General features: G+C 58.1%; 233 protein-coding genes, 1 tRNA gene, 1 rRNA gene, 1 other RNA gene and 1 pseudogene. 93 read left to right on the top strand and 144 right to left on the bottom strand.

Annotated features, from left to right (window positions below):
• The 4 genes from NUV55_RS03500 to tyrS form a co-directional block, all read right to left on the bottom strand.
• Positions 1 to 82, bottom strand: a 16S ribosomal RNA gene (locus tag NUV55_RS03500); the annotation flags it as partial.
• A 302-nt stretch (positions 83 to 384) separates the two neighbouring features.
• On the bottom strand, positions 385 to 588 hold the full coding sequence (locus NUV55_RS03495; protein ID WP_296670423.1) for a hypothetical protein: 204 nt from the start codon (positions 586 to 588) through the stop codon (positions 385 to 387).
• Entirely contained in the window at positions 578 to 703 is a 126-nt protein-coding gene (locus tag NUV55_RS13770; RefSeq protein ID WP_367280333.1) for a PilZ domain-containing protein, read from the bottom strand. Before NUV55_RS13770 ends, NUV55_RS03495 begins: the two co-directional genes overlap by 11 nt.
• Positions 704 to 718: 15 nt before the next feature.
• Complete coding sequence (gene tyrS, locus NUV55_RS03490; protein WP_296670422.1) at positions 719 to 1,921, bottom strand: tyrosine--tRNA ligase; 1,203 nt, start codon at positions 1,919 to 1,921, stop codon at positions 719 to 721.
• A gap of 146 nt (positions 1,922 to 2,067) precedes the next feature.
• Here tyrS and NUV55_RS03485 point away from each other — a divergent pair, with 146 nt between their 5' ends.
• The gene (locus NUV55_RS03485; protein ID WP_296670420.1) at positions 2,068 to 3,486 is read left to right on the top strand and encodes a peptidoglycan DD-metalloendopeptidase family protein; all 1,419 of its coding nucleotides are present in this window, start codon (positions 2,068 to 2,070) and stop codon (positions 3,484 to 3,486) included.
• A gap of 11 nt (positions 3,487 to 3,497) precedes the next feature.
• Complete coding sequence (locus NUV55_RS03480; RefSeq protein WP_296670434.1) at positions 3,498 to 4,625, top strand: anhydro-N-acetylmuramic acid kinase; 1,128 nt, start codon at positions 3,498 to 3,500, stop codon at positions 4,623 to 4,625.
• Between the two features lie 80 nt (positions 4,626 to 4,705).
• Here the strand turns inward: NUV55_RS03480 and erpA are convergent, their stop codons facing one another.
• The 10 genes from erpA to NUV55_RS03430 all read right to left on the bottom strand — a co-directional run bounded on the left by erpA (position 4,706) and on the right by NUV55_RS03430 (position 11,537).
• On the bottom strand, positions 4,706 to 5,059 hold the full coding sequence (gene erpA, locus NUV55_RS03475; RefSeq protein WP_367280332.1) for an iron-sulfur cluster insertion protein ErpA: 354 nt from the start codon (positions 5,057 to 5,059) through the stop codon (positions 4,706 to 4,708).
• 74 nt (positions 5,060 to 5,133) lie between these two features.
• The gene (locus NUV55_RS03470) at positions 5,134 to 5,589 is read right to left on the bottom strand and encodes a polymer-forming cytoskeletal protein (RefSeq protein WP_296670418.1); all 456 of its coding nucleotides are present in this window, start codon (positions 5,587 to 5,589) and stop codon (positions 5,134 to 5,136) included.
• A gap of 88 nt (positions 5,590 to 5,677) precedes the next feature.
• Positions 5,678 to 6,394, bottom strand: a complete 717-nt coding sequence (locus tag NUV55_RS03465) for a DUF6776 family protein (protein ID WP_296670417.1) — start codon at positions 6,392 to 6,394, stop codon at positions 5,678 to 5,680.
• A 64-nt stretch (positions 6,395 to 6,458) separates the two neighbouring features.
• Positions 6,459 to 7,490 (bottom strand): N-acetyl-gamma-glutamyl-phosphate reductase, encoded by a 1,032-nt coding sequence (gene argC, locus NUV55_RS03460; RefSeq protein ID WP_296670416.1) that lies wholly within the window; start codon positions 7,488 to 7,490, stop codon positions 6,459 to 6,461.
• 197 nt (positions 7,491 to 7,687) lie between these two features.
• Positions 7,688 to 8,725, bottom strand: coding sequence for a porin (locus tag NUV55_RS03455; RefSeq protein WP_296670414.1), 1,038 nt, complete (start codon positions 8,723 to 8,725; stop codon positions 7,688 to 7,690).
• 504 nt (positions 8,726 to 9,229) lie between these two features.
• Positions 9,230 to 9,303 (bottom strand) — tRNA-Gln (locus NUV55_RS03450).
• A gap of 40 nt (positions 9,304 to 9,343) precedes the next feature.
• Positions 9,344 to 9,724: a four helix bundle protein gene (locus NUV55_RS03445; RefSeq protein ID WP_296670412.1), complete on the bottom strand. Its 381-nt coding sequence runs from the start codon at positions 9,722 to 9,724 to the stop codon at positions 9,344 to 9,346.
• Between the two features lie 48 nt (positions 9,725 to 9,772).
• Entirely contained in the window at positions 9,773 to 10,168 is a 396-nt protein-coding gene (rpsI, locus tag NUV55_RS03440) for a 30S ribosomal protein S9 (protein ID WP_296670410.1), read from the bottom strand.
• A gap of 20 nt (positions 10,169 to 10,188) precedes the next feature.
• Positions 10,189 to 10,617: a 50S ribosomal protein L13 gene (gene rplM / locus NUV55_RS03435; RefSeq protein WP_296670409.1), complete on the bottom strand. Its 429-nt coding sequence runs from the start codon at positions 10,615 to 10,617 to the stop codon at positions 10,189 to 10,191.
• A 605-nt stretch (positions 10,618 to 11,222) separates the two neighbouring features.
• Entirely contained in the window at positions 11,223 to 11,537 is a 315-nt protein-coding gene (locus NUV55_RS03430) for a hypothetical protein (RefSeq protein ID WP_296670408.1), read from the bottom strand.
• Between the two features lie 85 nt (positions 11,538 to 11,622).
• On the opposite strand from NUV55_RS03430, the gene NUV55_RS03425 reads away from it, so the two are divergent.
• Both NUV55_RS03425 and coq7 read left to right on the top strand, forming a co-directional pair.
• Complete coding sequence (locus tag NUV55_RS03425; protein WP_296670406.1) at positions 11,623 to 12,900, top strand: (Fe-S)-binding protein; 1,278 nt, start codon at positions 11,623 to 11,625, stop codon at positions 12,898 to 12,900.
• 45 nt (positions 12,901 to 12,945) lie between these two features.
• The gene (gene coq7 / locus NUV55_RS03420) at positions 12,946 to 13,590 is read left to right on the top strand and encodes a 2-polyprenyl-3-methyl-6-methoxy-1,4-benzoquinone monooxygenase (RefSeq protein ID WP_296670404.1); all 645 of its coding nucleotides are present in this window, start codon (positions 12,946 to 12,948) and stop codon (positions 13,588 to 13,590) included.
• A gap of 3 nt (positions 13,591 to 13,593) precedes the next feature.
• Here coq7 and NUV55_RS03415 read toward each other — a convergent pair whose 3' ends face one another.
• The 8 genes from NUV55_RS03415 to rpe form a co-directional block, all read right to left on the bottom strand.
• Entirely contained in the window at positions 13,594 to 13,992 is a 399-nt protein-coding gene (locus NUV55_RS03415; protein WP_367280331.1) for a VOC family protein, read from the bottom strand.
• A gap of 14 nt (positions 13,993 to 14,006) precedes the next feature.
• Positions 14,007 to 14,426, bottom strand: a complete 420-nt coding sequence (locus tag NUV55_RS03410; RefSeq protein ID WP_296670403.1) for an OsmC family protein — start codon at positions 14,424 to 14,426, stop codon at positions 14,007 to 14,009.
• A complete protein-coding gene (gene trpC / locus NUV55_RS03405) occupies positions 14,423 to 15,250 on the bottom strand; it encodes an indole-3-glycerol phosphate synthase TrpC (protein ID WP_296670401.1) in 828 nt (275 codons plus the stop codon). The genes NUV55_RS03410 and trpC overlap by 4 nt, the downstream gene beginning before the upstream one ends.
• On the bottom strand, positions 15,247 to 16,272 hold the full coding sequence (trpD, locus tag NUV55_RS03400) for an anthranilate phosphoribosyltransferase (RefSeq protein ID WP_367280330.1): 1,026 nt from the start codon (positions 16,270 to 16,272) through the stop codon (positions 15,247 to 15,249). The genes trpC and trpD overlap by 4 nt, the downstream gene beginning before the upstream one ends.
• A 2-nt stretch (positions 16,273 to 16,274) precedes the next feature.
• Positions 16,275 to 16,853, bottom strand: coding sequence for an aminodeoxychorismate/anthranilate synthase component II (locus NUV55_RS03395; RefSeq protein ID WP_296670399.1), 579 nt, complete (start codon positions 16,851 to 16,853; stop codon positions 16,275 to 16,277).
• 24 nt (positions 16,854 to 16,877) lie between these two features.
• Positions 16,878 to 18,377, bottom strand: coding sequence for an anthranilate synthase component I (gene trpE, locus NUV55_RS03390; RefSeq protein ID WP_296670398.1), 1,500 nt, complete (start codon positions 18,375 to 18,377; stop codon positions 16,878 to 16,880).
• A 113-nt stretch (positions 18,378 to 18,490) separates the two neighbouring features.
• A complete protein-coding gene (locus tag NUV55_RS03385) occupies positions 18,491 to 19,198 on the bottom strand; it encodes a phosphoglycolate phosphatase (protein WP_296670396.1) in 708 nt (235 codons plus the stop codon).
• Entirely contained in the window at positions 19,198 to 19,890 is a 693-nt protein-coding gene (rpe, locus tag NUV55_RS03380; RefSeq protein WP_296670394.1) for a ribulose-phosphate 3-epimerase, read from the bottom strand. The genes NUV55_RS03385 and rpe overlap by 1 nt, the downstream gene beginning before the upstream one ends.
• A gap of 444 nt (positions 19,891 to 20,334) precedes the next feature.
• Between rpe and NUV55_RS03375 the strand changes: the two genes are divergently transcribed.
• Positions 20,335 to 20,733, top strand: coding sequence for a hypothetical protein (locus tag NUV55_RS03375; RefSeq protein WP_296670392.1), 399 nt, complete (start codon positions 20,335 to 20,337; stop codon positions 20,731 to 20,733).
• Here NUV55_RS03375 and NUV55_RS03370 read toward each other — a convergent pair.
• The gene (locus NUV55_RS03370) at positions 20,730 to 21,425 is read right to left on the bottom strand and encodes a phosphotransferase (protein ID WP_296670390.1); all 696 of its coding nucleotides are present in this window, start codon (positions 21,423 to 21,425) and stop codon (positions 20,730 to 20,732) included. The genes NUV55_RS03375 and NUV55_RS03370 overlap by 4 nt on opposite strands.
• A 57-nt stretch (positions 21,426 to 21,482) precedes the next feature.
• Between NUV55_RS03370 and NUV55_RS03365 the strand changes: the two genes are divergently transcribed.
• Positions 21,483 to 21,959 carry a CopD family protein gene (locus tag NUV55_RS03365; protein WP_296670387.1) on the top strand — a complete coding sequence of 159 codons (477 nt, stop codon included), beginning with the start codon at positions 21,483 to 21,485 and terminating at the stop codon, positions 21,957 to 21,959.
• A 188-nt stretch (positions 21,960 to 22,147) separates the two neighbouring features.
• On the top strand, positions 22,148 to 22,549 hold the full coding sequence (locus tag NUV55_RS03360) for a hypothetical protein (RefSeq protein ID WP_296670385.1): 402 nt from the start codon (positions 22,148 to 22,150) through the stop codon (positions 22,547 to 22,549).
• A 58-nt stretch (positions 22,550 to 22,607) separates the two neighbouring features.
• Here the strand turns inward: NUV55_RS03360 and NUV55_RS03355 are convergent, their stop codons facing one another.
• From NUV55_RS03355 to NUV55_RS03345, 3 genes are read right to left on the bottom strand one after another with little or no spacing between them, the layout of a single operon-like run.
• On the bottom strand, positions 22,608 to 22,970 hold the full coding sequence (locus tag NUV55_RS03355; RefSeq protein WP_296670384.1) for a cupredoxin domain-containing protein: 363 nt from the start codon (positions 22,968 to 22,970) through the stop codon (positions 22,608 to 22,610).
• Entirely contained in the window at positions 22,967 to 25,213 is a 2,247-nt protein-coding gene (locus NUV55_RS03350; protein WP_367280340.1) for a heavy metal translocating P-type ATPase, read from the bottom strand. Before NUV55_RS03350 ends, NUV55_RS03355 begins: the two co-directional genes overlap by 4 nt.
• A gap of 32 nt (positions 25,214 to 25,245) precedes the next feature.
• The gene (locus NUV55_RS03345) at positions 25,246 to 25,461 is read right to left on the bottom strand and encodes a heavy-metal-associated domain-containing protein (RefSeq protein ID WP_296670379.1); all 216 of its coding nucleotides are present in this window, start codon (positions 25,459 to 25,461) and stop codon (positions 25,246 to 25,248) included.
• Between the two features lie 255 nt (positions 25,462 to 25,716).
• Here NUV55_RS03345 and NUV55_RS03340 point away from each other — a divergent pair, with 255 nt between their 5' ends.
• Both NUV55_RS03340 and NUV55_RS03335 read left to right on the top strand, forming a co-directional pair.
• Positions 25,717 to 25,845 carry a hypothetical protein gene (locus tag NUV55_RS03340; RefSeq protein ID WP_296670378.1) on the top strand — a complete coding sequence of 43 codons (129 nt, stop codon included), beginning with the start codon at positions 25,717 to 25,719 and terminating at the stop codon, positions 25,843 to 25,845.
• A gap of 30 nt (positions 25,846 to 25,875) precedes the next feature.
• Positions 25,876 to 27,507, top strand: coding sequence for a hypothetical protein (locus NUV55_RS03335; RefSeq protein ID WP_296670376.1), 1,632 nt, complete (start codon positions 25,876 to 25,878; stop codon positions 27,505 to 27,507).
• A 54-nt stretch (positions 27,508 to 27,561) separates the two neighbouring features.
• On the opposite strand, the gene NUV55_RS03330 is transcribed toward NUV55_RS03335, so the two are convergent.
• From NUV55_RS03330 to NUV55_RS03275, 13 genes are all read right to left on the bottom strand, one after another.
• Positions 27,562 to 27,954 (bottom strand): DUF302 domain-containing protein, encoded by a 393-nt coding sequence (locus NUV55_RS03330; protein ID WP_367280329.1) that lies wholly within the window; start codon positions 27,952 to 27,954, stop codon positions 27,562 to 27,564.
• Between the two features lie 88 nt (positions 27,955 to 28,042).
• Positions 28,043 to 28,486 (bottom strand): hypothetical protein, encoded by a 444-nt coding sequence (locus tag NUV55_RS03325; protein ID WP_296670373.1) that lies wholly within the window; start codon positions 28,484 to 28,486, stop codon positions 28,043 to 28,045.
• A gap of 66 nt (positions 28,487 to 28,552) precedes the next feature.
• Entirely contained in the window at positions 28,553 to 28,684 is a 132-nt protein-coding gene (locus NUV55_RS03320; protein WP_296670371.1) for a hypothetical protein, read from the bottom strand.
• A gap of 25 nt (positions 28,685 to 28,709) precedes the next feature.
• Complete coding sequence (locus tag NUV55_RS03315) at positions 28,710 to 29,411, bottom strand: Spy/CpxP family protein refolding chaperone (RefSeq protein ID WP_296670370.1); 702 nt, start codon at positions 29,409 to 29,411, stop codon at positions 28,710 to 28,712.
• 22 nt (positions 29,412 to 29,433) lie between these two features.
• Positions 29,434 to 29,934 (bottom strand): hypothetical protein, encoded by a 501-nt coding sequence (locus NUV55_RS03310; protein ID WP_296670368.1) that lies wholly within the window; start codon positions 29,932 to 29,934, stop codon positions 29,434 to 29,436.
• A 3-nt stretch (positions 29,935 to 29,937) separates the two neighbouring features.
• Positions 29,938 to 30,270 (bottom strand): MerR family DNA-binding transcriptional regulator, encoded by a 333-nt coding sequence (locus NUV55_RS13765; protein WP_367280339.1) that lies wholly within the window; start codon positions 30,268 to 30,270, stop codon positions 29,938 to 29,940.
• 162 nt (positions 30,271 to 30,432) lie between these two features.
• Positions 30,433 to 30,849 (bottom strand): hypothetical protein, encoded by a 417-nt coding sequence (locus NUV55_RS03305; protein ID WP_296670367.1) that lies wholly within the window; start codon positions 30,847 to 30,849, stop codon positions 30,433 to 30,435.
• Positions 30,850 to 31,110: 261 nt separating this feature from the next.
• Positions 31,111 to 31,533 (bottom strand): cytochrome c, encoded by a 423-nt coding sequence (locus tag NUV55_RS03300; protein ID WP_296670429.1) that lies wholly within the window; start codon positions 31,531 to 31,533, stop codon positions 31,111 to 31,113.
• A 120-nt stretch (positions 31,534 to 31,653) separates the two neighbouring features.
• Positions 31,654 to 32,172, bottom strand: coding sequence for a cytochrome c (locus tag NUV55_RS03295; RefSeq protein ID WP_296670366.1), 519 nt, complete (start codon positions 32,170 to 32,172; stop codon positions 31,654 to 31,656).
• A 95-nt stretch (positions 32,173 to 32,267) separates the two neighbouring features.
• On the bottom strand, positions 32,268 to 32,816 hold the full coding sequence (locus tag NUV55_RS03290; RefSeq protein WP_296670364.1) for a cytochrome c: 549 nt from the start codon (positions 32,814 to 32,816) through the stop codon (positions 32,268 to 32,270).
• A 42-nt stretch (positions 32,817 to 32,858) separates the two neighbouring features.
• A complete protein-coding gene (locus tag NUV55_RS03285; RefSeq protein WP_296670362.1) occupies positions 32,859 to 33,833 on the bottom strand; it encodes a copper resistance protein B in 975 nt (324 codons plus the stop codon).
• Between the two features lie 29 nt (positions 33,834 to 33,862).
• A complete protein-coding gene (locus tag NUV55_RS03280; protein ID WP_296670361.1) occupies positions 33,863 to 35,689 on the bottom strand; it encodes a copper resistance system multicopper oxidase in 1,827 nt (608 codons plus the stop codon).
• An 86-nt stretch (positions 35,690 to 35,775) separates the two neighbouring features.
• Positions 35,776 to 36,144 (bottom strand): hypothetical protein, encoded by a 369-nt coding sequence (locus tag NUV55_RS03275; RefSeq protein ID WP_296670359.1) that lies wholly within the window; start codon positions 36,142 to 36,144, stop codon positions 35,776 to 35,778.
• Positions 36,145 to 36,304: 160 nt separating this feature from the next.
• Between NUV55_RS03275 and NUV55_RS03270 the strand changes: the two genes are divergently transcribed.
• Positions 36,305 to 37,969 (top strand): NAD(P)/FAD-dependent oxidoreductase, encoded by a 1,665-nt coding sequence (locus NUV55_RS03270; protein ID WP_296670357.1) that lies wholly within the window; start codon positions 36,305 to 36,307, stop codon positions 37,967 to 37,969.
• 46 nt (positions 37,970 to 38,015) lie between these two features.
• Here NUV55_RS03270 and NUV55_RS03265 read toward each other — a convergent pair whose 3' ends face one another.
• The 7 genes from NUV55_RS03265 to NUV55_RS03235 all read right to left on the bottom strand — a co-directional run bounded on the left by NUV55_RS03265 (position 38,016) and on the right by NUV55_RS03235 (position 42,274).
• Entirely contained in the window at positions 38,016 to 38,903 is an 888-nt protein-coding gene (locus NUV55_RS03265) for a phosphoribosylaminoimidazolesuccinocarboxamide synthase (protein WP_296670356.1), read from the bottom strand.
• A gap of 73 nt (positions 38,904 to 38,976) precedes the next feature.
• Complete coding sequence (locus tag NUV55_RS03260) at positions 38,977 to 39,231, bottom strand: SemiSWEET transporter (protein WP_296670354.1); 255 nt, start codon at positions 39,229 to 39,231, stop codon at positions 38,977 to 38,979.
• A gap of 12 nt (positions 39,232 to 39,243) precedes the next feature.
• Positions 39,244 to 40,194 (bottom strand): Nudix family hydrolase, encoded by a 951-nt coding sequence (locus tag NUV55_RS03255; RefSeq protein WP_296670353.1) that lies wholly within the window; start codon positions 40,192 to 40,194, stop codon positions 39,244 to 39,246.
• Positions 40,191 to 41,234, bottom strand: a complete 1,044-nt coding sequence (gene pyrC, locus NUV55_RS03250) for a dihydroorotase (protein ID WP_367280338.1) — start codon at positions 41,232 to 41,234, stop codon at positions 40,191 to 40,193. The genes NUV55_RS03255 and pyrC overlap by 4 nt, the downstream gene beginning before the upstream one ends.
• Positions 41,235 to 41,378: 144 nt before the next feature.
• Positions 41,379 to 41,876, bottom strand: coding sequence for a 5-(carboxyamino)imidazole ribonucleotide mutase (gene purE / locus NUV55_RS03245; RefSeq protein ID WP_296670350.1), 498 nt, complete (start codon positions 41,874 to 41,876; stop codon positions 41,379 to 41,381).
• Between the two features lie 71 nt (positions 41,877 to 41,947).
• Positions 41,948 to 42,082: a hypothetical protein gene (locus NUV55_RS03240; protein WP_296670348.1), complete on the bottom strand. Its 135-nt coding sequence runs from the start codon at positions 42,080 to 42,082 to the stop codon at positions 41,948 to 41,950.
• A gap of 66 nt (positions 42,083 to 42,148) precedes the next feature.
• A complete protein-coding gene (locus tag NUV55_RS03235; protein ID WP_296670346.1) occupies positions 42,149 to 42,274 on the bottom strand; it encodes a hypothetical protein in 126 nt (41 codons plus the stop codon).
• 271 nt (positions 42,275 to 42,545) lie between these two features.
• On the opposite strand from NUV55_RS03235, the gene NUV55_RS03230 reads away from it, so the two are divergent.
• The 7 genes from NUV55_RS03230 to NUV55_RS03200 all read left to right on the top strand — a co-directional run bounded on the left by NUV55_RS03230 (position 42,546) and on the right by NUV55_RS03200 (position 47,059).
• Entirely contained in the window at positions 42,546 to 43,739 is a 1,194-nt protein-coding gene (locus NUV55_RS03230) for a hypothetical protein (RefSeq protein ID WP_296670345.1), read from the top strand.
• Between the two features lie 4 nt (positions 43,740 to 43,743).
• Positions 43,744 to 44,001, top strand: a complete 258-nt coding sequence (locus tag NUV55_RS03225) for a MoaD/ThiS family protein (protein WP_296670343.1) — start codon at positions 43,744 to 43,746, stop codon at positions 43,999 to 44,001.
• Positions 44,002 to 44,014: 13 nt separating this feature from the next.
• A complete protein-coding gene (locus NUV55_RS03220) occupies positions 44,015 to 44,941 on the top strand; it encodes an ABC transporter ATP-binding protein (protein ID WP_296670341.1) in 927 nt (308 codons plus the stop codon).
• Positions 44,938 to 45,726 (top strand): ABC transporter permease, encoded by a 789-nt coding sequence (locus tag NUV55_RS03215; protein WP_296670339.1) that lies wholly within the window; start codon positions 44,938 to 44,940, stop codon positions 45,724 to 45,726. The genes NUV55_RS03220 and NUV55_RS03215 overlap by 4 nt, the downstream gene beginning before the upstream one ends.
• 90 nt (positions 45,727 to 45,816) lie before the next feature.
• Positions 45,817 to 46,107, top strand: coding sequence for a type II toxin-antitoxin system RelE/ParE family toxin (locus NUV55_RS03210; protein ID WP_296670338.1), 291 nt, complete (start codon positions 45,817 to 45,819; stop codon positions 46,105 to 46,107).
• Between the two features lie 24 nt (positions 46,108 to 46,131).
• Positions 46,132 to 46,398: a HigA family addiction module antitoxin gene (locus NUV55_RS03205; protein ID WP_296670336.1), complete on the top strand. Its 267-nt coding sequence runs from the start codon at positions 46,132 to 46,134 to the stop codon at positions 46,396 to 46,398.
• A 34-nt stretch (positions 46,399 to 46,432) separates the two neighbouring features.
• Positions 46,433 to 47,059, top strand: coding sequence for a hypothetical protein (locus NUV55_RS03200; protein ID WP_296670334.1), 627 nt, complete (start codon positions 46,433 to 46,435; stop codon positions 47,057 to 47,059).
• A 67-nt stretch (positions 47,060 to 47,126) separates the two neighbouring features.
• Here NUV55_RS03200 and NUV55_RS03195 read toward each other — a convergent pair whose 3' ends face one another.
• Positions 47,127 to 48,389, bottom strand: coding sequence for a paraquat-inducible protein A (locus tag NUV55_RS03195; protein ID WP_296670333.1), 1,263 nt, complete (start codon positions 48,387 to 48,389; stop codon positions 47,127 to 47,129).
• A gap of 235 nt (positions 48,390 to 48,624) precedes the next feature.
• A complete protein-coding gene (locus NUV55_RS03190) occupies positions 48,625 to 48,867 on the bottom strand; it encodes a hypothetical protein (protein ID WP_296670331.1) in 243 nt (80 codons plus the stop codon).
• 227 nt (positions 48,868 to 49,094) lie between these two features.
• Between NUV55_RS03190 and NUV55_RS03185 the strand changes: the two genes are divergently transcribed.
• The gene (locus NUV55_RS03185) at positions 49,095 to 49,343 is read left to right on the top strand and encodes a hypothetical protein (RefSeq protein ID WP_296670329.1); all 249 of its coding nucleotides are present in this window, start codon (positions 49,095 to 49,097) and stop codon (positions 49,341 to 49,343) included.
• Positions 49,344 to 49,417: 74 nt separating this feature from the next.
• Here the strand turns inward: NUV55_RS03185 and NUV55_RS03180 are convergent, their stop codons facing one another.
• The 12 genes from NUV55_RS03180 to NUV55_RS03125 all read right to left on the bottom strand — a co-directional run bounded on the left by NUV55_RS03180 (position 49,418) and on the right by NUV55_RS03125 (position 60,687).
• Positions 49,418 to 49,960: a hypothetical protein gene (locus NUV55_RS03180; protein WP_296670328.1), complete on the bottom strand. Its 543-nt coding sequence runs from the start codon at positions 49,958 to 49,960 to the stop codon at positions 49,418 to 49,420.
• Between the two features lie 86 nt (positions 49,961 to 50,046).
• Positions 50,047 to 50,556 carry a lipocalin family protein gene (locus tag NUV55_RS03175; RefSeq protein ID WP_296670326.1) on the bottom strand — a complete coding sequence of 170 codons (510 nt, stop codon included), beginning with the start codon at positions 50,554 to 50,556 and terminating at the stop codon, positions 50,047 to 50,049.
• 209 nt (positions 50,557 to 50,765) lie between these two features.
• A complete protein-coding gene (locus NUV55_RS03170; RefSeq protein ID WP_296670325.1) occupies positions 50,766 to 51,788 on the bottom strand; it encodes a TerC family protein in 1,023 nt (340 codons plus the stop codon).
• 51 nt (positions 51,789 to 51,839) lie between these two features.
• Positions 51,840 to 52,592: a hypothetical protein gene (locus NUV55_RS03165; protein ID WP_296670323.1), complete on the bottom strand. Its 753-nt coding sequence runs from the start codon at positions 52,590 to 52,592 to the stop codon at positions 51,840 to 51,842.
• Positions 52,582 to 53,379, bottom strand: a complete 798-nt coding sequence (locus NUV55_RS03160) for a hypothetical protein (RefSeq protein ID WP_296670321.1) — start codon at positions 53,377 to 53,379, stop codon at positions 52,582 to 52,584. The genes NUV55_RS03165 and NUV55_RS03160 overlap by 11 nt, the downstream gene beginning before the upstream one ends.
• 86 nt (positions 53,380 to 53,465) lie before the next feature.
• Positions 53,466 to 54,182 (bottom strand): phosphatase PAP2 family protein, encoded by a 717-nt coding sequence (locus NUV55_RS03155; protein ID WP_296670320.1) that lies wholly within the window; start codon positions 54,180 to 54,182, stop codon positions 53,466 to 53,468.
• A 1-nt stretch (position 54,183) separates the two neighbouring features.
• On the bottom strand, positions 54,184 to 56,142 hold the full coding sequence (locus NUV55_RS03150; protein WP_296670319.1) for an LTA synthase family protein: 1,959 nt from the start codon (positions 56,140 to 56,142) through the stop codon (positions 54,184 to 54,186).
• A gap of 187 nt (positions 56,143 to 56,329) precedes the next feature.
• Positions 56,330 to 57,163, bottom strand: a complete 834-nt coding sequence (locus NUV55_RS03145; protein ID WP_296670317.1) for a Dabb family protein — start codon at positions 57,161 to 57,163, stop codon at positions 56,330 to 56,332.
• 98 nt (positions 57,164 to 57,261) lie between these two features.
• Positions 57,262 to 57,513 carry a hypothetical protein gene (locus NUV55_RS03140; RefSeq protein WP_296670316.1) on the bottom strand — a complete coding sequence of 84 codons (252 nt, stop codon included), beginning with the start codon at positions 57,511 to 57,513 and terminating at the stop codon, positions 57,262 to 57,264.
• A gap of 188 nt (positions 57,514 to 57,701) precedes the next feature.
• Positions 57,702 to 58,643, bottom strand: a complete 942-nt coding sequence (gene cbbX / locus NUV55_RS03135; protein ID WP_296670314.1) for a CbbX protein — start codon at positions 58,641 to 58,643, stop codon at positions 57,702 to 57,704.
• Positions 58,644 to 58,746: 103 nt separating this feature from the next.
• Positions 58,747 to 59,181 (bottom strand): ribulose bisphosphate carboxylase small subunit, encoded by a 435-nt coding sequence (locus tag NUV55_RS03130; RefSeq protein WP_296670312.1) that lies wholly within the window; start codon positions 59,179 to 59,181, stop codon positions 58,747 to 58,749.
• A 21-nt stretch (positions 59,182 to 59,202) separates the two neighbouring features.
• On the bottom strand, positions 59,203 to 60,687 hold the full coding sequence (locus NUV55_RS03125; protein ID WP_296670310.1) for a ribulose-bisphosphate carboxylase large subunit: 1,485 nt from the start codon (positions 60,685 to 60,687) through the stop codon (positions 59,203 to 59,205).
• Between the two features lie 135 nt (positions 60,688 to 60,822).
• On the opposite strand from NUV55_RS03125, the gene NUV55_RS03120 reads away from it, so the two are divergent.
• Positions 60,823 to 61,767, top strand: a complete 945-nt coding sequence (locus NUV55_RS03120; protein ID WP_296670308.1) for a LysR family transcriptional regulator — start codon at positions 60,823 to 60,825, stop codon at positions 61,765 to 61,767.
• 3 nt (positions 61,768 to 61,770) lie between these two features.
• Here the strand turns inward: NUV55_RS03120 and NUV55_RS03115 are convergent, their stop codons facing one another.
• From NUV55_RS03115 to NUV55_RS03080, 8 genes are all read right to left on the bottom strand, one after another.
• On the bottom strand, positions 61,771 to 62,163 hold the full coding sequence (locus tag NUV55_RS03115; protein ID WP_296670307.1) for a CPCC family cysteine-rich protein: 393 nt from the start codon (positions 62,161 to 62,163) through the stop codon (positions 61,771 to 61,773).
• A gap of 166 nt (positions 62,164 to 62,329) precedes the next feature.
• Complete coding sequence (gene fba / locus NUV55_RS03110) at positions 62,330 to 63,394, bottom strand: class II fructose-bisphosphate aldolase (protein WP_296670305.1); 1,065 nt, start codon at positions 63,392 to 63,394, stop codon at positions 62,330 to 62,332.
• 48 nt (positions 63,395 to 63,442) lie between these two features.
• The gene (gene pyk / locus NUV55_RS03105) at positions 63,443 to 64,885 is read right to left on the bottom strand and encodes a pyruvate kinase (RefSeq protein ID WP_296670304.1); all 1,443 of its coding nucleotides are present in this window, start codon (positions 64,883 to 64,885) and stop codon (positions 63,443 to 63,445) included.
• Between the two features lie 61 nt (positions 64,886 to 64,946).
• A complete protein-coding gene (locus NUV55_RS03100; RefSeq protein WP_296670302.1) occupies positions 64,947 to 66,128 on the bottom strand; it encodes a phosphoglycerate kinase in 1,182 nt (393 codons plus the stop codon).
• Positions 66,129 to 66,235: 107 nt separating this feature from the next.
• Positions 66,236 to 67,234 carry a type I glyceraldehyde-3-phosphate dehydrogenase gene (gap, locus tag NUV55_RS03095; protein ID WP_296670300.1) on the bottom strand — a complete coding sequence of 333 codons (999 nt, stop codon included), beginning with the start codon at positions 67,232 to 67,234 and terminating at the stop codon, positions 66,236 to 66,238.
• Between the two features lie 123 nt (positions 67,235 to 67,357).
• A complete protein-coding gene (tkt, locus tag NUV55_RS03090; protein ID WP_296670298.1) occupies positions 67,358 to 69,415 on the bottom strand; it encodes a transketolase in 2,058 nt (685 codons plus the stop codon).
• Between the two features lie 346 nt (positions 69,416 to 69,761).
• The gene (locus NUV55_RS03085) at positions 69,762 to 70,580 is read right to left on the bottom strand and encodes an inositol monophosphatase (protein WP_296670296.1); all 819 of its coding nucleotides are present in this window, start codon (positions 70,578 to 70,580) and stop codon (positions 69,762 to 69,764) included.
• A gap of 41 nt (positions 70,581 to 70,621) precedes the next feature.
• Complete coding sequence (locus tag NUV55_RS03080; RefSeq protein WP_296670294.1) at positions 70,622 to 71,179, bottom strand: thioredoxin family protein; 558 nt, start codon at positions 71,177 to 71,179, stop codon at positions 70,622 to 70,624.
• Between the two features lie 226 nt (positions 71,180 to 71,405).
• Between NUV55_RS03080 and NUV55_RS03075 the strand changes: the two genes are divergently transcribed.
• Positions 71,406 to 72,752: an adenosylmethionine--8-amino-7-oxononanoate transaminase gene (locus NUV55_RS03075; protein WP_296670293.1), complete on the top strand. Its 1,347-nt coding sequence runs from the start codon at positions 71,406 to 71,408 to the stop codon at positions 72,750 to 72,752.
• Positions 72,753 to 72,901: 149 nt separating this feature from the next.
• Here NUV55_RS03075 and NUV55_RS03070 read toward each other — a convergent pair whose 3' ends face one another.
• From NUV55_RS03070 to NUV55_RS02965, 22 genes are all read right to left on the bottom strand, one after another.
• Positions 72,902 to 73,210: a hypothetical protein gene (locus tag NUV55_RS03070; RefSeq protein WP_296670292.1), complete on the bottom strand. Its 309-nt coding sequence runs from the start codon at positions 73,208 to 73,210 to the stop codon at positions 72,902 to 72,904.
• Positions 73,211 to 73,251: 41 nt separating this feature from the next.
• The gene (locus tag NUV55_RS03065; protein WP_296670290.1) at positions 73,252 to 74,181 is read right to left on the bottom strand and encodes a tetratricopeptide repeat protein; all 930 of its coding nucleotides are present in this window, start codon (positions 74,179 to 74,181) and stop codon (positions 73,252 to 73,254) included.
• 156 nt (positions 74,182 to 74,337) lie between these two features.
• Positions 74,338 to 75,168: a tetratricopeptide repeat protein gene (locus NUV55_RS03060; RefSeq protein ID WP_296670288.1), complete on the bottom strand. Its 831-nt coding sequence runs from the start codon at positions 75,166 to 75,168 to the stop codon at positions 74,338 to 74,340.
• Between the two features lie 205 nt (positions 75,169 to 75,373).
• Complete coding sequence (locus NUV55_RS03055; RefSeq protein WP_296670286.1) at positions 75,374 to 76,141, bottom strand: tetratricopeptide repeat protein; 768 nt, start codon at positions 76,139 to 76,141, stop codon at positions 75,374 to 75,376.
• A gap of 68 nt (positions 76,142 to 76,209) precedes the next feature.
• On the bottom strand, positions 76,210 to 76,470 hold the full coding sequence (locus NUV55_RS03050; protein ID WP_296670284.1) for a hypothetical protein: 261 nt from the start codon (positions 76,468 to 76,470) through the stop codon (positions 76,210 to 76,212).
• Positions 76,471 to 76,603: 133 nt separating this feature from the next.
• Entirely contained in the window at positions 76,604 to 77,470 is an 867-nt protein-coding gene (locus tag NUV55_RS03045; protein ID WP_296670282.1) for a hypothetical protein, read from the bottom strand.
• A gap of 71 nt (positions 77,471 to 77,541) precedes the next feature.
• Positions 77,542 to 77,850: a hypothetical protein gene (locus tag NUV55_RS03040; RefSeq protein ID WP_296670281.1), complete on the bottom strand. Its 309-nt coding sequence runs from the start codon at positions 77,848 to 77,850 to the stop codon at positions 77,542 to 77,544.
• Between the two features lie 58 nt (positions 77,851 to 77,908).
• Positions 77,909 to 78,919, bottom strand: coding sequence for an ankyrin repeat domain-containing protein (locus tag NUV55_RS03035; RefSeq protein ID WP_296670279.1), 1,011 nt, complete (start codon positions 78,917 to 78,919; stop codon positions 77,909 to 77,911).
• A 21-nt stretch (positions 78,920 to 78,940) separates the two neighbouring features.
• A complete protein-coding gene (locus tag NUV55_RS03030) occupies positions 78,941 to 79,873 on the bottom strand; it encodes a hypothetical protein (RefSeq protein ID WP_296670277.1) in 933 nt (310 codons plus the stop codon).
• A complete protein-coding gene (locus NUV55_RS03025; protein WP_296670275.1) occupies positions 79,848 to 80,942 on the bottom strand; it encodes a hypothetical protein in 1,095 nt (364 codons plus the stop codon). The genes NUV55_RS03030 and NUV55_RS03025 overlap by 26 nt, the downstream gene beginning before the upstream one ends.
• 89 nt (positions 80,943 to 81,031) lie before the next feature.
• Positions 81,032 to 81,976 (bottom strand): hypothetical protein, encoded by a 945-nt coding sequence (locus NUV55_RS03020; protein ID WP_296670274.1) that lies wholly within the window; start codon positions 81,974 to 81,976, stop codon positions 81,032 to 81,034.
• Positions 81,977 to 82,124: 148 nt separating this feature from the next.
• On the bottom strand, positions 82,125 to 82,973 hold the full coding sequence (locus NUV55_RS03015) for a hypothetical protein (protein WP_296670272.1): 849 nt from the start codon (positions 82,971 to 82,973) through the stop codon (positions 82,125 to 82,127).
• Between the two features lie 292 nt (positions 82,974 to 83,265).
• Positions 83,266 to 84,117 carry an IS3 family transposase gene (locus tag NUV55_RS03010; RefSeq protein WP_296670271.1) on the bottom strand — a complete coding sequence of 284 codons (852 nt, stop codon included), beginning with the start codon at positions 84,115 to 84,117 and terminating at the stop codon, positions 83,266 to 83,268.
• A gap of 11 nt (positions 84,118 to 84,128) precedes the next feature.
• On the bottom strand, positions 84,129 to 84,425 hold the full coding sequence (locus NUV55_RS03005; protein WP_296670269.1) for a transposase: 297 nt from the start codon (positions 84,423 to 84,425) through the stop codon (positions 84,129 to 84,131).
• Between the two features lie 115 nt (positions 84,426 to 84,540).
• Complete coding sequence (locus NUV55_RS03000; RefSeq protein WP_296670267.1) at positions 84,541 to 85,398, bottom strand: hypothetical protein; 858 nt, start codon at positions 85,396 to 85,398, stop codon at positions 84,541 to 84,543.
• A 78-nt stretch (positions 85,399 to 85,476) separates the two neighbouring features.
• Positions 85,477 to 85,935, bottom strand: a complete 459-nt coding sequence (locus NUV55_RS02995) for a chemotaxis protein CheW (protein ID WP_296670266.1) — start codon at positions 85,933 to 85,935, stop codon at positions 85,477 to 85,479.
• Positions 85,935 to 86,378, bottom strand: coding sequence for a chemotaxis protein CheW (locus NUV55_RS02990; protein WP_296670265.1), 444 nt, complete (start codon positions 86,376 to 86,378; stop codon positions 85,935 to 85,937). Before NUV55_RS02990 ends, NUV55_RS02995 begins: the two co-directional genes overlap by 1 nt.
• Positions 86,379 to 86,406: 28 nt before the next feature.
• Positions 86,407 to 92,067, bottom strand: coding sequence for an Hpt domain-containing protein (locus NUV55_RS02985; protein ID WP_296670263.1), 5,661 nt, complete (start codon positions 92,065 to 92,067; stop codon positions 86,407 to 86,409).
• A gap of 81 nt (positions 92,068 to 92,148) precedes the next feature.
• Entirely contained in the window at positions 92,149 to 94,287 is a 2,139-nt protein-coding gene (locus NUV55_RS02980) for a methyl-accepting chemotaxis protein (protein WP_296670261.1), read from the bottom strand.
• Positions 94,288 to 94,370: 83 nt separating this feature from the next.
• The gene (locus tag NUV55_RS02975; protein WP_296670259.1) at positions 94,371 to 94,913 is read right to left on the bottom strand and encodes a chemotaxis protein CheW; all 543 of its coding nucleotides are present in this window, start codon (positions 94,911 to 94,913) and stop codon (positions 94,371 to 94,373) included.
• A gap of 3 nt (positions 94,914 to 94,916) precedes the next feature.
• Positions 94,917 to 95,279 carry a response regulator transcription factor gene (locus tag NUV55_RS02970; protein WP_367280328.1) on the bottom strand — a complete coding sequence of 121 codons (363 nt, stop codon included), beginning with the start codon at positions 95,277 to 95,279 and terminating at the stop codon, positions 94,917 to 94,919.
• A 57-nt stretch (positions 95,280 to 95,336) separates the two neighbouring features.
• On the bottom strand, positions 95,337 to 95,687 hold the full coding sequence (locus tag NUV55_RS02965) for a response regulator (protein WP_296670426.1): 351 nt from the start codon (positions 95,685 to 95,687) through the stop codon (positions 95,337 to 95,339).
• Between the two features lie 378 nt (positions 95,688 to 96,065).
• Here NUV55_RS02965 and gshA point away from each other — a divergent pair, with 378 nt between their 5' ends.
• From gshA to NUV55_RS02925, 8 genes are all read left to right on the top strand, one after another.
• A complete protein-coding gene (gshA, locus tag NUV55_RS02960; protein WP_296670257.1) occupies positions 96,066 to 97,373 on the top strand; it encodes a glutamate--cysteine ligase in 1,308 nt (435 codons plus the stop codon).
• 71 nt (positions 97,374 to 97,444) lie between these two features.
• Complete coding sequence (gshB, locus tag NUV55_RS02955; protein WP_296670255.1) at positions 97,445 to 98,413, top strand: glutathione synthase; 969 nt, start codon at positions 97,445 to 97,447, stop codon at positions 98,411 to 98,413.
• A gap of 47 nt (positions 98,414 to 98,460) precedes the next feature.
• Positions 98,461 to 99,351: an energy transducer TonB gene (locus tag NUV55_RS02950; RefSeq protein ID WP_296670253.1), complete on the top strand. Its 891-nt coding sequence runs from the start codon at positions 98,461 to 98,463 to the stop codon at positions 99,349 to 99,351.
• A gap of 161 nt (positions 99,352 to 99,512) precedes the next feature.
• The gene (locus NUV55_RS02945; protein WP_296670252.1) at positions 99,513 to 100,076 is read left to right on the top strand and encodes a YqgE/AlgH family protein; all 564 of its coding nucleotides are present in this window, start codon (positions 99,513 to 99,515) and stop codon (positions 100,074 to 100,076) included.
• Positions 100,073 to 100,510, top strand: coding sequence for a Holliday junction resolvase RuvX (gene ruvX, locus NUV55_RS02940; protein WP_296670250.1), 438 nt, complete (start codon positions 100,073 to 100,075; stop codon positions 100,508 to 100,510). Before NUV55_RS02945 ends, ruvX begins: the two co-directional genes overlap by 4 nt.
• Positions 100,507 to 101,004: a bifunctional pyr operon transcriptional regulator/uracil phosphoribosyltransferase PyrR gene (gene pyrR / locus NUV55_RS02935; protein WP_296670248.1), complete on the top strand. Its 498-nt coding sequence runs from the start codon at positions 100,507 to 100,509 to the stop codon at positions 101,002 to 101,004. The genes ruvX and pyrR overlap by 4 nt, the downstream gene beginning before the upstream one ends.
• Positions 101,001 to 102,029 carry an aspartate carbamoyltransferase catalytic subunit gene (locus NUV55_RS02930; RefSeq protein ID WP_296670247.1) on the top strand — a complete coding sequence of 343 codons (1,029 nt, stop codon included), beginning with the start codon at positions 101,001 to 101,003 and terminating at the stop codon, positions 102,027 to 102,029. Before pyrR ends, NUV55_RS02930 begins: the two co-directional genes overlap by 4 nt.
• Positions 102,026 to 103,312, top strand: coding sequence for a dihydroorotase (locus NUV55_RS02925; protein ID WP_296670245.1), 1,287 nt, complete (start codon positions 102,026 to 102,028; stop codon positions 103,310 to 103,312). Before NUV55_RS02930 ends, NUV55_RS02925 begins: the two co-directional genes overlap by 4 nt.
• Positions 103,313 to 103,413: 101 nt before the next feature.
• Here NUV55_RS02925 and NUV55_RS02920 read toward each other — a convergent pair whose 3' ends face one another.
• Positions 103,414 to 104,529, bottom strand: coding sequence for a PilT/PilU family type 4a pilus ATPase (locus NUV55_RS02920; RefSeq protein ID WP_296670242.1), 1,116 nt, complete (start codon positions 104,527 to 104,529; stop codon positions 103,414 to 103,416).
• The gene (locus NUV55_RS02915; RefSeq protein WP_296670240.1) at positions 104,526 to 105,602 is read right to left on the bottom strand and encodes a type IV pilus twitching motility protein PilT; all 1,077 of its coding nucleotides are present in this window, start codon (positions 105,600 to 105,602) and stop codon (positions 104,526 to 104,528) included. The genes NUV55_RS02920 and NUV55_RS02915 overlap by 4 nt, the downstream gene beginning before the upstream one ends.
• Positions 105,603 to 105,800: 198 nt before the next feature.
• Here NUV55_RS02915 and proC point away from each other — a divergent pair, with 198 nt between their 5' ends.
• From proC to NUV55_RS02895, 4 genes are all read left to right on the top strand, one after another.
• Positions 105,801 to 106,652, top strand: coding sequence for a pyrroline-5-carboxylate reductase (proC, locus tag NUV55_RS02910; protein WP_296670238.1), 852 nt, complete (start codon positions 105,801 to 105,803; stop codon positions 106,650 to 106,652).
• The gene (locus NUV55_RS02905) at positions 106,649 to 107,206 is read left to right on the top strand and encodes a YggT family protein (protein WP_296670236.1); all 558 of its coding nucleotides are present in this window, start codon (positions 106,649 to 106,651) and stop codon (positions 107,204 to 107,206) included. Before proC ends, NUV55_RS02905 begins: the two co-directional genes overlap by 4 nt.
• A 1-nt stretch (position 107,207) precedes the next feature.
• Positions 107,208 to 107,498, top strand: coding sequence for a DUF167 family protein (locus NUV55_RS02900; protein ID WP_296670235.1), 291 nt, complete (start codon positions 107,208 to 107,210; stop codon positions 107,496 to 107,498).
• Between the two features lie 134 nt (positions 107,499 to 107,632).
• Positions 107,633 to 109,606 carry a dynamin family protein gene (locus NUV55_RS02895; protein WP_296670233.1) on the top strand — a complete coding sequence of 658 codons (1,974 nt, stop codon included), beginning with the start codon at positions 107,633 to 107,635 and terminating at the stop codon, positions 109,604 to 109,606.
• A gap of 106 nt (positions 109,607 to 109,712) precedes the next feature.
• On the opposite strand, the gene NUV55_RS02890 is transcribed toward NUV55_RS02895, so the two are convergent.
• Together NUV55_RS02890 and NUV55_RS02885 are read right to left on the bottom strand one after the other, a co-directional pair.
• The gene (locus NUV55_RS02890) at positions 109,713 to 110,777 is read right to left on the bottom strand and encodes a hypothetical protein (protein WP_296670230.1); all 1,065 of its coding nucleotides are present in this window, start codon (positions 110,775 to 110,777) and stop codon (positions 109,713 to 109,715) included.
• Positions 110,778 to 111,091: 314 nt separating this feature from the next.
• Complete coding sequence (locus tag NUV55_RS02885; protein WP_296670229.1) at positions 111,092 to 111,697, bottom strand: tetratricopeptide repeat protein; 606 nt, start codon at positions 111,695 to 111,697, stop codon at positions 111,092 to 111,094.
• 675 nt (positions 111,698 to 112,372) lie between these two features.
• Here NUV55_RS02885 and NUV55_RS02880 point away from each other — a divergent pair.
• The gene (locus tag NUV55_RS02880; RefSeq protein ID WP_296670227.1) at positions 112,373 to 113,923 is read left to right on the top strand and encodes an MFS transporter; all 1,551 of its coding nucleotides are present in this window, start codon (positions 112,373 to 112,375) and stop codon (positions 113,921 to 113,923) included.
• A 9-nt stretch (positions 113,924 to 113,932) separates the two neighbouring features.
• Positions 113,933 to 114,199, top strand: coding sequence for a glutaredoxin domain-containing protein (locus tag NUV55_RS02875; protein ID WP_296670225.1), 267 nt, complete (start codon positions 113,933 to 113,935; stop codon positions 114,197 to 114,199).
• A 66-nt stretch (positions 114,200 to 114,265) separates the two neighbouring features.
• Here NUV55_RS02875 and NUV55_RS02870 read toward each other — a convergent pair whose 3' ends face one another.
• Both NUV55_RS02870 and NUV55_RS02865 read right to left on the bottom strand, forming a co-directional pair.
• Positions 114,266 to 114,604 carry a hypothetical protein gene (locus NUV55_RS02870; RefSeq protein ID WP_296670223.1) on the bottom strand — a complete coding sequence of 113 codons (339 nt, stop codon included), beginning with the start codon at positions 114,602 to 114,604 and terminating at the stop codon, positions 114,266 to 114,268.
• A complete protein-coding gene (locus NUV55_RS02865; RefSeq protein WP_296670221.1) occupies positions 114,601 to 115,374 on the bottom strand; it encodes an exodeoxyribonuclease III in 774 nt (257 codons plus the stop codon). Before NUV55_RS02865 ends, NUV55_RS02870 begins: the two co-directional genes overlap by 4 nt.
• Before the next feature lie 56 nt (positions 115,375 to 115,430).
• Here NUV55_RS02865 and pyrE point away from each other — a divergent pair, with 56 nt between their 5' ends.
• Complete coding sequence (gene pyrE, locus NUV55_RS02860; protein ID WP_296670219.1) at positions 115,431 to 116,063, top strand: orotate phosphoribosyltransferase; 633 nt, start codon at positions 115,431 to 115,433, stop codon at positions 116,061 to 116,063.
• A gap of 32 nt (positions 116,064 to 116,095) precedes the next feature.
• Here pyrE and NUV55_RS02855 read toward each other — a convergent pair whose 3' ends face one another.
• A complete protein-coding gene (locus NUV55_RS02855; RefSeq protein ID WP_296670217.1) occupies positions 116,096 to 116,545 on the bottom strand; it encodes a polymer-forming cytoskeletal protein in 450 nt (149 codons plus the stop codon).
• Positions 116,546 to 116,622: 77 nt separating this feature from the next.
• Entirely contained in the window at positions 116,623 to 117,375 is a 753-nt protein-coding gene (locus NUV55_RS02850; RefSeq protein WP_367280337.1) for a sulfite exporter TauE/SafE family protein, read from the bottom strand.
• Positions 117,376 to 117,554: 179 nt separating this feature from the next.
• Here NUV55_RS02850 and NUV55_RS02845 point away from each other — a divergent pair, with 179 nt between their 5' ends.
• A complete protein-coding gene (locus NUV55_RS02845; protein ID WP_296670214.1) occupies positions 117,555 to 118,211 on the top strand; it encodes a hypothetical protein in 657 nt (218 codons plus the stop codon).
• A gap of 28 nt (positions 118,212 to 118,239) precedes the next feature.
• On the opposite strand, the gene NUV55_RS02840 is transcribed toward NUV55_RS02845, so the two are convergent.
• Positions 118,240 to 118,668, bottom strand: a complete 429-nt coding sequence (locus tag NUV55_RS02840) for a molybdenum cofactor biosynthesis protein MoaE (RefSeq protein ID WP_296670212.1) — start codon at positions 118,666 to 118,668, stop codon at positions 118,240 to 118,242.
• Entirely contained in the window at positions 118,665 to 118,901 is a 237-nt protein-coding gene (locus tag NUV55_RS02835; RefSeq protein ID WP_296670210.1) for a MoaD/ThiS family protein, read from the bottom strand. The genes NUV55_RS02840 and NUV55_RS02835 overlap by 4 nt, the downstream gene beginning before the upstream one ends.
• 246 nt (positions 118,902 to 119,147) lie before the next feature.
• Between NUV55_RS02835 and sat the strand changes: the two genes are divergently transcribed.
• The 9 genes from sat to NUV55_RS02790 all read left to right on the top strand — a co-directional run bounded on the left by sat (position 119,148) and on the right by NUV55_RS02790 (position 126,413).
• Positions 119,148 to 120,359, top strand: a complete 1,212-nt coding sequence (gene sat / locus NUV55_RS02830) for a sulfate adenylyltransferase (RefSeq protein WP_296670209.1) — start codon at positions 119,148 to 119,150, stop codon at positions 120,357 to 120,359.
• A 54-nt stretch (positions 120,360 to 120,413) separates the two neighbouring features.
• On the top strand, positions 120,414 to 121,265 hold the full coding sequence (locus NUV55_RS02825; RefSeq protein ID WP_296670207.1) for a hypothetical protein: 852 nt from the start codon (positions 120,414 to 120,416) through the stop codon (positions 121,263 to 121,265).
• Positions 121,266 to 121,304: 39 nt separating this feature from the next.
• Positions 121,305 to 121,787, top strand: a complete 483-nt coding sequence (gene aprB, locus NUV55_RS02820; protein ID WP_296670205.1) for an adenylyl-sulfate reductase subunit beta — start codon at positions 121,305 to 121,307, stop codon at positions 121,785 to 121,787.
• Positions 121,787 to 123,694 (top strand): adenylyl-sulfate reductase subunit alpha, encoded by a 1,908-nt coding sequence (gene aprA, locus NUV55_RS02815; protein ID WP_296670202.1) that lies wholly within the window; start codon positions 121,787 to 121,789, stop codon positions 123,692 to 123,694. Before aprB ends, aprA begins: the two co-directional genes overlap by 1 nt.
• 119 nt (positions 123,695 to 123,813) lie before the next feature.
• On the top strand, positions 123,814 to 124,164 hold the full coding sequence (locus tag NUV55_RS02810; RefSeq protein ID WP_296670200.1) for a hypothetical protein: 351 nt from the start codon (positions 123,814 to 123,816) through the stop codon (positions 124,162 to 124,164).
• A 15-nt stretch (positions 124,165 to 124,179) separates the two neighbouring features.
• Positions 124,180 to 124,689 carry a hypothetical protein gene (locus NUV55_RS02805; RefSeq protein WP_296670198.1) on the top strand — a complete coding sequence of 170 codons (510 nt, stop codon included), beginning with the start codon at positions 124,180 to 124,182 and terminating at the stop codon, positions 124,687 to 124,689.
• Positions 124,686 to 125,708: a hypothetical protein gene (locus tag NUV55_RS02800; protein WP_296670195.1), complete on the top strand. Its 1,023-nt coding sequence runs from the start codon at positions 124,686 to 124,688 to the stop codon at positions 125,706 to 125,708. Before NUV55_RS02805 ends, NUV55_RS02800 begins: the two co-directional genes overlap by 4 nt.
• Before the next feature lie 159 nt (positions 125,709 to 125,867).
• Entirely contained in the window at positions 125,868 to 126,197 is a 330-nt protein-coding gene (locus NUV55_RS02795; protein ID WP_296670193.1) for an HIT family protein, read from the top strand.
• Positions 126,198 to 126,245: 48 nt separating this feature from the next.
• Complete coding sequence (locus tag NUV55_RS02790) at positions 126,246 to 126,413, top strand: hypothetical protein (RefSeq protein ID WP_296670192.1); 168 nt, start codon at positions 126,246 to 126,248, stop codon at positions 126,411 to 126,413.
• A 180-nt stretch (positions 126,414 to 126,593) separates the two neighbouring features.
• Here the strand turns inward: NUV55_RS02790 and NUV55_RS02785 are convergent, their stop codons facing one another.
• Positions 126,594 to 127,010, bottom strand: coding sequence for a DUF4279 domain-containing protein (locus NUV55_RS02785; RefSeq protein ID WP_296670191.1), 417 nt, complete (start codon positions 127,008 to 127,010; stop codon positions 126,594 to 126,596).
• Positions 127,011 to 127,489: 479 nt separating this feature from the next.
• On the opposite strand from NUV55_RS02785, the gene NUV55_RS02780 reads away from it, so the two are divergent.
• On the top strand, positions 127,490 to 127,783 hold the full coding sequence (locus NUV55_RS02780; protein ID WP_296670189.1) for a hypothetical protein: 294 nt from the start codon (positions 127,490 to 127,492) through the stop codon (positions 127,781 to 127,783).
• Positions 127,784 to 127,869: 86 nt separating this feature from the next.
• Here the strand turns inward: NUV55_RS02780 and NUV55_RS02775 are convergent, their stop codons facing one another.
• The gene (locus NUV55_RS02775) at positions 127,870 to 128,073 is read right to left on the bottom strand and encodes a cold-shock protein (protein WP_296670187.1); all 204 of its coding nucleotides are present in this window, start codon (positions 128,071 to 128,073) and stop codon (positions 127,870 to 127,872) included.
• A gap of 352 nt (positions 128,074 to 128,425) precedes the next feature.
• Between NUV55_RS02775 and msrA the strand changes: the two genes are divergently transcribed.
• Positions 128,426 to 129,001, top strand: a complete 576-nt coding sequence (msrA, locus tag NUV55_RS02770) for a peptide-methionine (S)-S-oxide reductase MsrA (RefSeq protein WP_367280336.1) — start codon at positions 128,426 to 128,428, stop codon at positions 128,999 to 129,001.
• Between the two features lie 329 nt (positions 129,002 to 129,330).
• On the opposite strand, the gene NUV55_RS02765 is transcribed toward msrA, so the two are convergent.
• On the bottom strand, positions 129,331 to 129,606 hold the full coding sequence (locus NUV55_RS02765) for a PilZ domain-containing protein (RefSeq protein WP_296670183.1): 276 nt from the start codon (positions 129,604 to 129,606) through the stop codon (positions 129,331 to 129,333).
• A gap of 106 nt (positions 129,607 to 129,712) precedes the next feature.
• On the opposite strand from NUV55_RS02765, the gene NUV55_RS02760 reads away from it, so the two are divergent.
• Positions 129,713 to 130,483, top strand: coding sequence for a ceramidase domain-containing protein (locus tag NUV55_RS02760; protein WP_296670181.1), 771 nt, complete (start codon positions 129,713 to 129,715; stop codon positions 130,481 to 130,483).
• On the opposite strand, the gene NUV55_RS02755 is transcribed toward NUV55_RS02760, so the two are convergent.
• Positions 130,461 to 130,880: a cyclic nucleotide-binding/CBS domain-containing protein gene (locus NUV55_RS02755; RefSeq protein WP_296670179.1), complete on the bottom strand. Its 420-nt coding sequence runs from the start codon at positions 130,878 to 130,880 to the stop codon at positions 130,461 to 130,463. The genes NUV55_RS02760 and NUV55_RS02755 overlap by 23 nt on opposite strands.
• A gap of 176 nt (positions 130,881 to 131,056) precedes the next feature.
• Between NUV55_RS02755 and NUV55_RS02750 the strand changes: the two genes are divergently transcribed.
• Both NUV55_RS02750 and NUV55_RS02745 read left to right on the top strand, forming a co-directional pair.
• Positions 131,057 to 131,656 carry a DUF924 family protein gene (locus tag NUV55_RS02750; RefSeq protein ID WP_296670177.1) on the top strand — a complete coding sequence of 200 codons (600 nt, stop codon included), beginning with the start codon at positions 131,057 to 131,059 and terminating at the stop codon, positions 131,654 to 131,656.
• A 48-nt stretch (positions 131,657 to 131,704) separates the two neighbouring features.
• Positions 131,705 to 132,703 carry a zinc-dependent alcohol dehydrogenase family protein gene (locus tag NUV55_RS02745; RefSeq protein ID WP_296670176.1) on the top strand — a complete coding sequence of 333 codons (999 nt, stop codon included), beginning with the start codon at positions 131,705 to 131,707 and terminating at the stop codon, positions 132,701 to 132,703.
• A gap of 111 nt (positions 132,704 to 132,814) precedes the next feature.
• Here NUV55_RS02745 and NUV55_RS02740 read toward each other — a convergent pair whose 3' ends face one another.
• Both NUV55_RS02740 and NUV55_RS02735 read right to left on the bottom strand, forming a co-directional pair.
• Positions 132,815 to 135,097 (bottom strand): bifunctional diguanylate cyclase/phosphodiesterase, encoded by a 2,283-nt coding sequence (locus NUV55_RS02740; RefSeq protein ID WP_296670174.1) that lies wholly within the window; start codon positions 135,095 to 135,097, stop codon positions 132,815 to 132,817.
• A gap of 17 nt (positions 135,098 to 135,114) precedes the next feature.
• On the bottom strand, positions 135,115 to 136,194 hold the full coding sequence (locus NUV55_RS02735; RefSeq protein WP_296670173.1) for a 3-deoxy-7-phosphoheptulonate synthase: 1,080 nt from the start codon (positions 136,192 to 136,194) through the stop codon (positions 135,115 to 135,117).
• Between the two features lie 97 nt (positions 136,195 to 136,291).
• Here NUV55_RS02735 and NUV55_RS02730 point away from each other — a divergent pair, with 97 nt between their 5' ends.
• The 5 genes from NUV55_RS02730 (at position 136,292) to qatD (ending at position 141,565) form a co-directional block, all read left to right on the top strand.
• Positions 136,292 to 136,525 carry a hypothetical protein gene (locus NUV55_RS02730; protein ID WP_296670171.1) on the top strand — a complete coding sequence of 78 codons (234 nt, stop codon included), beginning with the start codon at positions 136,292 to 136,294 and terminating at the stop codon, positions 136,523 to 136,525.
• Between the two features lie 311 nt (positions 136,526 to 136,836).
• Positions 136,837 to 138,693, top strand: coding sequence for a P-loop NTPase fold protein (locus tag NUV55_RS02725; RefSeq protein WP_296670170.1), 1,857 nt, complete (start codon positions 136,837 to 136,839; stop codon positions 138,691 to 138,693).
• A 3-nt stretch (positions 138,694 to 138,696) separates the two neighbouring features.
• The gene (gene qatB / locus NUV55_RS13760) at positions 138,697 to 139,545 is read left to right on the top strand and encodes a Qat anti-phage system associated protein QatB (protein WP_367280327.1); all 849 of its coding nucleotides are present in this window, start codon (positions 138,697 to 138,699) and stop codon (positions 139,543 to 139,545) included.
• Positions 139,542 to 140,813, top strand: coding sequence for a Qat anti-phage system QueC-like protein QatC (gene qatC / locus NUV55_RS02715; protein WP_296670167.1), 1,272 nt, complete (start codon positions 139,542 to 139,544; stop codon positions 140,811 to 140,813). The genes qatB and qatC overlap by 4 nt, the downstream gene beginning before the upstream one ends.
• On the top strand, positions 140,810 to 141,565 hold the full coding sequence (gene qatD, locus NUV55_RS13755; RefSeq protein WP_367280326.1) for a Qat anti-phage system TatD family nuclease QatD: 756 nt from the start codon (positions 140,810 to 140,812) through the stop codon (positions 141,563 to 141,565). The genes qatC and qatD overlap by 4 nt, the downstream gene beginning before the upstream one ends.
• A gap of 74 nt (positions 141,566 to 141,639) precedes the next feature.
• Here qatD and NUV55_RS02710 read toward each other — a convergent pair whose 3' ends face one another.
• The 10 genes and pseudogenes from NUV55_RS02710 to NUV55_RS02665 form a co-directional block, all read right to left on the bottom strand.
• On the bottom strand, positions 141,640 to 142,101 hold the full coding sequence (locus tag NUV55_RS02710) for a hypothetical protein (protein WP_296670166.1): 462 nt from the start codon (positions 142,099 to 142,101) through the stop codon (positions 141,640 to 141,642).
• 8 nt (positions 142,102 to 142,109) lie between these two features.
• Complete coding sequence (locus NUV55_RS02705; protein ID WP_296670164.1) at positions 142,110 to 142,490, bottom strand: cyclophilin-like fold protein; 381 nt, start codon at positions 142,488 to 142,490, stop codon at positions 142,110 to 142,112.
• 34 nt (positions 142,491 to 142,524) lie between these two features.
• Positions 142,525 to 143,265, bottom strand: a complete 741-nt coding sequence (locus NUV55_RS02700) for a sulfite exporter TauE/SafE family protein (protein WP_296670162.1) — start codon at positions 143,263 to 143,265, stop codon at positions 142,525 to 142,527.
• A gap of 335 nt (positions 143,266 to 143,600) precedes the next feature.
• Entirely contained in the window at positions 143,601 to 144,116 is a 516-nt protein-coding gene (locus tag NUV55_RS02695) for a FixH family protein (RefSeq protein ID WP_296670160.1), read from the bottom strand.
• A gap of 94 nt (positions 144,117 to 144,210) precedes the next feature.
• Positions 144,211 to 145,794 carry a cytochrome c oxidase accessory protein CcoG gene (ccoG, locus tag NUV55_RS02690; RefSeq protein ID WP_296670158.1) on the bottom strand — a complete coding sequence of 528 codons (1,584 nt, stop codon included), beginning with the start codon at positions 145,792 to 145,794 and terminating at the stop codon, positions 144,211 to 144,213.
• A 2-nt stretch (positions 145,795 to 145,796) separates the two neighbouring features.
• The gene (gene ccoP, locus NUV55_RS02685) at positions 145,797 to 146,729 is read right to left on the bottom strand and encodes a cytochrome-c oxidase, cbb3-type subunit III (RefSeq protein ID WP_296670157.1); all 933 of its coding nucleotides are present in this window, start codon (positions 146,727 to 146,729) and stop codon (positions 145,797 to 145,799) included.
• 130 nt (positions 146,730 to 146,859) lie between these two features.
• Positions 146,860 to 147,003 (bottom strand): annotated as a pseudogene (locus tag NUV55_RS13750) (cbb3-type cytochrome oxidase subunit 3); the annotation flags it as partial.
• 1 nt (position 147,004) lies between these two features.
• Entirely contained in the window at positions 147,005 to 147,619 is a 615-nt protein-coding gene (gene ccoO / locus NUV55_RS02675; RefSeq protein ID WP_296670153.1) for a cytochrome-c oxidase, cbb3-type subunit II, read from the bottom strand.
• A 10-nt stretch (positions 147,620 to 147,629) separates the two neighbouring features.
• Positions 147,630 to 149,051, bottom strand: coding sequence for a cytochrome-c oxidase, cbb3-type subunit I (gene ccoN / locus NUV55_RS02670; protein WP_296670152.1), 1,422 nt, complete (start codon positions 149,049 to 149,051; stop codon positions 147,630 to 147,632).
• 128 nt (positions 149,052 to 149,179) lie between these two features.
• Complete coding sequence (locus NUV55_RS02665) at positions 149,180 to 149,779, bottom strand: Yip1 family protein (RefSeq protein ID WP_367280335.1); 600 nt, start codon at positions 149,777 to 149,779, stop codon at positions 149,180 to 149,182.
• Between the two features lie 241 nt (positions 149,780 to 150,020).
• Between NUV55_RS02665 and NUV55_RS02660 the strand changes: the two genes are divergently transcribed.
• The 3 genes from NUV55_RS02660 (at position 150,021) to NUV55_RS02650 (ending at position 153,716) form a co-directional block, all read left to right on the top strand.
• A complete protein-coding gene (locus NUV55_RS02660; protein WP_296670149.1) occupies positions 150,021 to 152,591 on the top strand; it encodes a heavy metal translocating P-type ATPase in 2,571 nt (856 codons plus the stop codon).
• A gap of 4 nt (positions 152,592 to 152,595) precedes the next feature.
• Complete coding sequence (gene ccoS / locus NUV55_RS02655) at positions 152,596 to 152,796, top strand: cbb3-type cytochrome oxidase assembly protein CcoS (RefSeq protein ID WP_296670148.1); 201 nt, start codon at positions 152,596 to 152,598, stop codon at positions 152,794 to 152,796.
• Positions 152,797 to 153,005: 209 nt separating this feature from the next.
• Positions 153,006 to 153,716, top strand: coding sequence for a ParA family protein (locus tag NUV55_RS02650; protein ID WP_296670146.1), 711 nt, complete (start codon positions 153,006 to 153,008; stop codon positions 153,714 to 153,716).
• Positions 153,717 to 153,776: 60 nt separating this feature from the next.
• Here the strand turns inward: NUV55_RS02650 and NUV55_RS02645 are convergent, their stop codons facing one another.
• Entirely contained in the window at positions 153,777 to 154,175 is a 399-nt protein-coding gene (locus tag NUV55_RS02645) for a YkgJ family cysteine cluster protein (RefSeq protein ID WP_296670144.1), read from the bottom strand.
• 232 nt (positions 154,176 to 154,407) lie between these two features.
• Complete coding sequence (locus NUV55_RS02640; RefSeq protein ID WP_296670143.1) at positions 154,408 to 154,605, bottom strand: hypothetical protein; 198 nt, start codon at positions 154,603 to 154,605, stop codon at positions 154,408 to 154,410.
• A gap of 255 nt (positions 154,606 to 154,860) precedes the next feature.
• Between NUV55_RS02640 and NUV55_RS02635 the strand changes: the two genes are divergently transcribed.
• Positions 154,861 to 156,138: a diguanylate cyclase gene (locus tag NUV55_RS02635; RefSeq protein ID WP_296670141.1), complete on the top strand. Its 1,278-nt coding sequence runs from the start codon at positions 154,861 to 154,863 to the stop codon at positions 156,136 to 156,138.
• Between the two features lie 25 nt (positions 156,139 to 156,163).
• On the opposite strand, the gene NUV55_RS02630 is transcribed toward NUV55_RS02635, so the two are convergent.
• A complete protein-coding gene (locus NUV55_RS02630) occupies positions 156,164 to 157,567 on the bottom strand; it encodes a serine/threonine-protein kinase (RefSeq protein WP_296670138.1) in 1,404 nt (467 codons plus the stop codon).
• Between the two features lie 123 nt (positions 157,568 to 157,690).
• On the opposite strand from NUV55_RS02630, the gene NUV55_RS02625 reads away from it, so the two are divergent.
• Both NUV55_RS02625 and NUV55_RS02620 read left to right on the top strand, forming a co-directional pair.
• Entirely contained in the window at positions 157,691 to 157,972 is a 282-nt protein-coding gene (locus tag NUV55_RS02625) for a hypothetical protein (RefSeq protein WP_296670137.1), read from the top strand.
• Positions 157,973 to 158,085: 113 nt separating this feature from the next.
• Positions 158,086 to 158,793: a TVP38/TMEM64 family protein gene (locus tag NUV55_RS02620; protein ID WP_296670135.1), complete on the top strand. Its 708-nt coding sequence runs from the start codon at positions 158,086 to 158,088 to the stop codon at positions 158,791 to 158,793.
• Between the two features lie 19 nt (positions 158,794 to 158,812).
• Here NUV55_RS02620 and NUV55_RS02615 read toward each other — a convergent pair whose 3' ends face one another.
• From NUV55_RS02615 to NUV55_RS02595, 5 genes are read right to left on the bottom strand one after another with little or no spacing between them, the layout of a single operon-like run.
• The gene (locus tag NUV55_RS02615) at positions 158,813 to 159,418 is read right to left on the bottom strand and encodes a glutathione S-transferase family protein (protein WP_296670134.1); all 606 of its coding nucleotides are present in this window, start codon (positions 159,416 to 159,418) and stop codon (positions 158,813 to 158,815) included.
• 42 nt (positions 159,419 to 159,460) lie between these two features.
• Positions 159,461 to 160,666 carry a hypothetical protein gene (locus NUV55_RS02610; protein ID WP_296670131.1) on the bottom strand — a complete coding sequence of 402 codons (1,206 nt, stop codon included), beginning with the start codon at positions 160,664 to 160,666 and terminating at the stop codon, positions 159,461 to 159,463.
• 8 nt (positions 160,667 to 160,674) lie between these two features.
• Positions 160,675 to 161,454, bottom strand: coding sequence for an outer membrane lipoprotein-sorting protein (locus tag NUV55_RS02605; RefSeq protein WP_296670129.1), 780 nt, complete (start codon positions 161,452 to 161,454; stop codon positions 160,675 to 160,677).
• Entirely contained in the window at positions 161,451 to 163,778 is a 2,328-nt protein-coding gene (locus NUV55_RS02600; protein ID WP_296670128.1) for an MMPL family transporter, read from the bottom strand. The genes NUV55_RS02605 and NUV55_RS02600 overlap by 4 nt, the downstream gene beginning before the upstream one ends.
• Before the next feature lie 57 nt (positions 163,779 to 163,835).
• Entirely contained in the window at positions 163,836 to 164,447 is a 612-nt protein-coding gene (locus tag NUV55_RS02595; protein ID WP_296670126.1) for a TetR/AcrR family transcriptional regulator, read from the bottom strand.
• Positions 164,448 to 164,631: 184 nt separating this feature from the next.
• Here NUV55_RS02595 and NUV55_RS02590 point away from each other — a divergent pair, with 184 nt between their 5' ends.
• From NUV55_RS02590 to NUV55_RS02575, 4 genes are all read left to right on the top strand, one after another.
• Positions 164,632 to 165,564 carry a carbohydrate kinase family protein gene (locus tag NUV55_RS02590; RefSeq protein ID WP_296670125.1) on the top strand — a complete coding sequence of 311 codons (933 nt, stop codon included), beginning with the start codon at positions 164,632 to 164,634 and terminating at the stop codon, positions 165,562 to 165,564.
• Between the two features lie 136 nt (positions 165,565 to 165,700).
• Positions 165,701 to 167,275, top strand: coding sequence for a bifunctional aminoglycoside phosphotransferase/ATP-binding protein (locus NUV55_RS02585; RefSeq protein ID WP_296670123.1), 1,575 nt, complete (start codon positions 165,701 to 165,703; stop codon positions 167,273 to 167,275).
• A gap of 422 nt (positions 167,276 to 167,697) precedes the next feature.
• Positions 167,698 to 169,773 (top strand): adenosylcobalamin-dependent ribonucleoside-diphosphate reductase, encoded by a 2,076-nt coding sequence (locus NUV55_RS02580; RefSeq protein ID WP_296670122.1) that lies wholly within the window; start codon positions 167,698 to 167,700, stop codon positions 169,771 to 169,773.
• A gap of 44 nt (positions 169,774 to 169,817) precedes the next feature.
• A complete protein-coding gene (locus tag NUV55_RS02575) occupies positions 169,818 to 170,489 on the top strand; it encodes a hypothetical protein (RefSeq protein ID WP_296670120.1) in 672 nt (223 codons plus the stop codon).
• 768 nt (positions 170,490 to 171,257) lie between these two features.
• Here NUV55_RS02575 and murU read toward each other — a convergent pair.
• A complete protein-coding gene (murU, locus tag NUV55_RS02570; RefSeq protein WP_296670118.1) occupies positions 171,258 to 171,941 on the bottom strand; it encodes an N-acetylmuramate alpha-1-phosphate uridylyltransferase MurU in 684 nt (227 codons plus the stop codon).
• Positions 171,938 to 172,933: a phosphotransferase gene (locus NUV55_RS02565; RefSeq protein WP_296670116.1), complete on the bottom strand. Its 996-nt coding sequence runs from the start codon at positions 172,931 to 172,933 to the stop codon at positions 171,938 to 171,940. The genes murU and NUV55_RS02565 overlap by 4 nt, the downstream gene beginning before the upstream one ends.
• Before the next feature lie 108 nt (positions 172,934 to 173,041).
• Here NUV55_RS02565 and NUV55_RS02560 point away from each other — a divergent pair, with 108 nt between their 5' ends.
• The 8 genes from NUV55_RS02560 (at position 173,042) to NUV55_RS02525 (ending at position 182,342) form a co-directional block, all read left to right on the top strand.
• Entirely contained in the window at positions 173,042 to 175,291 is a 2,250-nt protein-coding gene (locus NUV55_RS02560; protein WP_296670115.1) for an LPS assembly protein LptD, read from the top strand.
• A 66-nt stretch (positions 175,292 to 175,357) separates the two neighbouring features.
• On the top strand, positions 175,358 to 176,683 hold the full coding sequence (locus NUV55_RS02555; RefSeq protein ID WP_296670114.1) for a peptidylprolyl isomerase: 1,326 nt from the start codon (positions 175,358 to 175,360) through the stop codon (positions 176,681 to 176,683).
• A 98-nt stretch (positions 176,684 to 176,781) separates the two neighbouring features.
• Entirely contained in the window at positions 176,782 to 177,762 is a 981-nt protein-coding gene (pdxA, locus tag NUV55_RS02550; protein WP_367280325.1) for a 4-hydroxythreonine-4-phosphate dehydrogenase PdxA, read from the top strand.
• A 291-nt stretch (positions 177,763 to 178,053) separates the two neighbouring features.
• On the top strand, positions 178,054 to 178,833 hold the full coding sequence (rsmA, locus tag NUV55_RS02545) for a 16S rRNA (adenine(1518)-N(6)/adenine(1519)-N(6))-dimethyltransferase RsmA (RefSeq protein WP_296670112.1): 780 nt from the start codon (positions 178,054 to 178,056) through the stop codon (positions 178,831 to 178,833).
• Between the two features lie 7 nt (positions 178,834 to 178,840).
• Positions 178,841 to 179,212, top strand: a complete 372-nt coding sequence (locus tag NUV55_RS02540; RefSeq protein ID WP_296670110.1) for a hypothetical protein — start codon at positions 178,841 to 178,843, stop codon at positions 179,210 to 179,212.
• Positions 179,213 to 179,267: 55 nt separating this feature from the next.
• Positions 179,268 to 179,921: a hemolysin III family protein gene (locus NUV55_RS02535; RefSeq protein WP_296670109.1), complete on the top strand. Its 654-nt coding sequence runs from the start codon at positions 179,268 to 179,270 to the stop codon at positions 179,919 to 179,921.
• 169 nt (positions 179,922 to 180,090) lie between these two features.
• Entirely contained in the window at positions 180,091 to 180,405 is a 315-nt protein-coding gene (locus tag NUV55_RS02530; RefSeq protein WP_296670107.1) for a DUF1330 domain-containing protein, read from the top strand.
• 176 nt (positions 180,406 to 180,581) lie between these two features.
• Positions 180,582 to 182,342: a hypothetical protein gene (locus NUV55_RS02525; protein WP_367280334.1), complete on the top strand. Its 1,761-nt coding sequence runs from the start codon at positions 180,582 to 180,584 to the stop codon at positions 182,340 to 182,342.
• Between the two features lie 80 nt (positions 182,343 to 182,422).
• Here NUV55_RS02525 and NUV55_RS02520 read toward each other — a convergent pair whose 3' ends face one another.
• The 6 genes from NUV55_RS02520 to mtgA all read right to left on the bottom strand — a co-directional run bounded on the left by NUV55_RS02520 (position 182,423) and on the right by mtgA (position 188,053).
• Positions 182,423 to 183,136, bottom strand: a complete 714-nt coding sequence (locus NUV55_RS02520) for a 1-acyl-sn-glycerol-3-phosphate acyltransferase (RefSeq protein WP_296670103.1) — start codon at positions 183,134 to 183,136, stop codon at positions 182,423 to 182,425.
• Position 183,137: 1 nt separating this feature from the next.
• Positions 183,138 to 183,692, bottom strand: coding sequence for a D-glycero-beta-D-manno-heptose 1,7-bisphosphate 7-phosphatase (gene gmhB, locus NUV55_RS02515; protein WP_296670102.1), 555 nt, complete (start codon positions 183,690 to 183,692; stop codon positions 183,138 to 183,140).
• Positions 183,685 to 184,014, bottom strand: coding sequence for a nucleoside triphosphate pyrophosphohydrolase family protein (locus tag NUV55_RS02510; protein ID WP_296670100.1), 330 nt, complete (start codon positions 184,012 to 184,014; stop codon positions 183,685 to 183,687). The genes gmhB and NUV55_RS02510 overlap by 8 nt, the downstream gene beginning before the upstream one ends.
• Positions 184,015 to 184,025: 11 nt before the next feature.
• The gene (gene glyS, locus NUV55_RS02505) at positions 184,026 to 186,113 is read right to left on the bottom strand and encodes a glycine--tRNA ligase subunit beta (protein WP_296670098.1); all 2,088 of its coding nucleotides are present in this window, start codon (positions 186,111 to 186,113) and stop codon (positions 184,026 to 184,028) included.
• Positions 186,110 to 186,994 (bottom strand): glycine--tRNA ligase subunit alpha, encoded by an 885-nt coding sequence (gene glyQ / locus NUV55_RS02500; protein ID WP_296670097.1) that lies wholly within the window; start codon positions 186,992 to 186,994, stop codon positions 186,110 to 186,112. Before glyQ ends, glyS begins: the two co-directional genes overlap by 4 nt.
• 111 nt (positions 186,995 to 187,105) lie before the next feature.
• A complete protein-coding gene (gene mtgA, locus NUV55_RS02495) occupies positions 187,106 to 188,053 on the bottom strand; it encodes a monofunctional biosynthetic peptidoglycan transglycosylase (RefSeq protein WP_296670095.1) in 948 nt (315 codons plus the stop codon).
• A gap of 445 nt (positions 188,054 to 188,498) precedes the next feature.
• Here mtgA and NUV55_RS02490 point away from each other — a divergent pair, with 445 nt between their 5' ends.
• The 6 genes from NUV55_RS02490 (at position 188,499) to ntrC (ending at position 195,334) form a co-directional block, all read left to right on the top strand.
• Positions 188,499 to 189,536 carry a hypothetical protein gene (locus NUV55_RS02490; protein ID WP_296670093.1) on the top strand — a complete coding sequence of 346 codons (1,038 nt, stop codon included), beginning with the start codon at positions 188,499 to 188,501 and terminating at the stop codon, positions 189,534 to 189,536.
• Between the two features lie 144 nt (positions 189,537 to 189,680).
• Positions 189,681 to 189,908, top strand: a complete 228-nt coding sequence (locus NUV55_RS02485) for a sulfurtransferase TusA family protein (RefSeq protein ID WP_296670091.1) — start codon at positions 189,681 to 189,683, stop codon at positions 189,906 to 189,908.
• A complete protein-coding gene (locus NUV55_RS02480; protein ID WP_296670088.1) occupies positions 189,905 to 191,074 on the top strand; it encodes a cation diffusion facilitator family transporter in 1,170 nt (389 codons plus the stop codon). The genes NUV55_RS02485 and NUV55_RS02480 overlap by 4 nt, the downstream gene beginning before the upstream one ends.
• Before the next feature lie 199 nt (positions 191,075 to 191,273).
• Positions 191,274 to 192,683 carry a glutamate--ammonia ligase gene (gene glnA, locus NUV55_RS02475; protein WP_296670087.1) on the top strand — a complete coding sequence of 470 codons (1,410 nt, stop codon included), beginning with the start codon at positions 191,274 to 191,276 and terminating at the stop codon, positions 192,681 to 192,683.
• Between the two features lie 202 nt (positions 192,684 to 192,885).
• Complete coding sequence (gene glnL / locus NUV55_RS02470; protein ID WP_296670085.1) at positions 192,886 to 193,947, top strand: nitrogen regulation protein NR(II); 1,062 nt, start codon at positions 192,886 to 192,888, stop codon at positions 193,945 to 193,947.
• A complete protein-coding gene (ntrC, locus tag NUV55_RS02465; RefSeq protein ID WP_296670083.1) occupies positions 193,940 to 195,334 on the top strand; it encodes a nitrogen regulation protein NR(I) in 1,395 nt (464 codons plus the stop codon). The genes glnL and ntrC overlap by 8 nt, the downstream gene beginning before the upstream one ends.
• A gap of 140 nt (positions 195,335 to 195,474) precedes the next feature.
• Here the strand turns inward: ntrC and NUV55_RS02460 are convergent, their stop codons facing one another.
• Together NUV55_RS02460 and chrA are read right to left on the bottom strand one after the other, a co-directional pair.
• Complete coding sequence (locus tag NUV55_RS02460) at positions 195,475 to 196,506, bottom strand: sulfotransferase (protein ID WP_296670081.1); 1,032 nt, start codon at positions 196,504 to 196,506, stop codon at positions 195,475 to 195,477.
• A 62-nt stretch (positions 196,507 to 196,568) separates the two neighbouring features.
• Positions 196,569 to 197,780, bottom strand: a complete 1,212-nt coding sequence (chrA, locus tag NUV55_RS02455; protein ID WP_296670079.1) for a chromate efflux transporter — start codon at positions 197,778 to 197,780, stop codon at positions 196,569 to 196,571.
• 319 nt (positions 197,781 to 198,099) lie between these two features.
• Between chrA and NUV55_RS02450 the strand changes: the two genes are divergently transcribed.
• Positions 198,100 to 199,041, top strand: a complete 942-nt coding sequence (locus tag NUV55_RS02450; protein WP_296670078.1) for a PhnD/SsuA/transferrin family substrate-binding protein — start codon at positions 198,100 to 198,102, stop codon at positions 199,039 to 199,041.
• A gap of 64 nt (positions 199,042 to 199,105) precedes the next feature.
• Positions 199,106 to 200,050: a PhnD/SsuA/transferrin family substrate-binding protein gene (locus NUV55_RS02445; RefSeq protein ID WP_296670076.1), complete on the top strand. Its 945-nt coding sequence runs from the start codon at positions 199,106 to 199,108 to the stop codon at positions 200,048 to 200,050.
• A 152-nt stretch (positions 200,051 to 200,202) separates the two neighbouring features.
• Here the strand turns inward: NUV55_RS02445 and NUV55_RS02440 are convergent, their stop codons facing one another.
• From NUV55_RS02440 to pepP, 5 genes are all read right to left on the bottom strand, one after another.
• Complete coding sequence (locus NUV55_RS02440) at positions 200,203 to 200,658, bottom strand: PH domain-containing protein (protein WP_296670074.1); 456 nt, start codon at positions 200,656 to 200,658, stop codon at positions 200,203 to 200,205.
• Positions 200,659 to 200,877: 219 nt separating this feature from the next.
• On the bottom strand, positions 200,878 to 201,129 hold the full coding sequence (locus NUV55_RS02435) for a hypothetical protein (RefSeq protein ID WP_367280324.1): 252 nt from the start codon (positions 201,127 to 201,129) through the stop codon (positions 200,878 to 200,880).
• A gap of 359 nt (positions 201,130 to 201,488) precedes the next feature.
• A complete protein-coding gene (locus NUV55_RS02430) occupies positions 201,489 to 202,703 on the bottom strand; it encodes a UbiH/UbiF/VisC/COQ6 family ubiquinone biosynthesis hydroxylase (protein ID WP_296670070.1) in 1,215 nt (404 codons plus the stop codon).
• 244 nt (positions 202,704 to 202,947) lie between these two features.
• On the bottom strand, positions 202,948 to 204,261 hold the full coding sequence (gene ubiH / locus NUV55_RS02425) for a 2-octaprenyl-6-methoxyphenyl hydroxylase (protein ID WP_296670068.1): 1,314 nt from the start codon (positions 204,259 to 204,261) through the stop codon (positions 202,948 to 202,950).
• A gap of 135 nt (positions 204,262 to 204,396) precedes the next feature.
• On the bottom strand, positions 204,397 to 205,698 hold the full coding sequence (gene pepP / locus NUV55_RS02420; protein ID WP_367280323.1) for a Xaa-Pro aminopeptidase: 1,302 nt from the start codon (positions 205,696 to 205,698) through the stop codon (positions 204,397 to 204,399).
• Positions 205,699 to 205,951: 253 nt separating this feature from the next.
• On the opposite strand from pepP, the gene NUV55_RS02415 reads away from it, so the two are divergent.
• From NUV55_RS02415 to NUV55_RS02405, 3 genes are all read left to right on the top strand, one after another.
• On the top strand, positions 205,952 to 206,308 hold the full coding sequence (locus NUV55_RS02415; protein WP_296670064.1) for a PA2779 family protein: 357 nt from the start codon (positions 205,952 to 205,954) through the stop codon (positions 206,306 to 206,308).
• A gap of 277 nt (positions 206,309 to 206,585) precedes the next feature.
• Positions 206,586 to 206,990, top strand: a complete 405-nt coding sequence (locus tag NUV55_RS02410; RefSeq protein ID WP_296670062.1) for a PA2779 family protein — start codon at positions 206,586 to 206,588, stop codon at positions 206,988 to 206,990.
• A 23-nt stretch (positions 206,991 to 207,013) separates the two neighbouring features.
• The gene (locus NUV55_RS02405) at positions 207,014 to 207,976 is read left to right on the top strand and encodes a PA2778 family cysteine peptidase (RefSeq protein WP_296670059.1); all 963 of its coding nucleotides are present in this window, start codon (positions 207,014 to 207,016) and stop codon (positions 207,974 to 207,976) included.
• Between the two features lie 116 nt (positions 207,977 to 208,092).
• Here the strand turns inward: NUV55_RS02405 and NUV55_RS02400 are convergent, their stop codons facing one another.
• Positions 208,093 to 208,641 (bottom strand): UPF0149 family protein, encoded by a 549-nt coding sequence (locus tag NUV55_RS02400; protein WP_296670057.1) that lies wholly within the window; start codon positions 208,639 to 208,641, stop codon positions 208,093 to 208,095.
• Between the two features lie 114 nt (positions 208,642 to 208,755).
• Here NUV55_RS02400 and NUV55_RS02395 point away from each other — a divergent pair, with 114 nt between their 5' ends.
• The 7 genes from NUV55_RS02395 to NUV55_RS02365 all read left to right on the top strand — a co-directional run bounded on the left by NUV55_RS02395 (position 208,756) and on the right by NUV55_RS02365 (position 212,057).
• Positions 208,756 to 208,983 carry a TIGR02449 family protein gene (locus tag NUV55_RS02395; RefSeq protein WP_296670055.1) on the top strand — a complete coding sequence of 76 codons (228 nt, stop codon included), beginning with the start codon at positions 208,756 to 208,758 and terminating at the stop codon, positions 208,981 to 208,983.
• Position 208,984: 1 nt separating this feature from the next.
• A complete protein-coding gene (locus NUV55_RS02390) occupies positions 208,985 to 209,314 on the top strand; it encodes a cell division protein ZapA (RefSeq protein ID WP_296670052.1) in 330 nt (109 codons plus the stop codon).
• 16 nt (positions 209,315 to 209,330) lie between these two features.
• A non-coding RNA gene (gene ssrS / locus NUV55_RS02385) (6S RNA) lies at positions 209,331 to 209,517 on the top strand.
• Positions 209,518 to 209,543: 26 nt separating this feature from the next.
• Positions 209,544 to 210,134: a 5-formyltetrahydrofolate cyclo-ligase gene (locus NUV55_RS02380; RefSeq protein ID WP_296670051.1), complete on the top strand. Its 591-nt coding sequence runs from the start codon at positions 209,544 to 209,546 to the stop codon at positions 210,132 to 210,134.
• Positions 210,135 to 210,165: 31 nt separating this feature from the next.
• Positions 210,166 to 210,978: a TIGR00282 family metallophosphoesterase gene (locus tag NUV55_RS02375; protein WP_296670048.1), complete on the top strand. Its 813-nt coding sequence runs from the start codon at positions 210,166 to 210,168 to the stop codon at positions 210,976 to 210,978.
• 24 nt (positions 210,979 to 211,002) lie between these two features.
• Complete coding sequence (locus NUV55_RS02370; RefSeq protein ID WP_296670047.1) at positions 211,003 to 211,473, top strand: EVE domain-containing protein; 471 nt, start codon at positions 211,003 to 211,005, stop codon at positions 211,471 to 211,473.
• Complete coding sequence (locus NUV55_RS02365) at positions 211,470 to 212,057, top strand: peptidylprolyl isomerase (RefSeq protein WP_296670045.1); 588 nt, start codon at positions 211,470 to 211,472, stop codon at positions 212,055 to 212,057. The genes NUV55_RS02370 and NUV55_RS02365 overlap by 4 nt, the downstream gene beginning before the upstream one ends.
• Before the next feature lie 154 nt (positions 212,058 to 212,211).
• On the opposite strand, the gene ilvA is transcribed toward NUV55_RS02365, so the two are convergent.
• Positions 212,212 to 213,726: a threonine ammonia-lyase, biosynthetic gene (ilvA, locus tag NUV55_RS02360; RefSeq protein ID WP_296670043.1), complete on the bottom strand. Its 1,515-nt coding sequence runs from the start codon at positions 213,724 to 213,726 to the stop codon at positions 212,212 to 212,214.
• Between the two features lie 84 nt (positions 213,727 to 213,810).
• Here ilvA and rpiA point away from each other — a divergent pair, with 84 nt between their 5' ends.
• Positions 213,811 to 214,467 (top strand): ribose-5-phosphate isomerase RpiA, encoded by a 657-nt coding sequence (rpiA, locus tag NUV55_RS02355; protein ID WP_296670042.1) that lies wholly within the window; start codon positions 213,811 to 213,813, stop codon positions 214,465 to 214,467.
• On the opposite strand, the gene NUV55_RS02350 is transcribed toward rpiA, so the two are convergent.
• From NUV55_RS02350 to NUV55_RS02340, 3 genes are all read right to left on the bottom strand, one after another.
• The gene (locus NUV55_RS02350; RefSeq protein ID WP_296670040.1) at positions 214,468 to 217,116 is read right to left on the bottom strand and encodes a calcium-translocating P-type ATPase, PMCA-type; all 2,649 of its coding nucleotides are present in this window, start codon (positions 217,114 to 217,116) and stop codon (positions 214,468 to 214,470) included.
• Positions 217,117 to 217,122: 6 nt separating this feature from the next.
• Positions 217,123 to 218,514 carry a sigma-54 dependent transcriptional regulator gene (locus NUV55_RS02345; protein ID WP_296670038.1) on the bottom strand — a complete coding sequence of 464 codons (1,392 nt, stop codon included), beginning with the start codon at positions 218,512 to 218,514 and terminating at the stop codon, positions 217,123 to 217,125.
• A gap of 333 nt (positions 218,515 to 218,847) precedes the next feature.
• Positions 218,848 to 220,587, bottom strand: a complete 1,740-nt coding sequence (locus NUV55_RS02340) for an ATP-binding protein (RefSeq protein ID WP_296670037.1) — start codon at positions 220,585 to 220,587, stop codon at positions 218,848 to 218,850.
• Between the two features lie 209 nt (positions 220,588 to 220,796).
• Here NUV55_RS02340 and NUV55_RS02335 point away from each other — a divergent pair, with 209 nt between their 5' ends.
• Positions 220,797 to 221,069 (top strand): hypothetical protein, encoded by a 273-nt coding sequence (locus tag NUV55_RS02335; protein ID WP_296670034.1) that lies wholly within the window; start codon positions 220,797 to 220,799, stop codon positions 221,067 to 221,069.
• Positions 221,070 to 221,304: the final 235 nt, after the last annotated feature.

Here is a 221,304-nt window from a genome sequence, read left to right as displayed (position 1 = left end):
GTTGCCCCCTTTCGCGTGCGACTTGCATGTGTTAGGCATGCCGCCAGCGTTCAATCTGAGCCAGGATCAAACTCTCCAAATAAACTTCGTTGTTCCATTTAAGGAACTAAAACTTCATGTGACTGAATACGCTGCTGTTTAAGGCAGGCATCAGTCACCTTTCATTGGATGACCAGGCTCGACAAGAGCGCCCACACAAATTACTTGATCTTGAATTTTAAAAGAACGAAGGCCGATACAGGGTACCGGCCCAAGGGAGGCGCATTATACGCGTGCCACCCCCTGCGTCAACGCTTGATTTAAAGTATTTTACCCTTGCCAGCGGTGTCCGGAAGCACAGAAAATTTACCCCGGAAACGCCTGTTTTAGGGGTTTACTTTCGCCCTACCCAGATTCAGGGGGAAGCAGTTTCTCAATAAACCGGAGGTCGTCCAGACTAAAATCGATGAAAGTCATGGCGAAACCGTTCGGTGTCAGTCTTTGAACCCGGGCCTTGATGGAATAGGGATCGGCATGATGTGGCGTGGACAGGAAGGTAACGCTCAGGGGAGTGCCGGTTGACGGCGATTCATTATCTTTACAATTCAACAAAAAACCCGCCGATACTCAAGTCACGCGTCGTAGCACTTCTGGTTCGCCCCCCAGGGAATGCCAGTTCAACATTCAGGCTGACATGACTTCGCGGATGCTTACGTTTTTCCATTAATTATCGCTATTCCTAACTTACGCGGACACGCATGAATTTCCGCTTGCCGACCTGAAAAACATGGGCCTGTCCGGAACGGATTTCCTGCGCCGGATCATTCGCCTTCTCACCGTCTATACGCACGCCCCCCTGCTTGATGAGACGCAAGGCCTCGGAGGTGCTGGCCGTCAGGCCCGCTTCCTTGAGGAGCCGGGGAAGAGCAAGTCCCTTGCCATTGCCCGCCAGCTCAATTTCTGAAATGTCTGTGGGCGTTTCCCGCTGCTGGAAGCGTGCAATAAAATTGTGCATCGCGTCACGACCCGCCTTCGGTCCGCCGTGAAAACGGCTGACAATTTCCTTGGCCAGTTCAAACTTGATGTCACGCGGGTTGGCTCCCTCGTCGACACTGCGCTTCATCAATGCAATTTTGTCGGGGTGCTCGAACGAGAGCAAATCGAAATAGCGCCACATCAACGTGTCTGAAATCGACATAAGCTTGCCAAACATTTCGTCCGGCGATTCGTTGATGCCAATGTAATTTCCGAGCGACTTGGACATCTTGTTGACACCGTCCGTGCCTTCCAGTAACGGCAAGGTAATGATCACTTGTGGCGGCTGATGGTAGGCCTTCTGCAATTCACGACCGACCAGGAGGTTAAATTTCTGGTCTGTCCCGCCAAGTTCGACATCCGCTTTCATTGACACGGAGTCATAGCCTTGTAACAACGGATAGAGGAATTCATGTATGGCAATCGGCTGACCGCCTTTGTAGCGTTTGGAAAAATCATCCCGCTCGAGCATGCGCGCAACCGTGTACTTGGCAGCGAGCGTAACCAGATCCGAGGCTTTCATTTTTCCGAGCCATTTTGAATTGAATACAATCCGGGTCTTTTTCCGGTTAAGTATTTTGAAAATCTGGCTCTTGTAAGTGCGCGCGTTCTCAAGCACTTCCTGGCGCGTCAGCGGGGGGCGCGCCATATTCTTACCCGTGGGATCGCCGATCATGCCGGTAAAATCACCGATCAGAAACAGGACCTCATGTCCGAGATCCTGAAACTGTCGCAACTTATTAATGAGCACCGTGTGCCCCAGATGCAGGTCAGGAGCTGTGGGGTCAAATCCGGCCTTCACGCGCAATCGCTTCCCGGTGCGGAGTCGTTCGGCGAGATCCGCCTCGAGCAGAATTTCATCGGTACCGTGCTTGATGAGGCGCAGCGTTTCGGTGGCTTGAGTCATGAATGATCCTGAAACGACGGGTGATCCCGGGCGCCGCAAAGCGTACCATAGGCGTCCCTTGATGGCATGTCGATAAGCACCGCCTCGCCCACGATACCGATGGTCTAAACTTTGACGAACTGATTTTTATTTAGGAAACTTATCCCTTGCCCAAAAGATTACTTAATAAAATTGCCTTGGCATTTCGCCGTTCAGGCAAGGCTCATCCCCACCGCTTTCCGGGGCGGGGCGTGTGGCTCCTGGGGCTCGCGGCTTTCCTGACTTCGGTCACCATCGCCGCCATCATACCGCGCGGAAGCAGCTCGCTGCCGATCAATGCGCTGATTCCTTCTACACCGCCACAAACAGTTCAGCTGGGCGAGACGTCTTTTCCAACTGCCATGGGTCTGACGACTAACCAGCCCGCTGAAACAGAGGCGTCCCATAAAATACCTGATCGCGAGCAGTGGACCGAGGTCACCATCCGCAAAGGCGACACGCTTTCAGACATCCTGAAGCGCGCCGGCCATGACAGCAGCGACATTCACCGCCTGATTCAGTCCAATCCCGATGCCCGTGTTTTCCGCCAGATGTATCCGGGACAGAAGCTGCGTATGCGCATTGAGGCCGATGGATCCTTGCAGGAACTGGTCTACGAAACCGGCCCCGGCGAGGCATTTCATCTGGCTCGCCACGAGGATCGTTTTGAGCTCACCAAAGAACTGCGCACTTTCGAGACACGCATCGCCCACGTCTCCGGCACCATCGAGTCGTCATTGTTCGAGGATGGCCTGGATGCCGGACTCTCGGATAACCTGATCATGAAGCTGGTGGAAATCTTCGGCTGGGACATCGACTTTGCCCTTGACCTGCGCCGCGGTGACAGTTTTTCCGTCATTCACGAGGAAAAATTCTGGCGTGGACAAAAAGTCACTGACGGAACGATTCTGGCCGCTGAGTTCGTTAATCAGGGTCGCGTGTTCCGCACCATCGCCTTTCGTGACGCCAACGGTTATACGTCTTATTACACGCCCGATGGCACCAGCGTGCGCCGGCCGTTCCTGCGTACCCCCGTGGAATTCAGCCGCATCACTTCGCGTTTCACCGGTAATCGTTATCATCCCATTCTCAAAACCTGGCGGGCGCACAAAGGGGTGGACTACGCCGCTCCCGTTGGCACGCCGGTACGAGCCACCGCCAGCGGACGTATCCTGTCGATGGGCTGGAATGGCGGCGGTTATGGCAAGCGCATCGTCATCCGCCATAACGCCACATACAACACGGTTTACGCGCATCTCTCGCGGTTCCGTTCCGATCTCCGCGTGGGCAGTTTCGTGGATCAGGGCCAAACCATCGGCAACGTCGGTGCCACGGGGCTGGCAAGCGGTCCCCACCTGCATTACGAGTTTCAGGTCAATGGGGCACACCGCAATCCTTTGACTTTCAAATTCACGGGGGAAGCAAAAATTGCCTCGCAAAACCGCGACGAGTTTGCGCGACTTGCGAATGACTGGAGCGCGCGCCTGGATGCAATCAGTCGCGGCACGCAGATCGCCGCCAGCCGTCAGACTGGAAACCCCTTGTAACTTTCCGCAGGCTGCCCGAAACTGAGGTCATGCATTTTATCGGGCTGATGTCAGGGACCAGCGTGGATGGCATCGATGCCGTGCTGGTATCCCTCTCCGCGGGAAACCGGCCCGTCCTGGTGACCACCCACGCCCATCCCATCGATGCCGCGACCCGTGGCGAAATTCAGGCCCTGATGCGCGAGGGCCCCAACGAAATCGAACGGCTGGGGGAACTCGACATGGCGCTGGGCGAGCTATTCGCCGAGGCGGCGAACGCCGCCATCAAAAAAGCCGGGTTGGCAAAAAAAGACATTCACGCCATCGGCAGCCACGGCCAGACCCTCCGCCATCGGCCGTGCGCAGGCCACCCCTTTACGATACAAATCGGCAACCCTTCCGTCATTGCCGAGCGTACCGGCATTACCACCGTGGCGGATTTCCGCGCGCGTGACATGGCGGCCGGCGGCCAGGGCGCGCCCATGGTGCCGGCATTTCACCACCAAATGTTTCATTCCCCTCAGCGCAACCGCGCCATTATTAATATCGGTGGAATTGCCAACGTAACCTACCTCCCGGCCGACACGTTGCAGCCGGTAATGGGTTTCGATACCGGTCCGGGAAATACATTGCTTGACCAATGGATAAACCAGCACTACGCACGCGCTCACGATGAAGCCGGACAATGGGCCACCTCCGGTCGGGTCTCCAGTGAACTACTGGGGAAACTCCTGGCCGATCCGTATTTCAGGGCTTCGCCCCCCAAAAGTACCGGGCGCGAACACTTCAATATGGAATGGCTGCAGGCTCATCTGAAAAAACTTGCCACGCCGCTGTCCGCGGCCGACGTGCAGGCGACCCTTCTTCAGCTCACGGCACAGTCTATCGCTCAGTCAATCCGCGAATTCCTGCCGCAGACGCAGGAGGCTTATGTCTGCGGGGGCGGGGCACACAACCGCACGCTGATGGCGGCGCTGGCGGGGCACATGTCCAGTATGACGGTAGCCACCACCGACAAGCTCGGCCTGTCTCCCGACTGGGTGGAAGCGGCGGCCTTCGCCTGGCTGGCCCACCAAACCCTGGAAAGCCAGCCCGGTAATCTGCCTTCTGTCACGGGCGCTAAACGGGCTGTAATCCTCGGCGGGATTTATCCTGCCTGACACACCGGAAGTATGGCGATCCCGCAGAAACGCAAAAGGGCCCGGATGGGCCCTTTTGCTGTTTCCTGATTTAGTGGCGTCTAGGTGTTGAAAGAAGAACCACAACCGCAGGTGGTCTTGGCTTGCGGATTCTTGATCACGAATTGCGCACCCTGAACGCCTTCCTGAAAGTCGATTTCCGCGCCCGCCAGGTACTGGAAGCTGAGCGGATCGATCAACAGCGTGACGCCGTTTTTTTCCACGCGCGTATCGTCTTCGTTAGCGCTCTCTTCGAACGTAAAACCGTACTGAAAGCCCGAACACCCGCCGCCGGAGACAAACACCCGCAGCATCAGCGCCGGATTCTTTTCCTCTTCAATCAATTCTTTCACTTTTTTTGCCGCACCGTCGGTGAACATCAGGGCGGACGGCATTTCAGGCATGGCAGCACTCATTTGAACCTCCACGAATAACAGTAACTACTAATAAACTAATTATCCTGTTCCTGACCCCGTGGGTCAACAGTTACCTAGTCTTCGGCATCCGAACCGTTTTCACCCGCTGATTTCAGGCGCGTCACGGTTCCTTTATTGGTGCTGTCGCGTCCGGTTTCAACCGCTTCTCGCACCAGATTACCGTTGACCACCGCACCCAAGGCCATTTCAATCACCTTGTAATACAGGTCCCCGAATATTTCCGCCTTCGATTGAAGTTCAATGCGCTCGGCAGCGCGAACATTCCCTTTGATCGAGCCATTGGTGATGATATGCGGCACCGTGACATTACCCGTCACAGCGGCATGTTCGCTGAGCACCAAGGTGCTGTTGCCATCACCCTTGGCCGTGATATTGCCGCGCACTTTTCCGTCAACACGCAGGCCACCTGAAAACACGATATCGCCCTTCAGTTCGGTTTTTGCGCCGACCAGCGTATCGATGGTATTGCACGGTTTCTCGGTCGACGTCTTTCCCAGAGCACTCAGCATTGGCATACCCTCCATGTTTGTATTGTAGTCGCCCGACTACCGGGGCGTGATGTAGCAGGATCGGCGATAAAACTCGAAAACCGGGATTCTACCCCAGTGGCCAGGTGTAAGTAGCCTCCGCCATGGAAGACCCGCCAGGCGTTGTGATATAGACCTTGATACGTATGGGCTGGAAATTCCTTGGTAATTCCAGCTTGCCCTCAATATCCTGAAAATACTTGAAACTCACCATAATCGGGCGCCCATTCGCGGCCGGGAATCGCAGCACGGTGTCCTCCCCCACCTGCGTTCCGCTGATCTCCAGCACGGCCCTGCCCTGAATAAGACTCTCGTGCTTCAGTGCCTGAATCAGCACCAGTTTGTAACGGTATTGATTGGTGCCGCCGGCCGGTTCGATGTAGAGGTTCTGAATGCGCAAGCCGCTTTTCTTGTCAGCCGGCGAAATGATGTTGCGGTAGAAATTTAGCTCTTCCCGCAACTTCACGATTTCCTGCGCCGAGGCCTTGAGCGACTTGTCGAGATCCTGGTAGGCCGCTTGGTCCATCTGGATAGTGCGCTGCGCGCCCGCGAGAGCTTCCTGGAGCCCCTGTTTTTCATCACGGAGCTTGCGCATGTCATCCTGCAAGGTCTGCTGTGTCTCTTGCGCCGACTGGCGTTCGAACCCGGCGCGGTTGAGTCCGTAGTTGTAAATAAATCCCGCGGAACCCAGCAACCCGAGCACCAGAACTACCGCCAATAAAATTTTGATGCGCGGTGAATAGCGCTGCTTGATGATCAGTTCACCGGGTTTATTGAGGTCAATCATTCAGGTAGGCCTGCGGGACATGCCGAAATATAGCCGCATCAACCGGCGGATGAAAGCACAAACATCAGGGCATAACACCGGCCTGCTGCAGGCCGGTGCGCTCATCCAGGCCGAACAGGATATTCATGTTCTGGACCGCCTGACCGGCGGCGCCCTTCACCAGATTATCGATGACAGACAGCACGACAACCGTATCGCCACCCTGCGGTTGATGCACGGCGATACGGCAGATATTGGAGATACGGACGGAACGCGTCTCGGGATGACTGCCGGACGGCATGACATCCACGAACGGTTCATTCGCGTAACGTTTCTCGTATAGCGCCTGCAGATCCGCGCCCGGCTTCGTGAGCCGCGCATAGAGCGTCGCATGGATACCGCGGATCATCGGGGTGAGATGCGGAACAAACGTCAGTCCCACGGATTTTCCGGTCATGGCATCGAGCCCCTGGCGGATCTCCGGCCAGTGACGATGCCCCGCCACGCCATAGGCCTTCATGGAATCCGCCGCTTCCGAGAACAGTGTGTGCACTTCCGCCTTGCGGCCAGCGCCGCTGATACCGGACTTGGCATCGGCGATCAGATGCTGCGCATCCACCAACCCGCTCTCCAGCAACGGCAGGAATCCCAATTGCACGGCCGTCGGATAGCAACCGGGGTTGGCGATCAAGCGGGCCTTTTTAATCTTGTCGCGATTCACTTCCGGCAATCCGTACACCGCCTCGGCCAGCAACTCGGGGCAGGCATGCGGCATGCCATACCATTTTTCCCAGACCGCGGGGTCCTTCAAACGAAAGTCGGCGGCGAGATCGATGAACTTCACGCCGGCCTTGAGCAGCTCGCGTGCGTGCGTCATGGCCACGCCATTGGGCGTGGCCGAGAACACCACGTCGCAGCCGGCGAGCGCTTTCGTGTCCGGTTCCGTGAAGGCGAGCTTCACGTAGCCGCGCAGATTGGGGAACAATTCGGCCACCTTTTTGCCGGCCTCGCCGCGCGAGGTGATTACCCGCAGGTCCGCCTGCGGATGCGCCGCCAGCAGGCGCAGCAGCTCCGCCCCGGTGTAGCCGGTACCGCCGATAATGCCGATCTTGATCATGGGACTGGAAACATCAATTTCACCGCGAAGTAGCGAGATTCAAATCAACCATACAGGATATTCCGGAGGGTCGAAAGATCGGCCTTTTCCACGGCATCCTGGGATGGCCTGAAATCTGCCCGAAAAAAAACGGGGCCCGAAGGCCCCGTCACTGGATACAGCTTTACGCTTGTTCAACCGCTAGCTGACTTCCAAGCTTAGAACTTCAGGATATAGCCAGCCGAGATGGCGGTAGCATCCTTGCCGGCGGCAGTAGCAAGGTTGTCTCCGTGGCCACCGTTACTGCTGGCGGTGCTGAAGGTTGCCGCAGTGTCATTACCCACCGAGGCATAGTTGAGGTAGACAATGGCCGTCTTGCTGAACATGTGATCCACGCCGATAGCTATCATGTCGCCACCGGTGTTGGCTGTGTCGTCATACTGGTCGGCATCAAGCCAATGGAACTTGAGCTTGTTGTTACCCATCTTCATCGAGGCAACAAAACCCAGCGCATCACGGTCATGACCGGAAGTGCCGCTGATGTCGCTCAGCGATTCCCACAGCAGGCCGAACGTGAAGTCGTTCATGGTATAAGCGCCTGCGAGACGCATACCGGTGGTATCGTTGGTCAAACCGGTGTTGGCCACTTCGTTCCAGGCAGCGCCGAGGAACAGCGGACCGGCAGACCAGTTCACGCCCAAGCTGGTATCTTTCTCGCTGGTATTGCCTGCAAGATCAGAACCGTTGTTGGAGCTGTTCTGGACCACCACGTTCAGGCCGCCGAAGTTCGGGCTTTCATAGCGGATCATGTTGCTGATGCGCTTGTCGTAGGTGCCGGCGTTGCCGATGAAGTTACGCATGTCACCGACCTGTTCGTTGAAGTTGTCGAACTTGCGACCGAGGTCCTTGTAGGCCGTGTCATGGCGACCGATCTTGACTGCGCCCCATCCACCGCTGAAGCCGACAAAGGTGTTGCGCATGGTGCCACCAAAACCGCCTGTGCCTTCGTCAGCGGCAAAGATCGGGCTTTCAATCTGGTAAATGGCCTTGAGACCGCCACCGAGATCTTCGTCGCCCTTGATGCCGAAGCGCGAAGAGTTGTTGGCCATCATGCCATCTTCGTTAACGTCGTTGTCGTAACGGTCCATCGACATGTGCATGTGACCGTACAATGTTGCGCTCGCCGCGTGAGCAGCGACCATCGGGCCAGCGACCAGCGCGGCGCCTACGGCTGCCATAAGTAGCTTCTTCTTCATGATTCCTCCTGGAAGGAAAGTTAGTTAGGGGAATAACCAAGCGCAGTTCATCTGCACCTGATGTAATTTATAACACAGCTTTTTGCGAATATACAACGTAATTTTGCAAATATACGACAAATATTCATCTTGTAACTTTTTTACAACAAATCCGCGGATTATGGCGGGAAACAGGGTGAAATTGGATATGGTCGCGGCAGAAGCAGTGGGGGGCGGGTGTTTCAGGTTGGGGGACTAGGATTACTCGGGACATCCTTGTCCCTCGCCCCTTCGGGGTCGCTGCCGCTTCGCGGCAGCGTTCCGCAGCAGTTCTAGGCTCGGCTGTCCCGGCCTCGCCAAGAATTCCAGGGCGCGCCATCCATGGCGCGCCCGTTCGGCGAACCGCGATTCGGTGAATCGCAAACGGTTCACCTCACCCCGGCGAGCGCTGGTCGAACCTAGGTTCTCATCCTAGTCCGAGTCGAAAAACAAAAGCGACCCCACACTGGGGGCCGCTTTTGTTTTTGGCTGGGGGACTAGGATTCGAACCTAGATAAACAGAGTCAGAGTCTGTTGTCCTACCGTTAGACGATCCCCCAAAAAAATCAGTAGCAAGTTTCAAGTAGCAAGTAACAAGTTTCAAGAGGAAGAGGGGGTCTCGCGCTTTGAATCTTGAGCTGGCTCATATCGCCTGATCAAGCCCTGGAGCATCCGCGAAATTTCCGCGGCCTCCTGGATCATCTGAAGTGCTTTCGCCTTTTCGATGAAACCCGCTTCCGTGCCGATATAGAGTTGGGTGCGTAATTCGCCGCAGGAACCTTTGGCGATTTTGAGAAAGCGGGAAAATTCCTTCGAAGAATCGCGTTCGTAGCCTTCAGCAATGTTCGATGGAACGGAAAGCGCCGAGCGGGTAACCTGATCCCTGAACCCGAAGTCCCTGCAATCGTTCAGAAGTTTATAAAGCTCGACGCTCAGCCTGCAGCTTCGCTTCCAGACATCCAAGTTTTCAAGCGCATCCATTCTTTCATGATTTTACTTGCTGCTTGAAACTTGCCACTTGCTACTTCTTTATCGCTTCGAGTACTGCGGCCGTTTGCGCGCCTTGTGCAGGCCGTATTTCTTGCGCTCAACGGCGCGCGAATCACGCGTGACATAACCGGCCTTGCGCAGCGCGGGACGCAGTGATTCGTCATAAGCCATCAGTGCGCGCGTGATGCCATGACGAATGGCACCGGCCTGACCGCTGGGTCCGCCGCCGGCAACGTTCACCTTGACGTCGAATTTGTTTTCCATGTCCACGACCACGAACGGCTGGCGCACAATCATGCGCGCGGTTTCACGGCCGAAGTATTCATCAAGTGACTTGCTGTTGATCAAGAATTCGCCCTTGCCGGGCTTGAGATAAACGCGCGCCGTAGAAGTCTTGCGCCGTCCGGTGCCGAGATGAATGTTTGCCTGCGCCATGGTATTGGTTACCTGAAGAATTAGATTTCCAGAACCTTGGGGCTCTGTGCCGTATGCCGGTGATTCGCGCCGCAGTAGACCTTAAGCTTGCGGAACATCTGACGACCGAGCGGATTCTTCGGGAGCATGCCGCGGACGGCCGTTTCAATGACATCGCCCGGCGCCTTTTTCATCATGTCCTGAAAGCTTGTCGACTTGAGGCCACTTTGGTAACCGGTATAGCGATGATAAATCTTGTCGCGGCTTTTCTTGCCCGTCACCTGAATCTTGTCGGCGTTGACCACGATGATGTAATCACCCGTGTCCACGTGGGGCGTGTATTCCGCCTTGTGCTTGCCGCGCAAACGCCGCGCAATTTCGGTGGCCACGCGTCCAAGCACCTTGCCGGACGCATCAATCACGTACCAGTCACGCTTGACGGTTTCGTTCTTTGCGGAAAATGTTTTCATGAAAATATTTCAGGTAATTCAGCCATGTAGAGGATTTCGCGCCACGCGCTATCGGCGCGAACCAGCCGCCGGAAAGCCGCGCATATTACAAAAGACGCCTATGAGTTACAAGGAAAAGTCGACAATCCGGTGTTCGTGACATAAGAGAAGACTGGCAATCAAGGCAAAAAATGGGCAAAAAAAAGGCGCGGCTGGGGAGCCACGCCCGAACCACCACTAGGAGGATGGAGGAGCCATTACCCGGCGCCTGAGCGCCGTAAAGAAATCTTTCAACTGCCTGTACTAAGATTAGCAAACTTCGGGTCAATCGCCAGTAAGCTTGCTGATAAAGTATATAATAATTATCTAATATTTAAACCTATTGTCAATATGTGCGGCGTACTTTCTGATGAAAAATCCTGAAAATAACGTAACTATATGATTTAAATACATTAAGATAATTCCCCACCACTCTCAATAAACCCCCTATCAGCTCGTTCAGCGGATATGACCCGACCGATCGGGGTTGGTTCAAAACTAAGGAGCAGGAAACTGTCCATTTCTAAGCTGACTTCTTTTGTCACCTTGATTTCTCAACAGGTAATGCTGAGCCTGGACGATGGGGCTTATTCCTTCAATTTCAGGCGCTCAACCAAGCGACCTTGCCTCAAATGCTGATCGATAATCTCGTCGATATCGACCTTGTCCACGTAGGTGTACCAGATGCCCTCGGGATAAATCGCCATGACCGGCCCTTCCTCGCAACGGTCCATGCATCCCGCCTGGTTGATGCGGACACCACCCTTGCCGGCCATGCCGAGCGATTTGATACGCTCCTTGGCATAGTCGCGCATCTGTTGGGCAGGGTGATTGGCACAACAGGCGCTGCCATCCACGCGCTTGTTAACACAGAAAAATACATGGTAACGGTAATAGGACATGGGTCGGGAAGTTGCACTAATCAGGCAACAAACGATAACGTAGCAGAATTATAGGTCATCCGCCCACCTTGGGCATCTCTATCTCGTGCAACACCGTGCCTTGTCCGCCTACTTGAACCCCGACTTTCACATCAAACACGAGGCCGCCAAATGTGTGGCCTGCGGGTTGTGCCTGCCTCACTGCCCAACCTACGAGCTGCTGCATGATGAAGCGGAGTCGCCCCGTGGACGTCTGTCCCTCATGCTCGCTCTGGCAAAAAACGATCTACCGCTAAATGCCAAACTGGAATCCCATCTCGCGCGCTGCCTGGATTGTCGGGCCTGCGAAAAGGTTTGCCCTTCCAATGTGGCCTATGGACTGGCGCTCGATTCCGTACGCCACCTGATCGAGTCCAGGCGCACCACTGACACCAAACCCCTGAACAGGTCCGTGCGGCTGATTCAATGGCTGGTGGAAAAACCGATCAGAATGCAAATCCTGGGAAGAATTCTGCGACTGTACCAAGGCACTGGCTTGCAATGGCTGCTGCGAAAGAGCCATGTGCTTCGGCTTGTCGGGCTGACCCGCCTCGACAACGCCATTCCGAAGCTCGCATCTCAAAAAAGATTTTCAGAAATCTATCCAGCACATAAGAAAACAAAAGGGCGAGTGGCTATCTTTACCGGGTGCCAAGCGAACTTGGTGGACCAGCAGACATTGACTTCTTCTATTCGACTGCTCTGCCGGCTGGGATACGAAGTGCATGTGCCCCCGGACCAGGGTTGTTGCGGTGCCCTGCACCTGCATGATGGTCAAGCCAGAAAAGCCACCGAACTCATGCGTCAGAACACCAGCGCGTTCGCAGACGGGAATGATGCCATCATATCTGTGGCCAGTGGCTGCGCCGCCACGTTATGCGAATACGGAAAATATCTGGATAACGATGTAGCGGCACAAAGATTTTCCGGCCGCATCATGGACATCAGCCAATTCCTGGCAGGAATATCCTGGCCAACAGGTATCTCTTTTCGTCCGCTTCCCGGACGCATTGCCATTCACGATCCGTGCACCTTGACCAACGTGTTGCGGCAGGAGGACAAGCCTTATGCCCTGCTGGCAAAAATTCCCGGTGCGGAAATCTTTTCGCTGCCGGAAAACAAGGTCTGTTGCGGTGCGGCGGGCGCTTATCATCTGGCCGAAACACTGATCGCCGAGCAATTGCGCGCTCCAAAAATAAATCATCTCAAGCGCCTGGCACCGGACATTCTGGTGACCTCAAACCCCGGTTGCGCCACGTTTCTGGCGACCGGCCTGCGCGAGGCCGGGCTGGACATGGAGGTCATGCATCCGGTGACTTTGCTCGAAAGGCAGCTGGAAAAATAGCCTGGCCCTTGTGGCACGGTCATACCAGCGATATCGTTACAGATCATGACAGATCGCACTCATTCTTCTCTTGACCGCTTGATGGAACAGCTCGATCAGGCGCTGCACACTGTTTTGGGGCCAACTCCGAGACCCGTGCGTAACAGTCCGGCTTCGGTCAAAGAAGAGATCGAGCTGAAGGCTGCTGAGCGCGCATTGTCTGGCCGCTTGATGCGTATCAATCATGCCGGAGAAATCTGCGCCCAGGCCTTGTACCAGGGGCAAGCGGCCACGGCACGGCTGCCGGATGTACGTGGAAAAATGGAACAGGCCGCACAGGAAGAAAATGATCATTTGGCCTGGACCGAGGAGCGCATCCGCGAACTCGGCGGTCACACCAGCTATCTCAATCCAATCTGGTACGCAGGCTCATTCGCCATCGGCGCACTGGCAGGGGTTATCGGTGACAAGTGGAGTCTCGGTTTTGTCGCTGAAACGGAAAAACAGGTGGTGAAGCATCTTGAAGGGCATTTGCAACGGCTGCCGACGGAGGACCACAAGAGCCAGGCGATTCTGGAACAGATGCGCGACGACGAAGGCCGTCATGCCACGGTCGCCATCGAGTCCGGCGGCGCTGAACTGCCAGAGCCCGTGCGGCAGTTCATGCATTGCACGTCGAAAATCATGACCCGTACGGCTTACTGGATTTAACTGCTATTTATTCACCAACGACGGGTGATAAATTATTTGAACGGTGTTGCCGGCCGGATCCTGGCAATAGAAACTGCGCGCGCCGTCGCGATGGGCGCTGGGTTCCTCCACCATCGTCGCGCCTTTCAACTTTAGATACATAAACCAGGCATCCACGTCCCCGATTGCATTGACGACGAAACCGATGTGGTCGAGCCGTTGGGCCGACTCGGGATTGACGGCCGATGTCGCCCGATGCAGGGCCAGGTTGTCGTTACCGCTGGTGAGGTACACATTATTCGCATCCGGCCGCCACTCCACGCGCATGCCGAGCAGGTCGGTGTAAAACCGTTCGCAGGCGTCCATGTCCTGTACATTCAGCGCCACATGGCGCAGTCCGGTGGTGGCGGGCGGACGCATCACTGGCTGGTTTCCATTTATTCGCTCTCCACGATATCGAAATCGTGCGTGACCTTGGCGGTCTTGGCCAACATGATGGAGGCGGAGCAATACTTCGTCGCGGAAAGCTCGATCGCATGCTGGACCTTTTTGGGATCCAGATTTTTTCCGGTGATGACAAAATGGATGTGAATGTTCGTAAAAACCTTGGGGTCGGTTTCCGCGCGCTTGGCCTCCACCTCGGCGACACAGCCCGACACTTCCTGGCGCGATTTGCGCAAGATATGCATAACATCGAATGCGGTGCACCCGCCCGTGCCGATCAGCACCAGCTCCATGGGCCGGGCGCCCTTGTTCCGGCCACCGGCATCCGGCGCACCGTCCATGACCAGCGTGTGGCCGCTGTCTGCCGTTCCCTCAAAACTGACATCGCCAGTCCACTTGATCTTTGCTTTCATGATTTCCTCACCGCATGTGGCAACGAGATATTAAACAATTCTGACAATTTTTCTCCCGGCTCTGTGGACTTCATGAAGGCCTCACCCACCAAAAAGGCATTCACGCCCTGAGCGCGCATCCGGGCTACATCTTCGCGCGTATGGATACCGCTTTCTGTTACAACCACGCTTTTGGCCGGGATTTTCTTGAGCAGCCCCAGCGTGGTATCAAGGGAAGTCTGAAACGTCCGAAGGTCACGGTTATTAATGCCGATCAAAGCCGGTTGAAGGGCCAGTGCGCGTTCTAATTCCGTTTCGTTGTGCACTTCTACCAGCGCGTCCAGACCCAGCTTTTGAGCAAGTGCGCTCAAATCATGCAGGTCAGCGTCTTCCAGCGCGGCCACAATGAGCAGAATGGCATCGGCGTCCAGTACGCGGGCTTCGTAAACCTGATAGGCATCGATGGTAAAGTCCTTGCGCAGCACAGGCAAGGCACAGGACGCGCGCGCCTGCTGCAGATGCGCATCACTCCCTTGAAAAAAATCCGTGTCTGTCAGCACCGACAGGCAAGTGGCGCCATGGCGCTCGTAGCTTCGGGCAATGTCGGCCGGATGGAAATCCGCGCGCAACAGCCCCTTGCTGGGGCTCGCCTTCTTGATCTCGGCGATCACCGCTGGCAGGCCGGTGGCAATCCGGCTCCGGATCGCCTTGAGAAAACCACGTGGCGCCGGCGCACTCGCGATGCGCTTTTTGAGCTCTTCCAGAGGTATGCGACTCGCACGTTCGTCAATCTCTTCAGCCTTACGTGCCAGAATTTTCCGGAGTATGTCCGGTGGTGCGTTCATGGAGTGGCCAGTTTCCTGCTCAGCGCGACCAGATCATGCAATTTCTTTTTGGCGGCGCCACTGGCAATCACGGCCTGTGCGGTTTTGATGCCAGCGTCGAGATCGGGAACCAAGCCGGCAACGTAGATCGCCGCTCCGGCGTTGAGCGCCACGATATCGCGCGCCGGTCCTGGCTCATTATCCAGCACCGATTTGACCATCGCCAAACTTTCGGCCGGGCCGGTGACAGCCAGCTTCGATACCTCACCGCGCTTGAACCCGAACTGTTCCGGCTCGACGGTAAAGACCTTAACCTTGCCTTGCTTCAGCTCAGCTACATGTGTGCGCGCACCGATGCTGATCTCGTCCATGCCGTCTTCGGCGTGCACCACCAACACATGCTCGCTGCCGAGATGTTGTAACACCTGCGCCAGCGGCTCCACCCACTCTTTCGTAAACACGCCCAGCACCTGATTGGGTGCATTGGCTGGATTGGTCAGCGGCCCGAGCAAATTGAAAATCGTGCGCACACCCATCTCGCGGCGCGGCCCGATGGCATGTTTCATCGCCCCGTGATGCTTGGGCGCGAACATGAAACCCACGCCGACCTCGTTGACACAACGCGCCACCTGTTCCGGCGTCAGTTCCAGACTCACGCCGGCGGCCTCCAGGACATCGGCGCTGCCCGACTTGCTCGATACCGAACGATTGCCGTGCTTGGCGACCTTGCCGCCGGCGGCAGCGACCACAAACGCGGAAGCCGTCGAGATATTGAACGTACTGGCGCCGTCGCCACCGGTACCGCAAGTGTCGACCAGGTGCGGTCCGTCGACATCCACGTGCGTGGCGAGTTCGCGCATGACACCGGCGGCGGCGGCAATTTCGTCGACGGTCTCGCCTTTCGTGCGCAAGCCAACAAGAAAACCGCCAATTTGTGCCGGTGTCGCCTGCCCAGTCATGATCAAGCGCATGACCTCGCGCATCTCATCGCCCGACAGGTTGCGCCGTTCGATCACGGCACGGATGGCGGATGGCATGTCCACGTTCAGTTTCCTCTGGAATGCTGTGTCAGAAAGTTCTTGAGCATATCGTGTCCGTGCTGCGTCAATATGGACTCCGGATGAAACTGCACGCCTTCGACAGGCAAGCTCTTGTGGCGTACACCCATGATTTCGCCATCATCGGTCCAGGCAGTAACCTCAAGGTCCTTCGGCATGCTGCCACGTTCGATCACCAGCGAATGATACCGCGTGGCCACAAACGGGTTCGGCAGCCCGGCAAACACGCCAGTGTTTTCATGTTTGATCATCGAGGTTTTGCCGTGCATGAGCTGTTTCGCGCGCACGATCTTGCCGCCATAGGCCTGACCGATACTCTGATGTCCGAGGCAGACACCCAGAATAGGAAATTTGCCGCCCAGTTTTAGTATTGTTTCCACTGACACACCCGCCTCATTAGGCGTGCAGGGACCCGGTGAAATGACGATGTGATCCGGTTTCAGTTTTTCGATCTCCGGCACCGTGATCTGGTCGTTGCGGTATACCCGCACGTCCTCGCCCAACTCGCCCAGGTACTGCACCAGGTTGTAGGTGAAGGAATCGTAGTTATCGATCATTAATAGCATGATTGATCTCGCAAATGTGGCAGCTCAGTACTCCGCCGCCTTACTCTTCAAGCCTGCCGAAACCATTTCCACGGCTCGGAATATCGCACGCGCTTTGTTCATAGTTTCTTCCCATTCTCTAACTGGAATGGAGTCAGCGACAATACCGGCGCCGGCCTGGATATAAAGCGTTTTATCCCTGATCACGGCGGTGCGGATCGCAATCGCCGTATCCATGTTACCGTTCCAGCCGATGTAGCCGACCGCACCGGAATAAATCCCGCGACGCGTCGGTTCGAGTTGCTCGATGATCTCCATGGCGCGCACCTTGGGCGCTCCACTCACCGTGCCAGCCGGGAAGGTGGCGCGCAACACGTCGATCGCGTCCAGTCCGGGTTTCAGCTCGCCCGTAACGTTGGAGACGATATGCATGACATGCGAGTAACGCTCGATGACAATTTTGTCCGACACTCGCACGCTTCCCACCCTGGCCACCCGCCCGACATCATTGCGCCCCAAGTCCACCAGCATGATGTGCTCGGCACGCTCCTTGGGATCCGCCAACAATTCCTTTTCCAGCGCCTGGTCCTCGGTCTCGGTCGCGCCCCGTAGGCGCGTGCCGGCGATGGGTCGCACGGTGACCAGCCCGTCTTCCAGGCGCACGAGAATTTCCGGCGAGGAACCGACAATATGGAAATCCTTCAGGTCCATGAAATACATGTACGGCGAGGGATTAAGCGTACGCAACGCGCGGTAGAGATCGAGCGGCGCGGCAACGAAAGGTATCGCCAGGCGCTGTGACAGCACCACCTGCATGATGTCACCGCCACGGATGTATTCGAGCGAACGTTCGACCGCCTTCTCGAATCCCTGCTGTGTGAAGCCCGAAATAAAATCGGCTTCTGCCACCGCCTTGTTATTCTCCGGCGCCACGGCCCGCGGGATGGACTGGCTCAAGCCCGCCACCAGTTCATCCAGGCGGTCGTTGGCCTTGGTGTAGGCATCGGCAATGGCCGGATTTACATGGATCACGACATAGAGCCGCCCCTGCAAGTTGTCGAACACGACGACTTCATCCGAAACCGTGAGCAGAATGTCAGGCGCGCCGATGGCGTCGGGCTTGGCCATCTTCCCCAGACGCGGTTCTACATAGCGTATAGTTTCGTAACCAAAATAACCGACGAGTCCGCCGGTAAAGCGCGGCAGCCCGTGGATTTCAGGAACGGTATATTCCGCCCGGAACCGGCGCACGGTCTCAAGCGGATCGGTCGCCATCTCGCGTTTAATAACCTTGCCGTCTTTTTCGACGGTCACTTCGTTGCCGGAAATGCGCAACAAGGTGCGCGCGGGGAGCCCGATGATGGAGTAACGGCCCCACTTTTCGCCGCCCTGGACCGATTCGAACAAATACGAATACGGCCCGCGTGCGAGCTTGAGGTAAATGCTTAAGGGGGTGTCGAGGTCAGCCAGGACCTCGCGCATCAGGGGAATGCGGTTGAAACCTTGAGAAGCGTATTTATCGAATTCTTTTTTGCTTAGCGGCATGAATCACCATGAGATCACCGGTTAAATAGTCAGACAGCAACGATGGTAGCGGCCCGTGGCCACCACCAGCGTATGTCCAACCATTTATGTTTCCTGTGTCTCATGGGTGTCGATTATATGTAAAGCCGCAAATATTGCGGCACTTCATTCAGTGAATCCACCACGACGTCGGGCAGAGACTGACGGATATCGTGTCCGTGATTATAGCCATACGTCACGCAAATGACAGGCATGCCCGCCGCCCGCGCCGCGTGAACGTCGTTGCTCGAATCCCCGACCAGCACCCCGTGTGTGGTATCAATGTCGAAATGCCGGCAGGCATGCAGTAACGGCAGGGGATCAGGCTTTTGCTTCGGGAGGCTGTCCCCGGACAATACCAGCTTGAAGTACTTGTGGAGCTCGAGATTCTTCAGCAGCGGCAACGTGAACGCCTCGGCCTTGTTGGTGATACAGGCCAGCGAATACCCCTGCTCAGAAAACTTTTCAAGAGCCTCAACCACTCCGGGATAGGGACGACTCAGTTCCGACACGGCCTCGCCATAATGCTGGCGGAAAGGTTCGAGCGCCTGTTCGAAAAGTTCCGGATCGGGCTCGGCCTGCATCTCGCCGGTGAGCGCACGCTTCACGAAACGCGGCACGCCGTTGCCAATCCAGGTGCGATAGTGCTTTTCATCCCAGGGCTTTCGTCCCAGATCGGCGAGCATGCGGTTCGCTGCCGCGGCCAGGTCCGGCACCGTGTCAATCAGAGTGCCGTCGAGGTCGATCATGACCATCTTCACGGCCAGAGGGAAAGACATCGCATTGCGTGCCGTGTTCGGCATTACACTTTGGCCTTGGCGAGTTCGTCGCGCATCGCCTTCACGACTGAATTGTAGTGATTCTTGTCACCGGACTTGCCAGCGCTGAAAATCGCGGAACCGGCCACGAAGGTGTCGGCGCCGGCCTCGGCGATTTCGCGGATGTTGTCCACTTTCACGCCGCCATCAATCTCCAGGCGGATCTTGCGCCCCGAGGCGTCGATCAATTTTCTTGCCTCGCGCAGCTTGTCGAGCGTCGCCTTGATGAAGCTTTGGCCGCCGAAACCCGGATTCACCGACATGAGCAAAATCATGTCCACTTTATCCATTACATGTTTCAGGTAATCGAGCGGGGTGGCCGGGTTGAACACCAGACCTGACTTGCAGCCCGAATCGCGCACCAGCTGCAGACTGCGGTCGACATGCTCGGTACCTTCCGGATGAAACGTAATATACGTGGCGCCGGCCTTGGCGAAGTCCGGGATAATACGATCCACCGGTTTCACCATCAGATGCACGTCAATATCGGCCTTCACGCCATGCTTGCGCAGCGCCTCGCACACCAGCGGGCCAATGGTCAGGTTCGGAACATAATGGTTGTCCATCACGTCGAAGTGAACAATGTCGGTGCCGGAAGCGAGCACGCTTGTGACTTCCTCTCCCAAACGGGCAAAGTCAGCCGACAGGATGGAGGGGGCAATTTTATAATCACGCATGATGTTAACCTTATGTCTTGAGATATTTACCGTTAATTGCGCAAGTGGGCGACTTTACCTGAACCGGCCGAAGTTTTCAGCCGCGACACCGACTGCGCCGGGACTTTTGGGCGCTTTGGATCTACATCGACAGACTCAATCGGCTGATCTTATACTTCTTTAAAATCCCCACAATTTCAAATGAATTTACACCCTCATAAAAAAGTCAGGGTCTTGCTGGCCTGGCTCCTGCTCCTGCTAACCGGCCATGGGATGGCGGATTCTGATCAGGAAACCGAACTGATCGGCAACCCCGAACCCTCGCATTTCAACATCTGTTTCAATCACGGCTGTCAGAGCCTGGCCGACGTTCGATTTACTCCGTAGCAATGGGAAGAAATACGCCTGGTTTTCTCGTCAACGGCAGAATTCCCGCAGCAAGAACGCGGCCAGATTGCGCAGGCCGTGGGAAAACTGGAGTCGCTCGTCGGAATATTGACGGGTACTGACAACGACCGAAGGGGCAATCTGGCCGGCTTCTGGTTGAGAAATCAGATGGACTGCATTGATGAATCAACCAACACGTATACATATCTGGTCATGATGAAAAATGACGGGCTACTCAAACATCATGAACCCGCCGGCAAAGCGACCCGGATATTGCCATACATCTTTCCTCACAGCACCACCGTGATTCAAAACATTTCGACAGGTAATAAATATGCAGTGGATTCCTGGTTCCTGGAGAACGGTCAACCACCCTTTGTGATTCCTCTCCACGCCTGGCGCTGGGGCTGGAAGCCCGGCAATAGTATTCCAGACGCGGAGACAGAAAAATATGCCGGAAGCGAAGAAACCCGCTAGCCCTGCTTCGTCAAAAGCCAACGGCTGACATTGCGCACACTCTTGCCGATGAAGCGCGCCGTCCGCTCCAACCAGGTCTTGCGGTCGCGAGCGAGCGAAAGATTTTCCGCCTCGGTGAGCAATTTCGGTGCATGGCTTTTCTTGAGGCGCGCCACGGCCACCCGATCAGCCTCGCAGAGTTTGGCGTACATCCACCGGGCCGGAAAATTCCAGGAACGCGGACGTTTGAAATTTGCGGCAAAATCCACCACGTGCGGCTCGCCGTCGGCACCGACCAGGATGTTGCCCTGACTGCGCAGGTCGCAGTGCGCCACGCCATATTCATGCAGGCGGTCCACCAGACGGTAAAACCGCTCGAAGAATTGTGGCGTCAACCCACCGGGTGGCACCTCGCGCACGCTGGTGCCGGGAATGTATTCGAGTAACAGCGCATCGGGACCGACCCGGCGCAGCAGGCGCGGAACACCACGCGCTCCTGCCAGTTGCTCGAGTGCGCGCGCCTCGCGCCGCGCCGACAGCGGCCCCACCACGCGCCGGAACCACGGATCGGATTTACTGAAATCTTTCAGCACGGCTTCCTCGCCATTCAACCTGACCAGTATCACCTCGGGACGTGAACCTCCGCCATGCCGGAAGGTTTTTGTCACGCGGGTGCAGAGTTCCTGCAGTGAAAGCTCTTGTAGCGATGCCATGCAACAGAGAATAATATGATCGAGTAAGGTAACTCAAACTATTTCACGGGAGTCTTCATGCCGGTTGCCATCACGCTTCATGTTCTTTCCGTCGTAATCTGGGTCGGCGGGATGTTTTTCGCCTACGTGGCGCTGCGCCCGGTGGCGGCCAGTCTGCTGGAACCGCCGCTGCGTCTGCCGCTGTGGTCAAAAACCTTCGCGCGCTTCTTCCCCTGGGTCTGGGCCGCGGTGATACTGCTGCCGGCCAGCGGTTACTGGATAATTTTCGCCACCTTTGAAGGCATGCAGAATGTCGGTCTGCACGTACATATCATGCAGGTCATCGGGATTGCCATGATCCTCATCTATCTCCATGTGTTTTTCGCGCCCTACCAGCGAATGAACCGCGCGATCTCCGCGGGTGATTTCCCAACCGCCGGCAAACAGCTGGCCGTGATACGCCGGATGGTCGGCATCAATCTGATTCTGGGTCTGATCACCACCATCTTTGCCACCGGCGGTGCCTACTGGCTAGGCAACGTCCGGCTCTTCTAACGAACCAGCTTGCCCTGAATCCCGGCCACCGGATGCGGCAATTCGCTGTTCCGAATGGGTTTTTTCACACTGTCAACGCATCCCCCAACGGGCGCGTTAAAACCAGAACAACGCAAAGACTACACTCTGATCATCCGGGTTTTCCTTCGCGTTACCGCCATCTAATCCGAACTAAGGGAGTACATATTATGTTGAAACTTAAACTTGCCGCCGTGGGGACCTTACTTGCGCTCAGCGCCATTCCCGCGGTTTATGCGGCAGATCCGGTAGCCCCCGGCGAAATCCTTTCTGACAAAAAAGAAATTGTGCAGGACCAGCGTGAAATTCGGGATGACAAACAAGAACTGCGCCAGGACCTGCGCGAGCGGAATGCGGACCGGCGCGAGCTGCATCGGGACAAACGCGAATTGCGCCAGGACCGGCGTGAACTGCGCCGGGAATACCGCGAAGGCGATAAAGAAGGTGTGCGCGAGGGCCGGCGTGAAATCCGGCAAGACAAAGGCGAGATCCGTGGTGACCATCGTGAATCACGCCAGGATCGCCGTGAATTACAGCGTGACCGTGGGCAGGCCCAGCGTGCCAGACGCTGATTAAAATATCAGGCATCACTAAAAACGGGGCTTAGGCCCCGTTTTTAGTGCCCGGTTCTTATCGTGCCACCAGTGTCCCGCGGTACATGCGCATCTGACAGGTGAATTCGTATTCACCGGGTACTGGTGGCGTCACGGTTACGTCCACGGGTTTGCCGACCGGCAGATCGGCGCTCACTTCGAGACTGTCGAACAGGGCTTTCTCCGCGCAGGGGCTCGGGTCCTTACGCACAAAACGCAATGTCACCGGCTGGCCCGCCGGCACTTCGATACGTGCGGGGGTGTAAACGCCGTTATCGACAATGATTTCAATCGGGCCGGCCCCGGAAAAATGCTGAGCCTTCGAACGCGACAGCCAGAACCACCAGACGATCAGCGCCATAACAGCCATGCCGGCAAGATTGATGGCCCAGGTATTCATGTCCGCGTCGCCCCTGATTTGAACCATCTCAAACGGTTGGCGTTGCTCACCACCGTGACCGAGGACATCGCCATGGCCGCGCCAGCAATGACCGGGTTGAGCAACAAACCCGTGAATGGAAAAAGTGCGCCGGCCGCGACCGGGATACCCAGCACGTTATAAACGAAGGCACCGAACAGGTTCTGCTTGATGTTGCGCACGGTGGCGAGCGAAATGGCAATGGCATCGGCAACGCCGTGCAGAGACCCGCGCATGAGCGCGACATCGGCGGATTCGATGGCGATATCGGTGCCGGTGCCGATGGCAAAGCCCACATCGGCCTGGGCCAGCGCCGGCGCATCGTTGATGCCGTCGCCCACCATGCCGACGATCTCGCCACGTTGTTGCAATGCCGTTACCTTGTCGGCCTTGTCACCCGGCAGCACTTCGGCCATAACTTCATCGATGCCCACTTCACGGGCCACGGCTTCGGCGGTGGCGCGGTTATCGCCCGTAATCATCACCACCTTGAGTCCGATGGCATGCAGGCGCGCAATCGCTGACTTTGAATCCGGTTTGATCGGATCGGCCACCGCGACAATCCCGGCGACAAACCCGTCGACAGCGAGAAACATCGGCGTCTGCGCCCGCGCCGCCAGTTCCTCGGCGCGTGTCACCAGATTCCCAAGCTCGACATTGTGCTGGGCCATCAGGCGCGCGTTGCCAAAATACACTTTCTTGCCTTCCACCGTCGCGGAAACACCGTGGCCAGTAATCGCCTGAAAATCACTGGCCGATGAAGATTTAATCTGCCTGGCCTGCGCCGCTGACACAATCGCCTCGGCCAGCGGATGTTCCGAACCGGCTTCAATGCTCGCCGCCACGGTCAGCAGTTTCGTTTCATCCCAGCCCGCGGCCGGCACCAGCGTGGTAACAGCTGGTCTGCCTTCGGTGACGGTGCCGGTCTTGTCGAGCACGATGGTCGTGAGTTTGCCCGCCTGCTGCAAGGCCTCGCCATTGCGAATGAGAATGCCGTACTCGGCGGCCTTACCCACGCCCACCATGATCGAGATCGGCGTTGCCAACCCCAACGCGCACGGGCAGGCAATAATGAGCACCGTCATGGTGGCAACCAGCATGTAAGAAAGTTTCGGCTCAGGCCCGAAATTAAACCAAGCGAGAAAGGTCAGCACGGCAATAATCAGCACCACCGGCACGAACACGGCGGAAATCCTGTCGGCGAGGCGTCCGATGGCAGGCTTGGTACTCTGTGCGCGGCGCACCATTTCAATGATGCGCGCAAGCGCGGTATCGGCACCGATGCGTTTGGCCTGGAACAGGAAGCTGCCGGATTTGTTGAACGTGCCGCCGGTAACGTCGTCGCCGGTTTTTTTCTCGACCGGCATCGGTTCGCCGGTAAGCATCGATTCATCGACGCTCGAATGGCCCTCAATGATCACGCCGTCCACGGGAATTTTCTCGCCGGGGCGCACACGGATGGTTTCGTCCAGGCCGACTTCGGAAATAGGTATGTCCGTCTCTTTCCCGTCACGAACAACGCGCGCCGTTTTTGGTTGCAACCCGATCAGGCGTTTGATGGCTTCTGAAGTCTTGCCGCGGGCACGCATTTCGAGCGCCTGTCCAAGATTGATCAGCGCGATGATGACGGCCGCCGCCTCGAAATAGGCGTGGCGCGCGAGACTCGGGACCATATCGGGGAACAGCACTACCAGCATGGAGTACACCCAGGCGGCGCCGGTGCCGAGCGCGATGAGCGTGTCCATGTTGGCATTGTGGGCACGGAATGACTTCCACGCGCCGCGAAAGAAATGCCCACCGGCATAGACCAGCACGCCCAGTGTTACTGCACCGATCACGAGCCAGAACACCCGACCGGAATCGGTATCCAGCATCGGCATCAAACCAAACGGTTCGGCCAGCATGAGCGGGAACCCGACCACCGCGGCAACGATAAATTTGCGCAACAGTGAGCGGTAATACGAAAGCTCCGCGGCCTCTTTTTCTGACTCGTCCTCGGCCCCGCGCAGCTCTGCCGCGCTATAACCAGAGGCCGTGATCGCGGCAACGAGCACCTTGGCATCGACACTGCCACGCACTGTCGCGGTGTGTTCGGCAAAATTGACCGCCGACTCCGTCACGCCCGGAACATTCTTTAGCGCATTTTCGACCGTGGAAACGCAACCGGCGCAGGTCATGCCGGAGATGGAAAGACGCGTGGTATTTTCAGGAGGGGACACGCTCATGGCGGCATCCATGATAGCAATACCTCAGTGGGTCAGCCCCCTTTCAATTCGGTGGGATAACCAACCTCACTCAGTGCCTTGATAACCGCTTGGGCGTCCACGCCGCCTTTGATCACGGCGGACTTTCCGGCCAGATCGAATTGGGCCGAGACGAAGCCCGGCAGTTTCGCCAGTGCCTCGGTGGCCCTGGCGACGCAACCGCCGCACTTCATACCGCTGACCGAAAACCGGGTTTCCGTGATCGTCATGCAAAACCTCCTGCGATTTCTGGATGCAAGGCAAGGGCCTATTCTAGCGCCGCCAGCAAAGTGACGTTCTGTGACGATGACACACAAATTTTGCCACTATGTGCCGGCATTGGCGGAGGGATACCACGGAAAATCTGGTGTTTTCGCGCCAATATTCTGGCATGAACCATGCATCCCTGCCCATGGAATGCGGGGGCAGGGATGTCTACCGGTCACCGTGGTTGATTCATTTTCAACATTCAAGGAGAACAAGCCATGAAATCCAGAATCATGTTCCTCAGACGCCTGGCCTGTGTACTGCTGGCCGTGCTGGCTGTAGGCCTCGGTGCCTGTCACAAGAGCGGCGGCGGCGACAGCGGCAGCGCCACCGGCAGCGCCCAATAACATCCCAGACATATGTCGAAGGAGTCCATCATGAAATTGACCATGCGCGCCGGCCTGGCCGGCCTTTTCCTTCTCGCGGTTTCCCTGATCAGTCCGCCGGTGCACGCCCTCACGGCGGGAGAGATCTATACCGTCACGTTCGAAAAACTCGATTCGAGCGGCGCCATCACCAGCGGTTCCAGCTCCCTCGGGATCAGCACGACCGCGACGGCCGATGCGAACGGCAAGCTTTCCTTCTCCGTCAGTGGCGTCCCCAACAACAGCAGCTGCAACTTTCTGGTGGTTTCGGTCACGGACAGCAGCGGCGCCACGGCGCGGCGCTCCATCGTGCCCTGCCCGGACGCCGGCGAGAGCCTGCCCCTCGGCGTCTCCGGCATCACCGACAAGCAGACCACCGCGCTGCTCGATGCCTTCGCCAGCGCCGGGACGGATGACCCCATCCTCGCGGTCTTCGGGTTTACCATCGTGCGCTCCACCGGTATGACCGCCAGCGAATTGTCGGTGCTGGCCAACGCCTGTCATCAGGGCATCAATGCCACGAACGGCTTCCTCGATTACCTGAGTGACAACGGCGTCAGCGCCGCGCAGCTGGCGGCATACCGTACCAGTATCGTCTCGCGCCTGGCCGATCCGAATGACGGCTACAGCAAATCCTTCAAGGAATCGGTGGACGTGGCCAGCAGCAGCGACGCCACACTCGAAGCCGCCAAGCGCGGCGAGGCGGCGGGCAAACTGCTCAAGGTCCTGGTGCAGGCCGCGACCACGGCGGGCTTTTCGCAGGACCGCGTGCTCGAGGCCTTCAACACCATGGGCGGCGTGGTCATGCCCATCCTCACCGCCGCCCAGACGGCCGGCACGCTTTCCGATGCCTCCATGCAGGCGGTGAACTCGAGCATCGGCGGCGGCATCCAGAAACTCAGGGCGGACCGCGGCGTGGAGAAATACACGCAGGCGCTCACAACACTGGGCGCCACCGGCGGTGACGTCACCGCCTTCACTTCGGCGGCGAACACGCTGGTAACTGCCATGCAAACGGCATTCTCCGAATTCGAGAAGGTATTTACCGGCAGCGAAACCCAGTCTCAGGTTTCGACGGCGCAAAGCACACTCGACAGCACCATGCAGACCGCCTTCGGTGCCTTCATGACCAACACCGCCGCGTCGGACGGGCGCATCGGCACCATGATCGCCAACATTGACAGCGCGCTTGGCTCTGCCACGGGCCTGACGGTGAGCAATTTCCAGTTCTACAAGAGCAACGGCACGGCCACCAACTGGCCGATCATGATGGTCATTCCCACGGACTGGATATCGAGCATTGTTGCAGCCGGCGGCAGCGTAACGTACACGCGCGATACCACGGCGATTCCGGCGGCGATGACCTGGCTTTCGGGTGGACGCACCAGCTTCGGCGGCATGCCAACCAGCTACGCCACCCTGTTCCAAGTCCAGGAAGACATCATGATTATTGAATTCACCCGCTTCGCCGCGCAATCGTCAGCGGGCAGCGACATGAGCGCGCAACAGGCACTGGAAAAAAGCTTCTCCACCAAAATGGCGACAGTAGCGGGCAACACCGGCGGCACCACCAACGGCAGCACGTCCATCAGCTCCGTGGCCAAATCAGCGCTGGTTACCCTGATGCAGTCGCCGCAGTTCTAACAAGGCAATCAGGGACACAGTACGAGGGGGGCGAAATCGCCCCCCTCGCCTTTTTCAACGCAGACTGTCTCGCACGCGCTCGAGCTTGCCGCGCACTTCCTGCGCCAGCTCCGCCACCGCGGGATTGTCGGTGAGCTTGAGCACCGCGATCGGATCCATGAAACCCACGGTGATACTCTTGTCCGCCTCCTCGCGCACCACCACATTACACGGTAACAGCAGTCCGATATCCGGATCAGCCGTAATCGCCTTGTGCGCCAAAGCCGGATTACAAGCGCCGAGAATGCGATAGGACTTGCCCTCGATACCGAGCTTGGCCTTCATCGTGGCTTGCACATCAATGTCGGTGAGCACGCCAAAACCCTCAGCCTTGAGCGCCTCGGTCACCCGTTTCACCGAGTTGTCGAAACTATCCTTTAGTTGCACATTAAAACCGTACACAGTCACCTCCTGATTTACTGATTGATCACCATTGCATAATCACCAACTGATGTCCCTCGCCTATCGGCAACACCGATGCCGATAGGCCGTGGCCTTACTTGCCCAGACGAAACTCATCCGGAGCGTGCTTCTTGTAAGGCTGCTTCTCCACGTCCGGACCGAGAATGCGCTTGGCCTGTGCCTGAAGCTGGAGCGCGGTCAGGCCGTTGTGCCGGCCTTGCTCGTTGTAGAGCACGTCGGTCACCACGCCCTTGTCGCTGAAGACCAGCGTGTAGGTCCGCAAACCCGTCCCGCTTCCGACCTGATACACCTTGCCTTCGTAACCATTCGGCAGGGTGACGGTGCGGTTTTCCTGGCCGTGATGCGCGAAGGCCGCCACCTTGGTAATTACTCCGAGCGGATATTTGGTAAGCGCCTCATCCGCGTCGATCTGGATATTGAAAGTCGGCGGCATGGGCAGAGTCTTGGGAGACTCCGCCATGACGCCGGCTGATCCGAATGCGGCGAACAAACCCAGCAAAACAACGAACGGTTTCATGATTTCTCTCCTCATACCGGTTAAAAATTCAAGGCGACAGAGCGCTACCCTGCCAACGCTGGCCGATCAATCGCGACCACTCGATTTACTGAACAAGTATTTGGCGAGCGCGGCAACCGCTAGGATCAGCACGATCCAGAAAAGAATGCCGCCCCAACCGAAGCCCATGCCCCAACTCATATAGCCATCGTGATACATAAGTCACCTCCTGTTTACGCTGTGGTCAGCGGTTCATCATGCCGGGGCCCATGCCCATGCCACCCTGTGACATGTTGCCGGGGCCGCGACCGCCGGATCCCATCATGCCGCGTCCACCCATACCGCCGCGTGACATCTGCCGGAGCTGTTCCTTCTGTTCCTTGGTGAGCACGGCCTGCACGCGGTTGTGGGCTTCGATGTTGGTCTCGAACACTTGCTGTTGCAGCTTGCTGACATTGCCATAGATGGCGCCGGCTTTTTTCGCATCCACGGTTTCACCCGAGTAGAGGTCGCGCAACCTGGCCTGCTCGTCCATGATCTTGCCGTAGGTGTCCCAGTTCTTGCGGCGTGTGTCGTCCTGGATTTTTACGATCTTGTCGCGCTGCTCGTCTGACAAATCCAGCATCGACATCGGACCCATGCCCATCATGCCCATGCCACCGCCGGGGCCCATGCCCATTCCTCCCATCATGCCTCCGGAGCCACCCATTCCCATCATCCCCATACCGCCACCAGAACCACCACCCATCATCATGTCCATCATCCCGCCGCCCATCATGCCCATGCCGCCACCGCCACCCATCTGGCCCGGCTGCATGTTTGTCGACATGTCCCGATCGCTCATCATGGGCCCTCCTTGCTCGGCGGCGATGGCAACACCTGTCGCCGCGAGCGTGGCGGCGACGAGCATGCGTGGTATCCACTGCTTGATAAGTTTCCTGTTCATGATTGACCTCCTTGGTCGTAAGTTAAAAAAAGATGAATAAAGGGGCGGTTGGCGATTTCCGCCAACTCCACCCGATTCGAGTGCGCTGTATCAACACGAGCATGAGCCCCGGCACCAACAGCCACTGCAACAACGGCGTGATTCCGATCCCGAAGATCAGGGGCATGGCATCGGAATACGCCCAGGACCCGATGCGATAAACGTTGTACCACTCACTGAACACGGTATATCCAAGCCCCATGACGATAAGCATCGTTCCACCCGACCAGAGTCGTTGCCGTGGCCAATTCACCTGGCGCCAAATCAGCGCCACAGCCAGATAAGTCAGCGTGGCGATCATCACGTCGCCCAGCACGCAATGCATTACGTAAAGCGTGATGCGCCATACTTCTCCTTCTTGCCATAACGCGTAGAACGGCAGTTGCCCGATCTCCCATAGTAAATGGAGTGTCAGCGCCAGAAGCGCCCAAAGCCCGATTAGTGACGCAGATGTTTTCCATTCTGGATCATGTACGTTACGCACAGGTCAAGCCTCGATTCTCGCTTCAACCACCGACTCGATAGGTGACGCACCTTTCTTCTCGAACGCGAACCGAGAGCCTGGGTAGCACGGATGAAGCGCAGACGTGCGGTATCGTCGCGCATGCACAAGGGGCGCAAGAGTAAGATTCCAGGGGTTCAATGTCTGTGCGTCGCCGTACCTAGCGCCTTGGTGCGCAGACTCTGACGACGTTACGATACAAACTGATCGAGAGTCGTTTTCGGGATGTCGTGTCGTAGTGAGCAGGCCGATACGCGAGTAATAACGCACCACATGCGGCGCAATGCCGCTGCGTTTGGAAAGCTGATTGACCGTCATCATGACACTTGACCTCTCTTTGCTGTGAACCACGCCGAACTGCGTGAATACATCGCCACACACGGACCGGGACGTGGGAAATTCACCGCGACAGGAAAGGAGACAGTCAGACTTGTGTTCTCCTCCGGGCGCGGCTTACCCTCGCCGCGATCGGCAAAGAACTCAGATCAGCAGATGTTGCAGACGCAGATAAAGTGGTAACGAATCGGGCGGAGAAGCGTGGTACAGCTGTCGGTCAGGGACTGAAAGCACTACGGCGGAGAAAATCTGTGAATCGACGAAGACCGCATGCCCGAATTTCAGTTTGAAATCTGAAACCAGGACATCAGGGGAAGTATTAAGCGCGACGTCAGAAGTATCCAGCCAGGTACGGCACGGGTCCTCTGTGCCATGGGGTATGCCGCCATGATTGTGATCGCCGCTTTGCATGCTGACAACCGGCGGATGTTCGTCTGCCAGCGTATGGCAACAGGACCAGAAGGCAAGAACGAGCGAAAGGGACATCCAGCCCGCCAGCGCCAGCGCAATCGACTTGCGATGGCGGCGCGTCAACCAGCTTTTGAATTGGATACCTTTCATTCTTCTGATCCCTGTACCAAAAGACTTCCGGGATAGAAAATAGTTCGCATTTATTTCCTTATACTACTGATTCGCTGCAGGCCATCTTTGACAAATATCAATAAACAAAACATCGAGCGCCAGTGGTTTTACGTGGCTTCGGCTATTTCTTTCCGTCATCTCTCAGGAGGTACTTGATCAGCGCGGCAATGAGCAAAATGATGATGATCCAGATGGCAATTTGCATTGTTATTACCTTATCGAATTAATCAAATGACGCTGTCAGCCTTTCGGCGCCGATCCGGCCAAATTTGCCTTGCGCCAGCGCTCATACACATCTGCGGGCCACAACGCCTGGTACCAAGTGATGATGTCCTCGATTTCCTGATCAGTCAGACGACCCTTCCACGCCGGCATCACGGGTTCACCGTTGCGCTTCGCGCCGTTCTTGATGAAGGTGATCATGTCGTGTTTGCGACGCTTCCATTCGTTGCCAGTCCCGTTGAGCGGTGGCGCCGCCGCCACTTTGGAGTTTTGCCAGTCAGGGTGGCCCTGTGCCTCGGGTCCATGGCATAGGGCGCAATGTTCCTGAAACAACCGAACTCCGCGAAACAAACTCTCCGTCGAAAATGGTCGATCGAGCGAAGCAGTGTTCTTTTGGGACGGCGTTTCCGATTCCTGCTTGCCGCAGGCACTGACCATCATCAGCGCCAAGATCATCCCTGTCGTCAATCGCATCCGTCGGGAAAGCAGGTTGTTGACCAGCGCTAATCATAATCCGTGCCATCGATAAAGAAAATAAAACTGTCCGGGAATTAAACGGGGTTACCGGTTGCCAGCGCCTTGGCGCGCTTTCTCGTCCATTGCCAGCCAGCTTTGATAAATCTCATCTGGCCAGCGCGACTGGATCCAGACAATCACAGCCTCGATGTCGTCATCGCTGAGCTTGCCATCCCATGAGGGCATATTACCGCCGCGATTGACGGATCCCTGCTTGATCATGTCGCGAATCCAGGTGCCCGGATGATGCCAGGCATGGCCGGCGCCGTTGAGAGGCGGGGGGAGCAACTTGCCGTCCGGGCCCTTGCGCTGCCAGTTCGGCGCGCCCTCTGCCTGGGGCCCGTGACAAACAGCACAGTTTTCCTGATAGAGCTTGGCGCCGCGCATCATCGTGGAAAAATCCTGGTTGCGACCGACGGACACTGGCTTGGGCAGCGGTGTAAGCACTTCAGCCGGTCCGGTATCTGGCTTTGACGCCGCCGACGATGTGGACTTCTGTTCACTACAGGCTGATATCAACAGTACCGCAGACAATAACGTTGCCTTTAATAGAAATTTATTCATGCTTGAGCCCCTTCGAGATGATCGTCTCGCTGTTTGTCAGACAAAACATGTAATGATGAATTTCATTTTGATATGTCGTGCTTGAAGACTTCCCCTTAATGACGGTGGCCCCTGGTTTCGTGCGAATGAGAGTCGTCACCGGGTCGAGGCAAGCCTTTTTGCAGATAGTTCACGACGTCCCAAATCTGTTTTTCGCTTAGAATTTTTTTCCAGGCTGGCATGGCGCCACGGCCCTCGGCGATCTTCCAGGCGAAGTCCCCGTCCGGATGCAGCCCGGCCATGACCGTCAAATCGGCCGGTTTGGGATTGAGCGCCGCGCCCGCAGGACCGTCGCCGCGTGCCGCGCGGCCATGACAACTGGCGCAATTCGCCGCGAATAATTTCTTGCCGCGCGCCCGCGAGGCGTTATTGGCCTTCACCGGATTGGGCCGCTTGGCCGCCTCTTCCGGCGCCATCCAGTGACCGTGCATGGCAGCCATATCACCCTGGCCATCCATTTGCATCTTACCGTGGTCCATGTTTTCCATCGCTGCCGGCGCTTTCTTTGCGTCATGTTCGGCATCGGCGAGCGCGACCGATGGCAAAACGATTAGCGGCCACAACAATATCGCCTGGCGAAAAACATTTGTATTCACTCGTGTCATTACATTGCTCCTTGAAATGAAAAAATAGTTACATGCCTCTTTTCAGAACCAGAAGCGCAGGCCGGCCACAACCCGTGTTTCCTTCGCCTGCTTTCCTTCCGCGCGGACAAAATCGGCAGTGCCGCCGAACTTGCTGCTCCGTTCAATACCTATATAAGGTGCCAACTCACGCCTGATTTCGTAACGCAAACGCACGCCGGCCGCTAGGTCGGACAGCCCGGAACCGGTTTCGCGCTCGGCATCGCGCTTGCCGAAGAAATTGGCCTCGACGCGCGGTTGCAGAATAAGCTTTTGTGTCAACAACAACTCGTATTCCGCCTCGATGCTCAGCGCCGTGCGTCCATGCTCACCGACGTAACCGGTGATGTCCATTTCAAACCAGTAGGGAGCCAAACCCTGAACGCCGAAAGCGAGCCAGGTCCGGCTTGGCTCTTCGCCACTGTCATGGCGTACACCCAGCTGCGTGTCCCAGTAAGCCGAGATCGCGTGCCCCCACAGCATTTGCGTGTGCGCATCCTGGAGTTTTCCGTCATCTACATCGCCTTCGGCCTTGAGTACGACGCGGTCATAAGTCCGGCCGTACCAAGCCTGCAAGTCATAGACCGTGGACGAATTGTCACGCGTGCGCACTCTTTCAAGACGATCAATCATTAGCGATCCAAAATTGTGCTCGTCCGCCATCCGCAACGGCCGGTCCGGAGGGAGGGTATAACCCCCGGAATAGGCATGCGGATCGCGCGCATCGGGAGGCGGCGAACCTCCCTGCATGGACCCGTGATCCATGCTGCCCATGTCATGGTCCACCTGTGGCGTCGATTCTGACACGGGACCATGACCCATCTTGGTCGCTCCCGACATCCTGTCTTCCGCGACACTTGTACGTCCCTGTACATCGCTGTGGTCCATCTGACTGTGATCCATTTCCGGCATCGCCGGCGTTGCCGGTTCCTGCGCCCAGGCGCTGGACATCCAGAACACCGTCGCGGCGGCGATAAAAATATATTTGCTATTCATCATTTCATTCTCCGTTATTCGGTTGCGCCGCATCAAGCCACGACGATTTCACGGAACATGCCGGCATCCATGTGCAGCAACAGATGACAATGCCAGGCCCAGCGGCCGAGGGCGTCGGCGGTGACGAGGAAGCTCACGCGCTGCGCCGGCTGCACATTGATGGTGTGCTTGCGTACCTGAAAGCGTCCGTCGGGACTCTCCAGCTCGCTCCACATGCCGTGCATGTGCATCGGATGGGTCATCATGGTGTCGTTGACCAGGATCACGCGCAGCTGCTCGCCGTGGCGGAAATGCACCGGCGTGGACCGGCCGAACTCCAGTCCGTCGAACGACCATGAATAGCGCTCCATGTTGCCGGTGAGGTGCAGCTCGATCTCCCGCTCGGCTTTGCGCTTATCGAGCGGACCGCCGATGGTGTGCAGTTCGGCGTAGGTGAGCACGCGCCGGCCGTTGTTGCGCAGGCCGATGCCCGGGTCATCGAGGTTGGTGCGCGGCGTGTCCACGCGCATATCGACGCTGGGACCGTACTCGGACTTGGCATGGCGCACACGTACAGTGCCGGCACCCATGGCCATCCCGCCACCTATGGCGTGCTGGCTGTGATCCATGGCCATGCCACCGTGAGCGGCCGCTCCCGGCGTCCCGCCTCCCGCGGCACTCGCACGTCCCTGTGCAGCGCTGTGATCCATTCCGCCCGTACCGCCGCCCATGTCACCCATCATGTCTCCCATGGTGAGTGGCTCAGGCTTGTCCATGGCCGGCACAGCGGCCGTCATGCCGGCGCGCACGGCCAGGGTGCCGAGGGCATGCCCGGTGCGATCCATGGATTGGGCAAAGATTGTGTACGCGTCGTCTTTGGGTGTGACGATCACATCGTAGGTCTCGGCCACCCCGAGGCGGATTTCATCGACCGTGACCGGATCGACGTTCTGGCCATCGGCCTGCACCACCGTCATCTTGAGGCCAGGGATGCGCACGTCGAAAAACGTCATGGCGCCGGAATTGATGAAACGCAGCCGCACTTTCTCGCCCGGGCGGAACAGGCCGGTCCAGTTACCGGCCGGCGTGACGCCGTTCATGAGATAGGTGTAACTGTAGGCGGATATGTCAGCCAGATCGGTCGGGTTCATGCGCATCTGGTTCCACATGCGCCGCTTCGCCAGCGCGGCCGATACGCCGTCCTGGGACACGTCACGAAAAAACTCAGCCGTCGTCGGCTGGTTGAAATTGTAATAGTCGCTCTGCATCTTTAGCTTGCTGAGCACCCGCATCGGGTGTTCGTCGGTCCAGTCGGACAGCTGCACCACGTACTCGCGATCAGCGTGGATCGGATCCTTGCCGGGCGGATCGATGATGACGGCGCCGTACATGCCGGTCTGCTCCTGCATACCGGAGTGGGAGTGATACCAATAGGTCCCGGACTGCACGACCCTGAAGCGATAGGTGAAGGTCTCGCCGGGCCGAATGCCCGGGAAGCTGATACCCGGCACACCATCCATCTGGAACGGCAGCAGGATGCCGTGCCAGTGTATGGATGTATCCACGGCCAGCCGGTTGGTGACCCGGAGCGTGACGGTATCGCCCTGTCGCCAGCGCAACACGGGTCCCGGAATCGAACCATTGATGGTGGTGGCCATGCGCGGCGTGCCGGTGAAATTGACCGGCGTTTCCGCGATCGTGAGATCGAACTCGGTGCCGGTGAGTACCGGGGCGCTGCCCGTGGCAGTATCGGCCGCGTGCGCCCACTCCGGCTTGAGCCAAGGCGACAGTCCCATCAGAACACCACCCGCGGCGAGACCACGGAGAAACCGCCGACGCGGCAGATTCGGCATGGTCAGAAAATTTCGACGTGTAGACATAACACTCTCCCGCAATGCATGAATTGAAATATTGGGTACGTCGCCTGTGGCGACGCGACGCTCACGGCGTCAGCAACAACGGATAATCAGAGGGAAAGAATACGCGGTGGTCGATCAGGAGACGTGACCAGAAGACGGGGGTGGAGCTCACTCAGAATCGATGATTGCACCGGATGAGGCTGGGCTTCGTCCGGGAGAATCATGGAAACAGCGCCGAAGCATTGTGCGCAGAAAGCACAACATTGGCCGTCGCAGGAATCATGTTGGGTGCAGGGCGTCTGCTTTGCTGTAGCAGTGTCCGACACGTTCCCGTGGTTGCCGTCATGGGTGGCGTGAACAGCATGGGCATCACCGGCCTTGATCATCATGGCAAAAGAAGGCAACGCGGGCGCCCACACCAGCGCTATTGCCAGTAACATGGAAATGACGCGCGAAAATCCTTTCACATGAGACATGGAACTACTTTAACAGAATTCATCGGGGGGTAAAAAGCCGCAAAATTGTCTAGCTTAGTCCGTGGATCAACCGGTTAGTTTCGTCAAGGCCCCAACACTGGTGTGCCATAATGGCGCAAACCTATTCAACCCGACTGTCTGCGATCTTTCCTCAATTCTCATGTTGCGTCTGACAGAAGTGAAACTCGGCCTCAACCACCGCGAGGACGAGCTTAAAGCCGCGATCCTGCGCATGCTGGGAATACCCGAGCCGGAATTGCTGGACTATCGCATGCGCCGGCGCGGCTACGACGCGCGCCAATCCGGTGAGGTCCTGTTCGTCTACACCCTCGATGTCGAGGTCAAAGACGAAGCCGCACTGCTCAAGCGTTTTCATGGCAGCCGACATCTCGCGCGCGCGCCGGATGAAATCTACCGTTACCCGGTACAGGCTCCCACAAATAACAAAATGCGGCCGGTGGTCATCGGCACCGGCCCGTGCGGGATATTCGCCGGGCTGTCGCTCGCGCGCATGGGCTTCAAGCCCATCATCCTCGAACGTGGCAAGAACGTGCGTGAGCGCACCAAAGATGTGTGGGACTTCTGGCGCGAGGGTCGCTTGAACCCGGAATCCAACGTGCAATTCGGCGAGGGCGGCGCCGGCACCTTCTCCGACGGCAAGCTATACACCGGCATCAAGGATCGGGGACATCATATGCGCCAGATCCTCAAGGATTTCGTGGACGCAGGAGCACCAGATGAAATTCTCTACATCAGCAAGCCGCACATTGGTACGCTGCGGTTGGTCAAAGTCGTGGAGAAACTCCGGGAAATGATTATCAAACTCGGGGGCGAAATTCGTTTTGACTCTCACGTCACGGATATCACTATTGGAGACGGCGATGTACAGGGACGTACAAGTGCCGCGGGAGGCAGGATGCCGAGAGCGGCCGCGGTGCACGGGATAACGCTTGTTAACGGCGAAGTTATCGTCACTGACCATGTCATCCTCGCCGTCGGTCACAGCGCACGTGATACCTTTGAAAGGCTCCATAGACGAGGAGTCCATATCGAACCGAAGCCGTTTTCCATCGGCTTTCGCATCGAACACCCACAGCACATGATTGACGTCTGCCGCCTGGGAAAACATGCGGGCAATCCGATTTTAGGTGCGGCCGATTACAATCTTGTCCATCACGGCAAAAACGGCCGTGACGTTTATAGCTTCTGCATGTGCCCGGGTGGACAAGTCGTCGCAGCCAGCTCGGAGGAAGGGCGCGTGGTCACCAACGGCATGAGCCATTACTCGCGCAACGAACGCAACGCCAACGCCGGCATCGTCGTCGGCATCACGCCGGCGGATTTCGGCAGCGACCATCCGCTCGCGGGCATCGCTCTGCAGCGGCAGCTGGAAGAAAAGGCATTTGAATTAGGCGGGATGAATTACAACGCGCCGGCTCAGCTCGTGGGCGATTTCCTTGCTGGCAAGCCTTCGACCGCGCCGGGTTCGGTGATCCCTTCATACACACCGGGCGTCACCTGGACTGACCTGAGCACGGCACTGCCGGATTACGCCATTAGCGCCATACGCGAGGCTATTCCGGTGTTCGAAAAATCCCTCCGGGGCTTCGCCATGCAGGATGCCGTGCTCACCGGGGTCGAGACGCGCACCTCTTCACCGATCCGGATCGCGCGGAAAGATAATTTCGAGAGCGTGAATACCATTGGCTTATATCCCGCCGGCGAAGGCGCGGGCTTTGCCGGCGGGATCATCTCCGCCGCCGTCGATGGGATGAAGGCTGCCGAGGCGGTGGCACATAAAATCGCGCAAACAAAGGTGGAATAGAGAAGCGTACTCCTCTGTATGCTCTAACTCGGTGTGTGCGCCGTCTCTAACTGCCGGTCAGACGCGTGAGCGCTTCGCGGTATTTCTCCGCCGTTTTGGCGATCACTTCCGGCGGCAGCTTGGGTGCCGGTGGCTTCTTGTTCCAGTTGATGCTTTCCAGGTAGTCGCGCACGTATTGCTTGTCGTAGCTCGGCGGGTTGGCACCGGGTTTGTACAAATCCGCGGGCCAGAAGCGCGATGAGTCGGGCGTCAGCACTTCATCGATCAGCGTGAGCGTGCCCTTCTCGTCCAGACCGAACTCAAACTTGGTGTCGGCAATGATGATACCGCGCGTGAGCGCATAGGCGGCGCATTCCTTATAGATGGTGAGGCTCGCGTTTTTCACTTTCTCCGCCATGTCCTTGCCCAGAAGCTCCGCGGCTGTGTCGAAGCTGATGTTCTCATCGTGTTGCCCGATGTCCGCCTTGGTGGACGGTGTGAAGATCGGCTCCGGCAGGCGGTCGGCCTCTTTCAGCCCGGCGGGCAGCTGGATACCGCAAACCGTACCCGAAGTTTTGTATTCCTTCCAGCCGCTGCCGACGATATAACCGCGCACGATCGCCTCCACCGGCAGCGGCTTGAGCTTCTTCACCAGGGTCGCGCGGCCTTCCACCTGCTTGCGCTCAGCGGGATCCTTGAGGATCTTTTCGAGCGGCGTGTCGGTCAGCTGGTTGGGAATGGTCGCGCGCGTGCGCGCGAACCAGAAATTCGACATGGCGGTCAGCAGCGCGCCCTTGCCGGGGATGGGATCGGGCAGCACCACGTCGAAAGCGGACAAGCGATCGGTGGTGACGATGAGCAGATGCTTGTCGTCGACATCGTAAATATCACGCACCTTGCCGCGATTGCGCAGCCGCAGGCTCTTGATGTCAGATTGATATAGCGTTTCCGGCATGATCCACTCCAGACTATGTTGCAATTTCAGATTAATGCTATCGGCTTCGGAAAACCGACTCAATCCCGAAGATTTATTTGTATTTGAGCTTGAAAAACAGAATTGTCAGCGACAATACCAGCGTGATGCTGTTGGACAGAATGAGCGGCAAGGCGCCGAGCTGGATACCGTACAGCAGCCACAGGAACACACCCACGCTGAAAATCGCAAACATGCCCAATGAGATGTCCAGGGTGTGCTTGGATTTCCAGATTTTCACCACCTGGGGAATGAAGGCGACGGTGGTCAGCGCGCCGGCAATCAGGCCCAGGGTGTTGGTGGATTCCATGGTTTTTTCTCCTTACCAGATACCGCTCAAGAGGCTGACGCCATGCGCCCCATGCTTCATGGCGGTGTCGAGCAATTCGCGTTTCATGCCGCCGAGCGCGTAGACCGGCAGCGGATAATTATTCACAAAACCGGCAAACTTTCCCCAACCCATGCCGGCAGCGTCAGGATGGGTCAGTGTCGGCAATACCGGTGACAGCACGACAAAATCGGCCGAAAGCCGGGCCGCCTGCGCCAGCTCGGCGGCGTCGTGGCAGGAAGCGGCCCATATTCGTGTTCCCGGGCGTTGTTTCAAGCGCATCAGATGTTCGCTGGGCAAGTGCACACCATCGGCGCCGCAGCGCCGGGCCAGCGTCTCATCACTATTAATAAGTACCCTGGCATCATACTCGTGGGCCAACGTTACCACGCGGCGTGAGAATGATTCGAGTTGCTCCGGTGGCATTTCGTGCTCTCGCACCTGAATAAGCCGCACGCCTTTTTCGAGCGCGGCTTTCAGCCGTTGCATGAATTCTACCTCGCCGTATTTCCTGGCATTCGTGATCGCGTAAACTGAAGGCAAAGACAACGCGCGCAACACCTTGTCGTTCGCTGGCAGCAAGGGACCGATATTGATCGCCGCAGGATTCTCCCATGACATGCCCTGCCCTTCACGCCCGTGTGGCTGGCCATGCCACGCCAGCACGCGGTAAAAATGTAGCCGTACCCGCTTCTCCGGGTAAGCGTATTCCTGTGTCACCCACGGATACACGCGGTCGAGATCGACGCCGAGTTCTTCGTGCAGCTCGCGCGCCAGCGCCTGGTCGGCGCTTTCGCCGCTCTCGATTTTTCCACCGGGAAATTCCCAGTAACCTTCCCACGGTTTGCCAGCCGGGCGCTGCGCCAGCAGCACACGTCCGTCTTCGCGCTGAATGACGGCAACAGCAACATCGAGCACCTGCCGGAGTTCCGCCACGGCGATCACGACGGCTTCGTTGCCAGTTTCCAGGCGACGGTCCCGCCGGCACGCAACGGCACCAGGGTGTCATCACCGAATTCCAGTTCTTTCGGCACCGACCACGACTCCTTCATCAGCGTGATGCTGTCACGGTTGCGCGGCAGACGGTAATAATCAGCGCCAAAATGACTGGTAAAGGCTTCAAGCTGTTTCAGTGCGCCGGCGGCTTCGAATGCTTCCGCATACAATTCGAGCGCGGCATGCGCCGTATAGATGCCGGCGCAGCCGCAACTCGATTCCTTGGCATGGCGCGCATGTGGCGCGCTGTCGGTGCCAAGAAAGAATTTTGGACTACCGCTGGTGGCCGCCTTGATCAGTGCCAGACGGTGTTCCTCACGCTTCAGCACCGGCAGGCAGTAGTAATGCGGCCGCACTCCGCCCTGGAACATGGCACTGCGGTTGTGTAGCAGGTGATGCACGGTAATGGTGGCCGCCACATTGGCTGGCGCCTGCGCGACAAAATCGACCGCCTGGCGCGTGGTGACATGCTCGAGCACGATGCGAAGTTTCGGAAAGTCACGCACGAGCGGGCCGAGGTGACGTTCGATGAATACCTGCTCGCGGTCGAAAACGTCCACCGTCGGGTCGGTGACTTCGCCGTGCAGCAGCAGCGGCAGGTCGTGCTCTTCCATCGCGGTAAACACCGCGCGGCAGCGGGACAGATCGGTAACGCCGTTCTCCGAGTTGGTGGTGGCGCCGGCCGGATAATATTTGACCGCGTGCACGAACCCGCTTTTTTTCGCGGTGGCGATTTCTTCCGGCGTGGTGCGATCAGTGAGGTAGAGAGTCATGAGCGGCTCGAAACGCGCGCCGGGAGGCAACGCCGCCAGAATGCGTTCGCGGTAAGCCAGCGCCTGGGTAACGGTGGTGACCGGCGCCTTCAGGTTGGGCATGACAATGGCGCGCGCGAAACGCTGCGCCGTGTGCGGTAGCACCGCGCGCAAGGCCGCACCGTCGCGCAAGTGCAGGTGCCAGTCGTCCGGGCGTGTCAGCGTGAGCTGCATCAGAGGCTCTGACAAAAAAGAAAAATCAGACAGGATTTACAGGATTAACAAGATTAGGAATTAAAAAATCAAAAAAAAGATTTCCGGATTTTCGTTTTAATCCTGTAAATCCTGTTAATCCTGTCCATTTCATTTTGTTAGACTGGGTCAAGAGACGTCCGGGAGCTTGGTGGCCTTGATCGCGTCGGCCTGCTTGTTACGGAACTCGGTGAGCTTGCGCGCCAGCACGGCATCTTCGAGCGCAAGCATGGCCACGGCGAACAGCGCCGCGTTGCCCGCACCGGCGTCACCAATCGCGAAGGTCGCCACCGGTATGCCCTTGGGCATTTGTACCGTCGAGAGCAACGAATCCATGCCCTGCAAGTGCTTGCTAGGCATCGGCACACCCAGCACCGGCAGGGTTGTGTGCGCCGCCACCACGCCGGCTAGGTGCGCGGCGCCACCGGCGGCGGCGATGATGCATTTCGTGCCGCGTGTAGGCGCGGCGCGGACGTACTCCGCGACAAGTTCGGGCGTACGATGCGCCGACATCACTTTGGCCTCGCAGCTGACGCCAAAATCTTTAAGCATTTTCACGGCAGTCTGCATCACTTCCCAGTCGCTCTGGGAACCCATGATTACCGCCACACGCGGATTACTGCTCATTCGAATATCTCCTTATTCTTGCTTGTCCACAGCTGTTTGCAGACAGCCATAGAATACCATGCCTCCACTCGCTAGGCAGCGGCAATCGTTTCCAGTGTACGAGAACGCCAATCAAGCACGGCGGTGCGCAGCTGTATCTTGGCGGCGAGCACCGGGTGCCCGGCGCGGATGACCTCCGCGGCGAACTTCAAAGGAAACGCGTGCATTGTACACAATGCCGTGCCGTACAATTCGAGACTTGCTCTTATATTCCTGAAACTATGTACCGTGAGTCAGCGCTCCAACTTTAAGCGCTGGTGCCACTCCGCGATAGATTCCTCCGGGTACTCATCAAACTTCTTGTCGCGCGGGCCGACGAGTACCGGCACCCAGCTTGCCTTCGATCTCAGCGTAGTCACCGGATCCCGAGGCGCAGCTCTTTCGGAGACGGCGGCATATCGAGCAGTAGCAAAGATTCAACGGATACGGGACGGATACGGGTGTAGCGGCTGGACGGTGAATTTAACACTCCCGCAGTGGCGTGATCCCTTGAGTTCCATTGGTAGTCTCCCGGTCTTCGTTCGTCAGAATCTGTAATAAGCCTACACCCCCGAGGCTTGATTTCGCATGGTCGGCGCGACATGCTTTGCTGGCGGAGTACTGAAACCTGTCACGGAGGAGAATCGATACATGGCGCGCGCTGACAAGAAATCACCGTCCCGAACGAAAAAGCCTGTTGTCCGAACCAAATCTGCCCCGCGCGCAGCGCGCGGGGTGGTGGTGCTGGTCGCCACGCGCAAGGGCGCGTGGCTGTTTCACGGCGATGCGAAACGCAAGACCTGGCGCGTCGACGGGCCGCACTTTCTCGGCCAGATCATCAATCACCTCGTGCCCGATCCGCGCGACGGGCGCACGCTGCTGGCGGCGGCGAGCACCGGCCACCTTGGTCCGACCATTTTCCGTTCCACGGATCTCGGGAAAACCTGGAAGGAGGCCACGAAGCCGCCCGCGTTTGCCCAGGCGCCGAACGGCCGCTCGGTGAAACACACGTTCTGGCTTACACCGTGCCATGCGAACGAGCCGAAGGCGTGGTACGCGGGCACGTCGCCGCAGGGTTTGTTCCGCTCCGACGATGGCGGCGACACCTGGGAGCCGTTCTCCATCATCAACGACGACCCCCAGTTCCGTTCCTGGATGGGCAGCGAGCAGGACGGCACGCCGGATGGGCCGAAACTGCACTCGATCATCGTCGACCCGCGCGACCCGGCGCATCTTTATCTCGCCATGTCAGGCGGCGGCGTGCACGAAACATTTGACCGCGGCCGCAGCTTCACGACGCTGGTGAAAGGGCTGAACGTCGTCGAGGGTTTCGATCCCGCTAATATCGCCGTCCACGACCCGCATTGCGTGCAGATGTGCCCGAGCAATCCGGACCGCCTGTATCAACAAAACCACTGCGGCATTTACCGGCTCGACCGGCCGTCGCAGGAGTGGACGCGCATCGGCAAACAAATGCCGAAACAGGTTGGCGATGTCGGCTTTCCCATGGTGGTGCATCCGCGCGATGCCGACACCGCGTGGGTGTTTCCCATGGATGGCACGACTGTGTGGCCACGCACGAGTCCGGAAGGCAAGCCCGCCGCGTACGTGACGCGGAACGCCGGCAAGACCTGGCAACGTCTCGATGCCGGCCTGCCCAAGAATCAGGCGTGGTGGACGGTGAAGCGCCAGTCCATGACCGCGGACGCGCAAAATCCCGTGGGACTGTATTTTGGAACCACGAGCGGGGAGTTGTGGATGAGCCGCGACGAAGGCAAGCGCTGGGAATGCATCGCGCAGCACCTTCCCGAGATTTACGCGGTGGAGGCCGCAGAAATCGGCTGAACCGATGAAAGTGCTGATTCCCACGCCGCTGCTGTCCTACACCAAAGTGCCTGAGGTCGAAGCCAGCGGCGCCACACTCATGGAGCTGCTCGCCGATCTCGACCGTCAATATCCCGGACTGCGATTCCGCGTAATCGACGAGCAGAACAAGATGCGCCCGCACATGCGCTTCTTCGTCAACGGTGAACAGACTTTCAATATCAGGCAGTCGCTGCGACCGACCGATTCCGTGGCGCTGGTACAGGCCTTAAGCGGCGGGTAAAGTCAGCACGCCCATGACCGCCGTCATTTCCATCGCCAAGCTCAACAAGACCTACGCCTCGGGGCTCGTGGCGCTCGCGGACGTCGACCTCGACATCCGCCGGGGCGAGATCTTCGCGCTGCTCGGGCCGAACGGCGCAGGCAAGACCACGCTCATCAGCGTGGTCTGCGGCATCAGTACACCGACCTCGGGCAGTGTGCGCGTCGACGGCCACGATATTCTCAGCGACTACCGCGCGGCGCGCGCCAAGATCGGGTTGGTGCCGCAAGAACTGTATACCGACATGTTCGAGACCCCGTGGGCGACGATGAATTTCAGCCGCGGCCTGTTCGGGCTGCCGCCGAACCCGGCCCATCTCGAACAGGTGCTGCGCGACCTGTCGCTGTGGAACAAGCGCCACGACAAGATCATGACGCTCTCGGGCGGCATGAAGCGGCGCGTGCTGATCGCCAAGGCGCTGGCGCATGAGCCAGAGGTGCTGTTTCTCGACGAGCCGACCGCCGGCGTGGACGTGGAGCTGCGCCGCGACATGTGGGCGCTGGTGCGGCGTCTGCGCGACGGCGGCGTCACCGTTATTCTCACCACGCACTACATCGCCGAGGCCGAGGAAATGGCCGATCGCATCGGCGTGATCAGCAAGGGCAGGCTGATCCTGGTCGAGACCAAGATCGCGCTCATGAAAAAACTCGGCAAGAAACAGCTCACGCTGCACTTGCAGGAACCACTGGCAGAAATCCCGGCGGGCCTGAGCGATTGGGGCCTGACGCTGAACAACGGCGGCAGCGATCTGGAATTCACTTTCGATTCGAGCAAGGAACATACGACCATCCCGTCGTTGTTACGGCGCCTGAGCGAACTGGGCATCGTCTTCAAGGACCTCAACACGCGTGAAAGCTCTCTCGAAGATATCTTCGTCAGCCTGGTATCCGAACGCCAATGAACACCACGACCCAAACCCTGAAATTCAATTACCACGCGATTCTCGCCATTTACAAGTTCGAAATGGCCCGCTTCAAGCGCACCATCTGGCAGAGCTTGGTGACGCCGGTGATCACCACCTCGCTTTACTTCGTCGTATTCGGCGCCGCCATCGGCTCACGCATGGGCGATGTCGACGGCATCCACTACGGCTCCTTCATCGTGCCGGGGTTGATCATGCTGTCGCTGTTCACCGAGAGCGTGAGCAACGCCTCCTTCGGCATCCACATGCCACGGTTCACGGGCACTATCTACGAGATCCTGTCCGCGCCGGTATCGGCGTTCGAGATCGTGCTCGCCTACGTCGGCGCGGCGGCGACCAAATCGATCCTGATCGGGCTGATCATCCTCGCGACCGCGAACCTGTTCGTGCCGATCCATATCATGCACCCGTTCTGGATGGTCGGGTTTCTGCTGCTGGTCGCCGTCACCTTCAGCCTGTTCGGCTTCTGCGTCGGCATCTGGGCCAAGGGCTTCGAACAGCTCCAGTTCGTGCCGATGCTGATCCTCACGCCCCTGACCTTCCTCGGCGGCGTGTTCTATTCGATCGACATGTTGCCGGGAGCTTGGCGCACATTCAGCCTGTTCAACCCGATCGTCTACGTCATCAGCGGTTTCCGCTGGAGTTTCTACGGCAGCGCCGACGTGGGTGTGGGCATCAGCCTGGCAGCGACGTCGATTTTCTTCCTGCTCTGCCTCGGGCTGGTGTGGCTGATCTTCCGGACCGGCTATCGGTTAAAAAGCTGAGTAACCTTCGAACTTCGTTGAACTTCCAGCAAGCAGCTTCACAAGAAATCACGACTTGCAAAGTTATCGATATATGATAACATCAGAACAATGATCGAGAGTTTTGGCAATCGGCTTGCCGAAGATTTGTTCTTTGACAGAGCCTCGAAAGAGGTGCGCCACTTTTCTCCCGAGCTGAAACGGGTCGCACGACGCAAACTGTTGTACCTGCATGATGCCGCCGAACTCATGGACCTGCGAACTCCGCCCGGAAACCGGTTGGAGCCAAAGAAAGGACGACTCGCTGGTTACTACTCGATCCGGATCAACGACCAGTGGCGCATTCTGTTCCGGTGGGAGGGTGGCAACGCCAAAGATGTTCAAGTTGTCGATTATCACTAATCGCGCGCGCAGGAGTCCTTAATCATGAAACAGCCCAAGAATCCGTTTCACCCCGGCGAAATCCTCCTGGAGGAGTTTCTCAATCCCGCGGGCATCACCCAGTTGGCGTTTGCCAAGAAACTGGGCTGGACCCGCGCGCGTCTGAACGAACTCATCAAGGGCAAGCGCGGCATTACGGCCGAAGCGGCGTTGGACCTGGCCAAGGCGTTGGGTACCTCCGCGAAGCTCTGGATGAATTTGCAGGCAACATATGACCTCGATCAAGCCATGAAGCGCCGCAAGGCGGCATAAGCTCAACGGCGAAAAATCGCAGCGCCAAGCTTGCATGCGGAAATTCGTCGTCGTCATCACCCTGCTCTATGTCGCCGCCGTCGCGGCGGCGATGGGTTACCTGTCGGACTGGTTTCGCGAAGGACTGGCGCTCGGGGAATCGGTCATCGCGACGACCCTGGCTCTCAGCGCTATTGCCACCGTGATCGTCGCTGTTATCGCGTACTGGAAAGACAACGAATGGCTCGCCGTGGTACTCGTGGCGATTATTCTCGGTTCAGGCTGGTATGTGGGGAAGACCCATCACAAAGCCTACGGCGAATGGTTCCCGTCTTTCACTTCGGCGGAAGTTGAAACCAGCGGCACCGCGACGCTCAACGCCAATGGCCAGAACCTGACCTACCGCCTGGAGCTGCATAATCCGGGCACCGTCACCCACCGCGAATATCTGGTCGTCACGCGCGGCGGCCAGGAACGCCGCATCCGCCTGCCGGTATTCGACGACGCGCGCAGCGGTTACGTCAGCGCCAAGTCCCCGGGCGACTGGATCGTGCTGCATCCCACCGAGGACGCCGATGTATTCCGCGCGGAAACCGGCCGGTTCCTGTTCGTCCGGAAATCCTTCCGGGTAAATCTGCGAACGGGGGAAGTGGCGGTTCTGGCTTCGAAATCGGAAAGTTAGGACCTGAGACAACAATCGCTCAATCGAGTCTGACCCTATTGATGCTACTTAACAGCAGTCGAACGCTTTACGCCTGAGGTTTTCTGGCCAGAAATCCTGACAAAAATAACGCTAACAAGGTGTAAGTGAGAAACAGGTAAAACCCCGGCTGGAGGGATGTGGCGTTCGTCGTTATGAGCATCAGCTCTTGCTCCTGGCCCGCTGATTTTAATTTACCGAACTCGTGGGTAATAATCTCATTAAACCCGACATAAGCCATAAATATGGCAATCACCATGACATCTGCCATGGACCATTTTCCGGAGTTAAAGACAAAAAACTTAATCACCGGGTTTTTTCTTGCATGGCGATAATTATAATAATGTCCCAATGTGGAGAGTAGTTTTAACACGGGGAATATAATACTGAAGGTCACCAGCAAGGCGCCCACCAATTTCATCTGCATAGCCTTATGCGTGATCATTATCCAAAATACATCCAGAATGCTCTTGCTCTGGAAATATAATACCTGGTTCTCAAAACGGATAGATTGCCCCATCAATTCCAAACTCAACTGCGGGATTGTCGCTTCCATGTCGATCATGGGCGTGGCTACGCCCGCGATCAGCAAAACAATGAGCGACAACATGAGGAGCATGTATTGAGACGGGCACAGGGGTTGCTTGCTAAATCCAAACATCGCGAAAAGCATCACCCCCAGAGTGATTAACAGGAGTGTTTCCTTATCGATCCGGTCCTTCAAAGTTGAAATGTCGCTATCGATCTTGATCCGCGCACTTTCGATATTTTGAGAATTGGTTCTCCAAAGGATGTCGTTCAGTACAGAAGTATCCCGTGTATCGAAGGTTTTGTCAGCATACTGTTGAAGCTGTTCGTTCAGTACACCCTTTATCTGACGTTTGGTTTCCGGTTTTTTTATCTCAAGAATGACGGCATCCGCATATTCAGGAATGCCTTTTTTAATATCATCCGGCTTGATAAAAGTGTCTATAAAGGATTGTGCGGTCCTGCCCTTTAAGGTGTCGGCGTTCCCTTCTCTGATTTTTTTGTCGATCTTGTCAAAGAGCGTATTCAGCAGAGATTCGATATGTTTTTTGAGTACCCGCTCATTTTCCTTAGACAGATGCAGCTTAATGATTTCATCTTCCACAATCGGAATAATTCTTGTTTTCCATTCATCAACACTGAGAAAACCGTATTTGACATTGTTGAGTTCAGCATAATCTTTTTTGTTTTTTTGATTGGCGATTGAATTTGAAATAATTTGCTGACATAAAATAACCAGGGCGATAACGATGATTAGGGACAGGATCGAATTGAGCGGTTTCATCGGACATGTCTTTGTCGTAGCAACCAGAGAAAAAGTTTCGAATTTGTTTCTTTATGGCACCGCTTGAAGATAAAAGTGTTCTGAAAAGGAGCTTATTTTAACTGGCTTCTTATGGCGCTGGGCATTTCCATCTTGTGAAAAAATGGGGTCAGGTCACAGATTTCGCGTATATATGCAGAATCTGTGACCTGACCCCGATTGGTGGGCCCTAACTCTCTTGTTAGCGTGTCCCCAATTATTTCTCCGCCGCGGGTGGCGGTACTACCACGATGGTGTCACCGCCGGTTTTGCCGGTATCGCCGGTGTTACCGGTGTAGCCTTGACTGCCCGTCACACCTTTCGAACCGGTGGCACCTTGCGGACCTGCAGGGCCTGGTACGGTAACGACTGCCGGAGTCGTGTTGACCACGGTGCGTTTTTCGCAGGCGGTCAGGCCGAGCGCGGTGACGAGCGCAATTAAGAGTACTGAATTTTTCATGATGATGCCTTTCATGTGATTGGGGAGTGAGGGGCCATGGACTGTCATGGAGGATCTGGTGTGGCGAGATATCAGCGCTTGATATGATTGTGCAAGAGTAGGGGGATTCGCTGGGGGAGTCCGTGCGCTGTCGAACATTGGAAAATCGGTGGAAAATCGAACGCGAAAACCGGCTCAGAGAGCAATTAACTCTAAATATTAGAAACAATCCCTCTCTGACCCAGTTTTTGCATCGCGAATACCTGATCGTCACGCGCGGCGGCCAGGAACGCCGCATCCGCCTCCCCGTATTCGACGACGCGCGCAGCGGTTACGTCAGCGCCAAGTCCCCGAGCGACTGGATCGTGTTGCATCCCACCGCGGATGCCGATGTATACCGCGCGGAAACCAGTCGATTCCTGTTCGTGCGGAAATCCTTCCGGGTCAATCTGCGAACGGGGGAAGTGACGGTTCTGGCTGTGAAATCGGAAAGTTAGGGTCTGAGACAACAATCGCTCAATCGAGCCTGACCCTATTGGTCTGCTCGTGTTACCGCCTCATCTTCCGGTCCCTAGATGCCAAGCCCCTTCTTGAGCACCTGGTCGCGGGATAACCAAAGCATGAGAGCCTCCTGTTTCGGCCCCACCTGATCGTTCACGGCCACGACACCCGCTGGGCGTATCCAGCCGACGATGTTGTTCCCGTACGAATCCCGATTCGCTCCGAACACCCGGTGATCACCAAAGCGCTTCTCCAGCAAGGAAAAAATCTCTGGATGATTTTCGGGCGCAAAGGACACTCGCACGACGGATAAATGCCCGTCACGGAAGAAAAACGCGATGATACGCGCTTCAACCGTATTGAAATCGGAAATCGGCGCCCAACAGACATGATTACCGAGCGGGCCATACTCGGGAGTGCAGGTATAATGCAGATGGTGCCATGAATCCTGGATCTGCGCCGGGGTCGCTTCCTGGTTCAGCTGATCGAAATCCAGAACGACCGCTTTCGCTCTCAGCCTGTCGACGATGCTTTCACCGGGAGTCGCGTAGTTGTACTGGAGAATGACACCCAGTATTCCAACCAACACCACCAGAAACGCTACTTTGCGCATATTCTGTTTCTCGTTCGCTGCACGGCTGCCATTGTTTTTGCTTTCAGACTTCCCAAACTTTAACGGACACTATTAGCGGAGAAGTATTAATGATCCACGAATATCAGCTTGCTGGTATCAAAACCCAAGGCATTCGCCTTGGCAATAAGTTTGTCTTTGACGTCCGGTTTCATTTCCGGGGTGCGGGACAGAATCCATAAATAGGATTTGTCGGGGCCGGACACCAGCGCGTATTGATAATGCTCGTGGTCGAGCTCGAACACGACATAGGACCCGTAAAACAACCAGAAGAAGGAAACCTTCAGATAACCCTTGTCGGCACCTTCCACGAAATAGGCCTTGCCCTCGGCTTCTTTCCATTCCTTGTCTTCCGCGGAATAGCCGCGGTTCAGCACCCGCACGCCGCCATCGTCGCGCAGGCTGTACTCGGCCGTTATCCGGCTGAGGCCGCGTTCGAAACGATGATCCCGCCGCGCGATTTCGTACCACTTGCCGAGGTAGCGGTCGAGTTTGAAATTCCCGACGGGCTGGACGCCTTTGGGGATGCCGACGCAGGCGGTGAGGAGCAAGGTGAGAACCATGAATAATTTTTTCATTACTGAGCTGACTCCGATCAAGAGGCTGCCTCAAAATTATTTCCCCCTCCCCTCGCGGGAGGGGGTTAGGGGGAGGGGGAAATGAGGTTTGGCACGACACCGAATTTTCCGGTGGAATTTCTCACCCCCACCCTGTTTCCCACCCAGGGCGCGCCGATCCGCGGCGCACCCCCCGTCAAGGGGGAGGGAACCAATTTTTGGGATAAGTCCTATTTCTTCGCCTTGTCCCCGCCCTTGTCGTGCTTGGCCTTGAAGGGGTAAGCACTGCCCGTGTAACCCTTGACCGGGATGTAGAGCGACAGCACCATGGTCGCGGCCAGCACGACGACCGTGGCCACCAGTGACCAGGCCACCGGGACATGATAAATGTCGACCAGCAGCATCTTGCCGCCGATCAGGATCAGCACAATCGCCAGGCCGTAGCTGAGCAGATGAAATTTCTCGTGCATGCCGGCGAGCAGGAAGTACATCGCGCGCAGGCCGAGGATGGCGAAGACATTCGATGTCAGGACGATGAACGGGTCGGTGGTGATCGCGAAAATCGCCGGGATGGAATCCACGGCGAACACGACATCGACAATCCCGATCAGCAGGATCACCACGAACAGCGGCGTGGCCACTCTGGCGCCGTCGAGGCGTGTGAAGAACTTCTCGCCGTCCAGGTCCGGCGATATGCGCATGTGACGGCGGATCCACTTCAGCGCCGGGTTCGATTCCAGATCCGGCTCTTGCCCGGCGGCCCACCACATCTTGATGCCGGTGAACACCAGGAACGCGCCGAACAGGTACAGCACCCAGTCAAAGCGTGCGATCAGCCAGGCGCCGCCGAAGATCATGAGCGCGCGCAATACCAGCGCACCGAGGATGCCGACCATCAGCACGCGCTTCTGGAATTCCCCCGGCACCGCGAAATAGGTGAACACCAGCAGGAACACGAAGATGTTGTCCACCGCCAGCGCCTTCTCGACGAGGTAGCCGGTGACGAACTCAAGCGCCTTGACGTTGGCCATGCCACGCGCTGCTTCGTCGCCGCCCAGGCCGCCGAGGTACCACCACAGCAGGCCGACGAACACGAACGACACCGCGACCCAGATCAGCGACCATACCGCGGCCTCGCCCATCGAGACCTTGTGCGCGCCCTGCTTGTTCATGGCGAGGAAATCGACCAGCAGCGCCACGACCACGAAGGCCGCGAACAGCATCCACATCAGCGGTGTGCCGATACTCATCATGTTAAGGAGTCCGTTAGTTAGAAAGGGTTCAGCCGGCGATTCGTGCGCGGATCATACCGGCAGGCTCGGCACGTTTGCGCCGACATCCGCCTTTGAAGCGAATGTGGCTTCGATTTCTTGTCGATACAACGCAATTAAACCGTCCGCATCAACTTTTCCCCAAATCAGCCAATGAACCAATTCATCGATGATCTTGAGCGCATCATCGCTGAGTTTGAACTCGGATAGTTTGTACGAATTGTTGAGCGCGCCGATCGGCTGCAGGTGATCCAGCCGGAGAATCGACTCGTCGGGACCGCCACCAATCGGCAGGCGATCCCAAACGAATTGAGGATATTCGCAATGCCGGACGCGTTCGACGAAATCGGGCTGATAACCCGCGCGCCGACTATCTTTGTCCACGCCATAATAAGGCGCCACCAATACCGTGGGTGAGGTGGAATTCTTCGGCATTCCCCCGGTCAGCGCCTGGTCTACCGCTGGATTAGTGGAACCAATGACCAGACAGGGTCGCTTCTTGGCCCGATAGGCTGCCCAAACCTCCCCGTCTGAATGCGGCATGGCAGCGACGGGCAGATCGGTTTTCCCGGGCGGCTGATTGACGCTGAGGGGGACCACTCGAAGGATGGCGCTGTCATGCCGACTGGCGTCCGTTCGTCCTACTGGCTCCAGCGCATAAGGAACCTGGTCCACGTGGGGCGCGAAGGCAATGATCAACGCACCCCGACAGAGTTTTTTCTCATTGTTCTTGGTCCACCAATTGGCGGATCCAATAATCGATTGAATGCAGTCGTCAGGAAACATTGCCGCCCTTTCTGGTAGATGATTGCCATACTTCGTCCGAAAATTCGGCTGTTTTTTCGCCAGGTGTTAATGGCTGTCCAGCAAGAACGTCAAGCCAGGCGATACCCTCTTCGTAAGCCTTGTCGACCCGGGGATTTTTTACCAGGGGTACCAGCCTGAGCGCTTTTGGTTTGCGGCTTTTTTGTTTCTCTTGCAGCGCCTGCATCCTTTCTTTTAATTTTTTCTTTCTCTTCTCGGAGAGGTTGTCCATCATCAAAGGTCGCGCTTCAGGCTCTGCGCTTGGCGCCTCTTCTACCGCCAGGGAAAAGTCCAGAGGCTCATTCGGTGCGGCCGACAGCATCGGCTTGGTGCTATAGACGTGATCCAGCAGGCCGGGTATATCCTGTCCAAACCGGTCGACAAAACGCTTCATGTACAGAGTGATATCGGTTGGAAGTTTCCATTCCCTTTCCTGTAATAATCGGTCTTCTCTCAAGGACCAACGCATCGAATCGTCCTTGTCCCCGGTTTTGCCGGGGAGTGTTTTTTTGACTGCGCCAATTTCGGTGAGCGCCGGCTCGATACGTTCGTGCACCTCTTGGGACCAGGGGCCGAACTTGTCGAACTGCCAAGGGGCGTTGGTAAAGATTTTTCCCTGATTGCGCCGAGCATAGACCAGGTCGGCCAGATAAACATACTTGATCAGGTGAATCGGGCCGAGCTGACGGTCGGCTTGCTTGTCTTTCGCCCCGGCGAGCAGCAGGACGTACTGAAGGAGTAAATCGACATGGCCGGATTCGAATGGCATTGCTAGGGTCGGAAATCTCGAGTGGTCGTCTGGTCAGACGAGGCGGCAAAATTATAACCAATTAAAAGGGGAGGCGTGATTTTTCTTTAATTATTGCGTTTCTTGCCCCACATCCTGTATGCCCAGTCACACACCCAGGCAGCAGCGAAACACACCCACGCCGTGAGCAGTACGTGCGAAAGAAAGTGCGCGCCGCGCGCGAGCTGGGTCAGGCCGGTCAGAAAACCAAGTGCCAGAGCGAACACCAGCGCGAAACGCGCCTTCGTGCGATCGACGCCGCGCAGGGCGATCCAGGCAGTGAGCCAGACGAATCCGGACGCGGCATGCCCGCTCGGGGCGCAACGACCTGAGCCGGGATTCAGAGGCACGGCATCGAAGAAGCGGAAATAATCGGCGGTTCCGCCAAACAGGCTTAATTCCCACGGGCAGCTGTGCGCGGAAAGCGCGCGCAGGGATGAAACGGAAAGTGAGGCCAGCAGCGCCACCAGCAGCGTGAACCCGATGGCCCGGCGCAATGGCTGCCGGGATCGGTGACCCCGGAGAGTGATCCAGTACGCCAGCAACGCGAACCATGCCGCCACGCTCAGGTACTTGAGCCCGGTATGCATGATCACCGCCCAGAAGGCCGCGTCGCGCAGGGGAAAACCACGCGTGGCGGGATCATAGAAAAGACCGGTCAGGGCATGGTCTAGCGGGGTGTAGCGGGCAAGCAAAAAAATCAGCGCCAACGCACCCGCCAACCACCACAGTTCACGAAGGTTATTGGGAACAGGGTTGGACAGACGCGTGCCGGCTGGCTGCACGTCAGTAGCCCGGCGCCTTGAGTTTGTCGCGCTTGAAAGCCAGGGAGGCCGTCTGGTAGTAGGCGATGGCCTCGTCGCGCAACGTCTCGCTGATCGGCGCGGGCGTGGCTTCGAAGGTCTTCGGATCGATTCGGTAACTTTCTATTTTGCGCTTGGGTTTGAGCACGGTGAGGATGTCGTGCTTGTAATAACCGAGCGATTGATAATTGCTGATGAACGCGCGTTCTCCCGTCAACGTCTGCTCGTGAACCGGGTTGCCGAAATAATGATCGTCGCCTTCCACTCCGAGCATGGCAAAAAGAGTGGGCGGCACGTCGATCTGCGAAACCATTCGTGAAAAGCGGCTCGGTTTGACGATCTTGGGACCGTAGAGAATGAGCGGGATATGGTATTTCGCCACCGGCAGCTCAGTCTTGCCGGAGACCGAGGCGCAGTGATCGGCGATGATCACGAACAGCGTGTCGTCAAACCAGGGATGCCGGCGCGCCTGCGCGATGAACTGGCCGATGGCGTAGTCCGTGTACTTGACTCCGCCCTCGCGCCCGCCGGGCGAGGGAATATCGATACGCCCGTCCGGGTAGGTATAGGGGCGGTGATTGGAGGTCGTCATTATGTGCATGAAAAAACGCTTGCCGTTACTTCCGGTCTTGTCGAGCAGGGGCAAAGCATTGTTGAACAGGACTTCGTCGGCCACACCCCAGACGTTCTCGAAAATTACCGACTCCTTGGGGAAGTCCGTGCGGTCGTGGGTGATGTAGTCATTGCCGGCGAAATAAGCATTCATGTTATCGAAGTAGCCGTAACCGCCATACACGAAAGAAGTCGTGAAACCCAGATGCTCGAGCATTTCGCCGATCGTGGTGAGATGCTCGTTGTGGGGCCGGCGCACGATGGCCTGCCCCGGCACCGGCGGCGTGCCCAGCGACAGCGCCTCCAGCCCGCGCACCGTGCGGGTACCCGTGGCCAGCACGCGGTCGAACTGCACGCCTTGGCGCGCCAGGTCGTCAAGGCGTGGCGTCAGGCCCTGTTTCGAGCCGTAACTGCCGAGATATTCCGCGGACAGGCTCTCGACCGTGATCAACACGATATGGCGCGGCCGGCGAAGGAGAAAATCGGGGGTAGGTTCCAGTGCCTCGGGAACCGTGTGGCGTTTTTTGAGCAGGACCGAAAGCGGTACGCGCTCGACACCGAGGTCATGCAGGATACGGTCCGCTTTATCCTGCGGCATCGTGACATACCAGCGCTCGTAATCGAGTACATTGCGCCGAAACGCGGCCATGAAAGTAAACAGGCCGTTCCCGGAAAGCTCCTCAACGTAATTGTTGCCGTGGCCATACATCTGGTCGACGTTGGCGAGCAGGCCGCTGGCAAACGGCAGAAGTACGGCGGCCAACAGCAGGCGGCGGCGTGCACCGCGTGCGAGGCGCACGCCGAACGCACGCGCCAGCGGGCCGCGCAGCGCCCAGGTCAACAGGGCGGCCAGCCCCGCCACAGCCAGCAGCAACAGCGATACTGGATAAGACTCGCGGATATTGCCGATGACCTCGCGCGTGTACACGAGATAATCCACGGCAATGAAATTGAAGCGCGTTTCAAACTCGATCCAGAACAGCAGTTCGGCCAGGGCGTTGAACAACAGCGCCGCCGTCACGAACCAGAACACCCCGTAGCGCACCCAGCGCTGCCAGCCTGACGGTCGCCAGCGGTTTCCGAACGCGGCTTCGTACAACAGAAACGGCACCAGCAGATAACACAGGGTGGCGACATCGAACCACAGCCCGAAGAAGAGGAAACGCGGCCAGCCAGACAGCGGGACGCTGTCCATGCCCGTATAGAGCGCCAGTACGATCCGGGTCGCGGTGAAAATTCCGAGCGCGACCAGCATCAGCAACGCGACGAACAACAGCAGCCCCTTCTCAGCCAACCTCGAAGGCGATTCGTGCAGGCTTCCTTGCGTCATCCTGTTGACTCCAAAACAGCGGTCAGCGACGCCAAATAGCGATCAGTAGAAACACAATTATCCACGAATGGAGGAAACCCGGGAAGGGAATCAGGCCCGGCTTTGCATCACCCCGGCAGTCTGGCCACTGCGACATCCTGTCTAACGACAAGTTCCTGCGCACCGGTCGCCGAGGAGATGGTGCACCCTATTCCGCGGATTCGAAATCAATACTGATCCGGTCGGCGGCGACGGGTCGGAACTGCGTATTGGCAAAGGCGACGTGATCCGGATGGTCACGGTAGCTAGCTACCACGGCTGGATTCGCGAAGCGCACCAGCCAGCAATATTGATAACGGTCGTCGCGACGCAAGGCGCGGCCGGTGAACACGCGCCGCACGCCGGGAATGGCGCTGAGCACTGTGCGGCCGTGGGCCATCATTTTCTCGACGAAGCGTACGTCACAGCCATCCTTGACGTTGTAGACGATGAGGTGCTCGACCTCGAGCCAGGGCCGACAAGCAGCAAGCGCTTGCGCGGCACGTCCGTTCCCACTGGACTCGACAAGGCCACGTTCAGCCTCGGCATAGGCAGTTTTGTGAGAGGCTGGTAACCGGCGGTAATCCCGGTAGTGGGTCGACGTGGAGGTGTCGCACGAAACAAATAGCGGCACTCCGCTGGCACTCGCAAGCTGTATCGCCGTCTCGACCTGTTCTGGTGGCGTGTCGGCCGCCTGGCTGAGCAAGATGCTGTTGGCGCCGCCGCGGATGGCGCCGGCAACGACATCGCTATCTGACGACGTACGCGCCTCTATCACCACCGGTATCGCCGTTTCGCGCGCGGCGGCAACTGCGGCGGCCAGCGCCGGGGTGAACGAGCGCCCGGACTCGGCTGAAAATATCAGTATCACCGGCGTGGCGGTGTGCTCCGCCGCCTCGACGATGGGAACAATGTGATCCAGGTTCGTCAGTTCAAAGGCGGGTACGCGGTAGCCCATGTTACGAGCGTGATCGAGCAGGTCAGCAGCATGTATCAGTGGCATGTTTCCCGTCCTCCGCACCGGATGTGGTAAATCCAATATCGCATCAACCCGCGCACAGCATTTCCCGACATCCGGGTCGCAATCGCCGCTGCTGACTGTCAGTCGTCTTCGGATGCACCGATCCCATCCGGATTGAGATCGTCGTCGTGAGTGGCGATGGCGACGAGCAGGTCTCCGATCGCGTCGTGCAACTCCGCCAGCTCGCGGCTCTGCGATTCATCGAAACGCTGTCGGACTTGCAGTTTAAGTAATTCGAAGGCAGCGGCGACTTTCCCCTGCGGATCGATTGGCCCGGTCGCCCAACCGGTCATGTCGGCCATGCGTACCGCCTCAACCGCGAGACCATGCAAGGGGGCAACGCCCGGCGCTTGCGCGAGGGCTTTGCTGATTAAGGCGTGGAGTTCGTTGAGATTCAAAGTGAAAAAGTGCGCGCGTAGCGGATAACAGCTCGCCTCTCCCTCCCTCCGGGAGAGGGAGGGAGGGTAAGGGCGAGTGGGCAAATGCTTCTTGCGCTCATGGGGAGATTAATCGCAGTCGCCTACGACCGATCTGCGCCCTCATCGCCATCGAGATCGAGCGCGCCTTCCTTGAATACGCGACTTGCGAGTATGTCTTCGGCTTCGAGTGTCATGAGGTCGATCTTGGAGAGATTTTTCTTGGCCCCGAGGAACAGGCGATTGGCCTGGCGCAGACGCGCGCGGTCCAACGCATTGCGCACCGAGCGCGCATTGGCGAAATGTTCGAGCTTCATGCGCAGCTTGATGTATTCACCGAACGCCTTTTCGCTCTCGGCGCTGAAACGGTAATTCTGATCCGCCAGCATGAGCTTGGCGATGCTAAGCAATTCGCCCGGGCTGTAGTCCGGGAAGTCGATGTGGTGCGCGACACGCGAGCGCATGCCCGGGTTGCTGTGGAAAAACTTGTCCATGCGGTCCTTGTAGCCCGCCAGGATCACAACCAGATCGTCGCGGTTGTTTTCCATGACCTGCAGCAGGATCTCAATGGATTCCGCGCCGTAGTCACGCTCGTTCTCGGGCTTGTAGAGATAATAGGCCTCGTCGATGAACAGCACGCCGCCCATGGCCTTCTTGATGACTTCCTTGGTCTTGGGCGCAGTGTGGCCGATATATTGGCCAACCAGATCGTCGCGCGTGACGGTAACCAGATGGCCCTCGCGCACATAACCGAGGCGCTTGAGGATTTCACCCATGCGCATGGCCACCGTGGTCTTGCCGGTGCCGGGATTGCCGGTGAAACACATGTGCAGGCTGGGCGCGCCGGCGGTCAGGCCCATTTTCTGGCGCACGCGATCGACCAGCAGCAGCGCTGCGGTCTCGCGGATGCGGGTCTTGACGGGTTTTAAACCGATTAGCTCGGCATCGAGCTGATCGAGCAGTTCCTGGATATTCGAGGCCTGAAATTCGGCGTCGAGATCGACATGGACATCGTTCGTCGTGGTTTTGGAATCGTTCGGCGACATGGTGTGGCCTCATCGCTTAGATAAAGATGCCGGAGTTGGCAGGTAAAACACCCGGGGCGCTCGCCCCGGGTGTACAGCAGATAACTACTACAGGAACAGCCGATTAATAGCGCTCATTCTCTGGCTTGTCGGTGGCGTAAGAATGAATGGTGTAACGCATGGTACGGCCACTCGTTTCCTGGCGCACCAGACCGAAGCCCGGCTCTTTTTTGGGACGATTCACGATGTACGACATGGTCACGCTCTCTATTCCACGCACGGCACTGAACGCGGTGACGCGGATGTAGTGATTCGGGAATGTCTTACGGCAGTTGTTGATCTCCATTAAAATCCCGGCGGGATCTTTCAGGTCGAACATCGGTCTGCCGAACATTTCCCAATAGGTGTTGCGCGGGTGCGGATCGTCGGTGTACTCCACGCCCAGCGCCCAGCCCTTGCTCAGGGCGTACTTGATTTGGGCGGTGATCTGCGCATCCGTCAGGTCGGGCAGAAACGAAAACTGCCCTTGTGTGATGCGATTACCTTGATTGGTCATCATAATGGCTTCTCCTGAAATTAATTAAACGCTGGCCGTGGGCGTTGCCACGAAGTCCGGGCTGTCGGTGGAGGCGTAATTGAAGGTAACGTCCTTCCACGTATCCAGACCGGCTTTGAGTGGGCCACACCACTTGGCGGCGTCTTGCAGTATCTTCGGGCCTTCGCTCCAGATGTCGCGGCCTTCGTTACGCGCCTGGATCATGACTTCCAGCGCGGTACGGTTGGCAATGGCACCGGCCTGAATGCCATCCGGATGGCCAATGGTGCCGCCGCCGAATTGCAGAACCACGTCGTCACCCAGGTAGTGCAGCAACTGGTGCATCTGGCCCGCATGAATACCGCCGGAAGCCACCGGCATGCACTTGTTCAGCGACGCCCAGTCCTGTTCGAAGAAGATGCCTTTTTCGAGCTGCATCGGGGTGTGGGTATCGAGCAAGGTATCGTAGTAGCCACGAATCATCATCGGGTCGCCTTCCAGCTTGCCGACGACGGTGCCTGCGTGGATGTGATCCACACCGGCCATGCGCATCCACTTGCAAATAACGCGGAAGGCCATGCCGTGATTCTTCTGGCGTGAGTAGGTCGAGTTACCGGCACGGTGCAGGTGCAGGATCATGTCGTTCTTGCGTGCCCAGATCGCCATGGTCTGAATGGCGCTGTAGCCGATCACGAGGTCGATCATGATGATGATCGAACCCAGGTTCTTGGCGAACTCGGCGCGTTCAATCATTTCTTCCACGGTGCCGGCGGTCACGTTCATGTAGTGGCCTTTCACTTCGCCCGTTGCAGCGGAAGCCTTGTTCACGGCGTCCATGCAATACAGGAAGCGGTCACGCCAGTGCATGAACGACTGCGAGTTGATGTTCTCGTCGTCCTTCATGAAGTCCAAACCACCCTTCAAGGCTTCGTACACCACGCGGCCATAGTTGCGGCCGGACAGGCCCAGCTTCGGCTTGGTGGTGGCACCCAGCAACGGACGGCCAAACTTGTCCATGCGCTCGCGTTCGACGACGACGCCGGTCGCGGGACCCTGGAAAGTCTTCAGGTAAGCAACCGGGATGCGCATGTCTTCCAGGCGCAAGGCCTTCACGGCCTTCATGCCGAACACGTTGCCGATAATGGAGGCGGTCAGGTTGGCGATCGAATTGCCTTCGAACAAATCGATGTCATAGGCGATATAGGCGAAGTACTGCTGTTCCGTCTTGGTGCCGGGGCCCGTATTGGGAACCGGGTCCACGCGGTAGGCCTTGGCGCGATACATTTCGCAGGCGGTCAAACGGTCCGTCCAAACCACTGTCCATGTGGCGGTGGAGGATTCGCCGGCCACGGCAGCGGCGCATTCGTCGGCGTCCACACCCTCTTGCGGGGTCATGCGGAACATCGCGAGCACGTCGGTATCCTTGATCTTGTAGTCGGGCTCCCAATAGCCCATTTTCTTGTAGGGAATGACGCCGGATTTATAACGCTCGGCGCCTTTAAGTTCGCCACCTGTCTCTGTTTTACCCATAACACCCCTCCTGCGATTCAGTGAAAGTACGGTTTGTACAGGGTGCTAACCCTATAGCGCCCCAATCATAAATAACACTCACATTTATTAATTGTTATGATAAGCTTTTGCTTATACTAACCCTGGGGGCATACTTTGCACCTGACGCTGCGCCAACTCAAGGTCTTTGAATCCGTCGCACGGCATCTGAACTTTACCCGCGCAGCCGAAGAGCTTTTTCTCACCCAGCCGGCCGTGTCCATGCAGGTGAAACTGCTCGAGACACATCTGGGGCTGGCCCTCTTCGAGCAACTGGGGAAGAGCGTCCATCTTACGGAGGCGGGCCAGGAGGTACTCGGCTATGCGCGCAATATTTCCCAACAACTGGACGAACTTGAAGCGGTTCTGAACCGGATGAAGGGACTGGCCGGTGGAAAGCTGCGCATTTCCGTGGCCACCACGGCCAACTACTTCATCCCCACCCTGCTCGGGACTTTCTCGCGTCGTTTCCCGGAGATAACGGTCAGCCTGGATGTCACCAACCGCGAAATCCTGCTGCAACAGCTTTCGGAAAATACCGTGGACCTCGTCATCATGGGCCAGCCACCGGCCGAGGCCGATGTCAAAGCTGCGGACTTCATGGAAAACCCGCTGGTCATTGTCGCGCCCCCGGAACATGCATTGGCGAAGCAGAAAAAAATACCGCTGAAGCGCCTGCAGGACGAGGTCTTTCTCGTGCGCGAACCGGGCTCCGGCACGCGCATCGCCATGGAGCGCTTCTTCACCGAGCGTGAAATTCAGCTTAAAACAGGCATGGAAGTCGGCAGCAACGAGGCCATCAAACAAAGCGTGCAGGCAGGGCTGGGCTTGGGGCTGCTATCACGCGCCACGATTGAACAGGAACTGGAGCTGAAGCGGTTGGTGGAGCTGGACGTCGCCGAGTTTCCCATCATGCGCCACTGGTACATGGTGCACCGCAAGGGTAAACGCCTCTCGGGCGTGGCCGAGGCATTCAAAGATTTCATGCTCAAGGAGGCACGCGCATTAATCGGGGTGGTGACACCGTCACCCACTTCTCCGGGTCAGCGGAAACGGCGCTGACCTTCAGCTCGCGAGCTTGCGCCAGTAGGTTTTGCGCCAATAGTAAAGGACGGTGGTATCGGCCAGGGGGTAGGAATTCGCGTAATCCACGCCGCGTGTCGGCTCTTCGATATTGTCATGCGACGGGTCGAGCGGGCGCCAGCTGGAATCGCGCGGTTCTTCCTCGAAGGGCGTGCGTCCTTCGCCGCGGTAACGTCGTTCGGCGACACCCAGTTCCGCGAAGTTCTGCTGACCCTGTTCGAGTGAAACGTGATTGGCGCTGCCCGGCATGCGCGGAAACCGCAGCTGCGCGAGATCGTCTTCCCACAGGCAAATAGGGCATTTCTCGTGATTGCCAGGCTGGTGCAGATACACCTGATGCCCGCAGCACGGGCAGGGATATTTGGTGCGATGCATCATCATTATTTAACCATAGGCCGAGACGCCGTGCTTCGCAAACGCAAAAAAGGGGCGGTTGCCCGCCCCTTTTTATTGTTACTTCAGCAGCACCATCCACCCCTCACCCTCATTCCCTCTCCCGCAAGGGGAGAGGGAGACGAGCCGAGGCGCGCTACGCGCGCACTCAGTTCACTTTGGGATCGAGTTCGCCCTTGGTGTAGCGGGTGGTCATGGCCTCAAGCGAAAGCGGCTTGATCTTGGACGCCTGGCCGGCGCAACCGAATATTTCATAGCGCGCCTTGCAGATTTCCTTCATGCCCTTGGTCGAGGCAGCGAGCCACTTGCGCGGGTCGAATTCCTTTTTGTTTTCGGCAAGAAATTTGCGCACGGCGCCGGTCGAGGACATGCGCAGATCGGTGTCGATATTGACCTTGCGCACACCGTGCTTGATGCCCTGCACGATTTCTTCCACGGGCACGCCATAGGTCTCGCCCATGTCACCGCCGTAGGTGTTGATGATCTTCAGCCATTCCTGCGGCACCGAGCTCGAACCGTGCATCACCAGATGCGTGTTCGGGATGCGTTTGTGAATGGCCTTGATGCGCTCGATGGCGAGAATGTCGCCGGTGGGTGGACGGGTGAACTTGTAGGCGCCGTGGCTGGTGCCGATGGCGATGGCGAGGGCGTCGACCTTGGTCTTCTTCACAAAATCCGCCGCCTCGTCCGGGTCGGTCAGGAGCTGCGAATGATCGAGCTTGCCCTCGGCGCCGGAACCGTCCTCTTCACCGGCCATGCCGGTCTCAAGAGAACCGAGACAACCGAGCTCGCCTTCCACGGAGACGCCGCAAGCGTGCGCCATGTCGACGACACGCTTGGTGACGTCAACGTTGTACTCATAGCTGGCCGGGGTCTTCATGTCTTCTTTCAGCGAGCCGTCCATCATGACGGAGGAGAAGCCGAGCTGGATGGAGCGCTGGCATACCGCCGGGCTCGAACCGTGGTCCTGGTGCATGCACACCGGGATATGCGGCCACTCTTCAATCGCCGCCAGAATCAGGTGGCGCAGGAACGGCGCGCCCGCGTACTTGCGTGCGCCGGCCGAGGCCTGCACGATCACCGGGCTGTCGGTCTCGTGCGCCGCTTCCATGATGGCGCGCATCTGTTCCATGTTGTTGACGTTGAAGGCCGGGACGCCATAGGTGTGTTCCGCGGCGTGATCCAGCAGTTGACGCAGGGTTACGAGTGCCATGACAAACTCCTCTCAATACGTTATTAATTAAATTAAAAGTCTTATGGGTTATGAAAATTCCGGAAGATTGCCCACTATCGCAATCTTCATGGCATTGGTGCCACCCATAACACCGGTCAAATCTCCCTTGGTGATGAGGACCAGATCGCCATCGCGTACGGTACCCAGGCGGCGCAACTCATCGATCGCTTCCTTGTTAACCGTCGCATGATCCGACGTCGTGACGGTGAACGCGATGGGGTATACGCCGCGGTAAAGGCTCACCTTTCTACGCGTCTCGACTTTGCTCGTCAAGGCGTAGATGGGTACCGCGGAACTGATGCGTGACATCCACAGAACAGTAGACCCGGATTCTGTAAGGGCAGCGATGGCCTTCACGTCAAGGTGGTTCGCGGTATACATGGTACACATGGCAATGGCTTCGTCGACGCGCTTGAACATGGCGCGCATGCGATGCGCGGACATCGTGACATCGGGCTCCTGTTCCGCCACGCGACACACCCGATCCATGGCCATCACCGCCGCCACCGGATGTTTGCCGACGGCGGTCTCGGCCGACAACATGACGGCGTCGGTGCCGTCGATCACGGCATTGGCCACGTCGGAGACTTCAGCACGCGTGGGGATGGCGTTTTCGATCATCGACTCCATCATTTGCGTGGCGGTGATGGAAATTTTGTTGCGCTCGCGCGCCAGCTTGATCAGCCGCTTCTGGATTGGCGGCACGGCCGCATCACCGATCTCGACCCCGAGGTCGCCGCGCGCGATCATGATCGCATCCGCCGCGTCAATGATCGCCTCGATATTCTGCACCGCCTCGGCGCGTTCGATTTTGGCGATAATGCCGCCGTGGCCTCCCGCGGCGCGCAACAGCTTGCGCGCCTCATTCACGTCGTCGGCGCTGCGCGGGAAGGAAATGGCAACGTAATCAGCCTGAATCTTGGCCGCGGTGCGGATATCCTCGCGATCCTTGTCGGTCAGCGCCTTGGCCGTGAGCCCGCCACCCTGACGATTGATGCCCTTGTTGTTCGAGAGCACTCCGCCGACGACCACGCGGCAGGTGACGGCGCTGCCATCCACCTGGTCCACCCACAGCACGATACGACCATCGTCGAGCAGCAGCGTGTCGCCGCGATTCACGTCCTGCGGCAGCGGCTTGTACGTGACGCCCACGCGTTCCGGCGTGCCAGCGTCCAGCGGGTGATCCACGTCCAGGACGAACATGTCGCCTTCCTGCAGCGTGGCCGGTCCCTTCTTGAACTTGCCGGTGCGGATTTTCGGACCCTGCAGATCCACCACCACACCGACCTCACGGCCGTGCGCCTTGGCGCGCTCGCGCACGGCTTCGGCGCGCTGCATGTGGACTTCGTGCCGGTCATGCGAAAAGTTGAGGCGCGCCACGTCCAGACCGGCCTCGATCAGCTTGTCGAGGACCTTGGGATCGTCCGTGGCGGGGCCGAAGGTGGCGACGATTTTGGTTCTACGCTGCAAAGTGACACCTCAGAAATTTGAAACCGCAGATAAACACAGCTACCTGTGGTTTAGGAAGCATTTACTTCTTGGCGCGCTGTTCAAGGATGTCCACCGCCGGCAGTTTCTTGCCTTCGAGAAACTCCAGAAACGCCCCGCCCGCGGTGGAGATGTAGGAAACCTTGTCGTAGATATTGTACTTCTGAATGGCGGCGATGGTATCGCCGCCGCCGGCCAGCGTGAAAGCCCTGGTATTGGCAATCGCCTCGGCGATCTTTTTGGTGCCGGCACCGAACTGGTCGAACTCGAACACACCCACCGGGCCGTTCCACACCACGGTACCGGCCTGCATGATGATATCGGCCAGTTCCTGGGCGCTCTTCGGGCCGATATCGAAAATCATGTCATCATCGGCCACATTGCCGGCGTCCTTCAGCACCGCCTTTTCATTGGCGTCGAACTTTTTGCCGACCACCACGTCGACCGCGATCGGGATCTTGGCGTTGCGTTTTTTCATTTTTGCCATCAGGCTTTTCGCCGTCGGAATGAGATCGGTCTCGGCCAGCGACTTGCCGATCTTCTTGCCGTCCGCCGCAAGGAAGGTATTCGCAATCCCGCCACCCACCACCAGCTGATCGACTTTTTCGGACAGCGATTCGAGTACGGTGAGCTTGGTGGAAACCTTGGAGCCGCCGACGATGGCGACCATTGGGCGTTTCGGATCAAGCAGTGCCTTGGTCAGCGCTTCCAGCTCTGCGGTGAGCAGCAGACCGGCGCAAGCCACCGGTGCGAACTGGGCCACGCCATAAGTAGAGCCTTGTGCACGATGCGCCGTGCCGAAGGCATCCATGACAAACACGTCACACAGTTTGGCGTATTTCTTTGCGGTTTCCTCGACGTTTTTCTTCTCGCCCTTGTTGAAGCGCACGTTTTCGAGCAGCACCAACTCACCGGCCGCGACGTCGAAACCGCCTTCGACCCAGTCCTTGACCAAGCGCACCGGCTTGCCGAGTTTTTTAGACAGATCGTCGGCCACGGGCTTGAGTGAATTCTCCTCGCTGTACTCGCCCTCGGTCGGACGGCCGAGATGCGACATCACCATCACCTTGGCGCCGGCCTTGAGACAGTGATTGAACGTCGGCAACGAAGCGGAGATGCGCGCATCGGACGTGACCTTGCCGTCTTTCACCGGCACATTGAGGTCGGAGCGAATCAGGACACGTTTGCCTTTAAGATCCAGGTCGGTCAACTTGATAACGGACATGTTCTAAACCCTATGAATTTCTGACGCAAAGGCGCAAAGGAATGAGAATTCATTCTTGCCTTTCTTTGCGCCTTCGCGTCTTTGCGTCAAAAAATATTACAAAATGATTACTTCGCGATGTGCTGCAACAAACGCAGCATATTGCAGGTGTAACCGTATTCGTTGTCATACCAGGCCACGACTTTGACGAAGGTGCTGTCCAGGGCGATGCCGGCTTCAGCGTCGAAGGTGGATGGCGTACTGTTGCCGACGAAGTCGGTGGAAACCACTTTCTCATCGGTGTATCCGAGCACGCCTTTCATGGCGCCTTCGGAAGCCGCTTTCATGGCCTTGCAGATGGCCTCGTAAGACGCTTCCTTGTTCAGCTCCACGGTCAGATCGACCACCGAAACGTCGGAGGTCGGCACGCGGAAGGCCATGCCGGTGAGCTTGCCCTTCAAGGCAGGCAGTACTACACCCACGGCCTTGGCGGCACCGGTGGATGACGGGATGATGTTTTCCAGAATGCCGCGACCGCCGCGCCAGTCTTTCTGCGATGGGCCGTCGACGGTCTTTTGCGTCGCGGTGGCGGCGTGCACGGTGGTCATCAGGCCACGCTTGATACCGAAGTTGTCGTGCAGAACCTTGGCCACGGGTGCCAGGCAATTGGTAGTGCAGGAAGCGGCGGAAACAATGGCCTCGCCCTTGTAGCTATCGTGGTTCACGCCGTACACGAACATCGGCGTGGTGTCCTTGCAGGGCGCGGACTGGATGACCTTCTTGGCGCCGGCCTTGATGTGCGCCTGGCAGGATTCGGCGGTCAGGAAGAAACCGGTACTGTCGATCACGATGTCAGCGCCGACATCGCCCCACTTCAGGTTGGCGGGATCTTTCTCGGCTGTCAGCCGGATCTTCTTGCCGTTGACGACCATGTTTCCGCCATCGACCTTGATGTCGCCGCTGAAACGGCCGTGCACGGAGTCGTACTTCAGCATGTAGGCCAGGTAGCTGGGTTCGAGCAGGTCGTTAATGCCGACGATCTCGATGTCCTTGAAGTCCTTCGCTACAGCGCGGAACACCATGCGGCCGATGCGGCCGAACCCGTTGATACCGACTTTGATTGCCATAACCCAATCTCCAGAAAGTTAAGAATTAAAACCTGCTCACCGCGGAGAGCACAGAGAACGCAGAGTGTTTCAAATAAGACCGTTTTTCTCTGCGACCTCTGCGTACTCTGCGGTGAAAATTTCTTACAAAATCTCTTCCACCGTCTTGGCGACGTTCTCGCCAGTGAAGCCGAAGTGCTTGAACAGCGCGCCGGCCGGGGCGGATTCGCCGAAGCGGTCGATACCAACCACGCGACCTTCCAGGCCCACGTATTTGTGCCAAACGGCGGTGACGCCAGCCTCGACGGCCACGCGCTTCACGCCCTTGGGCAACACGCTGTCGCGCCAGGCGGCGTCCTGCGCGTCGAAGGTATCGGTCGAAGGCATCGACACCACGCGCACCTTCTTGCCCTTGGCGGCGAGCAGCTTTTGCGCCTCCACGGCAATACCGATTTCAGAACCGGTGGCGATAATGACGGCGTGCGGCTTGCCCCCTTCGGCCTCGGATAACACATAACCGCCGCGGGATATGGATGCCAACTGCTGGGCATCACGCATCTGATGCGGCAGATTCTGGCGCGAGAAAATCAGACACGAGGGTCCCTGCTTGCGTTCGACGGCCAACTTCCAGGCCACCGCGCTTTCCACCGCATCGCACGGACGCCATACCGACATATTAGGTATGAGCCGCAACGTCGCGGTCTGCTCGACCGCCTGGTGCGTCGGTCCGTCTTCGCCCAGACCGATGGAGTCGTGGGTGTAGACGAACAGTGTGGGGATTTTCATCAAGGCGGCCATGCGCAGGGCATTGCGCGCGTACTCGGAGAACATCAGGAAGGTGGCGCCGTAAGGAATGAATCCGCCATGCAGGGCGATGCCGTTCATGATCGCCGACATGCCGAACTCGCGCACACCATAATAAATGTAATTGGCATTGCCTTCAGTTTTGCTCAGGGGCTTCGAACCTTTCCAAATGGTCAGGTTGGAGCCGGCGAGATCGGCTGAACCACCGAGGAATTCCGGCAGCAACGGGCCGAAACCATTTAACGCATTCTGCGAGGCCTTGCGCGAGGCGATGGTCTCTGCCTTGGCGTCGACCGATTTGATAAATTCGTCAGACTTTTGTTTCCAGTCTTTCGGCAGCTCGCCTTTCATGCGGCGCTCGAATTCGGCGGCCAGTTCCGGGTGGGCCTTCTTGTAGGCCGCAAATTTGTCATTCCAGGATTTCTCCGCGGCGGCGCCCTTCGATTTCGCATCCCAGCCGGCGTAAACGTCTTCGGGAATATGGAACGGGGGGTGCGGCCAACCGATGTTGGCGCGGGTGGCGGCCACTTCCGCGTCGCCGAGGGCGGCGCCGTGGCATTCCTCTTTGCCCTGCTTGTTGGGCGCGCCCCAGCCGATAATGGTCTGGCAGCAAATCATCGAGGGTTTGTCGGTCACCTTGCGCGCCGCTTCGATGGCACGCTTTACGGCCTCGGGATCGTGGCCATCGACTTTCGGAATTACGTGCCAACCATAAGCTTCGAAGCGCTTCGGGGTGTCGTCGGTGAACCAGCCGGGCGTGCTGCCGTGGCCCTTCACCTCACCGTCGATCGAAATGCCATTGTCGTCGTAAAACGCAATCAGCTTGCCCAGACCCATTGTGCCGGCGAGCGAGCAGGACTCGTGCGAGATGCCTTCCATCAGGCAGCCGTCGCCGAGGAACACATAAGTATAATGATCGACGATCTGGTGACCTTCACGGTTAAACGTACCGGCCAGCGCTTTCTCGGCGATGGCCATACCCACGGCATTGGCGATGCCCTGACCCAGCGGGCCAGTGGTGGTCTCGACGCCGGGCGCGTAGCCGTATTCGGGATGGCCCGGGGTCTTGGAATGCAGCTGGCGGAAATTCTTGATCTCCTCCAGCGGCAGGTTGTAACCCGTCAGATGCAGCAGGCTGTACAGCAGCATCGAGCCGTGGCCGTTGGAAAGCACGAAGCGGTCGCGGTCCGACCACTTCGAATTGGTCGGGTTGTGCCTGAGGAAATCGTTCCACAAGACTTCGGCGATGTCGGCCATGCCCATGGGAGCGCCGGGGTGGCCGGAGTTGGCCTTCTGCACCGCGTCCATGGAAAGCGCACGGATGGCGTTCGCCAGCTCGCGCCGTTTGGTTAATGTCTTGCCTTCGCCCGCCTTGTGGGCTTTGGTTTCAACTGTCATGGGTTAATCCTCAATGCTCGAAATCTTGTCGACCCGAAACTGGTCTCGCCGATGCGTGTCCGTCGTAGCGCCGGCACCAACAATAATGACTCCCCGACACCGTTGGGCTCGTCAGCCACCAAAGGGAGCGAAATCCGGATACTCCAGATGATTCTTGTCTGTATTAAGGGCGCCGTAACTTGGTGCACACAGCAGCCGGGGACCTAAGCGCAGCTCCTCGAATCGCGGGCATTTTCGCTCACGGTCGGTTTTTGGGCAATAGCCGAAAATGGTCCCTGTTCAATCTGTTATCCGCCCATAAACAGGTTTTTGTGCTTGAAGTGGTTATATGCAAGGGATAACGCAATCAATGGCGAGCCGGTTTCCAGTTGGCGTCGATCCAGGTCTTCCAGATGGAAAATAAAGCCGGCGTGGGCGCGGCCACCACCGACCGGGGCTCGAGACCGTAAGTGAAAATCTTTTCGCCTTCGAGCGTGGCGGCCATGCCGCCGGCCTCAGCCAGGATCAGGCTGCCGCCGGCGTAATCCCACAACTTCTGCCCGCCGTGCAAATAGAGATGAAAGCGGCCATCCGCGAGCCAACACCACTCCAGACTGCTGGCGCCAAAGTTGCGCTGCGATCCATAGGGCGGATGCGCCCCCAATAGAGCGGCCAGCGGCGCCTGCAAGCGCTTGAAATCCACTGACGCCACGCAGCGCCGCAACTCTTCCGGCAGGGGCGGCTCGTGTGTACCCAGCGTCATTCCGTTCAGCCGCGCACCTTCACCGCGGCGCGCCATGAAGCATTCGTCACGCACCGGATCGTAGACCATGCCAATTTCCTGCCGGCCTTCGATGATCAGGGCGAGGGAAACGGCAAAATACGGAATCCCGGTGGCAAAGTTGCTGGTACCGTCCAGAGGATCCACGCACCACAGGCCTCTCTCTTTGGCGGTGGTCAATTGCCTGTGCTCATGCCCGGGCATCTCCTCGCCCAGAAAATCATACTCCGGCCAATGGCGCGCCAGATCGGATTTCAGTCGGCGCTGCATGGCCACGTCGGCTTCTGTTACCACGCTGCCATCGTGCTTGATGTGGCGAATGACATCGGCGAACAGCGGCATCAGTTCTTCACGCGCGGCGGCGCGGACAATCTCTGCCAAAGTTTCCAGCGAGGGCAGCGTCATGGGCTCTTCCCCCTGAGTAGAATCACGCCGCTCACCTTTTCCTATTCCTGTTTCCACTTGATGGAACAACCCATGCTGGGTATCTGGTGCTTCGGACCCTGCCCGGTCTGCGCCACCTGTTTCATGGCCTCGAAAAGATTGCGCCGCGCGTTCGGTGCCGCCGGCTCTTTGCGCGATTCATCCAGCCGTCCGCGATACTGGAGCTTGAGGTCCTTGTTGTAGCCGAAAAAATCCGGGGTGCAGACGGCATCGTAGGCTTTGGCAATTTCCTGAGTTTCATCGTAAAGATACGGAAACGGGAATTTCAGCTTCTGCGCCACCCGCTGCATGTTGTCAAAAGAATCTTCCGGATAATCCGCGGGATCATTCGACATGATCGCCACGCTGTTAACGCCCATCGCTTGCAGCTCGCTGGCATCACGAATAATGCGATCGAGCACCGCCTTCACGTAGGGGCAGTGATTGCAGATGAACATCACCAACAAGCCGTTTTCCCCGCACGCCTCGCTCAGCGTCCAGATTTTTCCATCCGCGCCTTTGAGACGGAAATCCGGGGCCGGCAGGCCGAAATCACACACCGGGGTTTCTGTACGTACCATGGCTAGTTCCTTAATGTTTAAAAACTGCCAAAACAATAGACAGGATTAACAGGATTTCACAAGATTTACAGGATAAGAAAATTCAGAAATTTTAATCCTGTTAATCCTGAACAATCCTGTTAATCCTGAACAATCCTGTAAATCCTGTGAATTCTTTTGCATGCAGGACTATCATCAGGCCTTCACTAAATTAACACCGGGTAAGTCGCCCTGTATGATGCAGTCTATGGATAACGAATCCCTGACGCAACGAGACCTGCGAGTGCTGTGGCATCCCTGCACGCAGATGCAAGATCATGAAAGCCTCCCGCTCATCCCCATCCGCCGTGGACAAGGCGTGTGGCTCGAAGACTTCGAGGGCAAACGTTACCTCGATGCCATCAGCTCGTGGTGGGTCAATCTGTTCGGTCACGCCAATCCGCGTATTAACGCAGCCGTCGCCAAACAATTGCAAAATCTCGAACACGTGATTCTCGCGGGCTTCACGCACGAACCCGTCGTGCAGCTTTCTGAAAGATTGGTGCAGATTGCTCCAAGGGGACTCACCCGCTGTTTTTACGCCGACAGCGGTTCCGCCGCCGTCGAAATCGCGCTCAAGATGAGTTTTCATTACTGGCAGAACCGCGGCGAGAAAAAACGCATACGCTTCATTAATCTGGCGAACAGCTACCACGGCGAAACCCTGGGCGCCTTGTCGATGGGGGATGTCTCCTTATATAAGGAAACCTACCAACCCTTGCTGCTGAAGCCGGTCACGGTCAAATCCCCGGATTGTTATTACCGCGAGCCCGGCGAGTCCTGGGCCGATTACTCCACCCGCACCTTCGCCGAAATGGAAAAGGCACTGGAACGCCATGCCAGCGAGGTCTGCGCCGTGATCGTGGAACCGCTGGTGCAGTGCGCTGGCTCCATGCGCATGTACGATCCGGTTTACCTGAAGCTGCTGCGACAGGCGTGTGACAAACACCGGGTGCATCTCATCGCCGATGAAATCGCTGTGGGCTTCGGGCGCACGGGAACCATGTTCGCCTGCGAACAGGCCGATATCGCCCCCGATTTCCTGTGTCTCGGCAAGGGCCTGACCGGTGGCTATCTGCCACTTTCAGTGTGCCTGACGACTGATGCGGTCTACCAGGCTTTCTATGCCGATTACGCCGCACGCAAGGCATTTCTGCACTCGCATTCCTACACCGGCAACCCGCTCGCCTGCGCCGCGGCCCTGGCCACGCTCGACATCTTTCGCGACGACGACGTGCTCAACCACAACCGCAAACTCGCGACGCACATGGCGCGGGTGACGGCATCGCTCGCCGAGCATCCGCACGTGGCCGAGGTACGCCAGACCGGCATGATCCTGGCGATGGAAATGGTGCAGAACAAAAAAACGCGTGCGCCGTTTGCGTGGCAGGAACGGCGCGGACTGGCGGTTTACCGCCATGCGCTCGAACACGGCGCGCTGCTGCGCCCGCTCGGCGACGTGATTTATTTTATGCCGCCATACGTGATTCAGCCGGAGGAAATTGATTTTCTGGTGAAGGTGGCGCGGGAAGGAATTGACGCTGCTACGGCCTGAACCCTGGGGGTGAATTGCTCAAGCGAGATTGGCCCGGGGGTTTTTGGATGCTCCGGTTAACGGAGGGCTACGGAGGACTGAGGAAGGTCATAACACCCAGACAGACTGCCCTGTTGGGCGCGCCTCCTACATCAACATGAACCCGTTGGTCAACGTTTCTCCGGTACATCAGCCGGCGTGTGGTTTTTCGAGGCCGCGTTCTTCGCGCGCTCCTGATACTTCGCCATATGGTTCTTGGCCGCCGGCCAGTAAGCCGCGGCCATGCCGACCGACACCGCCAGCACGAGGAGCCCGATCAGTTTGAGGCGCCTGTTGCCGAGCGCGATAACGCCGAGCGCACCCAACCCGGCCAGCGCCATGAAAGCAATCCCAGCCGCCGGATCGGTGATCGCTGCACCGACCACCAGCAGGATGACCGAGAACCATAGTAATGTGCGTGCGGATTGCTGTTTGATCATAGGCTAATCACTCCAACCTTTAACATTCCCGTTGATTGGCGCTACGGCGGCGACTGCGCCGGTGTTAACTGCCTGGCTCGCGCCAGGTCCGCCGCGGCGCCTTTAGCGTCGCCCTTTTTCTGTTTCGCCAGACCGCGACCATGATAGGCATCGGCGAGCTTCGGATTGATCTCGATCGCCCGGGTGTAGTCAGCAATGGCCCCGTCGAGATCACCTGTCTGTTCTCTCGCCTCGGCGCGGACAATGTATATGACATCCTTGTCTTCCCGCGCAAACTCTATCGCGCGCGTGTAGTCGGCAGTGGCGCCGGCATGGTCGCGTTTTCGCTCCTTCGCGTTGGCGCGTATAAGGTAATAACCGCTATTTGATGGTTCGAGCGAGATAGCACGGCTAAAATCGGCCATGGCGCCATCGTAGTCCCCGTTCCGCAGTTTCAAACTGCCGGATCTCATCCAGCGGTGGTCGCTCGACTCTTTCGGTACCGGCAACTCACCCACGCAGACGGTGCGCGGCGCGGTGGCGTTTGCGGTGAAGTTCCAGCCACCTTGATGCCCCGACACCTCGGCAACATTCCCGAGGCCAGCCGGCCACATGCTGAAATGACCTTTCAAGGTCTTGTCGAACATCGCATGGATGGCGACGGTCTGGAGATTGAACCGCTTCCATGTCTGCAGCTTCGACTGGTAGCGCGCGTAGTCCTGATCGGTATTGTAGGGACCATCGTCTATGTCGAGCCAGAGGCAGTTCTTCGCTTGAGTTTCATTCTCGGAAGGGCAGACGGTCATGTTCTCGAAGTCGATCGTGACATGGGCCACAACCCACAACGCCTTGCCGTGGTACGTCTCCGGATCAGTGATCAGCTTGGCCAGCGACACGCGTTCTCCGCATTCCTGGTCCGGGGCACCGGCCAATACCGAGGCAGTCGCGCACAACAACGCGGCAAGCAGGTGACTACCGGTGTATTTCAGCACGCAGGGGGCATTCCATGTACCCTTGCTACTCAAAGAACCGCGCCTCGCAATAGGTCTCATCGAAACCGCTATCGTTGACGCGCGATAGTTGGGCATGTTGTCGCGATTGTTGTGCAGCGGGTGTGACCCGCCCTACGTTTGCTACCGGGCTTTGAATCAAGGCATTCTGGTGCATGTGATTGGATATATTTTACCAAGATCTTCGCGCGTACTTGTGCCTGTCAGTTCGTTGCCGTTTTCAGAAAGGGACAGGTTGAGGCGTAGCATCTTACATTCCGGGCAGTTGAGAGACGGGTTTAACCAATTAAATTTGACTCGCTTCCGATCCAACTCGATGCCAGTGGCCTGCCACTGCCCAGAAATTCCGGGAACAAACCCAAGTGGGATGAGGTCGAATTTTTCGCCGCTCTTTGTAACTTGAAAATTCCACATCCCATTAGTCCATCTCCCCTCCACGCTTGGGCGTTGCCGCTCCCTTTCCGCCGCAGCCTGCACTATCGCTAACCGGGATGCCATCTCGCTCTTTGCCTCGATCGCGTAAATGCGGTTCTGCGCCTCGCGTGCTTCTGTGCTCGCGCCTAGTATCGAGATCATATATAACTTGATGGACGCTATCGCCTCATCGAATTTCCCTGCCGCCTCCAGTGCAACGGCCTGATTGAAATAAGCATCGCCCCACCACGGCGCGACACGTAGCGCGTCCCGGTAGGCGGTAATCGCGAAGTCGTAGCCAGAAGCGTCCTTCGCCTCTTTCTGGAATACATTGCCTTTGACAAACGCGCGATTGGCCTCCTCCGGTATCGCCGGTCTAGGCTTAACGCCCTGCGCGAGCTTGATGATCTTCTCGCGCAGGGCGTTGTCGTCCGGCGTCTTCTGTAACTGCTGCACCATCTGCTTGAGTTGCTCGCGCGGGGATTGGGCGTGGGCGCTCGCGGCTAGAGCCAACAATGTAATGATGAAAATGATCAGCTTGCTGGTAGATTTCATGTTTCACTCCCATCATTCTGGTATTTTTTTTCCTGGGTTTCGCTTCGCTCTACCCAGGCTACGCGGAAAAAGATTCTCAAAACGTTCATTTAAGCCTCCAAGATTTATGCTGAATCGATATACGCAATAACGCGATATCAGTAATTGAATTTAAAACACCGGGATCTGTTTTTCTCCAAAAAACAAATCAAGATTCATCATTCGGCTAGGGCTTGCGGTTCATTTGATAGGGTCTTCCATTCGCCGTACCCACCAGCTTGTCCCCGCGCAGTTCGAACTCGTACCGAACCGGGAGCATGCCGGGAATGAGGGGGGTGTTCGTCACGCTCAGATTTGTTTCCGTGATCCGTGCTCCACTGAAAGAAAATGATTCATTGGCCGATTTCACGACGAGGGTCTCGCCGATTCGCTCGATCCGCAGAATCGGAATTCCATCCCTTCCATCCAACCAGGTACCCTCGATGGAATTCTTCTTGCGCTCTTCAGCGACGCTAGCGGCGCGGGCAGCCAGGTTCTTCTTCGCCTCGATAGCATAAAGACGCTCTTGAGCTTGCTCCGCGTCTTTGGGTTTGGTCAGAAGGTAGAGCGTGAGTGCGTTCTTGGCCTCGTCATAGCGCTTGGCCGACTCCAACGCCACGCTGAGGTTGTAATAGGCATCGCCCCACCACGGCGCCGCCGTAGAGGCGTCCTGAAACGCTTTGACGGCCAACCCGAAATCTTCAGGAGATTTCGCTTCTTTCTGATAAGTACCGCCCATGACGAACGCCCGCCTGGCTTCCGGCGGGACGGCGAGTGCGGGCTTCACGTCCTGTGCGAGTTTGATAACCTTCTCGCGCAGGGCGTTATCGTTCGGTGCCTTCTGTAACTGCTGCACCATCTGCTTCAATTGCTCGCGTGGGGATTGGGCATAGGCACTTGCGGTCAGGGCCATGAATGTGAAGACGAGAATAAATAGCTTGCTGGTAGTTTTCATAGTGCGATGTCCTTCCTCAGTTATTTGGTTTTCCCGGGTTTCGCCTTGCTCTACTCAGGCTTGCTAAGTTATCCAAAAAAAGTGCTGCGTATCCAGCCGATCACGGCCAGCAGAAACATAAACCCGACGAACAGGATGACAAGTTCCGTCCGGTTTCCGAAGTGTGTCGATTTTGTTTCAGGAGCTGTCTGCTTTTTCACTTCCGCCTGGTTACGCCTAAATATCCAGCGCCTGAGCACCGATGCTGCCGGCACAACAGTTACCAGTAATGCCAAGAATATGAACCAGCCCATCACGGGCTCTTCACGAAGAAAGTTCAAGAATTCCATGCATGCTCCGCTCTGGCTACGCTTACTATTTATTATTGAGAGTTGGTTATTTCTGTCACACGCTGGTTCACAGCCATGCGTCCGTTGTATCCGGCAGGAGAATGCATGGAATGCACCCTACGCTTGCTATAAGTTATTTGCAGAGAACAAAGTAGCCCTGTATTCCCGGTCCACCAACAATTTCGCAAATACCTCGTTTGAGATAGCGCTCCTCTTGCCGCGCGCCATCGTTAAAAGTAGAGATGCAACTCAACTGAACGCCGCTCAACTTACACCCGGTTTTAAAATTGTACGTCGAGGCTTGAGTTCTAAAATGAATAGCGTTCATATCGGCACTGTCTAGGTATGTCTGCTTCTCCTCAGGCTCGCACGTAACACATTTGATGCTATAGGCCGATCCTGTTTGCTGAATTTCATATACAGGGGCTCTGACAGTATCGGGGTATTCGTTGACCCAGCCACCAGTGGTGTCCTTAATGCTACCTCTCTGCCAGAATCCTGCGATCCCGCCAGTAACGCTTGATGCTGCTGCGATGATGTCGGCATCTATCGCGTAGAGACGATCTTGCGCCGTACGTCTGTCCACCGCGCTCGGATTAGTGAGCAGATAAAGTCGTAGTGATTCCTTTGCGCTGACATATTGACCGGCTAACTGCTGGGCAACCGCCAAATTCCAATAAGCGTTGCTCCACCACGGCGCCAACGTTGTTGCTGTCCAGAAGGCGTTAGCTGCTTCATAAGCAGGCCTGAGGTTTTTCGCTTGCTTGAACAATGCCTCACCGATGATGAAAGAGCGGCGTGCCTCCTCCGAAATCTCCGGCGCGGGCTTAAGCGTTACGGCGATCTTGATGATCTTCTCGCGCAAGCTGTTATCGTTCGGCGTCTTTTGCAACTGCTGCACCATCTGCTTCAGTTGCTCGCGTGGGGATTGGGCGTGGGCGTTCGTGGCCAAAGCCAGAAACGTGCAGATGAAAATGATCAGCTTGCCGGGAGTCTTCATCGTTTATTGTCCTTCATTTGGATAATTGGTTTTCCCAGGCTTCGTTCTGCGCAACCCAAGCTATATATTCTCTAGTCGTTAAAGGAATATACCGATGACATCAGCCCGTTTGGCCCAAACTGTACGTTGCAGGTGAACCGCCCAAACGATCTCGAATCGTGAACGAACGCACGGCCTTCGATGAGTGAAGAAACCCGGTAGCCGTGTTGCGCCGCTTGTACCTGGACCTGCTCGATGGAAGTTCCCACGGCGAGCGAATTGCAGAAGCGCTCTATTTGGCTGGGGCTGGCGATAAACGGCCAAACGATCCATCCGATACCAGCCATTAGCAACAGCCCAAGGACAACACCGATGCGCTTCTGGCGAGGCGAGATCGTCATGGTCTCCAGAGCCTTGCCTTGACCTTCCTGCGAACCAGCCCAATGTGGTTGATGGCCATTACTTAGCGCCCAGGAGCTTGCGCTTGGCGGAGAGTGCGTAGATACGGTCCTGCACTTCGCGCTTTTCCGTTGCGCCCGGATTGCTTAACAGGTAGAAGTTGAAGGCCTGCTCGGCCTCGTTGTATTTTTCTGCCAACTCTTGCGCGACGCCGAGGTTGTAGTAGGCATCGCCCCACCACGGCGCAATTATCACAGCTTCGGTAAAGCTCTGTGCGGCAAGGGCCTGCTGCGCGGGATTCTTCGCCGCTTTCACAATAGCCGTGCCTTCGATGAAGTGTTTGCGTGCCTCTTCGGGAATCGCCGGGGCGGGTTTTAGTTCGCTGGCGAGTTTGATGATGAGACGGCGGTTACCCTTGTCAGCAGGGTGATCCTTAAGCTGTTCATTCAGCACCACAAATGCTGCGCGGGGGTTGCGTCTGGCTTGTTCTAGCATGCGCGCCAGCAAGAGTTTGGCAATCTCTGTGCGGTCAAAATACAACGCCTGATGCAGCGGGGTCCACTCTCTGTTGGTTTTAGCATTGACGTCCGCGCCCTTGGCGAGCAACGCTTCAACTTCTGCTTTGTCTCCCCTTTTTACCGCCTCGTACAGGAGACTTTCACCTGTCGCATGGGCACTGGCTTGCTTGAGTCGCTGCTCCCGTTCCATTAGTAAACTTTCTTGCTTTTCCAGGTACGACATAATGTCGTAATTTTTCTTATATGCCGCCCACATCGTGGGGGTCTTCCCATTAATATCCTTGGCGCTGAGATCCGCTCCTTTGGCCAGTAACAACTCGCAGATGTGCGCGTACCCATAAAATGCTGCGTGATGCAATGGGGTTTCCCCTCTACCCGTACTACTCGTGTCCTTGGTATTGACATCCGCGCCTTTGGCGAGCAGCGCTTCAACTGCTGCTTTGTCTCCCCTTTTTACTGCCTCAAATAGCGGGCTGTCATCGGCTGCGTAGGCGCTTACAGCCAAAGTCAGAAATGTGAAGATGACAACGATTAGCTTGTGAACAGTTTTCATGGTTCGTTCTCCATCATTCCTTCACTTCAGGTCAAACAGATAATCGATATCGGAATCCTGGGGTAATTGCAGGGGTGATTCCCAAATACGATTCTTGAACTCTTCGTTAGACATGCTTGCAACGTGGTTGCGTACTTTGTCCGTCGGCGTAAATTTCCGCCCTTCTCTAAAGTTTCTAAAAAATTCATCAATTTCAGCCTTGGTTGGGGCCAATGTTTTTACCGCAGGGACAGAACCTGTACCCCCTGATGTCACGGCCTGTCTGTCGCGCAACGAGTAATCGGTAAGGACTATCATGCGTTTCAGACCGGCATTGTTGGGGTCGCGTTTGAGGGCGTCCTGAAACCAGGCTTTGGCGACTTTCCAGTCGCGAACCATGACGGCTTGGAATCCTTTGCGGACACGATCGCTGACACCGGGAGGCGAATTTGAATAAGCTTTGGCAATGGCGTTGTCCAAGCTTTTTGGCAAACCCGAGGGTACGTTGCGCGCATCCACCACCGAGGTGTCGGTGTGGGGCGGCGGGGGCGCGGACTTCTGGCTGGCGGCGAGGTTTACCGCCGCAAGGAGGCGGGTGTTGTATTGCTTGCTGACCTGGACATGGCTTTTGATTTCCGCCTCCAGCGGTGCATAGGCCCTGGTGCAGATTGAATCCGCAGCACTACCGGCCTCGACGGCATTACACATACTGTTGTGGCTGTTGGTTTTGTCGAGCAGGGCCTTACGTTGATCAAGCAGCTTATCGCGTTGCTGCACGAGCACCGGATTGGTGGCAGCGATATTCGGTGGAACCACTGGCAGCGTCGGAATATCTATGGCCTGGGCACTACCCATGGCCAGCAAACCAAGGACGACTACAGTCACGAGTGCGCCAGTCCAAAGACAGGCGCCTGCTGGAATCGTTGAACGCATATTGGCTGGCGAGCTTTTACTTACTTGAGACAGGATGGCCATTATTATTGTCTCCGTTGCGAAGAAGTCTTGGGGTTGTCTTGGACTCCGGGCGGTAGGCCGTACCATCTTCCTTATGGTAGGCCACGCCATTTTCCTTGAGCATGGTGTTCAGTTCCTTGGAGCTTAAATACAGCCGCCGCAGAGCGCTCTGATTGGAGTCCATCATCTCGTACCAGGTTTCTCCGCCATGTTTAAAAGTCTTGGTGAGTACCACTTCGTGCCCGGCGCCTCTGAGGTCCGCGCCGTTGGGCACCACGCTTATCATCACCGGACGTCCCTCTTTCAGGGTTTTGGCAAAGTTTGCTTTCGATACCACCTCAACCTGACCGAACGCCTCCGCCAGCATAACGACTTCTCCGCCCATCAGGCCGCTCCGCTCGATGACTGCTTGAGGGTTCGCGCGTTCGCTGGCAGGGCGCCATCCCCCCTCGCGCAAGAGTTTGGTTGCGCGCGCGGCCACGACCCCATAAGGCAAGCTGGCCGCATTGGCCAGTGCGAAAATGGCGCAATCCTGATTAAAGGTCTGTTCGCCGGCGCTGGGGCCGGGGAATCCCGGGCCATCGCCTTTTGACGCTGCACGCGCAAACTCCTCGCCCTGGCCGCGGGCCAGGACATCCTTCCACGTGCTGCGGATCAGCTCGTTCGTCGCTTTGGGGTCGCGGTCGAAATCCAGCTTGTTCAGGGCTTTGTCCAGGCGGGCCTGTTCATCCACGCTCCATTTCAAGCGCTTGGCCAGGGCGTTCATGGGCTTTATGTACTTTTCAAGCGCCTCCACATAGCCGGCAAGTAGGGAAATAAACTCCTCGCTTGCCACGACGTGGCTCGTGATCAACTTTTCCAACGGTGCGTAGGCGCTGGTGCAGCTTGCCTCTGCGGAACTGCCAGCCTCGACGGCACTACACAATTTATTGTGATCCGCGGTTTGCTTGTAAAGTGCCTTGCGTTCCGTAAGCAACGCCTCACGCTTAGTTACAAGCGCCGGATGGGCAACGGCAATACTCGATGGGATCACGGGCAGGGCCGGAATAGTTATAGCCTGGACGTTCTCCGCAACAAACAGACCAAGCATTGCAATGCCGACAAATACGCCTGACCGGAAACAACCAATGGTCGAAACGGTGGCAGACGGGAGCTGACCCGACATCTTAGATGGGACGGTCATTTTTTATTGGCATTCGTTGTCGTGGGCTCGGGAGCTTCAACCAGATTAAAGCCAAGGTTCTTCACCCGTTTCTCGACGGTCTCGGTTGCCTTGGCCTGATCGCCGGTAATTATCTTTACATCGTTGTTGAGGGTCGCGATCTTCGCGTCCAGCACAGGATCCTTGCTGGTCTTTTTCTGCTCTTTGATTTCGGCAATCATTTTCTCTTTCTCGGCCTTCTGGGCATCGAGCTTGCGGTACCAGGCAAGCGACTGCTGGACTTGTGGGTCTTTCTGAGCCTCGGGCGGGACACGCTTGTCGAGCGCCGAAGGCGGTATCTGTCGCTGTTTCTTGTCCGGATAGACCAAATTACCGCTCGCCTTTCCGGGGATGTCGAAACCCATGCGCGCTGTTTCTCTTGCCGTTTCTTTGCCCTTCGATGCCTGTTCTTGCGCATCACGGCTATGCCGTTCGACGCTCTTCAGTTGCGCGCCCGGATCGGTTCCACTGCCCTTGAGGCCGTAATTATCCGTTCCCGATATGCCTTTCAGTTGGGAAGTATTCGTGCCTGTCGATCCCTTGAGTGTGTTCGCCGCCGCGTCGCGGTCGCGTATGAACGCGGCGTCTTTTTGGCGCTTTTCTTCGGCCAGACGTTCACGCTCGATGCGCTCCGCTTCTGCCTGGCGTTGGCGTTCGGCAGCAGCAGCGGCCTCTGCCTCCCGGGCGCGCTGTGCAGCGCCATAGTCGTAGCCGGAGTCGGCATTGCCCCTGTTTGAAGGAATGTCACATCTCGCAGGGCTGGGGCTAGGCGTGCCGCCCTCTGCTCTACAGGCAGCGGCATATTCCGAATAATTCCTAAAGGCATGCGCCGTTGGTGCGCCAAAGACTCCGGCAACCACCAAGGCCGACAGCGATGCCTTCGCGATGATCTTCTTAATGCGCTCTCTCGAATTCATGCCCATTACCTCCATTTACAATAACCGTAGCAAGCGTAGGGCGGGTCACACCCGCCATTTCAACATCAATTCACATTCAACATCATTCACCAAACTTCGCCTCGATTTCTTCGTTATCTCGTGTAACGGCGGGTGTGACCCGCCCTACGCTTGCTTAATTTCGAGGAATTTCAAATTTATATTCTGCGTTGTTGTACTGCCTTGTAAGTCCCTGACCGTCCGGTCTAATCCGAATGACTGCCGTTTGGCCGTTATTTAAAGTTTGAGTAAACGCGCCCTCCCGGTACGAAATACGATCACCCAAATACTCGCCGGGCTGCCTATGCCCGTACACACTTCCAGAGGTTATGTAGTGAATCCTGAGCGTGATATGCAGTGTTCGATCCTTTATTTCGAAAATTTCGTCATAAGCCATAGTTCCAGGCTTCAATCCGAGGTTTTCTGGTGTATGACGAGCAACAAACCTTGCCCCCTCTACCTTCTGTAGCAGCGCGGCTTCGCGCGCCTCCGGTGTGTCGGCAACCGCTTGCTGCTTAACTTTCTCGATCCCAAATTCTAGGCCAGCAATCCGCTGCTTGGTTTCGCTGATCTGCGACCGATCGACAAGCGTCTTCACGTAGACCTCGCAATTGCGCTTGGCATCGGCATACTGACCTGCCTTTTCATAGATCGTGCACAGATCTGAGTAATACCCGGGTATCCACGGCGCGGTCTGCACCGCTTGCTCATATTCCCTTGCGGCATCGGCATAATCGGCGGTTGACTTTGCATTCTTGAATGCAAATTTCGCCCGACCCTCGTATTTTTCCGCCGCGTCCGGCACCGCTGGCCTGATCCTCATCCCCAGCTTGATGATCTTCTCGCGCAGGGCATCGTCGCCCGGCGTCTTTTGCAACTGCTGCACCATCTGGTTCAGCTGCTCGCGCGGGGATTGAGCGTAGGCGATCGTAGCCAGGGCCAGGAATGCGAAGGCGGCAATAAATAGTTGGCTGGTGATTTTCATCGTTCACTCCCTATCATTTGGTGATTTGGTTATCCCGGGCTTCGCTTCGCTCTGCCCAAGCTACGCGGGCCGTCACGGGCCGGTGTAGGAAAATAAATCTGTCCCGGTTTTTTGGCCCGATCCTGCGCGATGCTGTGTAAGTACCGTAGCCCGGATGCAGCGCAGCGGAACCCGGGGCGTTGGTGAACGTGACCATGATTCTCCCGGATTCCATTGCATTCCATCCGGGCTACGCTCGCTACCAGACTGTTTCAATCGAGTCTGAGGCGTACCCGTTTCCACGGACACGTGGTTAAGCAACAGCGTTACGTTCTTCATACCGCACCGGACTGACGTAGTCGAGTGTCTCGTGCAGCCGCTCCCGGTTGTAGAACACCTCGATCCATTCGAAGATGGCGCTCCTGGCCTCAGCCCGTGTTCGGAAGTCCCGATCCCAGATCAATTCATTCTTGAGTCCACCGAAGAAGCTTTCGGCACACGCATTGTCGTAGCAGTTGCCTTTGCGGCTCATGCTCGGGAGCATGTGATGGGCCTTGAGAATCTCGCGGTAGGTGGGGGTCGCGTAGAGCGTGCCTTGATCCGTGTGGTGGATGAGCCCCGGGGCGGGATGCCGGCGCTCGATGGCCATGGTCAACGCATCGGTCGTCAGTTGCCGGTTCTGCCGCTCGCTCATGGCCCAACCCACCACTTTCCGTGAGTACAGATCCAGAAGCACCGCGAGGTGAAGCCAGCCCTCGCGGGTCGGGACGAAGGTAATGTCGCCGACCCAGACCCGGTTCGGCGCCGCGACGCCGAACTGCCGTTCGAGCAGGTTCGGTGCCGCCGGTTCGCTGTTCCGCGCGGCGTAAGACAGACGGAAGCGACGTACCCGTTTCGCTACGATCCCGTGAAGCCTCCGTAGCCGCGCCACCCGGTTATGTCCGCAATGAATGTCTGCTTCTTCGTCCAGCGCCCGCATCGTTTTGATGACGCCATAGGCTTCGCGCGACCGAACATGGACGGCGCGCAGGCGCGTGAGGAGATCACGGTTCTCCCGGGTGCGCGAGCACTCGGGTCGGGACTTCCAGCCGTAGTAGCCGCTGCGCGAGACGGCCAGTGCCCGGCACATCAGGCTGACGTGATGGACCGATTGGTGTTCCGCCATGAATTGGTACCTCACGACGATTCCCTCGCGAAGTACCGCGCGGCTTTTTTTAAAATCTCGTTCTCCTCCTGGAGACAGGCTACTGCGCGGCGCAAGCGGGCCACCTCGGCTTCGCTGCCGGCACGACGGCCATGACCGGGGAATACGTCTTCTTTCCCTCGGGCACTCAGCTGGATCTGCCACTTGTAGAGCTGGTTGCGCTTGATCCCGAGCTCACGGGCGAGATCGGCGGCGGGCTTGTCGCTGCGTTCCAGCAGCCGCACCGCCTCCAGCTTGAACTCCTTGGTGAATGACTGGCGCTTCTTCATTGAACACCCTCCTTCAGGCATTATGTGCCTATCTGGGTGTCCGTGAAATCAGGTATGCCTCAGTCTGACCCCATTGCTTCGCAAACCGGGAGGTTTCCAATCCGTGCTTCCCTATTTATTTCCGCCGAAGGGGGGTGCCCCTACGCCATTGATTGAGATACGTCAGCCTGCCTCCCGGATCACGGCTATTCATTCGATTGAATTGTTCCGGTGATTGGGTATCCATTTTAGCCCGGTCGATTGTTTGCCCATCTTCTGACAGCGTAAGGTCGTATTGGAATGAAACCCAGTCGTACTCATTGTCCTCAACCAAAAGTTGCCGACCCTGCATTTTCAGTATCCTTAATGGTTTCTGGCTTACGCCCCTTACGATCCAATTATCTCCATTGCGTTCGAATGAAAACTCGCAGTATTGCGTCCCTGCAGTATCTGGCCCTTGCCAGCATCCCGAGAAATCGGCCCCTGCTGGTTTGGCTGCCTTTGCTGTTTGCGGCGAATTTGCCTTCTCAATCCCAAACTCAAGACCAGCGATACGCCGCTTGACGCCGGTCATCTGCGCGGGATCGGTGAGGCCGATCAGGTAAAACCCGCAGTGGCGCTTGGCGTCCTCGTATTTGCCCGCTTTCTCGTAGATCGTACACAGGTCGGCGTAATAGCCCGGCACCCACGGCGCGGCGGCGACGGCCTTTTCATACTCCTGAGCCGCCGCCAAAAAATCGCCCTCGGATTTGGCGTTCCTGAAGGCGAACTGCGCGCGGCCCTCGAAGGCAATCGCCGTATCGGGCAAGGCGGGTGTTGGCTTCATTGTCCGTGCGAGTTTGATGATCTTCTCGCGCAGGGCACTTTCGTTTGGCGTCTTCTGTAACTGCTGCACCATCTGGTTCAGTTGCTCGCGCGGGGATTGGGCGTAGACGCTCGCGGTCAGAGCCAGGAATGTGATGACGAAAATGATGAGCTTGCTGGTAGATTTCATACGTTTGTTGCCTTCCTTCAGTTATTTAGTTTTCCCGGGTTTCGCTTCGCTCTACCCAGGCTGTGCATACTTCACAAATCACGGATAAAACGCTTTCTTCAGTTGCTCAAAGTCGGGGATAAACATCAGACGTTCTTCCACCTTGAGGCCGGCCGCGATGTAAGGCGAATCGGGCAGCTCGGAAGCCTCTGCCACCAGCTGACTGCCGTCCAGCACTTGCGGCCGCGGTTCAGCCGTGGCAAACATGGCGAAAAATTCCCAGTCCTTGCGTCCGCTGAGCGGATAACAGATGACTATCTTGCCAGTCGCGGGACGCGTGACGGATGGAGCTCCCATGAGCGTTTCGAAGGAAATCACCGGGACCGCGAGCGTGCGCCAGCCAATCGCACCATTCAGCCACGGCTGACTGAAGGGGACCGGAGCCAAGTTCTGCAGATTGATGACCTCCGCCACCGCCGCGCTTGCCACAAGCAAGGTCATCCCGTCCAGCGGGATTTCCAGCGAATGCAGGCGCGGGCCGCTGCGCGGTTTTTTCATCACACCTCTCCCAGGCTTTGCAGATAGGCAACGAAGGTCTTGGGATCGAGGACGAGAATAATGCGGTTGCCCGTCACCCAGGCGCCGGAAAACAAATGGCCCAGGCGCGTGGGTGGAAGTCCGAGCGGCGTAAAGAGTGAAACCGTGGTCTCCGAACGCGGCAACAACTGGACCTCGTCCACCACCAGCCCCACCGCGTGCGGCAACGCATCCAGGAACACCGCGCGGTGCCAGTCCTGATGTCGCGTGACGCGCAGCATACCGTCCAGACAATAGGCCGGCAGCCGCGCCGAGCGCACCGACTGCCAGGCCGCGACATTGCCCTCGGGGGATTTGTTGGTGATCAGGTGTTCGCGCTGCTCGATGGTGAATCCCGACGCACTGGGCAAGAGGTAGCTGGATTCTCCCAGTTGCAGGCGCAGATACTGATTTGGATCGGCCAAGGTCTTTACCCCCGGAGAGTCCGACGTTTCACGTCAACCTGCCCTTGGCAATCAGGGTGTCGATATTGTTGAATAATTCCTCTTCTTGATAGGGCTTGCTCATGTACATATCCACGCCCAGCTCGAAGGCCTTCTGCCGATGCTTGGCGCCGGCGCGCGAGGTGATCATGATGATTGGAATGTGCCTCAGGGTTTCATCGGAACGCACACGCGTCGTCAGCTCGTAACCGTCCATGCGCGGCATCTCGATATCGACCAGCATCACATCGGGCAGGTGGTCGCGCAACTGTTCGACGGCGTCGAGACCGTCCTTGGCGACCAGCACGTCCATGCCGCGTTTCTGCAGATGTTTGCTCGTGATCTTGCGCACCGTGAGCGAGTCATCCACCACCATGACCACCGGCCGTGCGCGCACTTCCTGCGCTACCTTGCCTTCCGGGCGGTGTTCGAAATGGATGGTGTCATCGCGGAACCACAGTCCGGGGACATCCAGGATGAGTATCACGCGCCCGTCACCGAGGATGGTGGCGCCGGACAGTCCCTTGAGCTCGGAGAGCTGCGGGCCGACGGACTTGATCACCACTTCGCGCGTGCCGCCCAGTCCATCCACCTGGATCGCGACTTCGCGCGTGCCGGTGCGCGCCAGCAACACAGGCACCTTCTTGCCGTTGCGCGGCTGCGAGACAATGTTCAGGCGCTGTCCCAGATGCATGTACGGATAAACCTGCTCGTTGTAGGACAGCAGCGGATTCTTCCCCATCGAAATATTGGCGATTTTCTCGATCGGGAATTCGACGATATTCACCACCGAACCCAGCGGCACGGCGAAAAGCTGCTCGCCCACGTACACCATCAGCGCCTGGGTAATGGAGAGCGTCAGCGGCAGATGGACAATGAAAGTGGTGCCCACGCCCGACTCGGTGTCCACCGACATGCTGCCGCCGAGCTGTTTCACTTCGCTGTGCACCACGTCCATGCCCACGCCGCGCCCGGAGACATGCGTGATCGTGTCCGCCGTGGAAAAGCCGGACATGAGAATGAACTGGATCAGTTCCTCCTCCGTCAAGGTGGCATCGGCGGACATCAGCCCGCGTTCAATCGCCTTCGCGCGTATTCCCTCGATGTTGAGTCCCGCACCGTCATCGGAGAAGCGAATAATGACTTCGCTGCCCTCCTGCGAGCTGGCGATGTTGATACGCCCGAGAGGCGGTTTGCCCTTCCGGCGGCGCTCGGCCTCGGGTTCGATGCCGTGATCGATGCTGTTGCGGATCATGTGCTCGAACGGCCCGATCATGCGTTCGAGTACGTTGCGGTCGAGTTCGACCTCGGCATTTTCAAGATTGAGCTCCACGCGCTTACCCAGCTCACGCCCGGTCTGGCGCACGATGTGGCGCAGGCGCGCGGCCTGGGTGGAGAAACTCACCATGCGCGTGCGCATCAGGCCTTCCTGCAAATCGGTGTTGACGCGCGCCTGCTGCTGCAGAACCGACTCGGCCTCGCCGACGAAATTGCCCAGGTTGTTCTGGATGGTGCCCAAGTCGTGCAAACTTTCCGCCAGCGAACGCGACACCTGCTGCAGGCGGCTGAAACGGTCGAATTCGAGCGGATCGAAGTCCTCGGGTCGTCCGTCGGTGACAGCATCCTGCTCCAAGCGGTAGAGAATCTGCGATTCGGACTGGATTTCCAGTTCGCGGATCTGGTCGCGAAAACGCACGATGTTGCGTGACAGTTCGCCCAGGTTGTCGCGGAAGCTGTAAATCTGCTGTTCCATGCGCGAACGCGAGAGACTCACCTCACCCGCATAGTTAACGAGCTCGTTCAAAAGACTGGTGTCGACGCGTACCTGGCCGCGGCGCTCCATTTTCTCCGGCCACTGTTTTTCCTCGGTTTCCGGCAGGTCGCGACGTTCCTCGTCTTCATCGGTGCCCGCCGCCATGACCGGTGCGGCCGCTTCAATATCCTGCGTGTTCTCCGCGTGTACGTGCGCCGGTTCGTCCATGACTTCCTCGGGAGGTGCGCTTTCCGGCGCCTCCACGGCGACTTCCGACAGCGGCTGGCCGGAGGCCAGCGCCGCCAGCTTGGCATTCAATAGATTCGTATCAGGGACGGTCTTGCCATCGCGCGCACTATCCAGCATCACCAGCAGCATGTCGTGCGCTTCATCCAGCAAGTCGAATATTTCGTCATTCGTCGACACCTTGCTGACATCGACATTCGTGAGCAAAGTCTCGGTATTATGACTGAGGTTGCCCATGGCCATGGCGCCGGCCATGCGCGCACCACCCTTGAGCGTGTGCAAGGAGCGCTTGAGCTCTGCTATCTGCGTCCTGTCGCCTGGCTGGCTGCGCCAGCGGGTTAGCGCCTCTTCGAGGGAAGCCATGATATCCGCGGCTTCTTCCAAAAATATTTCCAACAGCTCGGGGTCAATCTGCTCGGGCTCGGACAGTTCCGCGGCAACCGGCGGCGGTGTCCGGGAGGGCACGACCGATACCGGTTTGGTCACACGAGCTGCCGGAGGAGCCGGAATTTTATTCACTACCGGTTCCGGGAGCGGCGCTTCCACCTCGATTTCATATTCGGGTACGGGCGGCTCGATGGACACATCATTGGTCCGTTCCACCGCCTCGACGTGCCGGTTTTCCGCGCGCAGATGGTCCGCAATATCGGCAAACTCCCGGCGCAGATCACCGGATGAGGTCGCGCCGCTGTTCATCAACTCCACGAGCCGTCTGACACAGCCCTCAAACCGGCTCGCCAGATCCAGATAGGTATCATTCAGCGGCATGTTTTCGCTCTTGAGAGCGTGCAACAGCTTTTCATTTTCCGCGCAGGAATCCGCCATGACCTGAAGACCCAGTGAACGCGCGTTACCCTGCAACGTGTGCGCCGAACGGAAAAAAGATTCCGTCACAAAACACGTGCCGCCATCCTCGCGACAATTCGCGATCTGCTGACGTATGTTGTCCAGATTGCCAAGGGCCTCGGCGGTGAAAATTTCCAGCAATGTGCTTTCGAGCTTCGGTAGATCGCCTGTTTCGTCCGGCGACGCCTCACTCGCCGGCTGGCTCTCACCGGCCGCTTGTGTCATGGGCACGACTGGCACCCCACCCGGTTGCGCGAGGGCGCGGGCATTCTCACGCATGGCTTCCACATCAATACCGTGCGGTGGCCCGCCTGCCAGCACATCAACCAGGCGCGGGAGCGCGTCCTGAGTTTGTTGCATGAGATCGATAATCGCCGCGGACGGGGAGATCTTGCCCTCGCGAATTCGGTTCAGCACATTTTCCACGTCCCAGGCAAGCTCCGCCACCTCGCTGGCACCCACCATGCGACCGCTGCCCTTGAGCGTGTGGAAACCGCGGCGCAGTTCAGTCAGGGCATTCTGGTTTTCAGTGTCCTCGCGCCAGACAACAAATTTATTGCGGATGTTCTCGAGCACCTCGCGCGCGTCTTCGACAAAGATCTCCATGATCTCGGCATCGAATTCCGCGTCTGCCGCGGGGCGTGATGGGGCAACCGATGGCGCGGCCGGCGGCGCAGGCGCCTTTTTCTTCGACACAACCTGTGGGGGTGGCCGCTTTTCGACTTCGAACCTGGGTTCCGGTTCGTGTGCGTCATGCGCGACAGTGCGCAAGGTCATGCGGCGCCCGGCCAGGGTCGACATGGCGGTAAATGACTGTTTCAGGGTTTCAACAATCTCTTCCGACACGCGCGACGGATCCGGCGCCATCAATGTCAGCAAATGGTTCATTTCCGAACTGATGCGCGTTATTTTCTTCTGTCCCTGCTCCTGCGCCAACTGAGTGAGCTCCTCCATCTGCTGCGTGAGCGTCTCGAGCGCGGCCTCGTTCTCGCGGTCATCGAGCCAGGATTCGAGGCTCAAACGAACACCGTCGATCAGCAGTGCCGGGTCACGTTGCCGGCCATGACCACTGGCCAGAGCTGTTTCCATTTCCTTGAGCGCCGAATCGATCAGGGTGTCCAGGTTTGGCCGCTCGGCGCGCAAACCCTCGACATAGGCACCGATCGTTCCCACGGACACCGCAAGACCGTCCATGATCGCGCTGTCTGCCACGAGCGTGCCGTGACGGATATGATCCACATAACCTTTGGTGGCCTCCACCAGCTCGGCGGCACGTGTCTGGCCAAGAATCTGCATTGCCCCGAGTATCTGGGAGAGCAGTTGCGGCGCTTCATCCAGCGACTCCACGCGCGAGACATCGGCGGCGAAGGCTTCGAGCGACTCCTCGATACGGCTCAAATTGATGCCGACTTCGCCGGCTACCACGCTCAGCAATTGTTTATAATCAGACTCCGTAAGCTCGGCATCCGATACTTCCAGACCGTCCGACGCCGGCATGACATTGGCCTCATCCGGCGAATGCAGGCCATGAAGATGCCGGATGGCTTCCTCAATCTGCTTTTTCCAATCGGTGGCCGAACGGCTGATGTCCCGGGTGCTGCTTTCCACCATGAGCAGCGCTTCGGCCATCGGCATGGAAATGGCTTCAGGGTTCGTAATCTTGTTGTCGATGACGGCACGACAGGTCAGCGATAACTCATCCACCAGTGCCTTCAACATTGGCACATTCAGCATGTCGAGGGTACCCGACATTTTGTGGAACGACTCCAGCAGCGGCTCGAGCGAAGTCGTGCCGCGGCTCTCCGGGTCGAAGTAGGTGGACATCACATCCTGCGCCGCCTCGATCTCCTTGCCGAGCGCCGTGGACACCGAAGCCAGCGCCTCGGGTGTGGGCAAATCGGACGCCCCCGCGGACGACTCGGCGGTATCTCCGGACAACAGGAACTCAAGGTCGAAGGCGCGCTTCAGCTGCGTGACCCGGGCACCCTGGGATTTGGCCTGCGCCACCTCCCACAGGAGTGCGCGCGTTAAATCCTCGGAAGCAATACGCACGGTCGACTTGTCCGCGCCGTCAATGATTTTCTTGATTTGTTGATCGAGTCGCGCAAACAATTTCTTGCGCTCGGGGATGACGTCCAGTCCCGCCTCCATCATGGCCTCGAGGAATCCGCCAGTAACCCAAAACAACTGCTCGAGAATGGATGCGCCCGACCGGGTCTGTAATTGCTCGAATATTTCCGTAATTTTCTGCAGCGGATGCTTGTTCGAGGTGTCGCGCAGCCAGTCAAGCAACGCCGGCTGGAACCCGCCGCGGAGCTGTTTGGCCAGATCGCGATATTCGCCTTCCGCCAGTTTTTCCGCGGGGCTTTCCGAGGGCGGCGGACGCACTGACAGATCAGGAGAGAAAAGCTCGAGCTCCGAAATAGGCGTGGCCTTTCGCACCGCGCGTATTTCGTTCATGAGCCCGATGTGCTTGAGCGGAACGTCTAACTGGCCCGCCTGCAACCGTGCAAGATAGTCAGGCAGCGTCAGGATGCCGCGTGTCAGGGCGTCGAGGGCCCGGGAATCGGGCGTGACCTTGTCGTTGATGACGTCGTCGGCGAGCGCTTCCGTTTCCTTGGCGAGCATGGCGGCCCCGTCGAGCTCGACCATGAGCAACGTGCCCACCACCTGATGCAAATGGGTGATGCAGAAACGCAGGCGCGTCTTGTCGGAGGGATTTTCCGCGAACGATTCGAGCGCGAGACGCGCTTGTTTCAGCGTCTCGTCGATCTCGGTCTTGACCCAACCCAGCGTGCTCAGGTCAACTTTGCTGTGCGTGCTCATCCTTAAATAATGCCTCTGTCCAACTCCCTCTCCCGCTTCTCGGGAGGGGATGGATCGGTACGGCGGAACGCCGCCCCGACACTATGCCGGCAGCTTGAAACCCGCCACGGAGGCCTGCAGCTCGCGCGCCAGATCGGAGAGCTTGCCGATGGCTTCCGCCGTTTGCCGGCTGCCCGAGGAGGTCAGCGTGGTGGTTTCCTGAATTTTCGCCATGCTTCCCGATACGTCGGTCGCTGTCTGGGATTGCCGTTGGGCATCGCGTGCAATATTTACAATCAGGCTGGAAAGTTGTTCGGACACCGATTCGATCTCGCCCAGCGCCTGTCCCGCGGCATCGGCCAGGCGGGTTGCCTGCACCACGCCATTAGTCGCCTGCTCCATCGAGGCCACCGCTTCGTTGGTGTCGGCCTGAATGGTTTTCACGAGATCGGCGATCTGTTTGGTCGCTTCGGCTGAGCGTTCCGCCAATCGTTGTACTTCGTCCGCCACCACCGCGAAGCCGCGTCCCGCCTCGCCCGCCATGGCCGCCTGAATCGCGGCGTTTAATGAAAGAATGTTGGTCTGCTCGGCAATGTCGTTGATCAGTTCCACGATTTCACCGATTTGCTGCGACGATTCGCCGAGACGCTTAATACGTTTGGCGGTCTCCTGAATCTGCTCGCGCATGCCATCCATGCCCGTGATCGTATCCTGCACCGCCGCGGCGCCGCGCTTGGCGGTAGCCACCGATCCTTGCGCTACTTCCGCGGAACGTTCGGCACTCATGGACATGTCTTCCATCGAGCGCGCCATGGCCACCATCTTGCCGGTGGCCTCGGTGATCTGCGCCGCTTGCCGCAACGCGGCTTCGGTCAGTTCGGTGGCGGTCTGCCTCGAATGTTCGGAAGCCACGGCCACCTGTTGCGCGGCGTTCTTGATGCGCACGACCAGGTTGCGCATTTCGCGCACCGCGTAGTTGATCGAGTCCGCGATCGCGCCCGTAATCTGCTCGGTTACCTCGGGCTGGATCGTGAGATCGCCGTCGGCGAGGTCGCCCATTTCATCGAGCAATTTCAGAATGGCGTCCTGGCTCTGGCGGTTCTGGTCCGAGCTCTGGCGCGCGCGGTCGCGGGCGTCCGCGATCAGCTTGCGAGCCAACAGGAACAGGAAAAGCATCGAGGCAAAACCGGCAACGAAAATGAAGGTACGGATACCGGCACGCTGCTCGGTCAGTTTCGAGTAGGCATCCACCAATTCCGTCGACTTCTTCAGCATCGGGTCGGATTGATCGAACACGGTCTGGCTGGCGCGCTGGGAAACGAACAGCTCGGCGGCGTTGCCCAGAATGCCTTCGACGTGGTTGTTGATCTCGCCGAAGATGGCGGCGGATTCATCGAGCTTCTCGCGCACAGCGGGCGGTGCGGCCTTGCGCAATTTATCGTCGGACTCCTTGAAGAGCCTGGCGTCCTTGCCGAACTGTGCCGCCGCCACCGCGGCTTCGTTGCCACCCTGTGAGAACAGGTTGACGTCCTTGGCGATGCGTTGCGATAACATGCCCTGGCGGCTGGCGAGATAAAGCTGATCCTGTTTCAGTCCGGCCTTGGCGCCGAGTTCCACGATTTCATCGGAAACCGTCAGCAACATCGGGCTCATCTGGTTGATGGCCATCACCGAGTCGTGCATGTTGAACAGGGATTTTTCCAGCGACAGAATCTGATCGACCTGCGCGCGCAAACCCTCGTTCGGCTTGGGTGACCACAGCTTGATGATTTCCTTCAATGGGCCTTCGGCAATGTCCGGCGGGCTCGGCGATATGCCCTGGCCGGGGTTACCGTCACGCAGCGAGGTGACGATGGCATCGAACTTGTCACGCGAGTCCTTGAGCGTCTTGAAGGCGGTCGCCTGGCCCACGACGGCCTCACGGGCGTCCTTGGCCAGGCGCTGCGACAACATCAACAATTGCGAAGATTGTTCGATGTATTTGGATTCACGCTCGGACCGCTGGGCGTTGACCACCAGCAACCAGATCATGGCGATCATGGCGATCACCATGCCGCCCAGCAGGAAGGGCAGGCCGGTGAACATGCTCATGATCCCGCCGGACATCATGGCCGACCCCGACTTGCCGACCTCGACAAACTCGTCTGCCGGTGGCGTGGAAGATGTGCCGTCCGAGAGGTCGATAATGTCCTCGGAAGGCTGATCCATCATGCCATCTTGGGAAGAATTTTTTCTAGCCATACTGTCACCTCATCTCTAACTGATATCTGTAAAGAAATTCAAACACTCCGAAACAGAGCCATCCCGGAAATACCGTCCGCCACTCATGCCGCGACATGCCGGAACGTGGGGCTTTCTGCCAGCGACCTCATGTCGAAAACCCCCCACAGCACGTTGTCGCGCAGAAACGCGCCGTTCAATTGGACCAGCACCGGATCATCCAACCCGGACAGATCCTGGCGCTCCAGGTCCTCGTCGAAGTGCCGCAAACCCAGCACCTCGTTCACCAGCAATCCTGCATTCAGACCCGGCACATTCATGATGAGCATCCGCGCCTTGTCATCCATGAATACCGATGGCTTGCCGTAATACTCCGGCAAGTCGACGATCGTAATCAGGTTCCCACGCACGTTGGCCACGCCCTTCAGCCATGGCTTCACACTCGGCACCGGCGTCATCGGCAACGGTGGGAGAATTTCGAGCACGTTGTCCAGCGGTGTCACCAGCATGATCTCACCCACCCGGAATCCGACACCGGACCACAGCTTGGTAACCTCGACTTCCTGCGGAAGTCCGGGGGCGTTTTCCAGACTTTCCTGCTGCATCTTGCGCAGCAGTTCGAACGGGTCCTGTCGTGTCTGAGCCATGGCTTAGAGTGCCCTGATCTTCTCCATCAATACCTTTTCCCCAATAGGCTTGACGATGTAATCCTTGGCCCCCTGGCGCAATCCCCACGCCTTGTCGGTCTCCTGCCCCTTGGTGGAACAGACGATGACCGGTATGGCTGAAGTCATTGGGTCCTTGGAGATGGCGCGCGTGGCCTCAAAACCGCTCATGCCCGGCATCACAATATCCATCAGAATCAAATCGGGCTTATCTTTTTTAGCCTTGGCGATACCTTCCTCACCGCTGATCGCGGTCGTAACGGTGTAACCGTTTTTCTTGAGCATCTCACCCAGAATATGAGAATCCGTCGCCGAATCATCCACGATCAAAACATTTTTTATGGCCATAGACCGCTCCATTCACTGCGTTATTAAAAAATTTCCGCTCTTGTCGATTCGTCCCGATCAGTGCACGTACTTGTTGATGACGTCGATCAGTTCTTCCTGGGTAAAAGGCTTGTTCACATGCTCCTCCGACCCGGCGATGCGTCCGCGCGCGCGATCGAACAACCCGTCTTTGCTGGACAACATGATCACCGGCGTGTCCCGGAATTTCTTGTTGTTCTTGATCAGCTGACAGGTCTGATAGCCGTCCAGCCGCGGCATCATGATGTCCACAAAGATGATGTCCGGAAGATTGTCAGTAATCATCGACATCGCCTCGAATCCGTCCGCGGCGGTAAAAACTTCATAACCGGCCTTCTTCAGCAACGCCTCGGCTGTTCGCCGGATGGTGTTGCTGTCATCGATAATCATTACTTTGATGCTCACGTGCGCTACCCTCGCCGACATCCTGCCTGGTGGACGCTGTATGCTGCCCGACCGCGCGGAAATGAATCGGTTTGTGATGTGATTTCTGCAGTTATTTTGCTACACCAATGATTTGGTAGCACAAATTCTCCATGAAATCCATGCACATACCGCCCGCAGTCGTACCCTACACAATATAGTCCATGCTTCGGCGGGTGCTCGAAATCCCTTCGCCAAGGACCCCTTCCCGGTCTAGTCCCCGAAACATGCGCAATAATGGCCAGATGTCAGCAGGTATCCTGCCCGCATCCCGGGAATACCGTGGGCAGAACCAATCGGCTACCATGGGGTCAAGGTGATTTATGACGCACGAGCCAGGGAACCATGGGTAATGAATCTTGGACGGCCGTTCCGCATCTGACCACGGCCCTGACCGGGCCGCTGCTGGAAATCGAGGCCCATCTGTTGCAGAACCAGGCCGGCATCGAACGCTGGTTCCGTTCCCAGTGGCAGCAGACCCCCGCCCCCTTCTATTGTTCCGTTGATCTGCGCAACGCCGGCTTCAAGCTGGCGCCGGTGGATACCAACCTGTTTCCGGGCGGTTTCAATAATCTCAATCCGGCATTCCAGTCACTCGCCGTGCAGGCGGTACAGGCGGCACTCGAACGCATTTGCCCCAGCGCCGGCGGCGTGCTGGTCATCCCGGAAAATCACACGCGCAACACCTACTACTTTGAAAGCCTTGCCGCTCTCGTCGAAATCCTGACCCTGGCTGGCCTGCGCGTACGTGTGGGGTCCCTGCTGCCCGATGTGCGCGAATCCAGAATCATCGAATTGCCCTCGGGCCGTCGCCTTACGCTCGAACCGTTGATTCGGGAGAGCAACAAGGTCACCGTGGCTGGTTTCGATCCCTGTTTCGTGCTGCTCAACAATGATCTGTCGGGCGGGTTGCCAGCCATTCTGGATAATCTTGAGAAACCGCTGGTTCCGCCGGCGTCGCTCGGTTGGTGGAAACGACTCAAGTCCAAACACTTCGCGCATTATCAGCAGATCGTCAAGGAATTTTCTGACATCGTGCACCTGGATCCGTGGCTGATGAATCCGGTGTTTCGCAAATGCGGAAAAATCAATTTCGAAAAACGCGAAGGCGAGGATTGCCTGGCCAATTATGTCGATGAGGTGCTGGCCGAGCTGCGCGTGAAATACCGCGATTACGGCATTGAGCAGGAACCCTTCGCCATCGTGAAAGCCGATGCCGGCACTTACGGCATGGCCATCATGACGGTAAAAAGCGCCGACGAGGTGCGCTCGCTCAATCGCAAACAGCGAAACAAAATGTCTCATCTTAAAGAAGGCCAGGCCGTGCATGACGTCATGGTGCAGGAGGGTGTGTATACCTTCGAGACCTGGGGCGCCAAAAACGCCGTGGCCGAACCGGTGGTTTACATGATCGACCGTTACGTGATCGGCGGCTTCTACCGCGTGCACACCGATCGCCGTCCGGATGAAAACCTGAATGCTCCGGGCATGCATTTCGAACCGCTCGCTTTCGCCGAAACCTGCACCTTTCCCGATCCGCAGCAGGCGCCGGACGCCAATCCCAATCGCTTTTATGCCTACGGCGTTATTGCGCGCCTTGCCCTGCTCGCCGCTGCACGCGAATCCACAAAGGAAGTGGCAAGTGGCAAGTAGCAAGTGGCAAGAATGCCGGCATCCGCTACTTTTGCCTTTACTTGCTACTTGCAACTCGTTACTTGCTACTCATGGTTAAGTTAGGCGTGGTGATGGATCCCATCGGCTCCATCAAGGCTTACAAGGACAGCACACTGGCCATGCTGCTTGAGGCGCAGGCGCGCGGCTGGACGATTCGCTACATGGAACAGGGCGACCTGTTTCTGCGTGATGGACAGGCCTTTGCGCGCCAGCGCGCCCTCAAAGTATTCGATGACACTCAGCGCTGGTTCGAATGGGGCGAGGAAAACACGGGGGCGCTGTCCGGTCTCGATGTCATCCTGATGCGCAAGGACCCGCCGTTCGACATGGAGTATGTCTACACCACCTACCTCCTGGAACGTGCCGAGGATGCCGGCGTACTGGTGGTAAACAAACCGCGCAGCCTGCGCGACGCCAACGAAAAACTTTTCACGGCCTGGTTTCCGCAATGCACCCCGCCCACGCTGGTGACGCGCGCGGGCGGGCGGCTGCGCGATTTCCTCGCCGAACACGAGGACATTATCCTGAAGCCACTCGGCAGCATGGGGGGAGAATCAATCTTCCGTCTGCGGCGGGGTGATCCGAACGCAAACGTCGTCATCGAAACCCTGACCGCGAATGCCTCGCGGTACGCCATGGCGCAGCGCTTCATCCCGGAAATTGCCCAAGGGGACAAGCGCATCCTGCTGGTCGATGGCGAGCCGATTCCCTATGCCCTTGCGCGCATCCCGGCCGAGGGCGAGACCCGCGGTAATCTCGCCGCCGGTGGCAAGGGGGTGGGCGTTCCACTGTCCGAGCGTGACCGCTGGATTTGTGCGCAAGTAGGCCCGGTGCTGCGGGACAAGGGATTATTGTTCGTGGGGCTGGACGTGATTGGCGATTACCTGACGGAGATCAACGTCACCAGCCCGACCTGCATTCGCGAACTCGACCGTCTGTACAACCTCCACATCAGCGGCAGTATCATGGACGCCATTGCCAGCCGTCTCGGGAAGCCGCGCGTGCAGCGGCAGGGTTAAGATATACTTTTCGTATTAAATTCGGACTTGGTGTTTTTATTTCGCGCATGACGGCCCAAACGATATCCGGCCTTTCGCAAACCGACCGCTTCGGGGTGAGCATGTTCGGCTCGTTCCTGGTGCACATGGTTATCATTCTTGGCGTCACTTTCGCCTTGCCGAAGCTGCGAGATTTACCGGGGCTGCCTTCGCTCGAAATCACGCTGGTACAGACTGCCAGTGACAAACGCACGCTCGACCCGGAATTTCTTGCGCAGGCGAACCAGGACGGTGGCGGCGATAGCGACGCCGCCGAGATCGCCAAGAACCCGCTGCCGGTGCGCGAGATCAGCCCCGTCAACCGCGACTTTCCCGCTTTCCAGTCCACGCCTCAGAAGCGCGTCAAATCGGAACGCGAGATGATCACGCTGCTCTCCCAAGACGCATCCCGGAAAGTCAAGGAACAGGAAAGCCGGCCGGACAAAAAAGAATTGCAATTGCAACCACCGAGCCTCGGTCTCATGACGCCAGCGGAAATTCTGGAAGAGCGCGCGCGTCTCAATGCCGAGATCAGCCGGACGTGGCAGGAATTCCAGAAACGCCCACGACATAAATTTCTGAACGCACGCACGCAGGAATACAAATACGCCGCCTACATGGATTCCTGGCGCGCCAAGGTTGAGCGTATTGGTAATCTCAATTATCCCGATGAAGCCAAACGACGTCATCTCACGGGAAATTTGCTGCTCGATGTGGCGCTCAACGCCGATGGCTCGATCAACGAAATTTCAGTGCGCCGCTCTTCGGGCCAGAAGATTCTCGATGACGCCGCCATCCGCATCGTCGAGCTGTCCGCACCGTTCGCCCCATTTCCGCCCGAGATCCGTGAGGACCTCGACGTGCTGCACATCACGCGCACCTGGAAATTCAACGAGACCGGACTCAGCAGCGAAAACTAAAAAAAATAGACAGGATTAACAGGATTTCTCAGGATTCACAGGATTAAAGATTTTAGAAATCAAAAAAATCCTGTTAATCCTGTTTTAATCCTGTAAATCCTGTGAAATTTTAATCAGTTTCGGCCTTGAGTCCGGTGCCGGTCTGCCGGATACTGTTCGTCATGAATAATCCTGATTCACTCACGAATCATTTTCTGATCGCCATGCCGAACCTGGCGGACGAAAACTTTGCGCGCAGCGTGACGCTTATCTGCGAGCATTCCGAAGAAGGCTGCATGGGCATTGTGATCAACCGCCTGACCGACTTGCATCTGTGCGACATATTCGACCAGCTGGGGATTACGCCGGACAAAGCTAGTCACGCGAATGATGTGGTTTACCTTGGCGGACCGGTACAGAGCAATCGCGGCTTCGTGTTGCACGAACCGCTCGGTAAATGGGAATCCACCCTGTCGGTTACGGACCGGTTCGGCGTTTCCACCTCGCGCGACATCCTCGAAGCCATCGCGGAAAACCGCGGGCCGGAGAAATTCATCGTGGCGCTGGGCTACGCCGGCTGGGGCGTGGGGCAACTGGAACGCGAGATTACAGAAAACTCATGGCTGTCCGGTCCCGCGAACCAGGACATCATTTTCAACTTGCCGCTGGAGCAGCGCTGGAAGGCCGCGGCCCAGCTGGTGGGTGTCGACCTCACCACGCTCTCCAGCGAGGCGGGCCACGCTTGAGTGGCCCGCCTCGTACTTATCTGGCCTTCGACTACGGGGAAAAATACATCGGCGTGGCCGTCGGTAGCAGCCACTCGCGCTTGGCCGAACCCGTGACCACCCTGCGCGGTTCTGCCAAAAACCCCGATTGGGTGCGCATTTCTCAGCTGATCGGGGAATGGCGCCCGGACGCCCTGGTAGTCGGCCTGCCGCTCAACATGGACGGCAGCAATAACTCCATGACCCGCGCCGCCCGGGCGTTTGGACAACGCCTGAAGGAACGCTACAATTTGCCAGTACACATGGTGGATGAACGTCTCTCAACGCTGGCCGCTCGGGATATCCTGAACGAAGCCGGCGTTCCCATGAGGCGTCACAAGTCCCGGCTCGATAAAGTGGCGGCCCAGACCATCCTGCAGGCCTTCCTGAATGAACTCCCCGGAGAAACCCCGTGACGGCGGCGATCGACGTTGAAGCGGCGCTGACGCGCATGGTCGAACAACTGCGGCCGGCGCTCAAAAGCAAACCGCTCATGATCGGTATCCACACCGGCGGAGCCTGGGTGGCCGAACAATTGCACCAGCAACTCGATCTTCAGGAACCGCTCGGCACGCTCGACATCTCCTTCTACCGCGATGACTTTACGCGCGTCGGCATGAACCCGCAGGTGCGGACCTCGCATTTGCCAGTCAACGTGGAAGATCGCCACCTGATTCTCGTGGATGATGTACTTCACACCGGGCGCACCATCCGTGCCGCGCTCAATGAAATTTTCGATTACGGCCGCCCGGCCTCGGTGATGCTCGCCTGCCTCATCGAGCGCGGCGGACGCGAGCTGCCCATCGAGCCGCAGGTCGTGGGCGAGCGCGTCAAGCTCGGCAAAAACCAGCACGTGAAATTGCTTGGTCCGGAAAAACTTGAGCTGCGCATCCAGGAGGCCAACGGGTGAATCAAGGCCTTCAATTCGATGACACCGGCCGGTTGCGCCATTTGCTCACCACTGAAGGTCTTTCCCGTCAAACCATCGTAGAAATTCTGGACACCGCCGAGTCCTTCATCTCGATGGGCGAGCGCGAGATCAAGAAAATCCCCCTGCTGCGCGGCAAGACCGTCGTCAATCTGTTCTTCGAATCCAGCACCCGCACGCGGACCACGTTCGAGATTGCCGCCAAGCGCTTGTCGGCGGACGTGATCAATCTGAACGTCAGCGCCTCCAGCACCTCCAAGGGCGAAACCCTGCTCGATACCATCCGTAATCTCGAGGCCATGCACACGGACCTGTTCGTGGTACGGCACGCGGAATCCGGTGCCGCGCACATGATCGCGCGTCATGTACCCGCGCACGTACGCATCATCAACGCCGGCGATGGACGTCATGCGCATCCCACGCAAGGGCTGCTTGACATGTTCACCATCCGCCGCCACAAGGGCGCGTTTGAAAAACTCAAGGTCGCCATCGTCGGGGATATCCTGCATTCGCGCGTGGCGCGCTCACAGATTCATGCGCTTAAGGCGCTGGGCGTGGCGGAACTGCGCGTGGTAGCACCCAAGACCCTGATGCCAACGGCGGTCGAGAAACTCGGCGTGCGCCCCTATACGCGCATGGAGGAAGGTCTCGAAGGCGTGGATGTGGTCATGATGCTGCGACTACAACGCGAACGCATGCAGGGCGCCTATATTCCGAGCGAGCATGAGTATTTCAACCTCTACGGACTCACGCCTGCAAAACTTTCGCTGGCGGCGAAGGACGCCATTGTCATGCATCCGGGCCCGATGAATCGCGGGCTTGAAATCGATTCCGCCGTGGCCGACGGCCCGCAATCCGTGATCCTGCCGCAGGTGACTTACGGCATTGCCGTGCGCATGGCGGTGATGGCGCTGATCATGGGTGGTGCGTCGACGAGTCGGGAATCAGGCATGCGCGATTCAGCAAGCAAGGCACGTGCGCCCACCGAAAGGAAAAAACGCAAATGAGTCTCGTCATCCAGGGTGGGCACCTGATAGACCCGGCCAATAACGTGGATGGGAAAAAAGATCTTTTTATCGATGACAACGGCTTTGTTGCCGGAGTTGGCAAGGCGCCGTCGGGATTCAGGGCGAAGAAAACCATCGACGCACGTGGTCGTATCGTCTGCCCCGGGCTGGTTGATCTGCGCGCGCGTCTGCGCGAACCGGGTCTGGAATACAAGGCTACGATCGAATCCGAGGTGCGTGCCGCCGTCGCCGCCGGCATTACCACGCTGTGCTGCCCACCCGATACCCTGCCCGTCATCGACACCCCAGCCATGGCCCAGATGCTGCAGTCGCGTGCCTGGCGCTTCGGGCTCGCCTTCATCCACCCACTGGGCGCGCTGACCCAGCGGCTCGAAGGCAAACTGTTGGCCGACATGGAGGCGCTCGACGAGGCCGGCTGCGTGGGATTCACCAACGCCCTGTCACCCGTGACCGATACGCTGGTGATGCGCCGCGCCCTCGAATACGCCGCCACGCTCGACCTCACCGTGTTCCTGCATGCCGAAGACCCCTGGCTGCGCAACGGCGGCTGCGTCCATGAAGGCGAAGTCGGTACACGCCTGGGTCTCGCCGGGATACCAGAAGCGGCGGAAACCGTTGGCGTCGCACGCGACCTCGCATTGATCGAACAGACCGGCTGCCGTGCACATTTCTGCGGGCTATCCAGTGCACGCGCTGCGGCCATGGTGGCCGCGGCACAGAAAAAAGGGCTGCCTGTCAGCGCCGACACCACGGCGCATCACCTGCACCTGACCGAGCATGATATCGGCGATTTCAATACTCAGTGTCATGTGCGCCCGCCGCTGCGCGGCAAGCACGACCGCGAAGGACTGCGCAAGGCGATTAGCAATGGAACCCTCAGCGCCATCTGTTCGGATCACCAGCCACACGAGCCGGATGCCAAGCTCGCACCCTTCGCCCGTTCAGAGCCCGGCATTTCAGCGCTGGAAACATTACTACCGCTGACGCTCAGACTGGTGGACGAGAAACTGCTCACGCTGACGGAAGCCATTGCGTTGCTGACTCACAAGCCGGCGGAGATTATCGGCGTGGAAACCGGTCATCTCGGCATCGGCGCCACCGCCGATGTCTGCATCTTCGATCCTGAAACACGCTGGACACTGACTGAAGACAAGCTCGTCTCGCGCGGCCACAACACACCGTTTCTGGGACAGACATTTCGCGGGCGGGTTACCCATACGCTGGTAGGCGGGAAGCTGGTTTACGAAACGCCAAAAATTTGATCGAGATCGGCATAGTGCCACAACAAAAAAGCCCCTCGCGGGGCTTTTTTTATAGGCATGTTACAAGCGTCGGTCACATATGTTATGTGCCGTATCGATAATTATTTGACGGTCACGTTGCGCATGGATTCGCCGAGCTCACGATTCTTTGAGTCTTTGCCTTCAAGCTTGATGCGCAGGCGCACATCGTTGACCGAATCGGCGTTGCGCAGGGCATCATCGTAGGAAATCAGATCAGCCTCGTACAGGTTGAACAATGACTGGTCGAAGGTCTGCATGCCGGCTTCGGTGGACTTGCCCATCAAATCCTTGATCTCCGGGACCTTGCCTTCCATGATCAGATCGGCGACGAGTGGCGAGTTGATCATTACCTCGACCGCCGGGACACGTCCCTTGCCACTCTTAATCGGTATCAGGCGCTGTGACACGATGGCCTTCAAGTTAAGCCCCAGGTCCATCAGCAACTGATTGCGCTTGTCCTCGGGGAAAAAGTTGATGATGCGGTCGAGCGCCTGATTGGCATTGTTGGCGTGCAAAGTGGACAGACACAGATGACCGGTCTCGGAAAACTGGATGGCGAGATCCATGGTCTCGCGCGCGCGCACCTCGCCGATCAAGATTACGTCCGGAGCCTGGCGCATGGCATTTTTCAGGGCGATCTCGTAAGTCGCCGTGTCCACGCCGACCTCACGCTGGTTCACGATGCAGTTCTTGTGGTCATGCACGTATTCCACCGGGTCCTCGATAGTGAGAATGTGCCCATAGCTGTATTCATTGCGATAGCCAATCATGGCCGCCAGTGAGGTGGATTTTCCCGAGCCAGTGCCGCCGACAAACAGGATCAATCCGCGCTTGGTCAGCGCCAAGTCCGCCATCACCTTGGGGAGGTGCAGATCGTCGAAGCGCGGGATATCAGTATTGATGGTGCGCAGCACCATGCCCACGCGCTGTTGCTGCATAAATACATTGACGCGGAAGCGACCAATTTCCTGCGGTGCGATCGCGAAGTTGCATTCGTTATTCGCCTCGAATTGGCGGCGCTGGTCTTCGTTCATGATGCCGTAGGCGAAGGCGCGCGACTGCTCCGGCGTGAGCGCCTGTTTGGTCACCGGCATGAGCTTTCCGTCCACCTTGATGGAGGGTGGCACGCCGGCCGTGACGAACAGGTCCGAGGCCTTCTTGTGCTTCATGAGCTTGAGGAGATCGATGAAGTTCATTTCTTGCTCGCCGCAGCCGCCGCCATCATCGCGCCCGCCGTGAACTGGTCTTTGTTGGCCGCCACGGTACGGGCTTCGTCCACGTGCACCTGGCGCGTGCGCACCAGGTCTACCAGGTTCTGGTCGAGCGTGGACATGCCCACGTTCTGGCCGGTCTGGATGGCCGAATACATCTGTGCAATCTTGTTTTCACGAATCAGGTTGCGGATGGCAGGCGTGCCGATCATGATTTCGTGCGCCGCCACGCGACCGCCGCCGATTTTCTTGAGCAGTGTCTGCGAGATGACCGCGCGCAGCGACTCGGAAAGCATGGCACGCACCATGTCCTTTTCGGCGGCCGGGAACACGTCGATGATGCGATCGATGGTCTTGGCGGCAGAACTGGTGTGCAAGGTTCCGAACACCAGGTGTCCAGTTTCGGCGCCGGTCAATGCCAGACGGATGGTTTCCAGATCGCGCATTTCACCCACCAGAATGATATCCGGATCTTCACGCAGGGCAGAGCGCAGGGCATTGTTGAATCCGAGTGTATCCTTGCCGACCTCGCGCTGGTTGATGAGACAGTTCTTGCTGGTATGCACAAACTCGATCGGGTCCTCGATGGTGAGGATGTGTCCATGCTCCGTTTCGTTGATGTGATTAACCATGGCCGCCAAGGTCGTGGACTTGCCGGAACCGGTCGGACCGGTCACGAGCACAACCCCGCGCGGTTGGTCGGCAATCTGTTTGAAGATTGGAGGACAATTGAGCTGCTCCAGCGTCAGCACCTTCGAAGGAATGGTCCGGAACACCGCGGCCGGGCCGCGATTCTGGTTAAAGGCATTGACGCGGAATCGCGCAATGTTGGGCAGCTCGAAGGAGAAGTCGGTCTCAAGGAATTCCTCGTAATCCTTCTGCTGCTTGTCCGACATGATGTCGTAGATCATGTTGTGGACGGTGCGATCGTCCAGCGGGTCCACGTTGATGCGCTTGATGTCGCCATCCACGCGAATCAAGGGCGGCAGACCGGACGACAAATGCAAGTCCGAGGCGTTCTGTTTGAAGGCAAACGCCAGCAGCTCGGCTATATCCATTAGGTTCTCCGTGGGCCGTGGATGGTAAAAGCGTTACAAATTCGGCCCTTGCCATAATTTCTAGTCCATTCCCGGCTTACCTGCAATGGACGACTTGTCCGGCGGTCGGGGAATTCCGCAATAATGCCCGGCTTTGGCGGGCCAATACCCGGAATTCGGCTTCCGTTCCGCGGAGCGGCGCTTTAAACTTTGCCGGCCATGGCTTCCACCTCCTCACGCGGCGCGCACCCCCTGATCGGATTTATCGGCGCCGGCAATATGGCGCGCAGCCTGGCCTCGGGCCTGCTGAAAAACGGCTGGGGCCAGAGCCAGATCGTCCTCTCCGATCCCGAATCGTCGCAGCGGCAGGCGATTGAATCCGTCCTCGGCGTCAAAACCTTTGCCGACAACGAAGTCGTTGTCACGCGCGCCGCGATCCTGGTGCTCTCAGTCAAGCCGCAGTTGTTGGCTGGAGTGGCCAAGGCATTGGCCCATGTTGTCCAGAAGACAAAACCCCTGGTGATCTCCATCGCCGCGGGCGTGCGCCTCGAGGACATCGACCGCTGGCTGGGCGGCGGGCTTCCCATCGTGCGCGCCATGCCCAACACCGCCGCACTAATCGGCAGTGGCGCCTCGGGGCTGTACGCCAATGAGCGCGTAAATGAATCCATGCGCAATCAGGCCGAATCCATTCTGCGCGCCGTGGGCGTGACGGTATGGCTCAATAACGAAGACCTGATGGACGTGGTGACGGCGCTGTCCGGCAGCGGACCGGCGTATTTTTTCCTCGTCATGGAAGCGCTCGAACAGGCCGCCATCGAATCCGGGCTGGCTCCGAAGCAGGCACGTCTGCTCACGCTCGAGACGGCCTTCGGCGCCGCCAAGATGGCGCTGGAAGGCCATGAAGAACCGTCACAACTGCGTCGTCGCGTGACTTCGCCCGGCGGCACAACGGAACAGGCGGTAAAGATTCTGGAACAGGGCGACATCCGTCAGTTGTTCAAAAAGGCCGTGCAGGCAGCGGTCAACCGCTCGCGGGAAATCGCTGACATGTTCGGAAAAAAGACATGAATTCATTTTTCACCGAGGCAAGCGGCCTCATCGTCGAGGTCGTCTTCGGACTGTACATCCTGGCGGTATTGCTGCGCTTCCTGTTCCAGATCGTACGCGCCGATTTCTATAACCCTATTTCCCAGTTTCTGGTAGCACTTACCAACCCGCTGCTCAAACCGCTGCGGCGCATCATTCCCGGCCTGTTCGGCATCGACATTGCTTCACTCGTCTTGCTGCTCATCCTCAAGTGCCTGGAGTTGTTCCTCATCTCCTGGCTTATCGGGCGCACACCTGATCTTCTGCCACTGTTGCTGGCCACCGTAGTTAGCCTGGCGCAACTCACGATCAACGTCTATTTCTACGCCGTGCTGCTGCGTGTGATCCTGAGCTGGTTCATGCCTTATGGCATGCGTCACAATCCCGCCGGCGATCTGCTGGCGAGCCTCACGGAACCGCTGATGCGCCCGGCGCGGCGCCTGATCCCCGCGGTCGGAGGGCTCGACCTTTCGCCGATAGTCGTGCTCGTGGGACTACAGCTGTTGCAACTCGCACTCGCCCATCTGCTGCGCTAGCGTGGGCTGGTTTCGCCGGGATGGCACTGATCTCATTCTTCAGGTTCAAGTCCAACCACGCGCCAAATCGGATGCTATTACCGGTGTAACAGGCGACCGTTTAAAGATCCGCCTTAAGGCTCCGCCGGTCGAAGGCCGGGCCAACGATCAACTTGTCGCCTGCCTGGCCAAGCTGTTCGACGTGCCCCGCCGCCATGTCGTGCTTGAGCGCGGCAATACCTCCCAACGCAAGCAATTGCGCATCCACTCCCCGCAAAAACTCCCTGAAAACCTCGACTGGGACATGAAGTAACACCTCTCTGAGCCCCCGGACTTGGCCCCCTTGGTGGCTTGTCCCGTGGCACCTCTCAAAGCAGGTAGGGGCTAGATATAGTTCTTATTTAAGTTTATATTCTAACCACCTGTATTAAAGGGGTATTCAATATAATGATAAGCGCGCAAACCTTAAAGGAGCGGCCCCGGCTGGCCATTAACGAATTCAGCCGGCGACTGGGGGATTACAAACGCTGGCGCGATGAATTAATCGAAATCATCAACGAATATCAGACCTGGGTCGAAAGCCACGGACTCGCCAGCGGCGAGGAAGATCTGCAACTTTACGAACTCATCGACGCACTCCGCTCTGACAAGCTCACCATCGCTCTGGTCGCCGAATTTTCCCGGGGCAAGACCGAACTCATCAACGCCATTTTTTTCGCTGACTACCGGCAGCGCCTCCTGCCCTCTGAAGCCGGCCGTACCACCATGTGTCCCACGGAATTACGCTACGACGACAACAAGCCGCCGTGCCTGAAACTCCTTCCCATCGAAACACGCCAAACCGCCACCACCATATCTGAATACAAGCGCACCTCCGCGGCGTGGACGGTGATGCCGCTGGATCTGGATTCACCCAAAAAAATGGCCGAGACCTTTCATCAAACCGTTAGAACCAAATCTGTCAGCCGGCAACAGGCTGAAGAATTCGGCCTTTACCATCCTGACATGGAAGCCACGACGCACATGCTGAACAGTGATGGCAGCGTGGAGATTCCCGTGTGGCGTCACGCCATCATCAATTTTCCGCACCCGTTGCTGAAGCAGGGCCTGGTAGTGCTCGACACGCCTGGACTCAATTCACTCGGCACTGAACCGGAACTGACATTGAGCATGTTGCCGAGCGCGCAGGCAGTTCTGTTTGTACTGGCCGCTGATGCCGGCGTCACCAAAACCGATCTTGAAGTATGGAACCATCACGTCTGCCCGACCCGGGACAGCAATGGTGCCGGTCGGCTGGTGGCGCTGAACAAAATTGATTACCTGTGGGACGAGATGCGCCATGACAACGCATTCGCCACGGCGATGGCGCGTCAGACACAGGAAACGGCGCGCACGCTCGGTATCAGCAAAAACCAGGTGCTGGCGGTATCCGCGCAAAAGGGATTGCTTGGAAAAATCAAGGCGGATTACGCACTGATCGAACGTAGCGGTCTGCCTGCACTGGAGGCCAAACTGTCGGATGACATCATCCCGGCAAGGCGGGAGTTGCTGCGCGAACGCGTGATCCACGACATTGGCTCCATGGTCGAAACCACCAGCGCCATGATCGAGGCCAGACACTTTGCTGTTGCCGGACAGATCGTGGAACTTCAGACTTTGGGTAGCGAAAATAGCGAAACCGTACAGGATCTGGTGACGCGCCTGCGTGACGAAAAACAAGCCTACGATCAGACGCTCGTCAGCTTCCAGAATACGCGCGCCGTGCTCTCCGATCAGGTGAAGGTTCTGCTCGATTACCTTAGTGTCGAAGCCTTTGACAATCTGGCGGATATTACCCGCCGGGGCATGTCCGAATCCTGGACCACACCAGGACTGCGGGAAGCCATGAAGTCGATGTTCAACGGGGCGCTCGATGCCATGGAGAGAGCCAATAAACAGACCCAGCAGGTACGCAGTTTGGTGCAGGCCATCTACGGAAAATTCCACAGCGAACACGGGCTCGCCAAGATCAAGCCGGTCAATTTCTCGCTGCTGCCGTATCGCAGCCAGTTGCAGAAACTCTATGAAGAAGCAGAGGCTTTCCGAAACAGTCCGATGATGATCATCACGGAACAGCACTTTGTGGTGCAGAAATTCTTCGTCACGCTGGCGGGACGGGCGCGTGAAATTTTCAGCGAGAGTAATACTGCCGCCCGCGCCTGGAGTAAGGCCATCATGGGGCCAATTCTGTCACAGGTCCGCGAGCACAAAATCCTCATGGATCAGCGTCTTGAAAACTTGAAGAAGGTCCACGAAAATTCCGGCAACCTGAACGATCGCATTGCCGAACTGGAATCCAGTCGTCAGAATCTGGAAAACCAGCAGCTCGTCATCCGCAATATGCTACGCAAGATAAACCAACCGGCTCCGATAGATTCTTGAACCTTAGTTATTTCGCATCAGCCGATTAATCTGGTTTTATGCCACGGATAAAAAAAGGCCGGAAGGGTCGCCCCTTCCGGCCTTGGCTTATCCGTTAGTAAACGGATTACTTCGCGGCAGCCGGCTCAGCCGAAGCAGTGGCCGTCAGCGCTGTGTCGATTGACGAGAAGATGATGCTCGGGATCAGGGTGTTCTTGGCGAACGCCATGTAACCGGAATCCCAGAAGTACAGCTGCATGCGCCACATTTCACCGTACTGCACCACTTTCACGTTCTTGCCATCATTGATGACGAGCACTTCCAGCGGCATGGCAGGAGCATGGTCCACACCCGGATAGGGGGCGTCCTTGGCCTTGCCTTCGCTGCGGAAGTCGGAGTTGATGCGGATGCATTTGTTTTCTGTGTAGTCGTTGGCGATGCCGAAGTAGACCGCGTTGGCGCCCACAGGAATCTTGCTAATCAGAGTCCAGCCGGAAGAATCTTCCACACCCTTGTCCTTACTTGCAGCCAGCGTTTTCTCTACGCGGGCTACGACAGCGTTAAAGTTTTCGGGCTGGTCCTTGAACACCTCATTCTGGCTTTCCTTCCAGTTACGGAACTTGGCCATCATCTTGGCAGGACCGTCGCCGTTGAACTTGTTCAATGCCTTCTCGCTGCGAACCGGTTCCAGCTGCACGGCTACCTGGTTACCCGGCACCTTGGCCGCAGTGTCCCTGATTTCCTGTCCAGCCGTTTTAGCGGCTGCCAGCAACTTGTCGTAGTTCTTGGAACCTGCATAGAAGACCATCGCGTGCGCGGTCGGATTGCCCATGTTGACATGGACCTTCTTGCCCTCGCCGTATTCATACACACCGATGCGCAGGATCTGCGCCGAGATGGTATCGGGCGATTCACCCTGTGCGGCTTCCATGTAGGCGGGGGAAGTGATCACATAAACGCGAGCCTGTTGCACCTTGTCGGTGTAGGTCAGATCGCGCTTGGCATGCAACGTCAATTTGGATTCGGCCAAAGCCTTCTCCAGCGCTGCCGTGGTGTCATTGAACGATCCCGATGCCTCCAGAATGCGTTCAAAAATGCCGTACTCTTCCGCCGCAAAGGCGTTGCTCGACCCCAGCACGAACGCCAGGACCAAAGCGAAAAGCCGGCCAAGCTTTGTTGATTTCGACTTCATTTGGATATCTCCTCCGAAAAATGCCTGTAGTTAAAACTTGTTAAGGTTTCTAATCCGTTTTAAACATGGATCTAAATCCCTGCCGACCATTGTGCTGATTCTCGTGATAGTCTGCAACTGGTTGTCAGGATATATGTTTAGACTGTTGATTACATTGATTTTTTATACTTTTTCGCTGGCGAACCCATTCTCAGGAATCTCGTCACCCAATGAAAATGACCCCCTCCCGACGCAGCCGGGAGGGGGTCATTAGTTAATCAGAAAGGTGGCTGCTGTGGCGATTTAACTAAAACAAGACGCCGGGACAGCGAGAGTTAATGATCCAGTTGCAGCACCTTGAGCACGGTGATGGCCTGGGTAAAGCCTTGATTCGCTGACAGGCGCCAAAGTTTGACGGCCTCCTCCTGGTTCTCGGCAATGCCTTCACCCTTCATGTACATGAGGCCCAGATTGAACTGCGCCGCCGCCAAGCCTTGCTTCGCCGCCAAACCCCACCATTTAACCGCTTCAGACGGGTCCGGATTGACGCCAGTGCCTTCGGCATAATACAGACCCAGATTGAATTGGGCCTCAGCATGCCCCTGCAGGGCCGCCATGCGCCACCAATCAATGGCGGCGTTCAAATCGCGGGCAAGACCGGTACCGGTAGCGCAGAGTATGCCCATGTTGTACTGGGCGATGACATGTCCTTGTTCTGCGGATTTACGATACCAGTGAACCGCCTCGATCATATCCTTGGCCAAACCCCCGTCTCCCCGGTTGTACAGGACACCCAGGGTAAATTGAGCCTCGGCATCGCCTTTTTCAGCGTGGGTTTGCCACATGCGCACCGCTTCGGAACGCTGGCCGGTGTTGTACTGCACGACCGCCACCTGATTCGTACTGATGGATTTTTCTTGCGGACGTAATTCCTGACCCATCTGAATCACCGGAAAAGCAGATTCTGAAACAGCCGCTTGCGCAGGTGTTCCCGTCAACAAGACCCAAAAACCGATCACTCCGCCTACCGCCATGACGCGGCCAAAGCTTGTGTTTCTCTCCGTATTGAAACCCGGCATAACCCACTCCCCGAAAGCTAATTACGTTAATCTTGGGATTGAAGGTGCAAGAGCTATGCCACCTGTTCTAAAGCTTTAGAATCAATGATTTGTCACCCTGGAAAAACCGATTCGCCATTGGGAAACTGGCCTGAATTAGGCGTTTAATGACGATTCTGGTAATGATCCGACCGTCAGGAATTCTTTCTGGCCTCATTTGAGATAGACCACTGAAAGCTTTCCGTGAACACCTTTCGTCCGATATCTGGCAGCGAACGGCGGTTCCGGGACCAAGTTTTTACTGGCATGTGAAAAAGAAATGACATAACAAAGCGGTGTAAGATGAGTGCCGTTCGCCATGGATGGGAATAATCAAATTCAGGAACAGACAATTTATCCATTTCAAGTCCACCACGAGTTCCATCCATCAACGCTGAATCCCACTGCTTACCAGCTTGGGTGCGGTAATTTCAGATATTTCTTTACCAACCCCTGCCACCACCTCCGCCCCCTGCCTGAACCTCAGAAGTCTGAGAACACCCAAAGAGGAAAAATAGAGTGACCAACCGAGTTTCTTCGTGGCGCGCCGTGTGGCTTGCGCTGCGCAGTCCGCGCACGGCTGCCGTGAGCCTGCTCTCTTTTTCCTCAGGCCTGCCTCTGGGGCTGGTGTGGATCGCGATTCCAACCTGGCTCGCACGCGAGGGCGTGGATATCCGCATCATCGGTCTGTTCACGCTCGCCCAGGCACCCTGGAGCTTTAAATTCCTGTGGTCACCATTGATGGATCGCTACGCCCTGCCGCTGCCACGACTGGGGCGCAAGCTCGGCTGGACGTTGCTGTGGCAGATTGCGTTGTTGATCGGTACCTTGCTGCTCGGCGGCGTGGCGCTGCGGCCGGAAACGCTCTGGGTCATCGGCAGTCTCACGCTCGCCATCGCCTTCGCCTCGGCGAGCCAGGACATTGCCATCGATGCCTACGCGGTGGAAGTCCTGGAACCGGACGAACAAGGCGTGGCCGTGGGGGCGCGCATCGCCATCTATCGCTCGGCCATGTTCGTGGCCGGCGGACTCACCATCACGCTGGCCGGGTTGTGGTCCTGGCCGGTCATGTTCACGCTGCTCGCGCTGTTCTACCTGCCGATGATGGTGGTCACGCTGTTGGCGCCCAAATCCGCCGCCGACCATCTACAGGCGCCACCGTCACTGCGCGAAGCGGTGTGGGATCCGTTTGTGGGATTTCTCTCCAAGCACCGCGCGCTCGAATTGTTGGCGTTCGTGGTCCTTTACAAGCTTGCCGACAACCTCGGCGGCGCGCTTATAAGACCGTTCCTGGTGCAAATCGGATTCAATGATTTCGATGTCGGCATTGCCACCGCCACAATCGGTCTGGTCGCCACGCTGGTCGGCACCTTTATTGGCGGCATGCTGACCACCACCATGGGTCTCGGTCACGCCTTGTGGGTATTTGGCGGATTACAGATCGCGTCCAACTTCGGCTACGTGCTCATCGCCGAGGTCGGCGTAAACCGACCGTTGATGTACACCGCCATGGGCTTTGAGAGCCTCACCACTGGCATGGGGACCGGCGCCTTCAGTGTGTTGTTGTTGCGCATGACCATGAAGCAATTCTCGGCCACGCAATACGCGCTGTTCTCGAGTCTGTTTGCACTGCCGCGCATTCTCGCCGGTCCGGTGACCGGCGTCATGGTAGATGCCATCGGCTGGCGTGAATTCTTTTTGTTCACGATAGCCATAGGCATCCCCGGCATGCTGATGCTCCAGCGCTTCTCGCCGCTCGGCAAACGCGAACCGGAAATTCAACAACTGGCTGAGATCGAGCCGCGTGTATTAAGCCGCGGTCAATTAATCCAGCGCGCCATAATCGGTGGCCTCGTCGGCTTCGGCATCGCGGCGTTGTCGGTGGCACTGCTCGATGCCTTCAAGCACCAGAAAGTATTGGCCACTTTTGATCTGCTTACTCCCCTGATGGCATTGTTTAGCCCGGCGGACATCTCGGGTTGGGTGAGCTTGTTCGGTACAACTTTATTCAGTATTGTCATTGCCCTCGCTACAGCCGCCACGGCAGCAGCACGGTCGAGAAAATCCTGAAGGTTCACCATGGCGAGAGTCAAAATCTACAGCACCGGCGCCTGTTCCTTCTGCCTGAAGACCAAGGCGCTGCTCCAGAAATGGAACATTCCCTACGAGGAAATCCGCATTGACACCGACACGGCGGCGCGCGGCGAATTCGCGCGCGTCACCAATGGCGCACGCACAGTTCCCCAGATCCTGATTGACGGCCAGTGCATCGGCGGCTTCACCGAGCTGACCGAACTGCATATGGAAGGCGGATTGGATGAGTTCGTGGAGACCACCGGCACCTAACCGAATCGTCTCACTGATTTGCCAATTCCACGACGTCCCGGGTTCGCAAATCCGACTTACCCGTGCTCAGGCAAATACGAAGCCGAAATAAGGCCACCACCTCAGCAACAGCAACAGCGCCATCCCGAGACTGATACCAATCACGGTCTGGTAGCGTCGCCGCTCCCCGGGATAACTCGCCAGCTGCACCGCGCTCATGATCCCATCGAGCAGCAGCACCATGAAGAAAAGCGGGACGAGCGCCGGGAAGACCAGCGTCGGAATCATGTCCCAGCCGGTATGCACCGGCGGGGTGCCCGGCACGGGGCGCAATACCAGCAGCACCAGCGCGCCGAACGCCAGCATTAACCGCAGCGGTCCCATCCATTTCAGCAGAAGTCGTAACCCCGGCCGCAGGGGAATCATAGCGTGTACCCGTAATCCATGATCAGCGGGGCGTGGTCGGAGAATTTTTTATCCTTATATATCTTTTCCTTCTCCGCCTTGCCCGCAATACCTGGCGTGGCTATCTGGTAGTCAATGCGCCATCCCACGTTCTTGGCATAGGCCTGGCCACGGTTCGACCACCAAGTGTATTGATCGGGTTTATCGTTCAGGGCGCGAAACACATCGACCCAGCCGAGTTCGTCAAACACCTTCGTGAGCCAGGCGCGTTCCTCGGGCAGGAAACCGGAGTTCTTCTGATTAGATTTCCAGTTCTTCAAATCAATTTCCTTGTGCGCGATATTCCAGTCACCACACAGAATATATTCGCGCCCGTCACCGCGCAGCTTTTTGAGCACGGGGTGAAAATGATTCATGAAGCGGTACTTGGATTCTTGCCGGTGTGGGCCGGCCGAACCCGAGGGCAGGTATATCGAAACAATACTGAGCTTGCCAAAATCGGCCTGAAGATATCGGCCCTCGTCGTCGTGTTCTTTCGAGCCGAAACCGGTGCGCACCCGGTCCGGCACGCACCGGCTGAAAAGAGCCACCCCGGCATAACCCTTCTTCTCGGCGCAATTGAAAAACCCGTGAAACCCCTTGGGCGCGCGCATCTCCTCCGTCAGATCGGACTCCTGCGCCCTGACTTCCTGCAAACATACAACCTCGGCTTTCTGGCGCGACAGCCAGTCGAATAGCCCCTTTTTGGCGGCGGAACGGATGCCGTTGACGTTGAGCGTGATGACGCGCATGGCGCCGGATAATACCCGACTTTCCTGCGCTTGAGGCGGCGATTACAATCCGCGCCATGAAGGATTACCAGCGCGAGTTCCTGGACTTTGCCATCGAGTGCCAGGCGTTGCGCTTCGGGGAATTCACGCTGAAATCGGGACGCGTCAGTCCCTATTTTTTCAACAGCGGTCTGTTCAATACCGGCCACAAACTGGCACGCCTGGGACGCTTCTACGCACGGGCCATTGCGGACAGTGGCATTGCCTTCGACATGCTCTACGGTCCTGCTTACAAAGGTATCCCACTCGCCTGCGCCACGGCCATGGCGATTCCGGATCGCGACGTACCGTATGCCTTCAACCGCAAAGAAGTGAAAAAATATGGTGAAGGCGGCAATATTATCGGCCACCCGCTACAGGGAAACGTAATCATCGTGGATGACGTGATCTCGGCCGGCACTTCGGTCCGGGAGTCCGTACAGATCATCAAGACCGCGGCCGCCACGCCCGTCGGCGTAACCATTGCGCTGGATCGACAGGAACGCGGTGAAGGGTCAATGTCCGCAGTACAGGAAGTGGAGAACACGCATGGACTATGCGTGATCAGTATCGTCAAGCTGGAAACGCTGTTGGATTACCTGGGGGGCAAGGACGGAGCACGGCGCTATCTCGATGCCATCACTACTTACCGCCGTGCCTACGGCACCTGAACCAACCACGCAGGCCCGACAATCGCGAAAGGCTAATCCCTTTCCCGATTTTTCTCATCCGTCGCTTCGCGGCGCTCGACAAACCGCGTGATCTGAGTCTGTTTGGCCATGCGGATACTGCCTTCGTGCACGGCACCGCGGGCGATGGCCACCACCGGGCTGGTGATCTTGCCGCGCACGTAAGCGGTGCGCGCCAGTTCCAGTTTTTCTGTGGCCTGGATGTCGCCCTCCACCCGGCCGGCGATCACGACGCTTCCGGCACGAATGTTTCCCTTCCAGCGGCTACCCTCGCCCAGTACCAGCAAACCTTCGAGGTCACACTCACCCTGCACCTCACCATAAATAATATGATTGTCCTTGCCCTGGAATACGCCCATGTACACTGAGTCCGGTCCAAGCATGGTGGTGAAATTCTCGACATGATCGAGAGTGCGGCGGCTTTGTTTGCGGCCAAACGACTTCAGGAGCTCTTCAATTTTCAAGGTTTTTCCCGGTCATGTGTTTTCAGACGCGCCCTGTACCTCTCCAAATACTAGCAGGCAAAAAACAGACCGCGAGGTCAGAAAATCAGCTTGAGTCCCACCAGCAGGGTAATTACCTCGAACACGCGTTTGATCCAGAGATTGCCCTTTTTGATCGACCAATGAGCGCCGAGATAGCCGCCCAGCAGTGAGCCGATTAGCAGGGCCGGCAGCCATGACCATTTGATCTCGCCCAGGATGCCCAGGGTAATGGCGCCGGCCCCGTTCCAGAACAGTCCTACCAGCACCAGCGTGTAAGCCACCGCGCGGCGGTAGTCGAGCCCAAACCAGCGCACCAGCCACACCGTGCAAAACAGCCCCGTGCCAGAAGTGAGCGAACCGTTGAGCACGCCGACCATGAACAAGCCGATTCCGCCCAGGACGTAGCCATGACGCGTACGATGAATGGGCGCGTGCGTCAGTCCGAGTTGCTTGTTGAACAATGAATAGATCCCGAGTCCAATCGTGAGGACGCCCAGCGCGAGACGCGCGAGATCATCCGGCACATCGAGGATGTAGGCCGCGCCGACGATCACGCCAGGCAAGCCGGTGGCGAGAATGAACAGCGAGAATTTCCACTCGAGCGATTTTTCGCGCAGGTGTCGCAGCGTGGCACCCACGCCGAGCGCCACGCTCGCCACCTTATGGGTGGCGAGTGCGACACCGAAAGGAAGGCCCAAAAAGATCAACGCCGGGAATTGCAGCAACCCCGCCCCGCCGCCAGCGAAGGCAGAAAACACATTTGCAACCAGCGACACCAGCAGCAATATCAGCTGCTCGGTCCAGTTCACCGGAATGTCGCCCGACAGATGATCCCGGGAGTCATGGCCGCGGATTATGGCACAGATGCTCCACAGCCTATGGTTCCAGCGCCGTTCTTCGGTGACAACGTGCCGCGCGGCGGCCGTGGTTGACACACCCATAAAACGGGACCTATCTTGAAAGAGTATATTTAAGGAGTCGCCGCCTCATGTCACCGAGAAAACTCACCTGCTTTCTCTTCCTGGTTTTATGTCTGACCGCCGTCGGTGCGCATGCCAGCCCGGGTCAGACCATCAAGAAATGCAAGGATATCACCGGCAAATGGCATTATGGCGACAGCGCTGCCGTGGAATGCACCAAATCCAAAATCACGGTTCTGAGCGATGAGGGCACAACCAAAAAAGTGATCGCCGCGCCTCCGACCGAGCTGGAATTGAAGGAACGCGAGTCGCAGCGGGACAACCTCGAGGCGGAACAGACGCGCGCCCAGGAACAGAAGAAGAAAGATGCGCTGCTCCTGTCCACCTATGGCGTGGAAGACGACATCAATTACATCCGTGACCGCAAAATCGCGCAAATCGAAGCGCAGGTCAAGGCAAGCGAGGAAACACTGAAGCCATTACGCGCGGCACTCACGCGCATGGAGGCGCAGGCCGTGGATGAAGGCAAGGATGCCAAGGCGGCGGAAGCCACCACGAAAAACATCGAGCTGACCCGGGGCCAGATTGCACGGCACGAGGGCGCGATTGCCGTCAAGCGCCAGGAACAGGAAGCGCTGCGTCAGCAATACGCCGAGGAACTTAAACGCTACCGCGAGCTGAAGAAAAAATCACCCACGGCCCCGACTTCCGCCGCCAAGAATTAACCTCGCCTCACCGCGCGCTATTACTGATTTATTCCGGCGCCACCCAGCGCCGTCCCTTTTGTGTCAATTCCTGCTTCCAGAACGGCGCGCGCGCTTTAAGCTCGTCGATCACATGGCGGCAGGCGGCGAACGCGGCATCCCGGTGCGCTGCCCACACCGCCACGCACACGATCGGGTCGTTCGGGCGCAGTTCGCCGTAACGGTGGATCACCAGCACGTCTGCGATCGGCCAGCGGGATAAGGCTTCTTCGGCCACGCGCTCCAGATGTTTCTTTGTCATGGGCGCGTAATGTTCGAGCATCATCGCCTGCACTTCGTTTCCCTGATTGAAATCCCGTAACGTACCGACAAACACGGTCGTCGCGCCGAATTTCCCGGACAGCGCGGGCTGTTCTGACTGATGGCGGGTTATTTCCTGCCACGGGTCGAAGGCCTTCTCCATCAGAAGAATTTTCAACGCGCGCCTCCCGTCACCGGCGGAAAAAAGGCCACTTCGTCGCCGTCATGCACCGGTTGGTCCGGACGCGCGTATTCCATGTTCACCGCCACCAGTGTATTGACCGGCAGAGGGATTTGCGCGGAACGGTTCCAGACATCGGCGGCACAGGAAATACCCTTGCTTTCGATAATGTCTTGGTCTTTACCCAGCTTTTCACGAATACTGGCAAAGAACCTGACTGTAATGCTCATCTTTAATCCTCGTTTATCCATTTACCGCCAACAGGCTGGACGACGTGGCATTCTGCGATAGAATAACCGGCCTCCCGCAGTCCTGACCCAAGGATAGAAGTACCGCCCACCGTAAATAAGTGAAACTTATGAGCGGCCCCAGTAATTCTAATTAGGTTTGCGGGCATCAACACTATAGAGTTTCGCGGCTCAGGCGTCCGGACATCATAATTTCGAGCGTATTCGGTATAAAGGGCAAGAGGGTCTATGTCTAAACTGGTCAATCCACATGGTGGCGGGGAACTGAAACCACTGCTTCTGCAAGACGCGGCGCTCACCGAAGAGAAGAAGCGCGCGCAATCCCTCCCGAAAGTAAAAATCACCTCGCGCGAGACCGGCGATGTCATCATGATGGGCATCGGCGGCTTTACTCCGTTGACCGGCTTCATGACCAAGGCCGACTGGCAGGGCGTGTGCGACGGCATGAAGATGGCCTCCGGCCTGTTCTGGCCGATCCCGATTACCCTCTCCACCGACAAGTCCACCGCCGACAGCATCCAGACCGGCGCCGACGTGGCCTTGGTGGACAGCGAGTCCGGCGAGATCCTCGCCACGATGAAGATTTCCGAGAAATACACCATCGATAAAGCCCACGAGTGCATGACGGTGTACAAAACGACCGACCTGGAACACCCGGGCGTCAAGATGGTGATGGAGCAGGGCGAAGTCAATCTCGCCGGCACGGTGAAAGTACTGTCCACCGGCACGTTCAAGCAGGAATACGGCGACCAGTTCCTGACCCCGGCCGAAACTCGCGAGATGTTCAAAAAAAACGGCTGGTCCACTGTCGCCGCCTTCCAGACCCGCAACCCCATGCACCGTTCGCACGAATACCTGGCCAAGATCGCCATCGAGACCATGGATGGCGTGCTCATTCACTCCCTGCTCGGCGCACTGAAACCGGGCGATATCCCGGCCGAAGTCCGCTCCGAAGCCATCAGCGTGCTGGTCGAAAACTACTTCGCCCCCAACACCGTCATCCAGGCCGGCTACCCGCTCGACATGCGTTACGCCGGTCCGCGCGAGGCGCTGCTGCACGCGCTTTTCCGCCAGAACTACGGCTGCTCGCACCTGATCGTGGGACGCGACCACGCCGGCGTTGGCGACTATTACGGCGCGTTCGACGCGCAGAAGATCTTCGACGAGATCCCGAAGGAAGCGCTCGAAACCAAGAACATGAACATCGACTGGACCTTCTGGTGCAACAAGTGCGGCGGCATGGCCTCGCAGCGCACCTGCCCGCACACCAAGGACGACCGCATCCTGCTGTCCGGCACCAAGGTGCGCGCCATGCTGTCGGAAGGAAAGGACCTGCCGGTCGAGTTCAGCCGCCCGGAAGTGGCGAACGTGCTGAAGAAATACTACGCCGGCCTCACCGAAAAGGTTGAAGTCAAGCTTTCCGGGCATTCCGCCCGGTAGTTTAATTTTTGCGACACAAAAATTTAATCTTAATTGACTAAGAGGATATTCTAAATGTTCATGAGCAATCCCTTTGCCGAACTTTCAGCACAAATACCCGTTGCCGTCATGCAAGGGTATATCGTTTTGATGGTCGCGTTTGTGGTCATCGGAACCATACTCGACATGATACACAAGAAGAGCGCGAAGTACTTTTTCCTGAATGCGGAAAAAGCCAAGAAGAACGCCAAGCGTGAAGTCGGTGCGGGTGAAAAAATCGCCATTGCCACCAAGGTGTTGGTGGTCGAAGTGGCGACCTCTGGCGAATTCAAAAATGTAAAACGCCGGCTTTCCCACCTGCTGATCATGTGGGGCACCGTTATTTTGGTTGCCACGACTGCGATCCTCATTTTCGCTTACCCGACTCCGGCGACACCGGCACCCACCATCCTGCCGCAACTCTGGCATATTGGCGCCGCCATGCTCGCCGTGGGTGGGTACTGGTTCTGGTTCTCTATCCGTGTGGATGTCTCGGCTGAAGGTGTTCCCTGGTACCGCGTGGAACGTGCCGATCTGTTTATCCTTTCCCTGCTCGCGACCGCCACCTTCGCTTTGATCTGGTCCTATACCCAGAGCAAGGGCATCGCCGGCTGGTCAACCCTGTTCCTGATTCTGTTCGCTGCCTCCGGCGTCGTCCTGTTCGGTGGCGTGTACTGGTCCAAGTTCGCGCACATGTTCTTCAAGCCTGCTGCTGCTTTCCAGAGGCGTGTGACCGTTGCCGATGGCTCGCGGGAAGGTTTGCCGCCCGAATACGATCTGTCGAGCCCCGAAGTACATAAACTATTTCCGGACATCCCGATGTACATGGGCAAGAATCCGCCCAACATGGGGCCCGGAATCCGGCGCGAGCCCGCGAAGCACTACTAAGCGCTTAATTCACCATTACCCAAGTAGAGAGAAATCACAATGCCAACATTCGTATATATGACTCGTTGCGATGGTTGCGGGCAGTGCGTAGATATCTGCCCGTCAGACATCATGCACATCGACAAATCACTTCGTCGCGCCTACAACATCGAGCCCAGCATGTGCTGGGAATGCTATTCCTGCGTAAAGGCCTGCCCGCACCACGCCATTGACGTGCGCGGCTATGCCGACTTCGCGCCACTGGGTCACTCGGTGCGTGTGCACCGCGATGAGGAAAAAGGCACGATCGCCTGGCGCATCAAGTTCCGTAACGGTAAAAAAGATATGGAGCTGTTGGCGCCTATCACGACAAAGCCGTGGGGTTCGGCCTATCCAAAATTTTCGGAGATATCTGCTCCAAGCAAGGAAATGCGCGACGGCGAACTATTGTTTAACGAGCCTAAGTATATCCGCATGGATGAAGGTGGTTTGCATACCCTGGAATCGAATGGCTTGTCACTTAAAGAAGGGGTGTACTACTAATGGGCTACAAGACTATTATTGAAGACAATATCGATATCCTCGTTGCCGGTGCGGGCCTTGGTGGTACCGGTGCTGCGTTCGAAGCCAGATATTGGGGCAAGAACAAGAAGATTATTATTGCAGAAAAAGCCAACATTGACCGTTCTGGTGCGGTAGCCCAGGGTCTGTACGCGATCAACTGTTACATGGGTACTCGCTTCGGTGAGAACAAACCAGAAGATCACGTACGTTATGCGCGTATCGATCTGATGGGTATGGTGCGTGAAGACCTGGCATTCGACATGGCACGTCACGTTGACTCGGCGGTTCACCAGTTCGAAGAATGGGGCATGCCTATCATGCGTAACCAGAAGACCGGCGCGTATCTGCGTGAAGGTCGCTGGCAGATCATGATTCACGGTGAATCCTACAAGCCACTTGTGGCCGAAGCTGCCAAGAAGTCAGCTGACAAGGTATATAACCGCGTATGTGTTACCCATCTGTTGATGGACGAATCCAAGGAAAACCGCGTAGCGGGTGCCGTTGGTTTTAACGTACGCACCGGTAACTACCACGTATTCAAGGCCAAGACGGTTATCTGTGGTGCCGGTGGTGCCTCCAACATCTTCAAGCCGCGTTCCGTGGGTGAAGGTGCAGGTCGTGTATGGTACGCACCGTGGTCATCGGGTTCTGCTTACGGTCTGATGATCGGCGCAGGCGCGAAAATGACGCAAATGGAAAACCGTATCGTACTGGCCCGTTTCAAAGATGGTTACGGCCCGGTCGGCGCCTACTTCCTGCATCTGAAGACTTACACCCAGAACGCCTATGGCGAAGAGTACGAGTCCAAGTGGTTCCCTGAGCTGCAGAAGATGGTAGGCAAGGAATATCTGGACCCGGAAGTTTCTCACAGCACTCACCGCCCGATTCCGACCTGTCTGCGTAACCACGCGATTATCAACGAGGTGAATGCCGGTCGTGGTCCGATTTACATGGTGACGATGGAAGCCTTCCAGGATCCGCATCTGGAAGAGATCGGCTGGCACAACTTCCTCGGTATGACCGTGGGTCAGGCCGTACTGTGGGCAGCGACTGACGTTGATCCGAAATATGAAAACCCCGAACTGACGACGTCTGAGCCTTATGTGATGGGTTCACATGCGACCGGTTGCGGTGCATGGGTATCAGGACCGGAAGACCTCTCTCCGCCGGAATACTTCTGGGGCTACAACCGCATGACGACCGTTGAAGGTCTGTTCGGTTGCGGTGACGCTGCAGGTGGTACACCACATGCATTCTCATCCGGTTCCTTCACGGAAGGTCGTCTGGCTGCCAAGGCTGCCTGTAAGTACATCGATGATGGCAAGGCTGAAGGTATCCGTGTTTCTGATGAACAGATTCAGAAGCGTAAGGAGGATATTTACAAGCCGCTGGAAACCTATCAGGTTTATAGCAACGAAGTCGTTGCGGGTTCGGTGAATCCGAACTTCATTAACCCGAGACAAGGCCTGGACCGCTTGCAGAAGCTGATGGATGAGTACTGTGGTGGTTTCGGTGTGAACTACATGACCAACGACAAGCTGCTGAGCATCGGTCTTAAGAAGATGGCGAGTCTGGGTCAAGACCTGGATAAAGTGGCTGCTTCCGATATCCATGAGCTGTTGCGTGCATGGGAACTGAAGCATCGCTTCCTGACTTCTGAAGCCGTGTTCCACCATACCTTGTTCCGCAAGGAGACTCGTTGGCCGGGCTACTACTACCGCGGTGACGCCATGAAGCTGGACGATAAGAACTGGCACGTGCTGACAGTATCTCGTCGTGATCCGAAGACTGGTGAGTACACTATGGAGAAAGCTCCGCTGTATCACTTGGTAGGTGATCTCGAGGACAAAGACCTGGCTAAGCTGAAGGCAGAAGGCCACCACTAAGCAAATAAGGACTTGGCTTTTACAAGCCAGGTACTATGTTTGCGAGAAAAAGGACCGACATGTAATGTGTTGGTCCTTTTTTTTCTATCCGATGAGAGCTGTGTAAGTGAGATCTTGTTATGAACATTCTTGAAAAAACCGATGAGGAGATATTAGCGATAGCCAATCCGATGTGGGCTGATCTCATCAAATACTCGAATGAAGGAAACTACGGTGCGTTCACCCGAAATTTTTCGTCTTCGTTTATTAAGGGAGCCAACGAAGTCGAACTGGGTAAGCAGTTTGCGAGAAGCGACTTGGCCAAAAACCTGTCAGATAATTATCAATATCTTGGCATGATCCGCCGTGGCGAATACATCACTGTTTTATATAAAGTAATAAACAAAAAAAATAACGGCGAATGGCTCGGCAGGCTGGTGTTGGGTTATGAGAAAGAAAAGGTAAGAGTTTTTGGCGCCACGTTGTTTTAAGATAGGTTGCTCGATATGTCAGATTCGATTGAAGACAATAAGTTCGTTGAATTAAATTACAAGGTCATCGATAACAAGACCGGTGACGTCCTGGTTACTGTAGAGTATCCGTTGGCTTATGTGCATGGCGTCAATGATGTCATGTCAGATGCAGTGACCAAGGAACTGTATGGTAAAAAAGTCGGTGACATCATCGAAGTGCCCATAGACACGACACTGTTATACGGCGAAAGAGATGAATCACTGGTATTTACCGATCGAATCGAAAATGTCCCGGAGGAATACCGGGAGATTGGTATGACCATCACCATGGAAAATGATAAAGGTGAGATGAAGAGTTTTATTGTGACCCGGTTCGATGACAAGACCCTAACTGTTGATGGTAATAACCCTCTTTGCGGCAGAGAAATCACTTTCGTGTTGGAAGTGTTGTCCATACGTGACGCTACCGATGAAGAAATCGAACATGGTGGCGCGGTCGACGCAAATCCTGATTTGAATGAAATACTTGCGCGCGCGCAATGAAATACTCGACCAATTACATTTTATACCCGGTCAACAGGGCCCTGGAGCGTGCCATCGCTGATTCGCTGCATTTGTTGAGCGATGAAGCGGCAACAGCGGCAATGCCGGATACACAGGTAACGATTGCGGATAAATTTCTTCATACACGGGGAAATTATGAGTTGCATCGTTTCAGCACGAATATACTGGAATCAGCACAGGCTGCGTTTGAATCGGCGTTAACAACAGAAAACGATGGTCTGGTTCGTGCAACTCTCCTGAATAACTTGGGCAATGTGCTGGCCACGCTCGCACAAATTCGCAGGGATGCCGATCTTTATGGTCAGTCAATTGCGTCATTCGAGAAAGCACTGGATCTTGTCAGCCAGGATGCATCTCCGTCTGAATGGGCCGAGACACAAGCCAATTTAGGAACTGCATTGCAGGCATTGGGCCGACAAGAGGCGAATGCAAAATTACTGAATACGGCGGTCGATGCCTACACCGCGGCGTTACTAGTGTATTCAAGAAAAGAAACCCCGGAAAAATGGTCATTGGTCATGCATCAACTGGGTGCCGCGTTGCATTCCTACGGGCTCCTGCTCAAGGGTAACCGTACGTTGCACAAGGCTGTTGTTGCCTATAAAAATGCGCTGGCACTGCTTGATGCGGATAATTATGCATTTGAGTTAACCGCTACACATAATAACCGTGGCGCCGTTTTACACCACCTCGGCGAGTCGGAAGAAAACCCTGAGCGCATCAAAGAGGCGATTCATTCATATGAAAAGGCCTTAACCGTCAGTATGGAGCAGCAATTACCTTTTCACCTGGCGGTCATCATTCGCGTGAACAAGGCGACGGCACAAAATGTTCTGGTGGAGTTAACAAAGGATGCCGTGCTTGCACAGGATGTTGCCGATGAATTTGAGTTGATCCTGGAGTGCTTCCCGCACGCATTGCAGCCACTTTGTGTAAAGCACTGCGAGGCGAAGATGAATCAGGCACGTAAACTGGCGGGAACTTCGGCCGCCGCGTAGCAAATCATGCGCGTCGCGGCGTTTTTCGACTGCAGTGTTTGGTAAGAAGAGAAAATTAGATCAGAGGTTTGAAGTTTAGTGTCAGAAATAAAGCCAGAAAAAAGGCGCGACCCCAACAACCTGTGCCTGTTTTGCAAAGACCCACGAGGCGTGTCACTGGTGCATGAGCTCGCATACAGTGCCCGTGACACCTATGCGGTCAGTCCGGGCCATACCCTGGTCATCCCGAAGCGGCATGTCGCGAGCTTTTTCGACCTGACGCAGGCCGAGGTGGCGGCCTGTATGGACCTTATCAATGAGGAGAAAAAGCGCATCGACGGGGAATTTAACCCGGACGGTTACAATATCGGGGTTAACGTGGGGCCGGCGGCCGGGCAAAGTATTTTTCATGTCCATATACATATCATTCCCCGCTACAAAGGTGATGTCGAAAATCCGCAGGGAGGCGTGCGACATGTGATTACCAGGAATGCACATTACACGCGATAGAGAGTATAATTTCGTCAGTTTTGTTTTAACCGTTGAGGAGCACTGATCATGAGTGAAAAGCCAGTATTTACCAGACCTAAGGTCCCAGCCGGCAAAACCGAGTTTGTAACAACGACCCAGAAAGAAATCACCCCGGGCAAGTTTTTTGTTGGCTATGAGACCACCTGGAAAAATTTCCAGAAAGAAGTACCCTACAAAACACCTAAGAAGCCCTGAGACAGTCAGCCGCGCGGTCCCACAAGGACAGGCGGCGACTCAAGGTAAAGTATTTTGTACCATGCACGCTCGATAGAGCGTGTATTTTTTTGAGGTTTAAAAAACCAGACACAACCAGACCAGGTAGACCCGTCCCGAGGGTTGGCGGAAGGAAGCAGCTACAGATACTTGAATTAAAGCTTAAACACGCTGAGACAGCTGATACTCCACGTTAATAAACGCGCCAATATCTGCCAGAAAGCGGATCGTTCTGGCACCGAAACCGACATCGGGTACGGCTTCATTCTTATCTACCGATAGTACCAGGACCACGCCGATCCTCGGCGACAGGTTATGGCTTTTACAGATTTCCAGGATCTTGTCCTTGACCGGCTCGAGTTTCTTGATCAGCTCGTCCGTCAATTTATAAACGTCGATATCATCGGTGGCGGTCTTGGTCGACAACTCCCATGAACTCAGCGCCGGCTTGTTAAGCTGACTGTTGGCACCGGAAGCATCGATCGAGGTGGGCTGTATACCAAGATACTGTGTCACGTGGTCGGGATTAAAATGATAGCCCGCCAAGGTGAAGTGGGCCCGCGCTTCATTACTTGCCAAAATTTTACCCTCAGTGTCAATTGTTAAATATTTTCTGGGCCATCAAGTATTAAATAATTTGTGTGATAATTCCTAGCTTGTCCGATCAGGCCCAGTTGTGTTTGGAACAAGCAACATGTGAAAACGTTTTCGAGATTAATCGTCATCCATGGTACCACCAGGTAATCGACCATTGCCAACCTTCGGTTCTCATCCCCCCTTGGGGAGAACAACCACCCAAAAATAAAACTGGCGCCCAGAATCGGCGCCCCGTTTTATTTTGGTGTCCCCAAGGGAATTGTCCGTCCCTTTCGTCGCTCCGCGTCCCGCTCCGCTCGAAAGTCCTGGGCAAACTATCCATGGTCTGCCCGCTCGGCGGGGCAAACATCCGCTGGATGTTTGCCAATTTCCGCCTCGCCCCTGTGGCTCACCCTCGCCGCATAAAACGGCTCGGGCCGGCCTGCGGCCGTCTAAATTTGTTCCCGACAAATTTATGAAGCTTGTTCTACGTGGCGAGCTACGACCTCGACAATTTCCGGGTGTTCATCGCCAGCCCTTTCTTCCACGATGTCTATGACATCGAGCCGGCGTACTTCCAGAAGTTACTGGGCGAAGAAACGGAACTCCTGCAGTTCGCCGCGCTTTATCTCAAACAAGTACTTTTCGGAGAAAAATTCATCTCCGAGAAACCGGATGCGGTAGAAAAGCGCATGAAGCGCCGCGAGGAGATCAACGCGAAACAGCGTGTACAGATGAAGCAGGATATGGAAAAAGAGATGGACTCGCCGGAATAGTCTCCCCTCCCCTTTATGCAAAAAAAAAAAGACCCCGCCTCACGGCGGGGTCTTCGTTTCAAAGCCTGCTTTCGCAGTACCTGGCGTTAAGCCGGCTGAACGTTTGCTGCCGACGGACCTTTCGGGCCATCCTGCAGTTCATATTTCACCTGCTGACCTTCGGTCAGGCTTTTGAAGCCCGAACCCTGGACGGCGGAGTGATGCACGAAGACATCCTTGCTGCCATCGGACGGAGTAATGAAACCGAAGCCTTTGGCGTCGTTGAACCACTTTACTGTTCCTGTATTCACGAAAATACCTCTTGTTAGTTGAATTGCGATGTTTTGCAGTTCATTCCTGAAAGCGTTTGCGGGAGTAACTGCCGAAGAAACTGGGAGGAACTACCGAACTGTCTGCAAGAACTGTACTGCAACTCGGGCACTATACAGAAGCGGGGGTGAATAGCCACAACTATTAATCGAGCCGCCAAGGGGTGGGTGGCCCATTTCTTTCAGCCCGAAACATGCCTGATTAACCCTTGGAAATATCCTTCCCCGCAACCATTAACCTGAAGACCGGTCATAAAGCCTCGAACTGATCAATAATAAGGGGCTTTCGATGCACAGGTACCTATCTGGATTCATGACAGTGCTGGCCGGGCTGATGCTGGGCGCAGCACTGGTGGCGACAGCGGCGGAGCCGATGAAGGGCAAAACAGCGACGGCCACGGCGGTGTTCGCTGGCGGGTGCTTCTGGTGCATGGAACCGCCGTACGACAAGCTGCCGGGGGTGGTGGCGACCATCTCGGGTTACACCGGTGGGCAGAAGCCGAGTCCGACCTATGAGCAGGTTTCGGCTGGCGATACCGGGCATATCGAGGCGGTACAGATCGCCTATGACCCGAAGCAGGTCAGTTACGAGAAACTCCTGGAGGTGTTCTGGCACAACGTCGATCCGCTCGACAAGGGCGGGCAGTTCTGCGACCGCGGCAACACTTACACGACCGCGATCTTCTACCAGAACGAGGAACAGCAAAAAATCGCGGAACAGTCGAAAGTCGCGATTGAAAAGAAACTTGGAAAGACAATCGTCACCGCGATCCGCCCGGCCGCAACCTTTTACGCGGCCGAGGATTATCATCAGGACTACTACCAGAAGAATCCACTACGATATAAATACTATCGTTACTCCTGCGGGCGCGATCAACGCCTCGAACAGCTCTGGGGCAAGAAGGGCTGATGCCTGAATAGTTAATCGCCACCTGTTTCTGGAATCCGTGCGACCTTTGGCCTACATTCAATACAAAGATCATCCAAAAGGGAAACCGCCGTGAAAGGAATCGGATATGTCTTTATTCTCGTGAGTCTCATCGCTACTACTCCGTGTGCCGGGCGCCGCCGCCACCCGGCAGGAGCGACAACTCGTGATTAAAAACTGCCTGCGCAACCGGAGCTACAAGGTTCTCAACTGAGATTGAATAATTCGTTACGTCCTGATCCTGTGGGCGCGATCAGCACATCGAGGAACTCTGGGGCAAGAAGAACCAAGGCGGGCCGGGATACCGGCCCCTAGAAATCGAAGTCGAGAAACTGCAGAGCCATGCCTTCCTCGGTGACGCGCACGACCCGGGCCGAGATGGTAGATGACTCCTCGCCCCACAAAATGCCGGACATGCGCAGTGACACCACCCGCCCCACGGGCAGGCACTTTTCCGGTCTCACCATGATGAATGCACCCTTCTTGCTCAGGTCGCGGGTACGGAGTTCGACCTTGCCGAGATGCGGTGGATCGAGTACTTCAACGGAAAGCGAAACTTCCTGACGTTCTTGCTGGCGCTTTTCCAAAACACCCCCAACATTATTGATGCATTATCGGTTAACCTTATCAGGCTTTGACCGATTTGCCAGTGACAAATCATTAAAATTAAACGGGATACAAGCCATTAGTTCCGTGCGTCAAACTTTAGTAATTATTTTCCTGTTGGCCGCATTCGTGGCCACCGGTATTTTTTTACTACCATCCATTGCGCAAGATCCAACATACCACGACTTTGCCGATCGTCGCGGCCTACTCGGCATCCCCAATTTTCTCAACATTACGAGCAACCTCGCATTCCTCGCTGTCGGAATCGCCGGGATCATCCTGTACGCCGGAAACTTAAAATTGGTCGCGCGGCGGGCATGGATAGCGTGCTTTACCGGTGTCATGCTGGTTTGCTTCGGGTCCGGCTATTATCATCTGGCGCCGGACAACAACACGCTGGTGTGGGACCGTCTGCCCATGAGCATCGGCTTCATGGGGCTGCTGGTGGCGGTGCTTGTTGAATACGTAAATCCGCGGCTGGAAAAATATCTGCTGGCGCCCGCTATCGTCCTTGGGCTGGCCAGCGTGGTGTATTGGCACTACACCGACGATCTGCGGCTGTATGTGCTGGTGCAATTCCTGCCCCTGCTCATGATCCCGGTAATATTGCTCCTGTTTGGCGAGACGCAGAAAGATCGCGGCTATCTGCTCATGGCGCTCGCGATTTACGTGCTCGCGAAACTGGCCGAGCATTTTGACCGCGCTGTGTTCGAACTGACCGGAAACATCATCAGCGGGCATTCACTGAAACATCTGCTGGCGGCGATAGCGCTGTTCGTTGTTTATTGGATGCTGCGACGGCGCGCCCCAGGCTCCCCGCCGGTGGCACCTGCCGTCAGGTCGTCACGTACTTCGTGAGCTGGCGGATCAGCTCCTCCTTCTCCTCCAGCAACAGCACCAGCAGGTCGCGCAGTGAAATAATCCCGACGAAGGCATCCACGTCGAACACCAGGAGATGCCGGCACTTGTGCTGCTTCATGAGTTCGATGCATTTTTCGCCGCTCTCATCCGGCACCACCATTGGCACCTTGGTGCGCATGACTTCCTTGATCGTGACTTGCTCCGGATTGCGACGCTCCCGTATAACCTGGCGTATCAGGTCACGCTCGGTGAAAAGGCCGACGACCTGGGAGTTGCGCGTCACCACCACCGATCCGATGTGCTTGTCGATCATGAGCACCGCGGCATCCCAGGCGGTCTTGCTTTCATCCAGCAGCACTACCTGGCGTTCCACCTTTTCGCTGATCGTTGCCATGACAAGAACCCCCTTTCGCGAATTAAAAAAAGGACGAGGAGACGGCAAAGCTACATCGACAGAAGACGACAGTTTCAGATTAAATTATACGCACAAGCCATGGTAATCAGATGATATCGCCCGGATACCCGACCGGAGTGGTACATTATCGGCGAGATTGTTCTTTATTTTCAGGCATGCAAAGCATCGAATCGATTTTGGGCTATTGGTTTGGCGCGTCAGCCGACGAAGCTGAGGTCATTCGTGATCAATCAGCGTTATGGTGGAAGAAAAATCCGCGCGTGGACGCAGAAATCCGCCAGCGCTTCGAGGCCACACTTGAAGCGGAAGTACGCGATGAACTTGAATCCTGGGGCGACGACCCGCGCGGACAATTGGCGCGGATACTGTTGTGCGACCAGTTCCCGCGCAACATGTACCGGGATACGGCAAAGTCCTTCGCTTTCGATGGACGGGCAAAGCAGCTAGCACGCGCCATGTTCAACCATGGCTTGGATAAACGCCTGCGGCCGGTGGAAAAGGTTTTTGCCTGTCTTCCGTTCGAGCACTCCGAGGATCGTCAGGATCAGGAGCTGAGTGTGCAACTTTTCACGTCGTTACCCGGGGAAGTCGCGCCGGCCCTGAAATCGTCTTTTCAGTTTTATTTGGATTTTGCCCATAAACACAAGGCGATTATCGACCGCTTCGGGCGCTTCCCGCATCGCAACGCCATCCTCGGCCGAGAATCCACACCGGAGGAACTCGAATTTCTGAAAGGGCCGGGGTCGTCGTTCTGATATGCGACTGGGTAGACAACGCATCAAGCCAGGGTCATTATTCCTGCCATGAAAGCCATCGTCATGAAATCTCCGGGCGGGCCGGAGGTGCTGCAACTTCAGGACCTCCCGGAACCGAAACTCACGCGCAACACCGACATGCTGGTGCGCGTGAAAGCCGCCGGCGTGAACCCGGTGGACACCAAGATGCGCGCCAATCCCAAGGCCTATCCGGGGCCGATCGCACCGGTGCTCGGTTGCGACGGAGCGGGTGTCGTGCAGGTCGTGGGCTCGGCCGTCACCGGCTTCGAGCCCGGGGACGAGGTGTATTACTCCCAGGGCCCGGTGCGTGACCGGCCCGGGAGTTACGCCGAAGCGGCGCTGGTGGATTACCGGCTGGCGGCGAAGAAACCCAAGCGCATGAGCTTCACCGATGCCGCGGCGGCACCACTGGTATTGATCACGGCGTGGGAAGCACTGCACGACCGCACCGGAATACAATCCTGGAGCAAGGTCCTGGTGCACGCCGGCGCCGGCGGCGTCGGCCACGTTGCCATCCAGCTGGCGCGCATCGCCGGCGCGGAAGTGTGTACCACCGTCGGGTCAACCGAGAAGGCCGAGTTCGCGCGCTCGTTCGGCGCGAATCACACCATCAACTACAGGGAAAAGGATTTCGTCGAGGCCGTGCTCGACTGGACCGGCGGCCAGGGCGTGGACATTGCCTTCGACACCGTCGGCGGCAAGACGCTGGCGCAGACTTTTTCCGCGGTGCGCTATTACGGCGATGTCGTCACGCTGCTGGCGCCCGGGCCGGAGATGGACTGGAGCGTGCCGCGCGTGCGCAACCAGCGTGTGAGTTTCGAGCTGATGCTGATCCCGGTGTTCTTCGACCTGCCCGAGGCCATGTCGCACCAGGGCGGGATCCTGCGCCAGTGCACCGAGCTGTTCGAGGCACGCGAGCTGCGCATCCACGTCGATAAAACCTTCCCGCTCGAACACGCCGCCGAGGCCCATGCGTTGGTCGCCTCCGGGAAAACCAAAGGCAAGGTCGTCCTGACCGTGGACTAGAAAAACTTCTGAATATGAGTTTTCACCGCAGAGGGCGCAGAGATCGCAGAGTTTTCCCAATTAACTTTCAGAATTTTCCTCTGCGTACTCCGCGGTAAACAATCATATAAATCAGGTGTTGGCGCGTGCGAGCAATTTGGAAAAATCCTGGGCCGGCACCGGTTTGCTGAAAAAATTCCCCTGGTATTCGTCGCACCCCTGATCGCGCAGCAACGCGAGCTGCTCAAGGGTTTCCACGCCCTCGGCGATGACCTTGAGCTTCAGGCTCTGCCCCAGCGCTATCACGGCGCGGGTAATGGCGGCGTCGTGCTCATCGGCCGGCAATCCGTGCACGAACGACTGATCGATCTTGAGCTTGTCGAGCGGAAAGCGCTTGAGATAACTCAGCGACGAAAACCCGGTGCCGAAATCGTCTACCGCGAACTTCACACCAAGCTTTTTCAGTTCCGTCAGTATCGCGATGGTGCGCGCGATGTCCTGCATGGCCACGCCTTCCGTGATTTCGAGCTCGAGCCGCGACGGCGGCAAGCCAGCCTCTTGCAGGACCGCGGCCACGCGTTTCGCCAGGTCCGGCTGGGCAAACTGGCGCGCCGGGATATTGACCGACACGGTGAGCGCCTGCGTCGCGGGCGTGCTCGCGGCGGCGGCCTGCGCGCAGGCCGTGTACAGCACCCACTCGCCGAGTGACACCACGAGTTCGGATTCCTCGGACAAGGCCAGAAACTGCGATGGCATAAGCAGGCCAAGTTTTGGATGCTCCCAGCGCAGCAGTGCCTCCGCGCCGATGACCCGGCCGCTCGCGATATCGACCTGCGGCTGATAATACAAGCGCAGCTCGTCGTGCTCCTCGGCATGGCGCAACTCGTTTTCGAGCGCCAGCCACTCGGCAGCGCGTTCGTTCATGTCGCGCGTGTAACATTCGAGCCTCTCACCACCCTGGCGCTTGGCACGCTGCATTGCGGCTTCGGCGTTGCGCAGCAACGTCTCCGCGTCCTGGCCGTCCAATGGATATACGCTGATACCGATGCTGAGGCTCAGGTGATACTCGCGGCCGAGGGCATGGAACGGCTGTTGCATTTCCTCGAGGATCTGCTCTCCCAACCACACCGGGTTCTGGTTGGTGGCAAAGCCCGGCACCAGGATGGCGAAACGGTCGCCCTCCATGCGGTACAGCGTCGATTCACGCACCTGCCCGCGCACCTCCCCGAGCAAATGCTTGAGACGCGCCGCCACCGCCTGCAGCAGCAAATCGCCAATGTCATGGCCCATGCTTTCAATCACCACGCGAAAGCGGTCAACGCCCATCAGCAACAGCGCGGCACGCATGCCAGCACGGTCGTTGGCGTATACGCGGCGTTCGAATTCCTCCTCGAACATCAGCCGGTTGGGCAGTTTGGTGTTCGCGTCGTGATAGGCCTGGTGGATCAGGCGCTCCTGCGCCTGCTTGCGCTCTGTGATGTCGGCCACGTAGACGTGGAATCTTTCCAGATCGGGGATCCAATGGATGCCGCATTCGAGCCAGTGTCTGCCGGCGGCCAGGTACTCACAGGTCTCGTGGGTCATGGGTTTGGCGCGCAGCGCCGACAGCCGCTGGCTGATATCGCGCGGAAGCAGTTCATGCACATCGCTTTTTTCGACGTCGATCTTTTTCAGCAAATCCTTCGCGCTCGGGTTGGCGTAGAGCACGGCCCCGTCGGGCGACAACTGCAACACCGGATTCGGGTTGCGCTCCGGGAACATGGCGAGCCGGCGGCGCTCGGTCTGCTCGTTGAGAAAGGAGATGAGGTAATAGCCGACAAACAGGGAAATAATGAAAATGGCACCGGCGAACAGGATCACGCGGTTCTGCATGGTCTCCACGGTGGCTTCGGCGCGCGCGCCACCCTGTTGCACGCGCGCGGCAACGTTCGCGGCCAGTTCATCAAGCTCGCGGTGAATCCGGTTCACAATCGCGCCGGCCTCGGCCAGCAACTTCTCGGCGCGATTCATGTTGCGCGGCTTTTTATTCAATGCCTGATCGAGGTCGCGACCGATCTGGCTGAGCCGGGAGTAGTCATTCTGCACCGATTGCAGCAGTGCATGCTGGCCCAGCGCCTCGGCGATATTGACGAAACCGGTAGCGCACACGTTATCCATGCGCGCATAGTCTGCGAGGAAGCGCTGGCGGTCGTGATCGACGTAGTAGCGATACAGCACCGATTCCTGCGTCAGCAGGTCGAGCTTGAGCGTATTGATGGCGCTCAATTGCGGGACGGCGGTTCCGGTCAGCCCGCGGGAGGTATCGGCGACGTGCTGGCTGTCGGTGTAAACCAGGAACGCCAGCATCGCCCCGAGTGCCAGTACCAGCACGTAGGCGCCAAATATCCGGTTTTTGATCCCCAGCCTGAAATCCATTCAGGCGTAACTCTAACTCAGCCCGGAGCTTTGCGCGTGGATAATACCGGCTTCAGTTTTTCGCGCGCGGAGCGCAACAGCTTTTCCGTGGTGTCCCAACCGATGCAGGGGTCGGTCACGGACACGCCGTATTTCAATTGCTTCAGGTCGGCCGGGATCGGCTGGTGGCCTTCGTGCAGGTGGCTTTCCAGCATCAGCGCCACGATCGAGCGGTTGCCCTCGACAATCTGGTTGACGCAGTTCTCCGCCACCAGCGGCTGCAGCGCCGGGTCCTTGTTGGAATTGCCGTGCGAGCAGTCCACGGCGATGTTGACCGGCAGTTTGGCCTTGGCCAGTTCCTTCTCGGCCAGCGCGATGGAGACTGAATCGTAGTTCGGGCGCCCGTTGCCGCCGCGCAACACGATATGGCCGTAGCGGTTGCCGCGGGTGCGGAACACGGCGCACTGGCCCTCCTGGTTGATGCCGAGGAAGTTATGCCCACTCGCGGACGAGTGCAGCGCGTTGATGGCGACCGTGAGACCGCCGTCGGTGCCGTTCTTGAAGCCGAGCGGCGTGGACAGCCCGCTCGCCATCTCGCGGTGCGTCTGTGATTCCGTGGTGCGCGCGCCGATGGCGGTCCAGGTGATCAGGTCGGAAAGATATTGCGGCGTGATCGGGTCGAGCGCCTCGGTCGCGGCCGGCAGGCCCATCTCCGCCAGATGCAGCAGCAGCTCGCGCGCCATGTGCAGACCCTTCTCGATATGGAAGGAATCGTCCATGAACGGATCGTTGATCAGGCCCTTCCAGCCAACGGTGGTGCGCGGCTTCTCGAAATACACGCGCATGATGAGATAGAGCGAGTCCTTCACTTCCTCCGCCAGCCGCTTCAGGCGCTCGGCGTATTCATGGGCCGCCTTGATGTCATGGATCGAACAGGGACCGATGACCACGAACAGGCGCGGGTCCTCGCGGTCGAGGATGCGCCGCACCGTCTCGCGCCCCTGCAACACCGTCGCCTGCGCCTTGTCGGTCAGCGGCAGCGCGTTCTTCACCTGCTGCGGCGTCGGCAGCAGGTCCTGCGAGAGGACGTTGAGGTTGTTAACCGGGTCTTTGGCCATGGGAAATTTCTGGAACGGGAGTCAGATTACAATAGCCGCTTATATTAGCGGAAACTGTGATCTGACCTCAATTTTTGTGTCAAGTATAAGTCAAGTTATGTGTCAAGCCGCGTCACAACTCCCCCGCGAAAGCCTTATACAGCAGCGATTTTTTCAGATCATCCAGCGCGGTTTCGTGGCGCAGGCCGACCTCGCGACGTTCCTCAACGCGGGCTACACCAAGGCACAGGTCATCGAGGTGCTGCTCGGCGTGGGCATGAAGACGTTCAACAACTACGTGGACCACATCGCGCGCGTGCCGCTGAACGATCAGTTCAAGGCGGAGGCGTAGCAGCCGAAGCGGAAGGTGGCATGAGATACGGCTGTCGCTGACAGACCGGCAAGAGTGAGCCTAAATCGGGGGATCACAGTTTCTGGTCAATATCGGCGGAAACTGTGATTTACCCCGTCACCTATACAGAAATAATTGAGCCTGGCCCCTTTGATTCCTTATTATAGGGAGCCACATTGAGTCAGCAATGCAGGTTGCCACGACCGCGCATGTCCGCCGAGAGATGCGCTGATTTTGTAAAATACCCGTTATACTGCCCCCAAGACACATGGGCGCGTTATGTTCTAGGGAAAGAATACTGGCAATAACAAATGTGGTCGGATAACGAAACCAACCGCGATTTCCTGAATTTCCGAGCCGTTGCAGACACCGCAGCAGAGATCGTGGTCCAAGCAGCCGGCAAACCCATTTCAATCGGTATAACCGGCGGATGGGGGGTGGGCAAGTCTTCGATGATCCGGCTGGTCGAAGCGGCCCTCAGAGAACGCTCCAGCGAGAAGTTTCTCTTCGTCCAATTCAACGCCTGGCTGTATCAGGGATATGACGATGCGCGCGCTGCGCTGGTCGAAGTGATCGTGCACAGGCTCCTCGAACGAGCCAAGAAAACCTCGACAGCGGTGGACAAAGCGACCGCGCTACTCGAGCGCGTTAACTGGCTACGTGCTGCCGCGCTGTCCACGGGTTCGATTGCAGCTATTGCACTTGGGCTGCCCCCGATTGGCATTGCTGGCGCAGCTTGGCGCGCCGCCAGTGGGCTCGCCGACGGCGATATCACGGCAAAAGATATCGAAGACGCCGAAGCGGTCGGTAAGAAGGCTGCCACCGCCGCGGGTGGTCTTTTGAAACCCAAGAAGGTAGATACGCCTCCGAAGGAGATCCAGCACCTTCGGGATCACTTCGCGGCAACGCTTGCCGAGATGGACGTCACTCTTGTGGTGTTTGTGGATGACTTGGACAGATGCCTGCCGCAGACTGCTATCGCCACTCTCGAGGCCATGCGGTTGTTTCTCTTCCTCGATCGCACCGCGTTCATTATTGCGGCCGACGACAAGATGATCCGCGAGTCCGTGCGTGCCCACTTCAAAGGCGTGAATCTTGATGACGAGCTGGTCACAAACTATTTCGACAAGCTGATCCAAGTTCCGATCCGCGTACCCCCACTCGGTACGCAAGATGTGCGTGCCTACCTGCTGATGCTTTTCATTGAGAACAGTACGCTCCAACAGGAGCAAAAGGACGCCCTGCGTCAGAGCGTATGCAAGCAACTAGGTGAGACTTGGCAGGGAAAGCGCGTGGACCACGCTTTTATTGCGTCGCTGCTGAAGGATGCGCCCGCCGATCTGGATCGGCAGCTTGCCTTGGCCGACCGCCTGGCACACATTATGACTACGGCCCGCCAAATTGCGGGCAACCCCAGGCTGATCAAGCGGTTTCTGAACACGCTGTCGATTCGGCTAGCGATCGCTCGCTCGCAGGGTGTCAGCGTGGACGAGGCGGCGTTGGCCAAGATGTTGTTGTTCGAGCGCTGCGGAAGCGCCGAAACATACGCGAGACTGGTGAAAGAGGTCAACGAAAGCGCAGATGGGAAGCCGGTCTTCCTGAAACCGTGGGAGGAGGCGGTGTCCAAGGGGCAGGAGCCTGAATTGCCGGCCGAGTGGAATAACGCGTTCAACAAAAGCTGGCTCGGGTTAGCTCCGCTTTTTTCGGAGATTGACCTGCGTCCAGTAGTCTATGTCAGCCGCGAGCACATGCCGATTATCACTGCGGCCGATCAACTCTCTTCCAACGCTGCAGACCTTCTTCGTGCTCTGCTTGAGATACGATCCAGTGTTGCAAGCCAATTGGTGCCGAAGCTCAAACAGTGCAATAGGGCGGAACTGGAAATCATGATGGAGCGGCTGCTGGTACGCGCCAAGCAAGCAACAGAATGGGGCACGCCGCCTATTCTGTATGCCTGTCTCACCCTAGTCGAGGCCGAACCCGACCTCAGCCGGTCCCTCTCCGCTTTCCTGCGAGAGTTGCCAGCGCAGCAACTGAAGGCGAGCATTGTGCCACTGCTGCGCGACAAATCCTGGGCCGCCAGCGTCTTTGCCCACTGGAAGACCGAGCCTAGCATCGACAAAACGGTCAGACGTGCAATCGACGCCAGCGTTGGTGCAATGAAGTAGCGCATGGGGACTTCGACCTCCAGCGGAGGTTCGCCGGGCGGGGCGCCCCTGATTCCACCTTGGGTCCCGCCGGTGCCGCCTGCGCCGCGGCCAGATGCGTCGCCCGATGGCCCACCGCCGAATCCAGAACCGGCGTCACCGGAACGACCACGACTGCAGCCGAAGCCAGGCCTCGCGCCTACCAGGCGATTCTTAGGTGCTCGACTACGGTTAGGTCACTACGCCAAGAACGGCTCGCGGGACGATCTGCGCTCCGGCCTCAAGGCTTACACCAGCAAAGGCCTCGGCGGTTCACGGCGCGCGGCCGCGCGCATGGCAGGGACCAGCCGCACGGTAGGCCGGCTGCACGGCGTCTTGGAAGCGCTGAGCAGGGGCGAGGCGCTTCCGCCCGAGATCGGAATCGATGCGGCAAGCCTCGCCGGACGCAACGCTAAGGAAATTGGCGATGCCATCGCTGAGGCGATCCGGCCCCCGGACGGCACGCTCGATGCCGAAGCGAGCCGGGACGCCATCGCGCAAGCGCTTTCGGACTTGGTCGAACAAGTTCCGGACGTGGACCTCATCCTCCTCACCCCTGAGCAGATCGAGCTAGTGATCGAGCGGTATGTCGCCTACGACCTATGCCGCCGGATCGAGCTTGATATCGGTCTGCACATCCAGGACAAGGCGCCGGATGCGGCGGCAGCCGTCAGTCGTATAGAGGATATGAAGGAATATGTGCGTGAATGCGTAGCCGCCCAATTCCGGTCGGCGCGTGACAGCGGGCGGAGATTAACTCGCAGCGCCGCAGCATCGATCGCGAATGTCGTAATCGAAGAGACGTTTCGCGTCTTCGAGGACTACGTGTCATGAAGGTTTACTGTGCACCGCGTGACTCTTGGGATGCGCCGAAGAAGGCCGATCTGAACGTGTTGTTGTTCGATGTTCCTGACAAGCACTCCGACGGCTCGATCGGACATTCGTTGCTACAGACGATCAACCGGATGCAGCTTGTGCCCGCGCAGCGTGCGTGGGACCTTCTCTCCATAGCTCTTGGTATCGTCGCTGCCGACCATGGCTGCCTGCGGAAAACAAGCCCCGATGGATGGACGCGGCATATCGAACTTTCCGTTGCCGTTTCCGACCCCAAGTTCTGGAGTCAGCAGGCGCATGCTCTCGAATCCGCCCTGTGCTTCCTAACGGGCGACATCTGGGAGGTTTTCTTCACTGAAGGCGGCATCAGCCCGAAACCTCCAAAGCATGCGAAGTTGCGGGATGAAACGGTGGCCTGTCTCCTCTCTGGTGGAATGGACAGTCTCGTCGGCGCGATCGACCTTGTTGCTCAGAAGGAACTGCCGCTGCTCGTCAGCCAAGTCTCGAAGGGCGATAAGGCGAATCAGACCTACTTCGCCCGCCAGATCTGCGGCGACGGCCATCACCTTCAACTCAATCACTATGTCAGAACTCTGGGTGAGTCCGAGACTTCGCAGCGCGCACGATCTTTTGTCTTTCTCGCGTATGGCGTTCTCGCAGCCACAGCGCTCAAAAATTATAAGGTATCGGGGAAAACGACCTTAATCGTCCCTGAAAACGGCTTCATCAGCCTGAACGTACCACTGACGCCGATGCGGCTCGGAAGCCTAAGCACCCGCACTACGCATCCCGCTTTTATCGCCCGGGTTCAATCGCTGCTCGTTGCCACTGGACTGGATGTCAAGCTGTTGAATCCATACCAGTTCAAGACCAAGGGTCAGATGCTGGCGGAATGCAATGACCAGAAGCTTCTTAAGAAGCTCGCCGGTAGCACCATGAGTTGCGGCCGGTCTGCGCGTATTAACACACATTGTGGCCGGTGCGTGCCCTGCCTGATTCGACGGGCCGCTTTTCATCGCTGGAATGGTGCTGACCCAACTGACTACAAGTACAAGGACCTCTCGCGCCGCGGTTCTGACTATCGTGCCTTCGACGACGTGCGGGCGGCGGCGATGGCGGTCGAGTACGTACGACGCAAGGGTATCGAGCGCTGGACAGCGAGCTCGCTTAACTCAGCACAGTTGGGCGATGTGTCCAAGTACCGAGACGTGGCAAAGAGGGGGCTCGAGGAGCTTGCGGCGTTCCTCGCCGCTGCGAAGGTCAAATGATCGATTTCCACTGCCACCTGGATCTATATCCGCACCCTGATTCTGTTCTCGCCCGCGTTGTACGCGAGAAAGTCTATGTTCTAGCGGTGACGACGACGCCACTCGCCTGGAGCGGCACCCGCCGTCTAGTGGGCGACGCTCCTCGCGTGCGAGTCGCACTAGGACTGCATCCGCAAGTCGTGGCTGAGCGGCACGCTGAGATCGATCTGTTATGCTCGCTCGTACCAGAGACGCCTTATATAGGTGAAATCGGGCTGGACGGCTCCGAGAGTTGCGCCGCATCCTTTGGGCTTCAACAAAAGATTCTCGAAAAAGCGCTCAGCGCCTGTACAGTTCACGGGGGACGCATTATCAGCCTCCACTCTCGGCGTGCGTCACGTGAAGTTTTGGATGCCATTGAGAAGTATCCGAACTGCGGTACGCCGGTGTTGCACTGGTTCTCTGGCTCGCTGAAGGAGCTCAAACGCGCAATTCAGCTCGGTTGCTGGTTTAGTGTCGGCCCAGCAATGCTCCAGTCTGAACGCGGAAGTCGCTTGGCAGCGGCAATGCCACGGGAACGACTGCTCACGGAAACCGATGGACCTTTCGCCAAAACTAGCAGTGGACCACTTATGCCTTGGAATGCGAAAGATGCCGAGCGAGAGCTTGCAAAGTTGTGGGGATGTCGCGAAGAAATAGTCAACAGTACGCTGAACGCAAACCTCCGTCGATTGGTCGCACCCAGTGAAACCGCGCCCACGTCTGCAGACTAGGGCCTAAAAACCAGGGTCAAATCGCAATAGTCGCTTATATTGCGAAAACAATGATCTGGCCCCAATTGTTCCTATTAGGCAACAAATCTTGCCACCCCCAAAGCGCCGACTGAGAACAAGGCAAGTAGGCCATAGAAGTTGAGGATGTGCCGGCGATTGCGATTGCCGAGAATGGAGAATACTCGACACACGGATGGGTACTGAAGCTTGCGTCCGTAGCTATGGTTATAGCCGACCAACAGTTCTGCAGCCGATGGATCTGCTAAGTGCTTGTCTATCCGTTGAGAAATATCAGTGGTGTGTTGGATTGCTGTGTCCTGGAATGATTTGTATATCAGCTCCAAGTATATGAAGGCGAATAGCAATGCTAGGTTCGCAAGTGCGATGAAGTCATGGTCTTGAGAGAACGAGAAGGCGATAACCGCGGACGAAGTGAGAAGGGCCCAGTTCTTGATCTTGAAGATGTGATCGTCGCACTTGTCGATGAACTCGACGGTTTGCGCGAAATCTTCTCTCAGAATATCGATTGGCTGCATGTTGTTGCCTAACCGACCTTCTCCACCTTAATCGCCGCGCCCGACTTCACTGACTTGAGCTGCTTCACATCGCCCTTGGCCTTGCCCCAGATGTTTGTTTTAGCGGCGAGGCGGATTTCATTGCCCTGCGAGATCGGCGTGCGGCCGAAACCAATGGCGATGGAGTCGCCCTCAATCCAGAAGGCGAGCTCGCCGGGCTGTACCACGTCGCGGGCATCGGCCTCGCGTTTCACGTGCACCGGCGTCGAGAAATAAACCTCCTCGCCCCAGGTGCTGGCCTTGGAGGTGAACGGAAGCGCGTTCCAGATGGCTTCCGCCGTGGGCGTGTCCAGCAGCTCGGCTTCGAGCACCACGGAACCGATGGTCATTTTGATTTGGCGCAATGTCATAAGGGCGCCTCGCTTGCCTTTCGAAAAATCATATTCAGTTCTCATAATTATTGCTTCTGCTGTGGCTGGCCTGCTCGCCACCATGGCCGGCGTGCCCACCCGTCGCCGCCAGTGTATACACGCCAAAGAGCAGTATCAAAATACCCGCCACGCGGCGCACCCAGACGAGACGCACCACATTCCCCAGCCAACGCGCGGTGGCGCCCATGGCGAACAGCATGGGCAACGTGCCGAGGCCGAAGGCCAGCATGAGCAAGGCGCCGCGGGCGGCGTTACCCGTGGCCAGCGACAAGGCCAGCGCCGAATAAACCAGACCGCAGGGCAACCAGCCCCACACCAGCCCGAGCGCGAGCGCTTTGGCTGGGTGATTCACCGGCAGGAAGCGCCGGCCGAAAGGCTCGATGCGCACCCAGAGTTTGCCGCCGAGGCGCTCGAGCGCTGACAAACCGGGCCACCAGCCGGCGAGATACAGACCGAGCGCGATCATGAATCCGCCGGTGATGATTTTCGCGGCGAGGCGCGCCTGCGCCGGGGGCGCGATGTGCAATATCTGCGCGCTCAGGAAGCCCACCAGCGCGCCGGCGACGGCGTAGCTGGCGATGCGGCCGGTGTTGTAGGCGAGGAGATAGGGAAACAGGCGCGCGGGGGAACGGCGGATGTCTTCGTGCAGTCCTAGCGTGAGCGCGCCGACGATGCCGCCGCACATGCCGAGGCAATGCACCGAACCGAGCAGGCCCACGAGGAACGCCGAGACGAGGGTGATTTCCGTAGGCATAGAAGATGAATAGACAGGATTAACAGGATTTACAGGATTAAAGATTTTGAAAAATAAAAATTACCTCTGTCGAAAAATGAGCAAGCAGTCACCCAGATCGACGGGCCAACGCAAGATACTCCCTCCCCCTCGACGGGGGAGGGTTGGGGTGGGGGTGTCAGTTTAGACATGCTGCAAATTCCGAATCCACTTGCTGCTTTAGTGTTGATGTTCACCCTCCCCCTCGCCCCCTCCCGTCAAGGGAGGGGGGATTTTATTTTTTTCCTGCCGAGCTTCTTCACCCACTTAACCAATAGAACTCAAAAAATCCTGTTAATCCTGTTTAATTTTTTCTTTTAAGGAAGCGACGGGCGCAAATCGAAACCGCGTGCGCCGGGCACGAACAGCGACCCGACCAGGCGCCAGTCCTGCGCCGCGAGCTGCACGTTCCAGTGGCCTTGCGCCAACTCCGGCAGCGGCGCCTGATACAGGCCACCGGACTGGCGCGCGAGAATCAGCACACGATCGATGCCGGAACGCGTGGCATGCAGAAATTTAAGCTCGACGTTGTCCGGGATCGCGCTGCGTTCGCGCACGGTGAGCCGGAGCTGCATTTGATTTTTTGCGTCGTCGAGCTCGACGCGGCCTTGCAGGCCGCGGGTCGCCGCGGCCTGATCGCGCGCCAGCACCAGGTTGATCTCCTTGCCGCGGCGGTAATAGTCATCCTCCACCACACCGTCGTCAGATCTGATGGCCAGGCCCAAGGTGATGAAACTCGCGATTACGGCCGTCAGCGGCAACGCGATCAACAGCCATACGAAGGGTTCGCGGTACCAGCGGATGCTCTGTTCTTTGTCCTTTTTCCCGTGCATAGAAGTCATTCCAAAAATGTAATTTCACAATAAGATTCCCCCTCTCCCCCACCCTCTCCCGCAAGGGGAGAGGGTAATATTTTTGAGACTACTTTTATTGACTTCGCTCGCCGGCTGGACCGAGGAAGCGCGCGGTCTGCTCGGTGGCAAGGCCGTCGGTATCAACAGCCTGCAAACGGATGTAAACCGGCGTACTGCGTTGCTTCAGATTGGCGCGATTGGCCTGCAAGCGCACCGGCACTTCCACCACCTCGCCCGCCGCCGCCGTGATCTCGGGGCGGTCCGTGCGCAGTTGCAAGTCTTCGATACCATACGCGTTGAGCACATAGCGATGCGGTCCGTTATCCATGTTCATGACCTTGAGTGTATAGGTATTCTCGATCAAACCATCGAAGGTCTCACGAAACAGCGCGTTGCGGTCGCGCAGCACGTCGAGCTGGAGTGGCACGCGCAACAATACGGCAATTACCAACGCCGCGACAATCGCTGCCAGTAATCCAGTGTAAATCAGCACGCGCGGGCGCAGCAGCTTGACCGGCTTGCCTTCGAGCGCGTTTTCGCTGGTATAGCGGATGAGCCCCTTGGGATAGCCCATCTTGTCCATCACGGTGTCGCACACGTCGACGCACGCGGCGCAGGCAATGCAACCGACCTGGAGCCCGTCGCGAATGTCAATGCCGGTGGGGCAGACCTGCACGCACAGGGTGCAATCGATGCAGTCGCCGAGCCCCTGAACTTTCGGCTCCACCCCGCGCTGGCGCGCACCACGCGGGTCGCCACGCGCGGGATCATAGGAGATGATCAGCGTGTTGCGGTCGAACATGGCGCCCTGAAAACGCGCGTACGGGCACATGTACAGGCACACCTGCTCGCGCAGCCAGCCGGCGTTGCCGTAGGTGGCGCCACCGTAGAACAGAATCCAGAAGAGCTCCCACGGCCCAAGCGCGAACTGCGTGAACGACAGCGCCAGTTCGCGGATGGGCGTGACATAACCGACGAAGGTGAAACCGGTCCACAGGGAAAACACGATCCAGACGAAGTGCTTGCTGCCTTTCTTCACCAGCTTGTCGCGATGGTTCCAGGGGAGGTTCGCGAGCTTCAGCTGCTTCGGGCGGTCGCCCTCGATCTGGCGCTCGATCCACAGGAACACCTCGGTCCACACCGTCTGCGGACAGGTGAAGCCGCACCACACGCGCCCGGCGATGGCGGTGAACAGGAACAGCGACAGCGCGGAGATGACGAGGATGGCGGTGAGGAAGAACAGGTCCTGCGGCCAGAAGGTCCAGGCGAACAGGTGGAACTTGCGGTTCGGCAGGTCGATCAGGAACGCCTGCCGTCCCTCGCCCCAGTTGAACCACGGCAGAAAATAATAGAGGCCGAGCGTGAGGCCGACCATGGCCACGCGCAGCGTGGCGAAGTAACCGTGGACCTCGCGGGAATAGACGCGCTGGCGCTTGGCGTACAGTCCTTCCTGAACCGCGTCCACCTCGGCGATGGGGATGATGCGGTTCGGGACGGCGCGGGGCTTGCGCGGTGTTTCAGCGGCGCGTGATTTTTTTTCCGCAGCGAGGCGCGCCACCTCTTCCTGCGATTCGACTAAAGAGGGTATGCGCTTTTTTTCTTCTGCACCGCTCTTTTCTTTCTCCTCCCGCCCCGATGAATCGGCTGGCGGTTTCATGTTCAATGTTTCTCCGTGCTGCCCCCCGCGACGGGATGTGACAGGCTGTAGATGTAGGCGGCGAGCAGATGCACCTTGGCCTCGCCGAGGAATTCGGCATGCGCCGGCATGCGGCCGGAGCGGCCCTTGTCGATACTCTCCATGATCTTCTGCTTCGAGCCGCCGTAGAGCCAGATGTTGTCGGTCAGGTTGGGCGCGCCCAGCGCCTGATTACCCTTGCCGTCCGCGTCATGGCAGGCCACGCACAGCTGCTTGAATTTTTCCTTGCCGGTTTCGGCCACGGTGTCATTCACGCTGCGGCCACTCAGTTGCAGCACGTATTCGGCGACATTGGCCGTGCCTTCCGGTCCCAGCACCGCGCCCCACGGCGGCATCGCGCCGGTGCGGCCGTTCATGATCGAGACCTTGATCATTTGCGGATCGCCACCGTACAGCCAGTCCTCGTCACGCAGGCTGGGATAACCCGAAGCGCCACCGGCATCCGAGCCGTGACAACCGGTGCAATAGTTCACATACAGGCGTTCGCCCGTTTTGATCGCTTCACGATTGGCGGCGAGCAACTTGAGATCTTCTTTGAGATATTTCTCGTACAGCGGATTGAAGGCCTTGTCGGCGGCGGTAATCTCGCCTTCGTATTGGCCTTTCTGCGTCCAGCCGAGAATGCCGCCAAAGGTACCGAGGCCCGGATAAAGCACCAGATAGCCGATACCGAAAACCAGCGTGATGTAGAACAGGTTCAGCCACCACTTGGGCAGCGGGTTGTTCAGCTCTTGCAGATCTTCATCCCACGTGTGGCCATGAGACTTGGGTTTTTCATCGTCTTTCGGGCGCGGTCCGCCGGACATCCAGCGATTGAGCCAGAACATGGCGATGATGCCGCCGACCACCGGGATGATGATGAACCAGCTCCAAAAAGCGCTCGTGAAGTCAGACATGTTTTTTTTCCACTGACCTCGTGCCCCGTCTACTCCCGCCCTCATCCCCACCCCTTCTCCCGGAGGGAGAAGGGGGCGAGCCGAAGCGTGCTGACGCACGCGTTGGTAATCTCTGGGAGGGGGGGAGTAAGTGAGTATCTTCATCTTCTAAGGGCAGTCGTGCGGCCTCGTCGAACGCGCGCTTGCGCCGCGAACTGAAGGCCCAAACGATAATGCCGACAAACAGGATCAGCAGCAGCACCGTCCAGATCGAATGAAACATCACCTGGCTCATGTCATCTCCGTGCCTTGATGGTCGTGCCCAAGTTCTGGAGGTGGGCAATCAGCGCGTCCATTTCGGTCTTGCCTTCCAGTTCTCCGGGGGCATTCTTGATGTCTTCGTCCGTGTACGGGTGCCCGAGCGTGCGCAACACCCGCATCTTCTTCTGGATCAACGACGGATCGAGCTTGTTCTTCGCCAGCCACGGATAACCCGGCATGATCGATTCCGGCACCACGTCGCGCGGATTGATCAGGTGCACGCGGTGCCACTCGTCTGAATAGCGCCCGCCGACACGATGCAGGTCCGGGCCGGTGCGCTTGCTGCCCCACTGGAACGGGCGGTCGTAAACAAATTCGCCGGCCACCGAGTAATGACCGTAGCGTTCAGTCTCGGCGCGGAACGGGCGGATCATCTGGGAATGACACACCATGCAGGATTCACGGATATAAATGTCGCGGCCTTCCAGTTCCAGCGCCGAGTAGGGCTTCAGGCCCGCCACCGCTTCGGTCATGGACTTCTGGAAAAACAGCGGCAGGATTTCCACCAGTCCGCCCACCGAGATCACCAGCACCGTCAGGACGATCAGCAGGCCGACGTTTTTTTCAACTTTGTCATGTCCGGATGCCATGGTCGTTCCCTCAGTGCGCCGCCGCCGGGGCCGGAATAAACGCATCAACGGGCTTAGCCCCTTTGATCGTCTTCCACAGGTTGTACGCCATGATTAGCATGCCGGTCAGGAAGAACACACCGCCGAGAGTGCGCACAATATAGAACGGATGCATCGCCTGCACCGATTCCACGAAACTGTAGGTCAGCGTGCCGTCGGCGTTGACCGCGCGCCACATGAGCCCCTGCATCACGCCCGCGATCCACATGGCCGAGATATACAGAACTATCCCGATGGTGGAAATCCAGAAGTGCGTCTCGATGAGTTTAACGCTGTGGATCTGCCGGCCGAACAGGCGTGGAATGAGAAAATACATGGCACCGATCGAAATCATGGCCACCCACCCGAGCGCGCCGGAGTGCACGTGGCCAATGGTCCAGTCGGTGTAATGCGACAGCGCGTTCACGGTTTTGATGGACATCATCGGGCCTTCGAAGGTGGACATGCCGTAGAACGACACCGACACGACCAGGAATTTCAGGATGGGATCGGTGCGCAGCTTCTGCCACGCGCCCGACAGCGTCATGATGCCGTTGATCATGCCGCCCCAGGAAGGCGCCAGCAGGATCAGCGAGAACACCATGCCCACCGACTGGGTCCAGTCCGGCAGCGCGGTGTAGTGCAGATGATGCGGTCCGGCCCAGATATAGGTGAACGCCAGCGCCCAGAAGTGCACCACCGACAGGCGATACGAATACACCGGTCGCTCGGCCTGCTTGGGAATGAAGTAATACATGATGCCGAGGAAACCCGCCGTCAGGAAGAAACCCACGGCATTGTGGCCGTACCACCACTGCACCATGGCATCCTGCACGCCGGCGTAGGCCGAATAGGATTTCCACATGGAAACCGGGAGCGCGGCGCTGTTCACCACATGCAATACAGCAATCGTGAGAATGAACGCCGCGAAGAACCAGTTGGCGACGTAGATGTGGCTTACGCGGCGCTTGATCAGGGTGCCGAAGAACACAACGGCATAAGTGACCCATACCAGCGTGATCAATATATCTATGGGCCATTCAAGCTCGGCGTATTCTTTCGTCGTGGTGATGCCGAGCGGCAAAGTAACGGCCGCCGACACAATCACGAGCTGCCAACCCCAGAAAGTAAAAGCCGCGAGCCCGTCGCTGAACAGGCGCACGTGAGAGGTGCGCTGCACGACGTAATAGGAGGTGGCGAACAGCGCGCAGCCACCAAAAGCGAACACCACGGCGTTGGTGTGCAGCGGGCGCAGGCGTGAGAAGGTGAGCCAGGGAATGTCGAAGTTGAGTGCCGGCCATGCCATCTGCGCGGCGATCAGCACCCCGACCAGCATGCCGACAATACCCCAGACCACGGTCATGATGGCGAACTGCCGAACTACCTTGTAATTGTAGGTATCCTGGGCGGCCATGTTTCTCCCGCTATTCCGCGTAAATTATTAATGCTCGATACAACGATGTGGTTGCGTCACCGGAAGGCTCGGCCCGGTGCAGAAAGTACTATAAATACAGGCGACATCACGTTGACGCAGGTCAAACCTTATCCGGCGAACACCGGGCCGGCGCCAATATCCCAGAGTATGACCGTCGCGGCGAGCACCGCCACCAGCGCCACCAGGCCGACCGCCAGCACCGCGGTGGAAAACAGAAAGCCGCGCTCCTGGGGAATGCCCATGATGATCGGCACGCCGGTGTAAAGCAGGTATACGGTGTACGCGAGTACTGGCAGGCCAAGCAACAGGTTCAGCCACAGCATCGGATACAGCAGCATGATGCCGGAGAGATACAGCGGCGTCGCGGTATAGGCCGCCAGCGCAATGCACTGGGACAGCGTCTGTTTGGTGCCGTAAGTCTGGCCCATCCAGTGAATCAGTTTGCCGATGGTGAACACCGCCACAAGTATGGTGATGTACGACAGGACCGCGATCCACAGCGCGCTCTCGGGCGTCAGGGTGTGTACCTCGCGGGCCGTGACCTGCCAGCCGACTTGTGTGGTACCAATGTAACCGGCCAGCGGCGGAATGGCGGCGAGCAGCAGGACGTGGGAGCAATAACACTTGCCGATGGTGCAGTTTTCCTTCCGGATGGTTTTCCATTCTTCTTCCGGATGGAACAACAAACCCCAGACGTGACTCAGAATCATGCTTTGCTCTCCCGCGCTGCGCAATAATGTTTGCGCGGCCAAGTTTCCTGCAAACCATTGTGCACGTCAACGACAAGCATTGTGGAACAATCCCCAGTAAACCACTAAACAAAAAAATTTATGCCAGAATAAAACGCCGTCGGGCGCCCAATTATTGCGCCCTCAAAAGCACAAGCATCGCTTGATGGCGTGAATCATATAGAATGACCCTGCGCATCAGGGATTTCATCGCCCATCCATGTCCACCATTGTCACGCAGTCGCCTCCCGCAATACACGTCGCCACAGCCGTGTGTTTTCATTGCGGGCTGCCAGTGCCGCGGGGCATTGATTTGACCGTGGACATCGAGGGAGCGGCGCGTCCGATGTGCTGCCATGGCTGCGAGGCCGTGACACAGGCGATCGTCAATGGCGGCTTGAGCGACTATTACAAATACCGCACTGCGGAGGCGCCAACGGCACGCGAAATCATGCCAGAATTTTTGCGCCAAACCACGCTCTACGATCATCCCGAGATACAGAAAAGTTTCGTCCGCGCCGACGGCGAGCACGTGCGCGAAGCGGCGCTGATCCTCGAGGGCATCACCTGCCCCGCCTGCGTGTGGCTCAATGAACGCCATCTCGCGCATGTGCCCGGCGTCTTGTCAGCGCACATCAATTACGCCACGCATCGCGCACGTGTGCGCTGGGACGAGCGCCACATACATCTGAGCGATATACTGCAAGCCGTCAGCCGCATCGGTTACCTCGCGCACCCGTTCGATCCGGGGCGTTACCAGCAGCAACTCGAAAACGACCGCCGCCAACTGCTGCGGCGTGTAGGCGTAGCCGGCGTTTTCGGAATGCAGGTCATGACGCTCTCGGTCGCACTGTATGTCGGCGACTGGTCGGGGGTGGAAATCGAATACCGGCGCTTCTTCTACTGGGTCAGCCTGCTGCTGACACTGCCCGTTCTGCTTTATTCCGCACAACCCTTCTTCCGCTCGGCATGGCGCGACCTGAAACATTTCCGTACCGGCATGGATGTACCAGTATCGCTCGGCATCGGCGCGGCCTTCCTGGCCAGTCTGTGGACCACCGTCACCGGTGAAGGCACGGTTTACTACGACTCGGTGTGCATGTTCGCGTTCTTCCTGTTGACCGCGCGCTATTTCGAACTGGCGGCACACAAGCGCGCCAGCGAGGCCTCAGAGACATTGGTGCGGGCGACACCGGCCATGGCCACGCGTATCACGGAAGTCGCTAACCCCTCCCCCTCATCCCTTCTCCCAGAGGGAGAAGGGGGCGAGCCGAGGGAATCTATTTATATGGCCGAAACGGTGGCGGTGGCGGAATTGCAAACCGGCGATCGGGTGCGCATCCGCCCCGGCGAATCCATTCCGGCGGACAGCGTGGTGCTGGAGGGCCGCTCCACCGTGGATGAATCTCTGCTCACAGGCGAGAACCTGCCGGTGACTAAAGGGCCGGGGCAACCTCTGATTGGCGGCACCCTCAACATCGAAAGTCCGCTCACGGCGCGTGTCGAAAAGACCGGACCCGACACCATACTGTCTTCCATCCTGCGGCTGCTGGACCGCGCCAGCTCTGAAAAACCGCGCCTCGCGCAACTGGCCGACCGCATCGCCGCCGGTTTCGTGGCGGCGGTATTATTGCTGGCAGCTTTCGTAGCGTTCTACTGGTGGACACATGACGCGGCGCTGTGGCTCCCTGCCACCATCGCCGTGCTGGTGGTCACCTGCCCTTGCGCCCTGTCGCTGGCCACACCCGCCGCCATCACGGCCGCGACCGGACAGCTCACACGCTTGGGCCTGCTGGTAACGCGCGGGCACGCGCTCGAGACCCTGGCGCACGCTACCCATTTCATATTCGACAAGACCGGCACGCTGACGCGCGGAAGGTTGCACCTGCTGGAAACGCGGACAATTTCATCGCTGACGGCAAACCAGAGTCTCGGCATTGCCAGCGCCCTGGAGCGCCACTCCGAACATCCCATCGCGCGCGCACTGATCGAGGCCTGCCAACAATCTGCGCCAACAGCCAGCGAAGTCATCAACACGCCGGGCGCCGGGCTATGCGGCCTCGTCAACAACCAGAAGTATTTTCTCGGCACGCCGTCCTACATCGAGGAACAAACCAAACACATCGTGGAGACCGGGATGCTCGGGCAACTGAGAAGCGCGGGCGATACCGTGGTGCTGCTCGCCGGCACGGATAAATTGCACGCCGCCTTCGTCCTCAGCGACGAAGTGCGCCCTGGTGCGCGCGAGCTAATAGACGAATTGCACCGCCAGGGAAAATCCACCATGCTGCTCACCGGCGATCATGAAATGGCCGCGCGCCGGGTCGCCGGAGCACTCGGCATTAACGAACTGGCGTGGGATCTGAAACCGGCGGACAAACTCGAATGTATCAAAACACTGCAACAACAAGGCGCCGTGGCCGCCATGATCGGCGATGGCGTGAACGACGCCCCGGTGCTGGCGGCCGCCCAGGTTTCCATCGCCATGGGCGGCGGCACCGCCGTGGCCGCCGCCAGTGCCGACATGATTCTGCTGTCGCAGAAACTGTCGCACCTGGCCGACGGGTTGGCCGTTTCACGCCGAACCCTTGGCATTATTCGCCAGAACCTGGTCTGGGCCGTGGCCTACAACCTGATCGCCTTGCCGGTTGCCGCCGCCGGTTATCTCAGCCCGTGGATGGCGGCACTGGGTATGTCGGCCAGTTCGCTGCTGGTGGTGGCCAACGCCTTGCGTCTTACCCGCCCGCGCGCCTCAAAGTTAGCTTCAACCACGGTGATGGCCGCGGGATAGACCCATGGAAATCCTCTATCTGCTGGTGCCACTCGCCGTGATCCTGGCCGGGGTGATTGTGTGGGCCTTTTTGTGGTCGATTCGCTCCGGGCAGTTCGATGACCTGGAAGGACCGGCACACCGGATACTCATGGATGAGGACGATAAACCCCGTCCCTCGCAGGACAGCAAGCCCGGCCGAAAGAAGCCGCCGCACCCACACTGAAGCCCGGCCCGGATCCCGGCAAACCGGTAGAGGTTTCCGGCGTGCTGGAATAAACTTACAGTCGCCCACCAGCCGAGATGGCCATGAGCGCAAAAAAACACAACTCACAAAGCGCGCGACTTGCGTTCCGATATGTTCACAACGGTTACCTGACCGTCCCGGCCTGCTATTCCCTCCCGACACACGTGTGCCACTCCTAAGGAAAGATCATGCGCAAAATCATGCTGCTCAACGCCAAAGGCGGCTGCGGGAAAAGCACACTCGCGACCAATCTCGCCAGCTACTACGCCTCGCAGGGGAAATCCGTGGTGATCGCGGATTTCGACCGGCAAGGATCGAGCATGGAGTGGCTCGAAGCGCGCCCGCAGGACCGCCCGCCGATTCGCGGCATCGCGGCGTGGCGCGATACAGTGCGCGTGCCACGCTCCACCGATTACGTCATCATGGACGTACCCGCCGGCGCACACGGCCCCGATCTGACAGCGCTGGTGCGGCGCGCGCAGACGGTGATCATCCCGGTGTTGCCCTCGCCGACCGACATCCGCGCCGCCGCACATTTCATTCACGAGGCGCTGCTGGTGGGAAAAATCGTGCGGGATGAAACGCGCCTGGCGGTGGTCGCCAACCGCGTGCGCGAGAACAGCTCGATCCAGAACGGCATGGAGAGCGTGCTGAGCCGCATGAGCATCAATTACTCCACGCTCAACACCCAGATCTATCACAATCTCGAGCGCTTTCTCACGCGTCTCCGAATTCCGTTTATTGCCACCCTGCGCGAGAGCCAGAATTATCTGGTGGCCGATGCGCGCGGGTTGGGGATTTTCGATCTATCGCGCTCCCAGGTGGCGCGCGACATCGAACAGTGGGAGCCGCTACTCAAGTGGCTGGACAGCAAGCGCAGCATGCCAGATCCAGGCTGATCATCTTCGTGCTCGGACGCGGCCAGCGCCGGGAATGCTACAAACCTGCCATCAATCAGCTTATTTCCGCCCCGGCTGAAACCGCACCAGCGAAATAACCGGGCCACTCCCGATGCCTTCGCAACGCCGTGTTTCTTCTTGCCATGCCTTACGAGTCGCGAGCTCCGGCCAGAACGGATAGGTACGGCATTGTTTTGGTCGGACGGAATAAATGCGGCAACGCCGGTCATCATCGAGAAATACGCAGTCTCCATTGGGATGCATGCGAACACTCTCGGTTTCGTCATCGAAACGGAATACGTAGCGGCGCCGCAGCCAGGACCACGTGATGCCGAGGAAGCGCTGTATGCGGCGCTGCTCGGCGCGGCTGACTTCGATGACATAACTGCCGCGGCCGGTGCAGCATTCGCCGCAGCCGGTACAGGCAAAGCGGCGCTTGAGACCACCGGGTTCGCTCATGCAGGATCGATGACGGCGCGGAACAGGCCGTCCGTGCTGACCGGGGTATCCCCCATCGTGAACAGTGTGGTCCCCCACCAATCTTGCAAGTGTTGCCAGAATTCCATCATGCCTTGGTAATCGACGCTGAGCGCAAAAGAGTCCGCAGCATGCCATAACCACGATGCGACAACAAAGCCTGACAGGCCGGTCGGGACCGGAAATCAGACAAGGCAGGGGAGATTGGGATACTTCAGAAATCAGCCAGATTCGCGGGTGTCTTACCGACTGCACCATCGTGGTCACTGCAAGCAATCCTCACTTCTTTATTCTCCTCGTTCTCAAAATAAATTTTGAGCGCATTTTCGCTTTTTCCTTCGAGAACGAGCGGGCTCTTCTCGGTATTTTTGACATCGGCGCCGGAGATGGGATCAGTCGTCGATATGCGCATGACATGCTCCTTACGGTGGATAACAAAACATGCAGGCTTGTGCCTCGACCTTTTTACAAATACTCCCGCCGCCCTCTTCTATCAATGACATGAAGCAGGTTACCCACCGCACTCTTTAACAATCCATAACAGGCGGTTACGCGCATATTCCCGCGGTTAACCGTGAAAAACTGAGTGCCGGACTATACTTTAAATTAACGACATCAAGACGAATTCTGCCTCAGGATTGCCGAACGCGGCGAGGGACCGCCTCTGATGAAACCTTTCTTCTTCACCAGCCTGTCCTTGCGAAGCCGGTTTCTGCTCGCGATGGGAATCGTTTTTATTCCCCTGGTCGTGGTGGCGGTCGGTTCGAGTATTTTTCTGGGACACGCGGCCAACACCCTGAACCGGATCGTCGAGCAACCGGTTTACAAGCTTCAGACGACCTCACGCCTGCAAAACCAGATTCGTAAATCTTACGTCCTGGTCAAGGACCATGTGTTAACGCCGCGCTACGCCCTGAGAACCCAGTTCGAATCCGAGGCGCAGGGCGTGGAGGCTGTCGTCGCGGAGATGCTGGAGAAGCCCTTTTTCGGGGCACAGGAACAGTCCCTGCTGGCCAATGTCCGGCGCGAATGGAAAGACAGCGTGGTGCTGGCCAACGTCATCTTTTCATCGGACGCCTCCAGGGCAGCGCTGTACCAACTGGACCAGCGCGTGAACCAGATCATGTTCACGCTGGACCGGATGTACGACACCTACTACACCGAGATCAACATGCTACGCGCCGACATCAATGCATCGGAAAAACGCTTTTTGTTGATCATTTCTGCCGCGGTCGGAATTGGCCTGCTGATCGCCGTTGTTGGCGCTGTGTGGCTGGCGCGATCCGTCCTGATGCCCTTGCGTGAATTCGAGAAAGGCGTGGCGCATTTCGCGAATGAAGACCTTTCCTATCGATTAACGCTCAATAACCATGACGAGATCGGCCACCTCGCGATGGAATTCAACACCATGGCCGAGCGACTGCTGGCGCACCGGCAAAAACTGGAGGAGTTATCCGTTCGCGACGGCCTGACCGGGCTCTATAACCGCCGGGAACTTGAGAAGCGGCTGCAAGAGGAAGTTCAGCGCGCCCGCCGTTACCGCCGGCCGCTCTCCGTCATGATGCTCGACATCGACCATTTCAAGAACGTCAACGATCGTTATGGTCACCAGGCGGGCGACGAGGTACTGATTACCGTGGCTGACCTGATTCAGCTGAACGTCCGGCCGGTGGATGCGGTCTGCCGCTACGGCGGCGAAGAACTGGCCGTGATCCTTCCCGAAACGGAGGAAGAAGGGGTGCGCATCGTCGCAGAACGCATACGCGCGACAGTGGAGGATTCCATCACCACCACACCCCAGGGCGACATGGTCCACGTTACGGTCAGCATCGGTCTTGCCATTTTCCCCGGACACGGTGACACCGCCGCCGCCCTCATCCAGGCCGCCGACCAGGCGCTTTACACCGCCAAACACGAAGGACGCAACCTCGTCCGCAGTCTCTAGCTAAAGTGCTTCCCCCTGCCCGGTGTCAGCGATCCCGTCGCAGCCTGTGCAGCTGCTGCTCCGCCTCGGCCATTTCGTCGCTGGAAAGCTGCTCTTTCAGGCGCTCGTAAGACGCGCGCGACGATTCATTGCCCGATCGCAAAGCAATCTGGTACCAGACAACGGCGCCGACCAGATTATGCGGTGCACCGCGGCCGCTTTCGTACATCTGTCCCAGCGTGTATTGCGCATTGCCGTCGCCGCTGAGCGCGGCGCGACGGGTCCAGAAAAACGCCTTGCGTTCGTCGCGGTCGCGCGCCGGCCCCTCAAGATATAAACGTCCAATTCGCTCCTGTGCAGCGGCGTCACCCTGTTTTGCCGCCTCGAACAGTTTGACCAGCTCTTCCGGTATCTGTTGGCGATCCGGCAGGTTGGCCGAAGCCTCTTGCACCTGAGACGACGCGGCTGGCTGGTCTTGCCGATTCACCATTCTGTAAGTTCCCAGCACCGCCAGCATTCCGACAATCACAAACACAGCGGTCATGCGCATACGCGGCGCTTGTTGCGAAAGGGTGCCGGGTTGAACCAGTGCGCGCTGGAGCTCAGAGGCACTGGCAAATCGGCGCGCTGGCTCCTTCTCCAGGCAGCGCATGACGGCCGCTTCAAGAATTGGCGGCACGGAGGATAAAAATTTCCTCGGCGGCAGGGGCTTCTCCTTGAGTTGCTTGAGCGCGATTTCCACCGGGGTGGCGCCGGAAAATGCACGTCGGCCCGTCAGGCATTCGTAGAGAATGAGCCCCAAGGCATACAGGTCCGCACGCTGATCGATCGCCTTGCCCTGCGACTGCTCGGGGGCCATGTATTCTGGCGTACCCATGATAGTGCGCGCCGCGACGACATCACTTTCAATGGCGCGGGCAATTCCGAAATCGAGCAGCTTCACCAGACCATCCCGGCCGAGCATGACATTCTCCGGTTTGAGATCGCGGTGTATCACGCCCTGCGCATGCGCCTCACTCAGGCCAGCGGTGATCTGACGTGTCAGATCGATGACACGCTCCGGCGTCAGTTTGCCCGCGCGCTTGAGGTAGGCGCGCAGACTTTCGCCATCCACGTATTCCATGGTGAAGAAAGCCAGATCGTCGACGCGGTTGAAATCGTAAATGCGGCAGACATTCTTGTGTGTAATGCGATGCGCGAGGCGTATTTCGTTCTTGAAGCGATCCATCATCGCCGGGTCGCGCGCGATTTCGGGGCGCAACAGCTTAAGCGCCAGGATCTCGGTGGTCTCGCGATCCCGCACCCTGTAAACCATGCCCATCCCGCCTTCACCAAGAGGATCCAGGATTTCGTAGCGCGCCGCTAATGCCTCGGCAATATTCTGCGCCGTGGCGGGCGCCATCTCGGGCGAGTGCGAAAGAATCTGGGTTTTTATTTCGGACGATTGCATGCCTGTATTTTCGGGCGGCGCAGAAGTGCCGGCGTTTACCTGACAAGTATAGGCAAGGCACGGCGATATGCCCCTGCCAACCACCCGGTGCCAGACAGCAAAAAGCCCGCGAAAGCGGGCTTTTTGCCTGAGTTTTACCCAGTACTTCTCCAATCGTCTTCAGGGAATACTCGTCACCGTCTCACAACTCCCATCGGTGGTGTCGGTGCCGCTGCCACCGTTGCAGGTATCCGTCCCGGGACCACCCGACAGCGCGCCGGCATCCATCCCTTCTGCATCACGACTGATGAATCCGCCCGCGATTACCTGGCGCACATGTACGGCGCGGTGAACTGGACACTGGTGGACGACGTGCGCAAACTGCCCCTGAAAGTCTCGGACATTTACCGGCGGCTGACGCTGTAAAACCCCGCCTTTGGGGGTACAAGGCCACGGATGCTAGGATGGCCTTATCCCGCTCACTTAAATCAGCATAATGAATTAAAACGGGTTCATCTTTCGCCGTTGGCGCTGCTCGCATGCTTAAACCAGATAGAAAAACGATACTCCTGATTTTGCTGGCGGGCGCGATCATCGCCGGCATAGCCTACGTGCTTTACGCCACGGGTATGATCGATCTGCTGTCGAGCAAAAACCACCTGCTCCAGTTCATCAAGGAAAATCCCCGGCACGCCGCCACCATTTTCATCGGTATGCAAATCGTGCAGGTCGTCGCCGCGCCGCTGCCCGGCGAGGTCACCGGTTTTGTGGGCGGCATTCTGTTCGGGCCATGGTGGGGTGTGGTGTATTCCACCATCGGGTTGACCCTGGGCTCGTGGATCGCTTTCATGCTGGCGCGGTGGCTGGGGCGTCCGATCGTGGAACGGCTCGCCAGCCGCGAGACCATCGATCGCTACGACTACGTGATGAAACACAAGGGCCTGCTGCTGGCGTTCCTGCTGTTTCTGATTCCCGGTTTTCCCAAGGACATCCTTTGCTACGTGCTCGGCCTGGGCCACATGCAGCAGCGCGATTTCCTGCTGGTCTCGGCCTTCGGCCGGCTGCTCGGCACCGTGCTGCTGACCATGGGCGGAACCTACTTCCGTGACGCGCATTACGCCGCGCTCTTCACCGTCATCGGCGTGAGCCTGCTGATCGTTCTGTTCGCGATGATCTACCACGATCGGCTCGAGCGCGCGTTGCGCCGGATATCCGGCGCCCTGCACAAGGATCGCGACCCGGAATAAACAGCGGCGGACGGTTACATCATTTCGGGATGGTTTTGGTGAAGCTTGGACGTGCCTTCATGCCGCCAAACCATTTTGTCACCGCTGGGTAAGTGCCCAGGTCATATTGGCACATCTCCAGATAGGCAAGGTTGGTCGCCGCCGCGATGTCCGCGACCGTCGGCTGATCGCCGCAGAGATATTTGCGCTGCTTCAGCTCCCCGTCCATCATCGGCAGGATTTTTAGCAGCCATTTCTTGGCGTCCTCAATCGCCGCCGGGTTGCCCTTGTCACCGGCGAAATGGGTGTTAAACATGATCTTGGCCGCCTCCGGCCCAAGACGCGTCTGGTTCCAGTCCAGCCACGCATCGACGTGGGCGCGCGCCCGGGGATCGACCGGATACCACGTTTTGGCTTTGTGCTTGTCGGCGAGGTAACGCATGATCGCCTGCGATTCCCACACGACGAAACCATCATCGTCAATGACCGGCACCTTGCCGTTCGGATTCAGCGCCAGGAATTCCGGTTTGTACTGCTCGCCTTCCATCAGATTCACGACCTGGTAGGTGTAGGGGATGCTGCATTCTTCACACAGCATTTGCACCCGACGTGCCGCATTAGAAAAGGGATGACCGTAGAGTTTCATGATGTTCTCCTTGAGTGATGACAATATGTATAGGTGTTGGTACTAGAAATACCGCGCTAATCCCAGTTGCAGGTAATCGTCGCGACGCCAGAAAAAAGTCGGATCGCTGGCAGGCGCGCCGGCAAAGGCACGTCCCTCGAAACTCAGCTTGTAATGTCCCCCGATGCGCCGGCTGGCCTCGAGATTGAAAAAGCGCGCGGCGCTGCGACGATCGTTGATGACCCCGATCAGCACTTCGCTGCTTTGCGCGTCGTTGACGGCCAGCCGCAGGCCCGTCATGACGTCGTCCTGGAACGGTGACGGCGCCGCTGAACCGCGATCGTCGTAGAGATATTCCGCAATGACGCCGAGATCCATGGCCGTGCCAAAAACACCTGTGGAGGTGTACTCCAGCCCGCCAGTCGCGGCACTGTAGGTCGGGCCCTGTCCGCTGCGTCGGATCGCCTCCAGCTTCCACAACCAACTGCCCTCGGTAAGCTGTACATCCAGACCGGTTTGATGAATCAGATCGTAACGGGGGACGAGCACCGGCAACCCATTGCCGTCCAGCCCCGGCAACAAACGCGGCTCGCGGCTGGTGCCGTAAAACTGCGACAGCCCGATATCCCAGCCGGAGATTGATTTCGACCAGCGCAGGGCGTAGTCAACATGCTGCCGTCCACGGGCGGACTCATAGCTGGCCTGATCGGTGTCCACGCGCGGGTTGGCGCGCAGACGGCCCTCCACGCCGGGGAAAGTCCGTTCGCGAAAACCCGGCAGAACGAAAGCATTGAGCGTGCCCCAATCACGGATAAGTGCCAGATTGATCATGGGCTGACCGAGCTTGTCTTCGGTATCGATGTTTTCCACCAGGTCGGTCTGATTGACGATGTCCACCAGGTGCTGCGATTCGGTGACGCCCCAGAACACCTTGCGGATGCCCATGCGCCATTCATAATCCTCACCAACCTTGAGCCAGGTGAGTTCACGGATGTCGACATGGCTGCGTTCCGGGTCGTATTGATCAACGCGCGCGAATGGCACGAAGCTAAAGCTGTCTTTCGTTCCCTCTATCCGGTGGTAATACTCGGGCTGCGCCGCCACCGAAAAATACGAGCGGTGCTGGCCGGCATACAGCGGTGGCTGGATAAATCCCTGATGCTCCACGCTCACGAAACCGGACCACTCGCCGGCCGCCGCGGCCGGAATCGCCACCGCCAGCAACCCGGTAACGATGCCAAGCCGCCAGGTGGTTCCGCACAGTCTCATGACCGGTCTCAGCGCGCGCGCTTCAGGCTGGATTCGTTGAAATCGGCGTCCTTCAGTCCGGCGCGGAATTTGTAGTCACGCCACTTGAGCAGCGTGCTCTTGCCGTTCTGGTGGTTCTGCATGAACATCTCGTCGGCGCGCCAGTACTTGCCGAGATACTGCCGGTAACCACGCCATACCAGCGTCTTGAGCAGGCTGTCCTTGCGGTCGTAAAAATCTATCTTCCACGGGCGATACTCGGCCTGGTCGATCCAGACCTGCTGGCGGGTATAGCCGGAGTGTTTGTCCACCGGAGTGCGCTCGATCACGAAACACGGTTTGCCTTCATGGGTTTCGTCACGCAGGTATTTGTACGAGTACTTCTCGACTTCCTGCGAGGCCACATCCTCATAGGCGAACTCGCTGCCCATGAAGGGGCCGGACTTGTTGGCCGAGGCGATGCGTTTGACGCGCTTCAACGCCGGCAGAAACAGCCACTGGTCGTCCTCGCCCACCTTGTGGGTGAAGGTCAGCAGCGCCGTGCCTTTGACGTCCGCCGGCTCGTCGAAGACGCTCAGACCCTTGTCACCGTCGCCCTTGACCTCGAGGGTCGAGATGCGCAAACGGCGCACGCTTTCCTCACCCTGGCGATTGCGCAGGATCATCTCCATGTGCGCGGTTAAATCGCCGAATCCTGCGTCGCGCCGGTCGGCTTCGCGCGCGATCGCGAGCCCTTTCTCTTCCGGGGTCTCGGCGTGCAGAACCGGAACGGTGAGCAGCAGCAATCCGAACAGAATCCAGTTTTTCATTTTTTACCTTCCTCCAGTTTCATCAGCAGCGGTGGCAACATCAAATAGTCGGCGGCGAGCGCGAGCGCGATGGTGAGCGCGCACATCGTGCCCATGTCGGCGTTGAGCTTGAACGCCGAGAACGTCAGCACCAGGAATCCCGCGACCAGGATCAGCGAGGTGACCGCGAGCGCCATGCCGACGGTGGCAAAGGCGTAGCGCACCGCGGCGTGCGGGTCGAGCCCCTTGTCGCGGCGCGCATGCAGGTATTTGCTCAGAAAATGAATGGTGTCGTCCACCACGATGCCGAAGGTCAGCGCCGTCACCACCGACAGCGCCATCCCCACCTGGCCCACGAGCAGCCCCCACAGGCCAAAGGCCATGCCCGCCGGCACCAGGTTGGGCAACAGGCTGATCAGCCCCACCCGCAGGCTGCGGATCGCGAGCATGATCACCCCCGAGACCAGCACCAGCGCCAGGAGGTTGCCGCCGATCATGCTGCGGATGTTGCGCGCGCTGATGTGCGAGAACATCAGCGCCGGACCGGTCCCGGTGGCGAACATCGCCGGTGGGGCGTTGTCATGCAACCATTGCTCGGCGCTGGCCTCCAAGGCCAGTAACTTCTTGGTCGATACGTTGTTTAGCGTCACCACCACGCGCGTGGCGGACTTGTCCACGTTGATCTGGTCGTTGAGATCCAACCCGAAGGGCAGCGACAACTCGTAGAGCAACAGATACTGGGCGCTGAGCGCGCGCGAATCGGGCAGGCGGTACCACGCCGGATCGTCGCCGTGCAGGTTCTTGTTCAAGCGCTTCATGGTGTCGGTGAGGGCGTTGACGTGGACGACATTCGGCTGCGCTCGATACCACGCGGCGAACTCCTCCAGCTTCTTGAGATAGGCCGGATCGCTGATGCCGCCGCTGGCACCCGCCGCCAGCGAGTAATGGACCTGGTAACTGCCGGAAAGATTGTCCTGGACGAAATCGGTATGGCGGCGGAACTCCACCGATTGGTCGAAATACTTCACGAACTCGTCGTTAAAATCGTTGCGCGGGATGAACGCCACCAGCCCGGCCGTCACCAGCGCCGAACCCCAGAGCAACGCGCGCCGGCGGCGGATCACGAACTCGCCGAAACGCTCCATCGAGCGCCACGCCCGTTCGCGCGCGGGCTTGAGCCGCACCGGCGCCACCGCCATGAACGCCGGCAGAAACAGCACCGAATACACCCACGCGGCGGTGACACCGATGGCCACGATATTGCCGAGGTCGCGGAACGGCGGCACCTCGCTGAAGTTCATCGACAGGAAACCGATCACCGTGGTGAAGCTGGTGAGAAACACCGGCTGCCAGTTGATGCGCAGGCTCTCGACGATCGCGGCGTGTTTATCGCGTCCCTGGCGCATGGAGTGAAACATGGTCAACAGAATATGGATGCTGTGGGCGATGGCGAGCGTCAGGATCACCGTTGGCGACGAGGCCGTGGGCGGCGTGAGGCGGATTCCGAGCCATCCGGTCAGGCCCAGGGCCGTGACGATGGAAAACAGGATCACCAGCAGGGCACCGACAGTCCCGCTCACCGAACGCACCGAAACAAAGATGATCGCGAGCACCACCGCGTACATGATTGGCACCAGCGTCGTCATGTCGCGCAAGGACTCCTCGGCGAAGGCATTGTTCATGGGCACCACACCGGTGAGGTAGACCTCGACATTCGGGTCGCGCGCCTTGGCCGCGGCCGCCAGCGCCCGGGCCTGCGCCATAACCTCGGGGGTTTCGTTCAGGCTTTTCTCGGGCAAGACCACGGTGACGTTGACGCCGGTGACATGCGCCTTGGGCGGGATGAGGCGGTTGCGCAGCAGCGGTTCGTTCAAGGCGATGTCCTGGATGCGGGCCAGATCGGCGTCGCTCAGCGAGCCAGGCTCCGGCACCAGATCGCGCACCACCAGGTCATCGCCGCGCGCCGTGGTGTGCTGGAAGTTCGTGATCGAGTCCACGCGGCTCGAGTAGGGAAGTTTCCAGGCCTCTTGCGTCAACCACTTGACGGTCGTCAGGGTTTCACGCGTGAACACCCGGCCGTTCTTCGGCGCCACCACCAGCAGGATGTTGTCGCTTTTGGTATAGACATTCTGCAACGCCTCGAACGCCTGCAGCTGAGGGTTTTCGGGGCTGAAAAATACGCGGTAGTTGTCGCTGAACCCGAGAAACCGCATGCCGCTGCCGGCGGCAATGACCGTCACCACCGAGGCGGCAATGATCCACCAGCGCCAGCGAAGAATGGCATGATAATAAGCGCCATTAAACGATCCGACCCGCGACCACAGATTCCCGGTATTTTTACTCATGATTGCGCCTTGTTGGTGTTATTGCCGGTTTCCATTTTCCGACCGATGACCTCTGCTTCAACGATCGTTTTCGAACAGGTTTTGCAGGTAGCTTTTCAGGTGCCGCAATTGCCTTTCAATCACCTTCCGGTCGTCTCTGGCTTTGGCCAGAATCAGGGCGCCCTCAAGCACCGTAATGCAATGGTCGGCAAGACTGAGGGTGTCGAACGCCGCCTTCGGCGCATATTGGGCCTTGGCCTGGTCAAGGTCGCGCTTCATCATCTGCGCCCATTGGTTGAAATGCCGTCCACATTGGGCAAGCAACCGGGGATGCGTGTCGGACAGGTCCTGCGCGAAATTACCGAGCAGGCAGGACGGCATCGCGGAGGAGTCGCGTGACATCTTGACCATGAAGTCGATGTAGCCGTAGACACGCTTGAGCGGATCCGAAAGCTTGTGAAATGCCGCCCCTTGAACGGCCTGCATCCGTCCGGCCACGAAGTGGTCCAGCACGGCCGCGCCGATTTCTTCCTTGTCGGAAAAATAGTGGAAAAAACTCCCCTTGGTAACGCCGGCCGCCGTGCAGATCTCGTCGAGCGTGGTCGCGGGGAAGCCCTTGGCCAGCATCAGCTGCACAGCCGAATCCAGGAGCTTTTGTTTGGTGGGCGTCAGGGTCTCGGGGACCGTCATTTATATACCTACCGGTTGGTATGTTTATATCCAAGTCGCATGCAGGCGTCAAGCATGGGCCTCTGCCCTGGAGCAGCGGGCAATCTTCTTGACGAGCTGAAGCACGCCCGGATCGGCAGGTAAAAAGCCGGGCGGATACGGTTATACTCGCGGCTCCAATCATTTCGATAATACAAGCACCACCATGTCAGCCTTGATCTGCGGTTCGTTCGCCTACGACACCATCATGGTGTTCCAGGATAAATTCAAGAATCACATCCTGCCCGACAAGGTGCATATCCTGAACGTCTCGTTCCAGGTGCCGGAAATGCGCCGCGAGTTCGGCGGCTGCGCCGGCAACATCGCCTACAGCTTGAAGATGCTCGGTGGCACCCCCCTGCCGATGGGTACGGTGGGAAAGGATTTCGGCCCGTACGCCGAATGGATGGACAAGCACGGCGTCAGCCGCCGTCACATCAAGATTTGTAATGACACCTACACCGCGCAGGCCTTCATCACCACCGACATGGACGACAACCAGATCACCGCATTTCATCCCGGCGCCATGAACCGCTCGCATGAAACCCGCGTGACCGATGCCAAAGATGTCAAAATCGGAATCGTCTCGCCCGATGGCCGCGAGGGCATGATTCAGCATGCGCGCGAATTCGCCGAGGCGGATATCCCCTTCATCTTCGATCCGGGACAGGGTATGCCGCTGTTCGATGGCAATGACCTGCTGAGCTTTCTCGAGCAGGCGACATGGGTCACGCTCAACGACTACGAGGCCGAGCTGATGCAGCAGCGCACAGAAAAATCCCTGACCCAGCTCGCCGGTTACGTGAAAGGTATTATCGTCACGCTCGGCGCACGCGGTTCCTGCATCTACACCGACGGAAAAGTTATCGAAATTCCAGCTGCCAAAACAACTGCGGTGAACGACCCGACCGGCTGCGGTGACGCCTACCGCGCCGGCCTGCTCTACGGATTGCAGAACAACATGGACTGGGAAGTTACCGGCCGCATCGCCGCCCTAATGGGCGCCATCAAGATTGAACGCCACGGCACCCAGAACCACTTTCTGACCCGCGACCAGTTCACCTCCCGTTTCAAGGAAAGTTTCGGGTATAGTCTGTAAAACTTGTTATAAGACTTTTATCCGCAGATTAACGCGGATTTATATTGGTGATGAACGCAGGTAAAGCAGAAATATGTAATTACTGATCTGCGTTTATCTGTGGTTGCTTTGTCTTTTTTAGGAAGGAGCGGCCCCGGTGGACACCAGACTGCCACCCCTGATCCAGGCACTGCACCGCCCCACCTGTTACGGGCATCCGGTGCAGAAGATCGAGCTGGTCGAAACCCATATTTCCTGGGTTTTCCTGACCGGCACTTACGCCTACAAAATCAAAAAACCGCTCAATCTCGGTTTCCTCGACTTCAGCACCCTGGAAAAACGCCGTTTTTTCTGTGAAGAAGAATTGCGCCTGAACCGGCGCCTGGCGCCTTCACTCTATCTCGAGGTCGTTTCCATTACCGGCTCGTCCTCCGCTCCCGTGCTGGGGGCCACGGGTAAGGCCATCGAATACGCGGTCAAGATGGTCCAGTTTCCCGAAGCGGCGCGACTCGACCGGATGCTGGCGCGCGGTGAATTGTTTCCGGAGCATGTCGACCGGCTGGCGCAGGAGCTGGCCGAATTTCATAAACGGATTGCCATCGCCAGCGCCGATCAACCCTTCGGCAATCCGGAACATGTGCTGGAACCGGTGACACAGAATTTCACCCAGATCCGCACGCGCCTTGAACCGCACGACCAGACACAGTTGCGACGCCTGGAAATCTGGAGCGCCATGAGTTTCGGTGAACTCCGGAAAATTTTTGAAAACCGCAAACACGATGGCTTTGTTCGAGAATGCCATGGCGATGCGCATCTGGCCAACATGGTGTGGCTTGATGATCGCGTGACTCTTTTCGACTGCCTCGAATTCAGCGACAACCTGCGCTGGATCGATGTCATGAGTGAGCTGGCCTTCCTTGTCATGGACCTCGACGATCGTGGACGCTCCGATCTCGCGCGGCGCACGCTCAATGTCTATTTCGAGCAGTCCGGCGATTACGCCGGTCTCTCCGTGTTCCGCTTCTATCAGGTCTATCGCGCGCTGGTGCGCGCCAAGGTCGCCTGCATTCGTCTCGGCCAGAACGGCCTGAGCGATGAAAATAAAAAACAGGCGCGTGAGGAATACCGGAGCTACGCCCATCTCGCCGAACGCTACACGCAACCTCCTCCGGCGGCGCTCATCATCACCCATGGTCTGTCCGGGAGTGGCAAAACCTGGTTGTCGCAACAATTGCTGGAATCACTCGACGCCATTCGCGTGCGCAGCGACATCGAACGCAAGCGCCTGCACGGGCTCGCACCGAGCGAGCGCAGCGGTTCCGGTATCGACAGCGGGATCTATTCATCTGATGCCAGCCAACACACCTACGCGCGCCTGGCGAAACTGGCGACCATGATTTTACGTGCCGGCCACACAGTGATCGTCGACGCCGCCTTTCTCCGGCGCGTGCAACGCGATCAACTGCGTGCCGTGGCGGACCAGGAACACGCTCCCTTTGTTATTCTGGATTTACAGACGCCGGAAAACGCTCTACATGCGCGCCTGCATCAACGCCGGCAGCAAATGAATGAGGCTTCTGAAGCGGGATTGGCGGTGCTCCAACACCAGTTGGCCACCCGGGAACCGCTATCGGACGATGAACAGGGCCACGCCTTGACCATCGATGGCGCCAAACCCATCATCATCGCGAAGCTGGAGCGTCAGCTGCAGGCACGATTCACTTCGGCGTGACCGAGCGTGTCGATGCCGCCTTTTCTGGTTAACCGACGGGAGTGCTCCCGGTTTACATAAGCCTTGTAGCCCCGCTCACCGGCGGTTTGTCTGAACATATATAAGGTAACGTCTGCCGAGTTCTCCGCACCGTGCCATAAAAAATTTGCAAGCTTGACACCGGCTACCTTATGAGACTAAAACTACAACATGTTGTGGTTGGTCAAGGTTACAGACCCAATAGCTAGATTTTCACTATAAATTGCACGGCAAGTGCTTCACAGACGGACTCCGGAGGACAGGAATCAATGAAGGTCGTCCAATTACAAACAGAAAACCCGGTTGTCATCGAGGAGCGCGCCGAATCGGAAGCCCTACTCGCTTCGCTCGTTCGTCCTGCCATAGGAGAAGGCGCGTCTGCGGACCTAAGGACGGAAATCCCCATGCAATCCGCTTCCCTCGATATCTGGGACAAGAAATACCGCCTGAAAAGCAAGACTGGCGAGGTCCTTGATCAGGATATCGCCGGAACCTATGCCCGCGTGGCCCGGGCGCTGGCCAACGTCGAGGAAACCACGGAAAAACGCGAGGAATGGTTCGAAAGGTTCTTCTGGGCCCTTCAGAACGGAGCGACCCCGGCCGGGCGCATCATTTCCAACGCCGGCGCCCTTGAGCATAAACCCGCCACCAGCACCATTAATTGCACGGTTTCCCGGGCGGTCCCGGACTCCATGGACGGCATCCTGTCTTCCGTCCACGAGGCCGGCCTGACCCTGAAAGCCGGCTGCGGTATCGGTTACGAGTTCTCTACCCTCCGCCCCAAAGGGGCGTTTGTGAGCGGGGCCGGGGCTTATACCTCCGGCCCCCTCTCTTTTATGGATATCTTCGATGCCATGTGTTTCACCGTCTCGTCCGCCGGCGGGCGGCGCGGGGCGCAGATGGGCACCTTCGACATCGCCCACCCGGACATCATGGACTTCATCAAGGCCAAGCGCGAAGACGGGCGGTTGCGCCAGTTCAACCTTTCCTGCCTGATCACCGACGAATTCATGCAGGCGGTGAAAACCAATGGCTCCTGGGACCTGGTCTTCCCCGTCAGCCGCCACGAATACGAAGATCCGGATGCGCGCATCGTATGGCGCTACTGGCCGGTGACCGAGGGCTACATCACCAATAACCTCGGCCAGGTGGCCTGCCGCATCTACAAAACCCTGCCGGCACGGCGCCTGTGGGACCTGATCATGGCCTCGACCTACGACTACGCCGAGCCCGGGTTCATCCTGATCGACAAGATCAACGAAATGAACAACAACTGGTTCTGCGAGAACATTCGCGCCACCAACCCGTGTGGCGAACAGCCCCTGCCGCAATACGGCTCCTGCCTGCTGGGCTCGGTGAACCTGACCAAGTTCGTGGAAGAACCCTTTACCGACACTGCCCACTTCAACTGGGAGCGTTATCGCGAAGTGGTGGCGGTATTCACCCGCATGCTCGACAACGTGGTCGAAATCAACGGCCTGCCGCTGGCACAGCAGCGCCACGAAATCCACCACAAGCGCCGTCATGGCATGGGCTTCCTGGGCCTCGGGTCTACGCTCACCCTGTTGCGCATGAAATACGGCTCGCCCGAGTCGCTCGAGTTCACCGAGCGTGTAGCGCGCGAGATGGCCGAAGTCGGTTGGGAGATGGGTATCGCGCTGGCGGAGGAAAAGGGCCCGGCCCCGATCATGGAGGACGAGTTTGCCGTCACCGAGGAGATGCTGGTGAAGCGCCCGGAGATGTGCCGCGGTGGCTACAAGGTCGGTGACATGGTCAAGGGCAAGGTACTGCTCGCCCGCTACAGCCGCTACATGCAACAGTTCGACACGACGCTGACCGAACGCATCGCCGAGAAGGGCGCGCGCTTCACGCACCACAGCTCGATCGCGCCCACCGGAACCATCTCGCTGTCGCTGGCCAACAATGCCAGCAATGGCATCGAGCCGTCCTTCGCCCACAAGTACAGCCGCAATGTCCTGCGCGAAGGCAAGAAGAGCAAGGAAAAGGTCGAGGTGTTCTCCTACGAACTGCTCGCCTACCGCACCCTGGTGAATCCCGCTGCCGACCCGGATGCCACGGACGGCATGCATCAACTGCCGGACTATTTCATCACCGCGGATCACGTCAAGCCGAGGGAGCACGTGGATGTGCAGGCGGCGGCGCAAAAATGGGTGGACTCTTCTATTTCCAAGACGGCAAACGTCCCGACCGACCACCCCTACGAGGAGTTCAAGGACATCTACCTGTACGCCTACGAGAAGGGCCTGAAGGGTTGCACCACCTTCCGCTTCAACCCGCAGGCGTTCCAGGGCGTGCTGGTGAAGGACAAGGATCTCGAGAACACCACCTACCGCTTCCAGCTGGAGAGCGGTGAGGTCATCGAGGTCAAGGGCAACGAGGAGATCGAATACGACGGCGAGACCCATAACGCCGCCAACCTGTATGACGCCCTCAAGGAGGGCTATTACGGCCGGTTCTGAACACGGAACAATTGATAGCAATAACGGCAGAAGAAGGAGCAGTCATGAGCATCAAGATCAACGAAAAGATCACCGGGTATGAAGTCGTCAAGGAGGAGCCCAAGCGCGCCGAGAGCAATGTCGTGCACATGCACGAGAAGCTCGAACGGCCCGAAGTGCTGGTCGGCTCCACCTACAAGATCAAGACCCCCCTCACGGAGCACGCCCTGTACGTCACCATCAATGACATCGTGCTCAATCTGGACACGCCCCACGAGAAGCGCCGCCCTTTCGAGATCTTCATCAACTCCAAGAGCATGGAGCACTTCCAGTGGGTGGTGGCCCTGACCCGGGTCATCTCTGCCGTGTTCCGCAAGGGGGGGGACGTCACCTTCCTGGTGGAAGAACTGCACTCGGTATTCGACCCGCGTGGTGGCTACTTCAAGAAGGGCAAATACACCCCCTCACTCGTCGCCGACCTGGGTGACGTCATCGAGCGTCACATGAAGATGATCGGTCTCATTCAGACCGAGGAGCCGGATGAAGCGCGCCAGCAACTGATCGCCGAAAAGCGCGCCGAGCTGAAAAAACGCGCCGGCGCAACGGAAACTGCCACTGATGAACCCGGCAGTTTCCCGTCCGACGCACAACTCTGCATCAAGTGCACAACCAAGGCCGTCATTAAGTTGGATGGATGCATGACTTGTCTCAACTGCGGCGACTCGAAGTGCGGATGACGTCACGACGCGCGCAAAATATTCCGGACAAATCGTTTGCATTTTTTTTTACGTTGCTTTAATGTCTTGACACATCAGGACGATGTGCTAGACATGAAGTGAACTTTTTGTACACGGATGTCACTGCCCGGATAGCGGGACGCTGCGATAGAAGGCGAACACCATCGCGGCACCGGGTGGAACAAGGATCAACCAAGAGTTAATGGATCGATTGCGAAGCTCGAAAACTGGTAGCAAATATATCAGCACCCACCTGCAGCAGAATCCAGCTGCCAGGCTCTGTTCTTCCCGCTCTTCCCGTGTGCCCCTGTCCGTTGGTTATCATCAGCGCGCACCCCTGTTTCGAATCCATCAAAAGACAGTCCAGGACTGTCTTTTTCATTATGGTAACGCGCAGTACCGTCGGGGGCATTTGGTCCCCGGCTTCCCTGTAAGTCCCTTAACCCAAACCAAAGGAGTTCACCATGGCCAAGAAAAAGGCAAAGAAAAAAGCACCGAAGAAGAAATAACTCGATAGGCGAGGGGAGTTCGGATCGTAGCGCGTTCCGCGCCGAGTGCGGGGAGCAGTCGCTGCTTCGGATGACCTTACCGCCTTCGTCAGTGATAAGCCGGTAACATCCGCCCGCGTTAAGGTTGGCGAGGTGTTACCGGTTTTTTATCGCCTGTAGACCGTCTGATTGTCCTGGCCAGCGATGCCCCCGCCCTGCTATTTTCGCCGTAATCACTCTCCCTGCCCACCGGGGATTATTATTAAATAAAAACAGATAGTTAAGATTTAGCGGGGGTCTGACGCAGCTCCCGGTCCAGCTCGTTCAGGCGCTGCGGGGTACCCACGTCGCGCCAGCGTCCGGTGTAATGCTCACCGCTCACCTGTCCGCGCACCATGGCGGCGCGCAGCAACGGTGCCAACGGAAACTTTCCTGGACGAGATTCCGCAAACAGGGCGCGCGCATAAACACCGATACCGCTGAAGGTCAGCCGCGCTGTCCCCTCCCCGAGCACCTGACCGTCTTGCAGTGAAAAATCCCCCTGCGGATGCTGGAGTGGATTATTGACCAGCACCAGATGCGCCAGTCCTTTAAGACGGGTCGGCAGACGATCGAAAGGAAAATCCGTCCAAATGTCACCGTTAATCACCACGAAGGGATCGGTGTCGATCAGGGACAGTGCCTTGAAAATACCGCCGCCGGTCTCAAGTCCTCCGCCTTCCTCTTGCGAATAAGCGATGTGTGCGCCATAACGGCTGCCATCCGCCAGATACTTCTCGATCTGTTCACCCAGGTGCGAGTGATTGATCACGATCTCTTTCATCCCCGCGCGCGCCACCTGCTCAATCAGATGCACAATGAGTGGCTTGCCACCCGCCACGAGCAACGGCTTGGGAACGGTGTCCGTCAGCGGCCGCATGCGCTCGCCCCGGCCCGCCGCGAGAATCATGACCTTGAGGCTCATGCCACCCCCGGCAACTTGAGCTCACGCAGCAAGGCCTGCAACGGTTGCAGTTCCGGATAGCGGGTGCTTACCTCCTGGACGTAACCGAGAGTGCGCGGGATGTCCGCGAGATAGCCTGGTTTGCCATCGCGATGGTTCAGTCGCGCAAAAATGCCGATGGCTTTGAGATGGCGCTGTACCCCCATCAGGTCGAACCAGCGCAGAAACCGGGCATCGTCCTCACCCACTGGAATCCCCGACTGGAGCGCCAGCTCGTGATAGCCCTTGACCCAGCCTTCCACCCGATCGCGTGGCCAGGCGATGTAGCAATCGCGCAACAAAGATACGAGATCGTAGGTCACCGGCCCTACCACGGCATCCTGAAAATCGAGGATGCCGGGGTTGTTCGGGCGCGTCACCATCAGGTTGCGCGAATGGTAATCGCGATGAACCCAGACCCGCGGCTGGGACAGGGCCGATTGCACCAGCTGCGCGAATATGCCGTCGAGCACCCGATTCTGGCCAGCGGCAAGCTCGAGTCCCAGATGACGCCCCAGGTACCACTCGCGGAAAATCTCCATTTCACGCTTGAGCAGCGCTGCATCGTAATCCGGCAGGAATTTATCGGCGGCATCGGCTGAAGTCCCGGCCTGCAGAACCACCAGCGCACCCAAAGCATCGCCATAGAGCCGCTCGACGCTCTGTTCATTCAGGTTCGACAGGTAAAGCTGTTCGCCCAGATCCGTGATGAGCAAGAAACCCCGCTCATGGTCTTCTTGCAGCACTTCCGGCACGTTCAACCCCAGGGCATGTAAACGGTGCGCAATGGCCACGTAGGCACGCATGTCGCCCTTGTCCGGCGGCGCGTCCATGGCAATCAGACTTTGCTGCCCCAGGGTGACGCGGAAATACCGGCGAAAGCTGGCATCCGCCGAGGCCGGACGAATATCGAATGCGCCCGCGCCCAATACCCGGCCGGTCCATTCCTTGAGTGCTTCGAAACGTTTATCCAAAGGTGGTCTGGTAAATAAAACCCGTGTGAACGGGAAAACGCCTTGATGGCGCCGGCATAGTATGCAATTTTATGCTCGCCATCATAAAACAATGCCATCCTCGTTCCCATGCCTTGTCATCGTCTGGTTCGCGCCGCCTTCTGCCTGATTATTTCCACGGGCACGGGATACAGTGCGCCGGTATCGGCCGAAGAACCCTGTCCGGAACGTCCGCCGCGGCTGCCCGCCGCGGCACGACCGAGCACCACCATAGCGGAGAACCTGCCGGCGGAGATGCGCGCCCGGGAACTGCGCCTGAGAGACAAAGGGACCAGTGAATTCATCGGTGACGTGGAGCTGCAACGCGGCAACCAGTCTCTGAGCGCCGAACGCCTGCTCTATGACAAGAACACCGAACGGGTGGATGCCACCGGCAACGTCACGTTCAAGGAGGCTTCCGGCCTCAGCTACCAGACTGAGGAGACACACCTCAACTTGGGATCACGCACTGGCTATGCCGGCAGCGGCAGTTTTCGCCTGGAGGATGGCAGCGCTCGTGGCGACGCCGAGCGTATCGACTTCGAAGGGCCGGATCACACGCGCTTCACGCGAGTACGTTACACCACCTGCGCCCCGGGCCAGGACGACTGGTTCCTCAAAATCAAGGAGCTCGATCTCGATGCCGGGAAAGCCATCGGCACTGCTTATCACGCGACCATCAACTTCCAGGGCGTGCCGCTGCTTTATCTGCCTTATCTCAGCTTCCCGATTTCCGATGAGCGCAAATCGGGCTTCCTGATCCCCCGAGTGGGCCACTCGGGCAATCGGGGCACGGAGATCTCCGCCCCCTATTACCTGAATCTCGCGCCTCAGTATGACGATACCTTCACCCCGGAATACATGTCCAAGCGCGGACTGCAATTACAAAACGAATTCCGTTACCTCACGACTCGCTCCCATGGCACGCTGCAATTTGAGGGTATGGATAACGACAAATTGGCCAACGGTGACGATCGCGCGGCGGGGACTTATCAGCACATTCACGCATTTGACCCCTTGTGGTCTGGCAACGTCGATCTGCGCGCGGTGTCGGACAAACAATACATCAATGACTTTGGCGACAATCTCGGCATCACCAGCCAGACCCACCTGCCGCAAAACGCCCAACTGGATTACCACGGCTCGGAATGGAATTTCGCTGTCCGTGCCGCCGACTACCAGACCATCGACCCTACCATCGCGCCCGCCGACCGCCCTTATGCGCGACTCCCGCTAATCAACCTGTCACTCAACCAACCGTTGCAACCCAATCGTGTCAATTATTATTTTGAAACTGAGGCGGTGAATTTCGATCGCAGTGTCGGTATCACCGGCGGGCGTCTGAACTTGTCCCCGGCGGTGGCCCTGCCGCTTTCCAACAGCTACGGATTCATCACGCCCCGCATCAGCGTGCGCCATATTTCCTACGCACTCGCCGGAACGCCGGAGGATTCGCCTTCCCTGACACGCGGCATGTTCAGCCTCGACAGCGGTCTCGTCTTTGAGCGTGACTCGCGCTGGGGCGAGCGCTTGTACACACAAACGCTCGAGCCACGCCTGTATTACCTCTGGATTCCGCACAAGAATCAGGACACGCTCCCCAACTTCGATTCCGGCACATCGGAACTGACGTTCTCCAACCTGTTCCGCGATAACCGCTTGTCAGGCGGAGACCGCGTCGGGGATTCCAACCAGATCGCTGCCGCGGTCACGACGCGTTTCCTCGATGAAACGGATGGCACAGAGCGCGGGCGCGCCAGCCTTGGGAAGATTTATTACCTGGAAGACCGGCTGGTCAACCTGCCTGCCGGCACGATCGGGCGCGACGCCTCAGACATTGCCGGGGAAGCCACCGCGACCCTTCTCGGCAACTGGCATGTCCGCAGCAATATCCTTTGGAGGCCGACGGATGGCCGCCACACGCAGAAGTACAACTACTACGTGCAATACAACCCGGCAAAGACAAGTATCGTGAATATCGGCAAGCGCTTTGCCCGCAATGAAATTGAACAAACGGACATATCGACGGAATGGCCCCTGGCGTCGCGCTGGACCTTCCGCGCCCATTCGCTTTACTCCCTGCGGGAGAAACGCAACGTGGAGAGCTTCGCCGGGGTGGAATACAACGCCTGCTGCTGGGCATTGCGCGTCATAACAGCCCGGCGGCTGATTTTCGACACCAGCAACAATAATTCCGCCAAGCAGGACAACAGCATCATGCTCGAGCTCGAGCTGACCGGCCTGTCCAAGCTCGGAAAGGTGCCGGACAGCCCGCTGCGCGAAAGCGTGTTCTCGTTCCCATCCCGTCCCACGGCGCCGTCGGGGTCCCTCATCCCCTAGATCGTGTTATCCTAACGCCGCATCGGCACCACGCCAAAACGCTGTACACAGAATATCCGCAAACCCATGCATCTTTTCACCAAATCCGTCGTCGTCGGGGTTACGCTTTCTGCCCTGATGCTGTCTCTGCCTTGCGTCACAGCGGCGGCGCCTCAGCGCACCATCAGTGACATCGATCGTATCGTCGTGATCGTCAACGATGACGTCATCACCGACAGCGAACTTAACCAGCGGCTGCGGGAAACCAAGAAGCAGCTCATACTGGAAAAAATCAGCGCGCCACCGGACGCGGCGCTCAAGAAACAACTGCTCGAAAGAATGGTGCTCGAGCGCCTGCAAATACAATTGGCCGCCTCGACTGGCATTCGCATCAGCGAATCCGATGTGGACCGGGCCTTTGAAACCGTGGCGCGGCGTAACAACCTGAGCGCGGAGGATTTCCGCAAGACACTCGCCCAGAAGGGTATGGATATCGCGGCGTACCGCATCCAGCTGCACGATCAGTTGACCATTCAGCAACTACTCGAACGCGAGATCAACAACCGCGTCACCGTCACCAACAATGAGGTCGACAACTTTCTCGAAAATCCGCAGAGCCGCGCCGACATGGACGTGTCCTATCAACTGTCCCATATCCTGATCGGTATTCCCGAATCGGCTTCACCCGAGTCGATCCAGGCGGCCCGGAAACGCGCCGAGGACGTCCGCCGTCAGATCGCCGAGGGCGCCAATTTCGAGCAGACCGCCGTGAGTCAGTCCCAGGGCGCGGATGCGCTCAAGGGTGGCAATCTCGGCTGGAAGAAGGCCGGCGAACTGCCCGAATTATTCCTGAGCGTGCTGAAAAAAATGACCGTCGGCGGAATCAGCGACATTCTTCGCAGCCCCAATGGCTTTCACATTCTGAAACTGATTAACAAGCGCGGCGATAACCAGGCGGAGGCGGTGACGCAGACCCACGTGCGCCATATCCTGCTGAAGCCCAGCGAAATTCTGTCGCCGGAAGATGCCCGCAACAAGCTGCTGGGTTTGCGCGAGCGCATCGAGAATGGCAATGACTTTGCGGAGCTCGCGCGCGCGCATTCCGAGGACACCGGTTCGGCCGCCAGCGGCGGCGACCTGGGCTGGACCAGCCCCGGCCAGATGGTCCCGGAATTCGAGAAGGCCATGAACGCGCTCAAGCCGGACCAGTTGAGTCAACCCGTGAAATCTCCCTTCGGCCTGCATCTCATCCAGGTACTCGCCCGGCGCAGTTACGATATGACCCAGGAACGCGTGCTGGCCGCGGCGCGCCAGCAGATCCACGCACGCAAGGCCGACGAGCGCTACGAGCAATGGGCGCGCCAGCTGCGCAACGAGGCGTTCGTGGAATACCTGGCGGAAGAAGTGAATTAGTGCTCACCGCAGAGATCGCGGAGGACGCTGAGAGATGAAAGTCAAAATACTTCCCCTATTCCGATGCGACTTTCTCTGCGTTCTCTGCGCCCTCTGCGGTGAATAAATCATACGACCCCGTAATTGCCTTAACCCCCGGTGAACCCGCCGGCGTGGGGCCTGACTTGGCCATTCAGCTCGTGCAGCAGCCACCTGCCTGCACGCTGGTGCTGATTGCCGACCCCTTAATGCTGGCAGAGCGCGCAAAACAATTGCATCTGCCATTTACTGCGCGTGAATGGAAGGGACGCGAGTCCGCCAGCCAGGGCGTGTACCTGTTGCCGGTCAAAGCCGCGCGGCCTGTCAGCGCCGGACGGCTGGACAAAACCAATGCGCCCTATGTGATTGAAACGCTGAAATCCGCCGCCGTCGGCTGCCGGCGCGGTGAATTCGATGCGCTCGTCACGGGGCCGGTGCACAAGGGCATAATTAACGATGCCGGGATTGCCTTCACCGGCCATACCGAACTTCTGGCTGAATTGAGCGGCGCATCACAACCAGTGATGCTGCTCACCGCTCCCGGGCTGCGCGTAGCACTCGCCACCATCCATTTGCCGCTCGCTGCCGTGCCAAAAGCAATCACGCGCGAACATCTGACATCGGTGCTTGAAGTGCTGCATACCGACCTCCGGAAAAAATTCGGCATCGCTGATCCGGTGATCCTTGTCTGCGGGCTTAACCCTCATGCGGGGGAATCCGGTCATCTCGGGCGTGAAGAGATCGATGTGATCGAGCCGGTGATCAAATCACTCAGGGCCAAGGGTATGCGCCTGCGTGGTCCGGTACCGGCCGACACGGCCTTCATACCGTCCCAGCTTGAAGGCGTGGACGCGGTGCTGGCCATGTACCACGACCAGGGCCTGCCGGTACTGAAGCATCATGACTTCGCGCACGCCGTCAACATCACGCTCGGCCTTCCCTTCGTGCGCACCTCGGTGGATCACGGCACCGCGCTGGAACTGGCCGGCACCGGCCGCGCCGACGTATCGAGCCTCGTCACCGCGATAGAAATGGCTATAAAACTTGTAAAGAAAAAATAGACAGGATTCACAGGACTAACAGGATTTTTGAAAACAAGTTATCTTGGCTTTTGTTCTAATCCTGTAAATCCTGTTATTGATCCGGCACGAACACTTTTGAGATTAGGTGCATGACAAATATCCACTCCCAGTCTTCGTCTAATTTGCAAGTGTGCCGGATCAATAACAAGAATCTTATGATTTTCTGATTATTGAGGCGGCACAGATCACAATTGAAGAATCGCACTTTTATATTTGGCACAAACTTCAATCAGGTAAACTCGCCGCCTCAATAATCCTGTCCATTCTCTTATGTATCATCCAAAAAAGCGCTTCGGCCAGCATTTCCTGCATGACCGCCACGTCATCGGCCGCATCGTCGCGGCGCTGGCGCCACGGCCTGATGACCACGTTGTCGAGATCGGTCCGGGCAAAGGCGCGCTCACACGCGAGCTGGCCGCACACCTGGCGCACTTCGATGCCGTCGAGCTCGACCGCGATTTGCTGGCGCACCTGCCCTCGATCTTTCCGCCCGACAAGCTCACGCTGCACGGCGCCGATGCCCTGGAATACGATTTCTGTCAGCTCGTGCAAAAAGGCCGCAAACTGCGACTTGTTGGCAACCTGCCTTACAATATTTCCACCCCCCTGCTGTTTCATTTGCTGGATCAGGCCCACTGCATTCAGGACATGCTGTTCATGCTGCAAAAGGAAGTGGTACAGCGACTGGCGGCCTCTCCCGGTGGCAAGGATTACGGGCGGCTATCGGTCATGATTCAGTACCGCTGCCGGGTCGAAAAATTATTCGACGTCGCTCCCGGCTCATTCACACCGCCACCTAAAGTGGATTCCGCGATGGTGCGTCTGGTACCCCTGGCCACGCCACCCGTGGCCATCAACGATGAGGCACAATTCGCCCGCGTAGTGCGCGCCGCTTTTGCCAGCCGCCGCAAGACCCTGCGCAATAACATGAAGGGTTTGCTTAGTGGCGATGACATGACGGCACTGGGCATCGACCCCATACGGCGCGCGGAAACACTGACCCTCGCCGAATTTGCCGCTCTCAGCAATGCCACGTCATCTGCTCCATAATTGACCTATGGAATTCTTTGCCATCGCCGACAAGCCAGCAACCGCCGAGACCTTGCAGGCACGCCTCGACGTAGCTTCGCTGGCCTCATGGTGCGCGTCGATCAGCCAGGTGTTTTCCCACGACGGCGATACCGGAGAGATTTTTTGCGTGTGGGGCCAGTTCATCGTGCATCGCGAGCGGATTCGCGGCGGCGTGCGCTTTACCCTGCCCAAATGTCCCAACGGCTTCGCCTGGACGGTCACGACGGGTTTCCCGCCCGCGCCGGATAAGGTCGTCATTCACTGCACTATCAACCGCCGTGAACATGACTCTGGCTTCATCGCTACAATAGAAAAATTCGCGGATGACTGGCGCCGTGGACTCAGCATCCTGTTGTAAGTTCAAGTATGATTCTCAGGTCTAATCCAGCGGAATTCGGGCAAGAGATAGAACGGTGGCAGCGGTGCTAATACGACAGGAACACACACAGTCTTTTGGCGAAGAAGTCGCCAACAGCCTCAGCCACGGCCTTGCCCTGCTGGCGGCGCTGGTGGCCTTCCCCGTTCTCGTTATTTCTGCCGCTCAACGCGGCGAAGTTGCCGGAATCGTCGGTGCCAGCGTCTTTGCTGCCACTCTGGTGCTGCTGTATCTCGCTTCCACGTTGTATCACGCCCTGCCCCGCAACCGCGCGAAGAAGATATTCCGGATTCTCGATCACGGCGCGATTTATCTCCTGATTGCCGGCACCTACACGCCGTTCACGCTCGGCGTGCTGCGCGGCTCCTGGGGCTGGACGCTGTTCGGACTTCAATGGGGACTGGCCATACTCGGTATCGTGCTGAAATCGGTCGGCGGCGTGCGCTACGGTAAATTATCTGTTGCGGTCTATCTCGCCATGGGCTGGCTGGTCGTGATCGCCGCCGGACCTGTCATGGAAAAAGTGCCCTCTTGGGGTCTGTTCTGGCTGGTGGCGGGCGGCCTCGCCTACACGGTCGGGGTGGTGTTCTACGCGCTGGAACGCCTGCGCTACTTTCACTTTATCTGGCACCTGTTCGTGATCGCGGGCAGTGCCTGTCACTTCATTGCGGTGCTGTGGTATTCGGCGTAATCGCTCATGTCGTGTTTGTGTTTCTCAATTAGGTCGTGATAAAAAATCGCAAGCCATTGAAATAACATAGATAGCAAAACTATACGGCATGGATATACAGTACTATGTCGCTTTATAAAGCGACAATTAGGTCGTCCAATTCTAGTTGGGCGTCACAGAGGCTGGCAAAATGAACGAGCGTCATATTCTGATTGTCAGCCTTTGGGTAAGAAATAACGATATTCCGGCATTTGAAGCGTTTGAGCGTCAGGCGGCACAGGCAATGGCTGAGTTTGGTGGCCGGATTGAGCGCGCGATTCGCATGTCAGGCGCCGAATTCGAAAGTGACAAGCCCTTTGAAATTCATATCGTGAGCTTCCCAAGTGAGGCAGCGTATCAGATGTATCGACAGTCCTCAGAATCTCGAAAACTTGCTGAGGTGCGAGATAGTGTTATTTCCAAAGCCGTGATCCTCACCGGAAATGAAGTTAAGGCATACGCTTAGAGACCGGATTCAGGGAACGACAATGCCGCCCAACAACGCGTTCAACACCGACTCGCAAAAGCGGCGCTTCGCGCCCCTTTTGCTCGCGGGTTAACGCGAACGTTATGCGGCATGAGAAGGCGTGTCCGTATGCCGTTGGCCGCGCAACGTAGATGCCGGCCGTTAAGGAGCTCGCTATAAATCAAGACTGGATTCTCCTGAACAAGGAAACTCGCAGAACCTTTGCGAATGCCGCCTGGGTTCCATTGCGAGCGTCCTTCAACGACGAAAAAGGCCGCGTAACCGAAGTGGGTTATGTCAGCGACGTCTTTTGCTGCGGCTCCGTCGGGTTTCCACCAGAACACCGAGACACCGCAGAGCGGCTAGGCTGGGGTGATATCGGCATCGGCCACAGTGCGCGACCGCATGCTTACGAGGATGGTCACTACTCACCCATTGATCAGTACCAATACAACGACAAAGAACCTATCGGCGTTGAGCTTGTCTTCGAACACCCTCAACCTGTAGTCGGCGGAAGGCTGTGGATATTGAACCCTGACCTGATTGTCGCCCTTCATCTAATAAAAGAGAGAAACAACTGGGTAAGGCCAGAAGAGAATTTCGTTGTCGTAGCTCGCGAAGTTCTAGATGAAAAAGGGCATCACCGCCTAATCGAGATCAAGCGAGAGTTTCTCATCGACTACCTCGCGGCAAGGAACCTTTCACTTCGTCTCTCCTATTACCGCCAACGAGTAGAGAATGTCGCGACGCTTGAAGGCAGCGAATACGCAAATCTCGAGAATCGAAAAGAACAGCGGGACGACGGGCGCTTTGAACTGCTAATTCGCAGCCTGAACGATGTCTATGGCGGAAGCTGGGCGGCACTCCGAGTCTGGCGAACGGACGTTGATCCCGAAGAGGACGCCCCGGTGATGGGGCCGGAAAGCGACGACAACACCGCATTTGAAAGCTCCAAAGGCCATCGGAGTGGCTACGAAGGTGTGCGAGTAGAGGGCGAGTTTTGGCGAGACGAATGGATCGCTCATCAAGGGCGGAGCGTGCGTGTTCGAGGAGATGTGGATGAGACGCGACCGCAGTTCATCGTGGAGACCGACGGCACGAGGATAGCTTCTGCCGACTTGGACGATGAAGACATTGGTCGATGGCTCTGGTTCCGTTCTAGTGTGGTTAGCGATCTTCTCGGCCTTCGCGGCTTCTCTCTTGAGTGGTATACGGCGGAGACTGGTGGAATTCGCTCCACATCTGGGTATGTGACGCACTTCGGCATCAACTCCTCGGACCTGATAACGGTCTACGCCTACGACGTTGCCCGCCTTGCTGCATGGGAACAACATATTTGGGCGGCCAACAATGTCGCACCGGACGGCAAAGTTTCAAATGAGTTGCTGGCGGCGCAGGTCAGAGCTGAACCCGCGCCTACAAAAGCCCCGGAAGAGATGCTGTTCGAAGGCATTCGGATGCTGGAGGTAGGGTTTCGTCAGGAATTCAACATGTCTCTGTTCACCCACGACATAGACGTTGCAGCAACCAAACAGCACGTGTCCCGCTTCGTAAGCAAGGATCAAGCATCGCTACTGAGATTGGCGAAAGAACTTATTCGAGTGGTCTCGGATCGACTCAATGTTCGCGAGCTTCGCAAACTGTCACGCCATGCAGATAAGGAAAAGCTTGGTTCAAACAAGCTTCTTCAGGATGTACTGGCCCAGAAGATCGGCGCAGACAAAGCGCGCAACGTATTTGCGGCTATCGCGGGCGCCTATGACCTGCGAGTGGGCGATGCACATCCAGCTGGATCTAATATTGGAGAAGCCCTAAAGCTCGCGGGCATTGATCAGAGCAGTTCATTCATGAGGCAGGGCGAACAACTCATCCACAATTTCGGACGATCAGTTTGGTGGATAGGCAAAGGATTGTTTGGACGGCCGGAGGGACAGTGAAGCTAGGCAACATGCCGCATAACAGCGCGCTCCACGCGACGCCCTCGCGCTTCGCGCTCGGTCGCGCGTGAGCGCGGGCGTTAAACCAATCGCTCCAATTCCTTCATCTTATTTTCAATCCACTCCTCCACCTGCTTGATGATTTCCTCGGCTTTTTTCCCGCGCGGGTCGATGGCTGGACCGATGGCCACGCGCACGGTGCCGGGCTTTTTCAGAAAACCGCGCCGCGGCCAGAACGAACCGGCGTTGTGCGCCACCGGCACGATCGGGTAGCCGGTCTCGGCCGCGAGTACCGCGCCGCCCATGGCGTAGCGCTTGCGGGTCCGCGGCGCCACGCGCGTGCCTTCCGGGAACACCACCACCCAGATTCCGCATTGCAGGCGCTCGCGCCCCTGCTCGATGACCTGTTCCACCGCTTTGCGCCCGGCGCCGCGGTCGATGGCGATCGGGCGCATCAGCTTTAGCGCCCAACCGAACAGCGGAATCCACATGAGTTCGTGTTTCAGCACCCAGGTCTGCGGCGGAAAGATCTGCTGGAACACGATCGTCTCCCACGCCGACTGGTGCTTGGACATTAGGATCGCGGCGCCTGCCGGCAAGTGCTCGCGGCCTTCGACGCGGTAGTCGAGGCCACACAGGATTTTCAGCAGGGAAGCCTGAAGCCGCGCCCACTGGCTGACGAGGCGGTAGCGCTGCGGGTACGGCAGCACCACCGTCAACAGCATGAGCGGGGCGTAGATCAGCACCGACACGAACATCAACACATTGAACAGCAGGGAGCGAAGTGCGACCAAGTCAGTTCGTGGGCAGCTTGCCAGTGAGAAAGGCGTCGGTAAACGCGGCTAAATCCTCAAACACCGGGATGTCCGTGAGTGCCTTGGTTTTCTTAAGGGTGCGCTTGCCCTTGCCGGTGCGCACCAGCACCGGCCGCGCCGATACCAGGCGCGCTGCCGCGATGTCGCCCTCGGTGTCGCCGACAGCGTAAACGCCGTTGAGGTTCACCTTGAGACGCTCGGCGATTTCCTGAAACAGGCCCGGCTGCGGCTTGCGGCAACCGCAGTTGTCCTCGGGCTTGTGCGGGCAGTAGAAAATGGCGTCGATCTCACCGCCCTTGGCACGCACGGCCTCGAGCATGCGCGCGTGAATGCGCCCGAGCGTGTCCATGTCGTACAGGCCCCGACCGACGCCGGACTGGTTGGTAGCGACGATGACCTTGTAACCCTCGCGGTGCAGGCGCGCGATGGCCTCGAGGCTGCCCGGGATCGGCACCCATTCCTCGGGCGACTTGATGTAATTGTCCGAGTCGTGATTGATCACGCCGTCGCGGTCGAGAATGACAAGCTTATTCACGGAACTCCGACACCCGGATGCGGCCGTTGATCATGCGCGATTCACGGCTTTCCACTTTCCTCATCTTGTCCCAGAACGCCTGCTTGAGATCGAAATCGGCGGCGATGGCGGTGCCGAGCAACAGTATGAAAAGGTCGGCGCATTCCTCAGCCAGACTCTCTTTCGATTTGCCCTTGGTCACGCAGGCGGAAATCTCGCCCAGTTCCTCTGTCATGAGCGCCACGCGGTAGGCCAGCTCCTCGCCACCGGTATCCTTGAAACGATGCTTGTCGTGAAAGGCCTGCACTGTCGCGAGCATGTCCGGGTAGGAATCCTGGTTCATTGGGACCTCCTTCAGCTTTGCAGCCGCGATATATCCGCGACGTTCAGAAACAGGTTGCTCAGGCGATTGAGCAATGCCAGACGATTATTACGCAAGGCCTCGTCGTCCGCCATCACCATGACCTTGTCGAAAAATTCATCCACCGCCGGGCGCAGCCCGGCCAGGCGCTTGAGCGCCTCGGCATAATTGCCGGCCTTGAACAGCGGCGCCACCTGCGCTTCCAGCGTTTGCACCGCCTCGGAAAGATTGCGTTCCGCCGGCTCGGTCAAACGCGTTGCATCCACCTTGTCGGCGGGCACCCCGCCCGCCTGACGCAGGATATTGCGAATGCGTTTATTCGCGGCGGCGAGCGCCTGCGCCTCCGGCAGGGCGCGGAATTCCTTGAGCGCCTTCAGGCGTGGCAGCACCTGATCCAGACGCGCCGGATTGAGCGACACCACCGCGTCGATCTCATCCGGCTCGAAACCCTTTTCCTTGAGATAGGGCTTGAGTCGCTCAAGCATGAACCCGTGGAGATCCTGCACCACGCTATCGGCAATCACGCCGTTGGGAAACTGGCTGCGCGCGCTGGTGAGCAGGTCCTTCACATCGAGCGCCAGGGATTTCTCCACCAAGATGCGCACCACGCCCAGCGCCGCGCGCCGCAGACCGAAAGGGTCTTTCTCGCCGGTCGGCACCAGACCGATGCCGTAGATGCCAACCAGGGTGTCGAGCTTTTCCGCCAACGCCACGCAGATCGCGATTGGCTGCTTCGGCAACTCGCCGCCCGCCGTACGCGGCCAATAATGTTGCTCGACGGCATCCGCCACCACCGTGGGCGCATGATCGTATTTGGCGTAATAACGCCCCATGATGCCCTGCAATTCCGGGAACTCACCCACCATGTCGGTGAGCAGGTCGGCCTTGCTCAACTGCGCGGCGCGCTCGGCGTGCGCCCGGTCGGCCTTGAGCAGTTGCGCGATCTTGCCGGCGAGTTTTTCCATGCGCTGCACGCGCTCAAGCTGGCTCCCCAGCTTGTTGTGGTAAACGACATTGGCCAGCCTCGGCAGACGGTCGGCCAGCGGCTGTTTGCGGTCTTGATCGTAGAAAAACCGGGCATCCGCCAAGCGCGCGCGCAGCACGCGCTCGTTTCCGTGGATGATCTCCTTGGGGCTGGCGGCCTTCATGTTGCTCACGAACAGAAAACGCGGCAACAGCTTGCCTTCCTTGTCAGCAAGCGGAAAATATTTCTGGTGCTGTTGCATGCTGATGATGAGGCATTCCTTCGGAACCTCGAGAAACGCCTCGTCGAAGCTGCCCGCCAGCACGACGGGATGCTCGACAAGGCTGGCCACCTCGTCCACGAGGTCACCCGTCTTGCCCAAATCCCAGCTGGTGCCCGTGCCTATCTTTTTCGCGGCAGCGTCCAGCCCTTTGGTAATGACTTCACGGCGTGCGTCAAAAGAAGCGATGACTTTGCCCGACTGTTTCAGGATTTTTTCGTAGTCGTTGGCCCGCCTGATCGTGATCAGGCCTTTGCTGAGAAAGCGGTGGCCGCGGGTTTTATTGCCACTCTTGAGCCCGAGCACCGTGCCCGGCACGACCTTGTTTCCGTGCAGCAGGATGACGCCGTGCACCGGGCGCACGAACTGCGCCTCGCCACTGCCCCAGCGCATGAGCTTGGGGATGGGTAGTCTCTTGAGCGCGGCTTCGACAATCGTTGCCAGATGCAGCTTGAGGGTTTCACCCTTTTGTTTCGAGGAATAAACAAAATACTCGCCCTTGTCGCCGGTGCGTTTTTCCAGTTTCGCCTGCTCTACGCCACAGGATTTGGCGAATCCGATCAGTGCCGGTGTCGGCCGGCCCGTGGCATCGAGCGCGCTCGCCACGGCCGGTCCTTTTCTCTCTACTTTGCGGTCCGCCTGCTTCTCCAGCACATGGGAAATAACAACCGCCAGGCGACGCGGCGTAGCGAAAGGTTTCGCCACGGCACTGGTCTCGAGGAAATTCTTCTCCTTGAGGCCGTCAAAAAGATTCCGGCTGAATGCCTCCATGAGGCGTGCCAACGCCTTGGGCGGCAGTTCTTCGGTCAGCAACTCGACCAGCAGCGGCGCCGTCATTGCTTCACCTTTTTCAGCTTGAGCAGGGGAAAACCCAAACGCTCGCGCGCGTCGTGATAGTTCTGCGCCACCAGGCGCGCGAGGGTGCGCACACGTCCGATATAGGCGGCACGCTCGGTGGTCGAGATGGCGCCGCGCGCGTCGAGCAGATTGAAGGCGTGCGAGCACTTCATCACCATCTCAAAGCCGGGTAGCGGCAGATTCGATTCCATCAGGCGCTTGGCTTCGGATTCGTAATCGTTGAACTGCTGCAACAACCAATTCACGTTCGAATGTTCGAAATTGTATTTCGACTGCTCGACCTCGTTCTGGTGGTACACGTCGCCGTAACTCGTGCCTTGGGTCCACACCAAGTCAAAGACGTTCTCGACCCCTTGCAGGTACATGGCAAGGCGCTCCAGACCATAGGTGATTTCACCGAGCACCGGCTTGCAGGGCAGGCTGCCGACTTCCTGGAAATAGGTGAATTGCGTGACCTCCATGCCATCGAGCCACACCTCCCAGCCCAGTCCCCAGGCGCCCAGCGTGGGTGATTCCCAGTCATCCTCGACGAAGCGGATATCGTGCTTTTTCGTGTCGATGCCGATGGCACGCAGCGAATCGAGATAGAGGTCCTGGATGTTGTCCGGAGAGGGCTTGAGGACTACTTGAAACTGATAGTAATGCTGCAAACGGTTCGGGTTCTGGCCGTAGCGGCCGTCCTTGGGGCGGCGCGAGGGCTGCACATAGGCCGCCTTCCACGGCTCCGGCCCGAGCGCGCGCAGGAAGGTGGCGGTATGAAAAGTGCCCGCACCCATCTCCACGTCGTAGGGTTGCAGGATCACGCACCCCTGACGGGCCCAGTAGCGGGACAGCGTGAAGATCAGTTCCTGGAAGGTCAAGAATGTCGCCCTACTTCGTTCGTCTGGCCATGATAGGTGTTTTTATGCGGGACGTCCGGCTTGTTTGGCCGGCGATTATACCCTGCCCCGCTCACGGGTACACCGCGCGCTTCAGATGGGATTAGACCGGATCGAGCGGTCTTCCACCGGCGGATAGGCGCTCCTGCGCTCCGTGGGTGACGGTTCCTTATCGCTTGGCACCGGCGGCACATCTGGCGACAGTTCACTTCCGTTATCCGGTAGCAGTTCATTTTCATTTTCCGGCGGTGGCAGGAACAGATCGAAGGGACGCTCGCGCACTGCCTCGGCGGCATCGCCCGGATAACGCTCGAGCAGGACCAGAAGTTTTTTCGAACGGCGATCGAAATAACGCGTGCGGGTGGCGGGATTACTCTTTACCGGGCTGGGCAGCGTGGCCACCAGCTCCGCCGCTTGTGCTGGCGAGAGCGAGTCTGGATTGATGCCCCAGTAGACTTGCGACGCCGCCTGCACGCCGTAAATACCTTGCCCGAACTGTGCCACGTTCAGATAGATATCGAGGATGCGGCGCTTGCTGAGCTGCCGCTCCATGCCCCAGGTGAGTATCAATTCGTGCCACTTGCGCAACGGATTGCGCGAGGGAGTGAGGAACAGGTTCTTCACCGTCTGCTGCGAGATGGTGCTGGCGCCGAAAACAAAGCGGCCTTCCTTGAGGTTGTGATCCATCGCCTCCTTGAAGGCGATGAGATCGAAACCGCTGTGCTCGTAGAAGCGGCTGTCCTCAGCCAGGATCACGGCGCGCAGCAAATGCCGGGGGAAGACGGAAAACGCCACCGGCTGCCAGCGCAGCCGCGGCCAGTTCTTGTTCTGCGCCAGCTGGTTTTCATATTCGCGCATGAAGGCCGATTTCGGTATCGGCCCGTTGGCGATCTTGTTCCAGTCGGGCCAGGTCAGCCCGAGGTAAACAAGATCGAGAATCAGGAACAGCAGACAAAGACGGAGGGTCCAACGCAACACGCGCGCGGAGCGCCGTACATAAGCCTTGAAGCCGCGCTTGGCGCGATGCCGTTTCCAGAACATAACTATGTCGTCAGATTCATTCGTGACCGAGATCAGGTTATTTTAGCACTGTGGCAGTCCCGTTCCGGACCATGACAGGCGCCGCTTGTCAGCCCAAGCGGGCCGGGATGTCAATCCATCTCAGAATAGACAGGGTCGAAGGATTTGGTTACTGTGCCGCGCGTGCTTCAGGTCCCGCCTGGATCACCACGGAGGAGAGATCCGGTCCCATGCAGGCCGGTATAACAAAAATGGGCCCGCATGGGCCCGTTTTTTATTCGCCTCATCACACTCCACGCGCCTGCATCGCTTTAACTGAAAGCCCCGTGCCGCAACACGTGCCGGAATTCTTTGTTTGGGCTAGTATGTGCTCCCCCAGAATTTGTTGACGGTGCTCTCCATGTTATCCCCGCCACCGCTTCCGGCATCTCCGATCGTCAGCCCGCGCGCGGCACCGGCGGCCAGCGTGCCCCGTAAAGCCGTGGCGCTGATCTCGGGCGGGCTCGATTCCATGCTCGCGGCCAAGGTCATGCTGGAACAGGGCATCCACGTCGAAGGCATCAACTTCTACACCGGCTTTTGCGTGGAGGGGCACACGCACGCGATCCGCAATCACGAGCATGCCAAGCCGAAGCGCAACAACGCCCTGTGGACGGCGGAACAGCTCGGCATCAAGCTGCACATAATAGACGTCATCGAGGAGTACAAGGACGTCGTGATCAATCCGAAACACGGCTACGGCGCCAACCTCAACCCCTGCCTCGACTGCAAGGGCTTCATGGTGCGCAAGGCGCGCGAGTGGATGGAAAAAAATAATTTCGATTTCATCATTACCGGCGAAGTCATCGGCCAGCGCCCGATGTCGCAACGCAAGGACACGATGCCGGTGGTAGCGCGTGAGTCCGGCGCCTTCGACCGGCTGTTGCGACCGCTGTGCGCCAAGCTGTTACCCGAGACCCTGCCCGAGCGCGAGGGTTGGGTGGACCGCGGCAAATTGCTCGATTTCAACGGCCGCGGCCGCAAACCGCAAATAGCCCTGGCGGCGCAATATGGCTTCAAGGAATTTGCCCAGCCGGCCGGGGGTTGCTGCTTCCTCACCAACGAGCAGTACTCGCACAAGCTCGCCGACCTGTGGGCCACGCGCGGAACCAAACAATACGAGTTCGACGACATTATGCTGCTCAAGGTAGGACGGCACCTGCGTCCGCGCCCAAATTTCAAATTGATCGTCGGACGTGACGAAGGCGAAAATAATTTTCTCAGTGGTTACCGCAAACGCTTCACCCACCTCTATGCCACGAGCCATGAGGGCCCCCTCGCCCTGATCGACGGAAATGCCAATGAAGAAGACATCGAATTGGCGGCGCGACTGACAGCCCGTTTCGGCAAGGGCCGCGAGGCCGAAGCGGTGACGCTGACCGTGACCGATACCGCGGGCATCAGCCGTGAGATCAGCGTCGCACCGCTGCCGGCCAACGAAATCCCCACCGAGTGGTACTTATAAAAATTTATATGATTATCTACCGCAGAGATCACAGAGCTCACAGAGAGAAATCATGAAAATCAAATGGGAAATCTCTGCGATCTTTGCGTCCTCTGCGGTGAAAACTCATATTTCAAGAGTTTTTTTAGAAGAAGATTTATAGACATGAGCCATTTCGTGCTGGATGCACGTAATCTGATGTGCCCCATGCCGGTGATTCGCACCCAAAACCGGATTGCAGAATTGTCTCCGGGCGACACGCTAGAAGTGCAGGCCACTGACCCCGGAGCGCTGCATGACATCCCCGCCTGGTGCCGGGTACACGGCCACGAGGTGGTAGAAACCCGGCATGAAGCCCGGGACATCTTCATCAAGGTACGCGTCTGCGCATGAGCCACACCGAAGAACACAGCCATTTCGACAGCTCCAGCCCGGAGCGCTACCGCGCCAGCCTGCGCGTCGCCATCGTCAACATCACCGCCAATTTTCTGCTCAGCACGGCCCAGGTCATTATCGGCCTGCTCGGGCATTCGCAGGCGCTGGTGGCGGATGGCATGCACACCCTGTCCGACATGCTGGCAGACATGCTGGTCATTTTCGCGCTCAAGCACGGACGCAAGGGCGCTGACGCCGATCATCCGTACGGTCATGAACGCATTGAAACCGCGGTGACCCTGATACTCGGAATCGTGCTGATCGGCGTCGCCATCGGGATCGGCGTGCGCGCGGGCATGAAGCTGGTGGCGGTCGAGGAGCTGCTGAAACCGAGCATGTTGACCCTGTGGACCGCCATCGGCACCCTTGTCGCCAAGGAGGCGATGTACCGCTACACCATCGTTACCGCCAACCGCTTCGGCTCGAACATGTTGCGCGCCAGTGCCTGGCACCACCGGTCGGACGCGCTGTCTTCACTCATCGTGGCCATCGGCATTAGCGGCAGTCTGATCGGTTTTGCCTATTTCGACGCGCTCGCCGCCATCGTGGTCGCCATCATGATCATCAAGGTCGGCGTGCAACTCAGCTGGCAGTCATTGCGCGAATTGGTGGACACGGGCCTGGGCACGAAAGACCTCGACTCGATCCGCAAGACCATCCTTTCCGTCAGCGGCGTCAAGGCGCTGCACCTGCTGCGCACCCGGCGCGTGGGCGGTCAGGCCCTGGCCGACGTGCACATCATCGTGGACGATCATTTGAGCGTGTCCGAGGGGCACCAGATCAGCGAGGCCGTACGCGCCAAGCTCATCAATGAAATTACACCGATGACGGATGTCATGGTGCATATCGATACCGAGGAGGACGTAGAAGCCCCCAGCTGTGAAGGCTTGCCGTTGCGCGACGAAGTGCTGAAGCGGCTCGACGGTTACTTCCATGCCATCCCCGAAGCGCGCCAGATTGAGCACATTACCCTGCACTATCTGGACGGACACATTGATATCGAGCTGCTGCTGCCGCTCTCGGCCGTCGCTGATACGGCGGCGGCACAAAAACTAGCACGGCGGTTTGCCGAGGCCATTCAAGGCGATGAAAAAATCGGTTCTGTGGATGTGCTATTTCATTAATGAAATATGCACCATTATGGTGCATATTCAGTTTTCTATGCACTATCTTAGTGCAAATATGCTGTAATCCGAAGTTAGAGTCAGTTTAACTATTTGATTTCATGTGATTTTATTAATGGCACAAATAGTGCAAAAATACTAATTCAATTTTACCGCTGTGCACGTTGCACACTTACATTAATTTCCCAGGAGGATTCCGATGTCCGGCGCCGATGTAATCAAAATGATCAAAGACAAGAAGATCAAGTTCGTCGACTTTCGTTTTACCGACACCAAAGGCAAGGAACAGCATGTCTCGGTGCCGGCCAGCACCGTGGACGCCGAGCTCTTTGAGCACGGCAAGATGTTCGATGGCTCCTCGATCTCCGGTTGGAAGGGCATCCAGGAATCCGACATGATTCTGATGCCGGAAGCCGCCACCGCGGTCATGGACCCGTTCATGGAGGAGCCGACTCTCCTCCTGCGTTGCGACGTGGTCGAGCCCAGCACCATGCAAGGTTATGAACGCTGCCCGCGTTCGCTCGCCAAACGCGCCGAGGCCTATCTGAAGAGTACCGGCATCGCCGACACCGCCTTCTTTGGCCCCGAAGCCGAATTCTTCATTTTCGACGACGTCCGTTGGGGCGCTGATATCAGCGGCTCGTTCGTCAAGATCGATTCCGAAGAAGCCTCCTGGAACACCGAGAAGGTATACGAAGGCGGCAACCTCGGCCATCGTCCGACCGTCAAGGGCGGTTACTTTCCAGTACCGCCGGTGGACTCGCAGCAGGATATTCGCTCGGCCATGTGTCTCGCCATGGAAGAGATGGGACTCAAGATTGAAACCCATCACCACGAAGTGGCGACCGCCGGCCAGAACGAGATCGGCATGCTGTTTGGCACCCTGGTGAAAAAGGCCGACGAGCTGCAAATCTACAAATACTGCGTGCATAACGTAGCGCACAGCTACGGCAAGACCTCCACCTTCATGCCCAAGCCCCTCGTCGGTGATAACGGCTCCGGTATGCACGTGCACCAGTCACTTGCCAAAGACGGCAAGAACCTGTTCAGCGGCAACGAGTACGGTGGGCTGTCGCAGACAGCGTTGTACTACATCGGCGGCATTATCAAGCATGCGCGCGCGCTCAATGCCATTACCAATTCGCTAACCAACTCCTATAAGCGCCTGGTGCCGGGTTTTGAAGCGCCGGTGATGCTGGCGTATTCGGCGCGCAACCGTTCAGCCTCGATTCGCATCCCGTATGTGCCGAACCCGAAAGGCCGGCGCATCGAGGTACGTTTCCCGGATGCCGGCAGCAACCCCTACCTCGCGTTTACCGCCATGATGATGGCGGGTCTGGATGGCATCATGAATAAAACCCATCCCGGCGAAGCCATGGACAAGGACCTGTACGACTTGCCGGCGGAAGAGGCCAAGAAGATCCCGACCGTGTGCCATGCGCTCGATCAGGCGCTCGAAGCGCTCGACAAGGATCGCGCCTTCCTCAAGGCCGGCGGCGTGTTCACCGACGATGTCATCGACTCCTACATCAGTCTCAAGATGCAGGAAGTCACGCGCATGCGCATGACCACGCATCCGATCGAGTTCGACATGTACTACAGCGTCTAGGGGCGCATGTCTTTACCGTAACCTCAATCGCCCCCGCTCAGGGGGCGATTGTTTTTGGGAGCCGGTATGGATATATCCCCATGCACCAAAATGGTGCATGATAGATTCTGAATCCAAGAATTTTATAAGTCATTTATTCTTAAGGATTTTTAGAGTTGTGAAACAAGTTGCCTCAGCCCAGATAGCTCCTGACAGGTGGCCCATGCGCACTGGATCTCTCCCGCAGATTCTCGAAAACCTGACGACAGCCGTGCTGACCTTCGACGCTCATCTGCGTCTGTCCAGCATCAATCCTGCAGGCGAAATGTTGTTCGAGATCAGCGCCAAGAAAGCCATCGGTCAGTCGCTGACCGATCTGCTGCCGCATGCGCGAATGGCGGCCAAGACGCTCCTGCAAACGCTTGAGAGCCAGCACCCCTTCACCGCCCGTGGCGTCGTGCTGAAACTGCCGGGCGCCCGAACCATCACCGTGGATTGCACGGTAACGCCGCTGACCGACGCCGGGACAGAAGGGGCGTTGCTGGTGGAACTCACGCAGGTGGACCGGTTACTGCGTCTGGCACGCGATGAAAATACGCTGGAGCGTCAGGCGGCCAACCGCGCGGTGATGCGCGGGCTGGCACACGAAATCAAAAACCCGCTCGGGGGTTTGCGCGGCGCGGCGCAACTGCTGGAACGCGAGCTGCCGGACAAATCGCTTCGGGAATACACCCGCATCATTATCCACGAGGCCGATCGCCTGCGTAATCTCGTGGACCGCATGATGGGCCCACATCAGCCGCTGAAAAAGCGGCCAGTCAATATCCACGAAATCCTGGAGCATGTGCGCAAGCTGATGCTGGTGGAGGTGCCGGTCGGGCTCACACTTGAGCGCGATTATGATCCGAGCCTGCCGGAATTCGACGGCGAGCCCGAACAGCTCATTCAGGCAATCCTCAACATCGTGCGCAATTCGTCCGAGGCGATTCAACACCAGGGAATAATCCGCCTGCGGACAAACATCGAGCGCAGCTTTACCATCGGACAAAAGCGCCACCGCCTGGTGCTGCGCGCCGACATCGAGGACAACGGACCCGGCATCCCCGAGGAAATCCGGGAGCATATTTTCTATCCGATGGTCACGGCCAAGCCCGGCGGTACCGGTCTGGGCCTGTCCATCGCGCAGGACATCATCGCCAAACACGGCGGGCTAATTGAGTGCCAGAGTCGTCCGGGACACACCGTGTTCAGCATTTACCTGCCACTGGAGAACGGGCATGGCTAGACCGGATATTGTCTGGGTCATTGACGACGACCGCTCCATTCGCTGGGTGCTGGAAAAGGCCCTGACCCAGGCGGACATCACCGTGAAGACTTTCGAATCCGCCAATGACATTGCCGACTTGCTCGATCGTCAGCGGCCGGATGTGGTGATTTCGGATATCCGCATGCCCGGTATCAGTGGGCTTGAATTGCTCAAGACCATTCACGCCAAGGCGCCAGAGATTCCGGTGATCATCATTACCGCCCACACCGACCTGGAAAGCGCCGTCGCCTCCTATCGCGGCGGCGCATTTGAGTATCTGCCGAAGCCCTTCGACGTGGACGAGGCGGTGCGCCTGACACGGCGCGCCATCGAACACCGGCGGCGGCAAAAGGTGGAAGCACCGGGCAACGACCAGGCACCGGAAATCATCGGCTCGGCCGCCTCAATGCAGGAAGTGTTCCGCGCCATCGGGCGCCTGTCGGGGTCACACCTGAGCGTGCTCATCAACGGCGAATCCGGTACCGGCAAGGAGCTGGTGGCCAGCGCTCTGCACAATCACAGCCCGCGTGCCGACAAGCCCTTCATCGCCATCAACATCGCCGCGATCCCGGGCGAGCTGCTCGAATCCGAACTGTTCGGCCACGAAAAGGGCTCCTTTACCGGCGCCACGCATCAGCGCATGGGGCGTTTCGAGCAGGCCAATGGGGGCACGTTATTCCTTGATGAAATCGGCGACATGCCGCCAGCGCTGCAAACACGCCTGTTACGCGTGCTGCAGGACGGCAAATTCTATCGCGTCGGTGGGCACGAGCAGGTGGAAACCAATGTGCGCATTATCGCCGCCACCAACCAGAACCTGGAAAGTCGCGTGAAGGACGGGCAATTCCGCGAAGACCTGTTCCATCGCCTGAACGTGATTCGCATTCATCTGCCACCGCTGCGCGAACGGCGCGAGGACATCCCGGCGCTGGCCAGTTATTTTATGAAGAAATCTGCCATCGAACTCGGCGTGGAAACCAAACATCTGGCCCCGCCGGCAGAGGAATATCTCAGTCGTCTCCCCTGGCCGGGCAACGTGCGGCAACTGGAAAACACCTGCCGCTGGCTGACCGTCATGGCCCCCGGACAGACGGTGCGCGTCGAGGATCTGCCGCCGGAGCTGCTGGCAGCCGACGCCGGGAAAATTAACAGCGCGGACTGGGAAGGTCAGCTAAAGAACACCGTCGAACAAAGTCTGGCACGCGGTGAGGATGAGATCTTCAAAGGGATTAACGACAGCTTCGAGCGTATCCTGATCGAAGCCGCGCTCAAGCACGCCGGCGGCCGCAAGCAGGACGCGGCCCGCAAACTCGGCTGGGGGCGCAACACCCTCACGCGCAAGCTTAAGGACCTCGACCTGACTTAGAGAGTCCCACCAAAAAAAAAACAAAAACCCTAAACCACGGGGAACACGGGGGAAAATAAATAGATTAATCCTGATTCTTTGGACTTTCTAGCCATCCCCGTGCTCCCCGTGGTTCCAAGTTTTATTATTATTTATCAATGTCAGGCGATGGCGCGCATCGACGGCGGTGACATCTGGCCGCGGTCGCGGATTTCCTGAATCAGGCCCGACTGGCAATCACGGCGCTTGAGGTCTTCCGCGCTGGTGCGCCGCAACACCTCTTCCTTGAGCCAGAGATTCTCCGCATTGAAAAGCAGGATCTCCTGTTGGCTGAAGTCCCTCTTCGCGCCCCGGGGAACGTACAGGGTCTGGTATCCAAGGGCATGCAACACATCGCCCGCCACCGACTCGAAGATGCGGATGTCCGATTCGCTGGCCTCACTGAGGAACTTGCGGGTGTTATTGGCCATGATCGGCTTGGCCACGTTACCCCACAATTGGCTTGATTCGGCCGCACGCTTGGCCTCGTCAGATTTGTAGAACTCCAGCATCGACGGGCTGAAGCGCACGCCCAGAAACTTGCACAACAAACGCATGGTGAGCTCCGGCGCGCTCGTCAGCGACTCGTAACTGATGCTGATGAAACGGCTGGGCCCGATGCGTTCGCGCATTTCGAGCGCCAGCTGCTGGGCCGCGGCCCATTCCCTGGCGATGTGGTAGAAGTGCTTCTCGCCCACCACGGCCTTGCGGAACGAACAGGCCACGTCACGTCCGTCACGATAAAGATATATGTAGCGCGGGCTGCGGAAGTGTTCCTCGATCTGCGGCAGGTACTGGATGTTGGCGAGGCTTTTGCAGCACCAGCTGCGCGCCTCCCAGGCCTCAGCCATCACGTCGTAGACCGCCTCGCACACCGCCATGAGCGTGTGTCGGCGGCAGCGCAACTGGATGTCGAGCCGCTTGAGCGTCACGCCTTCCCACGGTACCGGATTGAGCTCGACCAGACGACAGACGTCATCCACCAGCTGCGCGAAGTTCTCGCGCCTGTCGAGATCGCCGTAGTTCTGTGCCAGCGGCATCATGCGTTGCAGGATATGCGGCGGGTGCGGTGCGGCGATGCGGGGCAGCTCGTTCAGCATCAGGCGCAAAAGATTCGATCCTGAGCGCTGGGTTCCGATCATAAAGATATTCATGGCAATCACTCCTGTAACCACACTTCCTGTTTAAAGACATCGCACCCGCGATGCGCCACATCTCAATACAGCCACCATCCCGCGAGACCGGCGGCCGGGATAACCCACACCGCCTCCACGCGAAAACGAATCAGCGCGTATAACGCGATCGCAAAAATGGCGATCGAATACCATACCGGCGCCGCGGTCCGCCCCACTACCACGGCAGCGGCGAAGATCATGCCGATCACCGCCGGGCGCACGCCACGCAAGGCCGCCTGAATGGCGCTGGAACGCTGCAGACGGTCAAAAACGCCGGAGGCCGCGACCATCAGCAGCGCCGGGGGGGCGAAGATGGCCACGGTGGCGACCACCGCTCCAGCCAGCCCCGCGACCTTGAGCCCGATGAACGCCGCGCTCACGAGTATCGGGCCGGGGGTGATCTGTCCCAGCGCGATGCCGTCAATGAATTCCTGCGTTGTCACCCATTGCTGCTTGGTCACGACAATTTCCTGGATCAGCGGGATGAACACGTAGCCGCCGCCGAAGAGCATCAAGCTCATGCCGGCGAACACACTGAACAGCTTCATCAGGATGGCGGGGTCGACGCTCCACCACGGAATCTGAACCATCGGCATGGAGCTCAGCAGCAGGGCATTGGCGTTGAATTGTGTTCCACCGGACGTATTTCGTTTCTTGTCTGGTTGTGAGGGCGATTCCCGGTCGGTCCGGAACAGCAGCCAGCCAATGATGCCGCCGCCAATAATGATTCCCAGTGTGCTGTAGAAACCGCCAATGCCGAGCAGCGCCACGAAGGCGACAATGGCGATCGCCTCTTCACGCAGACCGATTAATGATTTCCGGCTCATGTTCCACGCCGCGGCCACAATCACCGCCGCCACCGCCGGAATGAAGCCCATGAATAGTTTGCTTACCACCGGGATTTGGCCCCAGCGGAAATAGGCGGCCGACAACACCACCACCAGCACGAAGGCCGGCAGGATCGCGGCCGTCGCGGCCACCAGTGCACCGGCACGTCCGCGCAGTCGGTAACCCACGTAAGTGCAAACATTGACCGCGACCGGTCCGGGAAGCATCGAGGCCAGCGAGATGCCGTCGAGCATGGTCTGGTGCGAGAGCAGTTTTTTGCGTTCCACCACCACGTTCTCGACCACCGAGATCATGGCCATGAAGCCGCCGAAGCTGGTGCAGGCGATGCGGAAAAAAAGCCAGAAAATGGAGGACAGGGAAAGTTCCGGGGAAACAGAATCAGAATGACGATGCGTAGCTTTCATTACCTTCCCTGTTGCCAACCAACCCGAAAACCCTGCACGCGGAACCCGAATATATTTAATTATCCCTCGGGATTTGACGCACGGTATTCCTGATACGACAAGGATTAATTAAAGCGGCGTTCTGACCGGTTGCATGACCGCTGGCGAAATTAAAACGGCCGCTTGTCGGTCTGGAGGATATGCCAAAAATGGTCACTGGATTTGGAGCAAACCCGCGCTAGGCTCTCCTTCCTATATAGATCGCATTCACTGTCGTGAATTGTCACGCAGTTGAAAAGCATCAGCGGTTGGGGAAGCGGGTGCAACAAGGAGAGTTGTGATGAACATCAAGTCCACCGTGGTAGTTTCACTGGTTGTGTTTTCCCTCGCCTTTGCGCCGTCACTGGCGGCGGATTCGTCCGGCGAGAAAATGGCGCCGATGCAAGCCATCGCCGCCGCCATCAAGAAAGTCGTCTTCACCCAATCGGCGCCCGCGCCAGCCAAACAGACCCTGCCGGAACGTATTATCGAAGAACAGGATGCCCTGATCTTCACCGCTCCGCCGCGCGAATCGGCGGAAGCCAGCACGGAAATGTATCAGCCGGTGGCCGCTTACCTCAGCCAGGCCATCGGCAAGAAGGTCCGCTACAAGAATCCGGGAACGTGGGGCGTGTACCGCACGGAGATGCTCAAGGGTGGCTACGACATCATCTTTGATGGACCGCATTTCAACAGCTACCGCATGGAAAAGCAGAGCCACAACATTCTGGTGAAAATTCCCGAGCGTCATGAATTCACCGTCATCGTCAGAAAAGACAAGACATCGTTCCAGAACGTTCAGCAGCTGGCGGGCCGTACCTTCTGCACCCACGCGCCACCGAATCTCGGGACGCTGGTACTGCTCAGCCAGTTTGACAACCCCTCACGCCAGCCGGTGATCATCAATACCAAGGGCTGGGAGCAAATATACGAGGGTGTCGTCAGCGGCAAGTGCGTGGGCGGCGTGCTGCCGGCGCTCAACCTGAAGAAATACGACAAGACCGGCTTGACCCGCGTCGTCTTCAAGACCCAGGCCATGCCGAACCAGGCATTCTCCGCCGGACCGCGTGTGTCACTGGAAGACCAAACGCGGATAGCGCAGGCGCTGGCCTCGCCGGACGCCGCCGTTCCGACGGAAAAACTTCGCACCGCCTACAAAGTCGGTGAAAGCTTTGCCCTCGCCAACAATCAGGAATATCAAGGTCTGGCGGAATTTCTTCGCAACGAATGGGGTTACTACTGAGGCGCGCCGCGCACTGCCGGTAAACCCGTTCAGGATTTAACTACTCGTTTAACAAGGAGGTCTCGTGTCCGGATTCAGCAAAAAAATTATAAACACCACCAGCGCGGTTTCGCTGGGCGCGTTGTTGTTTGCCGCGGGCGTCAGTGCCGCGGAGCAGGCCCCCGGTGCGCGCAAGACCTCCTTCGCGCCACCGGAATCCACTACCAGTCGCCCGTCACTCGAGGGCGTCGCACGCGGCCTGCCGGCCGGCGCCGACAATGTGCTGGTGTTCAGCGCCCCGCCGCGCGAAACCGAGGAAGACGCGCTGCGCACCTATCAGCCGATCGCCGAGTATCTCTCGCGCATAACCAACAAGACGATTGTCTATCGCTATCCGAAAGACTGGCTCACCTACCAAACCGAGATGCAGCGCGGCAGTTACGACCTGGTGTTTGACGGACCGCACTTCAACAGCTGGCGCATTTCGCATCTGCGCCACAGCGCGCTGGTGAAAGTGGCGGGCGAGCACGCCTTCGTCGTCGTGGTACGCAAGGACGAAAAACGCATCACGGAACTCAAGCAGCTCGCCGGGCAGAAGGTGTGCGGCATGGACCCGCCCAACCTGGGCACACTCAGCGTTCTTGAGCAGTTCGACAATCCGGCGCGCCAACCGCTGATCATCAACAGCATTGGCTGGAACAAGGCGTATGAGGCGGTGGCATTCGAGAAAAAATGCACGGCCGCCATCGTGCCCATGGCGAGCCTGAAGAAATTTTCCAACCACGAAAACGTCGTGCGTGTCGTGTACACGACCAAGACACTGCCGAACCAGGCGTTCTCGGCTGGTCCGCGCATCACCACCCAGGATCAGGCGCTGATCGCCGCGGCGTTGATGTCCCAAGAGGGTTCGCCGGCGGTTTCCCGACTGGTCTCGGCCTACGGCGGCGAAAAGGGATTGGCGTATGCCAGCAAGGAAGAGTTCGCCGGGCTCGATGCGTATCTGAAAGACAGCTGGGGTTACTCGCGCTAGCGCCCAGTGCCCGAGGCGAACGCTCCTTCGGCAATGGGCGCAGTAGCCGCAATGAGCGAAGTTTCTTTGGGCGCTCTGCCACCGTCTCCGAAAGAGCTGCGCCACGGGATCCGGCGGCTGGCACGGCGCGATCATTGATCACGCCGGATTGATCAATCGCCCGAAGTCTTGCCCTGCATGCGCTGGGCTTGCGCCTTGACCTCCAGAGGGTCGTCCACGCCGCGGAAGGTCACTTCAATCCCGCTGCCCCCGGCACTGGAAAACTCCACATCGCCCACGCTCACGATCCGCTGGAACAGCGTCTGGTTCACGTTGATATTGCGCAGGTCCCGGATGCGAATGGATTTCACCTTGCGCGCGATCAGCCCCTCGCGGCTTTCGATGGTCTCGCCATTGATGGAGTAGGCCCAGGAATAGCGCCGGTAAACCACGACGGCGATCAGATAGACGAACACCGCCACGATCACCACGTAAACCACCCGCAGGTTCTCGGGCGAGAAATACTGATGGCCCTTGAGATAGGCCAGAACGAACACAACCGGCATCAGGAACATGACGCCGATCTGCCACCACTGGTTCAGCCACGCCGGACGCGCGATATAGTTCATGGTTTCCTTCTCCCGGGATTTCCCCTGGGGTTGTTGATTATCACGGGAAGCGAGGTATTTGTAGTCTTTCATCGCTTTTTCATTTAGTCGAGCCGCCTACGGTGGCGTATTTACTTGCGGTTCCCCGCACCGCGGGCGGGTTAATTTCTCATGTCTGGCGAACGACCAAGCTCAGCCGCGGGCGCGCCGAAGGCGTGTCCCGTCGGCTGCAGCGCCGGGTTAGGCAGCAGGTTCACTCTTCTTGGCTCCGCGAATGTTGAGAGCGAAGAGTCCCGCCTGAAGAACGATGAGTGCATAGGCATGAGCATGCCATCCCCAAATAGCCCACAGCACGTTGCTTGCTATAAACCACCAAAAGCCGGAATTGCGCTTCGGCTTCGATGAGGATCCGACGAGCCATGCAGCGATGAGCGTCGCGAGCATGGCCGGCCATTGGAGTAAATCAAGCAGCTCAGTTCCCGACATGATCATCTTCTTCTCCGCTGCCTAACGTAATTTAGACGTCACTTTCTGACGTATAACCTGGCCCCGTGACGTCTAACTTGACGGAGATGGGTTGCATTAAGTCCTTGCCGTCAGACGCTTAGGTCATAACTCGGTATGGCGATGCAGTATTAACCGATCCGACAAACCCTGCAAGGCTAGTTGAGTGAACCACTAACGCAGGCGAAGCCCACTCGACAAAAAATAATATTCCCCCTCTCCCTCGTTCCCGCCGGGGTGCAAGAAAACCACTTGCACCCGTTCGGCGGCGTGAACACACGTTAAGTGTGTTCACGACAACTCCGCCTCACCCCCCCCCGCAAGGGGAGAGAGGGGATAAAAAAGAGTCACAGCGCTCGGCGCGTCAATTTCGGTAAATCCCCTTCCAGCCCACTAGCCCTTCTCATAATTAAATTCTTGATCGGCGTCGCGGCATTGGTGAGATCCAACCCCCAATTCCGCAACTGGCTGACGACCGGCAGCTCATTGCCAAAAAGATATTTGAACCCGCCCGTGATGGAAACCATCGCGAGGTTATCGCCCTTGCGCCAGCGCTCGTAGCGCCGCAGCACTTCATGCGCGCCGATGTCCTTCTGCTTCGCGGCGGCATCGAGCAGGACTTCAGCCAGCGTGGCGGCATCCAGGAAACCCAGGTTCACGCCCTGCCCAGCGAGCGGATGCACCGTGTGCGCGGCATCGCCGACCAGGGCCAAGTGCGGCGCGGTGTAGGCCTTGGCATGGGACAGCGCCAAGGGGAAAGCGGCGCGTGGGCTGATCTTCTGAATCAACCCCAGGGAATCGCCGAAAGATTTCTGCAATTCCGCAATAAAAGCCACATCATCGAGCGCAGTCAGATGATCAGCCCGCGCCGTGTCGGCCGACCAGACAATGGAACAGGTGTGCGCTTCGCCAAGCGGCAGGAAGGCCAGCGGCCCGGTGGCAAGAAAGCGCTGGCGCGCCGTGGCTTCGTGCGGTTTTTCGGTCGTGACCGTGGCGACGATGCCTTTCTGGTGCAGATTAAGCGATTGGGTTTCGATAGCGGCTGCGTGCCGTACCACCGAATCGGCACCGTCGGCGCCCACCAGCAGTTTCGCATTCAGGCTGCGGCCGTCCTTGAGCGTGACAACGGCGCCGTTATCCGCGAGCGTGATGTCGGCGATCTCGACCGGGCAAAGGTAATGGACGTTGGTGAACTGGTGCAGGCGTTCGATCAGGGCCGACTGGATTACATTGTTCTCGATGATCCAGGACAGCGCCGCTTCGCCGATCTCGGCAGCATTGAAGTGAATCGAACCGCTGCCTTCACCGCTCCACACTTGCATCTCCCGCACCGGCGCGGCGCGCCGCCGTTCCATGCCTTCCCAAACGCCGAGGTTCTCGAACAGGGCGCGCGAAGCCCATGTGATAGCGCTGACGCGCAGGTCGTATTCCTTGTCCGTTGACGGTGGCGCGGGCGTGCGGTCGAGCAGCGCTACCTTGAGTGATGAATTTCCCAAGGCGCAGGCGAGCGCCGCGCCGACCATGCCGCCACCAACGATCACGATGTCGTATGAAGATTTCATATTAACTACGGAACCATAGATGAAAACGGATAAGTGATTTCATGAAAAAAATCTACCTACCATGATACTCACCATGATCATCAACGAGAACGCGATCCACGGTACATACTTCGCAATTATTTCTAAGGCTATGGTCTGACGTTCCTCAAAGTTCATTTATATACCTCCTACTTTAAAGACAAAATCATAAAACCATGGTGTTCCAATCTGCGTTTATCTGCGTGCATCTGCGGTTTCAATAATCTTACAGGGGGAGGCCGCGCGCGAGGCGCGGGAGCCGGCCGGCCAGGCCGCTGGTGACGCGCACAAAACGGCGCTTGACGCCCGGCAACAGATCCACGGCGATCAGCCCGGCGTTGCGCACGAACGTGAGCGGGAAGGCATTGTTGGAAAAAATCCGGATGAGTCCGTTGGTGAAGCCTGCCGTCACGCGGTTGTCGCGCACGCGCCAGTCAGCATAGCGCCGCAGCGCCGTAAGGCCGCCGATATCCTCGCCACGGCGCAAGGTGTCCGTGAGAATTTCCGCCATGACCGCCACGTCGCGCAGGCCAAGATTGAAACCCTGGCCGGCCACCGGGTGCACCGTGTGGGCGGCGTTGCCGATGAGCGCGAGACGTTCGCGCACCTGCTCTTTGACGCGCGTGAGCATGAGCGGATAGGCCGTGCGCTTGCCGAGGCGCGTGAAAACCCCGAGCCGGTCGCCGAAACGGTCCTGCAACTGAGCGAGAAATTCAGTATCGCTCCAGCCGGTAATGGCCGGCACTTCTTCGGCATTGGCGCTCCATACCACGGCACAGCGATTATCCGTCAACGGCAGCAAGGCCAGCGGGCCGGTGTCGGTGAAACGCTCATAAGCCGTATTGCCGTGAGGTTCACCGGCCGTGACCGTGCTCACAATGGCACTCTGGCAATACTCGGTGCGTTCGGCCTCGATGCCCAGAGCCGCGCGCACCGCAGAATGCGCGCCGTCCGCGGCGATGACCAGACGCGCTCTGAGCGTTTTTTCCCTCCCCCTCGACGGGGGAGGGTTAGGGTGGGGGTGTAATGAAGCATGTGCTCTATTCTTCCCACCCCCATCCTGTCCTTCCCCCGTCAAGGGGGAAGGAACCCCTTCAATGACGACAGTGGCTAACTCACCTTCAATACTTATCTCGCGCATTTCCGCCGGGCACAGCCACTCGATGTTTTTCGACGCCTGCATGGCCTTCAGCAGGACAGCCCCGAGCGCACGGTTGGCCACGACATAACCCAGCGCCGGCATTCCGGACTCGACAGCCGACAGGCGCGTCACGCCGAAATGGCCACGGTCGGAGATGTGAATGCGGTCGATGGGCGTGGCCTCCGGCGCGATGTCACGCCAGCAGCCGATGCTGTCGAATATCTGCTTCGAGCCATAGGCCAGCGCCAGCGTGCGATCGTCATAACTGGGTTGGCTGGAAGCGGCGAGCGGGACCGCCTCGATCACGCCAATGCGCAGCGGGCTCTCGCGCAAGGCCACGGCAAGGCTGGCGCCAACCAGCCCTCCGCCGATGATGAGGATGTCGAAATCTGTTTTCATAATAATCTTGTGAACCGCCAAGACGCCAAGGACGCCAAGAAAATCAAAAGAGAGCTTGGAAGATCGGGCTTCTTAATAAAACATTTATAAATACTGTTTTACTTGGCGCTCTTGGCGTCTTGGCGGTAAAAATTCTTACCGCTTCATCAGCGCTTCGATCTCATCAACGTTCTTGGGCGCGTCGCGTGACAACACCTCGTTGCCCTCGCGCGTGACCAGCACGTCGTCTTCGATGCGAATACCGATGTTGCGGAAACCGGCCGGGATGTCCTTGGCCTCGGCGATGTAGAGGCCGGGCTCGACGGTGAGCACCATGCCGGGTTCGAGCAGGCGCCAGGTGTCGTCCAGTTTGTAGTCGCCGACGTCGTGCACGTCCATGCCAAGCCAGTGGCCGGTACGGTGCATGTAGAAGCGCTTGTAGTCGCCGCTTTCGATATGACCGTCCACGGTGCCATTGAGCAGTCCGAGATCCTTGAGCCCCTGCGTCAGCACGCGCACCGCGTTCTCGTGCGGATCGTTCCAGTGCTTGCCGGGCCTGACCTGTTCGATCGCCGCTTTTTGCGCCGCCAGTACCAGCTCGTACACCGCGCGCTGCTCGCCGCTGTAGCGGCCGCTGACCGGAAAGGTACGTGTGACGTCGGCGGCGTAACCGTCGATCTCGGCGCCGGCGTCGATCAGCAACAAGTCGCCGGATTTCAGCTCGGCGTTGTTCTCGGTGTAATGCAGGATGCAGCCATTGGCGCCGCCACCGACAATCGACGGGTAGGCCGGTGAAGGACTGCCGCCTTTGCGGAACTCGTGCAGCAGTTCGGCCTCGATTTCATACTCCATCATGCCGGGCCGGCAGGCCTGCATGGCGCGCCGGTGCGCCTGCGCCGATATCTTGGCGGCGCGCTTCATCAGGCGGATTTCCTCCGGCCCCTTGAACAGGCGCATCTCGTGCAGGATGTGATCGAGGGCGACGAACTCACCCGGGGCGTGCACCCCGTTGCGTGTCTTGCCGCGCACCTCGTTGACCCAGTTCATCAGGTGCGCATCGAAATCCGGATAGCGTCCCATGCTGTAAAAAACCTTGTCTCGGTTCTCGAGCAGGCCCGGCAGGATGTCGTCAATATCGTCGATGGGAAAGGCGTCGTCAGCACCGTAAATTTCGTGGGCGCCTTCCAGTCCCGCGCGCCGGCCCTCCCAGATTTCCTTCTCCGGATTGCGCTCACGGCAGAACAATATGAACTCACCATGAGGGCGTCCCGGCACCAGCACCAGCACCGAGTCGGGTTCGGGAAAGTGGGTAAGGTAATAAAAATCGCTGTCGGCACGATATGGATAATGCACGTCGCGATTGCGCACGCGCACCGGCGCCGTCGGCAGAATGGCCACGCCGCCGCCCATGTGGCTCATCAGCGTTTCGCGGCGTTTCTGGAAAACTTTCATGTCCATAAGCAGCATTATGCCAAAAGCACACCGATTTGGGCGTAAATCCGGGAATCAGCGACTTTTACCAGGTGGTCGTGTTTGTTGGCCGGGCAACCCATCGGTCACAACCCTCGCCGGTCATGTTTTTGCCGCATGTACGCTGGCGTACAGAGCGCAGATGCCGTCTATGGGAAGATGTTACTTTGGCAGTGCCTTTATATGTAGCTGTTCTGTGTCGCATCGGCAAAACAACCCAGCCCCTTCAGGAGCCCTGACAATGAAAATCCTTAAACGCTTTACCAACCCCCTACGCTATGCCATGGCCGCCAGCATGCTCGCCATCAGTTTGCCTATGCCCGCCGCCAACGCCGCCATGGTCGGCACGGAGGCTGCGATCAACACCGCGCCGGCACAGCAGGAAACCGAACGCATTCGGGAAGCCCTCAATCGCGAAGAGGTGAAGGCAAAACTGTTATCGCTCGGCGTCGATCCGGCGCAGATACAGGCGCGCGTGGACGCGCTCACTGAAGTGGAGGCACAAGCGCTTGCCAAACATGCCGATGAAATGCCTGCCGCGGGCGCCGACACCGTTACCTGGCTGCTGATAATCTTGCTGATAGTACTTATTATTTAAGAAATCTCTGAAATATGAGTTTTCACCGCAGAGATCGCGGAAATTTTCCAATCAATTTTCATATTTTTTCTCTGCGAGCTCTGCGTGCTCTGTGGTAAATATTCAATAGATCAGGCTTTTCTTTTGTTATACTCCTCGCCCGAACACCGCCGTCACGGGCTGGATATCCGACGGCCGGCAAGCCCCAAGGGATTAGCCAGGTTGCCGCCCTATCCACATCCAGCCGGAAAGAATTTATGCTAACCGCCTCTCACCCACGCCTCAGGAGACCCAACTAATGGAAAAACTTCGTCGCCTCACCCAACCCGTGAGCCATCTGGTCGTCCTCGGCATGCTGGTGCTCAGCCTGCACCTGCCCGCCGCGAACGCCGGCATGGTTGGCACCGAAGCGGTGGTCAACGCCGCCCAAGCGCAACAGAGCCGCGAGCGCCTTGTCAGCTCGCTGAACCGCGATGACGTGAAGACCCAGCTCATGGCCCGGGGCGTCGATCCGGCACAGGTGCAAGCGCGCCTCGACAGCCTGACGGATGAGGAAGTCCAGACCCTGGCCGCCAAGATGGATCAACTGCCGGCCGGTGGCGACGGTCTCGGACTGCTCGTATTTCTTTTCATCGTGCTGCTGATCACCGACATCCTCGGTTTCACCAATATCTTCCCGTTTGTTAAACATCCGAAGCGCTAAGCGGTATCACGGCGTTTACCTGAATGAGCCGTAACCGAACCGCCCGGTTTTTCACGGGCGGTTTTTTTCTTGTTGTCGTCCTGCTCGCGGCCGGCTGCACGCCACTGCATACGGACCGGATACTTGCTACCGCCGAGGTGTTCCCGCAACCGGTGGAGCTGACGGCGGTGCCGTTTTTTCCGCAGGAGGAATACCAGTGCGGACCGGCGGCGCTGGCGACAGTACTCAACTGGAGCGGCGTCAACGTCACGCCCACGGAGCTGGCGCCGCAGGTTTATCTGCCCGAGCGCCAGGGCAGCCTGCAACTGGAGCTGATCGGCGCCGCGCGGCGTCATGGTCGCATCCCGTATGTGCTACAGCCGCAACTGGAGTCGCTGCTGGCCGAAGTCACCTCCGGCAATCCGGTGCTGATTCTGCAAAACCTGAGCCTGCCGTGGTACCCCCAGTGGCATTACGCCGTGGTCGTCGGATTTGATTTAGAGGGAGATAACATCGTGCTGCGCTCGGGAAAAGAAGAACGCCACGAAGTGCCGTTCAAGGTGTTCGAGCGCACCTGGCGCCGCTCGGGCTACTGGGCCCTGGTGGTCATGCCACCCTTCCAACTGCCTTTCACGGCCGAGGAAATTCCGTATGTTCAGGCGGTCGCGCCGTTCGAACGCCTGTCGCGCTGGACGGAAGCGGCGCTGGCGTATGCCACGGCGCTCACTCGCTGGCCCAAAAGCCTGGCAGCGCAGACGGGTCTGGGCAACAGTCGCTACGCCATGAATGATTTGCGCGGCGCGGAGCAGGTTTTACGGCTGGCGGCGAAGGATCATCCGCAGGCGGCCGTGGCGTTCAACAATCTTGCGCAAGTGCTCGCGGATCAAAACCGCTTGCCGGAGGCGCACGCAGCGGCGCTACGCGCGGTGGAACTCGGCGGACCGCAAAGTGAAACCTTCCGCGAGACCCTGAAGCAAATAGAAACAAAAATAGAAAACAAAAATTGAAATGAAAACTAATTAACCACGGGGAGCACGGGGAGTAAAAGTACAAGAAGACAGAGAGACCATTACATGCCTTTCCCCGTGTTCCCCGTGGTTTGAATTCATTTTGTCATGAGTTCTTAGTGCTTCGAAGCGGGTGGTTGCAATTCCTCGAACACCAGTTGCACGCCCACCCGCAGATATTCCACGATCTCCACCAGCGCCCGCGCCTCCTCCTCATCGGCCATCGAAGTATCCAGGTCGGCCTCGGAAAGGCGCGTGATGTCGCGGATGACCTCACCGGCGTCGCCGGTCTGGGCCTGCAGCTCATTCACGCCCCCGGCGTACAGGCCCAGCAAGTAACCGCGGCACCAGTCGGACAGCCCTTCGATCTGCTCGGCCAGGCTGTGTTCATCGCCGGGTAGCAGCGGGGCAAAATCGCATTCCATTCCACTCAGGCGAGCATGAGTCGAACGGTGCAGCGCCACGAGCAGTTGCGACAATGCCGTTGGCGGATTGGCCGCGTCGCGACCCAGCACCAGCCCTTCCCAAGCCACGCGCGCGCCCTCGGGGGCGCACAACACACCAGTGATGATGCCGTGCACCTCGGCCGCGCCGGTCGGCACACCCGCCTCGTGCAGCAGGCGCACCGCATCGTCATAGGCGGGAAGGTCAGGAGTGTTTTCCACGGTATGGATGGTACGCAAACAGCGGTCGGCAATGGGGGGACAAAAAGTCTACACCCCTCCGACGGCGACCGGAAGCGTTGACCCGATCGGGCGTCGGTCCTATAGTGAGCGACTATGGCAAGCGAAGATACCCGATTGGACAGCACGGACCTCAAGATTCTCGAGAGCCGCATCGATGAGCTCATCGAAACCTGCCGGCGGCTGAAAAACGAAAACCAGTCAGTGAAGTCGGACCAGAACAACCTCAGCGAACAGCATGCGCGCCTGATGGAAAAAACCCGTCACGCCCGCGCACGCATTGAAACCATGATCGACCGCCTCAAAGCCCTGGAGCGCAGCTGATATGAAGGAAACCCGCGACGGAGTAACGGTCACCATCCTCGGCAAGGATTTCATGGTCGCCTGTCCCGAAGACGAGCGTGCGGCGCTGGTCGCCGCCGCCGGCTATCTCGACAAAAAAATGCACGAGATTCAGGCTACCGGCAAGGTCATCGGTACCGAGCGCACCGCCGTCATGGCGGCGCTCAACATAGCGCATGAATTCCTCGACTTGCGCACCCGCGGCGGCATGGCGGTTGATACCGTGCAGAAAATCAAATTCCTCCAGACCAAGATCGACGCCGCCTTGCGCTGGGATGCGCAAACCCGCCAGGATGCGCAAACTCACCAATAGGTATATAGTTATATTGCGTCCCCTGCGGTGCGCGTGATTGCTCCAGTTATCCTCTGAACCTATAAGTGCTTTTAACGGGAGCCAGATTGTAGATGCTGTTGTGCAAGACCGCCTCGTAGCGGGAAGCCTGAAGCATCTCTGAGGCACCCACTTGAACCTCACGGTTCAAGGCTACGGAGCAACACGGCATCTGCGGAGGGCGTCTTTATTTTTGCCTTGCGATTCTTCAGTGCCCACGGAAAAAACCGAACTGCGTCGAAGCCTGCGCGCCCGGCGTAACGCCCTAGCCCCCGAAGACCAGCGCCTTGCCGCCGATCGTCTCGCGTCGAAAATTATCGGCACGCGCCTGTTTCTCACCAGCCGGCGCATCGCCTGCTATTTGCCGAACGACGGAGAAATAGACACCGCGCCCGTCATCGAACGCATCCGCCGCCTGCGCAAGACTCTATACCTGCCGGTAATTTCGCGCCTGTCGCACGACCGGCTCTGGTTTGCCGAGTCCAAGCCCAAAACCAGGCTTGTTCCCAATCGCTTCGGCATCCCGGAGCCAGCGGTGAAGTCTCGCGATCTGATACGCGCACAGGAACTTGACCTGATCCTCATGCCTCTCGTCGGTTTCGACGACCGTGGCAACCGGCTGGGTATGGGGGGAGGCTTTTACGACCGCAGTCTGGAATTTCTGCGCCACCGGAACCACTGGCGCAAGCCACATTTGCTTGGAATCGCGTATGATTTCCAGCGCGTCAACGGACTGACGGCCGATCCCTGGGACATCCCGCTACAGGGCGTCATCACGGACCAAACGGTCTATCTTTACTAACATACAGTCATTCGAATTAAAGGTAAGCGTCATGAATCTGCTCTTTATCGGCGACGTCGTAGGCCTTCCCGGGCGGCGCGCCATTGCCGACCAGCTCCCGGGCCTGCGTCAACGTCTCAAACTCGATCTCATCGTGGCCAACGCCGAAAACATCGCGGACGGAGCCGGCATCACCCGGAAAACCGCCAACGAGCTGTTCGCCGCCGGAGTAGACGTACTGTCCAACGGCAACCACGCCTGGGACAAGAAAGAAGCGCTCGAATACATCACCACTGAACCGCGGCTGCTGCGCCCGCACAATTATCCCGAGGGCACGCCCGGCACCGGTTGGCACGTGGCCACGACCCACGCCGGAGTCAAGGTCGGTATTCTCAATCTCATGGGCAACGTGTACATGCACCCGACGCTGGCCTGCCCCTTCGCCGCCGCCGACAGGGTGCTCGCCGCGAAACCGGATGACGTCAAGATCGTGCTGGTGGACCTGCACGCCGAAGTGACGAGCGAGAAAATGGCCATGGGCTGGTACCTCGACGGGCGCGTGAGCACCATGGTGGGCACACACACGCACGTGCCGACCGCCGACGAACGCATCCTGCCGCGCGGAACCGGCTATATCACCGACGTGGGAATGACCGGCTGTTACGATTCCGTCATCGGCATGGACACGCAGAAATCGCTCAAGCGCTTCGTGCACAAACTGCCGGAGCGCTTCGAGGTGGCGGAAGGCCTCGGCACCCTCTGCGGTGTGCTGCTCGATATCAACGAGCATAACGGCCTGTGCCGTTCTATCACGCGTCTGCGCGTATCGGAAGCCGTGGCGGATACTTCCATCAAGGTCGCCTAGCCGCGACATGTGGGAAAACCGCCGGTGAACTACTGGCTGATGAAATCCGAGCCACAGGCGTTCAGCATCACCGACCTGAAATCACGCCCGAAAAAAACCGAACACTGGGATGGTGTACGCAATTACCAGGCGCGCAATTTCATGCGTGCGATGAAAAAAGGCGACCTCGCGTTCTGCTATCATTCGAGCTGCGAAGCGCCAGGGGTTTATGGCATCATCGAGATCGCCCGCGCGGCCTACCCCGACCCCAGCGCCCGGGACCCGGAAAACCATCACTATGACCCACGGAGCACGCCGGAACGGCCCTTGTGGTACATGGTGGACGTGCGCTACAAACGTGAATTCAAGCGGCCGGTGACACTCACGGCCATCAAGATGCAGGCGGCATTGAAACAGATGCACCTGGTGCAGCGCGGCAGCCGGCTATCGGTCATGCCGGTCACGGCGAAACAATGGAACACGATCATGAAACTTACCGAGGAAAAATTTCCATGAAAAAACTTTTTACCGCATTAGTGATCTTTCTGTTCACCACCGGCTTGCCCGCCGCGGCCAAGGGACCGGCGGACAATCCGCGCGTGCGCGTGACGACCAGCTTGGGCGTCATCGAACTCGAGCTGGACGCCCAGCGCGCACCGGGGACGGTGAGAAACTTCATGAACTACGTCGAGAGCGGCTATTACAACGGCGTGATATTTCACCGCGTGATCCCCGGGTTCATGATCCAGGGCGGCGGCTTCGTGCCCGGCATGCGCGAAAAAACCACCGGCGTGCCGGTCAAGAACGAGGCCGACAATGGCCTGAAAAACCTCGCCGGCACCATCGCCATGGCGCGCACGTCCGACCCGCAATCCGCGGCGGCGCAGTTTTTTATCAATGCAGCCGATAATTCCTCTCTCGATCACCGCGACAAGACCGACCGCGGCTGGGGCTATGCCGTGTTCGGGAAGGTTACGAAGGGTATGGACGTGGTGAAGAAAATTGAATCGGTGCCGACTGGTTCCGTGGGGCCTTTCCAGGACGTGCCGAAGAAAGATGTGGTAATCGAGAAGGTGGAGTTGATCAAAGGAAAAAATTAAGCTTCAGTAGTCCGGATGAAGCGCAGCGCAATCCGGGAAATCACTTCAGTCGAGCAGCCTTCGGCCGCGCGCAGTCGGCGAAGCCGATACAACAGTCTGTTCCGTAGGTTAAGGCAAAAACCGCCAAACCCACCCTACATTTTTATAAAAAGAATTAGCTCAGAAACAGCTTATACGCCGGATTTCCCGTCTCCTCGGCATATTCGTAGCCGAGCGCATCGAGAAATTTCTGAAACGCCTTCTTGTCCCCGGGCGGGACCTGCATGCCGACCAGCACGCGGCCGAAGTCGGCGCCGTGGGAGCGGTAGTGAAATAAACTGATATTCCAGCGCCCGCCCATCTTGTCGAGGAAATTCATCAGCGCCCCCGGACGTTCCGGGAATTCGAAGCGGTAAAGGATTTCATTGACAGCGTTCGGCGTGCGGCCGCCGACGAGGTGGCGGATGTGCAGCTTGGCCATCTCGTTGTCGGTCATGTCGAGCGTGGCGTAACCGTGCTTGCGCAGCGCGCCCATGAGCTTGCGCGCGTCCACGGTGTCCGGCGGGACCTGCACGCCGACAAAGATGTGCGCGTTCTTCGGATCATCGAAGCGGTAATTGAATTCGGTGACGTTGTGATCGCCGAGAATGGTGCAGAACTGCTTGAGTGCGCCGGGGCGCTCGGGGATGGTGACCGCAAACAGCGCCTCGCGCCGCTCGCCGATCTCGGCACGCTCGGCCACGTGCCGCAGCCGGTCGAAATTCACGTTCGCGCCGGAGGCGATGGCGACCAGATTCTTGCCCTTGAGTCGCTTCCGCTCGGCGTAGCGTTTGAGACCCGCAAAGGCGAGTGCACCGGCCGGTTCGAGGATGATGCGGCGGTCCTCGAAGATATCCTTGATCGCGGCGCAGATTTCGTCATTCGTGACCACGACCATGTCATCCACGAACTGCCGCGCCAGTTTGAACGTCTCCTTGCCAACCTGGCGCACCGCCACGCCGTCGGCAAAAATGCCGACGTGATCGAGCATGATGCGCTTGCCGGCCTTGAGCGAGAGGTCCATGGCGTCGGCGTCTTCCGGCTCGACGCCGATGATCTTTACCTCGGGACGCAGTTGCTTGATGTACACCGCGATACCGGCGATTAATCCGCCGCCGCCCACGGGGACGAACACGGCTTCGAGCGGTCCGGTGTGCTGCTTCAGGATTTCCATGCCGATGGTGCCCTGCCCCGCGATCACCTCGGGGTCATCGTAGGGATGCACGAAAGTTAATTTTCTTTTAGTCGCGATTTCGCACGCGTGGGCATAAGCCTCGTCGTAGTTGTCGCCATGCAGCACCACCTGACCGCCAAGGTTGCGCACGGCATCGATCTTGATACGCGGGGTGGTACGTGGCATGACGATGGTCGCCTTCGTACCCAGTTTCGCGGCCGCCAGCGCCACGCCCTGTGCATGATTGCCAGCCGAAGCCGCCACCACGCCTTTTTTCAGCTCCGCCTTCGGTAGGCCCGCCATTTTGTTATACGCCCCACGACACTTGAACGAGAAAACAGGCTGCTCGTCCTCGCGCTTGAGCCAGACGTGGTTGCCGGTGCGACGCGACAGGATGGGAGCAAGTTCAAGGGGCGTTTCACGCGCCACGTCGTACACGCGCGCGTTGACGATGGCTTTTAGATATTTCCGGGGCATTTTCAGTAATTTATCAGATCGGATGCTTCATTATCACACGAATAATAGGTATTCTGGCGCCCTTTCAGGCATCACGGGAACGGCATGACTCTGGACGAAAAGAAAAAAGCGGTGGCGTTGGCGGCACTGGAATACGTCGAATCCGGCTGGGTGATCGGTGTCGGCACCGGCTCCACCGCCAATCACTTCATTGATGGGCTGGCCAAAATCAAGGGCAAGCTCGACGGCGCGGTGGCGAGCTCCAACGCCACGGCCGAGCGGCTGAAAAAGGCAGGCATTCCGGTGCTCGAACTCAACGCCACCGGCGACTTGCCGTTGTACGTAGACGGCGCCGACGAGGCCACCAAGCATTTGCATCTGATCAAGGGCGGCGGCGGCGCGCTCACGCGCGAGAAAATCGTCGCGGCCGCCAGCCGGAAATTTGTCTGCATCGCGGACGACTCCAAACTCGTCGACGTGCTCGGCAAGTTCCCGCTGCCGGTCGAGGTGATCCCGATGGCGCGCAGCCTGGTGGCGCGCCGGATTGTGGAACTCGGCGGCCAGCCGGTGCTGCGGGATAATTTCAAAACTGACAATGGCAACATCATTCTCGACGTACACAACCTGAATATTCTCAATCCGGTGGAACTGGAAGAGAGGCTCGACCACCTCGCCGGTGTCGTTACAAACGGATTATTTGCCCGCCGCCCGGCGGACGTGCTGCTGCTGGCCTCGGATCAGGGCGTCAAAACGCTGACCTGATTAGCGCGCCTCCGCATACAGCCAGCCGCGGCGTACCATCCATTTCTCGATCTCGACAGCGATAAAGACTGTCGACGACAGCAGGAGACAGATCCCCAGTTCGGCCACCGTCAACGGCTGGGTATGAAAAATCGGATTGAGCGCCGGGACGTAAATGGTGGCGAGCTGCAGCACAAAGGTCAGCAACACCGCGCCCAGCAGCGGCAGGTTGGTGGTGAATCCACGTGTAAACAGTGATTCGGTCTCGGAACGGATCGCCAGCACGTGCGTCATTTGCGACAGCGTCAATACGGTAAACACCATGGTTTGCCAGTGAGCGTCGCCGATACTGATGGCCCAGGCCTGCGTAACGAGACACAGCGCCGTGATCAACCCGCCGACCCACAGGATATGCTGCCAGATGCCATGCGCAAACAGGCTTTCCCGCGGCGGTCGCGGCGGTCGCTGCATGATGCCCTGCTCCTGCGGTTCAACAGCAAGCGCCAGGCCTGGCAGGCCGTCGGTCACTAGGTTTACCCACAGGATGTGAATCGGCAACAGCGGAATCGGCAGACCGAGAAACGGTGCCAGAAACAGCGTGCCGATCTCGCCGGAATTGCCGGTCATGACGAAGCGCACGAACTTGCGGATATTGTCGAAAATGCGCCGGCCCTCGCGCACCGCCGCGACGATGCTGGCGAAGTTGTCATCCAGCAGGATCATGTGCCCGGCCTCCTTGGCGACGTCGGTGCCGGTGATGCCCATGGCAATGCCGATATCGGCGCGCTTGAGCGCCGGGGCATCGTTGACGCCGTCGCCAGTCATGGCGACATACTCGCCCTTGTCCTGTAACGCCTGCACGATCTTGATTTTCTGCTCCGGCGCCACGCGCGCGTACACGCGCACGCGCTCGACATGCTCTTCGAATTGCGCCATGTCCAGACGCGCCAGCTCGCGCCCGCTGAGCACCTCGCCGCCTTCATCGATGATGCCGAGGCGCGTGGCGATGGCGCGCGCGGTAGCCGGGTGATCGCCGGTGATCATCACCGGCGTGATACCCGCGGTGCGGCACAGTTGCACCGCCTCGCGCGCCTCGGCGCGTGGCGGGTCCAGTAGCCCGACCAGCCCGGCGAAGGTCAGCCGGTTCTCGACGATTTCCGCCTCCAAAGGTTCCGGCAGCGCGGGCCAGCGCCGGAACGCCACCGCCAGTACCCGCAGACCATCGGTGGCCATGCGTTCGACGACTTCCTCCACCGCGCCGCGATCGAGTGCCTCCACGCCCTTGGCGCCCAGCCGATCGTGACACAGCGGCAGCACATGTTCTGGTGCGCCCTTGGTGAAGGCGATAACGCCATCACCCTCGCGATGCAGCGTGGTCATGCGCGCGCGCTCAGAATCGAAGGCGATCTCGGCCAACCGCGGTTGTGTCTGGCTCAATATGGCCTTGTCAGCGCCGGCCTGACGCGCGGCCTGATACAGCGCTACTTCCGTGGGATCACCGATGATTTTATTACCCGTCGTCGGGCGCGCGTCATTGCTGAGCGCCAGTGCAGCCACCAGTGTGCGCCACGGCTCCCGCGTCACAGCATCGGCCGGCAAGGACCGCGTCACCAGCGTGTCGGCGTAAACCTCCTCCACCCGCATGCGGTTTTCGGTGAGCGTGCCGGTCTTGTCGGAACAGATGAAGGTCACCGACCCGAGCGTTTCGACCGCCGGCAGTTTGCGGATGAGCGCGTTCTGGCTGGCCAGCTTGCGCGCACCGAGTGCGAGCGACACCGTCACCACCGCTGGCAGCGCCTCGGGGATCGCCGCCACGGCGAGACTGATAGCAGTCAGCAGCATGAGCAGCAGCGGCTCGCCACGCAACAGTCCTGTCACGAACATGATGGCGCAGATCGCCAGCACCGCGATCGCGAGCAAGCGCCCGAAGCGGGTGAGGCGCTTCTGCAGCGGCGTTTTGACCTCGCCTGCCGCGCGCAACAGCGCTGCGATCCGGCCCAGTTCGGTCTCCATGCCCGTCGCCACCACCACGCCGCGGCCACGGCCGTAGGTGACGAGCGTGCCCTTGTAGGCCATGTTGCGCCGGTCGCCGAGCGGCAGTTCCGATTCGTGCATGACACGCACCAGCTTTTCCACCGGCTGCGATTCGCCTGTCAGCGCCGCCTCTTCGATCTTGAGCTGTACCGCTTCGATCAGCCGCAGGTCGGCCGGCAGCGCATTGCCGGCCTCGATCAGCACCACGTCGCCGGGCACGAGCTCGACGACCGGGACAATCTGCGATGTGCCCTCGCGCACGACATGGGCGCTGAGCGCCGCCATCTGCTTGAGCACGGCAATCGCGCGGTCGGCGCGATACTCCTGCACGAAACCGACCACGGCATTCAACACAATGATTGCGAGAATGACGATGGTATCGACCACGTCACCGATCAGACCCGAGATGACCGCCGCGGCGATCAGTACCAGGATCATGAAATCGGTGAACTGCCCAAGAAACATGGCGATGGGACCACGCCGCCGGCCTTCACGGATCTCGTTCGTGCCGTACTGCTCGCGGCGTCGGCGCACCTCGTCCTCACTCAAGCCGGCATGCGGGTCAACACCCAAACGGCGGACGACTTCCTCCGTTGGCAACTGATACCAGGTGGGTGAGTTTACGTCGGCCGCCATGTTAGTTCAGTGCATGATACGGTTGATCTGGATGTTGAGTTTCTTGATACGGTGCCAGAGACTGCGCTCGGAGATCCCCAAGCGCTTGGCGGCGTGCGCCTGTACACCTTTGGTCTGCGCCAGCGCCTCGAGAATCATGCGGCGCTCCACTTCTTCCAGCCAGCGATCGAGATCTTTTTTTCCCAAATTGTCGAGCGTCAATCCTTCGCCGGCGGACGAACCGGTCTGCACGGCAATCGCTCCCGGCAAATCTTCGACGTCGATGGTCTTGCCCCGGCATGTCAGGAGCGAACGCTCAACGGTGTTGCGCAGCTCCCGGATGTTGCCGGGCCAGGGATAACGCTCCAGCCGTTCCAGCGCCGCCGGCGAAAAAGCCGTCACTTTCTTGTCCATCTCGGCCGCCAGTTCGTGCAGGAAAGTCTGGGCCAGCAGCGGGATGTCTTCGCGGCGGCGGCGCAGCGGGGGCACGACAATGCTGTAAACGTCCAGACGGTAGAGCAGGTCCTCGCGGAATTTGCTTTCTTGCACCAGCAGCTTCAGGTCGCGGTTGGTCGCGGCGATGAAGCGCACGTCCACGGCGCGGACCTGGTTCGAACCCACCGGCGAGAACTCGCGCTCCTGCAACACTCGCAGGAGTTTCGACTGCAGCGAAGCATCGAGATCGGCAATCTCGTCCAGAAATAGTGTCCCGCCTTGCGCTTGCTCGACCCGGCCGGCGCGGTTGTGCGAAGCACCCGTGAATGCGCCCTTGACGTAGCCGAACAGCTCGGACTCCAGGAGGTCCCGCGGAATCGCGGAACAATTGAGGGCGACCCACGGGCGCTCGCGCCGCGGCGAAAGCTCGTGGATGGTGCGCGCCACCAGTTCCTTGCCGGTACCGGATTCGCCCGTAATCAGCACACCGGTCTTGTACGGCGCCACGCGCCGTATCTCCTCGAGCAGTTGTTGCGCAACCCGGCTCTCCCCGGCCAGGCGTTTTGTGCCGCGCGACTCGCTCACCTCGGCCTTGAGCCGGGCATTTTCACGCAGGATGTCGCGTAGCTTGATGGCGTTGTGCACCGCGATCTCGAGCTGTTCCGGCTCGAACGGCTTGGTGAGGTAGTCGGCCGCGCCGTCGTGAATGCTCTTGACCGCGGAGCGGATCGTGCCGTGCGCCGTGACGATGATCACCGGCACGTCCGGGCGTTCCTTGCGGCAACGGACGACAAATTCCTCGCCGCCCATACCGGGCATACGCAGATCGGTCAGTACCACATCGAGATTCGGGTTCTGCGCATGCGCCAGCGCGGCCTCGCCACTGTCAGCTACCAGCACGTCATGTCCGGCACCTTCCAGCACCATGCGCATCACCGTCTGCATGTTCTGCTCGTCGTCCACTATCAGCACGGTGCGCTTCATGAAACAATCTCCTCAGAATCCCTGATAAAAAGAAAAGAATTAGACAGGATTTACAGGATTAAAAAAAGATTAACAGGATTTCTTAATCTTTCAAAACGATGAGCCAGGGAAAGCGCAGCGCTGGCGAAGAGCCCGCGATAGCCGCACTACCGTGCGGCGTAGAGTCATTGTGGCGTTTCTCAGCCGCAGGACGGTCGCGGCAACAGAATACGCCGCGAGACCGAAGGCGTTTGGCACACGGGACGTGCCAAACGTTTACTGAGGGCCGCGGCACTCCGGATCTTTAATCCTGTGAATCCTGAAAAATCTTGTTAGTCCTGTCCATTGCATCTGTTAAAGATTCTCATGCATTGGAAAGCGCATGACAAACCGGGCACCGTTGCCTTCCGGTGGCAAGGCCTCTAGCCGGCCGCCGTTCGCTTCCGCCAGGGTGTAGGCAATGGTAAGGCCGAGACCGGTGCCCTGTTCCTTGGTGGTGAAGAACGGCTCGAACAGGCGCGGCATAATCTCGGCCGGCACGCCCGGCCCGTTGTCTTCGACCGACAAGTACACGACCCCGTCTTCCATGCCGGAACTGATCCAGAATTTTCTCTCTTTTCCACTCATCGCCTGCAGGGCGTTGGTAAAGATATTGCCCCAGGCCTGCTGCAACAATCCGGCGTCGGCCTGAATTTTTGCATCATGGTGCTGGAAGGCCTTGTGCACGGTGACCGCCGTGGCGCCGGCCAGTGCCAACTCAAGGGCACGCTCCAGTGGCTGGGAGGGATCGATGATGGCGAAATTCGGCTGACGGTGGCGCGACAGCTGCAAAAAATCCTGCACCAGGTTGGCGACGCGCAGACTTTCCTCGCGGATCATGCGTGTCAGCTCGGCCTTCTTCTCCGGGGCATAATCCGGCTTGTCGAGCAGCGCCGCCGAGGTGTTGATGATGCCGATAGGATTGCGGATCTCGTGCGCCAGTGCCGCCGACAGTTCGCCCATGGCGGAAAGCTTGTCCTTCTGGAATCGCAGCGCCTGCTCATCACGCGCCTCGCGCAGCCGCGCGGCCATGGCATTGAATGCCTTGGCCAGATCGCCCAGTTCGTCGTCCGACGTAATGGGCACATTGGCATTAAAGTTCTGGCCCGCGAGCTGCATCACGCCGTTGCGCAAGTACTGAAGCGGCCGCACGACCAGTCGCGAAAGCAGCAGACCCGCCAAACCACCGATCACCACGCCGAGCAGCGAAATCGACAGAAACAGCGTGACTCGGTTGGTGAGCACCTCCTGCACCCCGCGGCGATCCAGTCCACTGAACATGATCGCTTCGACCCGTCCAGTGGGATCCACGATAGGCGTATACAGGCCGCGGAACTGCCCGTTCTCGGCCTCCAGACTGTAAAAGGGTTTTTTGCTTTTCTCCAGCAGGGTGAGCGCTGCCGGCGGCAGATGTTCGAGCGCGATGATCTTGCCGGGGGAGGAGAATAAATCGTAATAATTTTTTCCTTCGCGGTAATAAAGTCGCGCCTTCAGGCCGGTGAGCTGCGCCAGCTCGTCCGTGAAGTCCTGGCCCAGCAAACTGCCCAGCACCAGGTAGTACCGCGGTGTGCCACGACGCGGGATGGGTGTGATGCCTACCGCCGCCAGCATGGTCTGCTGCCGTGTCACGACCTTGAGCACAGCCTCCGTCTGGCCCCGCTCCCACAGGGCGCTCACCTTCACCGGTATAGACGAATACACCAGCTTCTTGTCCGGCGTGTAGAGCTGGATGAGATTAATGCTCAATTCCTGAGAGATGCGTTGCACCGGTAACGGAATGGCATCGGCAGGTGATCGCTCAACGTTGGCGACAAAGCCCGCGTCATCGGCCAGAACGCGTCCCAGCATCACGGCGTCGTTTTGATACGCCTGGAGCCAGTTCTGGTTGGCGCGTGCGGCTTCGATAATCCATTGTTCAAGCCGCCTCTCGAAACTGATTGACACCCACTCGGCGGCCAACCATCCAGCCACCAACATCGGCACAATCACGATCACCGATATCACCAGCAATACCTTGCGCTGGAGACGACCAAGCTTGAGCAAACGCAGGGGCATGTTTTTCTGAAATTCCCAAGGCTACAAATTTTGAAGCTCGCTACAAAATGCAAGCTTAGCGCAGCCCAGAGTATATATTTAACTGATTGATATTAATTGTAAATATACATGGCACAGCGATTGCTATTGTGTCCTGCAATGATGCCAAGGATCCCTGCATCCTGATCATCAGACTTCCCATTTGCTGTTTACCTCAAGGAGCCTTTGGTATGAAAAAGTCGCTGACCACCCTGTTTGCCCTGGCGTTCGCCATGATGTTTGGCCTGGTGCATGTCGCCAGCGCGATGAAGCATGAAGCCCCGGCCGGCGCTGCCGCGGCGGAAGCCAAGAAGGAAATGACCAAAGAAGAAAAGAAGGAAATGAAGAAAGAGAAGAAGATGAAGAAGAAGGCCGCCAAAAAAGAAGCGAAAGAAATGAAGAAAGACGACATGAAGGGCGCGACCCCGGCTGCTCCTGCGACCCCGGCTGCTCCTGCCAAGTAATCGCGTTAAATTTTTTGTTTTAAGTCACACCAAAGCGCCCCGAATGGGGCGCTTTGTTTTTGCGAGGTCTTTAGAACCCCGAACCAATTAGAAGAGAAAAAATTTGACAGGATTTACAGGGCGAAGCGGGGTAGTCGCCGATGTACTTAACGTACATCGGCGCCGCTGAGCGCCCGCACAGGGATGTGCGGGCCGGGGTTTATCGGGGTTTCTGTCGCGACGCCAGGGAGGGCGT

This window comes from Sulfuricaulis sp., from assembly GCF_024653915.1.
In the GTDB taxonomy this organism is placed as follows: Bacteria; Pseudomonadota; Gammaproteobacteria; order Acidiferrobacterales; family Sulfurifustaceae; genus Sulfuricaulis.
Note: the sequence above shows the minus strand (reverse complement) of the source record. Positions and strands in the feature narration are given on the sequence as shown.

Coding starts and splice junctions, on each gene's coding strand:
- NUV55_RS03015 (WP_296670272.1), bottom strand. CDS start 82,973: ATGAAAATCACCAGCCAACTATTTATTGCCGCCTTCGCATTCCTGGCC.
- NUV55_RS03165 (WP_296670323.1), bottom strand. CDS start 52,592: ATGTTTCCTGACGACTGCATTCAATCGATTATTGGATCCGCCAATTGG.
- NUV55_RS03320 (WP_296670371.1), bottom strand. CDS start 28,684: ATGTATCACGATGGCTATATGAGTTGGGGCATGGGCTTCGGTTGGGGC.
- NUV55_RS02985 (WP_296670263.1), bottom strand. CDS start 92,067: ATGAGCACGCACAGCAAAGTTGACCTGAGCACGCTGGGTTGGGTCAAG.
- argC (WP_296670416.1), bottom strand. CDS start 7,490: ATGATCAAGATCGGCATTATCGGCGGTACCGGCTACACCGGGGCGGAG.
- msrA (WP_367280336.1), top strand. CDS start 128,426: ATGCTGGGCGCAGCACTGGTGGCGACAGCGGCGGAGCCGATGAAGGGC.
- NUV55_RS02865 (WP_296670221.1), bottom strand. CDS start 115,374: ATGCGCGTCATCACGCTCAACGTCAACGGCATCCGTTCCGCCGCCAAA.
- qatD (WP_367280326.1), top strand. CDS start 140,810: ATGATCGATTTCCACTGCCACCTGGATCTATATCCGCACCCTGATTCT.
- NUV55_RS02895 (WP_296670233.1), top strand. CDS start 107,633: ATGATAAGCGCGCAAACCTTAAAGGAGCGGCCCCGGCTGGCCATTAAC.
- NUV55_RS03275 (WP_296670359.1), bottom strand. CDS start 36,144: ATGTCTCATGTGAAAGGATTTTCGCGCGTCATTTCCATGTTACTGGCA.
- NUV55_RS02875 (WP_296670225.1), top strand. CDS start 113,933: ATGGCGAGAGTCAAAATCTACAGCACCGGCGCCTGTTCCTTCTGCCTG.
- rplM (WP_296670409.1), bottom strand. CDS start 10,617: ATGAAAACATTTTCCGCAAAGAACGAAACCGTCAAGCGTGACTGGTAC.
- NUV55_RS03230 (WP_296670345.1), top strand. CDS start 42,546: ATGGCGCGCGCTGACAAGAAATCACCGTCCCGAACGAAAAAGCCTGTT.
- glnL (WP_296670085.1), top strand. CDS start 192,886: ATGCGCACTGGATCTCTCCCGCAGATTCTCGAAAACCTGACGACAGCC.
- NUV55_RS02340 (WP_296670037.1), bottom strand. CDS start 220,587: ATGCCCCTGCGTTTGCTCAAGCTTGGTCGTCTCCAGCGCAAGGTATTG.
- ccoN (WP_296670152.1), bottom strand. CDS start 149,051: ATGGCCGCCCAGGATACCTACAATTACAAGGTAGTTCGGCAGTTCGCC.
- NUV55_RS02870 (WP_296670223.1), bottom strand. CDS start 114,604: ATGATTCCCCTGCGGCCGGGGTTACGACTTCTGCTGAAATGGATGGGA.
- NUV55_RS02335 (WP_296670034.1), top strand. CDS start 220,797: ATGAAAAAGTCGCTGACCACCCTGTTTGCCCTGGCGTTCGCCATGATG.
- NUV55_RS02925 (WP_296670245.1), top strand. CDS start 102,026: ATGAGTCTCGTCATCCAGGGTGGGCACCTGATAGACCCGGCCAATAAC.
- coq7 (WP_296670404.1), top strand. CDS start 12,946: ATGACAGATCGCACTCATTCTTCTCTTGACCGCTTGATGGAACAGCTC.
- NUV55_RS02965 (WP_296670426.1), bottom strand. CDS start 95,687: ATGATTATCGATGACAGCAACACCATCCGGCGAACAGCCGAGGCGTTG.
- NUV55_RS03470 (WP_296670418.1), bottom strand. CDS start 5,589: ATGCTGAGTGCTCTGGGAAAGACGTCGACCGAGAAACCGTGCAATACC.
- NUV55_RS02755 (WP_296670179.1), bottom strand. CDS start 130,880: ATGGCAACGATCAGCGAAAAGGTGGAACGCCAGGTAGTGCTGCTGGAT.
- NUV55_RS03430 (WP_296670408.1), bottom strand. CDS start 11,537: ATGTCCTATTACCGTTACCATGTATTTTTCTGTGTTAACAAGCGCGTG.
- NUV55_RS03005 (WP_296670269.1), bottom strand. CDS start 84,425: ATGAAGAAGCGCCAGTCATTCACCAAGGAGTTCAAGCTGGAGGCGGTG.
- NUV55_RS03060 (WP_296670288.1), bottom strand. CDS start 75,168: ATGAAATCTACCAGCAAGCTGATCATTTTCATCATTACATTGTTGGCT.
- NUV55_RS02485 (WP_296670091.1), top strand. CDS start 189,681: ATGAGCCATTTCGTGCTGGATGCACGTAATCTGATGTGCCCCATGCCG.
- gap (WP_296670300.1), bottom strand. CDS start 67,234: ATGGCAATCAAAGTCGGTATCAACGGGTTCGGCCGCATCGGCCGCATG.
- NUV55_RS03050 (WP_296670284.1), bottom strand. CDS start 76,470: ATGGAATTCTTGAACTTTCTTCGTGAAGAGCCCGTGATGGGCTGGTTC.
- NUV55_RS03325 (WP_296670373.1), bottom strand. CDS start 28,486: ATGAAACCGTTCGTTGTTTTGCTGGGTTTGTTCGCCGCATTCGGATCA.
- mtgA (WP_296670095.1), bottom strand. CDS start 188,053: ATGTTCTGGAAACGGCATCGCGCCAAGCGCGGCTTCAAGGCTTATGTA.
- cbbX (WP_296670314.1), bottom strand. CDS start 58,643: ATGTCGCCGAACGATTCCAAAACCACGACGAACGATGTCCATGTCGAT.
- NUV55_RS03205 (WP_296670336.1), top strand. CDS start 46,132: ATGAAACAGCCCAAGAATCCGTTTCACCCCGGCGAAATCCTCCTGGAG.
- NUV55_RS02365 (WP_296670045.1), top strand. CDS start 211,470: ATGAAAAAACTTTTTACCGCATTAGTGATCTTTCTGTTCACCACCGGC.
- NUV55_RS02805 (WP_296670198.1), top strand. CDS start 124,180: ATGTCAGATTCGATTGAAGACAATAAGTTCGTTGAATTAAATTACAAG.
- NUV55_RS02730 (WP_296670171.1), top strand. CDS start 136,292: ATGTGTCAAGCCGCGTCACAACTCCCCCGCGAAAGCCTTATACAGCAG.
- NUV55_RS02415 (WP_296670064.1), top strand. CDS start 205,952: ATGAAAATCCTTAAACGCTTTACCAACCCCCTACGCTATGCCATGGCC.
- NUV55_RS03000 (WP_296670267.1), bottom strand. CDS start 85,398: ATGAAATCTACCAGCAAGCTCATCATTTTCGTCATCACATTCCTGGCT.
- NUV55_RS02980 (WP_296670261.1), bottom strand. CDS start 94,287: ATGGCTAGAAAAAATTCTTCCCAAGATGGCATGATGGATCAGCCTTCC.
- NUV55_RS03150 (WP_296670319.1), bottom strand. CDS start 56,142: ATGACGCAAGGAAGCCTGCACGAATCGCCTTCGAGGTTGGCTGAGAAG.
- NUV55_RS02375 (WP_296670048.1), top strand. CDS start 210,166: ATGAATCTGCTCTTTATCGGCGACGTCGTAGGCCTTCCCGGGCGGCGC.
- NUV55_RS03270 (WP_296670357.1), top strand. CDS start 36,305: ATGTTGCGTCTGACAGAAGTGAAACTCGGCCTCAACCACCGCGAGGAC.
- NUV55_RS02920 (WP_296670242.1), bottom strand. CDS start 104,529: ATGAACTTCATCGATCTCCTCAAGCTCATGAAGCACAAGAAGGCCTCG.
- NUV55_RS02810 (WP_296670200.1), top strand. CDS start 123,814: ATGAACATTCTTGAAAAAACCGATGAGGAGATATTAGCGATAGCCAAT.
- NUV55_RS02825 (WP_296670207.1), top strand. CDS start 120,414: ATGTTCATGAGCAATCCCTTTGCCGAACTTTCAGCACAAATACCCGTT.
- glnA (WP_296670087.1), top strand. CDS start 191,274: ATGTCCGGCGCCGATGTAATCAAAATGATCAAAGACAAGAAGATCAAG.
- tyrS (WP_296670422.1), bottom strand. CDS start 1,921: ATGACTCAAGCCACCGAAACGCTGCGCCTCATCAAGCACGGTACCGAT.
- NUV55_RS02390 (WP_296670052.1), top strand. CDS start 208,985: ATGAAGGAAACCCGCGACGGAGTAACGGTCACCATCCTCGGCAAGGAT.
- NUV55_RS02885 (WP_296670229.1), bottom strand. CDS start 111,697: ATGGGTCAGGAATTACGTCCGCAAGAAAAATCCATCAGTACGAATCAG.
- NUV55_RS03025 (WP_296670275.1), bottom strand. CDS start 80,942: ATGCTTGGTCTGTTTGTTGCGGAGAACGTCCAGGCTATAACTATTCCG.
- fba (WP_296670305.1), bottom strand. CDS start 63,394: ATGGCACTCGTAACCCTGCGTCAACTGCTGGATCACGCCGCGGAACAC.
- NUV55_RS02700 (WP_296670162.1), bottom strand. CDS start 143,265: ATGCCTACGGAAATCACCCTCGTCTCGGCGTTCCTCGTGGGCCTGCTC.
- NUV55_RS02950 (WP_296670253.1), top strand. CDS start 98,461: ATGACGGCCCAAACGATATCCGGCCTTTCGCAAACCGACCGCTTCGGG.
- NUV55_RS13765 (WP_367280339.1), bottom strand. CDS start 30,270: ATGACGGTCAATCAGCTTTCCAAACGCAGCGGCATTGCGCCGCATGTG.
- NUV55_RS02595 (WP_296670126.1), bottom strand. CDS start 164,447: ATGACGGTCCCCGAGACCCTGACGCCCACCAAACAAAAGCTCCTGGAT.
- NUV55_RS02735 (WP_296670173.1), bottom strand. CDS start 136,194: ATGGCCAAAGACCCGGTTAACAACCTCAACGTCCTCTCGCAGGACCTG.
- NUV55_RS03240 (WP_296670348.1), bottom strand. CDS start 42,082: ATGCACGCGTTTCCTTTGAAGTTCGCCGCGGAGGTCATCCGCGCCGGG.
- NUV55_RS02650 (WP_296670146.1), top strand. CDS start 153,006: ATGCGCAAAATCATGCTGCTCAACGCCAAAGGCGGCTGCGGGAAAAGC.
- NUV55_RS13770 (WP_367280333.1), bottom strand. CDS start 703: ATGGAAAAACGTAAGCATCCGCGAAGTCATGTCAGCCTGAATGTTGAA.
- NUV55_RS03175 (WP_296670326.1), bottom strand. CDS start 50,556: ATGAAAAAATTATTCATGGTTCTCACCTTGCTCCTCACCGCCTGCGTC.
- NUV55_RS03305 (WP_296670367.1), bottom strand. CDS start 30,849: ATGAAAGGTATCCAATTCAAAAGCTGGTTGACGCGCCGCCATCGCAAG.
- NUV55_RS02710 (WP_296670166.1), bottom strand. CDS start 142,101: ATGCAGCCAATCGATATTCTGAGAGAAGATTTCGCGCAAACCGTCGAG.
- NUV55_RS02580 (WP_296670122.1), top strand. CDS start 167,698: ATGCAATCCGCTTCCCTCGATATCTGGGACAAGAAATACCGCCTGAAA.
- ccoO (WP_296670153.1), bottom strand. CDS start 147,619: ATGGCATCCGGACATGACAAAGTTGAAAAAAACGTCGGCCTGCTGATC.
- NUV55_RS03455 (WP_296670414.1), bottom strand. CDS start 8,725: ATGAAGAAGAAGCTACTTATGGCAGCCGTAGGCGCCGCGCTGGTCGCT.
- NUV55_RS02410 (WP_296670062.1), top strand. CDS start 206,586: ATGGAAAAACTTCGTCGCCTCACCCAACCCGTGAGCCATCTGGTCGTC.
- NUV55_RS02460 (WP_296670081.1), bottom strand. CDS start 196,506: ATGAATATCTTTATGATCGGAACCCAGCGCTCAGGATCGAATCTTTTG.
- NUV55_RS02435 (WP_367280324.1), bottom strand. CDS start 201,129: ATGATCATGTCGGGAACTGAGCTGCTTGATTTACTCCAATGGCCGGCC.
- NUV55_RS03215 (WP_296670339.1), top strand. CDS start 44,938: ATGAACACCACGACCCAAACCCTGAAATTCAATTACCACGCGATTCTC.
- NUV55_RS03195 (WP_296670333.1), bottom strand. CDS start 48,389: ATGAAACCGCTCAATTCGATCCTGTCCCTAATCATCGTTATCGCCCTG.
- NUV55_RS03295 (WP_296670366.1), bottom strand. CDS start 32,172: ATGAATAAATTTCTATTAAAGGCAACGTTATTGTCTGCGGTACTGTTG.
- rpiA (WP_296670042.1), top strand. CDS start 213,811: ATGACTCTGGACGAAAAGAAAAAAGCGGTGGCGTTGGCGGCACTGGAA.
- rpe (WP_296670394.1), bottom strand. CDS start 19,890: ATGCGTGATTATAAAATTGCCCCCTCCATCCTGTCGGCTGACTTTGCC.
- NUV55_RS03085 (WP_296670296.1), bottom strand. CDS start 70,580: ATGACGCTGCCCTCGCTGGAAACTTTGGCAGAGATTGTCCGCGCCGCC.
- ntrC (WP_296670083.1), top strand. CDS start 193,940: ATGGCTAGACCGGATATTGTCTGGGTCATTGACGACGACCGCTCCATT.
- erpA (WP_367280332.1), bottom strand. CDS start 5,059: ATGAGTGCTGCCATGCCTGAAATGCCGTCCGCCCTGATGTTCACCGAC.
- qatB (WP_367280327.1), top strand. CDS start 138,697: ATGGGGACTTCGACCTCCAGCGGAGGTTCGCCGGGCGGGGCGCCCCTG.
- NUV55_RS02480 (WP_296670088.1), top strand. CDS start 189,905: ATGAGCCACACCGAAGAACACAGCCATTTCGACAGCTCCAGCCCGGAG.
- NUV55_RS03445 (WP_296670412.1), bottom strand. CDS start 9,724: ATGGATGCGCTTGAAAACTTGGATGTCTGGAAGCGAAGCTGCAGGCTG.
- NUV55_RS02790 (WP_296670192.1), top strand. CDS start 126,246: ATGAGTGAAAAGCCAGTATTTACCAGACCTAAGGTCCCAGCCGGCAAA.
- aprB (WP_296670205.1), top strand. CDS start 121,305: ATGCCAACATTCGTATATATGACTCGTTGCGATGGTTGCGGGCAGTGC.
- NUV55_RS03285 (WP_296670362.1), bottom strand. CDS start 33,833: ATGATGAATAGCAAATATATTTTTATCGCCGCCGCGACGGTGTTCTGG.
- NUV55_RS02740 (WP_296670174.1), bottom strand. CDS start 135,097: ATGGATTTCAGGCTGGGGATCAAAAACCGGATATTTGGCGCCTACGTG.
- NUV55_RS02560 (WP_296670115.1), top strand. CDS start 173,042: ATGCCTTGTCATCGTCTGGTTCGCGCCGCCTTCTGCCTGATTATTTCC.
- NUV55_RS03355 (WP_296670384.1), bottom strand. CDS start 22,970: ATGAATACCTGGGCCATCAATCTTGCCGGCATGGCTGTTATGGCGCTG.
- NUV55_RS02695 (WP_296670160.1), bottom strand. CDS start 144,116: ATGCACGGGAAAAAGGACAAAGAACAGAGCATCCGCTGGTACCGCGAA.
- NUV55_RS03210 (WP_296670338.1), top strand. CDS start 45,817: ATGATCGAGAGTTTTGGCAATCGGCTTGCCGAAGATTTGTTCTTTGAC.
- NUV55_RS02845 (WP_296670214.1), top strand. CDS start 117,555: ATGTCACCGAGAAAACTCACCTGCTTTCTCTTCCTGGTTTTATGTCTG.
- NUV55_RS02975 (WP_296670259.1), bottom strand. CDS start 94,913: ATGGCTCAGACACGACAGGACCCGTTCGAACTGCTGCGCAAGATGCAG.
- NUV55_RS02915 (WP_296670240.1), bottom strand. CDS start 105,602: ATGGATATAGCCGAGCTGCTGGCGTTTGCCTTCAAACAGAACGCCTCG.
- NUV55_RS03075 (WP_296670293.1), top strand. CDS start 71,406: ATGGATAACGAATCCCTGACGCAACGAGACCTGCGAGTGCTGTGGCAT.
- NUV55_RS02835 (WP_296670210.1), bottom strand. CDS start 118,901: ATGAGCATTACAGTCAGGTTCTTTGCCAGTATTCGTGAAAAGCTGGGT.
- ccoG (WP_296670158.1), bottom strand. CDS start 145,794: ATGAAACCGCCAGCCGATTCATCGGGGCGGGAGGAGAAAGAAAAGAGC.
- NUV55_RS02745 (WP_296670176.1), top strand. CDS start 131,705: ATGAAAGCCATCGTCATGAAATCTCCGGGCGGGCCGGAGGTGCTGCAA.
- NUV55_RS03055 (WP_296670286.1), bottom strand. CDS start 76,141: ATGAAAACTACCAGCAAGCTATTTATTCTCGTCTTCACATTCATGGCC.
- NUV55_RS03300 (WP_296670429.1), bottom strand. CDS start 31,533: ATGATGGTCAGTGCCTGCGGCAAGCAGGAATCGGAAACGCCGTCCCAA.
- NUV55_RS03030 (WP_296670277.1), bottom strand. CDS start 79,873: ATGGCCATCCTGTCTCAAGTAAGTAAAAGCTCGCCAGCCAATATGCGT.
- NUV55_RS02430 (WP_296670070.1), bottom strand. CDS start 202,703: ATGAAATCTTCATACGACATCGTGATCGTTGGTGGCGGCATGGTCGGC.
- aprA (WP_296670202.1), top strand. CDS start 121,787: ATGGGCTACAAGACTATTATTGAAGACAATATCGATATCCTCGTTGCC.
- rpsI (WP_296670410.1), bottom strand. CDS start 10,168: ATGGCGCAGGCAAACATTCATCTCGGCACCGGACGGCGCAAGACTTCT.
- NUV55_RS03035 (WP_296670279.1), bottom strand. CDS start 78,919: ATGAAAACTGTTCACAAGCTAATCGTTGTCATCTTCACATTTCTGACT.
- NUV55_RS02890 (WP_296670230.1), bottom strand. CDS start 110,777: ATGAAGTCGAAATCAACAAAGCTTGGCCGGCTTTTCGCTTTGGTCCTG.
- rsmA (WP_296670112.1), top strand. CDS start 178,054: ATGTATCATCCAAAAAAGCGCTTCGGCCAGCATTTCCTGCATGACCGC.
- proC (WP_296670238.1), top strand. CDS start 105,801: ATGGCTTCCACCTCCTCACGCGGCGCGCACCCCCTGATCGGATTTATC.
- NUV55_RS03040 (WP_296670281.1), bottom strand. CDS start 77,850: ATGACGATCTCGCCTCGCCAGAAGCGCATCGGTGTTGTCCTTGGGCTG.
- NUV55_RS03180 (WP_296670328.1), bottom strand. CDS start 49,960: ATGCGCAAAGTAGCGTTTCTGGTGGTGTTGGTTGGAATACTGGGTGTC.
- NUV55_RS03220 (WP_296670341.1), top strand. CDS start 44,015: ATGACCGCCGTCATTTCCATCGCCAAGCTCAACAAGACCTACGCCTCG.
- NUV55_RS02620 (WP_296670135.1), top strand. CDS start 158,086: ATGCTTAAACCAGATAGAAAAACGATACTCCTGATTTTGCTGGCGGGC.
- gshA (WP_296670257.1), top strand. CDS start 96,066: ATGGGTAATGAATCTTGGACGGCCGTTCCGCATCTGACCACGGCCCTG.
- NUV55_RS02660 (WP_296670149.1), top strand. CDS start 150,021: ATGTCCACCATTGTCACGCAGTCGCCTCCCGCAATACACGTCGCCACA.
- NUV55_RS03315 (WP_296670370.1), bottom strand. CDS start 29,411: ATGAACAGGAAACTTATCAAGCAGTGGATACCACGCATGCTCGTCGCC.
- NUV55_RS02510 (WP_296670100.1), bottom strand. CDS start 184,014: ATGAACCAGGATTCCTACCCGGACATGCTCGCGACAGTGCAGGCCTTT.
- NUV55_RS02395 (WP_296670055.1), top strand. CDS start 208,756: ATGGCAAGCGAAGATACCCGATTGGACAGCACGGACCTCAAGATTCTC.
- NUV55_RS03260 (WP_296670354.1), bottom strand. CDS start 39,231: ATGGAATCCACCAACACCCTGGGCCTGATTGCCGGCGCGCTGACCACC.
- NUV55_RS02440 (WP_296670074.1), bottom strand. CDS start 200,658: ATGAACTATATCGCGCGTCCGGCGTGGCTGAACCAGTGGTGGCAGATC.
- ubiH (WP_296670068.1), bottom strand. CDS start 204,261: ATGAAAACAGATTTCGACATCCTCATCATCGGCGGAGGGCTGGTTGGC.
- NUV55_RS02725 (WP_296670170.1), top strand. CDS start 136,837: ATGTGGTCGGATAACGAAACCAACCGCGATTTCCTGAATTTCCGAGCC.
- gshB (WP_296670255.1), top strand. CDS start 97,445: ATGGTTAAGTTAGGCGTGGTGATGGATCCCATCGGCTCCATCAAGGCT.
- ccoS (WP_296670148.1), top strand. CDS start 152,596: ATGGAAATCCTCTATCTGCTGGTGCCACTCGCCGTGATCCTGGCCGGG.
- murU (WP_296670118.1), bottom strand. CDS start 171,941: ATGAGCCTCAAGGTCATGATTCTCGCGGCGGGCCGGGGCGAGCGCATG.
- ccoP (WP_296670157.1), bottom strand. CDS start 146,729: ATGTCTGACTTCACGAGCGCTTTTTGGAGCTGGTTCATCATCATCCCG.
- ilvA (WP_296670043.1), bottom strand. CDS start 213,726: ATGCCCCGGAAATATCTAAAAGCCATCGTCAACGCGCGCGTGTACGAC.
- NUV55_RS03200 (WP_296670334.1), top strand. CDS start 46,433: ATGCGGAAATTCGTCGTCGTCATCACCCTGCTCTATGTCGCCGCCGTC.
- NUV55_RS02350 (WP_296670040.1), bottom strand. CDS start 217,116: ATGGCGGCCGACGTAAACTCACCCACCTGGTATCAGTTGCCAACGGAG.
- NUV55_RS02635 (WP_296670141.1), top strand. CDS start 154,861: ATGAAACCTTTCTTCTTCACCAGCCTGTCCTTGCGAAGCCGGTTTCTG.
- NUV55_RS02750 (WP_296670177.1), top strand. CDS start 131,057: ATGCAAAGCATCGAATCGATTTTGGGCTATTGGTTTGGCGCGTCAGCC.
- NUV55_RS03345 (WP_296670379.1), bottom strand. CDS start 25,461: ATGACGATCACGGAAACCCGGTTTTCGGTCAGCGGTATGAAGTGCGGC.
- NUV55_RS03190 (WP_296670331.1), bottom strand. CDS start 48,867: ATGAAAAATTCAGTACTCTTAATTGCGCTCGTCACCGCGCTCGGCCTG.
- NUV55_RS02945 (WP_296670252.1), top strand. CDS start 99,513: ATGAATAATCCTGATTCACTCACGAATCATTTTCTGATCGCCATGCCG.
- NUV55_RS03335 (WP_296670376.1), top strand. CDS start 25,876: ATGAAATTGACCATGCGCGCCGGCCTGGCCGGCCTTTTCCTTCTCGCG.
- NUV55_RS02995 (WP_296670266.1), bottom strand. CDS start 85,935: ATGAAAAAACCGCGCAGCGGCCCGCGCCTGCATTCGCTGGAAATCCCG.
- NUV55_RS03080 (WP_296670294.1), bottom strand. CDS start 71,179: ATGGTACGTACAGAAACCCCGGTGTGTGATTTCGGCCTGCCGGCCCCG.
- NUV55_RS03370 (WP_296670390.1), bottom strand. CDS start 21,425: ATGGCATCGCTACAAGAGCTTTCACTGCAGGAACTCTGCACCCGCGTG.
- NUV55_RS03265 (WP_296670356.1), bottom strand. CDS start 38,903: ATGCCGGAAACGCTATATCAATCTGACATCAAGAGCCTGCGGCTGCGC.
- NUV55_RS02575 (WP_296670120.1), top strand. CDS start 169,818: ATGAGCATCAAGATCAACGAAAAGATCACCGGGTATGAAGTCGTCAAG.
- NUV55_RS03125 (WP_296670310.1), bottom strand. CDS start 60,687: ATGGGTAAAACAGAGACAGGTGGCGAACTTAAAGGCGCCGAGCGTTAT.
- NUV55_RS02450 (WP_296670078.1), top strand. CDS start 198,100: ATGAACATCAAGTCCACCGTGGTAGTTTCACTGGTTGTGTTTTCCCTC.
- NUV55_RS03365 (WP_296670387.1), top strand. CDS start 21,483: ATGCCGGTTGCCATCACGCTTCATGTTCTTTCCGTCGTAATCTGGGTC.
- NUV55_RS02590 (WP_296670125.1), top strand. CDS start 164,632: ATGTCAGCCTTGATCTGCGGTTCGTTCGCCTACGACACCATCATGGTG.
- NUV55_RS02540 (WP_296670110.1), top strand. CDS start 178,841: ATGGAATTCTTTGCCATCGCCGACAAGCCAGCAACCGCCGAGACCTTG.
- glyS (WP_296670098.1), bottom strand. CDS start 186,113: ATGACGGCGCCGCTGCTGGTCGAGTTGCTGACCGAAGAACTGCCGCCC.
- NUV55_RS02600 (WP_296670128.1), bottom strand. CDS start 163,778: ATGAGTAAAAATACCGGGAATCTGTGGTCGCGGGTCGGATCGTTTAAT.
- NUV55_RS03290 (WP_296670364.1), bottom strand. CDS start 32,816: ATGACACGAGTGAATACAAATGTTTTTCGCCAGGCGATATTGTTGTGG.
- NUV55_RS02405 (WP_296670059.1), top strand. CDS start 207,014: ATGAGCCGTAACCGAACCGCCCGGTTTTTCACGGGCGGTTTTTTTCTT.
- NUV55_RS02905 (WP_296670236.1), top strand. CDS start 106,649: ATGAATTCATTTTTCACCGAGGCAAGCGGCCTCATCGTCGAGGTCGTC.
- NUV55_RS02615 (WP_296670134.1), bottom strand. CDS start 159,418: ATGAAACTCTACGGTCATCCCTTTTCTAATGCGGCACGTCGGGTGCAA.
- NUV55_RS03070 (WP_296670292.1), bottom strand. CDS start 73,210: ATGATCAAACAGCAATCCGCACGCACATTACTATGGTTCTCGGTCATC.
- NUV55_RS03100 (WP_296670302.1), bottom strand. CDS start 66,128: ATGTCCGTTATCAAGTTGACCGACCTGGATCTTAAAGGCAAACGTGTC.
- NUV55_RS02345 (WP_296670038.1), bottom strand. CDS start 218,514: ATGAAGCGCACCGTGCTGATAGTGGACGACGAGCAGAACATGCAGACG.
- trpE (WP_296670398.1), bottom strand. CDS start 18,377: ATGCCGCTAAGCAAAAAAGAATTCGATAAATACGCTTCTCAAGGTTTC.
- NUV55_RS02555 (WP_296670114.1), top strand. CDS start 175,358: ATGCATCTTTTCACCAAATCCGTCGTCGTCGGGGTTACGCTTTCTGCC.
- NUV55_RS03340 (WP_296670378.1), top strand. CDS start 25,717: ATGAAATCCAGAATCATGTTCCTCAGACGCCTGGCCTGTGTACTGCTG.
- NUV55_RS03130 (WP_296670312.1), bottom strand. CDS start 59,181: ATGATGACCAATCAAGGTAATCGCATCACACAAGGGCAGTTTTCGTTT.
- purE (WP_296670350.1), bottom strand. CDS start 41,876: ATGAGCAGTAATCCGCGTGTGGCGGTAATCATGGGTTCCCAGAGCGAC.
- NUV55_RS02630 (WP_296670138.1), bottom strand. CDS start 157,567: ATGCAATCGTCCGAAATAAAAACCCAGATTCTTTCGCACTCGCCCGAG.
- NUV55_RS02645 (WP_296670144.1), bottom strand. CDS start 154,175: ATGAGCGAACCCGGTGGTCTCAAGCGCCGCTTTGCCTGTACCGGCTGC.
- NUV55_RS03160 (WP_296670321.1), bottom strand. CDS start 53,379: ATGCCATTCGAATCCGGCCATGTCGATTTACTCCTTCAGTACGTCCTG.
- NUV55_RS03145 (WP_296670317.1), bottom strand. CDS start 57,163: ATGCCACTGATACATGCTGCTGACCTGCTCGATCACGCTCGTAACATG.
- NUV55_RS02705 (WP_296670164.1), bottom strand. CDS start 142,490: ATGACATTGCGCCAAATCAAAATGACCATCGGTTCCGTGGTGCTCGAA.
- NUV55_RS03465 (WP_296670417.1), bottom strand. CDS start 6,394: ATGATTGACCTCAATAAACCCGGTGAACTGATCATCAAGCAGCGCTAT.
- NUV55_RS03010 (WP_296670271.1), bottom strand. CDS start 84,117: ATGGCGGAACACCAATCGGTCCATCACGTCAGCCTGATGTGCCGGGCA.
- NUV55_RS03360 (WP_296670385.1), top strand. CDS start 22,148: ATGTTGAAACTTAAACTTGCCGCCGTGGGGACCTTACTTGCGCTCAGC.
- NUV55_RS02605 (WP_296670129.1), bottom strand. CDS start 161,454: ATGAAAAACTGGATTCTGTTCGGATTGCTGCTGCTCACCGTTCCGGTT.
- NUV55_RS02640 (WP_296670143.1), bottom strand. CDS start 154,605: ATGCGCATATCGACGACTGATCCCATCTCCGGCGCCGATGTCAAAAAT.
- NUV55_RS03045 (WP_296670282.1), bottom strand. CDS start 77,470: ATGAAGACTCCCGGCAAGCTGATCATTTTCATCTGCACGTTTCTGGCT.
- NUV55_RS03020 (WP_296670274.1), bottom strand. CDS start 81,976: ATGGGCATGAATTCGAGAGAGCGCATTAAGAAGATCATCGCGAAGGCA.
- NUV55_RS03350 (WP_367280340.1), bottom strand. CDS start 25,213: ATGAGCGTGTCCCCTCCTGAAAATACCACGCGTCTTTCCATCTCCGGC.
- NUV55_RS03280 (WP_296670361.1), bottom strand. CDS start 35,689: ATGTCTACACGTCGAAATTTTCTGACCATGCCGAATCTGCCGCGTCGG.
- NUV55_RS03395 (WP_296670399.1), bottom strand. CDS start 16,853: ATGCTATTAATGATCGATAACTACGATTCCTTCACCTACAACCTGGTG.
- NUV55_RS02610 (WP_296670131.1), bottom strand. CDS start 160,666: ATGAGACTGTGCGGAACCACCTGGCGGCTTGGCATCGTTACCGGGTTG.
- pepP (WP_367280323.1), bottom strand. CDS start 205,698: ATGGACATGAAAGTTTTCCAGAAACGCCGCGAAACGCTGATGAGCCAC.
- NUV55_RS02530 (WP_296670107.1), top strand. CDS start 180,091: ATGAACGAGCGTCATATTCTGATTGTCAGCCTTTGGGTAAGAAATAAC.
- NUV55_RS03410 (WP_296670403.1), bottom strand. CDS start 14,426: ATGAAAGCAAAGATCAAGTGGACTGGCGATGTCAGTTTTGAGGGAACG.
- pyrE (WP_296670219.1), top strand. CDS start 115,431: ATGAAGGATTACCAGCGCGAGTTCCTGGACTTTGCCATCGAGTGCCAG.
- sat (WP_296670209.1), top strand. CDS start 119,148: ATGTCTAAACTGGTCAATCCACATGGTGGCGGGGAACTGAAACCACTG.
- NUV55_RS03115 (WP_296670307.1), bottom strand. CDS start 62,163: ATGCATCGCACCAAATATCCCTGCCCGTGCTGCGGGCATCAGGTGTAT.
- NUV55_RS03385 (WP_296670396.1), bottom strand. CDS start 19,198: ATGCCGAACACGGCACGCAATGCGATGTCTTTCCCTCTGGCCGTGAAG.
- tkt (WP_296670298.1), bottom strand. CDS start 69,415: ATGACAGTTGAAACCAAAGCCCACAAGGCGGGCGAAGGCAAGACATTA.
- NUV55_RS02970 (WP_367280328.1), bottom strand. CDS start 95,279: ATGGCCATAAAAAATGTTTTGATCGTGGATGATTCGGCGACGGATTCT.
- NUV55_RS02800 (WP_296670195.1), top strand. CDS start 124,686: ATGAAATACTCGACCAATTACATTTTATACCCGGTCAACAGGGCCCTG.
- trpC (WP_296670401.1), bottom strand. CDS start 15,250: ATGAACGCACCACCGGACATACTCCGGAAAATTCTGGCACGTAAGGCT.
- NUV55_RS03225 (WP_296670343.1), top strand. CDS start 43,744: ATGAAAGTGCTGATTCCCACGCCGCTGCTGTCCTACACCAAAGTGCCT.
- chrA (WP_296670079.1), bottom strand. CDS start 197,780: ATGAAAGCTACGCATCGTCATTCTGATTCTGTTTCCCCGGAACTTTCC.
- NUV55_RS03170 (WP_296670325.1), bottom strand. CDS start 51,788: ATGATGAGTATCGGCACACCGCTGATGTGGATGCTGTTCGCGGCCTTC.
- qatC (WP_296670167.1), top strand. CDS start 139,542: ATGAAGGTTTACTGTGCACCGCGTGACTCTTGGGATGCGCCGAAGAAG.